Consider the following 224,581-nt stretch of genomic DNA (forward strand, 5'->3'; position numbering starts at 1 on the left):
CTGGCCGGATGCTCGGGCAGCAGGAACGCGACGAGCGGAATCACGACGCCCGCCGCGAGCGCGACGACCCACACGACCTGACGCCAGCCGTAATGCTCGGCGATGGCCGCGAGCAGCGGCAGAAACACCAGCTGGCCGGTCGCCGAGCTGGCGGTCAGGATACCCATCACGAGACCGCGGCGCGTCGTGAACCAGCGCGTCACGACCGTCGCCGACAGCGACAGCGCCGCTACCCCGGTCGAGCCGCCGACCATCACGCCCCAGATCAGCACCATTTGCCACGGATGCGTCATCAGCGACGACAGCGCGACACCCGCGGCCATCGCGCCGAGCGCGCTCAGCAACGTGGGGCGCACACCGAAGCGCTGCATCGCGGCGGCCGCGAACGGCCCCATCAACCCGTACAGCGCGATGTTCACCGAGATCGCGAGCGAAATCGTCGCGCGGCTCCAGCCGAATTGGTGCTCGAGCGGCACCATCATCACGCTCGGTGTCGCTCGCGTACCCGCCGCCGCGAGCAACACCAGGAACACCACAGCGACTGTCAACCAGCCGTAGTGGAAACGCCCGCCTATCAGTCGCGCAGCCCAGTTCATCGATTCTCCCATCGACGCGGCCCCGGTGGCGGCGTCGTTCGTATTTACGGCCTCGGTGAATGACTTGTGACAGATCGGTCACAATTGTGTTGCGATCTTAGTTACTGGTCGGTAACATGTCAAGGCGTCAATCTCATTTGGGTGACTTGCCATGTCCGACAGCGAAACCCCCAAGCCCGCCCCTACTCGTGCGCGGCGCGCGCGCGGCGCACAGACCGCCGGGCCGCAGGCGCAGCTGCATCTGCTGCGCGCGGCCAGCGAGTTGTTCTATCGCGAGGGCGTGCGCACGGTCGGCGTCGATGCGGTGGTCGAGCGCGCGGGCGTGAACAAGATGAGTCTGTACCGGCAGTTTTCGTCGAAGGACGAGCTCGTGATGGCGTATCTGGCGCAGAAGGACGAGCAGTTCTTCCGCTACGTCGAGAAGAGCTTCGCGAAGCATCCTGGCGAGCCGGCGAAGCAGCTTCAGCAGTACTTCGACGACCTCGCGGTGCGCGCCTCGGTCGACGATTACCGCGGCTGCCCGTTCGTGAACGTGTCGGTGGAGTTTTCGGATACCGCGCATCCGGCGCGGCAGTTCGTGTTCCGCAACAAGCAGCGCTTGATGGCGCGCCTCGTCGAACTGTCGACAGCGGCCGGCGCCGGCGATCCGCAAGCGCTGGCCGATGGGCTCGGTCTGCTGATCGAGGGCGTGTACGCGGCGAGCCAGACTTACGGGCCGGGCTGCGGGCCAATCCTCGCCGCGCCGAAAGTCGCCGCGCAGTTGGTAGCGGCCGCTTGCGCGGAGAAGCCGGTTCGCTGAGCCAGTCCGTCAGCTGGGTCCTTTAGAATTGCGCGTTTTCCCGTCACATCCGTCCGCCATGCCGTTGCCCGCCGAATCCCACGATGCCGTTATCGCCGCGACCCGTCATTGGCTGACGGAGGCCGTGATCGGCCTGAACCTGTGTCCGTTCGCGAAGGCCGTGCATGTGAAGGGGCAGATTCGCTATGCGGTCAGCGAAGCGGACACGCTCGAAGCGGTGCTGACCGACCTGGAAGCCGAGCTGCAGACCCTCGTCGCCGCCGACCCCGCCGCCATCGACACGACGTTGCTGATCCTGCCGCGCGCGTTCGAGGACTTTCTCGGCTTCAACGACTGCCTGTTCTTCGCCGACCGGCTCGTTCAGCAGCTACGGCTCGAAGGCGCTATCCAGATCGCGAGCTTTCATCCGCATTACCAGTTCGAAGGCAGCGAGCCCGACGATATCGAAAACTACACGAACCGGGCGCCCTATCCGATCCTGCATCTGCTGCGCGAGGACAGCATCGAGCGGGCCGTGCAGGCCTTTCCCGACGCGGAAGAGATCTACGAGCGCAATCAGGAAACGCTGCGGCGCATTGGCCTCGCGGGCTGGGATGCGTTGATGAAGCGCTAAGTGAAGCGCCAGGTCGCGCCTCAGGCCGGCACGAAAAATCGCTCCTTCAGCGTATCGAGCCCGAGCGCGTCCAGCACTTCGCCGAGCCGCTCAGCGGGCCGGCGCCGCGGCAGGTCCTTGTACTGCGCGATGATCAACTCGTTTTTCATCGAGTGTTCCCAGCCGACCAGCTCGGTCACGCTGACCTGATAGCCATGCGCTTCGAGCTGCAGGCAGCGCAGCACGTTCGTGATTTGGCTGCCGAATTCGCGCGTGTGAAGCGGATGCCGCCAGATTTCCGTCAGCGCGGTCTTCAGAGCCTTGCCCTTGTTCTGCCGCAGCACGCCGGCTACCTCGGCCTGGCAGCACGGCACGACGACGATGTACTTCGCGTGCTTTTCGAGTGCGAAACGGATCGCGTCGTCGGTGGCGGTATTGCACGCGTGCAGCGCGGTCACGATGTCGATTTCGACGGGCAACCGCGTCGACGTGATCGACTCCGCCACCGACAGATTCAGAAACGACATCCCCTTGAAGCCGAGCCGCGCCGCCAGCTCTTCGGACTTCGTCACCAGCTCTTCGCGCGTTTCAATGCCGTAAATGTGCGAAGCCCCACCAGCGACATCCTGAAACTCCTTGAAAAACAGGTCGTACAGGATAAAACCGAGGTATGACTTACCCGCGCCGTGATCGACGAGCGTCAGCGCCCCCTGCTGGTCCTTCAGGTCCTTGAGTAGCGGCTCAATGAACTGGAACAGATGGTAGACCTGCTTCAGCTTGCGACGGCTGTCCTGATTCATCTTGCCGTCGCGCGTGAGGATGTGGAGCTCTTTGAGCAGTTCGACGGACTGGTTGGGACGGATTTCGTGGGTTTTGCCGGACATCGTATGGGCCGCCATCAATTGCAGTGCGAACGTGCGACAGATGACGGAAAAAGAGAAAAGTTGCTGCCAGTTTACCCAAAGTGCGGCAATCCCAGCGAGTACGCCGCCCGGGTCACGCGAGACAGGCGGTCCGCTGGGAACATTTCCTGCTCGAAAGGCGCTGCGCGGAAGTGTCTCGAGAATGGCTGAAAACAGCTTGAGCGCCGGCTGAGCCTGCGGGTGCAAGCCGCGTCGCCGAAAACAGGAAGCTGTCCGGCCGTGCAACCGGACACGCGAACCGGATGCATGTGGGGAGAGCGGCCCCGCAACAAGGGGCGAACGTTACGTAACCAGCAGCGGCCGGCTTTGCAACGGGTCGCGCGCTCGGATGATCACAGAAGAGGCGGCAATGGATACGGTACCCAACGGAAATGTCGAACAGAAGTTTCAGGAAATGATGGCGAAGCTCACCGCCGCGCCGGCATGGTCGGAGAAACAGCAACTCGAACTGGAGATGGCTCGCGACATCTCCACGGAAATGCTGCGGCTCGCCGAGGTCATGCGTGACGGCAACGTCGACCTCGAGACCTGCCTGACGATGCTCAAGTACGCCAAGGTGCTCGACTTCGTGATGACGACGCTCGCGTCGCGACGCGACATCAAGCCGCAGACGTTGCGGGTGATCTTCAAGCTCGCCGGGCTGAAGGTCGATGAGGCGTATCCGGGTTAGCGCGTCGGCATCCTGGTTAGATTGGCTTGGTATTGCGTTTCTCGTGTCACCACAAGACTGCTGCAACACGCCCGCACGCGGGCGGCTGGATGCCGCTCGCGACGCGGGCTTCCACACTCCCCTTCCACGGGTCTCTCAAGCGTGCCGCGCCTCGACGGGCGGCGTTCCCTCATGAAATAGCGTCTTCAGCTGCTCGCGCAGCTCCGGCGAATCCGCGTGCTTGTGAACGCTGACGGCATGCTGGACCGCGGCTTCGAGCAGTTCGCCGTCGCTGTCGGCGGATAGCGCGACAGTGCAGTTCGTTTCGCTCGGAAACTCGCGACAGTCGATATATTTGCGGGTCATGGCAATCTCCTTGAACCAGACGATCGACTCTTCCACCGATTCAACAGGCGCTTCGCGTCGGCTGCCGGCGCGCGGCAGTGAAGCGCGCCGCAGCGGCTGCGTCGCAAGCGACGTGATTGGGGATTGACGCGAGGAACGACGCGAATGGCGTCCGATGGAAGATGTTTGAAAAGTATAGGTCGCGTGCGGCGCGGGCCAAGCGGTGAACGCGATGCGCAACGGCCGGGAGAAAGACTGAATCCAGTATTTTCCGGTCTGGGGCGATCGAGCCCGGTCGCCTGGCGAATAGCCGCCTGTTTGCCAGTACCGAGCACAGTTCGACAGAGTTTGTCGGTGTTTGCTGCGCGCCGCGCGCGGTGTGACAATAGCGCCCTTCGCGCCGCATATCCGTTCGGTCACCGCGGCGCACCGCCTTTTCTCCCCGTTGATCCGCTGAACCGCATGTCATTCTCGCTCGATTCCGCCCGCGTCGCCGTGATCGGCGGCGGCCCCGCCGGCCTGATGGCCGCGGAGACGCTTGCCGGGCGCGGCGTGCAAGTCCACGTATATGACGCGATGCCGTCGGTCGGCCGCAAATTCCTGATGGCGGGCAAAGGCGGCATGAACATCACGCATTCGGAAGCCCTCGCGCCGTTTCTCGAGCGCTACGGCTCGCGCCGCGAGCGCATCGCGCCGTTACTGGACGCGTTCGGTCCCGACGCGCTGCGCACATGGTTGCGCGAGTCGGGCGTCGAGACGTTCGTCGGCAGTTCGGGGCGCGTATTTCCGTCCGACATGAAGGCCGCGCCGATGCTGCGCGCGTGGCTGCATCGGCTGCGCGAAGCGGGTGTGCAGTTTCATATGCGTCACAAGTGGAGCGGCTGGGCGTCAACATCCGAAGACGGTGCCGCCCACGTGTTGCGCTTCGACACGCCCAACGGTGAGCAGACGATCAGCTGCGACGCGGTCGTGTTCGCGCTCGGCGGCGCCAGTTGGCCGCGTCTCGGCTCCGACGCCGCGTGGGTGCCGCTGATGACGTCGCGCGACGTGCCGGTGACGCCGCTGCGTCCCGCGAACTGCGGCTTCGACGCGGACTGGAGCCCGTATCTGCGCGAGCGTTTCGCGGGTCAGCCGATCAAGACGGTCGCGATTTCCGTCATCGATGTAGACGGAAAAGTCCACAATCGACAAGGTGAAATACTTTTGACTGAAACGGGCCTCGAAGGGAGCCTGATTTACGCGTTGTCGGCGCCGATCCGCGAGCGGATTCTCGCCGGCGGCGAGGTCACGATCGCCTTGGATCTCGCGCCAGGCTTGCCGCTCGAGCGAGTTGTGGAGGAAGTGACGCGGCCGCGCGGCTCACGCTCGATCGCGAGTCATCTGCACGGGCGAATCGGAATCGGCGGGGTCAAGCTGGCGTTGTTGCACGAGATTCTGTCGAAAGAAGCCTTCGCCGATGCACGCGGCCTCGCCCACGCGATCAAGGCGCTGCCGATGCGACTGCTGCGCGCGCGACCGATCGAGGAAGCGATCAGTACCGCGGGCGGAATCCCGTTCGAGGCGTTGGACGCGCATCTGATGATCGACCGGATGCCCGGCGCATTCTGCGCGGGCGAAATGCTCGATTGGGAGGCGCCGACCGGTGGTTATCTGTTGACCGCCTGCTTTGCCAGCGGGCTGGTCGCTGGCCGGGGCGCGTGCGCGTATCTGGAAGCGCACGGCACGTCGGCGTGACGCGCGCAGTCGCCGTCACCGCGCCTTGAGCCGCCACAACGACGTGACCTCGGCCGCTCGCGCAACATACAACGGATCGTTCTGATCGCTGGCCTTCGGATGCCGTGGACGAATGTCCTCGCGTCCCACGACACTGAGCCCCGCGTGCTCGATCGCCGCGAGCAGCCACTCGCGCGTCCGCAGTCCAAGGTGCTCGGCGAAATCCGAAATGATCAGCCAGCCCTCGCCGCCCGGCGTCAGATGATCGGCGAGGCCGTTCAGGAAGCCGACCAGCATGCGGCTGTCCGGATCGTAGATCGCGTATTCGAGCGGCGACGCGGGCCGCGCCGGCACCCACGGCGGATTGCAGACGACGAGCGGTGCCCGACCGTCCGGAAACAGATCGGCCTGTACGATCTCGACCTGCTCGGCGCAACCAAGACGCGCGAGATTTTCACGAGCACACGCAAGCGCGCGCGCATCCTGGTCCGTCGCGACGATCTTGCGCACGCCGCGTTTGGCCAGCAGCGCGGCCAGCACGCCAGTGCCGGTGCCGATATCGAACGCGAGGTCCAACGACGGCAGCGGCGTGCGCGCGACCAGATCGACGTACTCGCCGCGCACCGGTGAGAACACACCGTAGTGCGGATGGATGCGCTCGCCGAGCGCCGTAATCTCGACGCCCTTCTTGCGCCATTCGTGCGCGCCGATCAAACCGAGCAACTCGCGCAACGATACGACCGACGCGTCACCGCTCGCCGGTCCATAAGCTTCGATGCAGGCCTGCCGCACGTCGGGCGCGCGACGCAGCGGAATGGCGTAGTCGGCATCGAGCGGAATCAGGATCATGCCGAGCGTGCGCGCGCGCTGCGACTGCGCCTGCCGATGCTGGTTGAACGCGTCGAGCGGCGTGGCTCCCTGCTTGCGCGGCTTGCGTTCGAGCCGGCGCGTGACGGCCTGCAGCAGTTGGCGCGCGTTCTGGAAGTCGCCGCGCCACAGCAGCGCGGTGCCTTCGCAGGCGAGGCGGTAGGCCGAATCGGCGGTGGTGCGGTCGTCGGCGACGACGACGCGCTTCGGCGGCGGCACGGCCGCCTCGGAACGCCAGCGTGCGGTGCGCGGGCCGTCGGCTTCTGGCCAGGTGAGAGTTGCGGGGCTGGTCATGGTGCAATGGAGTCGATGTGACGTCGCCTGCGACGTGGACCGCGGCAGTGGACCGGAATGTCCGGCGGCTGCCCGCCATCCCGGGCGACGCACGAATAGTAACGTACCGCCGCCGTGCGGATTCGCGGCGCGGCATGAATTGGTGACGGTGATGAGGTGAGTCTAGGCGCACCGAAAGTAGACAATCATGTCTACAATCGACAAGGTGAAAGAGATATCGTGGTTTTTGAGCCATCGCGCGGCTCACCTCACGCTGCCCTCGCACGTTTTGACGTGCGTGAAACCCTCGTCGCAAACAAGCCTGGCCAAGGCTTCGGTGATCGGCATCAGCAACGATCCGGGCAATTTCCACCGAAAAAAGAAAAACCCCGCTAAAGCGTGTGCTTCGACGGGGTTTTCTAGCATTTCCAGTTACTGCTGATAAAGCAATCTGGTGCCGGCTGCAGGACTCGAACCCGCCACCTCATGATTACAAGTCAAGCGCTCTACCTGATGAGCTAAGCCGGCATGAGGCCGTGATTCTACTTCATTTCACGATCTTAAGGCGAGCCCTTCCGCCGCCTTTCGAGCCATCGTCGTCGGGCTGCGGTTTGTCGTCGGCGTCGGTGGCCTCGACAGGGTCGGCGGGGGCGGTTTCGACGGCGCGCGGAGCCGCCGGCGTGTCAGCTTCGTCCGCGGCATCCGCGCCCGAATCCTGAGCCTCGCCGCCCGCCGATTCGACCGGGAACGCCATACCCTGGCCGTTCTCGCGCGCGTAGATCGCAAGAATATTGGCGACCGGCACTTCGATCTTGTGGGACTTGCCGGAGAAGCGCGCGTTGAACTCGATCCACTCGTTGCCCATCTGCAGCTGGCTGGTCGCCTCGAAGCTGATGTTCAACACGATCTCGTTGTCGCGCACGAACTGACGTGGCACGCGCGTCTGATTGTCGACGCGGACCGCGATATGCGGTGTGTAGCCGTTATCCGTGCACCACTCGTAGAGCGCGCGCAACAGATAAGGCTTCGTGGAAATCTCTTGCATCAACAGTCCTCTTGCGGGCGCGGTCGCGCATCGAAGCGATGCGGCGTCCGCGCTCCAAAGCCAAACTCAACGACGCATCACCTTTTCCGACGGCGTCAGCGCTTCGATATAAGCCGGGCGGCTGAAAATGCGCTCGGCGTACTTCATCAGCGGCGCGGCGTTCTTCGACAGTTCGATACCGTAGTGGTCAAGGCGCCAAAGCAGCGGTGCGATCGCGACGTCGAGCATCGAGAACTCTTCGCCGAGCATGTACTTATTCTTCAGGAAGATCGGCGCGAGCTGCGTCAGGCGATCGCGGATCGCGAGGCGCGCCTTCTCGTGATTCTTCTCCGCTGCCTTGCCCTTCTCGTTTTCGAGCGTGCCGACGTGGACGAACAGCTCTTTCTCGAAGTTGAGCAGGAACAGGCGGGCACGCGCGCGCTGGACCGGATCGGCCGGCATCAGCTGCGGGTGCGGGAAGCGCTCGTCGATGTACTCGTTGATGATGTTCGATTCGTACAGAATCAGGTCCCGTTCGACGAGAATCGGCACCTGACCATACGGATTCATCACGGCGATGTCTTCCGGCTTGTTGAACAGGTCGACGTCGCGGATCTCGAAGTCCATGCCCTTTTCGAACAACACCAGCCGGCAACGCTGGGAGAACGGGCAAGTAGTGCCGGAATACAGAACCATCATGTTTACGTTTCCTCAAAAAGCTGAAGGGCCAGCGCGCGGAAAAACCGTTCAGCAGGTTTTTCCTGGCGCCGGCCCCACGCCATGTAGCGGCGTGATTATTTGATATGTTTCCAGTACGCGGCGTTCAGTCGCCAGGCGAAAAAGCTCAGGATACCGAGGAACAACAGCACCCACACGCCAAGTTGCCTGCGGGTTTGCTGCGTCGGTTCGGACATCCATGACAGGTACGACACAAGGTCGGCCACAGCAGAATCATAATCTACCGGCGACATCGTCCCCGGAGTCAGTTGCTGGAAGCCGAGGAATTTGTGTACTTTTTCGCCGGTTCTTTCGTCGGTTTCGTCGCCGAATTGCGCCGCACGCTGCCCCTGAAGCTGCCACAGCACGTGAGGCATGCTCACGTTTTGGTACACCAGATTGTTCCAGCCGGTCGGCCGCGTATCGTCGCGGTAAAAACTCCGCAGATACGTGTAAAGCCAGTCCGTGCCGCGCGCCCGCGCCTCCACCGACAGATCCGGCGGCGTCGCCCCAAACCACGCTTTCGCGTCCTCCGGGCGCATCGCCACGGTCATCGTGTTGCCGACCTTGTCGGTGGTGAACAGCAGGTTCGCCCGGATTTCGTTCGGCGTGATGCCGAGATCAGTCAGGCGGTTGTAGCGCATCAGGTTCGCGCTGTGGCAATTCAGGCAGTAGTTTACAAACAATTGCGCGCCGCGCTGCAAAGAAGCGAAATTGTTCGTGTTGTCCGGCGCGCGATCGAGCGGGAAATTCTCGTCCGCGTGAACCGGAGCGGCCAACAGCGCAAGCACGGTCGCGCCGACCAGCGCGCACATCGAAAGCAGTTTTTTCATCTTCATGTTCTCCTGGCTCGCGATTAGTGAGGCTTGAACCGCACCCGCTCGGGCGGCTGCTTGAACTTGCCAAGCCGGGTCCAGAAGGGCATGCCGAGGAAAAACGCGAAGTAGATCAGCGCGCAGATCTGGGCGATCAGCGTCGCGGCCGGCGATGGCGGTCGCGTGCCGAGGAAGCCGAGCGTCAGGAACGCGATCACGAAGATCCCGAAGAAAACCTTGTGGAAGAACGGCCGGTAGCGAATAGACCTGACCGGCGACCGGTCCAGCCACGGCAGGAAGAACAGCGAAATCACCGCGCTGCCCATCACCACGACGCCCCAGAACTTCGATTCGGTGAACACCATCGCGACGATCACCAGCACCGCAAGCAGCGGCAGGCCGAGCTTCCACTTGCCGCGCGCGCGCACGAGCGCCAGCAACCCGAGTAGCGCGATGACGATCATCAGCACGATCTTGAATGGATCGGTAGTGGCGCGCAGCATCGCATAAAAGGCGGTGAAGTACCACACAGGCGCAATTTCCGGCGGCGTCTGCAGCGGGTTCGCGGGGATGAAGTTGTTGGCTTCAAGGAAGTACCCACCCATTTCCGGCGCGAAGAAGATGATCGCCGCGAAGATCAGCAGGAAGATCGTTACGCCCATGAAGTCGTGCACCGAGTAGTACGGGTGGAACGGAATGCCGTCGAGCGGCACGCCATCCGGCCCCTTCTTCGCCTTGATCTCGATGCCGTCCGGGTTGTTCGAGCCGACTTCGTGCAGCGCGACGAGGTGGGCGATCACGAGGCCGATCAGCACCAGCGGAATCGCGATCACGTGGAACGCGAAGAAGCGGTTCAGCGTGACGTCAGAGACCACGTAGTCGCCGCGAATCCATAGCGACAGATCCGGCCCGATGAACGGAATCGCCGAGAACAGGTTCACGATCACCTGCGCGCCCCAGAACGACATCTGGCCCCACGGCAGGAGGTAGCCGAAGAACGCCTCGGCCATCAGGCTCAGGAAAATCAGGCAGCCGAAAATCCACACGAGTTCGCGCGGCTTGCGGTACGAGCCGTACAGGAGCCCGCGGAACATGTGCAGATACACGACGACGAAAAACATCGACGCACCCGTCGAGTGCATGTAGCGGATCAGCCAGCCCCACGGCACCTCGCGCATGATGTACTCGACCGACGAAAACGCGAGCGTCGCGTCGGGCTTGTAGTTCATCGTCAGGAAAATGCCGGTGACGATCTGGTTGACCAGCACCAGCAACGCAAGCGAACCGAAGAAGTACCAGAAGTTGAAGTTCTTCGGCGCGTAGTACTCGGAAACGTGCTTCTTCCACGTGGCAGTCATCGGGAAGCGCTGGTCGATCCAACCAGCCAGCCCGGTCGTCTCTACTTCGTGTTCGCTCGCCATTACGCTTCTCCTTTTTCGTCCTTCCCGATCACAAGGGCCGTCGCCGACGTGAACATGAAGCGCGGGATGTCGAGGTTCTGCGGAGCGGGTTTGTTCTTGAAGACGCGGCCGGCCATGTCGTAGGTCGAGCCGTGGCACGGGCACAGGAAGCCGCCGGGCCAGTCGTCGGGGAGATTCGGCTGCGGGCCTTCCTGGAAGCGCGGCGTCGGCGTGCAGCCCAGATGCGTGCAAACGGCGACGGCAACCAGCAGATGCTTGTTCTCGGCACGTGAACGGAATTCGTTGTTGCAGTAGTCCGGCAGCGGCATCGAAAACGGATTCAGCGAGTGGGGGTCCGCTACCTGGCTGTCGGCTTTTTGAACATCGGCGAGCATGCGGTCCGTGCGGTTGATGATCCACACCGGCTTGCCGCGCCAGGCGACCGTCATCATGTCGCCGGGCTTCAGACCACTGATATCGACTTCGACCGGGGCACCTGCGGCCTTGGCCTTTTCGGATGGTGCAAAGGAACTAACAAAGGGTACGACAACGGCAACACCTCCTATGCCGCCTGCTACGGTCGTCGCTACCAGCCAGTTACGGCGGCTGCCATCGACGCGTTCCTCTTCTTTGTCTCGCATCACACGCCCCACTTCTGAGTTGGATTTTTCCTTCACGTCGCTTCTACCGCCGCTAGTTTGCTCGAATGGAGTCGCCATTTACAAGGGCCGATTGCCAAAAACCGTGCGAAGCCCTTGATAACTCAGGGTTTGTCCGTACCGATCGCAAACTTTTTCGCACCTCCTTTTAAGTGCCTTCTGCGGTATTCCTGCCTTGTTCTTCGTTAATGCAATTCGCAATTCAAACGGGATTGGGGATATCGATAAACAGATGTTCGATATCGAACGATTCGGACAGATGCTTGCCCACCGCCTGCACGCCGAAGCGCTCGGTCGCGTGGTGGCCAGCCGCCAGAAACGCGACGCCGCTTTCCGCCGCCGTATGCATCACCGACTCCGATACCTCGCCGGTCACGTAGACGTCGACACCCGCGTTGATCGCCGCGTCGAACATGCCTTGCGCGGCGCCCGTGCACCAGCCGACGCGGCGCAGCTCCATATCCGGATCGCCGAACACGAGCGGCGTGCGGCCCAGTGTCTGCTCGATTTCCGCGGTGAGGTGCGACAGCGTGATCGGCATTGGCAGCGTGGCGAGCCAGCCGAGATCGTTGTCGCCGAAACGCGCGTCGCTGATCCAGCCCATCTTTTCGCCGATCTGCGCGTTGTTGCCGAACTCGGGATGATCGTCGAGCGGCAGATGGTAGGCGAACAGGTTCAGGTCGTTGGCGAGCAGCAGCTTCAAACGAGCATGTTTGCGGCCGGTGATCTGCGGTGCCTCGTTGCGCCAGAAGTAGCCGTGATGGACCAGCACGGCGTCCGCGCCCCAGTCGAGCGCGGCCTCCAGGAAGGCCACCGACGCGGTCACGCCGGTCGCGAGCTTGTTGATCCGGCGGCGTCCTTCGACCTGCAATCCGTTCGGGCAATAGTCCTTGAAGCGCGCGGTTTCAAGGAGATTGTTCAAGTACAATTCAAGTTCAATCCGATCCATATAGACCTCTAGTCTTCAGATGCTTAGACGCTTCTGGCTGTTATTTGCCCAAGCGGTGACGGTGCTGTTGGCGCTGATGTTCATCATTGCGACCCTCAAACCGCAGTGGCTGCAGCGTCAAGGACAATTCGGCAGACAACTCGCCGAACCGATCGTCGCGCTACGGGAAGTGGCGCCGGGCATCGGCACTGGCCATGCCGAAACGTCCTATGCCGAAGCGGCGCAAAAGGCCATGCCCGCGGTCGTCAACGTGTTCTCCAGCAAGGATGGCTCGCTGCCTCCCGACCCGCGCGCCAAAGACCCGCTGTTCCGCTACTTCTTCGGCGACAGGAACAATCGCAAGCAGCAGGAGCAGCCTGCCTCGAATCTCGGCTCAGGCGTGATAGTGAGTTCGGAAGGTTACATTCTAACGAACCAGCACGTCGTCGACGGCGCCGATCAGATCGAAATCGCGCTCGCCGATGGCCGCACCGCCAGCGCGAAGGTCATCGGCATCGACCCCGAAACCGATCTGGCCGTGCTCAAGGTCAATATGACCAATCTGCCCACCATCACGCTCGGCCGGATGGACCAGACCCGCGTCGGCGACGTCGTGCTCGCGATCGGCAATCCGTTCGGCGTCGGGCAGACCGTAACGATGGGCATCGTCAGCGCGCTCGGCCGCAACCATCTCGGCATCAATACGTTCGAAAACTTCATCCAGACCGACGCCCCGATCAACCCCGGCAATTCGGGCGGTGCGCTCGTCGACGTGAACGGCAACCTGCTCGGCATCAACACCGCAATCTACTCGCGCTCGGGCGGCTCGCTCGGCATCGGCTTCGCGATTCCGGTGTCGACCGCGCGCAGCGTGCTCGAGAGCATCATTACGACCGGCACGGTCACGCGCGGCTGGATCGGCGTCGAACCGCAGGACGTCACGCCGGAAATCGCGGAGTCGTTCGGGCTCGATCAGAAGTCGGGCGCTATTGTCGCGGGCGTGCTGAAAAGCGGCCCGGCCGACCGTGCGGGCATCAAGCCCGGCGACATCCTGACGAGCGTAAACGGCCAGGTTATCACCGATACCACACGTCTGTTGAACGTGATCGCGCAGATCAAGCCCGGTACGGCGGCGAAAGTGCATCTGGTGCGCAAAGGTCATCAGATCGATCTCGACGTGATGATCGGCAAACGCCCGCCGCCGCCGAAGCAGGCGCCAGACGATAACGGCGGCGATCAGCCGGATGACGAAGGCGGTTGAAGTAATGCCGCGATTCCACGCAATGAATAAGGGCAGTCCGCAATGAACTGCCCTTTTTCATTTGACACCCGGCACTGACTCGCGGCACTTCAACCAGACGGCGGCGGACTCGCATCCTCCACGACCACCGGCTGCTTGCCGACGATCAACCGCGCCGCGACGATGCCAGCTTCGTACAGCAGAATCAGCGGAACCGCGAGGATCAGCTGCGAAAACACGTCCGGCGGCGTTACGACGGCCGACACCACGAACGCGCCGACGATCACATACGGCCGGATCTCCTTCAGCTTCTTCAGCTTCACCACGTTCATCCGCACCAGCAGCACGACGACGATCGGTACCTCGAACGTGACGCCGAACGCGATGAACATCGTCAGCACGAAGCTCAGGTAATTGTTGATATCGGTTGTCATCTCCGCGCCAAGCGGCGCATTGTAGTGCGCCATCACGCGGAAGATGGTCGGAAACACGACGAAGTACGCGAACGCCATGCCGCACAGGAACAGCGTGTAGCTGCTCGCGACGAGCGGCGCGACGAGCTTCTTCTCGTGCTGATAGAGCCCAGGCGCGACGAACGCCCAGATCTGGTACAGCACGACCGGCAGCGCGATCACGAAGGCGACCAGCATCGTCACCTTCATCGGCACGAAGAACGAGCCGGTGACGTCGGTGACGATCATCTTGCCGTCCTTCGGCAGATTCATCATCAGCGGACGGGCGAGCAGTTTGAAGATGTCCGGCGCCCAGTACACGAGCCCGATGAACACGAGGACGACGGCGAGCCCCGCACGGATGATGCGGTCACGCAGTTCGACGAGGTGGGAAATGAAGGTCTCTTCAGTGCCTTCGCTCTGGGATTGCTGGGGGTCGCTCACACCGGCCCTCGGTTGGGGATTGTCGATCTGAACATCAGAAAAACCGCGTCGGACGACGCAGGTTGGCAGGTGTGTGCCGCGCAACGCGCGCGGCGCCCGACTGCACGCGCGTGCGCCGCAGGCTCGCTCGCTTGTACCAGGTGGGCGTGGCGCTCTGCTGGACGCGCCAGGTCTTGCGTTTGGGCGCGGCGGCCGGCGTACTGACGGGCCACGAGGTGGCACCCGCGCTGCCGCTGGCCCCGCTGCCGGCGTCTTCGAGCGCGCCGCCGGCGATGCTCGGCGATACCGACGTACCGCTATTCCATGCTTCGTTCAGTTCATTCTCGTGCTTGCGCAGATTGTCCTGAACCGCCGTTTCGACATTGCTCGCGGCCTTCTCGAACTCGGTCTTCATGCGCCGCAATTCGTCGAGCTCGATTTCGCGCGTGACTTCGGCCTTAACGTCGTTGATGTACCGCTGTGCGCGGCCGAACAGCGCGCCGGCCGTGCGAGCGACACGCGGCAGGCGCTCAGGCCCGAGGACGACCAGCGCGACGACGCCGATCAGCGCCATCTTGGTTAGACCGAGGTCCAGCATGAAGTGGAATGTCCGTCAGAAACGCGGGAACGGCGCGAAGGCCGCGGCTTAGCGGTAATCGCTCGATTGCTGCGTCTTTTCCTTCGCTTCGACGTCCACCGCGCCGTTGCGCGGCAGCTCGCGCTGCTGCTGTTGCGCGTCGGCCGACGACGAATCGGCTTCCTTCATGCCTTCCTTGAAGCCCTTCACGGCGCCGCCCAGATCGCTGCCGATGTTGCGCAGCTTCTTCGTGCCGAACACGAGCGCGACGATCAACAGAACGATCAACCAATGCCAAATACTCAACGAACCCATGACTACTCTCCTTAACCCCGGCGCCGCATCTTGATGCGGCCAATTTGCACAACCTGAAGCGCGTGCGCTTCGTCTCGATATATCTCTACGTTACATCAGGCTGCACCGCCTCGCTCGCAATGCGGCCATCTTCGCCTGTCATTGTGGCCACACGATCGCGTCGACGTTATTACACAGCGGTAAAAACAACGACGGCGCTATTGTCCTCGACCAAAACTCGCGGCGGTGCGCACTTGCCACGCAGCGCGCCTGACGCGTGATCCGGCGCTCAGCCCATGCGTTGCCAGGGACGCGGTCCCGCGAGAATGTGCGCGTGCAGGTGATACACCTCCTGACCACCGCCCGGACCGGTATTGATTACCGTGCGAAAGCCCGTTTCGCCGCCGTGATAGGCGACCCCCAATTGTTCGGCCAGTCGCGCGGCCAGGACAAGCATTCTACCAAGCAGAGGCGCGTCGCTTTCCGTGCAGTTCGACAGCGTTGCAATGTGCTTGCGAGGAATCACCAGCACATGCGTTTCGGCCGCCGGACGGATGTCGCGGAAGGCGACGAACTCGTCGTCTTCGTGGACCTTGGTCGACGGGATTTCGCCAGCGGCAATCTTGCAGAAAAGGCAGTTCGGATCGTGACTCATCGTATTCCTGACGCGGTATGACTTGGGCGAGCGAAGCCGCCCGCGCCGAGGTTCGATCCGAAAGCCGGCCCGCCCATACGGACCGGCTGGCGTTCAGACCCAACTGGCCGGATTCGCGAACGACTTGTTATCGTACAGATACAGCCAGCCTTTGATAATACGGTACAACATCCATATGCTGACTGCCCACAGCACCGGAATGCCAATCACGACGAGCAGCAGCAACGCGCCGATCGCGTAACCGACGAGGCCCAGCCAGAACGTGCGGATCTGCCATTCGAAGTGCGCTTCGTACGGCGTGCCGGCCACGTCCGACCGTTTGACGTAGTTGATGATGATCGCGACCAGAATGGTGAGCCCGCCGGTCAGCCAGTGGACCGCATACAGCGCGTACAGCACGTGCGTGAGCGTGCGCAGGCTGCGCTCGCGCTCAGGCTCCATCGCGTGGCGGTAGACCGGCGGCGGATAGCTTCCCTGCGGCTGTTCCATGCTTGCGTCCTCCCGGAGGTGCGGTTACCGCTATATTGGTGCCGGCGCGCGCGACTTCAAGCGGAAACACCAGATTTCCGCTCCGGCTGCTCAGTCGCCGTTTTCCTCGCGCTCGCGGCTCTTGCGCAGCGCCTTTTCCTCGATGCCCGACAGGCCTTCGCGACGCTCGAGTTCGGCGATCACGTCGGCGGGGCTCAGATCGAAATGCGACAGCATCACGAGGCAGTGGAACCACAGGTCCGCAACCTCGCCGACCAGCGCCTTCGGTGCGCCGCCCTGGCGCACGTCCTTCGCGGCCAGCACGACTTCGGTGGCTTCTTCGCCGATCTTTTTCAGCACCGCGTCGTCGCCCTTGTGGAACAGGCGCGATACATACGAGATGTCCGGATCGCCGCCCTTGCGGTTGTCGATCACCGCCGCGAGGCGCAGCAGCGTGTCGAGCGTGGAAGCCGTGGCGGGCGACGGGTTTTGCGTGGATTGCGTCATTTGTAGATGTGTTCGGGGTCTTTCAGCACGGGATCGACGGCCTGCCAGTCGCCATCGTCCACCGAGCCTTCGAATTTCTGGAAAAAGCACGAGTGGCGGCCGGTATGGCACGCGATGCCCGATACCTGCTCGACTTTCAGCAGCACGACGTCTTCGTCGCAATCGAGTCGCACTTCATGCACATGCTGCACGTGGCCCGACTCCTCACCCTTGAACCACAGGCGCTGGCGCGAGCGCGAGAAATACACCGCGCGGCCGGTCTCGACGGTCTTCGCGAGGGCCTCGCGGTTCATCCACGCGAACATCAGCACGTCGTTCGTCGACGCTTCCTGCGCAATCACCGGCACGAGGCCGTTCGCGTCCCACTTGACCTTGTCGAGCCAGTTCACTGCCGAAGGATTCGTCACGTCACAACCTCACCGAAATGCCCTGATCGGCCATGAAGCGCTTGGCCTCGCCGACCGTGTGTTCGCCATAGTGGAAGATGCTCGCGGCGAGCACCGCGTCCGCGTGACCGCTCTTGATGCCATCGGCGAGATGCTGCAGATTGCCGACGCCGCCCGAGGCGATCACCGGCACCGGCACCGCGTCCGACACCGCGCGAGTCAGCGCGAGGTCGAAGCCGCTCCTGGTGCCGTCGCGATCCATGCTTGTCAACAGGATTTCGCCCGCGCCCAACTCGGCCATCTTGCGCGCCCATTCGACCGCATCGAGACCGGTGGCCTTGCGCCCGCCGTGCGTGAACACTTCCCAGCGCGGCGTTTCGCCGTCGGCCGACACGCGCTTCGCATCGATCGCGACGACGATGCACTGCGAGCCGTATTTGTCGGTCGCGTCCTTCACGAGTTGCGGATTCGCTACCGCCGACGAGTTCATGCTGATCTTGTCGGCGCCCGCGTTCAGCAGGCGCCGCACGTCTTCGACCGCGCGCACGCCGCCGCCGACCGTCAGCGGAATGAACACCTGCGAAGCGACCGCCTCGATGATCGGCAGAATCAGGTCGCGCTGATCCGAGGTCGCGGTGATGTCGAGGAACGTCAGTTCGTCGGCGCCCTGGTCGTCGTAACGGCGCGCGATTTCGACCGGGTCGCCCGCGTCGCGCAGTTCGACGAAGTTGACGCCCTTGACCACGCGGCCCGCGGTGACGTCGAGACAGGGGATGATGCGTTTAGCTAGAGCCATGATCGTGCAATTCTGCCAATACCGCTGATGGGGCCGCTCGCTTGCGGGCAAGCGGCACGGTGCCGGCGCGAGCGGTTGCGTCGCGCCGCGAGTGAGGTGCCGGCCGGAAGCTGGCGAGGTTCCGGACGCTTAATCGTGCGACGCGCGTTACAGGCAAGCCATCGTTCGAACGCGCCGCAAGCCGACACGAGCGCAACGCCGGCGGCCCGCGCAACCTGCACAGCACGCGCAGCCGACGCCGTGCTTAAGCGTCGTCCGCTTCGCGCAGCTTGTCCGCGAGCGTCTGCGCGGCCGCGAAGTCGAGGTCGCCCGAATAGATCGCGCGGCCGCAGATTACGCCCTCGATGCCCTCGCCTTCGACTTCGCACAGCGATTCGATGTCCGCGAGGTTCGAAAGGCCGCCGCTCGCGATCACCGGAATCTTGACCGCGCGCGCAAGGCGCACCGTCGCTTCGATGTTGATGCCTTGCAGCATGCCGTCACGGCCGATGTCGGTGTAGATGATCGACTCGCAGCCGTAGTCCTCGAACTTGCGCGCGAGGTCGGCCACTTCGTGACCGGTCAGCTTGCTCCAGCCGTCGGTGGCGACCTTGCCGTCTTTCGCGTCGAGGCCGACGATGATGTGACCGCCGAACGCGGTGCACGCGTCCTGCAGAAAGCCCGGGTTCTTCACCGCGGCCGTGCCGATGATCACGTACGACAAACCGTCGTCCAGATAGCGCTCGATCGTGTTCAGGTCGCGGATGCCACCGCCCAACTGAACCGGAATCGCGCCGCCCACTTCATCGATGATCGCCCGGATTGCATCGCCGTTCTTCGGCTTGCCGGCGAACGCGCCATTCAGATCGACGAGATGCAGACGACGCGCGCCGCGGTCGACCCAATGTCGGGCCATTGCCGCCGGTTCCTCGGAGAAAATCGTCGCCTGGTCCATATCGCCCTGTTTGAGGCGTACACACTGACCGTCTTTCAGGTCGATGGCGGGAATCAGCAGCATAGCAATCGGGTGTTATCTGGGAGTGGATTGAAGGTCGGCGGCAGCGGCTGGCGAGTCAGCCCGCCGCAATACCGTCTCGCTAGTTTAGTACAACTCGTTCGCCGCTCCAGTGGGGCGCCGGTCGGATGCGGGACCGCGGCACCGCGCGACGCGCGCGCGGCAACGGGATGAAAAAAGGCGTTCACGGGTTCCAGTGCACGAAGTTGCGATACACGCGCAGACCCGCCTCGGCGCTCTTTTCAGGGTGGAATTGGGTGGCAAAGATGTTATCCCGCGCTACCGCCGAGGTAAAGGGCACGCCGTAGACCGTTTCGCCCGACGTATGCGCCGGGTTGTCCGGAACCACGTAGTAGCTGTGCACGAAGTAGAAGAACGCGTTGTCGGCGACACCGTCCCACAGCGGATGCGGCTGCGCCTGACGCACGCGGTTCCAGCCCATCTGCGGGACCTTGAAGCGCGAGCCGTCGTCCTGCACCTGGCCTTCGAGCTCGAAGCGCACCGCCTTGCCGGGCAACAGGCCCAGACCCGGCGTGTCGCCCTCGGCGCTCCAGTCGAACAGCATCTGCTCGCCGACGCACACGCCCATCAGCGGCTTGCTGCGCGACGCCTCGACGACCGCTTCCTGCAAACCGGACGCGCCGAGACTGCGCATGCAGTCGGGCATCGCACCCTGGCCCGGCAGCACCACGCGGTCGGCCGAGCGGATCGCTTCCGGACGATCGACGATCGCCACGTCCGCTTCCGGCGCCGCTTTACGCAGTGCCTGGGCAACCGAGCGCAGGTTGCCCATTCCGTAATCCACAATCGCTATCGAAGTTTTCATTTCAAGTTTGGCCGCTCTGCCCTCGATCCATCGATGCCGCCGCGCGGCGTCAAACGACGTGCCGGCAAATGCGGTCCTGCCCGATGAATCGCTTGAAGGTGAGTGGCCTGAAGACGTTGGAGGCGGTGAAACCCGTGTTAAAGCCTGCTACGGCCGTTACGTTAGAGGCTGCCCTTGGTCGACGGAATCTGTCCGGCCGCGCGCTCGTCGAGTTCGACGGCCATGCGCAACGCACGCCCGAATGCCTTGAACACCGTTTCGAGCTGATGGTGCGCGTTGATGCCACGCAGGTTGTCGATGTGCAGCGTCACGCCGGCATGGTTCACGAAGCCGCGGAAGAATTCGATCGACAGGTCGACGTCGAACGTGCCGATGCGCGCGCGCGTGAACGGCACGTGAAATTCGAGGCCCGGACGGCCGGAAAAATCGATCACGACGCGCGACAGCGCTTCGTCGAGCGGCACGTAGGAATGGCCGTAGCGGCGGATGCCCTTGCGATCGCCGATCGCCTTCGCGACGGCCTGGCCGAGCGTGATGCCGGTGTCTTCGACCGTGTGATGGTCGTCGATATGCAGGTCGCCATGCGCTTCGATCTCGAGGTCGAACAACCCGTGGCGGGCGATCTGGTCGAGCATGTGGTCCAGGAACGGCACACCGGTGGCCAGCTTCTGCTGGCCGGTGCCGTCCAGGTTGATCTTCACACGGATCTGCGTTTCGCTGGTGTTGCGAACGACTTCCGCAAGGCGCATGGCAATTCCTCGAATCTGGCTTAAAAGCGCTAGTAATGTGGGATGGACAAACTGGCGGGCTGCTCAGTGCAGCCGTTCAACGCAGCGGCTCAGTGCCGCCGCTCGATGCGGCGGGTTACCGCAACACGAGTTTCAGGCCGGCGAGCAACTCGGCGTTCTCGTTCGGCGAACCGACGGTCAAACGCACGCAATTGGCCAGCAATGGATGCATTTTACTCACGTTTTTGATCAGAATCCGCGCCGTTAGCAGGGTTTCGAACAATACCGACGCATCGGGCACCCGCACGAGCAGGAAGTTGCCCGCGCTAGCGAACACTTCGGCGCCCGGCAGCGCGGCCACCGCCTGCGCAAGTTTCTCGCGTTCGTCGCGCAATTGCGCGGCCTGCGCATCGAGCACGCCGATGTGGTCGAGCAGGAAATCAGCGGCGGCCTGCGTCAGCACGTTGGTGTTGTACGGCGGGCGGACCTTGTCGAACTCGGTCAGCCACGCGGGCTTGCCGACCAGGTAACCGAGGCGAATGCCGGCGAGGCCCAGCTTCGACACCGTGCGCATCACGACGACGTTGTCGAACTGGTCGGCGCGCGGCAGCCAGCTCTTCTGCGCGAACGGCTGATACGCCTCGTCGATCACGACGAGGCTCTTGCCCGCCGCGGCGATGACGCGCTCGATTTCGGCGTCATCGAACAGCGTGCCGGTCGGGTTGTTCGGATACGCGAGATAGATGATCGCCGGTTCATGCTCGGCGATCGCCGCGAGCATCGCGTCGGTATCGAGCGTGAAGTCGGCTTTGAGCGGCACGCCGACGAATTCGAGATGCGCCAGCTTCGCCGACATCTGATACATGACGAAGCCCGGCACCGGCGCGAGCACCTTCGCGCCCGGCTTCGCGCACGCGACCGACATGATGCTGATGATTTCATCCGAGCCATTGCCGAGCAGCACGTCGCACCCCGCCGGCACGCCCATCACGTGACGAATGCGCTCGATCAACTGCTCGGGGCGCGGCGCCGGATAACGGTTCAACGCGACGCCGGCCAGACGCTCGCCGAGATGCGCGGCAAGTTCCGGCGGCAGCGGAAACGGGTTTTCCATCGCGTCGAGCTTGATGAAGCCGGTGGCGTCCGGAACCGGATAGCTCGTCATTGCGAGCACGTCGCTGCGGATGATGTCTTGAGGTGTCGTCATAGGTTCGGGGGCCGGGCCGGGCGAAAGACGCCGGGTCGGCGTCGTCAGTGCTCGGCGCTCGGCGCTCGGGTTGGTCTCTGTCGTCGTTATTGAACGGGGCGGGTGGGCTCGATCCGTCGCTCGAGCGGGTGGAAGCCGGAAAACATGGAAGCCGGTCGATGCGGCGGCGGTTGCCGCCCTCGCCGCTTCTCCTGCTCCCGCTTACGCCTGCTTGAGCTCCGCCGCGCGCCAGCGCGATCAGCGCTGCGCCTCAGCCGCGTTCGTTGTTGTTCTGCCGCATCCGGTATTCGGCGCTGCGTGCGTGCGCTTGCAGACCTTCGCCGTATGCCAGTTCCGCGGCAATCTCGCCGAGCGTCTGCGCACCTTCCGCGCTGACCTCGATCAGGCTCGAACGCTTGAAGAAATCATAGACGCCGAGCGGCGACGAAAACCGTGCGGTACGCGACGTCGGCAGCACATGATTCGGGCCCGCGCAGTAGTCGCCGAGGCTCTCGCTCGTGTAACGGCCAAGGAAGATCGCGCCTGCGTGACGGATCTGCTGCGCCCACTGATGCGGCTCCAGCGCCGAAATTTCAAGGTGCTCCGGCGCGATGTCGTTGGCGATCGCGCAGGCCTCGGCCATGTCGCGCACCTTGATCAGCGCGCCGCGGTTTTCGAGCGACGTGCGGATCACTTCGCGGCGCGGCAGGGTGGGCAGCAGTTCGTCGATCGCTTCCTGCACGCGCGCGATGAACGCGTCGTTGGGGCACAGCAGGATCGACTGCGCGAGCTCGTCGTGCTCGGCTTGCGAAAACAGGTCCATCGCGACCCAGCGCGGGTCGGTCGTGCCGTCGCACAACACGAGGATTTCCGACGGCCCGGCGATCATGTCGATGCCGACCGTGCCGAACACGCGACGCTTCGCCGACGCGACGTACGCGTTGCCGGGGCCGCAGATCTTGTCGACTGCGGGCACGGTCGGCGTGCCGTACGCGAGCGCAGCTACCGCCTGCGCGCCGCCGATCGTGAACACGCGGTCGACGCCACCCAGCAAAGCCGCCGCGAGCACGAGCGGATTCTTCACGCCTTCCGGCGTCGGCACGACCATCACGATTTCGCGCACGCCGGCCACCCGCGCCGGTATCGCGTTCATCAGCACCGACGACGGATACGCGGCCTTGCCACCCGGCACGTAGATCCCCCGCGCGATCGAGCGGCGTGACCTTCTGGCCGAGCACGGTGCCGTCGGCTTCGGTGTACTGCCAGCTATGGCTGCCGCACTCGATCTTCTGCTTCTCGTGATAGCCGCGCACGCGTGCCGCCGCCGCTTCGAGCGACGCGCGCCGCTTCGGCTCGAGACTTTCGAGCGCCGCCTCGAGTTCGGCCATCGGCAGTTCGAGCTCGGCCACGCTTTTCGCATCGACGCGATCGAAGCGATTCGTGTACTCGAGCACCGCCTCGTCGCCGCGCGCCTTCACGTCGTTCAGAATCTGCGCGACCGCGCGCTCGATGGCTTCGTCTTCGCTCGCCTCGAACGCGAGCACCGCATGCAGCGACTTGTGGAAGTCGCGAGCGGTGGAATCGAGTTTGCGAATCTTGGTAGACATACAGGTATCCGTTTCGGTAAGGCGCGCTATCAGTGCAACGTCACATTGCCATCGTCAGTCAGGCCGCCGGGGCGGCGGTTTTCGACGAAGCATTGGCAAACGCGTCGAGAATCGGCCGCAACGCGGCGCGTTTGAGCTTCAGCGCTGCCTGGTTCACGACGAGGCGCGACGAAATCTGCATGATCTCCTCCACCTCGACCAGATTGTTCGCGCGCAGCGTATTGCCCGAGCTGACCAGGTCGACGATCGCGTCGGCGAGACCAACCAGCGGAGCGAGTTCCATCGAACCGTACAGCTTGATCAGATCGACGTGAACGCCCTTGGCGGCAAAATGCTCACGAGCAGTTTCAACATACTTGGTCGCGACCCGCAGACGCGCGCCCTGGCGCACCGCGTTCGCATAATCGAAACCGGCCGCGACCGCGACCGACATGCGGCAACGCGCAATGTCCAGATCCACCGGCTGATACAGGCCGCTGCCGCCATGCTCGAGCAGCACGTCCTTGCCGGCCACGCCGAAGTCGGCCGCGCCGTACTCGACATAGGTCGGCACGTCGGTCGCGCGCACGACGATCACGCGCAGGTTCGGGTCGGTGGTCGGCAGAATCAGCTTGCGCGAGCTCTCCGGATCTTCCGCTACCTCGATGCCGGCCGCCGCGAGCAGCGGCAGCGTTTCCTCGAAGATACGCCCTTTCGACAACGCGAGCGTGAGCGGCGCGCTGACCGCCGGCGACGACGACGTTTGCGGCATCGAACTCATGCCCCGCTCCCGGAAACCCGGCGCACCTTCGCGCCGATCGCATTGAGCTTCGCTTCCATGCGGTCGTAGCCGCGATCGAGGTGATAGATGCGGTCGATCAGCGTCTCGCCCTCGGCGCGCAGCGCGGCGATCACAAGACTCGCGGACGCGCGCAGATCGGTGGCCATCACCTTCGCGCCGGACAGTTTTTCGACGCCGGTTACGAGCGCGGTGTTGCCGTCGATCGTGATGCTCGCGCCGAGACGGTTCAGCTCCTGGACGTGCATGAAACGGTTTTCGAAGATCGTCTCCACGACTTGCGACGTACCCTCCGCGATCGTGTTGAGCGCCATGAACTGCGCCTGCATGTCGGTCGGAAACGCCGGGTATTCGGAGGTGCGGAACGTGACCGCGCTCGGGCGCTTGTCCATGCGCACGCGCATCCAGTCGTCGCCTTCCTCGACCGTGACGCCCGCTTCGCGCAGCTTTTCGGTGACGGCTTCGAGCAGCAGCGGACGCATCTTGCGCAGCATGACGTCGCCGCCGGCCGTCGCGACCGCGCACAGGAAAGTGCCCGCTTCGATGCGGTCCGGAATCACCGTGTGCTTCGCACCGTGCAGCTTGTCGACGCCATGGATCACCAGACGGTCGGTGCCGATGCCTTCGATCTTCGCGCCCATCGCGACGAGCAGACGCGCGAGGTCGACCACTTCGGGTTCGCGCGCTGCGTTCTCGATGACCGTCTCGCCTTCGGCGAGCACCGCCGCCATCAACAGGTTCTCGGTACCGGTCACGGTGATCATGTCGGTGACGATGCGCGCGCCCTTCAGACGCTTCGCGCGCGCCTCGATGAAGCCGTGCTCGATCGTGATCTCGGCGCCCATCGCCTGCAGACCCTTGATGTGCTGATCGACCGGACGCGCGCCGATCGCGCAGCCGCCCGGCAGCGACACGCGCGCATGGCCGAAGCGCGCGACGAGCGGACCGAGCACGAGGATCGACGCGCGCATCGTCTTCACCATTTCGTACGGCGCGACGAGGTTGTCGACCTTCGACGCGTCGAGCGCGACGCGCCCTTCGCCGGCTTCGATCCGCACGCCCATCTGGCCGAGCAGCTTGAGCATCGTGCGCACGTCCTGCAGATCGGGCACGTTCTCCAGATGCACCGGATCGGCGCTCAGCAGAGCCGCGCACAGGATCGGCAATGCCGCGTTTTTCGCACCCGAGACGACAACTTCACCGGAGAGCGGGTAGCCACCTTCAATGATGAGTTTATCCATGCCTGTCGGTTCCTGATCGGCCCGGTTCGCGTCCGGACCTGCTTTGTCTGTGTTCGGCGCGCCGCTAGCGGTGTCGCGCCCTTCCTGAGTAATTCGCACAAAATTTCCAGATTACGCGTTCTGCCATTCGGCGGGCGTCAGCGTCTTCATGCTGAGCGCGTGGATTTCTTCGCGCATGCGGTCGCCGAGCGCCGCATACACGAGTTGGTGACGCTGGATCAGGCGCTTGCCTTCGAAGTTCGGCGAGACGATCGTCGCAAAGAAATGCTGACCGTCGCCTTCGACTTCGAGATGCTCGCACGCGAGTCCAGCTGCAATGTACTGTTTGACCTGTTCGGGAGTCGGCAACATGAGAGAAGCTCCTCGTCAGTGGCGCAGCTTGTAGCCGGTAGCGAGCATGCGCATCGCCACGGCGGCCAGCACCACGAAGAAACCGGCGACGATCGCGAGGCTCACCAGCGGGTCGATATCCGACACGCCGAAAAAACCATAGCGAAAGCCGTCGATCATGTAGAAAAACGGATTGAGCCGCGATACTTCGCGCCATACGGGCGGCAGCGTATGCGTCGAGTAGAACACGCCCGACAGGAACGTGAGCGGCATGATCAGAAAGTTCTGGAACGCGGCGAGCTGGTCGAACTTCTCGGCCCAAATGCCGGCGATCAGACCCAGCGTGCCGAGAATCGCCGAGCCGAACATCGCGAACACGATGATATAGAGCGGCGCGGTGAAGGCGAGCGGCACGAACCAGATCGTCACGATGAACACGCCGAAGCCGACACTCAGCCCGCGCGCCACGGCCGCGAGCACGTAGGCCGCGAACATCTCGTGGTGCGACAGCGGCGGCAGCAGCACGAACACGAGGTTGCCGGTGATCTTCGATTGAATCAGCGACGAAGAACTATTCGCGAACGCGTTCTGCAGCACGCTCATCATCACGAGGCCCGGAATCAGGAAGCTCGTGTATTCGACGCCCGGATAGACCTGCACGTGGCCGCGCAGCGCGTGGCCGAAGATGGTCAGGTAAAGGAGCGCGGTGATGACCGGCGCGAGCACGGTCTGGAACGACACCTTCCAGAAGCGCAGCAGTTCTTTGTAAAACAGCGTGCTAAATCCACTGTACCCGCTCATGCAAGCCCCTCGATCACTTCTGGACCGTTCATCACCTGAACGAATACGTCTTCGAGGTCGGCCTTGCGGACCTCGATTTCTTCGAATGTACAACCGGCCGCGCGGCATTGCGCGAGGATGCGCTCGACGTCGTCGTAGCTCGTCAGGCGCAGCAGATGCTGGCGGCCATTGCCGTTGCCGGCGCCGCTTTCCGCCTCGAGGGGACGCAGCTCGGCAGGCAGCACGCCCTGCGCGAAGCGAACGAACAGTTGCATGCCGGCGAAACGCTGCAGCAGTGTGCTGGTGCGATCGAGCGCAACGACCTCGCCACGGCGCAGCATCGCGATGCGGTCGCACAACGATTCGGCTTCTTCCAGATAGTGCGTGGTCAGCACGATCGTGTGGCCTTCGCGATTCAGGCGCGAGATGAACTTCCACAGCGTCTGGCGCAACTCGACGTCGACACCCGCGGTCGGCTCGTCGAGCACGATCACCGGCGGGCGGTGCACGAGCGCCTGCGCGACCAGCACGCGGCGCTTCATGCCGCCCGACAGCGCGCGCATGTTGGCATCGGCCTTTTCGGTGAGATCGAGATTGGCCATGATCTCGTCGATCCACGCGTCGTTGTTGCGCAGCCCGTAGTAGCCGGACTGGATGCGCAAGGTTTCGCGCACCGTGAAGAACGGATCGAACACGAGCTCCTGCGGCACCACGCCGAGCGCGCGGCGCGCGTTGCGGAAATCGTCGACGACGTCGTGACCGCGCACCGCGATGCTGCCTTCGTCGGCGCGCGCGAGACCCGCGAGTATGCTGATGAGCGTCGTCTTGCCCGCGCCGTTCGGACCGAGCAGTCCGAAGAACTCGCCTTCTTCGACCGTGAGGCTGACGCCCTTGAGCGCCTGCAAGTCCTTGTAGCGCTTCTTGACGTTACGAATTTCTATGGCTGACATGACTATGGGCCGCGTGCGTCGCGGCGCCTGAAGTAGCCCCAATGGAGCTTGGGGACGCGCAAATGCTGGAAGAAACGGGAACCGGGGCCGATTAGGGGGCCAGTTCGACGCCCCAAAAAAACGTTTGATTATAGGGCAAAAACTGACACCCCCGGCCTGGCCGGAAGGGAGGAGACGACGCTAGAGGAGCGTCAATGTCGCGCTGACGCAACCATGCTGGAGGCGCCAGAAGAGAGAAGTGTATCGACGCCGTAGGCCTGCGCGAGACTGGCGAGCCCAGCCGGCAGATTGACGATTTCGAACTTGCCGCCGCGCGCCGCCGCGGCCCGCACCCACGCGAGCAGGACGGCGAGCGCCGACGAATCGAATTGCGTGAGCGGCGCGCAATCGACGCCGCCCGCACCCGCCGCGATGCGTTGCAGACCTGCCGCGAGCGCGGCCTTCGCGCTCGCGTGGGTCAGCGTCGTGCCGCTGTCGAAGCGGTTCGCCACCGGGTTCAGCACGTCGCTCACGACTGCTTGCCCGCGGCGAGTTGCTGATTGCGCTGCGTGAGGAACTGGATCAGTCCGTCCACGCCCTTCTGCTGGATCTGCTCGTTGAACTGCTGCTGATACGCCTGGATCAGCCACGCGCCGAGCACGTTGATGTCATACACGCGCCAGCCTTGCGCCGTCTTGTACAGGCGGTAGTCGAGTTCGATCGGCTGGCCGTTGTTCATCACGACCGAGCGCACCACCGTGTCGGTGTCGTCCGGGTTCATGCGGAACGGCTTGTACTGGATCTGCTGGTCGCGCACCTGCGCGAGCGCGCCCGCGTACGTCCGGATCAGCAGCATCTTGAACTGCTCGACCACCTGGTTCTGCTGTTCGGGCGTCGCGGTGCGCCAGTTACGGCCCATCGCGAGCTGGGTGGTGCGGCGGAAATCGATGTACGGCAGGATCTTTTCGTTGACGAGCGCCGTGATGTGCCTGATGTCGCCCTGCTGGATCGACTTGTCGCCCCGAATCGCGTCCATCACCTGCTGGGTGACGGTCTTGATCAGCGCGTCGGGCGAGCTGGTGTCGACGGTTTGCGCCGATGCGCCCGCGCTGATGAACGAAAACAACGCGGCAAACAACGGAATCAGGAAGAATTTTTTCATATCGAGCTTTGCCTCAAAAATAATGCAACAGTTTGAACCGACCTTATCACGCGAGTTCGACGGCAATCGATGCGCAAACTGCGAGAGTCGTATCGATCTGTTACGGCTGCACGTTCAATGCAATCTTAAGGACGGGAAGTTGAAGCGCGTGGGCGGCACCAACTGACCGGCCGGAACTTGCGTTTCCGGGCCGCCTTTCAGGTCGAGAGGCGGTGTTTCGGCGCCCGACGCGGCCTCCGGTGCCGACGCGCCTTGCGGCGTGCCCACGGCCGCGCCGGATGCGGGAGCCGGCTTGGCCGGCGCACCTGCCGCGCCCGTCTCGCCTTCGTCGTACTTCGGCAGCGGCGCTTCCTCGTCGTAGCTCGGCAGTTCCTGCGGACGCCGGCGGTTATCCGACAACAGATACTGCCGGCGCTGCAGATACGCGTTACGCACGAACGAGTATTTGTCGAGCGCTGCGCCTTCCAGCAGGTTGCTCGCTCCGAGCAGGTTCGCGCGCGTGTTGACGATGTTCAGGCCATACAGCGCCCAGCTCAGGCCCGGCGGGTCGACGTAGCTGATCGGGTTCACGTAGTAGTTGCCGAGCGAGCCGACCGCATCGCGCACCGTGCTCGGCCCGAACAGCGGCAGCACCAGATAGGGGCCCGCCGGCACGCCGTAGTGGCCGAGCGTCAGACCGAGGTCGTTGTCGTGCTTCGGGAGCTTCGCGAGCGTCGCGACGTCGAACAGGCCGCCGACGCCGAACAACGTGTTGATCACGATCCGCATGATGTCGGACACGCCATCGGCGATGCGCAGCTGCAGCAGGTTGTTCGCCGCGATATAGACGTCGCCGATGTTCGAGAAAAAGTTCGTCACGCTGTCGCGAACCGGCTGCGGCGTGACCCAAACGTAGCCCTGCGCAACCGGCTTCAGCGCGTACTGGTCGATCTTGTCGTTGACGGTGAAGATCGTACGGTTCAGCCCTTCGAACGGGTCGCCCTTGGTAGGCGTCTGCACGGTCGTGCAACCGGCGAGCAGCGCAGCCGCCACGGCGACCTTGCCGAACTGTAGGACGCGCGCGCCGCTGCGCGCGGTCTGCAGTGTCGTCTGCATCTAATTCTCCTTGTTGGCCTTACTGGGCGGCAGCGCCGGAGGCCGGCGCGCCGGGCGCCGGTGCAGGGGCGGATGCGGCGGGCTTCGCCGCGCCGGAATCCGCGGCCTTGCTATACAGGAACTGGCCGATCAGGTTTTCCAGGACGATCGCCGATTGCGTCATCGAGATCGTATCGCCGGCCTTCAGCATTTCCGAGTCGCCCCCCGGCTCGAGCCCGATGTACTGCTCGCCGAGCAGACCCGAGGTCAGGATCTTCGCCGAAGTGTCCCTCGGAAACTGATATTGCTTGTCGATATCGATCGTGACGAGCGCCTGGTAGGTGTTGCTGTCGAAGCCGATCGACGCGACCCGGCCGACCGTCACGCCGGCGCTCTTCACCGGCGCGCGTGGCTTCAGCCCGCCGATGTTGTCGAACTTCAGCTTGACCGGGTAGGTTGCCTGGAACGACAACGAGCTCATATTGCCGGCCTTCAGCGCAAGAAACAGCAACGCCACGAAACCCAGCACCACGAACAGGCCGACCCAAAAGTCGAGAACATTCTTTTTCATCGTCATCCCAAAGTGAATCCGCCGCGCCGCCGCCACCTCCCGCCGTGCGCGGCGCATCATGCACCGCCGGCAGCCGGCATGCTGCGCGGTCTTAGCTGAACATTAGTGCGGTCAGGAGGAAATCGAGCCCGAGCACCGCGAGCGACGCGTACACGACCGTGCGGGTCGTCGCGCGCGACACGCCTTCCGGCGTCGGCTTCGCCTCGTAGCCCTGAAACAGCGCGACGAAGGTCACCGCGAGGCCGAACACCACACTCTTGACGACCCCGGCGCCGACATCGCGCCACACGTCGACGCCGCTTTGCATCTGCGACCAGAACGCGCCGGCATCGACGCCGATCAGCAGCACGCCTACCACGTAACCGCCCAGAACGCCGACCGCGCTGAAGATCGCGGCGAGGATCGGCATCGACACGATGCCGGCCCACAGGCGCGGCGCGATCACGACCTTGACCGGATCGACGGCCATCATTTCCATCGCGGTGAGCTGCTCGCCCGCCTTCATCAGGCCGATTTCGGCGGTCAGCGACGTGCCCGCGCGCCCGGCGAACAGCAGCGCGGTCACGACCGGCCCGAGCTCGCGCACGAGCGACAGCGCGACCAGCAACCCGAGCGCCTGCTCGGAGCCATAACGGTTCAGCGTGTAATAGCCCTGCAGCCCGAGCACGAAGCCGACGAACAGCCCCGACACCGCGATGATCACGAGCGAATAATTACCGACAAAGTGGATCTGCTTCGTGACAAGACGCGGGCGGCGCAGCAGCGGGAAAAACTCGAGCACGAGCCGCAGGAAGAAGCGCGTCGCGTAGCCGGCGGTGCCGAGCCCGGTGATGACCGAGCGACCGATCGTACTGATCATGCCTGGCCTCCGCCGATGCCGAAGTCCGCCGCGAGCGGCGTCTGCGCCGGATAGTGGAATCTGAACGGGCCGTCCGGCGCGCCGTCGATGAACTGCCGCACGGTCGGATCGGTCGACGCGCGCAGTTCGTCGGGCGTGCCCTCGGCAAGCACACCGCCGTTGGACAGGAAGTACACGTAGTCGGCGATCGCGAATGATTCCGGCACGTCATGCGTGACGAGAATCGACGTGGCGCCGAGCGCCCGGTTCAGCGTGCGGATCAGGTTCGCGGTGATGCCGAGCGAGATTGGGTCGAGACCGGCGAACGGCTCGTCGTACATCATCAGTTCGGGGTCGAGCGCGATTGCGCGCGCGAGCGCCACGCGCCGCGCCATGCCGCCGGAAATCTCGGACGGCAGCAGGTCGCGCGCGCCGCGCAGGCCGACCGCGTTGAGCTTCATCAGCACGAGGTCGCGCAGCAGTTCTTCGGGGAGATCGGTGTGCTCGCGTAGCGAGAAGGCGACGTTTTCGAACACCGACATGTCGGTGAACAGCGCGCCGAACTGGAACAGCATGCCCATCTTGCGGCGCAGCGCGTAAAGGCCTTCGCGCGTCTGCTCGCCGATGTCCTCGCCATGGAACAACACCTGGCCGCGCTGGGCGCGCACGAGGCCGCCGATCAGCCGCAGCACCGTGGTCTTGCCGCAACCCGAGCCGCCCATGACCGCGACGACCTGACCGCGACGAAAGCGCAGATTCAGATTCGACAGGACGAGCCGGTCGCCGTAACCGAAGTCGACGTCGCGCAGCTCGAGTAAGGTCTCGGGATAGGAAGGCACCACACTGACAATCCTTTTACAGGGAAGGCCGAATTATAGGGCCATCGTGCAAAAGCTGCCGTGAGGTGCCCCGTTCCTTGACTATGCCTGACGATTATTGCGTAAACGTGTGTTGCAGTGCAGACACGGCGGCGGCCGGGTCGGCCGCTTCCGTCACCGCGCGCACCACGGCCGCGCAGCCGACGCCGGTCGCGAGCACGTCCGGCAGCACCTGCAGATCGATCCCGCCGATCGCGACGAGCGGCACCACGCCGTCGAGCAGCCGCACATAGCGTGCGAGGCGGCGCAAGCCCTGCGGCGCGGTCGGCATGACCTTGGTCGTGGTCGGGAACACGGCGCCCAATGCAATGTAGCTCGGCCGGAAATGCAGCGCCTTCAGCATCTCGTAGAAGCCATGAGTGGACAGGCCCAGGCGGGTGCCCGTGTCGGCCAGCGCGGACAGATCCGCGGTATGCACGTCTTCCTGGCCGAGGTGCACGCCGTATGCGCCCGCCGCGAGCGCCGCCTGCCAGTGATCGTTGATGAACACCTGCGCGTCGTGCGCGCGGCCGGCCGCCACGCAGCGCGCGATTTCGCGCTTCAGCTCGTCGGCGGGTTCGGCCGACTTGCGGCGCAACTGCACCGTCTTCACGCCGAAGCCGACCACCCGTTCGACCCAGTCCGCGGTCGGCAACACCGGATACAGGCCGAGCCTTGCCGGGCAGCGCGGGAACGCCTTGGCGGGTGCCGCCGGCAGGTCGGTAAGGCGCGGAAAGCGAGCGAGGTCGGCCGGAAAAGCATCGTCGGCGCGGGTCTCGTCGCCATCGCGCCACGCGAGCGCGAGCACCAGCGCGTCGTGCGGATCGAAACCGCAGTCGAGGAACGCGGCAAGCGCGGGAATCCAGTCTTCCGCCAGATGTCCTTCGAGGCCGTACTTCTCGCCGCCCAGATGCAGCGTCGCGCGGTTCTCCGCGGCGACGATCACGCCCGCACCCCGCGTCAGCCAGCGCGCGATCTGCTCGCCGTGCGGCTGTGCGTCGGCGGTCACGATCAGGTCGCCACCGTTCGGTTCGTCGGGTGCGATCAGGCAGATGCGCCACGGCGCGTGCGTCGGCGGCCAGTCGCCGAGACGTGCGCGGATGCGCTCGGCGGCTTCGATGAGTTCGTCGGCCGTCGGCCAGAACAGATCGCGGTCCTTCAGCGTCAACGACTGAGTCATGCGGCACCTCCATCCTGATGCCAGAACGGCATGCCGACCACCGGCGTGCTCGCGTGCGCGCTCTCGCGCTCGGCCATCGGGCCCGCGAGATACGCTTGCCGACCCGCCTCGACGCCCAGCGCGAACGCGCGCGCCATCGCGTCGGGGTGCGTCGCCTGCGACACGGCCGTGTTCAGCAGCACGCCGTCGAAGCCCCACTCCATCACCTGGGCCGCATGCGACGGCACGCCGAGCCCGGCGTCGACGATCAGCGGCACGTCCGGCAGCCGCTCGCGCAACACGCGCAGCCCGTATGGATTGATCACGCCCTTGCCGGTGCCGATCGGCGCGCCCCACGGCATCAGCGCCTCGCAGCCGGCGTCGAGCAGACGGCGGCCGATCACCAGATCTTCGGTGCAGTACGGCAGCACCTTGAAGCCATCCTTGACGAGCCGCGCGGCGGCTTCGATCAGGCCGACCGGGTCGGGCTGCAGTGTGTAGTCGTCGCCGATCAGTTCGAGCTTGATCCACTCGGTCTCGAAGATTTCGCGCGCCATGTGCGCGGTCGTCACCGCTTCACCGACGCTCAGGCAACCCGCCGTGTTCGGCAAGAGCGGCACGCCATGGCGCTTGAGCAGATCGAAGAAGCCGGCTTCGGCGTGGCCCTCGTTCATCTGACGGCGCAGCGCGACCGTCACCATGCCGGGGCGCGCGGCGTCGATCGAATCGGACAGCGATTGCAGCGACGGATAGCGCGATGTGCCGAGCAGCACGCGGCTTGCAAAAGTTTGACCGTATAGCGTCAGCGCGTCGGCGGTCTCGTGAGAAGTCATTTGCATCATCCTGGTTTGCCCTCGCGGCTAGAACCGACCGCGTTGCGGCAATGGGTTTTCGGCGACGGTTGTTGCGTTCGGTAAGCGACAGGCTGGCGCGGTCGCGCTCAGCCGCCCGCGACCGGCTGCACGACGTCGAGCCGGTCGCCCGTTTGCAACGCGCGCGCCGCATGCTGCGCACGCGCGACGAAATCGCCGTTGAGCGCGACCGCGAACGGCGGACGCGCGCCAAAGGCGGCGAGCGCATCGGCGACGGTCGCGCCCTCGGGCAGCGACAACGGCTTCTGATTGATATGAATGTCCATGGTGTTCGAATACGGTTCAATCGATGGCGCAAGCGGCATCGCGCGCGGCACGTTGGCCGCTACGCTCGGGCCGGCTCGCGCGCGAAATGCTGCTGGAACAGCTCGCTCCAGCGTGAGTCGCGCCGCCAGCCGGCGAATGCGTCGGCATCACCGACGCGGCCGTCGAGCAGCGCGCTCGCGAAGCGCACGGCTTCGTCGGCGACTTCGGGCGCGATCATGTAGCCGTGCCGGTACAGGCCGTTCACGCGCAGCGTGCGCGCGCCGTCCCACAGCAGCGCGGGACGATGATCGGGCAAGGTCGGCCGGCACTGCGAATTCAGCTCGAGAATGCGCGCCTCGCCGAAGCCCGGGTGCACCGAAAACGCCGCGCTCAGCAACTCGAGCGCCGAACGCACGCTGACGGGCGACATGTCCTCGCCCTCCACCTCGGTCGCGCCGATCACGTAGAGGCCGTTCTGCTTCGGCGCGATATACAGCGGGTAACGCGGATGCAGTAGCCGCACCGGGCGCGTCAGCTGCAGGTGAGGCGCATGCACGCGCGCAACTTCGCCGCGGATGCCGCGCAGCGTCGGCAGCACCGGCTTCGCGCCGAGCCCGCGGCAATCGATGGTGATGCCGGCATCGGGCAGCGACGCGTCGTCGATCGGCGTGTTCCAGTGCGTGTCGACGCCGCGCTCGGCAAGCCCGGCCGCGAGCGCGGACAGCACCTGGCGGTTGTCGAGCTGGCCTTCTCGCGGCAGCAGCCAGCCTTGGCTGAAGCGGCCGGCCAACGCGGGTTCGGCGGCGCCGAGCTGCGCGCCTGCCAACGCGACGAAGCCGCCGTCGAGCAACTCGGCCGGCGCGTTCGCACGCACGCGCCGCTCGAATAGCGGCGCCTCGGTGCGATCCGCGTGATGCCAGACGACGAGCGTGCCGTTGCGCTGGAAAAACACCGGCTCCGGCAGTTCGGCAAGCACGCGCGGCCAGCTTTCGAGCGAACTCGCGCCAAGCCGCGTGATCAGCAGCTCGGCGCTCGCGGCCTCTGCCAGCGGCGCGAGCATCGCGGCGGCGACCCACGCGGCAGCCTGCGAACCGGTGGCATCGCCGCGCTCGTAGAGCGCCACGCGATGCCCGTCGCCAGCGAGGCGCCACGCGACCAGGCGGCCGCACAGGCCGCCGCCGAGCACGGCGAAATCGGGTCGGGCGGGACGGTTCATCGCGCGCGCTCCGTTCGACTGCGGCGGGCAAAACCAAAACGGCACGGCTCGCCCGAGGCGGCGTGACGAAGGGAAAAATGCATGTCTGAAGAATAGGCGGTCATCGAGTCCTTTCCGTACGGCCAAAAACGCACGTACCCAGGACGAAACCGGCGGGTGAAGCCGGCCGGTCACGACGTGCACATGTGAGCTGCGCTCGCCGCCCGGCGGGGAATGGAAGACGGTTGCTTCCGGAAACTTCCCGCGCCGGTATTACCCGGATCGGGTGCAAAGGGTCTCTCTCAGCCTCGCCGCCCCGGCATGAAAGTCATGCCGCCTGTGGGCGAAGCACCCCTGTTTCGTCGCAGGTTATTAGACCATAAAAGGCGCGGCGCCCGCAAACCAGCGCTCCGCGGTCGCCACCCCAATTTTGATCTGGCACCGTCTATCGAGATGCCGGTGCGAAGCGGCCCGGCGCTCTGGCACAATGCCGTGATCGGTGCCGCAAAAACGCGGCGCGCGCGGCACTCGTGGCCGCATGCGTGGCGGCGGCACCCCAGCGGATGCCGGCCCCGAAAATTAATTTTCGCTTAAGGGCGTCACGCCAGAATCGGGCGCCCGTCCGGACTCGCGTCATCGAGCGTGATGGCGCGATGACCGGCCAGGTATCGCAGACCCGCGGCAGCCACACCCTCGCAAAGGCGCCTGCTGTTCGCGGGATCGCCCGACATGGGTCAACCAGATCGGACCCGTACGCCGGAATGGCACTTCGGGTCAGCACTTCATCAGGATGCTCATGACACCACATACTTCCGCCAGCCCCGCGCTGCCGCCCGACGAAAAGGTCTCCGCATGGACCCTGATCAAGCCCTACTGGGTTTCCGAGGAACGAGGCATCGCGTGGGGGCTGCTCGTCACGATCATCGTGATGAACCTGCTCGTCGTCTGGATCAACGTGCGCCTGAATAGCTGGAGCAGGGACTTTTACAACGCGCTGCAGGCGAAGAACGTCCACGACTTTCCGCACCTGCTGATGATCTTTACCGGACTCGCGTTCGGTTTCATCATCCTCGCCGTGTATGGACGCTATCTGCGCCAGATGCTCGGCTTCCGCTGGCGCCAGTGGCTGACCACCCGCTACCTGAACGAGTGGCTCGACGACAGCGCGTTCTACCGCATCGAGCGCGACCGTCTCACCGACAACCCCGACCAGCGGATCAGCGACGACCTGCAGTCGTTCGCGACCACCACGCTGTCGCTGACGCTCGATCTGCTGTCGACCGTCGTCACGCTCGTGTCGTTCATCACGATCCTGTGGTCGCTCGCGGGCGCGTTGAGCATCTCGCTCGGCGGCATGCCGCTGCAGATCCCCGGCTATATGGTGTGGGCCGCGGCGCTGTATGCGGTGGGCGGCTCGCTCGTCACGCAGAAGGTCGGCCATCCGCTCGTGTCGATCAACTATCAGGCGCAGAAAGTCGAGGCCGATTTCCGTTTCGGCTTGATACGGCTGCGTGAGAACGCCGAGCAGATCGCGTTCTACAACGGCATGGAAACCGAGAAGACGAACGCGCGCACGCTGTTCGGCCGCATCCGCGACAACTGGTGGCAGGTGATGAAGTACACGAAGCGCCTCACCTTCGTGCTGAGCTTCTACGGCCAGATCGCGATCATTTTCCCGATCGTCGTCGCCTCGCCGCGCTACTTCGCGGGCGCGTTCACGTTCGGCGTGCTGATGCAGATTTCGAGCGCGTTCGGCACGGTCAGCGATTCGTTCTCGTGGTTCATCAACAGTTATACGAGCCTCGTCGAATGGCGCGCGACCGTGAACCGGTTGCGCGAATTCAAGCGCGTCGTGCATTCGCCGCGTCTGAAGGAATCGGTGTCGCCGGCCACGGAACATGGCGGCATCAATCTGCATTTCGTCGACAGCAACACGCTTACCACCGACAGCCTCCAGCTCGCGCTGCCCAATGGCAACCCACTGTCGCGCATCCGCGATATCGTGATCCGGCCGGGCTCGCGCTGGCTCGTGCGCGGTCCGTCGGGCGCCGGCAAGAGCACGCTGATGCGCGCGCTCGCGGGCCTGTGGCCGTTCGGCGACGGCTCGATCGACGCACCGGTCAACGCGCGCATGATGTTCATCCCGCAGGTCAGCTACATGCCGATCGGCACGCTGAAGGCGGCGCTCGCGTATCCGTCGGCGGCGGACACCTATGACGACGACGAATGCCGCGACGCGCTCATCACCTGCCATCTGTCGGAATACGCGGACCGTCTGCAGGAAACGGCGCACTGGACTCGCGTGCTGTCGCCGGGTGAACAGCAGCGCTTCGCCGCCGCGCGCGTGCTGCTGCACAAGCCGGACTACCTGTTCCTCGACGAAGCGACCAGCGCGCTCGACGCGGAAAACGAGGCGCGGCTCTATCGGCTGTTCACCGAGCGGTTGCCGAAGGCTGCGATCGTCAGCGTCGCGCATCGCGAATCGCTCGCAGCGTTCCATCACGAAACGCTCGACGTCGAGCGTTCTGTCGAAGCGGTAGCGGCGTGAGCGACGCGAGCGGCGCTCACGTCAGCGAAGCGCACGGCACCGCCGCTCGCGTCGTGCTGATCACCGGCGCCGGTTCCGGCATCGGCGCGGCGCTCGCACGGCGCCTCGCGGCGCCGCATACGTCGTTGATGCTGCACGCGCGCGGCGCAGACGACGCCTCCCGTCGACGGCTCGTGCAGGTTGCCGCCGACTGCACGGCAAGCGGCGCACGCTGCGCGACCGTGTTCGGCGACCTCGCCGAGCGCGGCGCGGCGGAGCACGTGATCCATCAGACGCTCGCGAGCTTCGGCGCACTCGATCAACTGGTCGCGAACGCCGGCCATGCGCAGCGCCAAACGCTGGCCGCGCTCGATCCCGACACCTTCGGCGCCGCCTTCGCCGCGATGCCAGCCGCCTTCGCCGCGCTCGTGCGGCGCGCGATGCCCGCGCTCGAAACATCGAAGCGCGGTCGCGTGGTCGCCTTGAGTTCGTTCGTCGCGCATCGCTATCGCGCGGATGCGCCATTCGCCGCGACGGCGGCCGCGAAAGCGGCACTCGAAGCGCTTGCGAAAACGGCGGCCGCGGAGCTCGCGCCGCTCGGCGTGACCGTCAATTGCGTGGCGCCGGGCTACACGCGCAAGGATCGCGGCCCAAGCGCCGACAACGCGGCCGTGTGGGCGCACGCCGCCGAAGCCACGCCGCTCGGTCACGTCGCCGAACCGGACGACGTCGCCGCGCTGATCGCATTCCTGCTGTCCGACGCGGCACGCCACATCACCGGCCAGGTGATTCACGTCGATGGCGGCTTGACGCTCGGTTAAGCCTCGCCTGCGCGCCGGCACCTCCGGGCGCAACATCCGGAAAGACACGAGAAGAGTTCGAAAGGATTTGCGGAGCGCGCAAGCTGTTCCGCGCTTTGAAAATGCCTGCGAGCAGCGACGATAGTCGTACGGGCCGCGCCATGCGCCGGCCGTCGTTGATGTCAGTCACGTCTTTCATCGCAACCGCTCTTCGGACTCCTCGCCCATGTCATTCGCTCGCCGTGTTTCACCTTTGCTCCCGTCTTTGCTCCCGCGCATCGCGCTCGCCTGCGGCGCGGCGCTGCTGCTCACGAACGCCGTCGATGCCGCGCAAACGACCGGGCCGAACCAACCCGCCGATATCTGCGCGGCGCTCACGCACATCGTCGATGCGAGCGATTTCCGGCGACTGCCAAACGAGACCGCCGCGCAACTGCCGGGCGTCTCCCATCCCGACGATTGCCGCGCCAGCCCGCACGCGTACGACTGCCACTGGCGTGCGCACTGGCAAGCCGACGGCGTCATCAACGATCCGCTCGAAGAACTCGGCGCCGACATCGCCGCCTGCTTTCCGCGCGTCGTGCACGACGTCAACACACCCGTGCGCCAGCATTTCGTCGTGACCACCGACGCCCGTCGCGTGAACGTCACCGCGAGCGTGCAAGGTCAGAACGAACTGCGACTGCGCGTGACGCGCTGAGCGCGCGGCCGTCGCTGCTTTTGATGCTCCATCGCATTTTGTGACCGGGATCGGGCGCTGCCTCATGACCTCGTCGCCGACCGTGCGCGCGCCAGCGGCAACCAGGCATTCGCGCCTGTGTCTGGTCGCCTCGCTGATATGCCGGCGTCGTTGCGCCCTCGCCGCCTTCGCCGCGACGCTGACGCTCGCGCTCGACGGTTGCGCCTGGACGCTGATCCAGGCCGCCGACGCCACCGGCTCCGTCATCCAGGCCGGCTACGCGATCGCGTCGAACTACTCGTCGCCGACCTTCGTCAACGGCCGGCCCGCAGATTTGCAGCACCTCTGCATCGAAGTGAACCCGACGGTGTCGGTCGGCGATTTCGTGCCGGCGCTGCAGCTCGCGCTCGAGCGGCGCGGTATTCGTTCGGACGTCTACAATCCGGGCACCTCGCCGGCCGGCTGCGAAGCGCGGCTCGTCTACGACGCCGCGATCGGCTATGGCCGCCGCTCGACGCTGATCCAGAGTGGCCGCATTCTGGTCACCGCGCGCTATCAGACCGGCGGCCTGAACACCGACCGTTTTTCGTCGGCCTCGGTCAAGCTCGGCGGGCTGATCGAGCGGATGGTGGTCGATCGGACCGATTTCCCGCGTCAAGCGCGGCAACAGCAGACCCTGCAAACCTCGCGGGCTTTCCCGCCGCCCCACTGAGTGCTCGCGGCTTTGCTTTCGCTTGCAGCGCCTTACACGGGAAAGGATTGGAAAGCGGTATACGCTTTGCGCGGCCCGTGCGCATCACTAAGATGACCTGAATGAACCAGACCATCCTGATCGTCGATGACGATCCCGTCGTACGCGAGCTCGTCGGCGAATATCTGCACGGCCGCGGCTTCAAGGTCGCCATGCTGGAAAATGGCTTGGCGTTGCAGCGCAGATTGCAGCAGGAGCGTCCCGCGCTCGTCGTGCTCGACATCATGATGCCGGAGCTCGACGGCATCAGCGCGCTGCGCGCTTTGCGTGTCGCCGGCGACGACATTCCCGTGATCCTGCTGACCGCGCGCGCCGATCCGATCGATCGCGTGATCGGCCTCGAACTCGGCGCCGACGATTATCTCGGCAAGCCTTTCGAACCGAGCGAGCTCGTCGCGCGGATTCGCACCGTGCTGCGGCGTCGCGGCTCGATCGCGCCGGGCGCGCCCGAACAGCGCGCGCCCTATCATTTCGGCCGCTTCGAAGTGAACTTCCCCGCGCGCGAACTGCGTCGCGACGGCGAACGCATCACGCTGCGTTCGAGCGAATTCGCGATGCTGAAGGTGTTCGTCACGCACGCGATGACCGTGCTCACGCGTGCGCAGCTGCTCGAAAAACTGCACGGCAATAGCGAAGCGCATCGCAACCGCAGTCTCGACGTATCGATCTGGCGCTTGCGTCGATTGATCGAAGTGGACCCGTCGGAACCGCGCTACGTGCAGACGGTGTGGGGACGCGGCTACGTGTTCGTGCCGGACGGCGAGATCGGCGCGGCCGAACGCGGGCTTGCGCCGCCGCTCGGTTAGCGGCGCCTGACGGTCGAAGCCGGTTGATGCGGCCCACGCGTCGCACGTAACGCGCAGCGCGGTGTCGCGCGCACCGCGCTGACCCGGCTGACGGTCAAAACGTCAGCACACTCAGAAACATCCTCTGCAGCCAGCCCATCGTCGTCGCATCGTTGACCATGCCGAGGCCCGCCTGCTCGATGCGCGCGTTCGCGACCTTGCTCGACGCGACGTAATTGCCTGCTTCGATGTCCTTGGGATTGACGATGCCCGAGAGTCGAAGACGGTCGCGGGTCCCGCTCATCGCGATCACCTTCTCGCCTGACACGACGAGATTGCCGCCCGACACCGTGCCGATCACGGTCACGGCTAGCGTGCCCGTCATGTCGCTGATGTCGCTCAGATTGCCCTGCCCTTTGTAGTCGGTGCCGGCAGAGCCGATGTTGAACAGTTTGGCGAGTCGCGCGGCGGCATTCGTCGATTGATCCGCGGCAGTCGCGGTGATGCTGCTCGTGCGGTTCGCCGACGCGCTCGCGCTGTTGTTGCCGCTATACGATTCCGACAGCCGGATCGTCAGCACGTCGCCGACGTGCTGCGCGCGCGGCGTCTCATACAGCAGCAGCGGCGCGCCGGCCTGATAGATCGCGCCTTGCGTGTTGACGTTCAACGGTGCGGACGCGAGCGGCGGCGCCATCGGCGTTTCGACGATCGACCTGGTCTGCGCGCTCGAACAGGCCGTGAGACAGCTCGCGGCGCCGAGCACGAGGGTGAGACGTAGCGCGGTCATGCTGGCTCCGTGGCGGAAAGGATGAAAGGAGTCGAAGTGAGGCGGCCTATCCGGACACCGCCCGGTTTCGGCGTTGGGATCGCACCGGTAACCAGGGTTGCCTGGCAAACGTCAGCCCGCGTCGGCGCCGCTCGCCTGCCACTGCCGCACGACCGCTTTCATCCACGCATCCGAGCCCTTCAGCAGATACGTGAGCGTGCCGTTGCGGCTGCCGGGCAGAAAGCACAGCGTGATCGAACTCACCGCGTTCTCCCATACGTACATCGGCATCGCGCCCGGCGCCGCCGCGTTGCGGGTCGCGAGACGCGGTGGCCCGTAACGATCCTCGAGCGCGTCGCGCAGATCCTCCGCGGTCAGCTCGTCGATCACGAACGACATCTCGTAGAGACGCAGCGCGCCCTGCCCGTCGATGCGCGCGAAGCGCATCACGTGTTCGAGCGCCGGCGCACCATCGACCACGGCCTGCGACACCGCCCAGCGTTCATCATCGCGATGCGCCCAGCGGCACGCGACGCTCAGGCTATCGTGCGACTTCAGCCGCATGCCGAGCGCTCCGGCCTGCACGTCCGTCTCGCAGATCGGCACGCTGCCGACCGGCGTCGCGCGCACGGTCGAGCCCGCGCGGAATTCGTCGATCGTGATGCCGAGCGCGACGCCGCGAAACGAAAACGGCGCGTCCGGCGAGCGCCGCCGCGTGTCGGTGACGACGCTATTCGATGCCGCGCTGGCCGCCTTCGCACTGCGCGCGACGAGCTGTGCATGCGCGGCGCACGACAGCACGCCGCCGAGCAGCATCAGTGCACCAACCATCCGGGTGAGCGTCATGATTCAATCGATCGCGGAAGCGCACATGTCGAAAGGCGTCGCCGCCGCATGGCCGACGACCGGCAGCACTTTCAGGGTCGCCGCCGTGACCCGGCACGGCAGCGCCGCGGCGCCGCAGCCGCCGAGCGGCAACAGCAGCGCGCCGGCAACGAGCCACGCCACGGCGCGCCGCCGCTGCTCAGTAGTTCTGGATAACGGCACGCGGACCTCGCCGATTCACGCAGTCGTGTTGACCAGATGGCCGATGAGCCCCGTGCCCGGCGCAGGCAGTGCAGGCTGCCCGAGCCCGGCGCTCTGCTGCGATTTCGCCGCTGCGCCCGTGGAGCTTGAACTGGCGGACTTCTCCCTGGCCGGCTTATGCGCCAGCGAGGAGAAAGGCGTGGAACTGAGCGTATTGTGGACCGTCATGATGGACCTCGCGAAGGTGCGCATTGCGCACCGGTGTCGGTTGAACGCCGCGCGCCGTCGTCCGAGGCAGCGGGCCTCGTTCGGCATGCGGCGCGACTTGCTGCGGAACGAATCATCGCGCCGCGCGGGTGCCGACGATGGGCGAAGCAAAGCACGCTTTCGCGCGGTTGTTACGATCCGTTCCGTGGGCTTGCGAGGGCTTTCGAGTGCTTGCCAACTGTTGTCATCGCTTGCCTGTCGTCGCGCAGAGCCGGATCAGGCAGTGCTAAAGTAAGCGCTGCACCTTCGCTGATCCGCCCCGGCGCGAGCCCGCCAGCACCGAGCGGCGCACAGTAAGCGTTGGTAAGGAAATGCCCGGTCGCGCGTCGGGCGGGCCAGTCTAGAATTTCGCCATGAATCCACAGGTCCTTATCGTCGACGACGATCCGGTCGTACGCGATCTGCTTTGCAAATTTCTGCAGTCGAACGGCTTCGATGCGTCCGTGCTGCATGACGGCACCCATTTGCAGCGTCGTCTCGAGCGTGAGCGGCCGTCGGTCGTCGTGCTCGACATCATGATGCCGAACACCGACGGCCTGCGCGCGCTCACCGCGTTGCGCGCCGCCGGCGACGACATCCCGGTGATCTTCGTGACCGCGCGCGGCACGGTGGCCGACCGCATCGTCGGTCTGTCGCTCGGCGCAGACGACTATCTGACCAAGCCGTTCGATCCGCGCGAACTGCTCGTGCGGATCCAGACCGTGTTGCGCCGGCGCGGGCCGTCCACCACGAGCGCGCCCGAAGCACGCAAGCGCTATCGCTTCGGTCCATTCGAACTGGACTTCGCCACGCGCTCGCTGAGCCGCGACGACGCCAAGCTGCCGCTGCGCGACAGCGAATTCGCGCTGCTGAAGATCTTCGTCAACAATCCGTACAAGGTGCTGTCGCGCGTGCTGATTCACGATCTCGTGCATCGCGACAACCTCGCGTTCCGCGACCGTAGCCTCGACGTACCGATCTGGCGCCTGCGCCGCGTGATCGAGGACGACCCGTCGAACCCGTGCTACGTGCAAACGGTGCGCGGCAAGGGCTACGTGTTCGTGCCCGACGCCAACGGCGCACCCTTCGAGGACGGGGCCGCCCCGAGCGCATGAGAAATCCGCTGAACACGCTGTTCGGCAGAATGGCGTTGCTGTCGGCGGCGGTGCTGTTCGCGATTCAGGCGAGCTGGTTCGTGCTGGTGACGATGCAGCCGCCGCGCCACGAAATCGACGGCTTCGCGCGCGGCATTCTGCTCGTGCTGCAGGCGATCAACGGCGAGCCGATCAAGGGCGCCGCGCTCGCGCCGGCGATGCGCGTGCATCTGGTGCCCACCTGGAACATGCCGACCAGCGTGCATCTGCGCGAGCCGCACGAGCATATGGTGGTCGAACTGAGCCGGCACCTGCGTGAGAACCTGCCGGCCGGCACGCAGATCGCCGTCGACGATCTGCGTCCGCCGCAACTGTGGGTGCTGGTCCCGGGCAAGTCGAACTGGGTCGTCGTGCCGGTCGACCTGCCGCCGCCGCCGCGCTTTCTGATCGAATCGGTGTCGATGCTGGTCGCCGGGCTGATCCTGTCGTTGTTCGCGGTGTGGCAGATGCAACGGCCGTTGTCGCGCGTGGCCGATGCGTCGCGGGCGTTCGGCTCCGGCGGCCGGCCCCGACCCGTGCCGGTGCAGGGCCCGCGCGAGCTGCGTGAGCTGATCGGCTCATTCAACGACATGATGCGGCGCCTGAACGAAGCCGGCGACGACCAGGCGGTGATGCTCGCCGGCGTCGCGCACGATCTGAAGGCGCCGCTCACGCGCCTGAAGCTGCGCGCAAGCGTGCTGGTCGACGAAAACGAGCGCGCGGGCCTGATCCGCGACGTCGATTCCCTGACCAACATCGTCCAGCAGTTCCTCGAATTCGCGGGCCAATCGGCGGACGCCGGACCGGCCGTCGAAGTCGACGAGTTCTTGCGCGAGCAGTTTTCCTCGGGCGATTACGCGGAGGCCGCTGAAACCGCCGAAGCGGCGGACCCAGCCGAAACCCCGCTGTTCGCGCTCGATCTGCGCGCCGGCCCCTCGTTCACGCTGCCGCGCACGCTGCTCGACCGGCTCGTGACGAACCTCGTCGACAACGCGCTCGAACACGGCATGCCGCCGGTGGAAATCTCGACCGCGTGCAGCGACCGTCATTGGACGATCAGCGTGCGCGACCACGGCGCCGGCATTCCCGACGACCGCATTGCCGCGGCGATGAAGCCGTTCGTGCGGCTCGACGCCGCGCGCGGCGGCGAAGGCCATTGCGGGCTCGGTCTCGCGATCGTCGCGCGGCTCGCGCACGATCGCGGTGGACGCTGCCTCGTGCGCAATCACGCGCAGGGTGGGCTCGAAGTACGGATCGAATTGCCGGTGGACCCGGCGCTGTCGTAAGGATGTTCGCAGGCAAACGCGGCGCGGACCGGACACTTACCTGCCCTTACCGCATCGACTGTCGCGCGGGGTGCGGCCTTATAGTCACCCCCGGCAACCTCGATGCAGCCCTTCCCGGTCCGCCCGCACCTCTGCGGCGGACTTTTTTTGCGCTGTAAGGAAGGCCACCAAAGCGCGCCAGCGAAGCGCGTCAATGCACGAGCCGATTGCGCAGCGCGTCGACCTTCGCCCTGGAAAGACCGAGGCCTTGCGTCAGGTAGCTCGCCATCGTGCCGTAGCTCGCCTGCACCTGGTCGAAGCCCGCCTGCAGATAGTTCTCGTCCACGTCGAGCAACGGCGCTCTCGCCGTCGCGATGGCCGCGCCTTCCTGCGCGCGCAGCGTGGTGGTTTGCGCGGCGATCGATGGCGCGAGATAGACGTTGCTGAGCAGGTAGTCCTGCATGATCACGTCGAGCGGAACGTTGGCGATGCTGAGCAGCAGCGCCGCGACCCAGCCCGCGCGATCCTTGCCCGCGTTCGAGTGGAATAGCTGCGCGCCCGTGCCGTCGGCGAGCGCGCCGAGCAGCGCGCCATAGGCGGCTCGCTGCGGGCCGCCCGTCACATACGCGCGCGCCTGCGCCTGCATGAACGCGACGGCGTCGACGGGAGAATCGACCGGGGGCGCGACGAAGTCGTTCGTGCCGAGCACGTTCAGCGTCGAGGATGTCGCGCCGCTCGGCAGCACGTCGGCGGTGCGTGCGATTTCGGCGGGCGTGCGCAGGTCGTAGACCGACACGATACCGAGCTTGTCGAGCGTCGCCGTGTCGGTGCCGCTCAGCGTCAGCGCGTTCGCGCGATAGAACACGCCGCGCCGCATCTGTTTGCCGTCGACGGTCAGATAGCCGGCACCCGCGCCGCCGACATCGCGGAAGTTGCTGACCGACACGAGCCGCGGCGTAGCCGGCTGATCGGCTTCGAGACTACCGCCGCAGGCGGACAGCAGCGTGCTGCCGAAACCCGCGGCCAGCATCGCACCGGCCGAGCCCCTCAGAAAGCGTCGCCGCGCCGCCGACGCTTCGCCGGGCATGCCGCGCTCCACGGGCACGATCGTGCTCGCAAGGGCGCGGAAAGGCGAACGGTTTTTCGCGGTAACGGACATCGGGGCGACAGGTGTATAGGAGGATTGCGCGGGGCAGCCGGGGCTGCAGACGCAGTTTAACGTTGACCAGGAAGTTTTGCGTTACATCGTAGGGCTTGTAAGAAAAAAGAGGGACGGTTGGCCCACCGATTTCCGTTCCCTTGCGGTGCCTTATCGGCCGTTGCCGCGCGCACGCCCTTTTTGACCCCAACTGGCCTCACGACGCCGCATCCCCGTAGAATACTGACACCCTCCCATCCGGCCCCCGCGGGCACAAGAAACCTGGAGACCACAACAAAACATGTCTTCTCTCCAATGGTTCACCGAGCTGACCCCGCGCGAGCGTCGCACGCTATTCGCCGGTTTCGGCGGATACGCGGTCGACGCGTTCGACTTCATGATCTACTCGTTCCTCATCCCGACGCTGATCGCGACGTGGGGCATGAGCAAAAGCGAAGCAGGCATGATCGCCAGCAGCTCGCTGATTTCGTCGGCGATCGGCGGCTGGCTCGCCGGCATTCTTGCCGATCGCCACGGCCGCATCCGTGTATTGCAATGGACGATCGCCACCTTCGCGATCTTCACGTTCCTGTCTGGCTTCACGCAGTCGTTCTGGCAGTTGCTCGCCACGCGTACGCTGCAGGGCATCGGCTTCGGCGGTGAGTGGTCGGTCGTGACGATCATGATGGCCGAGACGATCCGCTCGCCACAGCATCGCGCAAAGGCGGTCGGCACCGTGCAGAGCAGCTGGTCGTTCGGCTGGGCGGCCGCGGCGATCGTCTACTGGGCGGCTTTCGCGCTGCTGCCCGAGCAGTACGCGTGGCGCGCGTGTTTCTGGGTTGGCCTGCTGCCCGCCGCATGGATCATCTATATCCGCCGCAACGTCAGCGACCCCGACATCTTTGTCGCGACGCGTCGCGCGCGCGAAAGCGGCATCAACACGTCGCACTTCATGCAGATCTTCTCAGCCGCGCATCTGAAGACAACTGTGCTCGGCAGCGCGCTGTGCACCGGCATGCTCGGCGGCTACTACGCGATCACGACGTGGCTGCCCACCTATCTGAAGACGGAGCGCCATCTGTCGGTGTTCAATACGAGCGGCTATCTGATCGTGCTGATCGTCGGTTCGTTCGCCGGCTATATCGTCGGCGCCATTCTGTGCGACAGGATCGGCCGGCGCGCGTCGTTCGTGCTGTTCGCGCTCGGCTCGTTCGTGCTCGGCATGGTCTACACGATGCTGCCGATCACCGACGCGATGATGCTCGCGCTCGGCTTTCCGCTCGGCATCGTCGTGCAGGGGATTTTCGCGGGCATCGGCGCGTATCTGTCGGAGCTGTATCCGAACGAAATCCGCGGCTCGGGGCAAGGCTTCTGCTACAACCTCGGGCGCGGGCTCGGCTCGTTCTTTCCGATACTCGTCGGCACCTTCGCGCAGACAATGACGCTCGTGAAGGCGATGGGCATCGTCGCGGGCGCGGGGTATCTGCTCGTGATCGTCGCCGCGTTGTGCCTGCCGGAAACGAAGGGCAAGGTGCTAGGGGCGGCCGGGTCCGCCGCTTGAGATCGTCTGACACCGCAGTTCCCAATCATGAAAACGATCGTACTCGGCGGCGGCGTCATCGGCGTCGCCACTGCTTTTTATCTGTGCCAGCAAGGCTGCGACGTGACGGTGATCGAGCGCGAACCCGACGTCGCCCTGGCCACGAGTTTCGGCAACGCCGGCGTGATCGCGCCGGGCTACGTGACGCCATGGGCCGCGCCCGGCATGCCGGCGAAAATCCTCAAGTACCTGTTCAAGCCGGCCTCGCCGCTGATCTTCCGGCCGACGCTCGATCCGGCCCAATGGCGCTGGATCGCGCGCTGGCTGCGCGAGTGCGACCTCGACCGCTTTCGCGTGAACAAGCAGCGTATGCAGCGCATCGCGTACTACAGCCGCGCTTGCCTGCACGAATTCCGCGGCCGTCATCCGTTCGATTACGGCCGCAGCCAGGGCTATCTGCAACTGTTTCGCAGCGAGTACGACGTCGAACTCGCGCAGCCGGCGCTCGCGGTGCTGCGCGATGCGGGCATCGTGCATCGGGAAGTCAGCGCCGCGCAGTGCGCGGAGATCGAGCCCGGTCTGCGCTGGGCGCGTCAGGCGCCGTTCTCGGGCCTCTATCTGCCCGACGACGAAGCCGGCGACTGCGCGCGCTTCACCCGCGAACTGCGCGCGATCTGTGAACGCAATGGCGTGAGCTTTCGCTTCGACACGCGCGTCACGTCGCTCGATGTCGAGGGAGCGACGGTGCGCGGCGTGCGTATTCAAAGCGAGCAGGGCGCGCAGACGCTGCCGGCCGACGCGGTGGTCGTCGCGCTCGGCGTCGATAGCGCGGCGCTGCTCGCGCCGCTCGGCGTGAAGGTGCCGCTCTATCCGGTGAAGGGCTATTCGGCCACGCTGCCTGTGACCGACGAGGAAAAAGCGCCACGGGCGGCACTGATGGACGAATCGCTGAAGACGGCGATCACGCGCTTCGGCAACAACCTGCGCATCGCGGGTACGGCGGAGCTCGGCAATCGCCAGACGACGTTGCGCGAGCAGGCGCTGCAAACGCTGCTCACGGTGCTGCGCGACTGGTTTCCGCACGCGGCCAATCCGACTTCCGCGCACTTCTGGGTCGGCCGCCGGCCGATGACGCCCGATGGCGCGCCGCTGCTCGGCCCGTGCAACATCGACAACTTATGGCTGAACCTCGGGCACGGCTCGACGGGCTGGGCGATGTCGATGGGCTCGGCGCGCGTGGTCGCGGATCTGATCGCGCAGCGCAAACCGGAGATCGATCTCGACGGTCTGACGCTCGCGCGCTATCGCCAATGAGGCGGACATAACGCACCGCGACGAGATAAAAGAAAACCGGGCTCCCCCTTTCAGGCGAGCCCGGTTTCTTTTTTACTGCATTGCTTTCCCGCTACAGGTGCCCTTCATGGGACGCCTTGTCGTCTCCACGTCTTCCTGCAAATCGTGGCCGGCGCGCGCGGCATGGAACGCCAGGCACGCACACCGGCTGAAGACGCTTAACGCGGCAGTTCCGAATGCCCCATCAGGAACGCATCGACCGAACGTGCGCACTGACGGCCTTCGCGAATCGCCCACACCACGAGCGACTGGCCACGGCGCATGTCGCCTGCCGTGAACACCTTGTTCACCGACGTGTAGTACGCCTTGTCGCCCTCGGTCGTGGCGCGCACGTTGCCGCGCGCATCCTTGTCGACGCCGAACGCTTCGAGCACCGGCGACACCGGCTGCGTGAAGCCCATCGCGAGCAGCACGAGGTCGGCCTTCATTTCGAATTCGGAGTTCGGCACTTCGACCATCTTGCCGTCCTTCCATTCGACGCGCGCGGCGATCAGCTTCTCGACCTTGCCGTTCTTGCCTTCGAGACGCTTGGTCGCGACCGCCCAGTCGCGCTCGCAGCCTTCCTCATGCGACGACGACGTGCGCAGCTTGATCGGCCAGTACGGCCATACGAGCGGCTTGTTCTCTTCTTCCGGCGGCTGCGGCAGCAGTTCGAATTGCGTGACGCTCTTCGCGCCGTGACGGTTCGACGTGCCCACGCAGTCGGAACCGGTATCGCCGCCGCCGATCACGACGACGTGCTTGCCCTTCGCGACGAGCTGGTTCGGCACTTTGTCGCCGGCGTTGACCTTGTTCTGCTGCGGCAGGAATTCCATCGCGTAGTACACGCCTTCGAGCTCGCGGCCCGGCACCGGCAGATCACGCGGCATTTCCGAACCACCGGCGATCACGACCGCGTCGAACTGTTCGTTCAGCTCGGCCGGCGTGATGGTTTCCTTCGCGGTGTTGCCGATGTGCGCCGGCAGCGAGTCAGGCTTGCCGATGAACACGTTGGTGCGGAACGTCACGCCTTCGCCTTCCATCTGGCGCATGCGGCGGTCGATCTGCCACTTCTCCAGTTTGAAGTCGGGGATGCCGTAACGCAGCAGGCCGCCGATCCGGTCGTTCTTCTCGAACACGGTCACGTCATGACCGGCGCGCGCGAGCTGCTGCGCGGCCGCGAGACCCGCGGGGCCCGAGCCGACCACGGCGACCTTCTTGCCGGTCTTGTGCTTCGGCGTCTGCGGCGCGACCCAGCCTTCGGTCCAGGCTTTGTCGATGATCGCGTGCTCGATCGACTTGATGCCGACCGGATCGTCGTTGATGCCGAGCGTGCACGCCGCTTCGCACGGCGCCGGACAGATGCGGCCCGTGAACTCGGGGAAGTTGTTGGTCGAATGCAGCACTTCGATCGCGTTCTTCCAGTCCTGACGGAACACCAGGTCGTTGAAGTCCGGGATGATGTTGTTGACCGGGCAGCCGCTGTTGCAGAACGGGATGCCGCAGTCCATGCAACGCGCGCCTTGAATCTTCGCTTCGTCGTCGGTCAGTGCCGCGACGAATTCCTTGTAGTGCTTCACACGCGTGAGCGGAGCCTCGTACGTCTCGTGGCGACGTTCGAACTCGAGAAAACCGGTTGCCTTGCCCATGTGGTTCTCTTCTCTATCTGTATCTAGGGGGTAATCTGGACCCGCCGCGCGTCGATTGGTCGGAACGCGGCGGGTACGTCTAAAGTTGACTTCCGTGAAGGCAGCTCAGGCGGCGAGCACTTCGCTGTTCGCCTTCTTCGCGGCGAGTTCGCCGAGCGCGCGCTTGTATTCGGTCGGGAACACCTTCACGAACTGACGGCGTGCCGCGTCCCAGTTTTCGAGCAGCGCCTTCGCGCGCGGAGAGCCCGTGAACTGGAAGTGACGCTCGATGAGCCCCTTGAGCAGCGCTTCGTCGGTCGTGCCGCGATGCCACACGCCCTGATCGACCGTGCGCTCCTGTTCGGCCTGTTGCAGCACCGGTTCGAGCGCGACCATCGACTTGTTGCACTTGCTCGCGAACATGCCGTCCGGATCGAACACGTACGCGATGCCGCCCGACATACCGGCCGCGAAGTTACGGCCCGTCTCGCCGAGCACGACGACCGTGCCGCCCGTCATGTATTCGCAACCGTGGTCGCCCGTGCCTTCGACGACCGCCGTCGCGCCCGAGTTACGCACGCAGAAACGCTCGCCGGCCACGCCGCGGAAGAAGGCTTCGCCTTCGATCGCGCCGTACATCACCGTGTTGCCGCAGATGATGTTCTCTTCCGACTTGCCGCGGAAATCGTTGGTCGGACGGATGATGATGCGGCCGCCCGACAGGCCCTTGCCCACGTAGTCGTTGCCGTCGCCGACCAGATCCAGCGTGATGCCCTTCGCGAGGAACGCGCCGAAGCTCTGACCCGCGGTGCCCTTCAACTGGATGTGGATCGCGTCGTCCGCGAGTCCTTCGTGGCCGTACTTCTTCGCGATCGTGCCCGACAGCATCGCGCCGACCGTGCGGTTCACGTTGCGCACCGGCTGGATGAACGACACGTGCTCGCCTTTCTCGATCGCGGCCTTCGCCTTCTCGATCAGCGTGTGGTCGAGCGCGCGGTCGAGGCCGTGATCCTGCACGTCGACGTGCTTGCGCGCGACTTCAGCCGGCACTTGCGGCTGGTAGAACACACGCGAGAAGTCGAGGCCCTTCGCCTTCCAGTGCTCGATACCCTTCTTCGTGTCGAGCAGTTCCGCGCGACCGATCAGGTCGTCGAACTTGCGGATACCGAGTTGCGCCATGATTTCGCGCGCCTCTTCCGCAATGAAGAAGAAGAAGTTCACGACGTGTTCCGGCTGGCCCTGGAACTTCGCGCGCAGCACCGGATCTTGCGTCGCGACGCCGACCGGGCACGTGTTCAGATGGCACTTGCGCATCATGATACAGCCTTCGACGACGAGCGGCGCCGTCGCGAAGCCGAACTCGTCAGCGCCGAGCAGCGCGCCGATCACGACGTCGCGGCCGGTCTTCATCTGACCGTCAGCCTGCACGCGGATACGGCCGCGCAGCCGGTTCAGCACCAGCGTCTGCTGAGTTTCGGCGAGACCCAGTTCCCACGGCGTGCCCGCATGCTTGATCGACGACAGCGGCGATGCACCCGTGCCGCCGTCATGACCGGCGATCACGACGTGGTCGGCCTTCGCCTTCGCGACACCCGCGGCAACCGTACCGACGCCCGACTCCGACACGAGCTTCACCGAGATGCTCGACGACGCGTTCACGTTCTTCAGATCGTGAATCAGCTGCGCCAGATCTTCGATCGAGTAGATGTCGTGGTGCGGCGGCGGCGAAATCAGGCCGACGCCCGGCACCGAGTACCGCAGCTTGCCGATGTAGTCCGACACCTTGTGACCCGGCAGCTGACCGCCCTCGCCCGGCTTCGCGCCCTGCGCCATCTTGATCTGGATCTGGTCGGCCGACGCGAGGTACTCCGCCGTCACGCCGAAGCGGCCCGACGCGACCTGCTTGATGCGCGAGCGCAGCGAATCGCCTTCCTTCAACGGAATGTCGACGACCACTTCGTCGCCGATCACGGACTTCATCGTGTCGCCGTTCTTGATCGGAATGCCGCGCAGTTCGTTGCGATAACGGTTCGCGTCTTCACCGCCTTCACCGGTGTTCGACTTGCCGCCGATGCGGTTCATCGCGACGGCGAGCGTGGCGTGCGCTTCGGTGCTGATCGAGCCCATCGACATTGCGCCGGTCGCGAAACGCTTGACGATTTCCTTCGCCGGTTCGACTTCGTCGAGCGGGATCGCCTTGGTCGGATCGAACTTGAACTCGAACAGGCCGCGGAAAGTCATGTGGCGCTTGGTCTGATCGTTGATCAGATGCGCGTATTCCTTGTACGTCTGGTACGAGTTGCTGCGCGCCGAGTGCTGCAGCTTGGCGATCGCATCCGGCGTCCACATGTGTTCTTCGCCGCGCACGCGGTACGCGTACTCGCCGCCCGCGTCGAGCATGTTCGCGAGGACCGGGTTGTCGCCGAATGCTTCGCGATGCAAACGGATCGCTTCTTCCGCGACGTCGAACAGACCAATGCCGCCGACTTTCGACGACGTGCCGTGGAAGTACTTCGACACCAGATCCGCGGCGAGACCGACCGCTTCGAAAATCTGCGCGCCGGTGTACGACATGTAGGTCGAAATACCCATCTTCGACATGACCTTCTGCAGGCCCTTGCCGACTGCCTTCGTGAAGTTGTAGACCGCCTTCTCCGCCGACAGGTCGCCCTTCAGGCCGGCCGCGAGCTGGCTCAGCGTTTCCATCGCGAGGTACGGGTGCACGGCTTCCGCGCCATAGCCCGCGAGCAGCGCGAAGTGGTGCGTTTCACGCGCCGAACCGGTCTCGACGACGAGACCCGTGCTCGTGCGCAGACCCTGCTGCACGAGGTGCGTGTGGATCGCGGCCGTAGCGAGCAGCGCCGGAATCGCGACGTTGTCGCGGTCGGTCTTGCGGTCCGACACGATCAGCATGTTGTAGCCGGACTTGACCGCATCGACGGCTTCCGCGCACAGCGACGCAAGGCGTGCCTCGATGCCTTCCTTGCCCCAGGCGACCGGATAGCAGATGTTCAGTTCGTACGAGCTGAACTTGCCGCCCGTGTACTGATCGATCGCGCGGATCTTCGCGATGTCCTTGAAGTCGAGCACCGGCTGCGACACTTCGAGACGCATCGGCGGGTTGATATTGTTCGTGTCGAGCAGGTTCGGCTTCGGGCCGATGAACGACACGAGCGACATCACCATGTTTTCACGGATCGGGTCGATCGGCGGGTTCGTGACCTGCGCGAACAGCTGCTTGAAGTAGTGATAGAGCGTCTTGTTCTTGTTGGACATGACCGCGAGCGGCGAGTCGTTGCCCATCGAGCCGACGGCTTCCTCGCCCGCTTGCGCCATCGGCGCCATCAGGAACTTCAGGTCTTCCTGGGTGTAGCCGAACGCCTGCTGGCGATCCAGCAGCGCAGCAGCTTCGCGGCGTTCCGTCACGACGTCTTCGGCCTTCGCCTCGATCTCGTCGAGCTTGATGCGCACGGCGTCGATCCAGCTCTTGTACGGCTTGGCGTTCGCGAGGTTGTCCTTCAGTTCCTTGTCGTCGATGATGCGGCCGTGCTCCATGTCGATCAGGAACATCTTGCCCGGCTGCAGACGCCACTTCTTGACGATTTTCGACTCGGAAATAGGCAACGTGCCGGCTTCCGACGCCATGATGACGAGGTCGTCGTCGGTGACGATGTAGCGCGCCGGGCGCAGACCGTTACGGTCGAGCGTCGCGCCGATCTGGCGGCCGTCGGTGAACGCGATGGCGGCGGGGCCGTCCCACGGCTCCATCATGGCGGCGTGGTATTCGTAGAACGCGCGGCGATTTTCGTCCATCAGCGTGTGCTGTTCCCAGGCTTCCGGAATCATCATCATCATCGCGTGGACGAGCGGGTAGCCGGCCATCACCAGCAGTTCGAGACAGTTGTCGAACGATGCCGTATCCGATTGGCCCGGATAGATCAGCGGCCACAGCTTCGGCAGATCGTCGCCGAGTACGTGCGAGGCGATCGCGCCGGTACGCGCGTTCAGCCAGTTGACGTTGCCCTTCACCGTGTTGATTTCGCCGTTGTGGGCGATCATGCGGTACGGGTGAGCCAGTTCCCACGCCGGGAACGTGTTGGTCGAGAAGCGCTGGTGCACGAGTGCGAGCGCCGAGATGGTGCGGTCGTCCTGCAAGTCGCGGTAGTACACGCCGACCTGGCCCGCCAGCAGCAGACCCTTGTAGACGACCGTGCGCGCCGACATCGACGGCACGAAGTATTCCTTGCCGTGCTTGAGCTTCAGCGCCTGGATGCGATGGCTCGCGGTCTTGCGGATGATGTACAGCTTCCGCTCAAGCGCGTCGGTCACCATGATGTCCTTGCCGCGGCCGATAAAGATCTGGCGGATCAGCGGCTCGCTCGCCTTCACGGTCGGCGAGATCGGCATGGCGTGGTCGACCGGCACGTCGCGCCAGCCGAGCACGACCTGACCCTCGGCCTTCACCGTGCGCTCGAGCTCCTGTTCGCAGGCGATGCGCGACGCGTGCTCCTTCGGCAGGAAAATCATGCCGACGCCGTATTCGCCAGCCGGCGGCAGCGTCACGCCCTGCCGGGCCATCTCTTCGCGATAGAAGCCGTCCGGAATCTGGATCAGGATGCCCGCGCCGTCGCCCATCAGCGGATCGGCGCCGACGGCGCCCCGGTGATCGAGGTTCTCGAGAATCTTCAGGCCCTGCTGGATGATTTCGTGACTCTTGTGGCCCTTGATATGGGCGACGAAGCCGACGCCGCAGGCATCATGCTCGTTTTGCGGGTCGTACAGACCTTGGGCGGCGGGAACCGGGTGAATCGGTTGCTGGTGGTCGTTCATGGGGACACCGTCTGTGAGGAGGCCGGACAGGCCGTTAAACCATTGTGTTTTTGCCGCAGTGCGCTTCGCGATTACGACGGCGCTCTTCTCGCAGCAAGACTGCGCGGGACGAAAAGCGTCGGAAATCGGAATATACGCGACGAATCAAGGAAATAGCAAATAAAACCTAATGATAGGACCCCGATTATCAAATTGGTGCAGTGCGGTTATTTTTTATTGGTGCCACATCAATTTGGGGCAAAAGAAAACGGCATCCGACGTGCCGTCTTCATGCAGTCCCTTGATGCAAAACACTTTAATCGGATTTAAAGCGGCTCTATCGGCGCCGCCGGGTATCGCCCTGCCGTCGCCTCACTGCGTATGCGGCGTCTCGCGCACCTTGCGTGGCCGGCCACGCGGTAGGGGTGACACACGTCGGTTGGCGGCGCGCGCCGCCCATTCGCGGTACGTGTCGCTGCCGAGCACCCAGCCCTTCAACGTGGCTTGCTGGAGCTGACTTGCCTCGCGCTCGTCGAGCGGCTGCTCGCACAGTTCGCGATAAGCACGCTGTCGCTCGAACGGCGTATTGCCGAGCGACCAGTAAAGGGGGTGATCCGTGATCAGACTGTCGAGGGTGAGGCCGATGTGATGACGGTAGCTCGACCAGCGATAATCCTCGGCCGCGTTGACCAGCTGCAAGCGCACCGGACACATTTCCACGACCCGGCTCGCAAGCAGGAAGTAGCGTTCACCCTCGATCACGGTGGCCCGGTAACGGCCTTCCCACAAGGTGCCGCGACGCGCATAGCGCCGGTTGAAGTGCGCGACATAGCGCCGCCCGACGGCCTGCATCGCCTTGGGCAGGCTCGACTCCTCGGTGGGCGTGACGAGCAGTTGCACGGCGCCCGGCATCAAGGCGTAAGCGTGGATCGAAAGGTGATGGTCCCGGGAGGCCGCCTTCAGACAGTCGATGAAAAGCTCGTAGTCCTGGTCGTCGACGAAGGCGGGCTGCTGGTCGAGCCCGCGGAGGATGACGTGCTGCGGCTGGTCGGGGACATAAAGACGTGCAAGCCGTGCCATGCTGGAGTGTCCAATAGTCGCGTTGGTATATACCCGAAGGTCCGAAGAGCCGCATGGGCGCAAGGTTCGGCGCCATGCGGCCAAGCCAGAAACCACGCGGTGCTTAGGGAGAAAACTCTAACCGCCGCGTATGGTTTGTTTCAAACGTTGTAGTCATAATGAGCGGGCCTTTTTTGGAGGAGCACATATGAAATTAAAACAGGCCGTAACGGGGATGGCAGTGCTAGCCTGCATGAGCACGGCAGCGCACGCACAATCGGCCGGCACCATTTACTTCTCGACGGGCTGGTTCCATCTTGCGCCCCAATCGAGCAGCGACCCACTGACCGTGACCAGCATTGGCGGTAGCCCAACCAACATCACCGAAGCCAACACCGGCGCCTCGCTGAGTTCGGCCGATACCATCGGTTTCACCGCCGGCTACTTCGTCACCGACCATATCGCAACCGAATTCGTCATTGGCGTCCCCCCTACTTTCGATCTGTACGGCACGGGCAGCTTCGCGCAGTTCGGCAAGCTCGGGCAGGCCAAACAGTGGAGCCCGACGCTGCTGTTCAAGTACTACTTCAACGCGCCGACCGCTTCGTTCCGCCCGTATCTCGGTCTCGGTGTGAGCCGCATCTGGTTCACCGACGCACACATTTCCAACAGCGCATTCGTAGCCAACGTTCTGCATGGTCCGACCAGTGTGTCGACGGATAGTTCGTGGGAACCTGTGTTTAATGCGGGCTTCACGTACGCCTTCAATCAGCATTGGTTCGCCGGCGTGTCGATCTCGTACCTGCCGCTCAGCACGACCGCAAAGCTCAGTTCGGCATCGGCCACGCCGGTCGGCACGCTGACCGTGCAATCGCAAACCAAGATCAAGCTGAACCCGATCGTCACTTACGTCAACGTCGGTTACCGTTTCTAACGCTTCGCTAGAGCGGGTAGCTTAAATTAGGGTAGTCGAATTTTCGCGACCTTGGGAACGCCGTCATCGAACCGATCACGGCGTTTGCATTTGGCGTCTCTGTTGCATCGGGGTGGCAGCGTCATCCGGCATCAGCGTTTGTAAATTTGACGCGAATTCGGCGCGTCCATGTGCAAAATCGGCGACGATCCGGGCACGCCCCATCCTGTCGCGAGCCGCACGCGTGCAGCGGTACCGGCGATGCAGCGCTTGGCATCGAAGTTGCGTTTAGATGGCGTTTCCTATGCGACGACGTGATACTGCGTCTGCGCATAGCGTGTCCGCGCGACGATGCGCGGGGCCTTTCAACTCATCGACGGAGCGACCATGACAGCACTTCCAAATACGCGAGACGCCCTCGGCGAATCCTGGACCAGCGCGAGTCGCCGCGCGCGGCGCATCGCTCGCCACAGCCGCCACGCGGCCGAAGACATCGCGGTCGAGTTGCGCACCCTGCTGTCGGAACTCGAATCGACCTTGGCCGACGGCACGCAGGCCGACGCCGTGGCCCTGCGCGGCAGGCTGCGCAAACAGTTGGACGCCGCGCGCGAGCGGCTGAACGACACGCGCGACGCGATGCGCGATCGTGCGGGCGTCGCGATCTCGGACGCCGATCACTACGTGCATGAAAATCCGTGGCAGACGATTGCGATCGTCGGCGGGCTTGCGCTGGTGCTGGGGGCGCTGTTCGCGTCCCGTTCGCGATGACGCTGGCGTGCCCGGTTTGACGGTGCTGGCAAGGGGCGCGACGGCCGCTCGATGCGAAGGCTGAACGTTACACCGCTTGCCGCGCCCAGCCGCTCGCGCCTAGTTGTCGTCGATCACGAACAGCCGCCGATACTCCTTCAGCGCGTAACGATCGGTCATCCCCGCGATGTAATGCGCGATCAAACGCGGCTGACGCGTCGCATCGGCCGACTGATAGTCCGGCGGCAGCAGCCGCGGGTCGTCGGTGAACGCGTCGAACAGGCCGACCACGACGCGGCGTGCCTTGTTGGCCATGCGCATCACGCGATAGTGACGGTACATGTTTCTGAACAGGAAGCGCTTGAGCGCCGCGGCCTGCGCGGCGATCGCATCACTGTGCGCGACGAGCGGTGGCGCCGCGCGTACGTCGTCGAGTGACGCCGGCGCGTAGCGCGCGAGATTGGCCCGCGTCGTTTCGATCAGATCGACGATCAGCGTATTGATCACGCGCCGCACCGTCTCGTGAATCAGCCGACGCCCCTCGATCTGCGGATAGTCGCCGCGCGCCGCCTCGCAGTGCGTCTGCCAGAGTTCCACTTCGGCGAGCTGCTCGAGCGACAGCAGACCGGAGCGCAGACCGTCGTCGACGTCGTGATTGTTGTACGCGATTTCGTCGGCGACGTTGGCGATCTGCGCTTCGAGCGACGGTTGCCGCCCTTCGAGAAAGCGCTCGCCCAATGTGCCGAGCCGGCGCGCGTTGTCGCGTGAGCAATGCTTGAGAATGCCCTCGCGCGTCTCGAAGCACAGGTTCAACCCATTGAACGCTCCATAGTGCTCTTCAAGTTCGTCGACGACCGTGAGGCTCTGCAGGTTGTGCTCGAAGCCGCCATGCTCGCGCATGCATTCGTTCAATGCATCCTGGCCGGCATGGCCGAACGGCGTATGGCCGAGATCGTGCGCCAGCGAAATCGCTTCGACGAGATCTTCATTGACGCGCAGATTGCGCGCAACCGAGCGCGCGATCTGCGCAACTTCGAGGCTATGGGTGAGGCGCGTGCGAAACAGGTCGCCCTCGTGGTTGACGAATACCTGCGTCTTGTATTCGAGCCGCCGGAATGCGGTCGAGTGGACGATGCGGTCGCGGTCGCGCTGAAACTCGGTACGCGCGCTCGGCGCGGTTTCCGCATAGCGACGCCCACGCGACTGGCTCGAATGCGCCGCGTACGGCGCGAGATGCGCTTCGAGCGCCTGCTGGGTCGGCGCGGGGACGGCGGGTGTGGCAACCGCGGCAGCGGCATCCGCGGTGCTGGCCGTGGCGGCGATGACGCCGTTCCCGGCGCCTGCGCGCGCGCTCGTCGTGTCATGCTGGATATCGTCGCTGCGCCTGTCAGTCACCGGGTCCTCCGAAACATGGGCGGCGCCTCGTGACGCGGGTGCGTGAAGCGTAGCTGCAGGGCCGTGTTGAATCTAGATGGCGGCGGCCAGCGTCGCATGCACGTCGGCGTCGGGCGCGCGGGTGATCAGTGTCTCACCGAAACGCTTCAGCAGAATGAACTTGATCGCGCCGGCTTCCGCCTTCTTGTCGATCTGCATCAGCTCGATGTAACGATCCGCGCCGAGCGCGGGAGCACGAGTGGGCAGATGCGCGGCAAGCACGACGTCGACGAGCCGCTTGCGCGACGCTTCATCGAGATGGCCGAGCCTCACCGACAGATCCGCCGCCATCACCATTCCGCAGCCGACCGCCTCGCCGTGCAGCCACTCGCCATAGCCGAGTCCGGCTTCGATCGCGTGGCCGAACGTGTGACCGAAGTTGAGGATCGCGCGCAGACCACCTTCGCGCTCGTCCTGCGCCACCACCGACGCCTTGATCTCGCACGAGCGTTTGACTGCCTCGGTCAACGCCTCCGGTTCGCAGCGGTTCAAAGCCTCGATATTGGCCTCGATCCAGCTGAAGAATCCGGCCTCGGCGATTGCGCCGGTCTTGATGACCTCGGCGATGCCCGCCGCGAGTTCGCGTTCGGGCAACGTACGCAATGCGCCGATGTCCGCGATCACCGCCCGAGGCTGGTAGAACGCGCCGATCATATTCTTGCCCAGCGGATGATTGATGCCGGTCTTGCCGCCGACCGACGAATCCACCTGCGACAGCAACGTGGTCGGCACCTGGATGAACGGCACGCCGCGCATGTAGCAGGCGGCGGCAAACCCGGTCATGTCGCCGATCACACCGCCACCGAGCGCGATCAGCGTGGTCTTGCGGTCGGCGCGCGAGCCGAGCAGCGCGTCGAAGATCAGGTTCAGCGTCTGCAGATTCTTGTGTGCTTCGCCGTCCGGCAAAATCACCGTGGACACCTGCTTGTTCAGCGGCGCAAGCGCTGCGCGCAGCTTGTCGCCGTAGAGCGGATCGACGGTGCTATTGGTGACGATCGTGACCGAGTTGCCGGCGATATGCGGCGCGAACAGCGCGGTCTGGCCGATCAGGCCGGCACCGATATGGATGGGGTAGGCGCGCTCGCCCAGTTCGACGTTGACGGTAATCATACGGTCCATTATGAAGCAGGATGTTTGGCGACGCCGGCCATCTCGAGCTGCATCAGAACCATGTTGACGAGTCCGTTGACCGAGGGCCGGCCGGTTTCGATCACGAAGTGCGCGCATTCGCGGTACAGCGGGTCGCGCACTTCATAGAGCGCTTCGAGGCGCGCCTTGGGGTCTTCCGTTTGCAGCAGCGGGCGATTCTTGTCGCGCCGCGTGCGCAGCCACAGGTCATGCGGATTGGCGCGCAGATAGATCACGAGGCCACGGCTTTTCAACGCTTCGCGGTTTTCCGGCCGCAGGACTGCACCGCCGCCGGTCGCGAGCACGATATTGTCGCGCCCGGTCAGCTCGGAGATCACGCTCGCTTCGCGATCGCGAAAGCCCGCTTCGCCCTCGAGCTCGAAGATCACGGGAATGCGCGCGCCCGTGCGCGCCTCGATTTCATGGTCGGAATCGAAGAACGGGCGCTCGAGACGGCGCGCAACCGCCCGACCCACAGTGGTTTTTCCTGCCCCCATGAGCCCTACGAAAAAAACATTGGCGTGTGCGTCCCGCGCTTGCAACGGTGTCCTCTGGCTAATCCGGTGTAGTTCGTGCCGCAGCTTACTGGCAAAGCGGCTGCCTTGTCGAGCCTGCGCGCCGCCGGCGGACGGCGGTGCATGCGTGCCCTATATGCCCTAATTTTCCCGCACCACGCGCGGCGTGATGAAAACCGCCAGTTCGCTACGCGTGTCGCGATGAGTCCGATGGCGGAACAATGCGCCCAGAACCGGTATTTTGCCGAGGAGGGGCACCCGCTCGACGTCGTCACGGTCGTCGGTCTCGTAAATTCCGCCGATCGACACCGTACCACCGTCCTCGACCTCGACGCGCGTTTGCACGTGCTTGGTGTTGATCGCGGGCCCGGCGTCGGTCTGCTCGCCGACGCTGTCCTTCGCGACGTCGAGATCGAGCACCACGCGGCCATCCGGCATGATCTGCGGCTCGACCTCCAGTTTGAGCGTCGCCCGACGAAACTGCACGCCCGATACGCCCTGGCCGACCTTCGCCTGATACGGCAGTTCGGTGCCCTGCTCGACGATCGCCTTCATCCGGTCCGCGGTGACGACCCGTGGGCTCGACACGATTTTCCCATGCCCTTCGGACTCGAGCGCCGAGAGTTCGATATTCAGCAGCCGGGTCGCGTGAGCCGCGAACAGCGTGAGGCCGGCGGTCGCGGCATCGAATCCGGAGATCGGTCGGGCCGACAGATCGTACACGGAGCCGTCCGTCCCACCCGTCAGCCCTCTCGACGTACCGTCCGCACTGGTGCCGGCGAGCGACAGCCGCACCCCGAGATTGCGCGAAAAGCCCTGGTCGCCTTCGACGATCTGAGCCTCGATCAGCACCTGGCGAGTCGGCCGGTCGACGGAAGCGATCAGCGCCGCGATCTGCTCGAGCCGCCCCGCGAGATCGGTGACGAACAGCAGGTTGGTGCGCGGATCAGCGGTGACGGCGCCACGTTTGGACAGCACGCGCTGGGTGCCGGAACCGGTCAGCAGGCGACGGACGTCCTCGGCATGCGCGTAGTGCAGCTCGAAGGTGCGGCTCACGAGCGGCTCGAGGTCCGCGGCGCGCGCGTGGGCTTCGAAGCGCTGACGTTCGCGCGCGGCGAGCTCGGCGGCAGGCGCGACCCAGATTACGTTGCCGTGGCGCTCCATCGCCAGATTATTGACATCGAGCAAGGTGTCGAACGCGGTGCGCCACGGCACCTTGTCGAGACGTATCGACACGGCGCCGCGCACTTTGGCGCTGGCGACGATGTTCAGGCCGGTGAACTCGGCGAACGCTTTCAGGACCGCGCCAAGTTGCGCACGCTGAAAGCTCAGCGAGATCGGCTCGTTGCCCGCGGGAAGGCCCCAGTCCGCACTGGCCGATGCGTCGGCGAGGCGCGGCCGCGGCGGCAGCGGGACCGGCGGGCCTTCGAGACCAGGCGTGCCGGCACTGTCGTCGCGAGCCGGGGTGGCGGGTTGTGTTGGCGAAGGCGGCGGCATCGGGCCGTTGGCGAGGTCGTCCGGGGAGGCGTCGGGCGCTATCGCGGAACGCGCGGCCGGCTGGAGCGTGTCCGGCTCCTGGGCCCCGCCTGGCGTGGAAACGTCGCCGAACGGATTCGCCGCCTGGCCGATGCCGCCGCTCGGCAGCGGCGCCGTCTCGTAGGCGGTGTTGGCCGATACGGCCGGGTCGTCGAGCGCCGCGTAAGTCGGCAACGGCGGCGGCAGCAGTGGCGTCGCTGCCTGGGCGACGCCGGCACCCAGCGTCGCGGCGACGTAGAGCCCGAAACACCGTCCCGAGACGACGCGGACCTCGCGTCCGACACCCAGCGTCGCCACGCTCCATCGCTTGAGCGGGCGCATCATGACGCCTCCGTCAGCGTCAGCGTGCGCGTCGCGCCGCCGTTCGCGAGCGTAATGCCAAGCGCGTCGAGCTGTGTGACCCGCTCGACGCCCAGTCGTTGCCCAGCCGCGACCGTCGTCGTGCCGTCTGGCGTGTCGAGCAGCGCGAGCCCGCGGGTACGATCGCGCAGCAAACCGACAAGGCGCAACTCAGAAGCATCGCCCAGCTCGCCGCTCGCGGAGATCTGCGACTTCGCAAACGGATCGAAGAACACGAGGCCTTCGTCGTCATCGTCGGCAGCCTCGTCGGCGTCAGGGCTCGCCTCGGCGCTCGCAGCCGGGGTGTCGGGCACCGGTCGCAGCGCGGCGTACACCTGCAGCGTCGCGGCCACCGCGAGCCCTTTGCCGTCCTGCTTGACGGTCACGTCGACGGGAACGATCAGCACCGGCAGTTGCGCGAGCCCGTGGAAAAACGCCATCAGGTGAACGAAGTCGGTGCGCGCGGTGAGCTGCAGCACGCGCATCCGCTCGACGCCCTCGCCGCTCGCCGCGCCCGGTTCCACCGCAAGCAGCGCGACGCCGCTTTGCGTGGCCAGCTCGGAGACGATGCGCACGTCGTCGGCGGAGTTCCACGACACGGCGCTCGACGCCGTGGCCGGCATCGCCGCGGCTGCACGGCGCAGCGACGGCAGCTGTGCGAGCGTGTGCCGCGCGTGCGCGAGACGCTGCGTGCTGACCGCGAGCGCCGCGCGGCTCGCTTCCAGTCCGGCGAGATCAGCCGCGTTCCAGCCGTACGCGCCGACGCCGAACACGAGCGCGGCAAGCGTCGCCGCGACGAGCCAGCGACGGCGCCGACTCCACGCCTCGAGCGGCATACGCGCCCGCTTGACCCAGCGCGAAAAACCCGCGGACCCATGCGCCGCACCACCCGCCTCGAAAAAGGTCGTGCTCATCGCGCACCTCCCGTTCGTGCGGCCTTCAGGGCGCGCGTCGCTTTGTGCGGCGGATCGCCCCAGCGCAGGCGCGCATCGAACTCCACGGGCCCGCCTATCGCCTGTTCCGTCGACGCGCCGCCCTTCCCCGTCGGCTGATGCAGATCGCGCATCTCCGCGCCCTGCACGCCGTGGATCGCGCCGAGCCGCTTGAGCCACTCAGCCGATGCGATATGGCCGCTCGAAGTCGCCAGCAATTCAGTCTCGTACTCGCGCTGGCGCAACTGCCGCAACACGACGCGATCGCCGGGTTCGAAGCTCAGCGCGTCGAGCAGATCGCGCAGATGTGCGAGCGGCCTCGCGAGACTCGCGGCGCGCGCCGCGGCTTCGCGCTCATCCTGTTCGGCCCGCGACAGCTTCGCGTGCTCCGCGAGCGGCACGGCGAGCGGAGTCAGCGCCTGCCCGGCCGCCGCGCGCCGCGCATCGAGCCGCGCTGCAGCGAAGCTCTGCCAACCGGCGACGAGCAACACACCCGCGGCACCGACACAAGCGGCCACAGCCCAGTCGCGCATACAGCGGCGCCGCGCGAGTCGCGCGTTGCGTTGGCGATACGGCAGCAGATTGAAGCCGCCCAGCCACGGTACAGCGGCGCGCTGATCGGCACTCGCGGCGACGCCAGACGAAAACGACAGAACGGCCCTCATTCCAGCACCCCGCGCAACGCGAGCCCAAACGCGACCGCGCCAGCCGGCTCGTGCAGCAAGGCGTCGTCGAGCGGCCGCGCGTGGCTGCCGAGCAGCGCGCATTCGAACGGCAGCGCCGAGCAGCCGAGCACGTCGCCAATATCGGCGAGTGAAAAGCCGACGCCGTCGAGCAGATCGATTTCGCCGCCAATCAGCGCGCAGTCGAACTCCGGCCCGCGCATGAGATCGCGCAACGCGTCGGCGAGATCGGCATGCTCCGGCGCCGGGTAGCGCATCTCGCCGACGCTCGCGCCATCGACGACGCTCCAGCCGTACACGCCGTCCGTACCGACCCACACCGCCGCGTACGGCTCGTTCGGGTCGAGCTCGCGACTGGCCGCGTGGCGCAGCGCGCGCAATGCCGCGTGCGGTTCGCCATCGATCGCGGACAGCGAAATCCCTGCGGTCGCGGCGCATTCGATCCGCGCTTCGAGATGCTGGCGCGCGGTCGCGGCGATCTTCACCGAGCGCACCGGCGACGGCGTCTCGTCGACGTACCAGTCGACCGCGAGCGCATGACGCTCGAGGCCGGCGATGCGCTCCGCCTCTCCCATCACCGCGGGCGCAAGTCCGGCGAGCGCAACGCCGCCGTCCTCCGCCTCGCAGTCGCTCTGAGCGGCGAGCCGCGCGAGCGGCACTGTCGTCGTCAGCGTGGCCGACGAAGGCACGGCCATCGCGCAGCGCAGCGCGTGCGTCGCGCATACGCGCGGCAAACCGGCGAACGCATCGCGCAACGCCCGCGCGACGGCCTGCCGATCGACGATCTCGGCGCCCGCCATGGTGCCGGCCGCGAACGGCACCGTGCTCATATGTTCGAGATGCAGCGCGCCTCGGGCGCGTTGACTCACCACGACGAGACGCACGTTTTGCGAACCGACATCGATGCCGGCGGCGAAACGCTGCCGGCCCTCCCGCACCGCCTGAAGCCACGAATTTTTATAGGCCATACCGCCCTCCCTCTGACTCACGCGACGAACCATTCGAACGCGAGTAACGAGGGATCATTGTCGGCAGACGCACGTCCTAACGACATTCAGCCGAATGGCTAACGCGGATGCGAAGCCACCCCGAGCGAACATCAAAGCGACTACAGTTGGGACTACAGCGAAGTCATTCCCGCGCCGCCTGGCGTGTGCCGATTGCGCGTCATTCGTAAGCTTGTCGAAAGCAGAAAAACCCTGGCGGCTATAATCGCGGGACTGTTTTTCCGGTACTCCTATGCAAGCCACGTCTCCTACGTCCCCGCCGCCCGCGCCGAAACGGCGCAAACGTCCGTTATGGCTGAAGCTGATCCTCGGCTTTGTCGGGTTGATCGTGGCGGGCATCGTATGCGTGGCGCTGGTGCTCGGCTATGCGCTCGTCGTCGCGACGCCGAACCTGCCGTCACTCGATGCATTGACCGACTATCAGCCCAAGGTGCCGCTGCGAATCTATACGGCCGACCACGTGCTGATCGGCGAATTCGGCGCGGAGCGGCGCGACATCGTGCACATCCAGGACGTGCCCGACAGCCTGAAGAAAGCGATTCTCGCGATCGAGGACGCGCGCTTCTATGAGCACGGCGGCGTCGACCTCACCGGCATCGCGCGAGCCGGCTTCGTCGCGCTGACCAACGGTCATGCGACGCAAGGCGCGAGCACGATCACGATGCAGGTCGCGCGCAACTTCTTTCTGTCCAGCGAGAAGACGTACACGCGCAAGATCTACGAGATGCTGCTCGCGTACAAGATCGAGTCGAAGCTGAGCAAGGATCAGATTCTCGAGGTGTACATGAATCAGATCTATCTAGGTCAACGCGCGTACGGTTTCGCGAGTGCCGCGCGCGTGTACTTCGGCAAGGATCTGAAGGACCTGACGCTCGCCGAATCGGCGATGCTCGCCGGTCTGCCGAAGGCGCCCTCCGCGTATAACCCGGTCGTCAATCCGAAGCGTGCGAAGGTGCGCCAGGAGTACATCCTGCAGCGCATGTACGAATTGCACTACATCACTCAGGAACAGTACGACGAGGCGAGCCGGCAGCGGCTCGTCGTGAAGGGCATGGGCAAGGAGTACAGCGTGCACGCGGAATACGTCGCGGAAATGGTGCGGCAGATGATGTACGCGCAGTATCGCGAGGAAGCCTACACGCGCGGCCTGAACGTCGTGACCACGATCGACTCGGCCGATCAGGACGTCGCCTACCACGCGGTGCGCAAAGGCTTGATGGACTACGAGCGCCGTCACGGCTATCGCGGCCCGGAGGCGTTCATCGATCTGCCGGCCGACGCCGACGAGCGCGAGCAGGCCATCGACGACGCGCTGCTCGAACATCCCGACAATGGCGAAATCATCGCGGCCGTCGTCACGGCGGCGAGCCCGAAGCAGGTCCAGGCGGCGTTCATCGACGGCAATGTCGCGACCATTCAGGGCGACGGCCTGCGCTACGCGCAGTTCGCGCTCGGCCCGCGCGCGCAGCCGAATCAGCGCATCCGGCCCGGCGCGATCGTGCGGCTCGTGAAAAACGACGAGGGCGACTGGTCGATCACGCAATTGCCCCAGGTGGAAGGCGCGTTCATCTCGCTGGTGCCGCAGGACGGTGCGATCCGCTCGCTGGTCGGCGGCTTCGACTTCAACAAGAACAAGTTCAATCACGTGACGCAGGCGTGGCGTCAGCCGGGCTCCAGCTTCAAGCCCTTCATCTATTCGGCGTCGCTCGAAAAGGGCCTCGGGCCCGCCACGATCATCAACGACGCGCCGCTCTTCTTCAGCGCCGCCGAAACCGGCGGCCAGGCGTGGGAGCCGAAAAACTACGGCGGCGGCTTCGACGGTCCGATGACGATGCGCACCGCGCTGCAGAAATCGAAGAACCTCGTGTCGATCCGCATCCTGAACCAGATCGGCCCGAAGTACGCGCAGCAATACATCACGCGGTTTGGCTTCGACGCGGACCGCCATCCCGCCTATCTGCCGATGGCGCTCGGCGCGGGTCTCGTGACGCCGCTGCAAATGGCCGGCGCGTTCTCGGTGTTCGCCAACGGCGGCTACCGGATCAATCCGTATCTGATCGCGGAGGTCACCGATCAGCGCGGCATCGTCGTCGCGCACGCGCAGCCGCTCGTGGCCGGGCAAAGCGCGCCGTTCGCGATCCAACCGCGCAACGCCTACGTGATGAACAGCCTGCTGCAAAGCGTCGCGCAGCACGGCACCGGGGCGAAGAGCAACGTGCTCAAGCGCACCGATCTCGCCGGCAAGACCGGCACGACCAACGATTCCCGCGACGCGTGGTTCGCCGGCTATCAGCACACGCTCACCGCGATCGCGTGGATCGGCTACGACAACCCGCGCAGCCTCGGCGACAAGGAAACCGGCGGCGGCCTGGCGCTGCCGGTGTGGATCGAGTACATGGGACGCGCGCTGAAGGGGGTGCCCGAGTACAAGATGCCACGCCCCGACGGCGTCAGCGAAATCGGCTCGGAGCTTTATTTCGACGAGTTCACGCCGGGCCACGGCTTCATCGCGACGGTCGGCGTCAGTCAGGCGACGCTCGATGCGGAGGCGAGCGCGGCAGCCGCCGCTCCGGAACAGGTTGGCGAACAGGAAAAGCAGGACATCATGAATCTGTTCCGCGGGCACTGAGGCTGCGTCGATGTCCCGCTAGAAAAGAAAAAACCGCCGCGTTCGTTACGCGGCGGTTTTGTTTTGAGAGCGTCTCGCGCTGATTACACCGCGCTCATAGCGCGGCGATCCGCACCGGCTCGCCAGCCTGCTGCGTCGCATACTGCGACAGCGCCGCGAAAAACTCCGCGCCGCTGCGCGTGTCGCGCCATTCACCGTCGACGAAACGGAAGTGGAAACCGCCGGCCTTCGCCGCGATCCAGATCTCGCTCATCGGCGGCTGAAGGTTGACGATGATCTTCGTGCGGTTCTCGAATTCGAGCGTCAAAACGTTGCCGCTGCGCTCGAGCTCGATGTCGGCGTCGATGTCGTCGAGCGCGCTCTCGATGGCGGCCAGCACGGCTTCCGCACGGGTCAGGTAATCACTATCGGACATGCTAAACTCCATCGATTATTCATTCAGGGACAGTCATGCGAGTCGTAACTCGGATGCGCGCGGCAGCGCCCGGCCGCGCGATTGTAGCGGTTTTAGTCATTCTCGCAGGTTGTGCGCTTACCGGCTGCGGCCAACGCGGCTCACTCTATCTGCCGACCGTACCGCCGATGCCTGCCCCGCCGGCTCACCGCACGCAAACACCATCGACCGATCGAAGCCAACCGGCTAGCGGCAGCGCGGCCGACACGGGTTCGATCCCGGACACCTCGGGCACGCCGCTCACGCTCGCCCCCGAAGACCAGCTCGCGGCGCCGCCCGCTTCGGCGGCATCGGCTCCCGCAGTGCCGCTGCCCGCCTCTGCCGTCCCTTCCGTTCAATAAGACTTTCGCATGACTCGATCCGCATTTGACTACGTCGACGGCGTATTGCACGCCGAAGGCGTGTCCGCCGTTTCCCTCGCCGAGCAGTTCGGCACGCCGCTCTACGTCTATTCACGCGCCGCGCTCACCGCAGCGTGGAACGCCTATGCGGGCGCCTGCGCGGGGCGTCGCGCGAGCGTGCACGTGGCCGTCAAGGCCAACAGCAATCTCGCGGTGCTGAACGTGTTCGCGCGCCTCGGCGCGGGCTTCGACATCGTGTCGGGCGGCGAGCTCGCGCGCGTGCTCGCGGCTGGCGGCAAAGCGGAAAACACCGTGTTTTCGGGCGTTGGCAAGCAGGCGAGCGAAATGCGCGACGCGCTCGCGGCGGGCGTCAAATGCTTCAACGTCGAATCGATTCCCGAACTCGACCGCCTCAATTCGGTGGCGGGCGAGATGGGCAAGAAAGCGCCGGTGTCGCTGCGCGTGAATCCCGATGTCGATGCGAAAACGCATCCGTACATTTCCACCGGACTCAAGACCAACAAGTTCGGCGTCGCGTTCGAAGATGCGCGTGCCACCTACCAGGCGGCCGCAGCGATGTCGAATCTCGAGGTGATCGGCATCGACTGCCATATTGGCTCGCAGATCACCGAAGTCGCGCCCTATCTCGACGCGATCGACAAGGTGCTGGAACTCGTCGAGCAGATCGAGCAGGACGGCGTGTCGATTCGCCATATCGACGTCGGCGGCGGTCTGGGCATCACCTACGACGACGAAACGCCGCCGGAAATCGGTGAGTTCGTGCGCACGGTGCTCGATCGCATCGAAGCGCGCGGCCACGGTCACCGCGAAGTCTATTTCGAGCCGGGCCGCTCGCTGGTCGGCAATGCGGGCGTGCTGCTCACACGTCTCGAGTTTCTGAAGCCGGGCGAGGACAAGAACTTCGCGATCGTCGACGCGGCGATGACCGATCTCGCGCGCCCCGCGATGTACGACGCCTATCATGCCATCGAGCCGGTCGTGAAGCGCGACGTCCCCGCGCATGTGTACGACGTGGTCGGCCCGGTCTGCGAAAGCGGCGACTGGCTCGGCCGCGAGCGGCTGCTCGCGGTCGAACCCGGCGATCTGCTCGCGATCCGCTCGGCCGGCGCGTACGGCTTCGTGATGAGCTCGAACTACAACACCCGTGCGCGCGCCGCCGAGGTGATGGTGGATGGTACACAGGCGCATGTGGTTCGCGCGCGCGAAGAGGTCAAGCAGCTGTTTGCGGATGAAACGATACTGCCGGCGTAAACGTCAGTCCCTGCGGCAGAGCGCGAAGGTCGAGCGCAGCAACGAAAATGGCGATGCCACGGTGGCATCGCCATTTTTATTTGAAACAGCGTGACGCCAATAAACTCGCCATCATCGTCGGCGCGTTCCCATCCTCCGCTCACGTATCCACACCACCAGCCGCCATCCCAGCAACGCGATCATCACCGCGCCGTAGATCTTCGGCAGCAGCAGGTCGTGCTTGCCTGCCTTCATCCACCAGAAATGCAGGATCGCGAGCACGCCGATCGCATAGATCGCGCGATGCAGCGTCTGCCAGCGACGTCCGAGCTTGCGCACCATCGCGCGCGGCGACGTGACCGCAAGCGCGATCAGCAGCACGAACGCGGCGAAGCCCACCGTGATGAACGGCCGCTTGCCGATGTCCTTCAGAATCTCCGCAACATCGAACCACTTGTCGAACCACAGGTACGTGGTGAAATGCAGCGTCGCGTAGAAGAACGTGTAGAGCCCGAGCATGCGGCGCAAACGCACGAACGCGGCGACGCCGGTCAGACGGCGTAGCGGCGTCACCGCGAGCGTGATGCACAGGAACACGAGCGTCCACAGGCCGGTCGAGCGCGTGATGAATTCAATCGGATTCGCGCCGAGCCGGTCGGTCAGGCCGAACAGCACGAGGCGCGCGAGAGGATAGAGCGCCGCGATGAAGACCGCGACTTTGGTGGGCACGACCCAGCGCGCGCCGCCGGTGGAACGCGGCTTCGCCGCCGACGCCGACGACGTCCGCCGCCTCACAGGCTCGGTGCGGGTGACAGTTTGCGTATCGGAAACCATCGCGCTCGCCCTAGAAGTTCTTCTTCAGGTCCATGCCCTGATAGAGCGACGCGACCTGATCGCCGTAACCGTTGAACATCAGCGTCTTGCGTTTCGGCGTGAAAAAGCCGTCTTCGCCGATGCGCCGTTCAGTGGCTTGACTCCAGCGCGGATGATCGACATTCGGATTCACGTTCGAATAAAACCCATATTCGTTCGACGCGTACGTGTTCCAGCTCGTCGGCGGCTGCTTCTCGACGAAGCGGATTTTCACGAGCGACTTCGCGCTCTTGAAGCCGTACTTCCACGGCACCACGACGCGCACCGGCGCGCCGTTCTGATTCGGCAGCACCTGGCCGTAGAGGCCCATCGTCAGTAGCGTCAGCGGATGCATCGCCTCGTCCATCCGCAGGCCTTCGGAGTAAGGCCAATCGAGTATGGGTGCCGACAACCCTGGCATCTGCGACGGATCGGCGAGCGTGATGAACTGCACGTACTTTGCATTGCCGGTCGGTTCGACGCGTTTGATCAGCTCCGACAGCGAGACCCCGATCCACGGCACCACGATCGACCAACCTTCGACGCAGCGATGCCGGTACACACGCTCCTCGAGCGGCGCGAGCTTCAGCAGATCGTCGATGTCGTACACCTTCGGATTCTTGATCTCGCCCTCGACGCTCACCTTCCACGGATGCGGCCGCAACGTGCCCGCGCGCTGCGAGGGGTCGGATTTACCGGTGCCGAACTCGTAGAAATTGTTGTAGGTTGTGATGTCCTTGTACGGCGTGATCTTGTCGAGCGCGACGAACCTGGTGTTGGTTTTCGCCGCGAGCTTCTGCGCCTTCGGATCGGGCGACGAGTAGGTCGCGAGCGCCTCGCCGCTCACGCCGATCAGGCCGCCGAGCGCCATCGCGCCCGCCGCCTGCAGGATGCGTCGCCGGTTTTCGAACACGTGCCGCGGCGCGATTTCGCTGCGCGCGATGTCATCGCCGGTCAGTTGAATTCTGTCGCTTCGCTTGATCCACATCGTGCTACTCCTTGCCGGCCCGCCGCGTCGCGCGCGTTGCGGAGCCTTATTGATGATCGCCCCTTTGGGGGCGTCTGTCATCCATGGGTAGTTGCTCTGGTGCTCGACTGGCGAACACCGGGCAGCAACGAATATTCCATCGGCCATAAAAAAACCGCCGGTGCGAAAGCACGCGGCGGTTCTTAGTCGGTTCAGCGCGGCGGATCTTACAGCTTGCCGTAGCTATGCAAGCCCGACAGGAACATGTTCACGCCGAGGAACGCGAAGCTCGTGACCAGCAGCCCGGTCAGCGCCCACCACGCGGCGAGCGCGCCGCGCAGGCCCTTCATCATACGCATGTGCAGCCAGGCCGCGTAGTTCAGCCACACGATCAGCGCCCACGTCTCCTTCGGGTCCCAGCTCCAGTAGCCGCCCCAGGCTTGGGCGGCCCACAGCGCGCCGAGAATCGTCGCGATCGTGAAGAACGCGAAGCCGACCGCGATCGACTTGTACATCACGTCGTCGAGCACGTCGAGCGCCGGCAGACGATCCGCGAGCACGCCGCGTTCCTTCGCCAGATATGCGACGCCGACCATCGCCGACAGCGCGAAGCTGCCATAGCCGATGAAGTTCGCCGGCACGTGAATCTTCATCCACCAGCTTTGCAGCGCCGGCACGAGCGGCTGGATCTGCTGCGCGTCGCGCGCGACCGAGTACCACATCAGGAAGCCGACGGCTGCGCTGATCACGAGCAACACGAACGCGCCGAGCGCGCGTGTGTTGTAGTGCTGCTCGTAGTACAGATAGAACAGCGCGGTGATCAGGCTGAACAGCACGAACACTTCATAGAGGTTCGAAATCGGAATATGGCCGACGTCCGCGCCGATCAAATACGACTCGTACCAGCGCACCATCATGCCGACGAAGCCCATCAGCACCGCCGCCCACGTCATCTTCGAGCCGATCGCGGCGCCGGTCGGCGAGCGCGACAGCAGCGCGATCCAGTAGAACCCGGTCGCGAATACGAAGAGCGCGCTCATCCACAGGATCGCGGACTGGCTCGACAGGAAATACTTGAGGAAGAAAGCGTTGTCGGCGCGGCTCAGATCGCCGTGGTAGATCTGGATTGCGAGCAGCGACAGCGCGGCGATTCCCACCATCAGCGGACGCACCGGCTTCCAGCGCCAGCCGAGCACGACGAAAACCGGCACCGAGCACATCAGCACCAGTTTGTCGTAGTAGTTCATGAACGGGTAATAGCGCGACAGCGCGAACCCGGCGCCCCCGACAAGCGCGAGCGCGAACAGCCAGTCGACGATACCCAGGCGTTTCAGGAACGGCCGTTCGTCGAAGTTCGGGAGTTCGGGCGTGCTGCTCGCAAACGCCTTGTCGGCGCGTGAAGCAGAAGAAGAGGAGGAGGAAACCTGAGTCAAGTCCATGATCTTACCGGGTCGAATCCTGTGAGCTTGCCGACGCAGCGGCGGCCTGGCCGGCCGGGCTGGCATCGGCTGCTTCGATGAGTTTCGCGCCCAATGCGGCGCTCACGGCGGCCCGCGTCTGGACGAACTCTTTCTCGAAGTCTAGCGTCTTACGCGCGCTCGACATCGCCATTACGACGCTCGTGCCGTGGTCCGTGTCCTTGAGCCAGAACCACAGACGCCGTTCGCGAACGTAGAACATCGAGAAGATGCCCAATACGAGAAGCAGGCTGCCAAGATACACGACTTTTTTGCCCGGCGCGCGCGTCAACTGAAATACCGAAGCTTGCACCTGCTTGAATGAGTCAAGCTGCAAATAGACCGGCGATCCATACAGAAAGCTGTCGGAAATCGCATTAAGCGAACTCTGGATGAAGCGGCTCGTGCCCGCATCGGCCGGCGCGGCGGGCTCGCCGAGCCGCTGGCGCGACAGTTGCCACAAGTCCCACGTCACGCCTTCGAGCATGCGAAGCAGCAGGCCCGCGGCCTTTTCCTGCTCGCCCTTCGGTACCGAGCGGTCGATAAACCCAGCGACCGCCTGGAAGCCGCCGAGCGTTTCGCCATTCGGCATCTTCATGCTGCCGTCGGCGCCCGCAAAAAGGGTCAGCACCCGCAAGGCGCTTTCCTCCAGATGTTGCTGCAACTCCGCATTTGAACCCGGCACCGAACGCTGCGCGAATTGATGAGCGGCGATGGCCCGTTGGTTCGGGTCTTCCAGCGTGGCGCGCAGATTCATCCATTCCTTGAGCGTGCCGCCGCTGTCGGCGGGAATTCGCAGATAGCGGAACGGGTCATCGGGATTCAAGCGCATGCCGGCGAGGAACATTTTCTCGCCGTTCACGTCGACGGGCAGCATGTAGTTGTTGTATTCGCGCGCCTGGCCATCCTTGCCGCGAATCTTGTACTGCACCGACGGGCCGACGTTGTGCAGATCGAGCGGCTTCGACGTTTTCGCGCCGGAGCCGAGGCGCTCGTCGAACGCTTCCTTCAGCGAGTGCTGCGCGACAACCCCGCGCGCATCGTTCTGCCCGTTGCCGTTCGAGATGTTTTCGACGTTGATCGCGCGGAAGTCGGTGAATTCGACGGTCTGGCCATCGGCCAGCGGCGTGGCCGAGCTCAACGGCGCGCTGCCGCCGATCGTGCCGCCAAACGGCGCGGGCTTTGCACTCGGGCCGGACATCGGGAAGGCAGTCATCTGCATCTGCGAGCCGCCGTCCTGGAAGCTCGATTGATAAATCGACACGCCGTCGTATTCGAACGGCTTGTTGACCTCGACGCGCGCCGGCACGCGCGCGCCGGTCTTGTGATCGATCACGACGATGTCGCTCGCGAACAGCTTCGGCATGCCGGTCGAGTAGTAATCGACGATGAACTTGTTGAGCTCGATCGAAAACGGCAGGTCCTGGATCAGCGAACCATTGGGCTGATTCAGGATCGCGGTCGACACGTGCTGCCCCTCGGGTACCCACGCGTAGCCGCGGAACGTCGGGTTCGATTGCGACAGCCGATGCTCGGGCGAAATCTCGTTGATCACCGTGTTCGAGTTGATCGGCGACTTGTCGAACAGCCACATTTGCAGCTTGATCGGCAGATTGCTGTCGAGCAGGCCGCCGAGGCAGATCACGACGATCGCGAGGTGCGCGAAGATGTAGCCGAACTTCGTCAGCGCGCCACGCTTCGCGGCGATCAACGTCGCGCCGTCCGACTCGCGCGTGACGAACTTGTAGCCCAGCTTCGCCGACAACCTTGCGAGCACCGCCGCCGACTGCGCGCGCGTGCCGTGCACCGCGAACTCACCCTTGTGATGGAACGCGCGCAGGCTGCCTTCTCGAACCTTGTCCTTCCAGCTCTTCACGTCGGCGACCATCTTCGGCGCATTTCGGATCACGCAGAGCGACACAGACACCATCAGGAAGCCGAGAATCAGCATGAACCACCACGAGCTGTACACCGTGTAGAGGCTCAGCGCGCGGAAGATGTCCGCCCAGAACGGACCGAACTGGTTGACGTAGTTGGGATACGGATCGTCCTGCGTGAGGACGGTACCGATGATGCTGGCGATCGACAGAATGACGAGCAGCGCAATGGCAAAACGCATCGAGCTCAGGAGCTCGATGGCGCTGCGCATGACGCGATTGCCCGACTTCGACTGCAGACCCGACGTGGTGACGCTCATTCAATCTCCGACTGAACAGCAAAAAAGGGTGAAGGGCTGTCGTAGCGACGACACCCTCACCCTTTTCTTGTTTTTCACCGGCCTCGCCGGGCCGGTTGGATTTGCGCGGACGAAGCGCTTAATGCAGGCCCGCGATGTAGTCGGCAACCGCTTTGATTTCGTTGTCCGACAGACGCGATGCTATCGCATGCATCGCGTCGTTGTTATTACGAGCGCCCGGACCTTGCGTGAACGCGGTCAATTGCGTGACCGAGTACTCGGCCCACTGCCCCGACAGGCGTGGATACTGGATCGGAATGCCCTGCCCCGTGGGCCCGTGACAGGCCGCGCAGGCCGGCACCCCGCGGTCGGCAATCCCACCGCGATAGATCTGCTGCCCCACCGCGACGGTCTTCTTGTTGTGCGCATAGCCTGGCTTGGGCGTCTGCGTCGAGAAGTAAGCCGCGACGTTGATCATGTCCTGATCGGAAAGCGCGGCGGCCATGCCCGCCATGATCGCATTGTTGCGCGCGGCCTGTTTGGCGCCCGGCTGCGGCTTGAAATCTCTGAGCTGCTTGACGAGGTACTCAGGATGCTGGCCCGCCAGTTTCGGGTATGCGCCGCCGGCACTGTTGCCGTCTGCGCCGTGACATGACGCGCATACCTGTACCGCGATTGCCTGCCCCCGATTGATGTCCGGCTTTGCCGGATCTGCTGCTCGTGCCTGAATTGCCAAACCTGAAAGACCTGCCGTTACATGAAGCACCATCAGAGTCTTGCACAGTCGATTCATTCGCACACCCTGTCTCGTCTTGTGGGATTTTAGATGTTCTGCAAAGTACGACGACGGCGACCGAGTGACCGCCAGGAGCCGCCAAGGCACGTGGGGCGGCCTCCTAAGGTTTTCAGTAAACCATCGTATTGTACAATAACTCGCTAATCGCTTAGACGCCAGTCGGGCTTGACCCCGTTCCCGCTGCGGACTCCGCAGCTTCTCCAATCTGGCTTCCACCATGCCCTTCCTGCTCCACGAATCCCGCTTCTATACCACCGTCAATCATCTGCGTGACCTGCCGGCCACCGCGCAGCCCGAGATCGCTTTCGCGGGACGCTCGAACGCGGGCAAATCGACCGCGATCAACGTGCTCTGCAATCAGAAGCGACTTGCATTCGCAAGTAAGACGCCTGGCCGCACGCAGCACATCAATTATTTTTCGGTTGGCAAGGCGGATGAGCCGACCGCCTATCTGGTCGACCTGCCGGGCTACGGTTATGCGGAAGTGCCGGGTGCGGCGAAGGCGCACTGGGAAGCGCTGCTGTCCACGTATCTGCAATCGCGCTCGCAACTGCGCGGCATGATCCTCATGATGGATTCGCGCCGCCCTCTGACGGATCTAGATCGGCGCATGATCGAGTGGTTCGCGCCGACCGGCAAGCCGATCCACACGCTGCTCACCAAATGCGACAAATTGACGCGCCAGGAAAGCACGAACGCGTTGCGCACCGCGCAGAAGGGACTGGCCGAATATCGGGCTGCGGGCTATCGCGGCGAACTCACCGCGCAACTGTTTTCGGCGCTCAAGCGAACGGGGCTCGATGAAGCGCATGAGCTGATCGAGAGCTGGCTGATCCCGGAGGCAGCGGGCGAAACAGGCGAAACGCCGGCCGCGGGCTGAACGCATATCAATGCAGGAATCCCGCGGCACGCGTGATATGCCTGTAAAACCCGCGTCAGAGCGCGTTTGCGGCCGCGCATAAAAAAACCCGCCGCTTGAACGGCGGGTCAAACAGCCTAATCGAAAAACGACAGGCACCCGCTCAGGGAGGAGAAGCGGGGAGGTCAGCGCTAGGCGCCTTGCTCGATCGGTATGATATACCATTGTCTCGAAAAGTTTCCGGGAGCGGAGCTAGGTGCTATTTGTCCACTCCACCTATCCACGATCTTCGATTCGATATGAGCTTCTACCCGCACTACCGTCCGCGCCGCATGCGCCGTGACGACTTCTCGCGTCGCATGATGCGCGAAAACATCCTCACGACCAACGATCTGATTTACCCCGTATTCATCGTCGAGGGAACCAACGTGCGGCAAGCCGTGCCGTCGATGCCGGGCGTCGAGCGTGTGTCGGTCGATCTGCTGATGGGCGTCGCCGGGCAGTGCGTCGAACTGGGCGTGCCGGTGTTGTCTCTGTTTCCCGCGATCGAGCCCTCGCTGAAAACACCCGAAGGCCGTGAAGCGGCCAACCCCGCGGGCCTGATCCCGCGCGCGGTGCGCGAGTTGAAGAAGAATTTTCCGGGGCTCGGCGTGCTCACCGACGTGGCGCTCGATCCGTATACGAGCCATGGTCAGGACGGCGTGCTCGACGAAGCCGGCTACGTGATCAACGACGAAACCGTCGAGATCCTCGTCGAGCAGGCTCGTGCGCAGGCGGAAGCCGGCGTCGACATCGTCGCGCCGTCGGACATGATGGACGGACGCATTGGTGCGATCCGCGAAATGCTCGAGAGCGAGGACCATATCCACACGCGCATCATGGCGTACGCGGCGAAGTACGCTTCGGCGTTCTACGGCCCGTTCCGCGATGCCGTCGGTTCCGCGACGAACCTCGGCAAGAGCAACAAGATGACCTACCAGATGGACCCGGCAAATTCCAACGAGGCGCTGCGCGAAGTGCAGGCCGACATCAACGAAGGCGCGGACATGGTGATGGTCAAGCCGGGCATGCCGTATCTGGACATCGTGCGTCGCGTGAAGGACGAGTTCCAGTTCCCCACCTACGTGTACCAGGTAAGCGGCGAATACGCCATGCTGAAGGCCGCCGCGCAGAATGGCTGGCTCGATCACGACAAGGTGATGATGGAATCGCTGCTCGCGTTCAAGCGTGCAGGCGCGGACGGCGTGCTGACGTATTTCGCGCTGGATGCCGCGAAGATCCTGCGTTCGCAGAAGTAAGCCAGGCGCGGTTTAGCGCGCGGCCGTCGAGAAAAAAACGGAGGCGAACCTTAGGGTTTCGCCTCCGTTTTTTTGTGCTGCCGTTTGCGAAGCGGCGGTCTTGCAACGCCCCGCGGCCTTCGATTACACCCCCGATGCACTCGCCCGATCCAGTGTGCGCAGGAATTTGTCCGCCGATTCGTAGCCGACCTCCCGCAACACTTCCTTGCCACCCTGATCGAAAAAAATAATCCCCGGCGGCCCGAACAGATTGAAGCGCTTGAGCAGCGCCTGGTCGTCGGTATTGTTCGCAGTGACGTCGGCGCGCAGCAGATTCATCTGCTTCAGCTTCGCCTGAACGCGCGGGTCGCTGAAGGTGAATTTCTCCATCTCCTTGCAGCTCACGCACCAGTCCGCGTAAAAATCGAGCATGGCTGGCTGCGCCGCCGTTTTGACGGCCTGGTCGAGCTGATCCGATGAACGTACCGGCGCGAACGTCAAATCGCTTTGCGGCGCCGGCGCGGCCGCGCTGGAGCCATCCTTCGCGATGCTCGCCTGATTGCCGACGCGAGCCGCGAGCACCGCCAGCGGTCGCAGCGGATCCAACGATCCCGCCGCGAGGCCAACTAGAAGCGCGGCTGCCCAAACCGCCATCACGACGCCGACCGCCCGCCCAAGCCGGTGCCATATCGAGGCGCCCGCAACCGACTTGGAAAACAGGCCGAGCGCAACCGCGGCGATCAGCAGCCAGAGGGCGCTCAACAGCATCGACGCCGCCCCGCCGAGCACCGGCCAAACAATCCACAGCGCCGCGGCCAGCAGAACGACGCCAAAGAACACTTTTACGCTGTCCATCCACTTGCCCGCGCGCGGCAGCAGTGTACCCGCGCCGAGGCCAATGATCAGCAGCGGCAGCCCGAGCCCGATGCCCATCGAGAACAGCGCCGCGCCACCGAGCACGGCGTTGCCGGTATGCGCGATGAACGCGAGCACCGCAAAAAGCGGCGCGGTCATGCAGGCGCCGACCACCAGCGCCGACAGCGCGCCCATCACGGCGACCGCGGTAAATTTGCCACCCGAGCGTCCCGCTGACGCGCTCGACATGCGATCGCGCCAGCGCGGCGGCAGTTCGAGATCCACACCAGCGATCAGCAGCAGCGCGAAAATCGTCAGAAGCCCGCCGAACGCGCCGAGCACCCACGGGTTCTGCAGCCATGCGCCGAGACTCTGCCCGACGAGTGCCGCCACGACACCCAGCACCGTGTATACGAGCGCCATCCCGACTACATACGCGAGCGACAGCGCGAAGCCACGCCTGCGCGTGACGCGCGCTCCCTCACCGATGATGATCGCCGACAGAATCGGAATCATCGGATACGAGCACGGCAGCAAGCTCAGAATGGCGCCGGCAACGAAATAAAGCCCGACGATCGCAAAAAAACCGCCACGCTGCAGCAGCGACTGCGCGTAATCGGCGCTGGTGGCGCGTTCGTACCAGGGTTCGTCGTCAGCGGCGGCGGATTGTTGCGCGGTTGGGGTCGCCGTCCCGCTGCCAGCCAGCTGCAGCGCCTCGCTGCTCACGTGGTACACGCGCTCCATCGGGGGGTAGCAGATGCCCGCGTCGGCGCAGCCCTGCGACGTCACCGCAAGATCGAACGGTCCGGCAGCCTGCTTGACCGGAATACGAATCGTCAGCTCGTTGCGATACGTCTCGACATTCTTGTTGAATGTCTGATCGAACTTCACATGACCGCCTGGCAGTTCAGGCTCGCCAAGCGTCGCCGTGCCGTTGCGGGTCGCGAACGCGAAGCGCTCGCGGTACATGTAGTAGCCGTCCGCAATCTTGTAGGTGACGACGACTTGGCCGGGGGCCTCGGTCGCGCTGAACCGGAACGCGACGGACGGGTCGAGGAAGTCGTCCGCAGCGCGCGCGAGCGTGGCGACTTGCGCGAGGAACACGCAGCCGAGCAGAAAGAATGCGGTGCGCAGCGCAGCGCGCGCGCGCCGGTCGAGACCGTTAAACATGGACAGGGCGTTGGGTTTCAGCAGTGATCCACTGGCCGTAGGCGGCGGAGGCCGTCGCTTGCCATGAGAGGATTTCCGGCGTGCCGTAGGGATGATGAGCCTGAATGTATTGCTCCAGTTCGAGCGCGCGAGCGGCGCTGGTCTTGAACAGCAGCTGGATTTCCTGCGCGGTTTCGATCGCGCCCTGCCAGTGATAGCTCGACTGCACGCTTCCTAGCTGGGTGACGCACGCGCAAAGGCGAGCGGCGAGCGCTTCGGCTGCGAGCTTTTGAGCGCCGGCCGCATCCGGCACCGTTGTCAGCACCAAGGTCACATTCACACTCACACCAAGCTCCGGCGGCGCAGGATTTCGATCCCGATATCGTATCACCTGGCCCTGTCGCCCTGCAGGGCGCCACGCGGTGCGGCCGCGACATTTGGTCACAGCGAAGCGGCTTTCGCTATCAATGAAAAATCGGCCGCAGAAAACAAAAAAGCCAGGCGATGCGCCTGGCTTTTTGTCGAAGCAGAAAGCTTACTCAGCTTCTTGCACTTCCGTTTCTTCAACTTCCGGACGGTCGAGCAGTTCGACCAGTGCCATCGGCGCATTGTCACCAACGCGGAAGCCGAACTTCAGCACGCGCAGGTAGCCGCCCGGACGGTTTGCGTAGCGCGGGCCGAGCACGTCGAACAGCTTCGTGACCGAGTCACGATCGCGCAGGCGGTTGAACGCCAGACGACGGTTTGCGAGCGACGGCTTCTTGCCGAGCGTGATCAGCGGCTCGACGACTTTACGAAGTTCCTTGGCCTTCGGCAGCGTGGTCTTGATGACTTCGTGCTCGATCAGCGAGTTGGACATGTTACGGAGCATTGCCAAACGGTGGCTGCTCGTGCGGTTCAGTTTCCGCAGACCATGACGGTGACGCATGTTAATTCCTTCAGTTCAAAGTTTTGGTCCAGCTCTTCTATCGCACTCGTTCTGCAGCATCGCCTACAAACAGTGAGCGCACGGGCCGGTAGTGACAAAAGACAAGACGCGGATTTTAAAGGAAAATCCGCGCCTTTGCCAGTACAGTACATCGGTGCAATTCGCGGGTCACACCCAACCGAGTTGTCCGCTTACTTGTCGAGACCAGCCGGCGGCCAGTTTTCGAGCTTCATGCCGAGCGTCAGCCCACGCGATGCCAGAACTTCCTTGATCTCGTTCAGCGACTTGCGACCCAGATTCGGAGTCTTGAGCAGTTCGTTCTCGGTACGCTGGATCAGGTCGCCGATGTAGTAGATGTTCTCGGCCTTCAGGCAGTTCGCGGAACGAACCGTCAGTTCGAGATCGTCGACCGGACGCAGCAGGATCGGATCGATCTGCGGTGCGCGCGACGGCGCTTCCGCCGCTGCTTCGGTACCTTCCAGCGCCGCGAACACCGACAACTGATCCACCAGAATGCGCGCCGATTGTCGGATCGCTTCTTCCGGCGAAATCACACCGTTGGTCTCGATGTTCATCACGAGCTTGTCGAGGTCGGTGCGCTGCTCGACGCGAGCGCTTTCGACCGCGTAGCTCACGCGACGAACCGGCGAAAACGAGGCGTCCAGCACGATCCGGCCGATGATCTTGGCCGACTCTTCACCGTAACGACGCACATTGCCCGGCACATAGCCGCGGCCCTTTTCGACCTTGATCTGCACGTCGAGCTTGCCACCCTTCGACAGATGCGCAATCACGTGATCGGGATTGATGACTTCGCAATCGTGTGCGAGTTCGATATCGCCGGCCGTGACCACGCCTTCGCCTTCCTTCCGCAGCGTAACCGTCACTTCGTCACGATTATGCAGCTTGAAGACGACGCCCTTCAGGTTCAACAACAGGTTGACCACATCCTCTTGCACACCGTCGAGCGTCGAATACTCGTGCACGACGCCTGCAATCGTCACCTCGGTCGGGGCATAGCCTACCATCGACGACAACAGCACGCGCCGAAGCGCGTTGCCCAAGGTGTGGCCATAACCGCGTTCAAACGGCTCCATGACCACTTTCGCGTGGCTTTCGCCAAGCGATTCAACTGCAATAATCTTGGGCTTCAACAAACTGGTTTGCATAGGTTTTCCTTTTCAATACCCTCGGCTCGTTACACCGATAAGGCTGACCGGTAACAACCTGAAAATAAACAGCCGAGACGCCCCCTTGCGCAACGCAATCAGGGCGCCCCGGCCATCAATCCGATTACCGCGAATACAATTCGACGATCAGGCTTTCGTTGATGTCGCCAGCGATGTCGCTGCGTTCCGGCTTCTGCTTGAAGGTACCTTCGAACTTCTTCGCGTCGACCGCGACCCAGCTCGGCATGCCGCCTTGCTCAGCGAGCGACAGCGCCTCAATGATGCGAGCCTGCTTGCGCTTCTGTTCGCGCACGGCGACGACGTCCCCAGCCTTCACTTGCATCGACGGGATGTTCGTCACGACGCCGTTCACCGTGATTGCCTTGTGGCCAACGAGCTGACGTGCTTCAGCGCGCGTCGAGCCAAAGCCCATGCGATACACGACGTTGTCCAGACGCGATTCGAGCAGTTTCAGCAGGTTCTCACCCGTGTTGCCCTTCAGGCGGTCTGCTTCAGCGAAGTAGCGACGGAACTGGCGCTCGAGGACACCGTAGATACGCTTTACTTTTTGCTTCTCGCGCAGCTGAGTGCCATAGTCGGACGTACGTGCGCCCGAGGTACGGCCGTGCTGGCCGGGCTTGCTGTCAAGCTTGCACTTGTCAGCGAGCGAACGGCGCGCGCTCTTCAGGAAGAGGTCAGTGCCTTCACGGCGGGACAGCTTGGCCTTGGGGCCGATATAACGTGCCACGTTAATTCCTTCTGTGATTTGTCACGCGAATGCTTCCACTCGCGCTAGTCCGAACCCTTTGAGTCGAACGGTGGGCTTAGTCAATTCAAATAACACGCGCAGCCCGCCACCGCGCAAGGCGGCAACAGGCGCTCGAAATACCAGCGTCTTAGATACGACGACGCTTCGGCGGACGGCAGCCGTTATGCGGGACCGGCGTCACGTCGGAGATCGCGGTGATCTTGATGCCAAGACCATGCAGCGCGCGCACCGCCGATTCCCGGCCAGGACCGGGGCCCTTGATCCGCACTTCGAGGTTCTTCACGCCGTATTCCATCGCCACGCGGCCAGCTGATTCAGCTGCGACCTGAGCTGCAAACGGAGTCGACTTACGCGAACCCTTGAAGCCCTGACCGCCCGACGTTGCCCAGGCAAGCGCGTTGCCTTGACGGTCGGTGATCGTGATGATGGTGTTGTTGAACGACGCGTGAACGTGAACCACGCCCTCGGCGACGTTCTTCTTGACCTTCTTGCGAACGCGTTGCGCCGCGGAGTTGTTCGAAGCCTTAGCCATTACGTTTTCCTGTAACTGTCAGTTCCGCTTACTTCTTCAGCGATTGCGCTGCACGACGCGGACCCTTGCGCGTACGGGCATTCGTACGCGTACGCTGGCCGCGCAGGGGCAGACCCTTACGATGCCGCACGCCACGATAGCAGCCGAGATCCATCAGGCGCTTGATGTTCATCGTCGTTTCACGGCGCAGATCGCCTTCAACGATGAACTTGCCGACTTCTTCACGCAGCTTTTCGAGGTCTGCGTCAGTCAGGTCTTTGACCTTCTTCGAAAATGCCACACCAGCAGCGACGCAAATGTCGCGCGAGCGCGTGCGACCGACACCGTAAATAGCCGTCAGGCCGATTTCAGTATGCTGGTGATTCGGGATGTTAACCCCTGCGATACGAGCCATTGTTTTTCCTCAAACAAAAAGCGCAAGCAAAAGCGCGGCGTTCAGCCTTGACGCTGTTTGTGGCGCGGATCAGAACTGCAAATCACGCGCACAACGCCTTTGCGCTTGATGATCTTGCAATTGCGGCAAATGCGCTTAACCGATGCCATCACTTTCATGATATTACCCTTTTTTCAAATCACTTCGCCCGGAACACGATCCGCGCACGCGACAGATCGTAAGGCGTCAATTCAACCGTCACCTTGTCGCCCGGCAAGATCCGGATGTAGTGCATCCGCATTTTGCCGGATATGTGTCCCAACACGACATGGCCGTTTTCCAGCTTCACCCTGAAGGTAGCATTAGGCAGGTTCTCGATTACTTCGCCCTGCATCTGGATAACATCGTCTTTGGCCATAAGTCCTTTCAACGCATCGGGACGCCGCCGCCTTTGAAATTAGCTTTCTTCAGCAGCGATTCATACTGTTGCGACATAACGTACGACTGCACCTGCGCCATGAAATCCATTGTGACGACGACAATGATCAGCAGCGACGTTCCACCAAAATAAAACGGCACGTTCCAGCGTAGCACCAGAAATTCAGGCAGCAGGCAAACGAACACGATGTAGATCGCACCGGCAAGCGTCAAACGCGTGAGGATGCGGTCGATATATCGCGCCGTCTGATCGCCCGGGCGGATACCTGGGACGAAAGCGCCGCTCTTTTTCAGGTTGTCGGCCGTTTCCCTGCTGTTAAACACCAGTGCAGTGTAAAAGAAGCAGAAGAAGACGATCGCCAACGCGTACAGCAACACATACACCGGTTGACCGGGCTTCAGGGCTTCGGCAACGTTGTGCAACGTGTCTGCGAACCAGCTGGTACGCGAACCCGAACTGAACCAGTTCAGGATAGTTGCCGGGAAGAGAATGATCGACGATGCGAAGATCGGCGGAATCACCCCCGACATATTCAGCTTCAGCGGCAAATGCGAAGACTGGCCGCCGTAAATCTTGTTGCCCACCTGCCGCTTCGCATAATTCACAAGTATCTTGCGCTGGCCGCGTTCGATGAACACCACCACATAGGTCACAGCAGCAATCAGCGCGACGACGATAATCGCCGAGATGATGCTCATCGAGCCGGTTCGCACCAGTTCAAAGAGACCACCGATTGCGTTCGGGAAACCCGCCGCAATACCGCCGAATATGATGATCGAAATACCGTTGCCAAGCCCGCGCTCCGTGATCTGCTCACCCAGCCACATCAGGAACATCGTGCCGGTCACCAGCGTCACGACCGTCGTCAAGCGGAAAACCATCCCCGGATCGATCACGAGGCCCGGCTGATTTTCCAGAGCGACGGCAATACCGAACGCCTGGAACGTCGCCAGCACAACCGTGAAGATCCGCGTGTACTGCGTAATCTTTCGCTGACCTGCCTGCCCTTCCTTTTTCAGCGCTTCGAGCTGCGGCGAAACAATCGCCAGCAACTGCATGATGATCGACGCCGAAATGTACGGCATGATCCCCAGCGCGAAAATCGTGAACCGCGAAAGTGCGCCACCCGAGAACATGTTAAACATGCCAAGGATGCCGCCCGACTGGCTTTGGAACAGTTTCGCCAGTTGGTCCGGGTCGATACCCGGCACCGGAATATGCGCGCCGATACGGTAGACGACTAGCGCCAGCAGCAGGAACACTGCTCGCCGGCGCAGATCGCCAAACTTCGCCGCGCTGCGACCGGGTTTTGCGAGACTCGGGCTGTTAGCCAAGTACCTTCTCCGATGCAAGTGCTAGTGACGGCAATTAACTTGCGCGTTACTCGGCAAAAGAGCCACCGGCTGCCTCGATAGCAGCACGTGCGCTCTTCGTCGCACCCAGACCCTTCACAACGACCTTGCGCTTGAGCTCGCCCGTTGCAATGATCTTGGCGCTACGGATCAGCTCGCCGACGAGGCCGGCTTGCTTGAGAGCCAGCAGATCGATTTCGTCGACCGGCAGCTTCTCCAGATCCGAGAGACGTACCTCACCGACGAATTCCTTCGTCAGCGAGGTGAAGCCACGCTTCGGCAGGCGACGTTGCAGCGGCATTTGACCGCCTTCAAAGCCGACCTTGTGAAAGCCGCCCGAACGCGACTTCTGACCCTTGTGACCACGGCCAGCGGTCTTGCCGAGGCCGGAGCCGATGCCGCGACCAACGCGGCGCTTTGCGTGCTTCGCGCCTTCGGCCGGCTTCAGGTTATTCAATTCCATTATCAACTCCTTGAGTCCTGGTCAGCCGCTTAGCTGATGACCTTAACGAGGTACGAAACCTTGTTGATCATGCCGCGCACAGCCGGCGTATCCTGCAACTCGCTAACCGAGTTGAGTCGGCGCAGGCCCAAGCCACGCACCGTTGCACGGTGCGATTCACGGGTGCCGATCAGGCTCTTGACGAGCTGGACCTTGACAGTTTTATCAGACATGGTGTCCACCTTTAGCCCAGAATTTCTTCGACGGACTTGCCACGCTTCGCAGCGATGTCGGCCGGCGTGGACTGCTTGCGCAGGCCATCGAGCGTCGCACGAACGAGGTTGTACGGGTTCGTCGAGCCGTGGCTCTTGGCCACAACGTTCTGCACGCCCATCACGTCGAACACGGCGCGCATCGGGCCGCCCGCGATCACGCCGGTACCGTCTTTCGCCGGAGCGAGGAGGACCGTCGATGCGCCGTGCTTACCGTGCACTTCGTGTTGCAAGGTACCGTTCTTCAACGGCACCTTGAACATGTTGCGGCGAGCCTGTTCCATCGCCTTCTGGACAGCGACCGGGACTTCCTTCGCCTTGCCCTTGCCCATACCGACGCGGCCATCACCGTCGCCAACCACGGTCAGTGCAGCGAAGCCGAGAATACGGCCACCCTTCACGACCTTGGTCACGCGGTTAACCGCGATCATTTTTTCACGAAGGCCGTCGTCGCGTTCGTCAGCCTGAACTTTAGCTTGCATCTTTGCCATGACGAATTCTTCCCTTAGAACTTGAGTCCGGCTTCGCGCGCCGCGTCAGCCAGCGCTTTCACGCGGCCGTGGTAACGGAAACCCGAACGGTCGAAGGCGACGGATTCGATGCCGACAGCCTTAGCCTTTTCTGCAATGCGCTTGCCGATCAGGGTGGCAGCAGCAACGTTGCCGCCCTTTCCCGATTGATCGGCCAGTTGCGCACGCACTTCGGCTTCGAGCGTCGACGCGCTAGCGAGCACCTTGGTGCCGCACGGCGAGAACACTTGCGCATAGATGTGCGTGTTCGTGCGATGCACGGCGAGACGCGCGACCTGCAGCTCAGCGATCTTGATACGCGTCTGACGAGCGCGGCGCAGGCGAGATTGAGTCTTATCCATGATTGCGCACCCTTACTTCTTCTTCGTTTCTTTGAGGATCACAACCTCATCGGCGTAACGCACGCCCTTGCCCTTGTAGGGCTCCGGCGGACGGTAGCCGCGCACTTCTGCAGCGACTTGACCGACTTGTTGCTTGTTGATCCCCTTGATCACGATTTCGGTTTGCGACGGGGTTTCTGCCTTGACGCCAACCGGCATCTGGTGCACCACCGGGTGCGAGAAACCCAGCGACAGGTTCAGCTTGTCGCCTTGCGCTTGTGCGCGATAACCGACGCCAACCAGCGTCAGCTTGCGCTCGAAACCCTTCGTCACGCCGTGCACCATGTTCGCAACCAGCGCGCGCATCGTGCCCGACATCGCATTCGCCTCGCGGCTTTCATCGACCGGTTCGAACTTCAGCGTGCCGCTGTCGTTCACTACCTTCACGAGGCTGTTGGCAGCCTGCGAAATTGTACCCAGCGGACCCTTGACAGTAATGCTGTCGGCGCTCAGGGCCACTTCCGCGCCTTGCAGCGCGATTGGGCTCTTACCTACTCGAGACATGTTTCTCTCCTTTCGGCCTTAAGCGACATAGCAGATGACTTCGCCGCCAACGCCCGTTGCACGTGCCTTGCGGTCCGTCATCACGCCCTTCGGCGTCGACACGATTGCCACGCCCAGGCCATTCATGACCACGGGGATGTCGTTACGGCCGCGGTACACACGCAGACCAGGCTTCGAGACGCGTTCAATGCGCTCGATGACCGGACGGCCAGCGTAATACTTCAACACGATGTTCAATTCCGACTTCGCACCTTCGGACTTCACTGCGAAATCGTCGATATAACCTTCGTCCTTCAGGACCTGCGCAATCGCAACCTTGACTTTCGACGAGGGCATAGTCACCGAAACCTTCTCGACCATCTGCGCATTGCGGATGCGAGTCAGCATATCGGCGATAGGATCACTCATGCTCATTTATGTTTCTCCTATTACCAGCTCGCCTTGGTCAGGCCAGGGATCTCGCCGCGGAACGCGATTTCGCGAATCTTGTTACGCGCCAGCCCGAATTTACGGAACGTGCCGCGCGGACGACCGGTAATTGCGCAACGGTTGCGCTTACGGGTCGGGTTAGAGTTTCGCGGCAGTTGCTGCAGTTCCAGGCGTGCTGCGTAATGCTCTTCTTCCGACTTGCTCGTATCGCCAATGATTGCCTTCAATGCTGCACGCTTGGGAGCGTACTTGGCGGCGAGGCGAGCACGCTTCTTTTCACGTTCGATCAGTGCCAGTTTAGCCACGGTAACCTCAGTTTCTGAACGGGAACTTGAAGCTGGCGAGCAGAGCCTTTGCTTCGTCGTCAGTCTTCGCAGTCGTCGTGATGCTGATGTTCAGCCCACGCAGTGCGTCGATCTTGTCGTAGTCGATTTCGGGGAAAATGATCTGCTCTTTCACACCGACGTTGTAGTTGCCGCGACCATCGAACGCCTTGCCCGACACGCCACGGAAGTCGCGCACACGGGGGAGCGCAACCGTCACGAAACGGTCCAGGAATTCGTACATTGCCTGGCCACGCAGCGTGACCATTGCACCGATCGGATAGCCCTGACGGATCTTGAAGCCAGCGATTGCCTTGCGTGCCTTCGTGATCACCGGCTTCTGGCCCGCGATCTTCGTCAGATCGCCAACGGCGTTTTCGATGATCTTCTTGTCAGCGACGGCTTCGCCAAGGCCCATGTTCAGGGTGATCTTGGTGATGCGCGGCACTTCCATCACGGACTTGTAACCGAACTTCTCGATGAGGCCGGGTACAACCTTCTCTTTGTAAAACTCTTGCAAACGAGCCATTTTTTACTCCGCAGCGTCAGGCGCTCAGTACGGCACCGGTCGTCTTCAGGAAACGGACCTTCTTGTCCCCTTCGACCTTGATGCCTACACGCGATGGCTTGCCATTCGCGTCCACCAATGCGACGTTCGAAATTTGCAGCGGCATCGTCTTGGCTTCCACGCCGCCCGTCGTACCCTTCATCGGGTTCGGCTTGACGTGCTTCTTGACGAGGTTGATGCCCTCGACAGTCACGGTCTCGCCGTGAACGGCCAGCACCACGCCACGCTTGCCCTTATCTTTGCCGGTGATGACGATAACTTCGTCACCCTTGCGAATCTTGTTCATCGCGACTCCTTACAGCACTTCAGGCGCCAGCGAAACGATCTTCATGAATCGTTCGCTACGCAACTCGCGCGTGACAGGCCCAAAAATACGGGTACCGATCGGTTCGAGCTTGGTGTTGAGCAACACAGCCGCGTTGCCGTCGAACTTGATCAGCGAGCCGTCCTGACGACGCACGCCCTTGGCGGTGCGAACCACCACGGCGTTGTAGATTTCGCCTTTCTTCACGCGCCCGCGCGGCGTTGCCTCTTTGACAGTCACCTTGATGATGTCGCCAATGCTGGCATAACGACGCTTCGAGCCGCCGAGCACCTTGATGCACATGACTTCACGTGCACCCGTGTTGTCGGCCACTTCAAGCCGAGTTTCGGTCTGGATCATGGTTTATCTTTCCCAACTTAATCCGGTCACACCACCATGGCGCTTCCCGGTCAGTCTTGGTCCCGTCAGCCGATCGGCTGCTTGGGTTAGAACAGCAGCGACGGCAAACGAAACCCGCCATCGCAATCCGGTGAATCCTTCGGTCTAGGCTGGCGCCCGAACCGCTTCCCCCACCAACTTCGCCCGCGACGGGGCTCCCATAAAGAGGGAAGACCGAGATTATATCAAATAATCTCGGTCTTGCAAGCGAAACTTACTGCGATTTCAACTACTTCTACAGCTTTGCGACATTAGATGACGCGAGCAGCCTCGACCAGGCGAGCCACAACCCAAGCCTTCGTCTTCGAAATCGGACGAGTTTCCTGGATTTCAACGAGGTCGCCCTCGTTGTACGTGTTCGCGTCGTCATGCGCGTGGTACTTCTTCGACCGCACGACGTACTTGCCGTAGATCGGGTGCTTCACGCGGTGCTCGACCAGCACGGTAACCGTCTTGTCCATCTTGTTGCTGACGACCTTGCCGACCAGCGTCCGCTTGAGCGAGGTTTTTACGCTATCGTTCATTTCTGGTTCGCCTTCTCAGTCAGGACGGTCCGCACACGCGCGATGTCGCGACGGACCTTCTTCAGCTGGCTCGTGTTCGTGAGCTGCTGGGTCGCGAGTTGCATGCGCAGGCCGAATTGCGCCTTCAACAGGTCCGACAGCTCCTTGTTGAGCGCGGCCTGATCTTTCTGGTGAAGTTCGGAAGCCTTCATCATTTGCTCCTTAGGCGCCGAGCTGACGCACGATAAACGTCGTCTTCAGCGGCAGCTTCGCTGCAGCCAGACGGAACGCTTCGCGCGCCAGTTCTTCGGTTACGCCGTCCATTTCGTACAGCATCTTGCCCGGTTGAATCTCAGCGACGTAGTACTCCGGGTTACCCTTACCGTTACCCATACGCACTTCCGCCGGCTTGGTCGAGATCGGCTTGTCCGGGAAGATCCGGATCCAGATGCGGCCACCGCGCTTGATGTGACGCGTCATCGCACGACGCGCCGCTTCAATCTGGCGCGCGGTCAGACGGCCACGACCGACAGCCTTCAGGCCGAACTCACCGAACGACACCGCGTTGCCGCGGGTAGCAACGCCGGTGTTACGACCTTTCTGCTCTTTGCGATACTTTCTGCGTTTCGGTTGCAGCATCGTTATTCTCCAGTCTTCCCGTCGCCGCCGGCACCGCCAGCACGTCGGGGAGCGCCACGGCGTGCACCTGCCGGGCCACCACCTTCACCATCACGACGCGGACGGCGATCGCCACCCGGACGTGCGTTGCGGCGCGGACGCTTTTCTTCGGCGACTTCTTCGACCACCGGTGCGTCGTTGCGGCCGAGCGTGTCGCCCTTGTAGACCCACACCTTCACGCCGATGATGCCGTACGTCGTCTTTGCTTCCGACGTTGCATAGTCGATATCCGCACGCAGCGTATGAAGCGGCACGCGACCTTCGCGATACCATTCCGTACGCGCGATTTCGATACCGTTCAGACGGCCAGCGCTCATGATCTTGATGCCTTGAGCACCCAGACGCATCGCGTTCTGCATCGCACGCTTCATCGCGCGGCGGAACATGATCCGGCGCTCGAGCTGTTGCGTGATCGAATCAGCGATCAGTTGCGCGTCCGTTTCCGGCTTGCGGATTTCTTCGATGTTGACGTGAACCGGAACGCCCATGCGCTTTTGCAGCTCGGACTTCAGCAGTTCGATGTCTTCACCCTTCTTGCCGATCACGACACCCGGACGCGAGCTGAAAATCGTGATACGCGCGTTCTTTGCAGGACGCTCGATCACAACGCGGCCGACGGACGCGTTCTTCAGCTTCTTCTTCAGGTATTCACGAACACCGATGTCTTCCTGCAACATCGCCGCGAAATTGTTGTTGTTCGCGTACCAACGCGAAGCCCAATTGCGGCTGACGGCCAAACGGAAGCCAGTCGGATGAATTTTCTGTCCCATCGTATGACCCCTTAATTCCCGACCGTCACAGTGATGTGACAGGATTGCTTCTCGATGCGGTTACCGCGGCCTTTAGCGCGCGCGGTGAAACGCTTCAGCGATGCTGCCTTGTCGACATAGATGCTCTTGATCTTGAGCTCGTCGATATCGGCGCCTTCATTGTGCTCCGCATTCGCGATCGCCGACAGCACGACCTTTTTCACGATCCCCGCAGCCTTCTTCGGCGAGAACGTCAGAACGTTCAGCGCCTTGTCGACCGGCAAACCGCGGATCTGGTCAGCCACAAGGCGCGTTTTCTGCGCCGAGATGCGGGCACCGCGATGAATTGCTTTCACTTCCATCTTGACTGCCCCTTATTTCTTGGCCTTCTTGTCGGCCGCGTGTCCCTTGAACGTACGGGTCAGTGCGAACTCGCCAAGCTTGTGGCCGACCATGTTTTCCGTGACATACACCGGAACGTGTTGACGGCCGTTGTGAACGGCGATCGTCAGGCCGATGAAGTCCGGCAGGATCGTCGAGCGACGCGACCAGGTCTTGATCGGTTTCTTGTCACGCGATGCTGCAGCCGCCTCAACCTTCTTCAGCAAATGGGCGTCGCAGAACGGACCTTTCTTAATAGAACGTGCCATTGCCTACTCCTTAACGCTTGTGACGGCGCTGGACGATCATGCTCGTCGTGCGCTTGTTGCTGCGGGTGCGATAGCCCTTCGTCGGCGTGCCCCACGGGCTCACCGGATCGCGGCCTGCCGCTGTCTTGCCCTCGCCACCACCGTGCGGGTGGTCGACCGGGTTCATTGCAACGCCACGCACCGTCGGGCGGATACCGCGCCAGCGGTTCGCACCAGCCTTACCGATTTGACGGAGGCTATGCTCTTCGTTGCCTACTTCACCGATCGTTGCGCGGCATTCAACGTGAACGCGGCGGATTTCGCCCGAACGCAGACGAACCTGCGCGTAGATGCCTTCGCGAGCCAGCAGCATCGCCGACGTACCCGCCGAACGCGCCATTTGCGCGCCCTTGCCCGGCAGCATTTCGATGCAGTGAATCGTCGTACCGACCGGGATGTTGCGGATCGGCAGCGTGTTACCTGCGCGGATCGGCGCCTCCGAACCCGACATCAGCTGTTGACCGACGGTAATACCCTTCGGAGCGATGATGTAGCGGCGCTCGCCGTCTGCGTACAGAACCAGCGCGATGTTCGCGCTACGGTTCGGGTCGTACTCGAGACGCTCGACCTTTGCGGGAATACCATCCTTCGTGCGACGGAAGTCGACGACACGATAGTGATGCTTGTGACCACCACCCTTGTGACGCGTGGTGATGTGACCGTTGTTGTTACGGCCGGCGGTCGACGACTGCGTGTCGAGCAGCGCTGCGAACGGCTTGCCCTTGTGCAGTTCCTTGTTGACCACCTTGACCATCGCGCGGCGACCCGGCGAAGTCGGCTTAACTTTCACGATTGCCATGATTACTTGGCCTCCGCTTCAAAGTTGATTTCCTGGCCGGGCTTCAGGCAGACGTACGCCTTCTTCACGTCCTTGCGCTTGCCCATGAAGCGACCAAAGCGCTTGGCTTTGCCCTTCGCGACCAGCACGTTGACGGAATCGACTTCCACCTTGAACAGCAGCTCGACTGCAGCTTTCACTTCCTGCTTCGTGGCATCCGGCGCGACTTCGAACACAACCTGTTCGTTCTTGTCGGCCACCAGCGTCGCCTTTTCGGAGACCACCGGCGCGAGCAGGACCTGCATCAAACGATGATCGTTCTTGCGAATCTCGCTCATGACAGCAACTCCTCGATCTGGGCGACCGCAGCCTTCGTGATCAGGATCTTCTTGAAGTAGATCAGCGACAGCGGGTCGGCGTAACGCGGCTCCACAACCGCCACGTGGGCGAGGTTGCGCGACGCGAGGTACAGGTTTTCGTCAACCGTGTCGGTAATCACCAGCACGGAATCGAGACCCATCGCCTTGAATTTTTCGGCCAGCAGCTTCGTCTTCGGCGCTTCGAGCGTCAACTCGTCGACCACCGAGATGCGGCCTTCGCGGGCCAACTGCGAGAAGATCGAGCAGAGACCTGCACGATGCATCTTCTTGTTGACCTTGTGCGAAAAGTTTTCTTCCGGCGAATTCGGGAAAATACGGCCACCGCCGCGCCACAGCGGGCTCGACGACATACCGGCACGGGCGCGGCCCGTACCCTTCTGGCGCCACGGCTTCTTGGTCGTGTGTTTGACCTGCTCACGATCCTTCTGCGCGCGGTTGCCGCTACGGGCATTCGCCTGGTACGCAACCACCACCTGGTGAATCAGGGCTTCGTTGTAGTCGCGGCCGAACACGACGTCCGACGCGCTAACGCCTGCACTTTCCTGACCATTGGCATTCAGGAGCTTAAGTTCCATTATTTCGCTCCTTTCACGGCACGCGTCTTCACGGCCGGCGTAACGAATACCTTGCCACCCTTCGCACCCGGAACGGCGCCCTTGACCAGCAGCAGCTTGCGGTCAGCATCGATACGAGCGATTTCGAGGTTTTGCACCGTTACCTTCTCATCACCCATGTGACCGGTCATGCGCTTACCCGGGAAAACACGACCCGGATCCTGCGCCATACCGATCGAGCCCGGCACATTGTGCGAGCGCGAGTTACCGTGGGATGCACGGCCAGACGAGAAGTTATAACGCTTGATGGTACCGGCGTAGCCTTTACCGATCGACACGCCTTGCACGTCGACCTTCTGGCCCACTTCGAACAGCTCGGGACCAACCACGGCGCCGCTCGACAGTTCGGCAGCCTTAGCGGCATCGATCTGGAATTCTTTGAGGATTTCACCGGCTTGAACACCGGCTTTGGCGAGATGACCTGCCAACGGCTTCGTCACGCGGGATGCACGGCGCGTACCGAAGGCAACCTGCACGGCCGTGTAGCCGTCGGTTTCAACAGTCTTGATCTGCGTCACGCGGTTGTCGGACACGTCCAGCACGGTGACGGGAATTGAATCCCCTTCAGCCGTGAAGATACGGGTCATGCCAACCTTGCGACCTACGAGTCCAAGGCTCATCGTTTTCTCCATTCCCGACTGCGATTGGTCGGGGCTAATTTACAAAATGCCGGCACCGCTTCGGGCATGAAACCATGCTGCAGGACGCCGACTTTTTTACGCAAATGCGCGAAAAGCTCAATAGTATAGCGAGCCTTTTCGTTTTCCGCAAGCAATCAATGACTTAGCGTTGCCCGGGTGGCCGGGCAAGGGCTGGAAGCCTTACTGCAGCTTGATTTCAACGTCCACGCCAGCCGGGAGATCCAGCTTCATGAGCGCGTCGACGGTCTTGTCCGTCGGGTCAACGATGTCCATCAGACGCTGGTGGGTGCGGATTTCGAGCTGGTCACGCGACGTCTTGTTGACGTGCGGCGAACGCAGGATGTCGAAGCGTTGAATGCGGGTCGGCAGGGGTACGGGACCACGAACAATCGCGCCGGTCCGCTTTGCCGTATCGACGATTTCAGCTGCCGATTGGTCGATCAGGCGATAGTCGAAAGCCTTCAGGCGAATGCGAATTTTCTGGTTCTGCATGACAAATTCCTTGAAAAGAGCGAGGCGATATTGCACCGCCGATTAGAAAAAGAACGTAGGCTCGGACGCTCGCGCAAAGCGAGTGCCCGAGCCCGGGCGCTACAAACTGCTACAGCAATCGTCGATTTTACTCGATGATCTTGGCGACGACACCAGCGCCGACCGTACGGCCACCTTCGCGAATTGCGAAGCGCAGACCTTCTTCCATCGCGATCGGGTTGATCAGTTTCACCGTGATCGACACGTTGTCGCCCGGCATCACCATTTCCTTGTCCTTCGGCAGCTCGATCGAGCCCGTCACGTCCGTCGTACGGAAGTAGAACTGCGGACGGTAGTTGTTGAAGAACGGCGTGTGACGGCCGCCTTCGTCCTTGCTCAGCACGTACACTTCAGCCGTGAAGTGCGTGTGCGGGTTGATCGAACCCGGCTTGGCCAGAACCTGACCACGCTCCACGTCTTCACGCTTCGTGCCGCGCAGCAGGATACCAACGTTGTCGCCTGCCTGACCCTGGTCGAGCAGCTTGCGGAACATTTCCACGCCCGTGCAGGTCGTCTTGGCCGTTGCGCGGATACCGACGATCTCGATTTCCTCGCCAACCTTGATCACGCCCCGCTCGACGCGACCCGTCACCACCGTGCCGCGACCCGAGATCGAGAACACGTCTTCCACCGGCATCAGGAACGCACCGTCAACCGCGCGCTCCGGCGTCGGGATGTACGTGTCCAGCGCATCGGCCAGGTTCATGATCGCTACCTCGCCCAGCTCGCCCTTGTCGCCTTCCAGCGCCAGCTTGGCCGAACCCTTGATGATCGGCGTCTCGTCGCCCGGGAAGTCATACTTCGACAGAAGTTCGCGAACTTCCATCTCGACGAGCTCCAGCAGCTCGGCGTCGTCCACCATGTCGCACTTGTTCAGGAACACAATGATGTACGGAACGCCAACCTGACGCGCCAGCAGGATGTGCTCACGCGTTTGCGGCATCGGGCCGTCGGCAGCCGAGCACACCAGGATTGCGCCGTCCATCTGCGCCGCGCCCGTGATCATGTTCTTCACGTAGTCTGCGTGGCCCGGGCAGTCGACGTGTGCGTAGTGGCGGTTAGCCGTTTCGTACTCGACGTGCGCGGTGTTGATGGTAATGCCACGCGCCTTTTCTTCCGGCGCCGCGTCGATCTGGTCGTACGCCTTCGCTTCGCCGCCAAACTTCTGCGTCAGGACCGTCGTGATCGCTGCCGTCAGCGTGGTCTTGCCGTGGTCAACGTGACCGATCGTGCCCACGTTCACGTGCGGCTTGGTCCGCTCGAATTTACCTTTAGCCATGTTTCTCTTCTTTCAGAAAGTTAATCGTTGAATGACTTTGCCGCGCGATTACTTCGACTTCGCGTTGATGATCGCTTCCGACACGTTACGCGGAGCTTCAGCATAGTGCTTGAACTCCATCGTGTACGTTGCACGGCCTTGCGTCAGCGAACGCAGAGACGTCGAGTAGCCGAACATTTCCGACAGCGGCACTTCGGCGCGAACGATCTTGCCGCCGCCAACCATGTCATCCATGCCCTGAACAATACCGCGACGGCCAGAGAGGTCGCCCATCACGTTGCCCATGTAGTCTTCCGGCGTTTCGACTTCGACAGCCATCATCGGTTCGAGAATGACCGGCTGTGCCTTGCGCATCGCTTCCTTGAACGCCATCGAACCGGCCATGCGGAACGCGTTTTCGTTCGAGTCGACATCGTGGTAGGAACCGAACGTCAGGTGAACCTTCACGTCCACGACCGGGAAGCCCGCCAGCACGCCGGCCTTCAGCGTTTCCTGGATACCCTTGTCGACTGCCGGGATGTATTCACGCGGAATCACACCGCCCTTGATCTCGTCCAGGAACTCGTAGCCCTTACCTTGCTCGTTCGGCTCGAGCGTGATGACCGCGTGGCCGTACTGGCCGCGACCACCCGACTGCTTGACGAACTTGCCGTCAACGTCTTCCGCCTTGCCGCGAATCGTTTCGCGGTAAGCCACCTGCGGCTTGCCAACCGTTGCTTCGACGCCGAACTCACGCTTCATCCGGTCGACCAGAATTTCCAAGTGGAGCTCGCCCATGCCCGAAATAATGGTTTGACCCGATTCTTCGTCCGTTTGAACGCGGAACGACGGATCTTCCTGCGCCAGACGGTTCAGGGCCAGACCCATCTTTTCCTGGTCCGGCTTCGTCTTCGGCTCAACAGCCTGCGAAATCACGGGTTCCGGGAAAACCATGCGCTCGAGCACGATCGGGCTCGTCGGATCGCACAGCGTGTCGCCCGTGGTCGCGTCCTTCAGGCCGACCGCAGCGGCGATGTCGCCTGCGCGCACTTCCTTGATTTCTTCACGCTGGTTCGCGTGCATCTGCAGAATACGGCCCAGACGTTCCTTCTTGTCCTTGGTCGCGTTCAGCAGGGTGTCGCCCGAATTCACAACGCCAGAGTAGACACGGAAGAAGATCAGTTGGCCGACGAACGGGTCGGTCATGATCTTGAATGCCAGTGCCGAGAACTTTTCGTCGTCAGCAGCGCGGCGCTCACCCTTTTCACCGTTTTCCAGCTCGCCGGTAACCGGCGGGATGTCGATCGGCGACGGCAGGAAGTCAAGCACGGCGTCCAGCATGCGCTGCACACCCTTGTTCTTGAACGCGGTGCCGCACAGCATCGGCTGGATTTCGCAAGCGATCGTACGGTCGCGCAGACCCTTGATGATTTCCTCTTCGGTCAGCTCACCCGACTCGAGGTACTTGTTCATCATGTCTTCGTTCGCTTCCGCCGCGGCTTCGACCATCTTTTCACGCCATTCGTTGCATGTGTCGACGAGCTCTGCCGGGATGTCTTCGTACGAGAACTTGGTGCCTTGGGACGCGTCGTCCCAAATGATCGCCTTCATCTTCATCAGATCGACGACGCCCGTGAAGTTCTCTTCCGCGCCGATAGGCACGACGACCGGAACCGGGTTCGCCTTCAGACGCAGCTTGAGCTGGTCGTAGACCTTGAAGAAGTTCGCGCCGGTACGGTCCATCTTGTTGATGAACGCGAGACGGGGAACCTTGTACTTGTTAGCCTGACGCCACACGGTTTCCGACTGGGGCTGCACGCCGCCCACAGCGCAGTACACCATGCACGCGCCGTCGAGCACGCGCATCGAGCGCTCGACTTCAATCGTGAAGTCGACGTGACCCGGGGTGTCGATGATGTTGATGCGGTGTTCGGCGCGGTCGCCCGCCATGCCCTTCCAGAATGCCGTGGTAGCAGCGGAAGTAATCGTGATGCCGCGCTCCTGTTCCTGCTCCATCCAGTCCATGGTGGCAGCGCCGTCGTGAACTTCACCAATCTTGTGGTTCACGCCCGTGTAGAACAGAATGCGCTCGGTCGTCGTCGTTTTGCCGGCGTCGATGTGAGCGCTAATACCGATGTTACGGTAGCGCTCGATAGGAGTCTTGCGAGCCACTTTGATCCTCTATTGGGATGACGCGATGCGAGAGATGCCCATCGCGCTCTAACACAAACGGGCGAGGCGCCTTTGAAGCGCACCCGCCCGGAATTTCTTTCCGTTTTCAGCTAATCCCGGGGTGGGGAAGCTTAGAAACGGAAGTGCGAGAACGCCTTGTTGGCTTCTGCCATCCGGTGAACTTCGTCGCGCTTCTTCATCGCGCCGCCACGGCCTTCGGCCGCTTCGGAGAGCTCACCTGCCAGACGCAGGGCCATCGACTTCTCGCTGCGCTTCTTCGCGGCTTCACGCAGCCAACGCATCGCCAATGCCATACGACGCGACGGGCGCACTTCGACCGGAACCTGATAGTTCGCACCACCAACGCGGCGGCTCTTCACTTCGACCACCGGCTTGACGTTGTTGAGCGCCACCGTGAACACTTCCAGCGGGTCCTTGCCACCCTTGGTCTGGATCTGTTCGAAAGCGCCGTACACGATACGCTCGGCAACCGACTTCTTGCCGGAGAGCATCAGCACGTTCATGAATTTTGCTACATCAACGTTGCCAAACTTCGGATCCGGCAACACTTCCCGCTTGGGGACTTCGCGACGACGCGGCATGTTTCTTCCTTTACTTTTCAGTTGGAGCTGTTTACAGCCCCGCGGCCACCAACTAACCCGATTCATCCGTAAGACTAACCAGCCTGGTCGGGTGACCACTTACTCGATAGCACCGGCGATTCCGGCACCATCGCTATTACCGCCTTTGCAGGCGACCTGAAACTGCGATCGACCGGCTAAATTACTTGCCAGCCTTGGCACGCTTCGCACCGTACTTCGAGCGAGCCTGCTTACGATCCTTGACGCCCTGGGTATCCAACGAGCCGCGAACCATGTGGTAACGCACACCCGGCAAGTCCTTTACACGGCCGCCGCGAATCAGCACGACCGAGTGTTCCTGCAGGTTGTGGCCTTCGCCACCAATGTACGAAATGACTTCGAAGCCGTTCGTCAGACGAACCTTGGCGACCTTACGGAGTGCCGAGTTCGGCTTCTTCGGCGTCGTGGTGTACACACGGGTGCACACGCCCCGACGCTGGGGGCAGTCCTGCAAAGCCGGGCTCTTGCTCTTCGTCGTTTCCGACGTGCGGCCTTTGCGAACCAGTTGATTGATGGTTGGCATTGATTATTCCTGAAATTGAACAAAATCGACGCATCGGTTTCCGGGCAAAGCGGAAACGCCCGCGCATCGAACTTCCGGGCTGGCCCGCTCACGCACGAACTGAAGTTGCGCGTAGGCATTCCAAGAACCGGAACCTAACATAATATTCCGAAAATACTAAGGGAGTCAACAGGTTGCGGTGTTTCGCCCGTGTCAATCCGGCTCAACAGCCAGACGACGTCAGTCTGCCGCTACGACGTGCAGCAATTCGTCGCCGAAACGGTCCAGTTTACGCGCCCCCATGCCCGGAATCCCGCGCAGACCGTCGATCGAATCGGGGCCGAGACGGGCGATTTCCGCGAGCGTCGCGTCATGGAAAATCACATAAGCCGGCACTCCGTCGCTCTTCGCGGTTTCTGTGCGCCACATGCGTAGGCGCTCCCAGCGGGCCCGCTCGCGAGGGCCCATGCCAATGGTCGGATCGGCGCGCTCGCTCGTACGACCCGACGATTGACGCGTGCGTGTCGGCTTGACGTAGCGACGCATCGTCACCTTCTGCTCGCCCTTGAGCACCGGCTTGCTCGCCTCCGTCAGCACGAGCGAACCGAAGCCCTCGTGGTCGACCGTCAGGTAACCGAACGCGACGAGTTGGCGAAAGATCGCACGCCACTCCGGCTCACCGAGCGCCGCGCCGATACCGAACGTGGTCAGCTTCTCGTGGCCGCGCTGCAGGATTTTTTCGCTGCGGTTGCCACGCAAAATATCTATCAGGTGTCCGGCTCCGAAATGAAAGCCGCTCGCACGCTGCGCGCGAAACACGCACGACAGCGCCATCTGAGCCTCGCGCGTTGCATCCCAGGTCGGCGGCGGCTCGAGGCAGTTGTCGCAGTTGCCGCACGGCTGGCTCGTTTCGCCGAAGTACGCGAGCAGGCGCACCCGCCGGCAAGTCGCCGTTTCGCACAAACCGAGCAGCGCGTCGAGCTTGCCGGTCTGGACGCGCTTGTGCGCGTCGTCTGCTTCGGATTCGTCGATCATCTTGCGCTGCTGCACGACGTCGCCGAGCCCGTAGGCCATCCACGCGTTCGACGGCAGTCCGTCGCGGCCCGCGCGGCCGGTCTCCTGGTAGTACCCTTCCACGCTCTTGGGCAAATCCAGATGCGCGACGAACCGCACGTCGGGTTTGTCGATGCCCATGCCGAACGCAATCGTCGCGCACATCACGATGCCTTCCTCGCGCTGGAACATCTCCTGATGTTTCTGGCGCACCTCGAACTCCATGCCGGCGTGGTACGGCAGCGCGCGCATGCCCTTTTCCTTCAGCCACTCCGCGGTTTCCTCGACCTTGCGGCGCGACAGGCAATAAACGACGCCCGCGTCGGTCGTACCGTCGGCTTTCGTATGCTCGGCGCGGATGAAGTCGAGCAGTTGCGTGCGCGCGTTGTCTTTTTCGGCGATGCGATAGCGGATGTTCGGCCGATCGAAACTCGACACGAACACGCGCGCGTCTTCGAGCGCGAGACGGTGGATGATTTCGTCGCGTGTGATCGCGTCGGCGGTCGCCGTCAGCGCGATGCGCGGGACATTCGGAAAGCGCTCGTGCAGCACCGACAGCTGAATATATTCGGGCCGGAAATCGTGTCCCCATTGCGACACGCAGTGCGCTTCGTCGATCGCGAAAAGACCGATGCGCGTGCGTTCGAGCAGTTCCTGGAAGCGCGGCGTCATCAGCCGCTCCGGTGCGACGTAGAGCAGATCGATGTCGCCGTCGCGGAGCGCCCGCTCGGTGGCCACCGCCTCCGCGCTCGACAACGTTGAGTTCAGGTACGCGGCCCGCACGCCGACTTCGGTCAGCGCGGCCACCTGATCCTGCATCAGCGCGATCAGTGGCGACACCACGATGCCGGTGCCAAAGCCGCGTTCGCGCCGCACCAGCGACGGGATCTGATAGCACAGCGATTTGCCGCCGCCCGTCGGCATCAGCACAAGGCAATCGCCACCGTCGGCGACGTGCTCGACAATTTCGCCCTGCTGCCCTCTGAACGCGGGATAACCAAAGACTTCATTGAGGATTTCGAGCGGTCGGGACATGTATTTGAGAGAGACGGCGAAAGGAACGGCACGCAGGCGGTGAGACGAATTTTACCAACCCATTCGTGCCGCGCCCGCGCTTTGCGACAACGTTAGCCATCGGGCCTAGGACTGCTCCGGCACTTGGCACCCATGCACGCGCAAAAAGAGCATCGAGTAGGGGACGGAGTTACCTCCGTCGCCCTCTCACACCACCGTACGTGCGGTTCCGCATACGGCGGTTCATTAAACACGCTGGAAGCGCCGCTGGGTATCGAGCAGCGAAACCAACCCTGATACGTCAAAGAAGCTCTTGGGATAGGCCGCGTTCATGTGGCTTGCTCCGGCGTTCCACCAAGGACCGCGTCCGTTGCTTGCCGACTTCCATGCCCGCGTCTTATCCAGGCCTCGCGCTTGTAGTCGCTTGTGACGGGTGGACGGACGCTTCCACTGCCGCCATAGCAGGCAGCGCAGTTTGCGCCGTACCCACCCGTCCAGCTCCTCCAGTACACCTTTAACCTCGGTCAAGCGGAAGTATGAGGCCCAGCCACGTAACACCGGGTTGAGTGCCGCTATCGTTACGGCGAGGTTGCGCGAGGCATTCCCCACCACGATTTCGCGCACCCTGTCCCTCAGTCGCTTCAGACTGCTATCGGCAATCTTCAGCCGCGCCTGCTTGTGCCATGTGACGCTGTAGCCTAGAAACTTCCGCTGCCAAGGCCGCGCGACGGCGCTTTTATCCCGGTTGACCTGGAGCCTGAGTTTCTTTTCCAGGTAACCGGTGATCGCAACCATCGCGCGCTGTCCAGCCGTTTGACTTTTGACGTAAATGTTGCAGTCATCAGCGTAGCGGCAGAACCGATGTCCCCGGCGCTCCAGTTCGCGGTCCAGATCCGTCAGCAGGATATTCGACAACAAGGGCGACAGCGGACCGCCTTGCGGCGTGCCTTCTGTCCTCGCGTTGACGATTCCTTCAGACATCATGCCCGCTTCCAGGTAGCGGCGGATCAGTTTCAATACCCGTTCATCTTTGACCCGGCGAGCCACCCGCGACATAAGGATGTCGTGGTTCACCCGGTCAAAAAACTTCTCCAGATCAAGGTCAACCACCCAGCGGTGGCCTTCCCTGATATAGCCTTGCGCTCGTTGCACCGCTTGCCATGCATTGCGGCCCGGTCGGAACCCATAGCTATGCCCGGAGAATTCAGGATCGAACTCTGGTTGGAGAACTTGCAGCAATGCCTGCTGGATCAGGCGATCCAGTACCGTCGCAATACCCAGTGTCCGCACCCCGCCGTTAGGCTTGGGTATCTCCACCTTGCGTATCGCCGCCGGCATGTAGACTCCTCCCAGCAAGGCTGCCTTGACGCTCGGCCAGTGCTGTTGCAGCCACGCCTTGAACTCGTACACGGTGAGTCCATCGACTCCCGCCGCGCCCTTGTTCCGCATGACCCGCTCATACGCTTGCCATAGGTTATGACGTTCGACCACGGCCTCCATCCCGCAAAGCCGCCGTCCTTCCGCTTTCGTTTGCCCATCCGCCGCCGTGCAATCCTCGGCTCCCAGCACGGCCATCGACGAAATCCGTTCGTCTAGCTCCTTGCCGGGCACAGTGGCCTGCCTTGTTGCGTCATCGATTTGCATCGAGGTCGGATGTCCTAATCGCGTTGTTCAATGTTCAGGCCTTCAGTCGGGGGTTTCTTCGGCTCACCGCCTTGCCCCCAACCTATTACGCCGTCTGCTGACTTCTGCATACGCATCCCAACACCTCCCGGTGTCGGTAGCACGAGGCACATATGCAGATCTCCCCGGGTATTGCGCACCCACCTTCACGCTTATGCCTGTCGGATATACGTCCTGACGTTCCGTACAAGTATTGGGCTTTGATGATTTCGGCATCTCACCCCGCCAGGCCGCCTCGTATCCGCTTCCTGTTCGTCAGGCCAGCGCTTTGCTTCCGGCTTCCTTCGGATTCGCAGTCGCCCGCGACACCCTTGCCTTCCGCTAGCTCTTCCCCTTGTCGGGCGAGCAGAGGACTTTCACCTCCCAGTAAGTGCGCCCTGCCGGGCGCACAAAAAAAAACCGCTCAGTCGAAACTGAGCGGCCTTCGTGGCTCGTAAGGCAAGGCGGCTTGCGCCGCCAGCACTTACTCGCCCGAGTGTTGCTGTTCGGCAGCCGGCGTTTCCGGCGTACCGAATTCGAACGACTCTTCCGCTGCGATCTGATCGAAACGCTCGCGGTCGGCCAGTTCCTTGCTCTTGCGCGCCTTGTGGAACGCGAGACCCGTACCGGCCGGAATCAGGCGGCCGACGATCACGTTTTCCTTCAGGCCACGCAGGTCGTCGCGCTTGCCCATGATCGCCGCTTCGGTCAGCACGCGGGTCGTTTCCTGGAACGACGCCGCGGAGATGAACGAATCGGTCGACAGCGACGCCTTCGTGATACCGAGCAGCACGTTTTCGTACGTTGCCGGACGCTTGTCTTCCGCGATCATACGGTCGTTCTCGTCGAGCATGTCCGACCGCTCGACCTGTTCGCCCGGGATGAAACGCGTATCGCCGTTGTCCGAAATCTGCACGCGGCGCAGCATCTGACGGACGATCACTTCGATGTGCTTGTCGTTGATCTTCACGCCTTGCAGACGGTACACGTCCTGCACTTCGTCCACGATGTAGCGCGACAGCGCCTCGACGCCCTGCAGACGCAGGATGTCGTGCGGATCCGCCGGTCCGTCGACGATCATTTCGCCCTTGTTGACGACCTGACCATCGTGCACCAGAACCTGCTTTTCCTTCGCGATCAGGAACTCGTGCTGGTTGCCCTCGAGGTCCGTGATAACGAGACGCTGCTTGCCCTTCGTGTCCTTACCGAACGACGTCGTACCCGTGACTTCCGCCAGGATACCCGCGTCCTTCGGCGAACGTGCTTCGAACAGTTCCGCCACACGCGGCAGACCACCGGTAATGTCACGCGTCTTCTGCGATTCGGTCGGGATACGTGCGAGCACTTCGCCGACCTGCACCTGCTGACCGTCCTTCACGGTGATCAGCGCGCCGACCTGGAAGCCGATCTGCACCGAGTGCTCGGTGTTCGGGATCTTCACTTCCTCGCCGTTCGCATCCAGCAGCTTGACCTGCGGACGCACCGTCTTCGACGCCTGCGAACCACGACGCTTCACGTCGATCACGACGAGCGTGGACAGACCCGTCACGTCGTCGATCTGTTTCGCGACCGTCACGCCTTCCTCGACGTTCTCGAACTTCACCGTACCACCGTACTCGGTGATGATCGGACGCGTCATCGGATCCCACGTGGCCAGTTGCGTGCCAGCCTTGATCTGCGCACCGTCGAGCTGCAGCAGCGTGGCGCCGTACGGCACCTTGTGACGCTCGCGCTCGCGGCCGTGATCGTCGGTGATCATCGCTTCACCCGAACGCGAGATGACGATCTGCTCGCCCTTCGCATTCGTGACGTAACGCATCGTCGACGTGAAACGCACCGTACCGTTCGACTTCGCTTCGACCGACGATGCCACCGCCGCACGCGACGCCGCGCCACCGATGTGGAACGTACGCATCGTGAGCTGCGTGCCCGGTTCACCGATTGACTGCGCCGCGATCACGCCGACCGCTTCGCCGACGTTCACCAGCGAGCCGCGGCCGAGGTCGCGACCGTAGCAGGCCGCGCACAGACCGTAGCGCGTTTCGCAGGTCAGCGGCGTGCGTACCCGCACTTCGTCGATGCCGAGGCGTTCGATGTCTTCGACCGCGTCTTCGTCGAGCAGTGTGCCCGCTTCGAACAGCGTTTCCTGCGATTCCGGGTTGACGATGTCAGCCACGGCCACGCGACCCAGGATACGGTCACGCAGCGCTTCGACCACTTCACCGCCTTCCACGAGCGCCTTCATCGCCACGCCGTTCGACGTGCCGCAATCTTCCTCGACGACGACCAGATCCTGCGTCACGTCGACGAGACGACGCGTCAGGTAACCCGAGTTCGCGGTCTTCAGTGCCGTATCAGCCAGACCCTTACGTGCACCGTGGGTCGAGATGAAGTACTGCAACACGTTCAGACCTTCGCGGAAGTTCGCCGTAATCGGCGTCTCGATGATCGAGCCGTCCGGCTTCGCCATCAGACCGCGCATACCGGCCAGCTGACGGATCTGAACCGCGGAACCACGAGCGCCTGAGTCCGCCATCATGTAGATGGAGTTGAACGACTCCTGACGCGTCTGGTTGCCGTCGCGGTCCGTGACCGGTTCCGTCGACAGCTGCTCCATCATTGCCTTGCCGACCGCTTCCGACGTCGCCGACCAGATGTCGACCACGTTGTTGTAGCGCTCCTGCGCAGTGACGAGACCCGACATGTACTGACGGTCGTATTCCTTCACCTTCTTCGCGGCGTCGCCAACGATGGTTTCCTTCTGCGGCGGTACGAGCATGTCGTCGACGCAAATCGAAATACCAGCGCGCGTTGCCAGACGGAAGCCCGACTGCATCAGTTGGTCGGCGAAAATCACCGTCTCACGCAGACCGCACTTGCGGAACGCGGTGTTGATCAGACGCGAGATTTCCTTCTTCTTCAGCGGCTTGTTCAGCACCGAGAACGGCAGACCCGGCGGCAGGATTTCCGACAGGATCGAGCGGCCAACCGTGGTCGCATACAGCGTGATCTTCGGTACGAACGCCGGGCCGCCTTCCGACTTGTCTTCGTTGTGGACCATTTCGGTGATCCGCACGTTGACGCGCGAGGCCAGTTCGACTTCCTTGTTCTCGTACGCGCGCAGCACTTCCGACACGCCCGTGAACGTCAGGCCTTCGCCCTTGCCGTTCACCGCTTCACGCGTCGCGTAGTACAGGCCGAGCACGATATCCTGCGACGGCACGATCGACGGATCGCCGTTAGCCGGGAACAGTACGTTGTTCGACGCGAGCATCAGCGTGCGCGCTTCCATCTGCGCTTCGAGCGACAGCGGCACGTGAACGGCCATCTGGTCACCGTCGAAGTCGGCGTTGAACGCCGCGCAAACGAGCGGGTGCAGCTGGATTGCCTTACCTTCGATCAGCACCGGCTCGAAAGCCTGGATGCCGAGACGGTGCAGCGTCGGCGCACGGTTCAGCATGACCGGATGTTCGCGGATCACCTCTTCGAGGATGTCCCACACCACCGGTGTCTGGTTCTCGACCTCCTTCTTCGCAGCCTTGATGGTGGTAGCGACACCCATCACTTCGAGCTTGTTGAAGATGAACGGCTTGAACAGTTCGAGCGCCATCAGCTTCGGCAGACCGCACTGATGCAGCTTCAGCGTCGGGCCGACCACGATCACCGAACGGCCCGAGTAGTCGACACGCTTACCGAGCAGGTTCTGACGGAAGCGACCGCCCTTACCCTTGATCATGTCCGCGAGCGACTTTAGCGGACGCTTGTTCGCACCGGTCATCGCCTTGCCGCGACGGCCGTTGTCGAGCAGCGAGTCGACGGCTTCCTGCAGCATCCGCTTTTCGTTGCGGACGATGATTTCAGGCGCCTTCAGCTCGAGCAAACGCTTCAACCGGTTGTTACGGTTGATCACGCGGCGATACAGGTCGTTCAGATCCGACGTCGCGAAACGGCCGCCGTCGAGCGGGACGAGCGGACGCAGTTCCGGCGGCAGCACCGGCAGCACTTCGAGGACCATCCAGTCCGGCTTGATGCCCGAACGCTGGAACGCCTCGAGCACTTTCAGGCGCTTCGCGTACTTCTTGATCTTCGCTTCCGAGCCGGTGTTCTTGAGCTCCGTGCGCAGCAGCTCGACCTGCTCGTCGATGTTGATCGCGCGCAGCAGTTCGCGAATACCTTCCGCGCCCATTTCGGCACGGAATTCGTCGCCGTATTCCTCGACCTTGTTGTAGTAATCCTCTTCGGTCATGATCTGCCGCGCTTTCAGCGGCGTCATGCCCGGATCGATCACCACGTATGCTTCGAAGTACAGCACGCGCTCGATGTCGCGCAGCGTCATGTCGAGCACCATGCCCAGACGCGACGGCAGCGACTTCAGGAACCAGATGTGCGCGACCGGCGAGGCCAGCTCAATGTGGCCCATTCGCTCACGACGCACCTTCGCGAGCGTCACTTCGACGCCGCACTTCTCGCAGATCACGCCGCGGTGCTTCAGGCGCTTGTACTTGCCGCAAAGGCATTCGTAGTCCTTGATCGGACCGAAAATCTTCGCGCAGAACAGACCATCGCGCTCCGGCTTGAACGTGCGGTAGTTGATGGTTTCCGGCTTCTTGACTTCACCGAACGACCACGAACGGATCTTGTCCGGCGAGGCCAGACCGATCTTGATCGCGTCGAAAACTTCAGGTTGTTGGACTTGCTTGAATAGATCGAGCAAAGCTTTCATCGCTTCTCTCCAGTAGTCCGATTAGTTCCGGTCCAGGTCGATGTCGATACCCAGCGACCGGATTTCCTTCACCAACACGTTGAACGACTCAGGCATGCCGGCATCGATCACGTGATCGCCCTTGACCAGGTTCTCGTAAACCTTGGTCCGGCCCGTCACGTCGTCCGACTTCACCGTCAGCATTTCCTGCAGCACGTACGATGCGCCGTACGCTTCGAGCGCCCACACTTCCATTTCACCGAAACGCTGGCCACCGAACTGCGCCTTACCGCCCAACGGCTGCTGCGTGACGAGCGAGTACGGGCCCGTGGAACGCGCGTGCATCTTGTCGTCGACCAGGTGATGCAGCTTCAGGTAGTGCATGTAGCCGACCGTCACCGTACGTTCGAACATCTCACCCGTGCGACCGTCGAACAGACGCACCTGGTTCTTCGACGGCGTCATGCCGAGGTTTTCAGCGATGTCGTCCGGGAACGCCAGATCCAGCGCACGGGACATTTCTTCTTCCGTCGCACCGTCGAACACCGGCGTTGCGAACGGCACGCCTTCGCGCAGGTTCTTCGCCAGTTCGAGGATTTCGTCGTCGCTGAAGCTGTCCAGCTCTTCGGCGCGGCCCGATTCGTTGTAGATCTTGATCAGGAATTCGCGCAGTTCAGCGATCTTCGCCTGACGCTGCAGCATTTCGCCGATACGCCAGCCGAGACCCTTCGCGGCCCAACCCAGATGCACTTCGAGAACCTGACCCACGTTCATCCGCGACGGCACGCCGAGCGGGTTCAGAACGACGTCAGCCGGACGGCCGTCGGCCATGTACGGCATGTCTTCGATCGGCACGATCTTCGACACGACACCCTTGTTACCGTGACGGCCTGCCATCTTGTCGCCAGGCTGCAGACGGCGCTTCACCGCCAGATACACCTTGACCATCTTCAGCACGCCCGGCGGCAGTTCGTCGCCTTGCGTGAGCTTCTTGCGCTTCTCTTCGAACGCGAGGTCGAACTGGTGACGCTTCTCTTCGATCGAGTTCTTGATCGCTTCGAGCTGGGCCGCTGCTTCTTCATCCGCGAGGCGGATGTCGAACCAGTGATAGTGGTCCAGATCTTCGAGGTAAGCGCGGTCGATCTTCGTGCCCTTCGCGAGCTTCTTCGGACCGCCGTTCACCACCTTGCCTTCGAGCATGCGTGCGAGACGCTGGAACGCATCGCCTTCCACGATACGCAACTGGTCGTTCAGGTCGAGACGATAGCGCTTCAGTTCATCGTCGATGATCTGTTGCGCGCGCTTGTCGCGCTGGATGCCTTCACGCGTGAATACCTGCACGTCGATCACAGTGCCGCTCATGCCCGACGGCACGCGCAGCGACGTGTCCTTCACGTCCGACGCCTTCTCACCGAAGATCGCGCGCAGCAGCTTTTCTTCCGGCGTGAGCTGGGTTTCGCCCTTCGGCGTGACCTTGCCGACCAGCACGTCGCCCGCCTCGACTTCCGCGCCGATGTACACGATGCCCGACTCGTCGAGACGGCCAAGCTGCACTTCGGCGAGATTCGAGATGTCGCGCGTGATTTCTTCCGGTCCGAGCTTCGTGTCACGTGCAACGACGTTCAGTTCTTCGATGTGAATCGACGTGTAACGGTCGTCCGCAACGACCTTCTCCGAAATCAGGATGGAGTCTTCGAAGTTGTAGCCGTTCCATGGCATGAACGCGATCAGCATGTTCTGGCCGAGCGCGAGCTCGCCCAGATCGGTCGATGCGCCGTCAGCCAGCACGTCGCCGCGCGCAACCTTGTCGCCCATCTTCACGATCGGACGCTGGTTGATGTTCGTGTTCTGGTTCGAACGCGTGTACTTGATCAGATTGTAGATGTCGACGCCGACTTCACCCGCGACCGCTTCGTCGTCGTTCACGCGAATCACGATACGGCCCGCGTCGACGTAATCGACCACACCGCCACGCAGTGCCTGAACCGTCGTGCCCGAGTCGACCGCCACGGTGCGTTCGATACCCGTACCGACGACCGGCTTTTCCGGACGCAGACACGGGACGGCCTGACGCTGCATGTTCGAGCCCATCAATGCGCGGTTCGCGTCGTCGTGCTCGAGGAACGGAATCAGCGAAGCTGCGACCGACACGATCTGCGACGGCGCCACGTCCATGTACTGAATGCGGTCCGGCGTGACCATCAGCGTTTCGCCCGCTTCACGCGACGACACGAGTTCGTCGGTCAGCGTGCGGTCGTCGGCCACCGCCGCGTTCGCCTGAGCGATCACGTAACGGCCTTCTTCGATCGCCGACAGATAGTCAATCTGGTCGGTCACCTTGCCGTCCGCCACCTTGCGATACGGCGTTTCGAGGAAGCCGTATTCGTTCAGGTGCGCGTACAGAGCAAGCGAGTTGATCAGACCGATGTTCGGACCTTCCGGCGTTTCAATCGGGCACACACGGCCGTAGTGAGTTGGGTGCACGTCGCGGACTTCGAAGCCTGCGCGCTCACGAGTCAGACCGCCCGGGCCTAGTGCAGAAACACGACGCTTGTGCGTGATTTCCGACAGCGGATTGGTCTGGTCCATGAACTGCGACAGCTGCGACGACCCGAAGAACTCGCGAATCGCCGACGAGATCGGCTTCGAGTTGATCAGGTCGTGCGGCATCAAGTTTTCGCTTTCGGCCTGGCCGAGGCGTTCCTTCACAGCACGTTCGACACGCACGAGGCCCGCGCGGAACTGGTTCTCAGCGAGTTCGCCGACGCAGCGCACACGACGGTTGCCGAGGTGGTCGATGTCGTCCACTTCGCCCTTGCCGTTGCGCAGCTCGACGAGGATCTTGATCGTCGCGAGAATGTCGTCGTCCTGCAGCGTCATCGGACCGACGATTTCATCACGGCCGACGCGCCGGTTGAACTTCATACGACCCACCTTCGACAGGTCGTACGCTTCTTCGCTGTAGAACAGACGGTTGAACAGTGCCTCGACCGCTTCTTCCGTCGGCGGCTCGCCCGGACGCATCATGCGGTAGATCGCGATACGTGCGGCCATCTTGTCGGCCGTTTCGTCGATACGCAGCGTCGACGAGATGTACGGACCTTGGTCCAGATCGTTCGTGTAGAGCGTCTGGATGTCCTTGATCTTCGCTTCGCGCAGCTTCTCGAGCACGGATTCGGTAATTTCGTCGTTGGCGTTCGCGATGACTTCACCCGTATCGCCGTCGATCACGTTCTTCGCGAGCACGCGGCCGAGCAGATAATCTTCCGGCACCGAGATGAACTTGGTCTTCGCGTTATCGAGGTCGCGAATGTGCTTGGCGTTGATCCGCTTGTCCTTCTGGACGATCACGTTGCCATCGCGGTCCGTGATATCGAAGCGCGCGACTTCACCGCGCAAACGCTCCGGCACGAATTCCATCTGCGCGCCTTCCGGCATCAGCGTGAAATTGTCGAACACGAAGAAGTTTGCGAGGATCTGTTCCGGCGTCAGGCCGATTGCCTTTAGCAGGATCGTAACCGGCATCTTACGACGACGGTCGACGCGGAAGTACAGCACGTCCTTCGGGTCGAACTCGAAGTCGAGCCACGAGCCACGGTAGGGAATGATACGTGCCGAAAACAGCAGCTTGCCCGAGCTGTGCGTCTTGCCCTTGTCGTGTTCGAAGAAAACACCCGGCGAACGGTGCAACTGCGAAACGATCACACGTTCCGTGCCGTTGATGACGAACGAACCGGTCGGCGTCATGAGCGGGATTTCGCCCATGTACACTTCCTGTTCCTTCACTTCTTTGACGACCGGCTTGCTCGGTGATTCTTTGTCGAGCAGCACCAGACGCACCTTGGCGCGCAGCGCCGAGCAGTACGTCAGACCGCGCTGCTGGCATTCCTTGATGTTGAATGCCGGCGGCGACAGCATGTAGCTGACGAACTCAAGGCGCGCGAAGCCGTTGTGCGAAACGATCGGAAAAACGGAAGTAAACGCGGCCTGCAAGCCTTCCGGCTTGCGTTGCGTAGATGACGTATCTGCTTGCAGAAACGTGCTGAATGATTCAAGCTGGGTAGCCAGCAGGAAAGGTACTTGGTGAACGATGGGGCGCTTCGCAAAACTCTTGCGAATACGCTTCTTCTCGGTGAAGGAATATTGCATACGATCTCCGAATCACGGCGGGCATAGTTGTCGAGGCAGGATACCTTGATGAGACAACCCGAGTGTTCACCGACTGAGACCCGATGGCCGTCCGATGGCTTGAACGAGCCTAGAAGCTTGGTGGTTGGCCGCTACCAACCGCTGGCTGACGGCAGCGGATGCCTGTGTTGCCCGCTACCCGACCAAACTTGCCTTCTGCAGTCGCTTCAGAAGACAAAGAGAAATGCCGGTCAAAATTACCGTGGGCGTTTTTCTTTGGCTTCTGGGAATCACATTCCTGCCGGCATACGCCCGCAAAAACGCGTCCTCCACAAAGCACAAAAAGGCCGGCGGTGAAAAACCGCCAGCCTTCGCACAGCGCGTTGAAGCTTACTTGATTTCAACCTTCGCGCCGGCTTCTTCCAGCTTCTTCTTGGCTTCTTCAGCAGCAGCCTTGGGCACCGCTTCCTTAACGGGCTTCGGTGCACCGTCGACCAGATCCTTCGCTTCCTTCAGGCCGAGACCCGTCAGTTCGCGAACAGCCTTAATGACCGAAACCTTGTTTGCACCGGTTTCAGCCAAGATGACCGTGAATTCGGTCTGCTCTTCAGCAGCAGCAGCGCCGCCGGCTGCACCTGCCGGGCCAGCCACTGCAACAGCAGCTGCCGAGACGCCAAACTTTTCTTCGAACGCCTTGACCAACTCGTTCAGTTCCAGAACCGACATCGAGCCTACGGCTTCGAGGATGTCTTCTTTTGCGATTGCCATTTGAAATACTCCTAAATTGAATTCGGATACAGCCAGCGATCAATCACGCTCGACTGAAGTGCATTACGCAGCGGCTTCTTCGCCTTGCTTCTTTTCTGCCAGCGCGGCCAGAGCGCGCGCGAAGCCAGAAACAGGTGCCTGCATAACGTACAACAGCTTGGAGAGCAGTTCTTCGCGGCTCGGGATGCTTGCCAGCGCTTGCACGCCAGCCTTGTCCATCACCTTGCCTTCGTAGGAACCAGCCTTGATGACCAACTTGTCATTGCTCTTGCTGAAGTCATTGACGACCTTAGCAGCAGCAATCGCATCTTCCGAGATGCCGTAGATCAGGGGGCCAGTCATCTGCTCTGCCAGCGGAGCAAACGGGGTACCCTCGACGGCGCGACGCGCCAGCGTGTTCTTCAACACGCGAAGGTAAACCTGTTGCTCACGCGCTTTCGCGCGCAGCTTGGTCAGATCGCCAACCGCGATTCCACGATACTCAGCCAGAACCACGGTCTGAGCTTTCGCGACTTGCGCGGCAACCTCAGCGACGACGGCCTGCTTGCTTTCTTTGTTTAGTGGCACGGTTAACCTCCAGATTCGATACACGCAGCGTGCGCCTTGTGTACCGCATTCAATAACGGCGTCCGACCAGTCAGGAGTATTTCGACCGTCAAAAATCCGTATCGCTACAGACATCGAACGGCTTCACCACTACAAAACCTTTTCGGGTTCGCCATCTGCGTTGGCTTTACATTAAGGACCCGCCTACTTGCTGCGTGCCCACCAACGGTCTTTGACAACCGGTCGCGCGATGCAGACTGCCACCTCGCAACCGCCCAAAGCCCTTAGAAGCCGCCCCAACTCGCGCCGGAGCGGCGAAATTCATTACTGGGCAGCGATCGACGTCTGGTCGACACGAACACCAACACCCATCGTGCTCGACAGAGCGACCTTGCGCAGATACACGCCCTTGCTCGTTGCCGGCTTCGCCTTCTGCAGCGCTTCGATCAGCGCATTCAGGTTGTTGCGCAGTGCTGCCGGTTCAAACGAAGCGCGGCCGATCGTTGCGTGGATAATGCCGGCCTTGTCGACACGGAATTGCACCTGACCAGCCTTGGCGTTCTTGACCGCGGTCGCGACGTCCGGCGTGACCGTGCCAACCTTCGGGTTCGGCATCAGGCCACGCGGGCCGAGAATCTGCCCGAGCGTACCGACGATACGCATCGTGTCCGGCGAAGCGATCACGATGTCGAAGTTCAGGTTCCCGGCCTTGACCTGTTCGGCCAGGTCTTCCATACCGACGACGTCAGCACCAGCGGCACGAGCCTGCTCAGCCTTTTCGCCCTGCGCGAACACAGCGACGCGGACCGACTTACCGGTACCAGCGGGCAGCACGACCGAGCCGCGAACCACTTGATCCGACTTCTTTGCGTCAATGCCGAGTTGCACGGCGACGTCGATCGACTCGTCGAACTTCGCGCTTGCGCATTCCTTCACGAGCGACAGAGCGTCTTCGATCGGGTACAGCTTCTGACGATCCACTTTGGCTGCAAATGCTTGCAGACGCTTCGAAAGCTTAGCCATTTACACGCCCTCCACGGTGATGCCCATCGAGCGGGCGCTACCAGCGATCGTACGAACCGCTGCGTCCAGATCAGCAGCCGTCAGATCGGGCATCTTGGTCTTGGCGATATCTTCAGCTTGAGCGCGGGTGATCTTGCCCACTTTGTCGGTATGCGGCTTGCTCGAACCCTTATCGAGCTTCGCTGCCTTCTTGATCAGAACCGTAGCCGGCGGCGTCTTCAGAACGAACGTGAAGCTCTTGTCCGCGAATGCCGTGATCACGACAGGAATCGGCAGACCCGGTTCCATCGCTTGAGTCTGCGCGTTGAACGCCTTGCAGAACTCCATGATGTTCAGGCCGCGCTGACCCAGTGCCGGACCAACCGGCGGCGACGGATTGGCTTTACCTGCAGGAATCTGCAGCTTGATAAAGCCGATAATTTTCTTTGCCATTTCGAGAACCTCTGTGGAACGCCGCCTTACGGGCGGACGCTCAGTGAGTAGTAGCGCGTGTTCGCCGACAAACTGGCTAGTTACGCTCCTCAACGGCCATTACGCGGACCGTAAGCGCGAAATACGGAACGCACCTAGCGGTGCGTTCCGTAAAATCTAGACTACAACTTTTCGACTTGGCCGAATTCCAACTCGACCGGCGTTGCGCGGCCGAAGATTGTAACGGAAACACGGACTCGCGACTTTTCGTAGTTCACTTCTTCGACGCTGCCGTTGAAATCTGTGAACGGGCCTTCTTTCACCCGCACCATCTCGCCTACCTCAAACAGGGTCTTCGGACGCGGCTTCTCCACGCCCTCCTGCATCTGCGACATGATCTTTTCAACTTCCCGAGGGGAGATCGGGCTCGGCCGATTACGCGCCCCGCCTACGAAGCCGGTCACCTTCGCCGTATTTTTCACGAGGTGCCACGTTTCGTCTGTCATTTCCATTTCGACTAAAACATAGCCCGGGAAGAAACGACGTTCGGTTACTGATTTGTGACCGCCCTTTACCTCAACAACCTCTTCCGTTGGAACGAGGATCTGGCCGAACTGATCCTGCATACCAGCCCGCTCGATGCGCTCCTGAAGCGCTCGTTGCACGCTCTTCTCCATACCGGAATATGCGTGCACTACGTACCAACGCTTGCCGCTCGGGGATGCCGGAGTATCACTCATATCATTTCCAACCCAGAATCGCCGAGAAAATCGCCCACTCAATGGATTTATCACAAACCCAGAGGAAGATAGCCATCACGACTACGAAGCCGAAGACCACGAGTGTTGTTTGGGTCGCCTCTTTGCGACTCGGCCAAACTACCTTGCGGACCTCTTTGTATGAGTCATTGGCGAAAGCGATGAAACCCTTGCCAGGCGCCGAGAGTAGACCGACTACGACACCCGCGATCGCACCAACAGCCAAGGCGGCTCCGCGGATGTACCATTCCTGGCCATTAAGCCAGAAGAACCCCACGAACCCGGCCAAGACCAGCAACACACCTGCGATCAACATCAACTTGTCGCCGGATGTATTTACAGTTTCGACGGAAGGATTCGCCATAACACCTTAACAAGCGCCACTACGGCGCGATAGTTGGCAGGGGCAGAGGGAATCGAACCCCCAACCTTCGGTTTTGGAGACCGACGCTCTGCCAGTTGAGCTATACCCCTAAACCATTTGGGGTTGACGACACCACCAACCCCGATACAACCGATTGTCGAGAACTCTCTGGCGTTACTCGATGATCTTGGCGACGACACCAGCGCCGACCGTACGGCCACCTTCGCGAATTGCGAAGCGCAGACCTTCTTCCATCGCGATCGGGTTGATCAGTTTCACCGTGATCGACACGTTGTCGCCCGGCATCACCATTTCCTTGTCCTTCGGCAGCTCGATCGAGCCCGTCACGTCCGTCGTACGGAAGTAGAACTGCGGACGGTAGTTGTTGAAGAACGGCGTGTGACGGCCGCCTTCGTCCTTGCTCAGCACGTACACTTCAGCCGTGAAGTGCGTGTGCGGGTTGATCGAACCCGGCTTGGCCAGAACCTGACCACGCTCCACGTCTTCACGCTTCGTGCCGCGCAGCAGGATACCAACGTTGTCGCCTGCCTGACCCTGGTCGAGCAGCTTGCGGAACATTTCCACGCCCGTGCAGGTCGTCTTGGCCGTTGCGCGGATACCGACGATCTCGATTTCCTCGCCAACCTTGATCACGCCGCGCTCGACGCGACCCGTCACCACCGTGCCGCGACCCGAGATCGAGAACACGTCTTCCACCGGCATCAGGAACGCACCGTCAACCGCGCGCTCCGGCGTCGGGATGTACGTGTCCAGCGCATCGGCCAGGTTCATGATCGCCACCTCGCCCAGCTCGCCCCTGTCGCCTTCCAGCGCCAGCTTGGCCGAACCCTTGATGATCGGCGTCTCGTCGCCCGGGAAGTCGTACTTCGACAGAAGTTCGCGAACTTCCATCTCGACGAGCTCCAGCAGCTCGGCGTCGTCCACCATGTCGCACTTGTTCAGGAACACGATGATGTACGGAACGCCAACCTGACGCGCCAGCAGGATGTGCTCACGCGTTTGCGGCATCGGGCCGTCGGCAGCCGAGCACACCAGGATTGCGCCGTCCATCTGCGCCGCGCCCGTGATCATGTTCTTCACGTAGTCTGCGTGGCCCGGGCAGTCGACGTGTGCGTAGTGGCGGTTAGCCGTTTCGTACTCGACGTGCGCGGTGTTGATGGTAATGCCACGCGCCTTTTCTTCCGGCGCCGCGTCGATCTGGTCGTACGCCTTCGCTTCGCCGCCAAACTTCTGCGTCAGGACCGTCGTGATCGCTGCCGTCAGCGTGGTCTTGCCGTGGTCAACGTGACCGATCGTGCCCACGTTCACGTGCGGCTTGGTCCGCTCAAACTTACCCTTGGCCATTTTCGACTCCTAAGAGGATTTTCCGTACGTTGCGCCGGGCGCAAACAATCACCGATTACTTCTGGTGCCCATGGGCAGGATCGAACTGCCGACCTCTCCCTTACCAAGGGAGTGCTCTACCACTGAGCCACATGGGCGCTACCTCTGTGTTGCTGGAGCGGGTGAAGGGAATCGAACCCTCGTCGTAAGCTTGGAAGGCTTCTGCTCTACCATTGAGCTACACCCGCAAGGATCATGGATTCCCAACAACTGCTACATCGTGCATTCTGGTGGAGGAGGTTGGATTCGAACCAACGTAGGCGTAAGCCAACAGATTTACAGTCTGCCCCCTTTAGCCACTCGGGCACCCCTCCGCAGAGAACTGACGATTATGGGGGAACAATGTCTCTTTGTCAAGGGCTGCTTGACCGTTCCTATCCCAACGCTCTCACTTATATAGTGATTGGCTGTTAGCCGTTCGTAAACGCAAAAACCCCACCGCGGCGGGTGGGGTTTCTGACTGGGGGGGAGCCTGACGATTACCTACTTTCACACGGGCAATCCGCACTATCATCGGCGTGGAGTCGTTTCACGGTCCTGTTCGGGATGGGAAGGGGTGGGGCCGACTCGCTATGGTCATCAGGCATGACGGGTTGCTGCGTCGCAGGGTTGAAGTCAACCGGTCGCGCCACAGCCAATCGGGAAGAAGCGTAAAGGATTCGAGTGTGGGGGGTTGTGTTGTTTCTGGCACAACACTGAATCCCAACCGGGCGTTTCTGTGAGCTCCCGCGGGAGGTCACACAAATCCCCTTCGGGGATCGGACCCGCGTAAGTGCTGAAGCACTCACGCGGGTCGAGACACACCTGTTATAGGATCAAGCCTTACGGGCAATTAGTATCAGTTAGCTCAGTACATTACTGTACGTGCACACCTGACCTATCAACGTCCTGGTCTTGAACGACCCTTCAAGGGGCTCGAAGCCCCGGGGATATCTCATCTTAAGGCGAGTTTCCCGCTTAGATGCTTTCAGCGGTTATCTCTTCCGAACATAGCTACCCGGCGATGCCACTGGCGTGACAACCGGTACACCAGAGGTTCGTCCACTCCGGTCCTCTCGTACTAGGAGCAGCCCCCTTCAAATATCCAGCGCCCACGGCAGATAGGGACCAAACTGTCTCACGACGTTTTAAACCCAGCTCACGTACCTCTTTAAATGGCGAACAGCCATACCCTTGGGACCGGCTACAGCCCCAGGATGAGATGAGCCGACATCGAGGTGCCAAACACCGCCGTCGATATGAACTCTTGGGCGGTATCAGCCTGTTATCCCCAGAGTACCTTTTATCCGTTGAGCGATGGCCCTTCCATACAGAACCACCGGATCACTATGACCTGCTTTCGCACCTGTTCGACTTGTCAGTCTCACAGTCAAGCACGCTTATGCCATTGCACTATCAGCACGATTTCCGACCGTACCTAGCGTACCTTCGTACTCCTCCGTTACACTTTGGGAGGAGACCGCCCCAGTCAAACTGCCTACCATGCACTGTCCCCGACCCGGATCACGGGCCAAGGTTAGAACCTCAAACAGATCAGGGTGGTATTTCAAGGACGGCTCCATTGAGACTGGCGTCCCAACTTCATAGCCTCCCACCTATCCTACACAGACCGGTTCAAAGTCCAATGCAAAGCTGCAGTAAAGGTTCATGGGGTCTTTCCGTCTAGCCGCGGGGAGATTGCATCATCACAAACACTTCAACTTCGCTGAGTCTCGGGAGGAGACAGTGTGGCCATCGTTACGCCATTCGTGCAGGTCGGAACTTACCCGACAAGGAATTTCGCTACCTTAGGACCGTTATAGTTACGGCCGCCGTTTACCGGGACTTCAATCAGGAGCTTGCACCCCATCATTTAATCTTCCGGCACCGGGCAGGCGTCACACCCTATACGTCCACTTTCGTGTTTGCAGAGTGCTGTGTTTTTATTAAACAGTCGCAGCCACCAGTTTATTGCAACCCTTTCACCCTTCTGGCGCAGGCCAGTCAGGCTATGAGGGCGTACCTTATCCCGAAGTTACGGTACCAATTTGCCGAGTTCCTTCTCCCGAGTTCTCTCAAGCGCCTTAGAATACTCATCTCGCCCACCTGTGTCGGTTTGCGGTACGGTCACTGTGAAACTGAAGCTTAGAGGCTTTTCCTGGAACCCCTTCCAGTTGCTTCGCCACCGAAGTGGCTCGCCTCGCACCCTTGAATTCCGCGCCCGGATTTGCCAAAGCGCCTTCTCCAATGCAAGGACCGGGACTTCCAACACCCGGACAACCTTCCGCGATCCGTCCCCCCATCGCATTTCACAATGGTGCAGAAATATTAATCTGCTTCCCATCAGCTACGCATTTCTGCCTCGCCTTAGGGGCCGACTCACCCTACGCCGATGAACGTTGCGTAGGAAACCTTGGGCTTACGGCGAGGGGGCCTTTCACCCCCTTTATCGCTACTCATGTCAGCATTCGCACTTCCGATACCTCCAGCACACTTTCCAGTGCACCTTCGCAGGCTTACGGAACGCTCTCCTACCATGCACATTACTGTGCATCCGCAGCTTCGGTATATGGCTTAGCCCCGTTACATCTTCCGCGCAGGACGACTCGATCAGTGAGCTATTACGCTTTCTTTAAAGGGTGGCTGCTTCTAAGCCAACCTCCTGACTGTTTTAGCCTTCCCACTTCGTTTCCCACTTAGCCATATTTGGGGACCTTAGCTGGCGGTCTGGGTTGTTTCCCTCTTGACACCGGACGTTAGCACCCGATGTCTGTCTCCCGTGATTGCACTCTTCGGTATTCGGAGTTTGCTATGGCGTAGTAATCCGCAATGGACCCCACAACCATGACAGTGCTCTACCCCCGAAGGTGATACACGAGGCACTACCTAAATAGTTTTCGGAGAGAACCAGCTATTTCCAGGTTTGTTTAGCCTTTCACCCCTATCCACAGCTCATCCCCTAACTTTTCAACGTTAGTGGGTTCGGTCCTCCAGCACGTGTTACCGTGCCTTCAACCTGGCCATGGATAGATCACCTGGTTTCGGGTCTACACCCAGCGACTGGACGCCCTGTTCGGACTCGCTTTCGCTACGCCTGCCCTAATCGGTTAAGCTCGCCACTGAATGTAAGTCGCTGACCCATTATACAAAAGGTACGCCGTCACCCCTTCGCAGAGGCTCCGACTGTTTGTATGCATGCGGTTTCAGGATCTGTTTCACTCCCCTCCCGGGGTTCTTTTCGCCTTTCCCTCACGGTACTGGTTCACTATCGGTCGATCACGAGTATTTAGCCTTGGAGGATGGTCCCCCCATCTTCAGACAGGATTTCACGTGTCCCGCCCTACTTCTCGTACACCCAGTTCTTCCATGCTGTTTTCGTCTACAGGGCTATCACCTGCTATGGCCGCACTTTCCAGAGCGTTCGACTAACAATACAGATAACGTGTACCGGCTGATCCCATTTCGCTCGCCACTACTCTGGGAATCTCGGTTGATTTCTTTTCCTGCGGTTACTTAGATGTTTCAGTTCACCGCGTTCGCCTCACGCAGCCTATGGATTCAGCTACGGATACTCCATTAGGAGTGGGTTTCCCCATTCGGACATCTCCGGATCAATGCTCGTTTGCCAGCTCCCCGGAGCTTTTCGCAGGCTACCGCGTCCTTCATCGCCTGTGATCGCCAAGGCATCCACCACATGCACTTGTTCGCTTGACCCTATAACGGGTGTGTCTCTGTGTCGACCCACGCTAGCGCTTTAGCGCTTACGTGGGTCCCATCCCCGCAGGGGATAGACGCACTCGCTACAGGTTGAGTATTCGTGTTGCGCCGTATTCCAAAGCAATCTTTCGATCACCTTTAAAATACATCGATACAATCACAACCCTGATTCACCTACTCCGCACCCATCTCCAGGTGCCTTTCGTGAATCTCTTTACTACTTCTTCCTGATTGTTAAAGAACGGCAGCCGGTATGAAGCCTGTGCCTCATACCGCTCTGACTGGCTCAATCGCCAATGCAAAGTACTCAGCATCACTTCGTGCTGAACCCTTGGCATTGAGGATTGGTGGAGGATGACGGGATCGAACCGACGACCCCCTGCTTGCAAAGCAGGTGCTCTCCCAGCTGAGCTAATCCCCCAGTCTCACAGATACTCCAGCGGCCCCAGCCCTTCAGCTCACCAGACAAGACACTGGTGGGTCTGGATGGATTCGAACCATCGACCCCCGCCTTATCAAGACGGTGCTCTAACCGGCTGAGCTACAGACCCCTGAGCCTGTCTGCGTTTCTTCTAACCACAGCCGATAAGCGTGAGCACTTGAGTGCAATGAATGCACAGCTCTGGAAAGGAGGTGATCCAGCCGCACCTTCCGATACGGCTACCTTGTTACGACTTCACCCCAGTCATGAATCCTACCGTGGTGACCGTCCTCCTTGCGGTTAGACTAGCCACTTCTGGTAAAACCCACTCCCATGGTGTGACGGGCGGTGTGTACAAGACCCGGGAACGTATTCACCGCGGCATGCTGATCCGCGATTACTAGCGATTCCAGCTTCACGCACCCGAGTTGCAGAGTGCGATCCGGACTACGATCGGTTTTCTGGGATTGGCTCCACCTCGCGGCTTGGCAACCCTCTGTTCCGACCATTGTATGACGTGTGAAGCCCTACCCATAAGGGCCATGAGGACTTGACGTCATCCCCACCTTCCTCCGGTTTGTCACCGGCAGTCTCCCTGGAGTGCTCTTGCGTAGCAACTAGGGACAAGGGTTGCGCTCGTTGCGGGACTTAACCCAACATCTCACGACACGAGCTGACGACAGCCATGCAGCACCTGTGTTATGGCTCCCTTTCGGGCACTCCCGCCTCTCGGCAGGATTCCATACATGTCAAGGGTAGGTAAGGTTTTTCGCGTTGCATCGAATTAATCCACATCATCCACCGCTTGTGCGGGTCCCCGTCAATTCCTTTGAGTTTTAATCTTGCGACCGTACTCCCCAGGCGGTCAACTTCACGCGTTAGCTACGTTACCAAGCCAATGAAGGCCCGACAACCAGTTGACATCGTTTAGGGCGTGGACTACCAGGGTATCTAATCCTGTTTGCTCCCCACGCTTTCGTGCATGAGCGTCAGTATTGGCCCAGGGGGCTGCCTTCGCCATCGGTGTTCCTCCACATCTCTACGCATTTCACTGCTACACGTGGAATTCCACCCCCCTCTGCCATACTCCAGCGCTGCAGTCACCAATGCAGTTCCCAGGTTAAGCCCGGGGATTTCACATCGGTCTTACAGCACCGCCTGCGCACGCTTTACGCCCAGTAATTCCGATTAACGCTCGCACCCTACGTATTACCGCGGCTGCTGGCACGTAGTTAGCCGGTGCTTATTCTTCCGGTACCGTCATCCCTCACGGATATTAGCCACGAGGTTTTCTTTCCGGACAAAAGTGCTTTACAACCCGAAGGCCTTCTTCACACACGCGGCATTGCTGGATCAGGCTTGCGCCCATTGTCCAAAATTCCCCACTGCTGCCTCCCGTAGGAGTCTGGGCCGTGTCTCAGTCCCAGTGTGGCTGGTCGTCCTCTCAGACCAGCTACAGATCGTCGGCTTGGTAGGCCTTTACCCCACCAACTACCTAATCTGCCATCGGCCGCCCCTTGAGCGCGAGGTCCCGAAAGATCCCCCGCTTTCCTCTCCCGAGCGTATGCGGTATTAATCCGGCTTTCGCCGGGCTATCCCCCACTCCAGGACACGTTCCGATGTATTACTCACCCGTTCGCCACTCGCCACCAGACCGAAGTCCGTGCTGCCGTTCGACTTGCATGTGTAAGGCATGCCGCCAGCGTTCAATCTGAGCCAGGATCAAACTCTTCAGTTCAAACCTGTTACTGTGTTCGGGCTCTCTCGAACCCGGTCGCTCACTCAACGTACTGACGATGATTGATCCGTCTTTCGACAGACAAACCTTCCTCTAATACTGTGTGAGGCTTCTGATACTTCTGCCTGATAGCAGACTCCGGAGAATCCGCCGCCGCATTCCGCATCAAGCGCCCACACTTATCGACTGTTAGTTTTTAAAGATCGGTCCGCCAAACCCGCCGCGCCTGAACCACCACTACCCGGCACCGCTTCGTTTGCGTCGCTGCGTCTGCAGCAGAGAAACGAGATTATGGAGACTCTCTCGCGTCTCGTCAATACCCGTTTTTGCTTTCGCTTAAAAAAGTTGCCGCTCACTTCCGGGTCGCATCCACCACGACCTCGACAGGAACTGCAGCGGCCATAGCCGCGTAGCCCGCGTCGCTCGGATGGATGTGATCGCCGCTATCGAAAGCGCGCTGCAGACGCTCCGGCTGCGCCCGATCGCGCAACGCCGCGTCGAAGTCGACGACGCCATCGAAAGCACGACTAGTTCGGATCCACTGATTAACCGCGAGTCGGATGTTTTCCCGCTCCGGTGGCAGCGACGCCGGCGTCAGCGTCGCGCCGAACATCTTGACACCGTTGCGCCGCGCGGCCGCGATCACTCGCTGGTAACCGGCGATCAGATCGGCAGCCGTGACCGACGTATGAGGAAAATCGCAGTCGAGCCCGCCATGAGGCGGCATTGCCGCAAAGTTGATGTCGTTGATGCCAATCAGCAGGATCGCCGCTTTGACGCCTGGACGTCGCAAAACGTCGCGCTCGAAGCGGCTCGCAAGCGCGTCGCCATAGCAAGGCGAGTCGCTCAGGAGCCGGTTGCCGCTGATGCCGAGATTCACGATCGCGGTCGACTGCGCGCCGCTGGCCGCCAGCCGCCGAGCCAGCGCATCCGGCCAGCGACGGTTCTGGTTGAGGGTGGAGCGCATGCCGTCGGTGATCGAGTCGCCGATCGCGGCCACGGCAAGCGACGGTGCCGCCGTCTCCACCGACAAACCCGTGACCCACACATATTGCGTGAAGCGTCCGGGAAACGCCGTGGCGGACGCGTCGGTGGTGTGATTGCCAGGTTCGGACACATAATTCACCTGATTCGACACTCGGTGCCATGCGACGATCCGCTGCTCCGGTCCCACGAACGCACTGATCGCATATGGCGCGCCATCGACGACATCGATCGCGACCGGATCGCTGTCCACCTCGCCGCCAGGCGGAACGCTGACCGCGCCCTTACCGCCAAACGTCACCCGACTGCCGGCGCCCTCGACTGCTGCCGCGCCACCGGCGGAGCGCGCGATGCGCAGTTCCTCGATGACGAGAGGCGTCTTGCCGTACGCATTACTCAGATGAATTCGCGCCACCCTCCCCGACAACGTCGGATACACGATTTGCCGAACGGTGCGCCCGGCGACTTCCGGCGCGCGATACAGCGGTGGCAACTCGGCCCGCTGTGGAATCGGTTGCAGCGCGGTCGCCCAAACGGCGACCCAATGCTCGGACGCTTCGGCAGCGAACGCACTCGAGGAACCGACAAACGGGGCAAATTGGGCAAGCAGCGCCGCGCCGCATGCGGCAGCCAGGGTGCGAATAGTCATTCGGAGGATCGGTTCGAGGCGAAACGCGCATTGTGCCCGAACGACGCGGCAAGCGCCGGCAAGCGCCGGCAGGTCCGCTGACCCCGGCGCCCGGCGGCTGTGCCGGTTCGGTCTCACGCCGTTTGCCGACTCATGATCTTCAGCGCGACCGCTTCGGCGACCTCGATTCCGTCGATTGCCGCGGAGTAGATCCCGCCCGCATACCCCGCACCCTCGCCCGCCGGATACAGCCCGTTGACGTTGACACTCTGGTAGTCGTCGCCGCGACGCACGCGTACCGGCGACGAAGTTCGCGTTTCAACGCCGGTCAGCACCGCATCATGCATCGCGAAACCTGCGATTTTCTTCTCCATCTGTGGCAGCGCTTCGCGAATCGCTTCGATCGCGTAGTCGGGCAGCGCGGTGCTGAGATCGGTTGGCCGCACGCCCGGCTTGTACGACGGAACGACCGAGCCGAGTGAAGTGGACGACCGCCCCGCGATGAAGTCGCCGACCAACTGCCCTGGAGCCATATAGTTACCGCCACCGAGCTCGAACGCCCGCTCCTCCCACTTGCGCTGGAACGCGATGCCGGCGAGCGGCCCGCCCGGGTAGTCGTCTGGCGTAATGCCGACCACGATGCCCGCGTTCGCGTTGCGCTCCGCGCGCGAGTACTGGCTCATGCCGTTCGTGACGACGCGCCCCAGCTCGGACGTGGCCGCCACCACGGTGCCGCCGGGACACATGCAGAAGCTATAAACCGCTCGCCCGTTGCTGCAGTGGTGCACCACCTTGTAGTCGGCTGCGCCGAGCTGTTTGTGACCGGCAAATTTCCCAAAACGGCTCCGATCGATGATCCCTTGCGGATGCTCGATCCGAAAACCGAGCGAAAACGGCTTCGCCTCGACGTGAACGCCGCGGTCGTACAGCATCTGGAAGGTATCGCGTGCGCTATGGCCGACCGCCAGCACAACGTGGTCGCAGCGCAGCGTCTCGCCGGTCGACAGCTTCAGCCCGCGCACCTGGCCGTTGTCGATGTCGATGTCCTCGACACGCGTTTCGAAGCGCACTTCGCCGCCCAACTCGTGGATGCTCGCGCGCATCTTCTCGACCATGCTGACGAGACGAAACGTGCCGATATGCGGCCGGCTCAGGTACAGGATGTCCTCCGGCGCACCGGCCCGCACGAATTCGTCGAGCACCTTGCGGCCGTAGTGTTTCGGGTCCTTGATCTGGCTGTAGAGCTTGCCGTCCGAAAAGGTGCCCGCGCCGCCTTCGCCGAACTGCACGTTCGACTCGGGATTCAGCACCGATTTGCGCCACAGGCCAAACGTGTCCTTGGTGCGCTCACGTACGGCCTTGCCGCGCTCGAGGATGATCGGCCGGAAGCCCATCTGCGCGAGGATCAGGCCCGCGAACAGTCCGCACGGCCCCATGCCGATGACGACCGGACGCGGCGTGCTCAGTTGGGCGGGCGCTTCGGCGACGAACTTGTAGCTCATGTCGGGCGTCACGCCGCAATGCGGCACGTCGGTGAGCCGTTTCAGCGCGGCCCCTTCATCCTTGACCTCGACATCGACGATGTAGGTGAGCTTGATGTCGGCGCGCTTGCGCGCGTCGTGCGCGCGGCGAAACACGGTGTATCGGATGAGCCCGTCCCGCGCCACGCCGAGTTCCGTGAGGCGCGCACGGATGGCGGCTTCGAGGGCGCTTTCGGGATGATCGAGCGGGAGTTTGATTTCGCTTAGACGTAACATGAGTGCCGGAGATGCAAGTGGGCCGCAAATCGCGGCCAATTCGCAATTTTACCGGTAAGTGTCGGCGCGGGGTGACGGCCGGTCATGAAGCGCCGGCCCTTCGAAACCGGGCAAACCGGCATGCATGCTTCGACGCACTCAATGAGCTATCGGCCCCAACGTCTCTGCACAAAAAATTTATTAACCGACCGGTCGGTTGGTTTATACTACGCCGACACAGACCACTCCTCCAGAGAGAGCGTCCCTCATGTACACCCAATCCCTCGATATCCCCGGCAACGTCGCCCCGCTGGACGCGGACGCGAATTCGCCCGAACAACAGGCTCGCTTCGACGCGGTCATGAGCGCCGACGGCAAGATCGAGCCGCAGGACTGGATGCCCGACGCGTACCGCAAAACGCTGGTGCGGCAGATCTCGCAGCATGCGCACTCGGAGATCGTCGGCATGCTGCCCGAGGGCAACTGGATCACGCGCGCGCCGAGCCTCAAGCGCAAGGCGATCCTGATCGCCAAGGTGCAGGACGAAGCCGGCCACGGCCTCTATCTGTATAGCGCCGCCGAAACGCTCGGTGTCTCGCGCGAGCAGCTGATCGACGCTCTGCACGCGGGCAAGGCCAAGTATTCGAGCATCTTCAACTACCCGACACCCACCTGGGCCGACGTCGGCGTGATCGGCTGGCTCGTCGACGGCGCGGCGATCATGAACCAGATCCCGCTGTGCCGCTGCACGTACGGCCCGTACGCCCGCGCGATGATCCGCATCTGCAAGGAAGAGTCGTTCCATCAGCGCCAGGGCTTCGACGCGCTGCTCGCGATGATGGCCGGCACCGAGGCGCAGCGCGCTCTGGTCCAGCAGGCGGTGAACCGCTGGTGGTGGCCGGTGCTGATGATGTTCGGCCCGAGCGACAAGGATTCGGTCCACAGCAACCAGTCGGCCAGATGGGGCATCAAGCGCATCACCAACGACGACCTGCGCCAGAAATTCGTCGATGCGACCGTCGAGCAGGCGAAGGTGCTCGGCGTCACGCTGCCCGACGCGGACCTCAAATGGAACGAGGCGCGCGGCCACTACGACTACGGCGACATCGACTGGGAAGAGTTCTGGCGCGTCGTCAATGGCGACGGCCCGTGCAACCGCGAGCGCCTCGCGACCCGCGTGAAGGCCCATGAAGACGGCGCCTGGGTACGCGAAGCCGCGCTCGCCCACGCGGAAAAGCAGCGCCAGCGCGCGCAACAGCACGCCGCCTGAGTGGCACCGCACATCAAAGGAATCAGGAGATCAGCAATGAACAAGGAATGGCCGATTTGGGAAGTGTTCGTGCGCAGCAAGCAGGGACTCGACCATAAACACTGCGGCAGTCTGCATGCCGCCGACGCGCCGATGGCGCTGCGCATGGCGCGCGACGTCTACACGCGCCGCCAGGAAGGCGTGAGCATCTGGGTGGTGCCGTCCTCGGCGATCACGGCCTCGGCGCCGCACGAGAAGGCCGAGCTGTTCGAACCGGCGGGCGACAAGATCTATCGCCACCCGACGTTCTACACGCTCCCCGACGAAGTCAACCACATGTAAGCGCGGCCATGACCACTACGTCCACTACGTCCACTACGCCCGAACATCTCCAGTACGTGCTGCGCCTCGCGGATACCGCGCTGATCCTCGGTCAGCGCAACACCGAGTGGTGCGGCCACGGCCCGATCCTCGAAGAGGACATCGCGCTGTCGAACATGAGCCTCGACCTGATCGGCCAGGCGCGCCTGCTGTACACGCACGCGGCCACGCTCGAAGCGCCGCTCGCCGGCCGTCAGCGCAGCGAAGACGACTACGCGTACTTCCGCGCCGAGCGCGAATTCGCGAACTACACGCTCGCCGAGCTGCCGCATTACGGGCCGCTCGCCGGCACCGCGCAGGCCGGGAAGGATTACGCGGTCACGATCGTGCGCAACTTCCTGTACGCGACGCTGATGATGCATCTGTGGGGTGCGCTGACGGGCTCCACCGACGCGCAGCTCGCCGCGATCGCCGCGAAGTCGATCAAGGAAACGCAGTACCACGTGCATCACGCGAGCGAGTGGCTGATCCGTTTCGGCGACGGCACCGACGAATCGCACCGTCGCGCGCAGGCCGCGCTCGACTATCTGATGCCGTACACGTACGAGTTCTTCAGCGGGGACGCGGTGGAAGACGCGGTCGCCGCGGCCGGCATCGGCCCGCGCACCTCGGCGCTGGAAGCCGCGTGGCTCGACGACGTGCGCGCCACCCTCGACCAGGCCACGCTGACGCTGCCCGCGGCGCTGCGGCACGTGAGCACGGGCAAGCACGGCGAGCATTCGGAGCACATGGGTTTCGTGCTCGCCCAAATGCAGAGCCTCGCGCGCCAGCATCCGGGCGCCAGCTGGTGAGTACGCGATGACGACCTCGACCGCCCCGCAGCCCGCGAACGCCGCCGCTGCCACCACCGATGCCGCGCTCACCCGCGCATGGACCGTGCTCGAAGCGGTACCCGACCCGGAGATCCCGGTGGTGTCGATCCGCGAGCTCGGCATCCTGCGCGACGTGCGACGCGCCGCCGACGGCGCGCTCGAAGTCGCGATCACGCCGACCTACTCGGGCTGCCCGGCGATGTCGCAGATTGCCGAAGACATCGGCCGTGCGCTCGAGGCCGCGCAGCTCACGCCATACCGCGTCGCCACCGTGCTCGCGCCGGCGTGGACCACCGACTGGATCACGGCCGAAGCCCGCGAAAAACTGCGCGTCTACGGCATCGCGCCGCCGACGGGCAACTGCGGTTCAGCCGCGACGTCAGCGCCGCAGGAGAAAGTGCTGCGCTTCGTGCCGCGCGCGCTGCCGGCCCCAGGCTGCCCACGCTGCGGCTCGGCGCACACCGAGCGGCTCGCGCAATTCGGCTCGACCGCCTGCAAGGCCCTGTATCGCTGCCTCGACTGCCGCGAACCCTTCGACTACTTCAAACCGTACTGATATGGCCACCCCGCAATTCCATCCGCTGCGTATCCGCGAAGTGCGCCCCGAAACCGCCGATGCGGTCTCGGTCGCCTTCGAAGTCCCGCCCGAACTGCGCGACCACTATCGCTTCACGCAGGGGCAGTTCGTCACGCTGAAGACGCATATCGACGGTGAGGAAACGCGCCGTTCGTATTCGATCTGCGTGGGCGTCACCGACTACGATCGCGACGGCGAGTTGCGCATCGGCATCAAGCGCGTGCGCGGCGGGCGTTTCTCGAACTTCGCGTTCGACACGCTGCAGCCGGGCCACACGATCGACGTGATGACGCCCGACGGCCGTTTCTTCACGCACCTGAACGCGGAACAGGGGCAGCAGTACCTCGCATTCTCGGGCGGCTCGGGCATCACGCCGGTGCTCGCGATCATCAAGACGACGCTCGAAGTCGAGCCGCGCAGCACCTTCACGCTCGTCTACGGCAACCGCAGCGTCGACCAGATCATGTTCGCCGAGGAGCTCGAGGATCTGAAGAACCGCTTCATGAACCGCTTCGTGCTGTATCACGTGCTGTCGGACGACCTGCAGGACGTCGAGCTGTTTAACGGCGTGCTCGACCAGGAAAAATGCGCGGCGTTCATCGAGCAGCTGCTGCCGGCCGACGCGATCGACGAAGCGTTCATCTGCGGCCCCGCGCCGATGATGGATGCGGCCGAGGCCGCGCTCAAGGCAGCCGGCGTGCCGCCCGCGAAGGTGCACGTCGAGCGCTTCGGTACGCCGCTGCCGCAGGCGGGCGTGCCGCCCGTCGAGATCACCGCGGACACCCCCGCGGCCGAGCTCGAAATCGTGCTCGACGGCAAGCGCCGCAAGCTGCGCCTGCCGTATCAGGGCACGAGCGTGCTCGACGTCGGGCTGCGCGCCGGTCTCGCGCTGCCGTATGCGTGCAAGGGCGGCGTGTGCTGCACCTGTCGCGCGAAGGTGCTCGAGGGCGAAGTGAAGATGGAAAAGAACTACACGCTCGAAGAACACGAGGTCCGCGACGGGTTCGTGCTGACGTGTCAGTGTCATCCGGTTAGCGACAAGGTCGTCGTCAGTTACGACGAACGTTGAGTCGAGTGCTTTCGTGGTCTAGGTACGGACTGCCCTCCCGTGACGTCCGCCACCGCTTTCGGCCGTTTCGTGATCCGCTTAAACTAGGGGCCGCTCATCGATCGGGACATCGGGTTCCAGTCGGCGAGCGGCCTCTTTTTGTTACAGCTGCTGACGTCACTGCAAGCCCTTGCCCATGAGCACGATTCACCTCACCAACGGCGACGTCGCCGCCGAGTCGCTGCGTACCGCGTTGGACCAGGCGGGCCGCGACGATCGCGTGCAGCCGCTGCGGGACGATCTGGCGGTCGGCCCGTTACGCGGCGTCGACGACGCTCCGCACGTGCGCGCCGACTTCTGGGAACGCGTCAGCGCCGACACGCAACGCGACTTCGTGCGCGAGTTCCGCGAACAGGCCGCGGTGCTCGACGGCCTCGCCAACAGCACCGCGAATCTCGTGGTGTGGCACGCCGAAAGCGCGTCCGATCAACTGATGCTGCGCCGCGTCTGCTACCTGGTGCGCAATAGCCCGCAGCGTTTGAACGAAGTGCGTCTGTCGATCGCCGACCTCACCGATCCGCAAGCGTGGGCGCATACCCGCAAGGATCGCGCGACATCGGTCGGCATGTTTGCGCCGGACGTATTGCAGACACACCTGCCGGACGCCGCGCCGATTTCCGTGCTGCGCATCAGCCGGCTCGCGCTCGAATGGCAGGAGGTCAAACAGGCGAACGGCGAGACGCGGCGCTGGCGTGACAACACCTTCACGAGCGGCAGCGTTGCCGAAATCGACGCGCTGATCCTCGAACGGGCAACCGACGCCTGGCAGCCCGCCGCGCGCGTCGCCGCCTACGTGATGACCGCCGAGTTGTGGTTCCTCGTCAGCGACAGCATCGTGCTGTGGCGCATGCGCGAACTCGCGGCGCTGCGGCGCATCCGCCTGCGCGGCGACGCGAACGAATGGCGCTCGCTCGAACTGCGCGCGGCATCCGCCCCCTGCTCACCCCAATAAGATAAGAACAGACGAATATGGCCCGCACCCGAGCCCCCGACCACGAAACCCAACGCGAGCAGATTCTCGAACTGGCCGCCGCGAAGTTCGCGCAGACCAGCTATCCAAGCACGTCGATGGCCGATCTTGCCGCGGCGAGCGGCACCTCGAAAGCGCGCCTCTATCACTATTACGACAGCAAGGAAGCAATCCTGTTCGATCTGCTCGATCGCTACACGAAGCGCCTGATGCTGATCATCGCCGAGGTGGAAGGATCGAGCCAGCGGCGCGAACTGAGCGAGCGAGAAACCTTCGCGGAGCTGATCCGCGCGTTTCTGTCCGAGTATGAGACGTCGCACAGCCGGCACGTCGCGCTGCTGAACGATGTCAAGTATCTGGTCGATTCGCAGCGCGAGATCATCCTGAACCGTCAGCGCGACGTAGTCGCCGCCTTCGCGCGGCAGCTCGTGCGCGCCTATCCCGAACGCGCGACTCGCGACAACCAGACCGCGCTGACGATGATGGTGTTCGGCATGATCAACTGGACCTTCACGTGGCTCAAGCCGGACGGCCGGATGGGCTATCGCGAGTTCGCCGAGCAGGTGGTCGGCATGGTCGAGCATGGTCTCGGCAGCGCGCCGGCCAGGTAGACGATGGTCTGAACAGATCGCAACCCGCACACCGGATGTTGCAAAGCAACAACATGCAGACCACATAAATCGGCGCAGGGAATCCATGCGGCATCGTGTCACGAACGTGCGATCACTTTTAACTTCTGTTTAAAATCAAATAATTAAATTTAGGGTTCCAGCGCTCCAGGTATTCACCTCGACTTTTGATACGGGTTTTCCCTAGTGAATGGCTTAGGTTTCCGTTAAAATCGGTTTTGCGGTGCACAACGCCGCCCGATTAAAAGGAGAACCCGACCATGAACATGCTGACCCATCGCAACACCGAGCCGATCGCGCCGAACGATCGCGCGTCGCTGCCTGCTGAACGCGCGCACGTTCTGGTCCGTGAACTCACCGCCGCCGATCGCGAACGCCTGCTTGCTCACTTCCTCGCGCTCGACGAAGAAGACCGTCTGCTGCGCTTCGGCCAGGTCGTGCCGAACCATGTGATCGAAAACTACGTGCGCGCGATCGACTTTACGCGCGACACCGTATTCGGCGTGTTCAACAGCAAGCTGGAACTGAGCGGCGTCGGCCATCTGGCCTACCTGCCGGCCGAAGGCAACAAGCGCACCGCCGAATTCGGCGTCTCCGTGCTCGAAAGCGCACGCGGCATCGGTATCGGCTCGAGGCTATTCGAGCGCGCCGCGATCCGCAGCCGCAACACGCATGTGACGACGCTGTACATCCACTGCCTGGCGCGCAATTCGACCATGATGCACATCGCCAGGAAGGCCGGCATGAAGATCGAGTACGCGTACGGCGAGGCCGACGCCTATCTGACGCTGTCGCCGGCCGATCAGTCGAGCATCCTCGCGGAAATGCTGCAGGAGCAGGCCGCCGTGTTCGATTACGCGCTCAAGCGCCACGCACGCCAGGCATCGCGACTGTTCGAGTCGTTCATGCCGGTGGCTGTCGCTGCCTGAATAATCGCTATGGGGAAATGAGATTGGGGCGGCCGCAAGGTCGCCCTTTTTCTATCTGTACCCAATCAACGCCACGCGTAGGACCGTGCGCGGAAGCCTACAAAATGGGCAGCGCTGTCGTTTCCTTGATCTTTTCTAGCGAAAAGCTCGATTTCACATCGATCACCGATGGATGCCGCAGCAATTGATCCTGCACGAAGCGCGAAAAGTGCGCCATGTCCTCCACCTGGACGCGCAGCAGGTAATCCATCTCACCCGTCATCGCGTGACATGCGACAACTTCGGGCCACGTCTGCACGGCCGCGCCAAACAGATCGGCGTGCGTGGCCTCGCCATGCGGACTGAACGCGCGACCGCCACCCTTCTCCAGCCGCACGCTGACATACGCGAGCAGGTCAAGCCCGAGACGTTGGGCGTCGAGCAGCGCGACATAGCCGCGAATCACGCCGCTTTCCTCGAGCCGGCGAATCCGCCGCAGGCACGGACTCGGCGACAGATTGATCCGTTCCGCAATCTCCTGATTCGACAGCCGGCCATTCTCCTGAAGGATCGCCAGAATGCGTCGATCGATCGCGTCTATCTCGTTACTAGCCATGTTCTGCCGCGTATCCGTTGAATAAAGCCATAAACTGGCTCAAGCGTAGCGACGCGCGATTAAGTTCGCAAGTATTTGCCTTCATCTCAGTCCTACACTTGCCCCATCCGGTCGCGCTCAGCCGACCGTCCCGCGCGCTCACCGCCAGCGCGCCTTGGCAACCCTCTTGCACGGGATTGGAGACAGACGATGCAGGTTTCAACTTGGGAAAATCCTGTCGGCACTGACGGCTTCGAATTCATCGAATACACGGCGCCGGACCCGAAAGCGCTCGGCAAGCTGTTCGAACAGATGGGCTTCACGGCCGTCGCGCGGCATCGTCATAAGGACGTGACGCTGTATCGTCAGGGCGACATCAACTTCATCGTCAACGCGGAGAAGCATTCGTTTGCGCAGCGCTTCGCGCGCTTGCATGGCCCGTCGATCTGCGCGATTGCGTTTCGCGTACAGGACGCCGCGAAGGCCTACGCCCAAGCGCTCGAAAAAGGCGCATGGGGTTTCGACAACAAGACCGGCCCGATGGAGCTGAACATCCCGGCGATCAAGGGCATTGGCGATTCGCTGATCTATTTCGTCGACCGCTGGCGCGGCAAGAACGGCGCGACGCCGAACAGCATCGGTGACATCGACATTTACGACGTCGACTTCGAGCCGATGCCGGGCGCGAACCCGAACCCGGTCGGCCACGGCCTGACCTATATCGATCACCTGACTCACAACGTGCATCGCGGCCGCATGCAGGAATGGGCAGAGTTCTACGAGCGCCTGTTCAACTTCCGCGAGGTGCGCTACTTCGACATCGAGGGCAAGGTGACGGGCGTCAAGTCGAAAGCGATGACCTCGCCGTGCGGCAAGATTCGCATTCCGATCAACGAGGAAGGCTCGGACACCGCCGGTCAGATCCAGGAATACCTGGACGCGTACCACGGCGAAGGCATCCAGCACATCGCGCTCGGCACCAGCGACATCTACCGCACCGTCGACGGCCTGCGCGCATCGGACATTTCACTGCTCGACACGATCGACACGTACTACGAACTCGTCGACCGACGCGTGCCGAATCATGGCGAGCCGCTCGAGGAACTGCGCAAGCGCAAGATCCTGATCGACGGCGCACCGGACGATCTGCTGCTGCAGATCTTCACCGAAAACCAGATCGGCCCGATCTTCTTCGAGATCATTCAGCGCAAGGGCAACCAGGGCTTTGGCGAAGGCAACTTCAAGGCGCTGTTCGAATCGATCGAGCTCGATCAGATTCGCCGCGGCGTCGTGCAGGACAAGACCTGACCATGGAGACTCGCGCCTGATCGGCGCGCACAAGAAAAAAGGGCGAGGATCGCAGGATCCTCGCCCTTTTACGTTGCAACGCCGCCGCTCTCTTCGGAACGGCGGCCGGTCGTCATAAGACGCGCGCGATGCGGTGCGTCATGAATTCTGCCTGTACCGATCGCTGCCGATCGCACTGTCGACCCGCGCCGGCGCCACCTGCGCCGTGCGGATGATCGCGTTCGACAGTGCCCCCGTGCTGCCCGGATTCGAGCGCACCGGCGCGCTCATCGCGAAGAAAGCGGCGGAAACCATCAGGAAGGTCTGGATGTTTCTTGTGTTCATGCGTACTCCTTTTCTAACTGCCCTGCTGTCCAGAAGCTGCACAGAATGCGCGGCGTTCGGCATCGCTCGCAGGTCGGGGTTAGACAGTCGTTTTCACTGCGGTTCCGCAAATTTGTAGGTTTTACAGCTTGTTACACGCGCAGGCGCAATACAACTCCATTCCGGCGGAAATCCGCGACAACTGCTGACAACACGTAGGCAACTCGTCGCGAAACCGGCCGAAATCAGATCGTGCGCGGGCGATTTTTGATCCGCTGCGGCGGGTTTCCACCAGTGCTACCATCGCTTAAAACCCGTCAATATGACGACCCCGGCCCCAGCATTCACGAGATGCCGGGGCCAGAAAAGTTTTGGTGATCCCAAGCTGAAGTGGAGGAGTACACATAATGAATGCCCCGCTAGACGCAGGTCAGCGAGCCTCGCTCGAAGCCGCGTTGTCTTCCGTCACGCTCGACGACAAATACACCCTCGATCGCGGCCGCGCGTACATGAGCGGCATCCAGGCGCTGGTGCGTCTGCCGATGCTGCAACAGGAACGCGACCGCGCCGCCGGCCTCAACACGGCCGGCTTCATCTCCGGCTACCGCGGATCGCCGCTCGGCGGGCTCGACCAGTCGCTGTGGAAAGCGAAAAAGCATCTGGCCGCGCATCAGGTGGTGTTCCAGCCCGGCGTCAACGAAGACCTCGCGGCCACCGCCGTGTGGGGTTCGCAGCAGGTCAATCTGTACCCGAGCGCCAAATACGACGGCGTGTTTTCGATGTGGTACGGCAAGGGCCCCGGCGTCGACCGGTCCGGTGACGTCTTCAAGCACGGCAACTCGGCCGGCTCGTCGCGGCACGGCGGCGTTCTCGTGCTCGCCGGCGACGATCACGCCGCCAAATCCTCGACACTCGCGCACCAGTCCGAACACATCTTCAAGGCATGCGGGCTGCCGGTGCTGTTTCCGTCGAATGTGCAGGAATATCTGGACTTCGGCCTGCACGGCTGGGCGATGAGCCGCTACTCGGGCCTCTGGGTCGCGATGAAGTGCGTGACCGACGTGGTCGAATCGTCCGCATCGGTCGATATCGATCCGCACCGCACCAACATCATCCTGCCGGAAGACTTCGTGATGCCCGACGGTGGGCTGAACATCCGCTGGCCCGATCCGCCGCTCGTGCAGGAAGCGCGTCTGCTCGACTACAAGTGGTACGCGGGCCTCGCCTACGTGCGAGCGAACAAACTCGACCGCGTCGAAATCGATTCGCCGCATGCGCGCTTCGGCATCATGACCGGCGGCAAAGCTTATCTCGACGTGCGCCAGGCGCTGACCGACCTCGGTCTCGACGACGAAACCTGCTCGCGCATCGGCATCCGGCTGTACAAGGTCGGCTGCGTGTGGCCGCTCGAAGCGCAAGGTGCGCAGGCCTTCGCACGCGGTCTCGACGAAATTCTGGTGGTCGAGGAAAAGCGCCAGATCCTCGAATACGCGATCAAGGAAGAGCTGTACAACTGGCCCGACGCGCAGCGCCCGCGCGTATTCGGCAAGTTCGACGAGAAGGACGGCGCGGGCGGCGAATGGTCGGTGCCGATGGGCAACTGGCTGCTGCCGGCGCACTACGAGCTGTCGCCCGCGATCATCGCGAAGGCGATCGCCACGCGGCTCGACAAGTTCGATCTGCCGTCGGATGTGCGCGCCCGCATCGCCGCGCGCATCGCGGTGATCGAGGCGAAGGAAAAGGCGCTCGCGCGGCCGCGCGTCGAAGTCGAGCGCAAGCCGTGGTTCTGCTCGGGCTGCCCGCACAACACGTCGACCAACGTGCCGGAAGGCTCGCGCGCGATGGCCGGCATCGGCTGTCATTACATGACGGTCTGGATGGATCGCAGCACCAGCACGTTCAGCCAGATGGGCGGCGAAGGTGTCGCGTGGATCGGCCAGGCGCCGTTCACGAACGACAAGCACGTGTTCGCCAATCTCGGCGACGGCACCTACTTCCACTCGGGGCTGCTCGCGATTCGCGCGGCGATCGCGTCGAAGGCGAACATCACCTACAAGCTGCTGTACAACGACGCGGTCGCGATGACGGGCGGCCAGCCGGTCGACGGCGTGCTGAGCGTGCCGCAGATCACGCATCAGCTCGCCGCCGAAGGCGCGGCGAAGATCGTCATCGTCACCGATGAGCCGGAGAAGTACGCGGCAAACGTCGGCCTTGCGCCCGGCGTCGACATTCACCACCGCGACCAGCTCGACGACGTGCAGCGTCAGCTGCGCGAGGTTCCGGGCACCACGATCCTGATCTACGACCAGACCTGCGCGACCGAAAAGCGCCGTCGCAGGAAACGCGGCGCGTATCCCGATCCGGCACGACGCGTCGTGATCAACGAAGCGGTGTGCGAAGGCTGCGGCGACTGCTCGGTGAAGTCGAACTGCCTGTCGGTCGAACCGCTCGATACTGAGTACGGCACGAAGCGCCAGATCAACCAGTCGACCTGCAACAAGGACTTCTCGTGCGTGAACGGCTTCTGCCCGAGCTTCGTCTCCGTTGAAGGCGGCCAGTTGCGCAAGCCGAAGGCGGCGTCGGGCGCCGAAATGCCGCCGGTGCCGGATCCCGAGTTGCCGTCCATCGACCGTCCGTACGGCGTTCTGGTGACGGGCGTGGGCGGCACGGGCGTCGTCACGATCGGCGCGCTGCTCGGCATGGCCGCGCATCTCGAGAACAAGGGCGTCACGGTGCTCGACGTCACCGGCCTCGCGCAGAAAGGCGGCGCCGTGATGAGCCACGTGCAGATCGCGAAGCAGCCCGCCGACATCCACGCGACCCGCATCGCAATGGGCGAAGCGAGCCTCGTGATCGGCTGCGACGCGATCGTCACTGCCAGCGACGAATGCGTGTCGCGGATGCACACGGATCGCACGCGCGTCGTGCTGAACAGCGCGCACACGCCGACGGCCGAACTGATCAAGAACCCGAACTGGCGCTTCCCCGGCAGCAGCACCGAAGCCGACGTGCGCGCAGCGGCCGGCGATGACAACGTTTCGACCGTCGACGCGAATCACTTCGCCGTCGCGCTGCTCGGCGACGCGATCTACACGAACCCGTTCGTGCTCGGCTATGCGTGGCAGCGCGGCTGGGTGCCGCTCACGCACGAGTCGCTGATTCGCGCGATCGAGCTGAACAACGTGCAGGTGGACAAGAACCGCGCGGCGTTCGAATGGGGCCGGCGCGCCGCGCACGACCTGGCTGCGGTACGCAAGCTCGCGCAAACGCAGGGACGCGGCGATCCGGCCGACAGCGCGGGCGGCAAGATCATCGCGCTGCATACGCCGAAGGCGCTCGACACGCTGATCGACAAGCGCGTCGACTATCTGACCGCCTGGCAGAACCGTGCGTACGCGGAGCGCTATCGCGCGCTGGTGTCGCAGGTGCGAGCCGCGGAAGAAGCGCTCGATTCCGCCGACGGCCAAATGCCGCTGACCGAGGCGGTCGCGAAGAACCTGCACAAGCTGATGGCGTACAAGGACGAATACGAAGTCGCGCGTCTGTACAGCGACCCGGCGTTCATCGAAAAACTGAACGCGACGTTCGAAGGCGACTGGAAGCTGCACCTGCATCTCGCGCCGCCGACGCTATCGAAGAAGGACGCGCACGGCCATCTGGTGAAGAAGAAGTACGGCCCGTGGATGTTCCGCGCGATGCACGTGCTCGCGAAGCTCAAGTTCCTGCGCGGCACCGCGTTCGACGTGTTCGGCAACACCGGGGAGCGTCGCACCGAGCGCGCGCTGATCGGCGAATACGAGGCATTGGTGCGTCAGCTGATCGGCGGGCTGACTTCTCAGAAACGCGATCTCGCGGTCGAGCTCGCGAATCTGCCCGACGGCATCCGCGGCTATGGGCATGTGAAGGAAAACAACCTGAAAGGCGTGCGCATCAAGTGGAACGAGCTGCTCGCGCGTTGGCGTTCGCCGGATGCGGGCAAGACGCAGCACGCGGCTTGATCGACTCTCCCAGCTGAACCGAAAAGCGGCGGTCTGCACGGACCGCCGCTTCTTTTCAGGCGTGATGCACGTTACTTCGCGTTCACCGGCCTGCGCGCGTTCGCCGAAGCGACCGCCGTCATGTTGATGATACGGCGCACGGTCGCGGCCGGCGTCAGGATATGCACCGGCTTTTCCGCACCCAGCAGGAACGGTCCGACCGTCACACCCTCGCCGCCCACGACCTTCAGCAGGTTGTACGCGATGTTCGCCGCTTCGACGTTCGGCATGATCAGCAGATTCGCTTCGCCGGCGAGCGTCGTGCCCGGGAACGCGGCCTTGCGGACCGTCTCCGACAGCGCCGCGTCGCCGTGCATTTCACCGTCGATTTCGAGCGACGGCGCGCGTTGCGTGATCAGCTTGCGCGCCGCGGCCATGCGCTGCGACGACGACGACGGCGCGCTGCCGAAGTTCGAGTTCGACAGCAGCGCGACCTTCGGCGTGATGCCGAACTTCTCGATTTCGCGCGTGGCGAGCATCGTCATGTCGGCAAGCTGCTCGGCGGTCGGCACTTCGTTCACGTACGTGTCGCAGATGAACATGTTGCGGCCCGGCAGCATCAGCAGATTCATCGCGGCGAAGTTCTCGACGTCGTCGGCCTTGCCGAGCACCTGCTCGATGAAGTTCAGATGCGTGTGGAACTGGCCGATCATGCCGCAGATCATGCCGTCCGCTTCGCCAAGGCGCACGAGGATCGCGCCGATCAGCGTGTTGAACTTGCGCATCGCGGCCTTCGCGACGTCCGGCGTCACGCCTTCGCGCGCGCCGAGTTCGTGATACGCCTGCCAGCACTTGTGATAGCGCGGATCGTCTTCCGGATCGACGATCTCGACGTCTTCGCCGCACTTGAGCTTCGAGCCCATCTTCTTCAGACGCATCTCGATCACCGACGGACGGCCGACCAGGATCGGCTTGGCGATCTTTTCGAGCAGCACGAACTGCGCGGCGCGCAGCACGCGCTCGTCTTCGCCCTCCGCGAACACGATGCGCGCCGGTGCCGACTTCGCCGCCGCGAACACCGGCCGCATCACCATGCCCGAGCGATAGACGGTCGCGCCGAGCTGTTCGCGGTACGCATCCATGTCCTGGATCGGGCGCGTCGCGACGCCCGAATCCATTGCGGCCTGCGCGACGGCCGGCGCGATCTTGATGATCAGGCGCGGATCGAACGGCTTCGGAATCAGGTATTCGGGACCGAATTCGAGCGAGTGGCCTTCGTAGGCCTTCGCGACTTCATCGCCCTGGTCGGTTTCCTCGGCCAGTTCGGCAATCGCGCGCACGCACGCGAGCTTCATTTCTTCGGTGATCGTCGTCGCGCCGACGTCGAGCGCGCCGCGGAAGATGAACGGGAAACACAGCACGTTGTTGACCTGGTTCGGATAGTCCGACCGGCCGGTCGCGATGATGCAGTCCGGGCGCACCTTGCGCGCTTCTTCCGGACGGATTTCCGGCTCGGGGTTCGCGAGCGCGAGAATCAGCGGCTGCGAGCCCATTTCGGCGACCATCTCCGGCTTCAGCACGCCAGCGCTCGAGCAGCCGAGGAACACGTCCGCGCCGCGGATTGCATCGGCGAGCGAGCGCGCTTCGGTGTGCGCGGCATAGCGCTCCTTCGACGGATCGAGGTTGCCGCGCCCTTCGTAGATCACGCCCTTCGAGTCGGCGACGAGAATGTTCTGCTTCGACAGACCGAGATTGACGAGCAGATCCAGACACGCAATGGCCGCCGCGCCCGCGCCCGAACAGACCAGCTTCACTTCGTCGAGCCTCTTGCCGACCACCTTGAGGCCGTTCAGGATCGCCGCCGACGCGATGATCGCAGTGCCGTGCTGATCGTCGTGGAAGACCGGAATCTTCATACGTTCGCGCAGCTTCTTCTCGATGTAGAAGCACTCGGGTGCCTTGATGTCCTCGAGGTTGATGCCGCCCAGCGTGGGCTCGAGCATCGCGATCGCCTCGACGAGCTTGTCCGGATCGGATTCGCTCAGCTCGATGTCGAACACGTCGATGTCCGCGAACTTCTTGAACAGACACCCCTTGCCTTCCATCACCGGCTTCGCGGCAAGCGGGCCGATGTTGCCGAGGCCGAGCACCGCGGTGCCGTTCGTGATCACGCCGACGAGGTTGCCGCGCGACGTGTACTTCTGCGCGTCGAGCGGTTCCTCGTGAATTGCCATACAGGCTGCCGCCACACCCGGCGAATACGCGAGCGACAAATCCAGCTGGTTCGACAGTGGCTTGGTAGGCGTCACCGAAATCTTGCCAGGTTTCGGATTCTGGTGATATGCGAGAGCGCTTTGCTTGAGTTGTTCGTCCATTTCTAGGCCTGCGAGACGTAAGTGATTGGGCCCGGCGACATACATCGTTGCAGCGCTTTCATCTGTCGGACGGATAGCCGACCGAGGCGGTTTTCGCACGCGCCCGGTCAGGCGCGACGGCTTAGCTCGACGAACACGGGACGATGTGGAGTGCTTCGCGGGTCGATTAGTGTACACCCCGGACGTGTCGATGCACTGAGTGGTTAACAGGACTCGCCATTAGCGAAACAGGCGCTCAGGACGCTGCGTCGCCACGACCCGGCCATGCTTTTCCGCCACGCGGCAGGGCGCCATGCGGGCCGCATGGTCCACGCATTCGCAGTATTCGAAGCGATTGAAGGACGCGCTTCGTCGACGCGGTCAGTCGAGTTCGGCGCCGCGTCGCTCAGGAATCAGAAACAGGGTCGCGAGGATGTCCAGCAGGTAAATCGACGCCAGTAGCGCGAGCGCCGCGCCGAACGAGTAGCGCGCCGCCAGCGCGCCCACGACGACCGGCCCAAAGCCGCCCACCGCGCGACCCGCGTTGAACAGCACGTTTTGCGCGGTGGCGCGCGCATCGGTTGGATAGAGCTCCGAAATCAGCGCGCCGTAGCCGCCGATCATGCCGTTGACGAACACTCCCATCGCCGCGCCGCCGATCAGCAACGCCATCGGCGTCGTCAGTTGCGCATAGACGAACACCATGACGACGGCGCCCGCCTGGTAGAACAGGAACGTCGGCTTGCGGCCGAAGCGGTCGGCGGCGATGCCGAATAGCCAGATGCCGGCCGCCATGCCGAGAATCGTCGCGGCGGTCCACAGCCCCGATTTGGTCAGCGAGTAGCCGAAGGTCTTCGACAGATAGCTAGGTAGCCAGAGCATCAGCCCGTAATAGCCGAAGTTCTGCACCGAGCACAGGATCGTGACGCCGAGGCTCGCGCGCGTCGTGCGTCCATCGACGAACAGCAGTTTCAGCGGCAGCTTGCGCATGCCGCGCGCGACGCGTTGGTCGAAAAGCGCCGGCTCCTCGACGCGGCGCCGCACGAAGAACGACACGACCGCCGGCAGCAGCCCGAGCGCGAACATGCCGCGCCAGCCGATCACCGGCAGCAGCAGCGGCGTCAGCAACGCGGCCGCCAGCACGCCAAGCTGCCAGCCGAGCCCGACATACGACGACACCCGCGCCCGCTGCGACGCCGGCCACGCTTCGGCGACCAGCGTCATACCGATGCCGAATTCGCCGCCCAGCCCGATCCCGGCGATGGTCCGATAGATCAGCAGGTCCGTGTAGCCTTGCGCGAGCGCGCACAGGCCGGTGAACACCGCGAAGATCAGGATCGTCCACGTCAGCATGCGCACGCGGCCGAAATAATCGCTGAGCACGCCGAAGAGCACGCCGCCCGCCACCGCACCGATGAGCGTCCATGTGACCAGCGCACCGGCCTGCGAGGAACTCAGATGCAGGTCGGCGGCGATCACCGGCAGCATGAAGCCGAGAATCAGCAGATCGAAGCCGTCCATCGCATAGCCCAGCACCGACGCAAGCAGCGCGCGGCCCGCATAGCCCGGTTGGACGGCGGAGCGGGTTTCGGTAGCGGTGGCGGTGGCGGAGGCGGAGGCGGGTGGAGCGGCGTTCATTGAAAGCATTCCGTAGGTCTGAAGGCGGCTGCGTGGGACGCGTCCCGGGAAAGTCGCGTGAGTGTAAAGGCGGCCTCACCCGGTCACAAGACGATGCGCGCGCCAAAGCGCCCGCCGGCTGCGCCGCCGCGCACGACGGCCTCCTCGGTGCGACCCATTTCAGGTAAAATAGCGGCCCACGCGCGCAGCAAAAGCCGGTCTGTGCTCTTCCCCCGGCCGCGTATCCCGCCCAGCATGGCGCGGCATACCCCGCTTGCTGCGCCACCGGGCCCAGCGCCCGCTTCTCCCCCGCTCACTCCGAAGGATCCGCCCATGACAGGCTTCGATCGCCAGACGATCTCCGACACCACCGCCAAGATGCTGCTCGAAGTGCAAGCAGTGCATTTCAACGCGGAGAAACCGTATATTTTCACGTCCGGCTGGGCGAGCCCGGTGTATATCGACTGCCGCAAGCTGATCTCGTATCCGCGTGTGCGCCGCGGCCTGATGGAAATGGCCGAAGCGACGATCCTGCGCGACGTCGGCTATGAGCAGATCGACGCGGTCGCCGGCGGCGAAACCGCGGGCATCCCGTTCGCGGCATGGCTGTCCGACCGCCTGATGGTGCCGATGCAGTACGTGCGCAAGAAGCCGAAGGGTTTCGGCCGCAACGCGCAGATCGAAGGTCTGCTGACCGAAGGCCAGCGCGTGTTGCTCGTCGAAGACCTGACGACCGACAGCCGCAGCAAGATCAACTTCATCAACGCGCTGCGCACCGCCGGCGCGACGGTGAACCACTGCTTCGTGCTGTTCCACTACAACATCTTCAAGGAAAGCGTGTCGGTGCTGAAAGACATCGACGTCGATCTGCACGCGCTCGCCACGTGGTGGGACGTGCTGCGCGTCGCGAAGCAGAACAACTACTTCGACACGAAGACGATCGACGAAGTGGAAAAATTCCTGCACGCGCCGGCCGAGTGGTCCGCTGCACATGGCGGTGCGACGTCTACGCCGCAATAAAGCCATCGCGGTAAGGCTGTGACAATAAAACCTAGCCGCTTTATGCTGATTGAATGAAAAAGCCGCCTGTTTCGCAACAGGCGGCTTTTTTTATCGCGATTGTTTATCGCCGATTACCCGGCGGACGAAACGAGGCCGATATCAGGACTGGTTCGCGATGTTCTTACTCGAGTTCGACGAAAGATTCAGCAAACCATTGCTCTGCGCATACTGGAATAGTTGGGAGTCGCGATCGATTCCCAGCTTGCGCATGGCCGCGTTTTTTTGTGTGCTGATCGTCTTGATGCTGCGATTCAAACGCTCCGATATTTCCTTGATCGTCATACCCGATACGAACAGGCGCACGACTTCGAGTTCGCGCCGCGACAGCTTCGAGTCGTCGCGCTTGCCGGCTGAATTGACCCGCAACCCATCGAGCACCGCCTTCACCGACGGACTCATATAGGTCATGCGACGGCCCACGTGTTGTACCGCAAGCGCAATATGGCTGAGATCGTCCGATTTGTTCACGACCGACGTCACGCCAAGTTCCTTGAGCCGTTTGAGCAATGCGGCGTTCTCGAGCATGGTGAGCACGACGATCGGCAGATCCGGGAAATTGCGGCGCAAATAGTCGATGAGTTGCAAGCCGTCGCCGTACTGACCGCCCGGCATGGCCAGGTCGGTGACGAGCACGTCGCATTCGGTGGATTGCAACATTTTGATAAGTTCAGTCGACTGCCTTGCGCGCCCAACGACTTGCATACCGGGAAATTTGAGCAGCGCATTTTCAGCGCCAAACAGAATAACCGGATGATCGTCTGCCACCACGACCCTGAGTGAAACTTGCATCGTCCTCCTCTGGACGGATAAACCGGTCTCCACAACTTCTAACACTGCTTTTGACGCTCGCTATTTAAACGAGTCAAATGCAGTAAGGGTCGCGCGACAACCCCCTTACTATAGCTGATTTCCTGTCTGCGAATTCCGCGGCACGCGAACATATTGCGTCGCAGAGCTAATCAGCGCTGATGTTAGACTTGATTCGACCTTGGGGCACAATTCAGGACAACGACAGTCGCGAGGACCCGCGCCTCGCGCCCTTACAGGAGAACCGGCATATGCGCATGCGTTGCCTGGTTGTTTCGCTGGCTTCATCTTGGCGGCATCGATCGCTCGCCGTCGGCGCGATGCTCGCGCTATTCGCAGCGCATAGTGCGGGTGCGCGGGCCGACGAGCCGTTCACGCTGACGAGCGCGAGCGTGCGCGCGGGCGGCACCGTGCAGAATGCGCAGGTGTTCGACCGGAACGACTGCAAGGGCGGCAACCGTTCACCGCAGCTCTCATGGCGCGACGCGCCGGCCGGTACGCGCGGCTTCGCGATCACGATGTTCGACGAGGACGCGCCGGGGCGCGGCTGGTGGCACTGGGCGGTCGCGGGCATCCCCGCCACGGTCGACAGCCTGCCCGAGAACGCGAGCTCGTCCGGTTTCCTGCGCAAGCTCGGCGCGGTCGAAGCGCGCAACGACTTCGATACCGACGGCTATGGCGGTCCGTGCCCGCCGCCCGGCAAACCGCATCGCTATATCATCACCGTGTACGCGCTGAACTCGGCCGATCTGCGTCTCGCGCAAGGACGTCCCGCGTTGATGTTCGATCACGAGATCGGCACGGCCGCGATCGGCAGTGCGCGGCTCGAGGTCAATTACGGGCGCTAGTGGCGGCCGTCGCGGTCGTGATGGGGCGCCGCCGCGCCGCATCGCCTGGCTTGCGCCGTTCGCCTTCCCGATCGCTTTGCTGGAGCACTTCATGTCGAAGATCGTCATCGTTTATCACAGTGGCTACGGCCACACGAAGAAGGTCGCCGACGCCGTGCTCGCCGGCGCGCTGGAAGCCGGTGCGCAGGCGAAGATGATGCCGGTCGGCGACCTCGACGACGCCTCGTGGGACGAACTCGCCGCCGCCGACGCGCTGATCTTCGGCGCGCCGACCTACATGGGCGGCCCGTCGGCCGACTTCAAGAAGTTCGCCGACGCCAGTTCGAAACCGTGGTTCGCGCAGGCGTGGAAAGACAAGATCGCAGCCGGCTTCACGAACTCGGCGACGATGAACGGCGACAAGTTCTCGACCATTCAGTACTTCGTCACGCTGGCGATGCAGCACAGCATGATCTGGGCCGGCACCGGCATGATGCCGTCGAACACGAAGGCCGCGACGCGCAACGATCTGAACTTCGTCGGCGGCTTTACCGGTCTGCTTACGCAATCGGCGGCCGATGCGTCGCCCGACGAAGCGCCGCCGCCGGGCGATCTCGAAACCGCGCGCCTGTTCGGCGCGCGCATTGCGGGCGTCACCGCGCGCTGGATCGCGCCGCGCGGGTAGCGGCGCGCGGCTAATGGCTGAACGGCGCCGAAACGACGTCGCGGCTCATCTGCGGTTCATCTTCGGTCATCAGCCCCATTCGCCGCGCAACGGGTCACGCCGACGTCACGTTGTGCGCGCATCGTCGTTTTTTCGCGCTGCACCGCACGGTCGCGGCGATGACGTCTTAAAATAACGTTCCGGCGCGGCGTCGCGCCCCGTTTCCAGCGAGTGAGATCGAGATGAGCACGAAAGTTTTTGTCGACGGACAGGAAGGCACGACCGGCCTGAAAATTTTTGAATACCTGTCGCAGCGCGCCGACGTCGAAATCCTGCGTATCGAAGAAGCGAAGCGCAAGGACCTGGACGAGCGCCGTCGTCTCATCAACGCGTCGGACGTCACGTTCCTGTGTCTGCCCGATGTCGCCTCGCGCGAGTCGGCCTCGCTCGTCGAGAACGACCGCACGGTGCTGATCGACGCGAGCACCGCGTTCCGCACCTCGCCCGACTGGGCCTACGGCCTGCCCGAGCTGGCTCGCTCGCAGCGCGAACGCCTGCGCACCGCCAAACGCATCGCCGTGCCGGGCTGCCACGCCTCGGCGTTCGTGCTTGCGATGCGCCCGCTCGTTGAAGGCGGCGTCGTCGCGCCCGAGTTCGCCGCGCACGCCTATTCGATCACTGGCTACAGCGGCGGCGGCAAGAAGATGATTGCCGACTACGAAGCCGGCGGCAACGACAGACTCAAAAGCCCGCGCCCGTACGCGCTCGGCCTCACGCACAAGCACCTGCCGGAAATGGCCGCGCATACGGGCCTGAAGTCGGCGCCGATCTTCACGCCGATCGTCGGCGACTTCTACAAGGGCCTCGCGGTCACCACGTACTTCTCGCCGGGCCAGCTCGCGAAGAAGACGACGCCGCAGGACGTGCAGGCTCAGTTCGCCGAATACTACGCGGGCGAAGCGTTCGTGCACGTCGCGCCGTTCAACGCCGACGCGAGTCTCGACAACGGCTTCTTCGACGTGCAGGCGAACAACGACACCAACCGCGTCGACCTGTTCGTGTTCGGCAACGAAGAGCGCTTCGTGACCGTCGCGCGGCTGGACAATCTCGGTAAGGGCGCGTCGGGTGCGGCGATCCAGTGCATGAATCTCGCGATCGGCGCGGCCGAAGACACCGGTTTGAAACGCTAGGCGAGTCGACCCGCATCCGCGGTGCCACGAAAAAAGCCGGTCTTTGCAGACCGGCTTTTTTTGTTTTAAAGCCCGCTCATTGCATTGCACTGCATTGTTTTCCGCCAGCAGCATGTCGCACGGCATAACTCGCGGCTTGGCCATGGCTATTGCCACAGCACCTTTTCTTATCGCTTGCGGCGGCGGCAAAGCCGACAATCCGGGCCCCGTCACACCGGCGCAATGCGCGGGCGCGAGTTGCGGTACGCAAGGCGCGCCGACGCCCAGCGCTAGCACCGCGACGCTGTGCGCCGGCAGCGGCGAAATCGTTCAGTTGAATATCGACGCGACCGCGATGACCTACACGCTGAAGTGGCTCGAGTCGCCGATTCCGCTCACCAGCGCGAGCGTCGCCGTCACACGCAGGGGCACGCAGATCACGGGCGCGGTGATTCACCCGCCCACCGGCATGCTGCCGACCGCCGAGCAGACGCGCTGCGCGTTCATCCTCGGCGCGGGCACCGGCACCGCGTCGGACGGCACGACCTACACGACGCCCGACTTCGTCGACAACCCCAACCCGCCGATGATCCTGATCGGCAAGTGCGTCGCGGGCGGCGGGATTCCGGGCGCGACGATCCAGTATGCAGGCATCACGCTGCTGCCCGGCGTTCCCGCCATCGGCGCGGTCAACAAGCGGCACTTCGACTTCTATCCGTTCCTCGGCTTCGCGAGCACGACGACCGACATCACGAAGCTTGCCGGCACCTACAACGCGCTGCTGTACCACCTGTCGCCGACCGCGAACTACGAAACCGTCGCCACGAATGCCGTCGAAACCTTCGACGCGAGCGGCAACTGCACGTCATCGAGCGTGGCCGGGTGTCTGAGCACCGGTAACCCGTTGACGCTGAACAGCAACGGCTATTTCGACAGCGCCAACCCGCCGCAGATCGTGCCGGGCACCGGCGCCACCAGCAATCCGCTGCGCACCGGCAAGTACGGCACCGCGCACATGATCCTCGGCCAGCTCAACGGCGCGACGGTCCCGCTCGTGGTCCGCACCGGCCTCGTCGACACGAGCAACCTGATCTCCCCGCAGGTCGACGACGAATCCGGCATCGCAATGCTCGCCGCGGCGACGCCGCTCGCCTCGGGCGGCTTCGACGGCGGTTACGTCGGCGCGGATTCGAACTTCAAGTACACGGCGACGCTGGTCCAGGGCGCGGCCGCGACATTCATCAATCCGTCGACGTCGGCCGCGGAAAGCTCGCTCGGTCTGAGCTATGGCGCGTCGAGCCCCGGTCTCGTCAACGTTCAGGACGGCACCGGCAATACCGGTCTCGCGATCGCGTCGGGCGGACTGTACGCGACCGTGATTCAGGGCGAAGAAAACGGCGGGATCACGTCGACGTCGGCGAATGCGGATACGCCGAGCGCGCCGTACTTCGGCATCGGCGCGCAGATCAGCAAATAAAAGCAACAGGCACCCGCTGCGCGCAACGCGCAGTCGACCCGCGCGGCTCAGTGCGGGACACATGAAGCAGACGGTGGCCGGAATGGGAGCCGGCGACGGACCGATGACCGAAACGCGGCTGTGCCCTGCGTCGCTCGACTACGGCACGGTCTTCACCGGTGGCGGCGGAGACGGTGAACTCGTCAAACTGCAGCTCGATACGACGAAGATGACGTGGCAGATCAGCTACATCCAGTCGCCGATTCCCGCCACCACCGGCACCGTCGCCCCGACGCGCGCGGGCCAGTTCGCGAGCGGCTCCCTGACCCCGGAAACGCGGCTACCGACCAACAAGCTGAACCGGTGCGCGTTCCGTCTGAACGGCGCGAGCCTCGATGCGAGCCGGCCGGCGCGGATTTTCGTGGGCGAAGGCGTCGTCGTCGTGGGCGCCGATGTTCAACGCGGGCCTTGCGTACAACATCACCGAGCACTGGGGGCTCGTTGCGTCGGTCACGTATATCCCGCTGAAGACGACGTCGTCGGTCATCATCAAGGCGGCCGATGGGACGGAGCTTGGCGTGTCGAAGGCGGATCTGCGCGCAAACCCGATCATTTCCTTCCTGGCCGTGTCGTATAAGTTCTGAATTTGATTTTCCGCGGTCGCGGCGCCGCTTTGGGCGCGCGGCGAATTCCGGGCAAAAAAAAGCCCACCTAGGTTGGCGGGCTGAATCCATATCAGAGGAGACATGGAGGAGACAAGACCAACTATAGCAGACCGCTTGGTGCGTTGCAACATGCAAATTAGGGTTGACCCTCAATGTTGCAGACATACAACGGTCACATGGGTACGGCTCAGTTTTCCCTTGTCTGCCGACACGCGCGGTGCTTAGTGCCTCACCAGCGCCATCATCGCGCCGAAACCGACGAACACAGGATCGGGCGGCTATTATGCCTTGCCGCCCAGCGCGACTCATGCGGCCACGCTGCGTCGATCGCTCGCGTCCGGGGATCGACAGCGCCGTCAGCGGCCGGCCCGGCGCGTCGCGACCTGACCCAGCACCGCGAAATCCTTCTCGCCGTCGCCGTGCGCGATCGCCTCGATCAGGCTGTCGCGAACCACGCTCGCGACCGGCATCGGCGTTGTCACCGCATCGGCGGCGGCGAGCGCGAGGCGCACGTCCTTCAGTCCCAGACGCGCCTTGAACAGCGCCGGCTCGAAGCGCTGCTCGGCGATCAGCTTGCCGTAGCCCGAGTACACCGGTCCCGGAAACAGGCCGCTCGTGATCACGTCGAGAAAGTCCTGCATCGCGAGGCCGTGGCCCGTCACGAGCGCGGCCGCTTCGCCGAGCGTCTCGATCGCCGCGCCGAGCATGAAGTTCGCGGCCAGCTTCATCACGTTCGCCTGCTGTGGCAGCGAGCCGATGCGCCAGGTCTTCTGGCCGAGTGCGTCGAAAATCGGCTGGATCCGGTCGATCGATTCGGCCGGGCCCCCCGCGACGATCGTCAGCTTGCCCGCGGCCGCGACATCGGGCCGCCCGAGCACCGGTGCGGCGACGTAATGCACGCCGCGCGACGCGTGCGCGGTCGCCAGTTCCTCGGCGAGCGCCACGGAAATCGTCGCCATATTCGCGTGGATCAGCCCGCGCGGCGCATGTTCGAGCAACGACGCGGTGATGACTTCGCGCAGCGCGGCATCGTCGGCGAGCATCGAGAACACGGCGTCGCCCGCAAACGCTTCAGCCGGCGTCGCGACGACTTGCGCGCCCAGCCCGGCCAGCGGCTGGGTCTTTTCCGGTGAGCGGTTCCACACGCGCACCTGGTGCCCGGCTTTCAGAATGTTTGCAACCATCGCGGCGCCCATCTCGCCGAGACCGATAAAACCGATGTCCATCTATCGCTCCGTCTTCTAAAGAACCCGAAGTAGAGCACACTCATGCGACAAGCGCAGGACAACGCGCAACCCGAGCGGTGCGATACTGCAGGCATGGTCACCGCGACATTCCGCTTCTACGAGGAGCTGAACGACTTCATCGCCCGGCCGCTGCGCCGGCGCGCGTTCACCTGCGTCTGCGCGCGCGGCGCAACGACCAAGCACATGATCGAAGTGCTCGGTGTGCCGCATACCGAGGTCGAGCTGATACTGGTGAACGGCGACTCGGTCGGTTTCGATCATCCGCTCGCCGACGGCGACCGCGTCGCGGTCTATCCGAAATTCGAGGCGCTCGACATCCAGCCGCTGCTGCGCGTGCGCGAGCGTCCGTTGCGCGTGATGCGCTTCATCGCCGATGCGCATCTCGGCGGCCTCGCGCCGCTTCTGCGGCTTGCGGGCTTCGATACGCTGTACGACAACCACTTTCCCGACGCCGATATCGAGGCGCTCGCCGCCGCGCAGCAGCGCATCGTGCTGACGCGCGACCGCGAGCTGCTCAAACGCCGCAACATCACGCATGGCTGCTACGTGCGCGCGCTGCGGCCGCGCGAGCAGTTGCGCGAAGTGTTCGAACGACTCGATCTCGCGCGCAGCGCGCAACCGTTTCGGCTATGCCTCGTATGCAACGCGCCGCTGCGACGCATCGCACGCGAGGAAGCCGGCCTGCGCGTGCCGCGCGGCGTGCTGCAGCGGCACAGCCGCTTCGTGACCTGCGATGTATGCCGACGCGTGTTCTGGGAAGGCACGCATTGGCAGAGGATGCGCGCGTTGATGGACAGCGTCTCCGCCGGCGCACCGGACCGTGTCGGCTGACGCCCCGCGCTTGCGTACAATGCGGGTTGATCTATTTGGCAGAGGCCTTTCCGATGATGAAAAAAACCGACCTTGAAAAGAACAAGGCGCTGAAACTGGGCAACGCAATGAAACAGGCGACCGCGAACCGCGGTGGCAAGAACGCGGCGACCGAGCCGAAGATCGACCGGCGCGAGCAGCGCAAGCTCGATCAGGCGCAAGGCCTCGTCCCGTTTGCGTGCAAGCTCAACGGCGAGCTGGTGGAGGAGCTGAAAACGCGCGCTGCCAGTCATCCGGACGGCCTGAACGGGCTGCTGGATGAAGTGATCCGGCGCGGGCTCGCGGGCTGATCTTCCCGCGCGCAAAATGCGCCGCAACAGCAAAAAGGCCAGAGCGCGAGCTCTGGCCTTTTTGCTGGCAACGCATCTGCCGCCACCGGCTGCACCGACCGGCAACCGGTGCGGCGCAGCGCTATGTCGCGCCCAACGAGCGCGCGTTGGCTTAGTTCTGCACGCCCTTGTCGTTCGTGCCTGCTGCCGAAGCTGCGGCGGAAACGTGTGCCTTCTTGCCGTGGGTCTTCAACTGCTTGACGTGGTGCTTCTTCGGTGCGCTTGCTGCTTCCATAGCAGCGGCACCCGATGCCTGCGCGAAAGCCTGAACGGAAACGAGTGCGATCGAAGCGGCTGCGAGCGAGACGATAACTTTTTTCATGTGTTGATCCCCAAACCAGACGACTGAGTCAATGTGAATGAATACAGCTGCACGGTAGAGCGGCTGGACTTCGAGGTGCCTTGTGCTCCCCGCGGGAGAGTATTACCCAGGCGTAGGCGGTTTGTCATGCGCAAAACTCGATATGTATTTTCCGGGAGACAGCCTGCTTTCAGCGTGCTTTCATCAACCTGCAAGGCGCACCAAGGACCCTACCAGGTCCCCGTGAAGCCGCCGCCCGCGCGCCTCGCCGACCGCTTCGCGGCGCTCAAACCAGGTTCCGCAGCAGGCTCGCGGTCTCCTGCAGCGCCGGCAAAACGCGGTGCAGCGCGGCGTTCGCCGACTCCTCGCCAATCGGCATGCTGACGCTGATCGCCGCGACCACCGTACCGTGCCGGTCGCGCAGCGGGACCGCGACGCCGCGCACACCGATCTCGAGCTGCTGGTCGGTGACCACGTAGCCGTTGCGGCGGATTTCGCCAAGCACTTCTCTGAGCCGTTCGACGGTCGAATAGGTGTACGGCGTGAAAACCTTGATCGGATACGACGCGAGCCACGGGTCGATGCTGTCGGGCGGCTGGAACGCGAGCAGCACGAGCCCCGCCGACGACAACGGCGCCGGCGCGCGCGAGCCGGTCACGAAGCCGACCGCCATCGCCCGATTCACGCCGTTGCGCGCGACGTAGACGACGTCGTGTTCGTCGAGGATCGCGACCAGCGCGGTTTCCTGCACGGTCGCGGTGATCCGCTGCAGGAACGGTTGCACCGTGCGCGGCAGCCGCGCCGAATCGAGGTAAGACTGGCCGAGCCGCAGCACGCGCGGCGCGAGCCAGAACAGCTTGCCGTCTGTGTCGACGTAGCCGAGCTCGCGCAGCGTCAGCAAATAGCGGCGCGCAGCCGTGCGCGACAGGCCGGCGCGCGCGGCGACCATCGTTGGCGTCATGCGCGCGTGCTCTTCGTCGAATGCTTCGATGATCGCGAGCGCCTTCGCGGCGCCCGCGATCCAGTCCTTGTCGTCCATGTCGTTTGCTCGTGGAAGGAGCGGGAGATCGCGGTCCGGTCCGCAAGTCGCTTGATCACCGCGATCCGCAGGCCGGCGACCGCACGGCCGTTGCGCGATTATCGCGCGACTCGCGGGCTTTGCCTGCCCCACGCGCGACGCCCGCGTATCATGTGAGCGATTCCTTACCGGCTGAGCACCGCGTGGCGCGCCTGCGCGGCTTCCCAGCGCGATCCCAAGACAAATCAGAAGAAATCTTGCATCCCGATACCCGCCAACACCTGCGCGCGAACGTGCTGATGCTGATCGCCGCGATGATCTGGGGCTCCGCGTTCGTCGCACAGCGACTGAGCCTCGATACGATCGGCCCGTTCCTGTTTACCGGCTTGCGCTTTCTGCTCGGCGCGCTCGTCGTGCTGACGATGATCGTCTGCGAGCGCCGCGCGGCGCTCGGCGAGCGGACGAAGCGCGCGCCCGGCGGAGCCCGCGAACTGCTTGGCGCGGGCGGGCTGCTCGGCGTCGTGCTGGCCGTGTCGATCTCGCTGCAGCAGATCGGCCTGCAGTACACGAAGATCGCGAACGCGGGCTTCATCAGTTCGCTGTATGTGGTGATCGTGCCGCTGCTCGGCGTGCTGTTTCGCCACCGGACTGGCCTCGGTACGTGGCTTGGCGCGCTACTGGCGGCCGTTGGCATGTACTTCCTGAGCGTCGACGAGCACTTTTCGATACTGTACGGCGACTGGTATCAGCTCGCCGGGGCGCTGGTGATTTCCGCGCAGATGATGCTGGTCGGCCGCTTCGCGGCGCGCCACGACACGCTGATGCTTGCACTCGCGCAGTTCGTGACCTGTGGGCTCGTGTGCCTGTCGATCGGCCTTGCCATTGAACCCGTTAGCGCCGCGGTAATTGCGCGGGCCGCGCCGACGATCGCGTACGGCGGTGCGTTATCGGTGGGCGTCGCGTATACGATCCAGGTGGTCGCGCAGCGCCACGCGGCGCCCTCGCATGCGGCGGTGATTTTCAGCATGGAAGGCGTGTTCGCTGCGTTTGCGGGCTGGCTCGTCCTCGGCGAAACGCTGACGACTCGCGCGTTGTTCGGCTCCGCGCTGATGCTCGCGGGATTGATCGTGTGTCAGATACTGCCGGGCTGGAAACGCGCCCGGCAGCGTGCGCCGCAGGGGATGTGATTTACAGCGTCATAAAACGATTCGACGCCAACGCTCGGTGCGCGGATGCGCGCCGACAGGCGTCTTGCCCCTTCGCCCAACTATGCCGCGCGCGGATGAGCGAATAGGCTCGGCGTATCGGCGGTTGGCGGAAACACGCACCAGCAGCCGTCGTCGTGGCGAAAGAAGAACAAACCCCGCCCGCCCTGTTCCGACGACGTCTCCACCCGCACATAGCGCCGCCCGCCCGCGCGCGTGCGGCTGAACTCCGTCACGTGAACCGGCTCGGCCGGCGATGGCGAAAGCCACTTCTCGACCAGAAACCGCAACGACTGTTCGCTCGCGGCTCTCATGATCTGCCCCGGAACAGCTTGCCGCGCTGCGCATCGCGCGTGGACTCGGGACTGTCGTCGTCGCGAGCGGCGTCGCCGTTCTCGGCGGCCTCTGCGGCTGCCAGCGCCATCATCCGACTGGTCGCGACCGCGCGCAACGAGCTGCAATGGGCCGCATGTCGAAGGTCGGACAGAAGACGGACTAGCTGTCGTGCTGATCTGCGTTTCATACATCCCCCGCACTGCACCAGAAACCTCACAAAGCACTTTAACTCTATGCCGGATTGTTCGTTGGGCAAATGATTTTGACCAAATAGCAACAGTCGCGCTTGCAATAAGAAGGCGCGCAATCTTCGTACCGCGTTATCAATGTGCGCGTTCGGTGGGCGGAAATCTGTGCGTTGGCGAGCCCTTCGCGTCGCGCGAAGCGTCGATGCGGGAGCAACGGGAAGTGTCGATCGGAGGCTTGGTTATCCACAGCGACCTCTGAATAACTTCGGGATAGCGCGACGAACAGCCTGTGCGCGAAATCTTGATAAAGATCAGGGTCGGCTAACGGTGTTCGAACTTATCCCAGTTATGTAGTTTTTCTACCGACGTGTTCCGCAGGGTTATAGGTTTCGCATGATGTTGAAGCGGCGCGACATTTGCGACTTATCCACAGAATCGGTTAACCCTTGTTAACTACTACTACGTATGTATACGTATCAAGTAAACATCATAAGGTGAATATCGCTGCGCGCCTGACTCAGAGGCTGATCGGACCTTGATCAGCCTCGATGCGAAAGCCGCTGCGCCGCTGTCACGGCACCAGAGGCACCGTGCCGCTCGCGGGTTCGATCGCTGCAGCCTGGCCAATCGGGTCGGCGGGTTGGACCGGCGAGGATGTCGACGGTGTCGTCAACGGAACCGGTGCGGGTGCGGTTAACTGCACTGGCGCGGGCGCTGACTCGACCGCCTGAGCCGCAGTTGGTGGTGTCACGGCGACAGGCTTGTCGGTCGTCGGTTGAGCGAGCGCTGGTGAGGTCGTCTGAACCGGCACGGTCGGCGTCGCTCGAACTGCAGCGGAGGTGGTCGCCGCTACCGGCTCGGGCACCGGCTCAGGGATCGTCAGTTGAAGCGGCGCTGCTACCGGCATCGGCAGCGTCCGCGTCTCGATCGGGCTGCTCGTCACCGGCTGCGTGCGCACGACCGTCTGCAAGTAATGATCGACGAGACCGAAAAAGCGGTCATAGAACTTGCCCGACGGAATCGTCTCGCTCGAGATCTTCACCATCGCGTCGCTATTCGAGCGAATCGGCAGCGACAGCGAACCGAGCACGCTGAGCCCGACGCTCGCCGACGTATCGCTCTTCTTCAATGCGAAGCCGTTCTGCACCGCGTTCACGTACACGATGCTGGTATCGGCCGCCTCTTCGCCGGGCGTGCACACGACGTGAAATTCGACGACCACGTGCGAATCGCCGGTCGGCTGAAAATTCTTCGTGCCGTCGACGGTATCGGGACGCGACATCGTCGTCAGATAGCCTTGGCTCAGCAATGCGCGGCGCGCGGCTTCGCAGCTATCGCCCGTACTCGAATTGAAATTGCGCGCGTACGGGCTTGCGCCGGTTTCGAATAGTTCCTGAGTGAATTCGGGTTGCGGCGTGCTGCTGCATGCCGTGAGCGCGACCAGCCCGAACAGGGCCGCGGCGGTGGTGCGGGAAAAGGGGTTCTGCATGATCAGTTGCGAGAAGCGCCTCGTGAGCGCGAATGGAAATGCATTGTAGAGCGGGCAGCGTCACGTGCGTAAAAAGCGTGCAAGGTGCAGCCCGGACCCTATTACAGCGGGAAACAGGGCGTCAACTTGAAGCACGCCGCCGCGCCCTCGCAGTGCATGCGGGCGAAAATGCGAAAGAAATCGCGCGCGTGCCTAGTTCGACGTCGTGCGCGTCGAGCCAATCGTCGCGGCCGAAGTCGACCCAGAGGTCGCGGCCGACGATGCCCCGGCTGCCCCGCTCGCGGCGGGTGCCGCGGATGCAATGAGCGCCGCCGGCACGCTGAACGCGTCGGCCCACGGGTTCGCGCTGGCGCAACGATCCGCCTCGCACGACGCGGCCCGCCCAGCGGCCCCGGAAGCGCCGTCAGCGGGTGTCGCAACCGCCGCGAAATCCTCCACGCGCAGATTCACCTTCTGCGCATAGGCCTTCGAGCCGCCATAGCTCTTGAGCGCGGTATTCAGATCGCCGTTCGCCGAGCGCATGTAGCCGTACAGAATCGCCGAGCCCGCTTCGATGTTCGCACCCGGCTCGGTCAGGTCCTTCACGTTGCGCAGCAGGCCGCGGTGCGCCTGCGGCACGACCTGCATCAGCCCCGTCGCGCCATTGGCGCCGCGGGCTTTTTCCTTGAAGCGGGATTCGATCGAGATGATGGCGAGCAGCAGCGCCGGAGGAAGGGAGTATTTGTTGGCGGCGGATTGCACCGCGTCGGAGATCTTTTGAGCCTTTTCTTTGCCCACACCGAACTTCTGCGTCAGGTACGCCGATATTCGGTCGGTGTTTTCGTCGGCCGCCGCGGTTTGCGCGAGGCCGAGCGAAAGCACGATCAGGCAAAGTAACCGGCTCATAGTGGACGTCGGAGGAAGCAAAGATCCGCGCATTATAGCGCCGCGGCGTCGGGCGGCGCCTTTCCTCGGCAATTTTTGTCTTTTAAATCAAGGGTGAGCGGAACTCGCCCCGCTTTCCGATGCGTTCATTTGACCGCTTTTGACTTCAGGTCATAGCCGTCGCTCAGCGTCGCGAGGAACGCGGCGACGTCGTCGATATCACGCTCGGACCAGACCGGACGCTCGCCCGTTTTGCGCGTCAGCGGCTCGTCGGTCGTATCGACGTTCACGCGCAGTGCGATCGGCAGATCGTTGAATTTGTCGACTTTGCCGTGCGCATCCCTTGGATACCACTTGTCCGGGTTCGTATCGCGTTGCACGTAGAAACGCAACGCATCTTTCAGCGTGTGGAAGCGACCGTTGTGAAAAAACACGTGACGCGTCGCGGTATTGCGCAGCGACACCGACTTGAACAGTCCGCAGTTCAGCTTGTCGCTCTGATCCGTACGCAATGGTCCGCACAGGCCCATGTCGAAATACTTCGGATCGGCGTTGACCTTCAGTTCAGCGTTGCGCGGCACGCCAAGCGCCTGAAAGTTGAAGTCGGTGAAAAGCGGATGAGCGCCGTTCACGCCCGACTGGTCGATATGACAGGATGCGCAATTGCCGCCGGCGGGGTCGTCGAACAGTTTTTTGCCGCGCAACTCTTGTGCAGTTAGTTGCACTTTCCCGTCCAGGTAGTAGTCGAACTTGCTCGTGTACGGATGAAAACTCGGGTCTTCGAGCTCGAAGCGCTCGATCGCGTACATCGCCTGGGTGAACGCCTTGGTCGGATCGGCAAAAATGTTCTGGCCGAATACTTCCTTGAAGCGCGCAGCATATGGCGCGCGCTGCATCTTCGCGAGCAATGCGGCCGGATCCTTGTTGGCCATCTCGTTCGGATTGAACAGCGGGAAGTTCGCCTGATCGTGCAGATAGTTGAAGCGCCCGTCCCAGCCGAAGCCGCCGACCGGCGCGTTGTCCGTTTCGCTGAGCCGCTCGGACAGGCTCGCCGCCTGCGCATGCGTCCAGATCGGCGTACGGTTCAGCACGTAGCGCAGGCTCGGCACCGCGCGTGTGCCCTGCTGATGCAAGTCCGTGCCGCCCAGTTGCGCGGCGAGACCGTTGGGCGGCCCGTACGCGTGCTCGGGACTGTGACAGCTCGCGCACGACATCTTGCCCGAGGCCGACAGCGCCGGATCGAAGAACATCAGTTTGCCGAGCGCGGCGGCGTCGCTATAGACGGGCTTCGCATCGGCGGATGTCGGTGTCGCATTCGACGCAACAGCGGGCGCCGCACCGGCGCCCCCCAGTAACGCGCCGCCCATCAGGGCGGCGAGCGCTATCCGACGCGCGCTCGCGCGCGCCGTGAATCGCATGACAGAAGACAGCATCGAGTCTTTTACAGGTTCGTGAAGATGTCGCTGCCGAACCCCACCAGACCGGCCTGTCCCGCATAACCAAGGTGGTCGAGCTGGAAGATGTCCTCGATGCTCTTCAGCATCGAATAGTGGTTGTACGGCACCGCGGACACCGTACCCGGCTTGATGAACTTCGAGATCATCACAGCGCCGGTCTGGTCGCCGCCGTAGCTCGACTTGGTCAGGTTGATCGTGATGCCGTTATAGGCGAGCGACGAAGTCTCCGGGAACGACGGCAGGTTCGGCCCGGGTTGCTGGCTACAGCAGGTCGTGCCGGCAAATATCAGATCCTCGCCAGACGCGGACTGCGTGACCGTCGCGTAGCTGCTTTCGTCGAAGTTGATGATCAGCAGGCCATCCTTCTGGAACGCCGGCGATGCGGTGATGATCGGCACCCACTTCTGCAGGAACGTGTTCGCGCTCGTCAGGCCGCCCGGCTGGCCGTTCACGCAAGGTGCGTCGTGGCCGTCGTCGCACAGGTTCGGCGTGATCAGGTTGAAGTTCGCCGTGGTCGAGACCGATTGCAGATCGTTCTGCAGGTTATTCAGATTGACGACGTGCTGTCCGCAGTCCGGCGAATCGATGATCGAGTGGAAGTACATGAACGGATTGTGGCGCGTCGCATACTGGTCGCCGAGCGGCACGGCCGCGCTCGGCGCTTCGGCCGACTGCGTGAGGTCCGCCGTGTTCAGCGTCGGATGGCCGCAGGTGGCCGCTTCGCGCGACGGATCGTTGCCCATGTCGCCTTCATAGCCCTTCCACGTATAGCCCGCTGCCTTCAGCTGGTCCGGCAACGTCTTCACGCTCGCCGGATACACACAGCCCGAGCCGATCGCCTGGCCATCGGACGTCATGCCGGTCAGCTTGAAGTCCTGATAGGTCATGCAGTCGTTGTCGGTCTCGTTGGTCGGCGACTGGCCGCTGATCATCGAGATGTAGTTGTCGAGACTCACGTGGCCCGTGCCGTAGTACTGCTGCACGAGCGCGCCTTGCGATGCCAGTGTTTGCGCGAGATACGGCGCTTTGGTGTTGGCGCCGAATGTGGTCGCGTAGTTTTCGTTTTCGAGCGTGATCACGAAGACGTGGCGAATCTGCTGCTGTCCGGTCAGTTGCAGCCCGCCGGACGAAGAAGACGAGCCGCAGGCGGCCACGATCAAAGCGATTAAAGCCGCGCAAGCGGCCATGATGAGTGCGCGTAGCCCAATGCGGTGTGACATGTTCGTGGCCCTCTGTTGCTGTCTCTTTGTTGCCCTGTCGGGAATGCGGTTTTATTCGCGGGCAGACTTTATGGAGCGCCTATGACATTGCCGTGAAAGTTGACGTTAGTTCACCGATAAAACCATTGGCGAACCAGCGGGTTGCCGACTCGATTCACGCTTCGCGCCGATTTGAGACAATGCGCGTCGGCCGCGCGCATCGTTGCACGCCGCCTCAACGAACAACCGATGTTTTCAGCTATGAGCAAGACCGCGTTTATTCCCAGCGTCCCGGGCACGTCGGAGGACGACTTCGAGATTTCGGCGAGCGCGAAAATGGCCGGCTACCGGCGCTTCTTCGGCGTATTAAAGGTGGTGCGCACGACCGACGGCCGCGTGCTGTTTCCATTCGATGGCGCGCCCGAACTGGGCCCACACGCGAGCCGACTCGAAGCGCTCGCGGCCGCGCAGGTGTATGGCGAACACATCGTCGCGAGCGATCTGGCGCGGCCGGAGTTGTAGGATTCGTCGATCACCCGGCGATATGCCGATAGGCGAAAAAATACGGGTGGGTCAGCGCACGCGTACCCGGTTTGCCGCGCCGGCCCCCGCACGCGCGGCGAGCACGCCACCGAGCACGCCGCCGACATGGCTCTGCCACGACACATCCGGATAGATCGGCAGTACGCCGAACAGCAGGCTCAGACCGTAGCTGCTGACGACGACCAGGGCCACGAGGATCGACACGAGATTGCGCGTGTAGTAACCACGCGCAACCAGGTGACCCGCATAGCCGAACACCAGCCCGCTCGCGCCGATATGCACCGAATACGGCGCGCCGAATAGCCACGCGCAAAGACCGGCGCCGAGCATCGCGCCGATGGTCGCGCGCCAGAAGCCGGCGATATCCGGCCACGTACACAGCCAGCCGAGTACGACGAGCCCGCTCGTGTTGGCGGCGATGTGTCCGACGCTCGCATGCAGCCACGGCGCGAACAGGATGCCCTGCAAGCCGTCGAGCGAACGCGGCACGACGCCGTGTTCGTTCAGATGCAGGAACGGCAACACAACCGACAGAAAGAACACCGCCCACATCGAACCGACGAACAGCCCGATTAGCACGACGCGTGACTTCAGCTTTTCGGTGAGCGTGTTGGGAGATGAGGTCTTCATGATGACGAGGCCACATGGATGTCGACAGAGGGTAGTCGATGTGGCGTCGTCACGTCGAGGCATCGTTGCACGACAGATGCCGATGGTGTTTCGTCCGCCGGACCGCATGGCGGCGGGGCTGATTGCGTGAGCTTGCGGCCCGGTTTGCCGCTACGTCTTCGTCACTCCACCGTCACCGACTTCGCCAGGTTCCGCGGCTTATCCACATCCGTGCCACGCGCACAAGCGGTGTGATACGCGAGCAACTGCAGCGGCACGACGTGCAGGATCGGCGACAGCAAGCCATAGTGCTCTGGCATCCGGATCACATGCAGCCCTTCGCCGTTGACGATCTTCGTATCGGCATCGGCGAACACATAAAGCTCGCCGCCGCGCGCGCGCACTTCCTGGATGTTCGACTTCAGCTTTTCGAGCAGCGCGTCGTTCGGCGCGACCGTCACCACCGGCATCGCTTCGGTCACGAGCGCCAGCGGCCCGTGCTTCAGCTCGCCAGCCGGATACGCCTCGGCGTGGATATACGAAATCTCCTTGAGCTTCAGCGCGCCTTCGAGCGCGATCGGATAGTGCATGCCGCGGCCGAGGAACAACGCATGTTCCTTGCGCGAAAACTCCTCCGACCACGCGATGATCTGCGGCTCCAGCGCGAGCACGCTGTTGAGCGCCGCCGGCAGGTGGCGCAACTGCTTCAGATAACTCGCTTCCTGCTCGTCGTTCAAACGTCCGCGCAGCTTCGCGAGCGTTGCCGCCAGCGTGAACAGCGCAACCAGCTGCGTCGTGAATGCCTTGGTCGACGCGACGCCGATCTCGCGGCCCGCGTGCGTGAGGAACGACAACCCGGTCTGCCGCACCATCGCGCTCGTGCCGACGTTGCAGATCGCGAGCGTGTGCTTGTGGCCGAGCCCCTGCGCGTGCTTGAGCGCCGCGAGCGTGTCGGCGGTTTCGCCCGACTGCGAAATCACCACCACCAGCGACTTCGGATTCGGCACCGACTCGCGATAGCGATACTCGCTCGCGATCTCGACCTGAGTCGGAATCTTCGCGAGCGATTCGAGCCAGTACTTGGCGGTGAGCCCCGAGTAGTAGCTGGTGCCGCACGCGAGAATCAGCAGGCTGTCGATGTCCGCGAACACCTGGCGCGCGCCTTCGCCGAAGATCGACGCATCGAACGCGTCGGCCTGCGGAATCGTGTCGGTGATCGCGCGCGGCTGCTCGAAGATTTCCTTCTGCATGAAGTGGCGATACGGGCCGAGTTCGACCGCGCCGCCATAGGCCGCGACCTGGCGCACCTCGCGTTGCGCGGCCTCGCCCTGGCGATCGGCGATACGCACGCCATCGAGCGACAGTTCGCAGACGTCGCCTTCCTCGAGGAAGATGAAGCGCTCGGTGCTGCCTGCGAGCGCGAGCGCGTCCGATGCGAGGAAGTTTTCGCCGTCCCCGAGCCCGACCACGAGCGGCGAGCCCTGACGCGCGCCGACCACCGTATGCGGCTGATCCTCGTGCAGCACCGCGATCGCATACGCGCCGTGCAGTTGCGCGATCGCCTCGCGCACCGCAGCGAACAGGTCGCCGCGATACAGGCTATGGACCAGGTGCGCGATAACCTCGGTGTCGGTCTGCGAGACGAACTCGTAACCCTTGCCGCGCAGCATTTCGCGCAAGGTCTCGTAGTTTTCGATGATGCCGTTGTGTACCAACGCCAGCGCATCGCGCGAGAAGATCGGGTGCGCGTTGTCGGTGACCGGTGCGCCATGCGTGGCCCAGCGTGTATGCGCGATGCCCGTCACGCCTTCGAGGCGACCGTCGCGCACCTGGCCTTCGAGGTCGGCCACGCGCGCGACGCTGCGCGCGCGGCTCGGCCCGCGAGCGCCGAGCACGGCGACGCCGCACGAATCGTAGCCGCGATATTCGAGGCGTCGCAGTCCTTCGATCAGGACGGGAACGATATTACGTTGCGCAACCGCGCCGACAATGCCGCACATGGTGTATTCCTTTTCAGTGCCGGATTCAGTGAGCGCGCCTCGTGGGCACGCCGTATCGATCAGCTTTTCTTTTTGACAGGGCGCACATAGCCCGTCTTGCTCGTCTGGGTTTTATCGTTCAACACCAGCGCGTCGGCGGCGACGTCCTTCCACACCGTGGTGCCGGCCGCGATCGTCGCGCCGCGCTGCACGCGCACCGGTGCGACCAGTTGCGTGTCCGAGCCGACGAACACGTCGTCCTCGATCACGGTGCGGAATTTGTTGGCGCCGTCGTAGTTGCAGGTGATCGTGCCCGCGCCGATATTCACGCGCGCGCCGACATCCGCATCGCCGAGGTAGGTGAGGTGGTTGGCCTTCGAGCCATGACCGAGCACCGCGTTCTTGATCTCGACGAAGTTCCCTACATGAGACTCGTCTTGCAGCGCCGCGCCTGTGCGCAAGCGCGCATATGGACCGACAACGGCCTTCGCGCCGACTTCCGCGCCTTCGATGTGCGTGAACGCATCGACGCGCGTACCGGCGCCGATACTCGCGTTGCGAATCACGCAGTTCGGCCCGATGCTGACGTTGTCGGCCAGCGTCACACGGCCTTCGAACACGCAGTTGACGTCGATCGACACGTCGCGGCCGCATTCGAGCGTGCCGCGCACGTCGACGCGCGCCGGGTCGGCGAGCGTCACGCCCGCGACGAGTAGTGCGTCGGCGACATTGCGCTGATGAATCCGCTCGAGCTCGGCGAGCTGCTGCTTGCTGTTGACGCCGAGCGTTTCCCACTCGTCGTCGGGCTGCGTGGTGACGACTTCGAGGCCGGCTTCGATCGCCATTTCGACCGCGTCGGTCAGATAGAACTCGCCTTGCGCGTTGTCGTTTTTGAGGGCCGCGAGCCAGCCGGCAAGGCGCGCGGTCGGCGCGACGATGATGCCGGTGTTGATTTCGGCGATCTTCAGCTGCTCGGGACTCGCGTCCTTCTGCTCGACGATGCGTTGCACGTTGGCGTGCAGATCGCGCACGATGCGGCCGTAACCGGTCGGGTCGTCGAGCGTGACGGTGAGCACGCCGTAACCGTCCTGGCCGGCACGCCCGGTCAGTGCGCGCAGCGTTTGCGCACGCGTGAGCGGCACGTCGCCATAAAGCACCAGCGTGGGCAACGATGGATCGAGCAGCGGCAGCGCCTGCTGCACCGCGTGGCCGGTGCCGAGCTGTTGCTCCTGCACCGCGAACTGGATATCGGGCGCCGCGACGGCTTCGCGCACGGCTTCGGCGCCGTGGCCGATCACGACGATCAGGCGGGCGGGCTTCAGCGCGCGGGCGGTGTCGATGACATGAGCGAGGAGCGGCCGGCCGGCCAGAGGATGGAGCACCTTGGGAAGCGCGGACCGCATGCGCTTGCCGGTACCTGCCGCCAAAATGACGATGTTCATGGCGTCGGCAAATAGACGAGTTTGGAGCGGACGATTCTATCATGCTGCACCTGCAAAAAAGGCCGCAGACGCGGCCTCGGCAGGGCCTGCAAGCCAGCGGAAAAGCGCCGGAATGCCGCCGGAACAGGCACTTTTCGCTCGTTACAGGTCGTCGAACTGGACCAGCGAAATGGTCTTCGCACTGGTGAGCGGCGCGCCTTCGTCGCCGCTCGAGCATGGTTCTTCGTCGAACGCGATGTCACCTTGCGGGTCGGCTTCGCCGCTCGCGCGCAGCCCCGCGAACGCAAACAGCTGGTGATCCATCAGATGCGACGGCACCACGTTCGACAACGCATTGAACATGTTCTCGATGCGGCCCGGGAAACGCTTTTCCCAGTCGCGGACCAGCGCCTTCATTTCCGCGCGCTTAAGGTTTGGTTGGCTACCGCACAGATTGCACGGAATGATCGGGAATTCACGCAGCTCGGCGTACTTCTCCAGATCGGTTTCCTTCACGTAGGCGAGCGGCCGGATCACGATGTTCTTGCCGTCGTCCGATTGCAGCTTGGGCGGCATGCCCTTCAACTTGCCGCCGTAGAACAGGTTCAGCAGCAGCGTTTGCAGGATGTCGTCGCGATGATGGCCGAGCGCGATCTTGGTCGCGCCGAGCTCGCCGGCGACGCGATACAGGATGCCGCGCCGCAGCCGCGAGCACAGCGAACAGGTGGTCTTGCCCTCCGGCACGAGCCGCTTGACGATGCTGTAGGTGTCCTGATTCTCGATGTGAAACGGGATGTCGAGCTGGCTCAGATACTCGGGCAGCACGTGCTCGGGGAAGCCCGGCTGCTTCTGGTCGAGGTTTACCGCGACGATGTCGAAATTGATCGGCGCGCGCTCGCGCAGCCGCATCAGGATCTCGAGCATCGCGTAACTGTCCTTGCCGCCCGACAGGCACACCATCACCTTGTCGCCGTCCTCGATCATGTTGTAGTCGCCGATCGCCTGGCCGACCTGGCGCGCGAGACGCTTGAAGAGCTTGTTGTTCTCGTACGCTTCCTTCTGCTCGCGGCGCGTGAGCGGCGATTTCGGGGCGCGGGCGGCGCTCGGTGCCGCGGTGGCGTCAGCGGCTTCGTTGTCTGCGGTCAGGATTTCCGGTGCGTTCATCGCTCAGTCCTCCTTGATGCGGAAGACTTCGACGCCGACCGCATCGCAGTCCGGATACACGTCCGGCTTTTCGGTCGACACGCGTGCGCCGCGCACCTGCGGATGTTCGAGCATCGCGCGCACGAGGTCGTCGCACAGCGTTTCCTGCAGATGAATATGGCCTTGCGAGACGCGCCTCGCGATCGTCGAGCGCATGAAGTCGTAGTCGACGACTTCGGTGAGCTTGTCGTGCACCGGCGTGGACATCGCGAGCGGCACGAACAGTTCGACGTTGATCACGACGCGCTGCTCGCCGCGCTTTTCGAAGTCGTGCACGCCGATGTTGATGTGCACTTCGTAATTGCGCAGAAAAAGCCGGCGGCAATCGGCGAGCCGGGGGTGCGAAAGAGCGGCAAACATGTTCGTTCCAGTCCAAAAAAGCGTGCGGGGCACGCAAAGGGGCGCTTCGCCACACGCGATGGCCGCCTCGAAGGCCGGCCACGCGCGCGCGTCAGGCGCCCGTCAAAAACATCACGTCGCGCGGCAGCGGCACGAGATGCTGCCCGCCGTCGACCACCAGCGTCGTTCCGGTCACGCCGGCTGCATCCGCGAGATACAGCGCGGCGGCGACGATATCCTCGGGCCGCGACGCACGGCCAAGAGGCGTCATACGGTGAGCGGCCTCGAACCCGTGCTGGGTCTGGTCGCCCGATTGCATGGTCAGCCCGGGCGCGAGCCCGACCACCCGGAGCTTCGGCGCGAGCGCCTGAGCGAGCGCGACCGTCGCGGTCTGCAGCGCCGCCTTCGACAGCGTGTACGACAGATAGTCCGGGTTCATGTTGTACAGCTTCTGATCCAGCACATTGATGACGACGCCGCGCTGACTTTCGTCGCGCAATGCCGCATCGGGCGTCGCGTCGTAAAGCATGCGCGCGAGCACGAGCGGCGCGCCGACGTTCATCGCGGTCAGCTTCAGCAGCAGCTCGTAGCCGACGTCGCGCGCCGTGTCTTCCTCGAAGCGCGACGCGTTATTGACGATGCACGACGGCCGCCCGAGCGCAGCGGCGCAGTCCGGCAGCAGCCGGGCGACCTGCGCCTCGTCGCCGAGCTCGGCGTGCAGCGCGACCGCGCGGCGGCCCAGCGCGACGATCTGCGCGACCACGTCGTCGGCGTCCTCACGCGAGGCACCGTAGTGCACGGCCACGTCCCAGCCGCGCGCGGCGAAGCCGAGGGCGAGCGCGCGCCCGATGCGGCGCGCGGCGCCCGTAATCAGCACGACGCGTGGCGTTTCGGGCGGCAGTTCAGCCGCGCGGGCAGCGATGTCCGGAGAAACGGTCATTTACAATGCGGGGATGAATCCCAAAGCTCACCAACCCGATAGTTTACCTGCTCCCGGCCCGAGCGCGCTCGCGCAGTCCGACGCGCTCGTCGCCGAGATCCGCGCGCAGCTCGACGCGGCCGGCGGCTGGCTGCCGTTCGACCGCTACATGGAGCGCGCGTTGTACGCGCCGGGTCTCGGCTACTACAGCGGCGGTGCGCGTAAATTCGGCCTGCGCGCCGACGACGGCAGCGACTTCGTCACCGCGCCGGAATTGTCGCCGCTGTTCGCGGCGACGCTCGCGCGCCCGCTCGCCGAAGCGTTGGAGGCGAGTGGCACGCGCGATGTGATGGAGTTCGGCGCCGGCACCGGCAAGCTCGCCGCGGGCTTGCTCAATGCGCTCGACACGCTCGGCGCCGGGTTCGACAGCTATTCGATCATCGATCTATCGGGTGAGCTGCGCGAGCGGCAGCGCGAAACGATCGCGGCGGCCGCGCCCGCGCTGCTCGCGAAAGTGCGCTGGCTCGACGCGTTGCCGCAGCGCTTCGAAGGCGTGGTGATCGGCAACGAGGTGCTCGATGCGATGCCGGTGCGGCTCTTCGCGCAAAACGGCGGTGTCTGGCGCGAGCGCGGCGTGGTGTGGCGCGACGGCGCCTTCGCGTTCGACGACCGGCCCGTCGCGGCCGCCGCGGACCTCGCGCTGCTGACCGAAGTCGATGCGACCCGCGAACCGGCCGGCGACGACTACGTGACAGAAACGCACGAAGCCGCGCGCGCCTTCACGCGCACCATCTGCACGATGCTCGCGCGCGGCGCGATCTTGCTGATCGACTACGGTTTTCCGCGCCACGAGTACTACCACGACCAGCGCGCGCAGGGCACGCTGATGTGCCACTACCGGCACCGCGCGCACGGCGACCCGTTCCTGTACCCCGGTCTGCAGGACATCACCGCGCACGTCGAATTCACCGGCATCGCCGAGGCGGGCGTCGAGACCGGCGCGGACCTGCTCGGCTTCACATCGCAAGCGCGCTTCCTGCTGAACGCGGGCGTCACCGAGGTGCTCGGCGAAATCGATCCCGCCGACGCCGCGCGCTTTCTTCCCGCCGCCAACGCGGTACAGAAGCTGCTGTCCGAGGCGGAGATGGGCGAGCTCTTCAAGGTGATCGCGTTTTCGCGTGGACTCGACGATACGCTGCGCGCCTTTTCGAGCGGCGATCGTTCGCATACGCTGTGATCGTGAATCCGCTCTGGCTCGAGGACTCGCGATGATTCGCTGGCTTTTGACGACCTTCGTTGCCGTCGCGGTGCTGTCGTCGTGCTGGCCGTGGCTGAGGAAGCTCGGCATCGGCCGGATGCCCGGCGACGTGACCTTGCGGCTGTTCGGCCGCGAGTATCCGTTTCCGTTCATGTCGACGCTGGTGCTGTCGATGCTGTTGTCGCTGTTGGCGCGGGTGTTGTAGGCGCCGTCGCGCTACTTTACGCCCGCGCGACTTCAAGCCAGCGCAGCCTCTACCGCACGCACGCGCTCCTCATGCACGGCGTCCTTGATGCCGGCCGGCGCATCGGCGAGCCGCTGCGCCACTGCCCCTGCATCCACGCCTCGCGCGGCCACCAGTGCAAGCCTCAGCCGCTCGGCCTGCGGGTACTCGCTCATCTCGAGGCCGAGCCGCCCGCGTGCATCCGACTCGCAGGCCTGCAGCGCCTCGGCGAAGCGCGCCGGCTTCCTGATCGCGTCGCCGCGCTCGAGCAGGCGCACCACAGCCGCCGCCCCCATCTCCATCACGCGATGAATATTGCCGTGCTCGCGCGCGACCAGCACCGCCAGATCGCGGCACTCGTTCGGCACGCGCAGCCGCTCGCACAGCGGCTTCAGCAGATCGACGCTGCGGCCCTCGTGGCCGATGTGCCGCGGCAGCAGGTCCTCCGGCGTGGTCGCCTTGCCGAGGTCGTGCGTCAGCGCCGCGAAGCGCACCGGCAGCGCGTAGCCCTGCTGCGCGGCATGGTCCAGCACCATCATCACGTGGACACCGGTATCGACCTCGGGGTGATAGTCGGCGCGCTGCGGCACGCCGAACAGCGCGTCGATCTCCGGCAGAATCCGCGCGAGCGCGCCACAGTCGCGCAGCACGCCGAACATCCGCGACGGCTTCTTCTCCATCAACCCGCGCGACACCTCCTGCCACACGCGCTCGGCCACCAGCGCATCGGCTTCGCCGTCGGCGACCATCTCGCGCATCAGCGCCAGCGTTTCCGGCGCGACCGTGAAATCGACGAAACGCGCCGCGAAACGCGCGATGCGCAGAATCCGCACCGGATCTTCGAGGAACGCGGCGCTGACATGGCGAAAAAGCCGCGCCTGCAAGTCAGCCTGGCCGTTGAACGGATCGATGACGGGGCCGGTCAGCTCGCCGTCCGGGCGCACCTCGCGCGCCATCGCGTTGATCGTCAGATCGCGGCGCGCGAGGTCTTCTTCGAGCGTCACGTCGGGCGCATAGAAAAACTGGAAGCCGCGATAGCCGGCCGCCGTCTTGCGCTCGGTGCGCGCGAGCGCGTACTCCTCCTGCGTCTGCGGATGCAGGAATACCGGAAAGTCCTTGCCCACCGGCCGATAGCCCTGCGCGACCATCTGCTCGGGTGTTGCTCCCACCACCACGTAGTCGCGGTCCTGCACCGGCACGCCGAGCAGCTCGTCGCGGACCGCGCCACCTACTGCATAGATGTTCATGGGCTTTCGTCTTGATAGGCGATCGCGTGCGTTTCGCGGCGCGAGGCGTCGACCCATGCATTGACCGCGGGCAGCTCGGTGAGCCGCTCGACATAGGCGGCCGCGGTCTCCGACAACGCCGGCTTCCACGTGTTGAAGCGCATCGCGACCGGCGCGAACATCGCGTCGGCAATGCCGAATTCGCCGAACAGGAACGGACCGCCGTAGGTCTCGAGGCAGTCGCGCCAGATCGTCTCGATCCGCGCGATATCGGCGAGCGCGCCCGGCGTCGCGTTCTTGCCCGGGAATGACGCACGGATGTTCATCCACATCTTCGAGCGCAACTCGCCGAACCCCGCATGCATCTCGGCGCTGACGCTGCGCGCATGCGCGCGCGCCGCCGCGTCTCGCGGCCACAGCGCGTGTTGCGGGAAGCGCTCGGCGAGCGTTTCGGCGATCGCCAGCGAATCCCACACGGCCTGCCCGGCGTCGTCGATCAGGCACGGCACCTTGCCCGGTCCGCGCGGCGCCTGAGCGCGGATCTTCGCATTCGTGTCCGCTTCGTACAGCAGGATCAGTTCCTCGTCGAACGGAATGCCGAAGTGCGTGAGCAGCAGCCACGGACGCATCGACCACGACGAATAGTTCTTGTCACCAATCAGCAGTTTCATACTTGTTATCAGGTAGAGGGAAAGGCTTCAGCGTCCGGCGTTGGCGCGGAACGTGTCGAGTCGCGAACCCGAGGCAGCACCGGTCAGGTACGTCGGCACGATCGCTTCGATGCTGACCGGTTCGAGTCCGAGCTCGGGCGCGAGCGGCCCGCTCAGAATGTTGGCGACCTTCATCGAATCGAGATTGTCGCGCGAAATCACCGGTTCGCCCGGCGCCATTTCGAAGCTCAACGCCTGCAGGCGCGCGAGCGGCTCGGGCAGACGGATGATGCGCGCATGCTTGCCGATCACGTCGCCGCAGTACGAAACCAGGTCTTCGAGCGTGTAGACGGTCGGACCGCCGAGCTCGTAGGTGCGGCCGCTCGCGCCATCGAGATCGAGCACGTTGACGATCGCCTTCGCGACGTCGCCGACATAGACCGGTTGGAACTGCGCGTCCGGCATCGCGAGCGGAATGGCCGGAAACACGCGCTGCAGGAACGCGAACTTGTTCAGAAACGCGTCCTCGGGTCCGAACACGACGGACGGCCGGAAGATCGTCCACGCGACGTTGGCCGCATGCACGGCTTTCTCGCCGTCGGCCTTCGAGCGCGAATACATGCTCGGGCCGTTCGGATTGGCGCCTAGCGCGCTCAGATGAATCAGCCGATGCACGCCCTTGCCTTCGCAGGCGGCGACGATGCGCGTCGGCAGCTCGACGTGCGCATGCGCGAACTCCCGCCCATAGGGCTTGCCGCGTTTGCCGTTCAGGATACCGACCAGATTGATTACGCAATCCGCGCCCTCGACGAAGCGCGCGAGTTGCACCGGATCGAACACGTCTGTTTCGAGCACGTCGATCGGCAGCATGGTCAGATGTCGCGCGTTGTAGCGTCGCCGTGTGGCGACGCGCACGTCCTTGCCCGTCTCGACGAGCGCGTTGACGAGGTAGCTGCCGATAAACCCTGAACCGCCGATGACCGCGATGGCTTGATGTCGCATTTTTCGACTCCCTGATGGAAGCCGCGGCAACGGCTGGCGAAGCGCGCCGCAACCTCGAAGCGAGATTGCGGCGCCAAGGCGCTTACGGTGCGATGTAACCCAGGCGCGCCTTCAGCGATTGCGGACGGCCTTCGAACAATGCCGCGTAGTAGACCGTGTTAGACAACACATTTTTCACGTAGTCACGAGTTTCCTGAAACGGAATCGTCTCGGCGAAGACCGCGCCTTCGACCGGGCGCTGCAGCGACTGCCGCCAGTTGCGCGGACGGCCCGGACCTGCGTTGTAGCCAGCGGTGGCCAGCACGGCGGACCCGTCGAACTGATTGTAGATCATCGCCAGGTAGTTCGTGCCGAGCAGGATGTTGGTGTTGATGTCGTTCATCTGCTCGCGCGACACCGGTCCCAGACCGATCTTCTTCGCGACCAGTTGCGCGGTGGCGGGCATCAGCTGCATCAGTCCGCCCGCGCCGACCTCAGAGCGCGCGTTGATGATGAAGCGCGACTCCTGGCGAATCAGCCCGTACGCCCACTCGACGTCGAGCCCGCTCGACTGCGCGTCCTGCTCGACGATGTTGCGGAACGGCGATAGATAGCGTAGCGAAAAATCGTGCTCGCTCTTCGTGCGGTCCGCGGTGTTGACGGTGCGGTCGTACAGCTCGATGCGGCGCGCGTACTCGGCGGCGGCGAGCAGTTGCCGGTCGGACATGTTGCGCAACGGCCAGTTCCATTCGCGATTGCCTTCGAGCCGCAGATTCAGCCCATAGAAGCGCTGCGCGAGACCGAAGCCCGGCGTGGTGCCGGCTTGCTGCACTTCGGCGTCGGTCACGGTGGTTTTCGGCGGCACGGTGATTTTCTGGCCGAGCTCTTCGAGCGCGAGCTGGCCGTAGAAGTTGAAGTTCGACGCGATCGACTGGAATTCCTGACTGGCCGTGGCCGTGTCGCCGGCCTGCTTCAGCGCGCGCGCGTGCCAGTACACCCACGACGGTTGCTTGCGCAGCGACTCGGGCATCTGCTCGATCGACCAGCGCACCATGTTCCAGTCGCCCGCGAGCAGCGCGCTGCGTGTGCGCCATTCATACGCGGGATTCGACAGCGGCGCGTTGGCCGACAGCCGGAACCAGTCGACCGCGCCAGGCATCTGCTTGAGCGCGCCCTGATAGCCGATCGTGCCCCAGCCGATCGCGCGCTCCGGCGAATTCAGCGACGGCGCGACCGACGCGAACGTGGCCGCGGCCATGGCCGGATCGTTGCGCGCCATGCGCGTGATGGCGAGCAGCGCCAGTTGGTGCGATTGCGCATCCGGTCCGACGCCGCGCGCGAGCAATAGCGGCGGCGCATTGGTCGCCTGGCTGAACAGCACCGGGTCGGGGGGCTGGTCGCCGAGCGCGTCGACGAGCTTGCTGCCGGTGCTCGTGTAGTTCTGCTCGTACGCGAGACGAATTTGCGCCCAGATGTCGTCGGCGCTGAACTGGTGGTTCACGCCGAGCACCGTGATCAGATCGACGCAGCCGTCGCCGTACCACTTCGGCTCGACGAGCAGCGCGCGCGCCGCGTCCGCGACGTTCTCGCCGCGCGACGCGCGCGATTCGAGCGCGTAGCACTTGACCTGAGTGTCGTCGTCGAGCACGAACTTCGCGTACTGCTGGTCGAAGTTGCGCCAGTCGTGACGCGTGCCGAGCACCGTCAGGTAGTCGTTGCGCATGCGATCGGCGATCGCCTGGCCGTCGTACTTCTGCAGGAACGCGAGCACGGGCGCGTCCGGCGCGTCGATGCGCGCATGGCCGGTCGAATCGAACAGCTGCGGCTTGATCTGGAAGTACTCCAGATACGAGGGCGCCGGATAATTCGGGATCATGCTCGCGAGCTGGGCTGCGCGCGCCGCGTCGTTAGTACGCGAGGCTTCGCGAAGCTGGACGAAAATCTGGTCGTCGTTCGTGAGTTGCGAGATCGGAAGGGGCTTGACGGCCGAGGCAGTGCTGCAGGCCACGAGTGCCGCTGCGGCAAGCGCGATACTGGCCGCGCGATATACTCGAAAAAGGCGTTTTGACATCGTTGTTTCTGGAGCGCGAATTGGACCCAAGCATAGCATGCAACCCTGTCCCGGCAACGAAAAAGGCGCTGCGCCGGATGTTGCTGGAAAGCCGTCTGCAAGCGGCTTCCGAGCCGGCGAAGAATGCCGTGCTCGGGCGTCGGATGCTCGACGCGCTGAAGCACTACGCGGTACGCAGCGCGGGATTCTACTGGCCGCTTGCCGGCGAGTTCGATGCGCGCGGCGCGATTGCGCTCTGGCTTGCCGCGGACTCGCACCACGAAGCCAGTCTGCCAATCGTTAAAGAACGTGGCATGGCGCTCGAATTCCATGCCTGGACGCCCGCGACGCCGATGAAAATCGGCCATCACAAGATTGCCGAGCCCACCTCGGGGCGCGTGGTGCTGCCCGAGCTGCTGTTCGTGCCCTGCGTGGGTTTCGACTCGGACGGCTACCGCCTCGGCTACGGCGGCGGCTATTACGACCGCACACTGGCCGGCTGGCCGGCGGCGCACAAGCCGATCACGGTCGGCATCGCCTACGAAGCGTGCCGCACCGACACGCTGGAACGCGAGGCGCATGACATTGCGCTCGATCTGATCGTCACAGAGGCGGGGTTTCATCCGGCGCTGCCGGGCTGAACGCGCGATGCGCGGCGTGTGACGCGCCGGCGCTTGCGCAGTGTTTCGTCGTTACAGCGAAGCCGCCGCGCGCGCCGCCGTGTCGTACAGGCCCGACGCATTGCGCATCAACTGCGCGGCCTCGCCGATCTGCTGGTTGGTCAGGCCGCTTTCCTTGAGCGTCGAGATCAGGCAGTTTTCGCGCACCTCGCGATACTTCAGGCATAGTTCGCGGCCCGCGTCGGTTGCGGAAAAGAACACTTCCTTGCCGGTCTTTTCGCTTTTTACGTACCCTCTAGCTACGAGCTTTTTCAACGCGTACGTCGCGACGTGCGTGTCCTCGATGTTCAGCACGAAGCAGATGTCCGCGAGCTTCTTGCGGCGTTCGCGATGGCTCACGTGGTGCAGCAGCGACACTTCGATCGCGGTCATGTCCTTGTCGCCCGCCGCCGACATGCAGCGCACCATCCAGCGGTTGAACGCATTGCCCGCCATGATCAGCGCGTATTCGAGTTCCGAGAGTTCCGCGCTGCTCTCGGAGACGAGATGTTCCGACGAAACGATCTTGGTGGGATGACGCGTCATACGAGGGTCCCGTGACGAAAATGGGCTGGAAAAGTGTCGCAAGTGTACGACGATGCCCGCCGCCGACGAGCCTGGCAAAAACGCTTATTGGTAAATCGTCAATATTTTATTGATAATGTACGCTCCAAACGTCGCCGCCTCCGTGCCGGGCATGCGCCAACGCACCGCGCTGTCCGCCTCATCCTCCGACTCGATCCGGGCCGCCCAGTCATGAGCCAACCACGAATTTTTCCCCTCGGCGATGCCGCGCTCGTCTGCGAAGCGCCGCCGCCCGCCACGCTCGAGTGCCAGCAGCGCGTGTGGGCTGCGGCCGAAGCCGCGCGCGACTGGCCGCAGGTGCTCGAAGTCGTGCCCGGCATGAACAATCTGACGCTCGTGTTCGACCCGCTCTCGACCGACGCCGACGCGCTCGGCGAGCAGTTGCTGACGGCCTGGAACGCAGCGGCCAAAGCCGTGGCGCCCGGGCGCGACGTCGAGATTGCAGTGCAGTACGGCGGCGCATTCGGCCCCGATCTGCAGGCGGTCGCCGAACATACGGGCTTGAGCGCGCGCGAGGTCGTCGAACGTCATGCGGGCGGCGTCTACGTGGTGTTCTTTCTCGGCTTCCAGCCCGGCTTCGCCTATATGGGTGGGCTCGTCACCGCGCTGCACACGCCGCGCCGCGCGTCGCCGCGGCTCGAGGTGCCAGCGGGCTCGGTCGGCATCGGCGGCGAGCAGACTGGCATCTATCCGGCGGTGTCGCCGGGCGGCTGGCAGTTGATCGGCCGCACCGAGGTGCCGCTGTTCGATCCGGCGAGCCGTCCGCCCACGCTGCTGCAGCCCGGCGACCGGGTGCGCTTCACGATCGCGGGGATGCACGCATGATCGACGTGATCCGCGCGGGTCTCCAGACCACGATTCAGGACCTCGGCCGCCACGGCTATCGGCATCTCGGCGTCGCGATGGGGGGGGCGCTCGACCGGCTGTCGCTCGAAGTCGGCAACCGGCTGGTCGGCAACCGCCCCGACGCGGCCGGCCTCGAAATCACCTTCGGCCCGACCGCGCTGCGCTTTTTGCGCGCGACGCGCGTCGCGATCACCGGCACCGAGTTCGGCGCGACGCTCGACGGCAAACCCGTCTATTCGTTTTGGAGTCTGCCCGTGCAGGCCGGCCAGGAGCTCGTGCTGCACGCGGCGAAGCGCGGCATGCGCGGCTATGTCTGCGTGGCGGGCGGCATCGACGTGCTGCCGATGCTCGGCTCGCGCAGCACCGACCTTGCCGGCCATTTCGGCGGACTCGGCGGCCGCGCGCTCAACGACGGCGACCGTCTGCCGGTCGGCGCGCCGCAGCAGCGCGGCCACCTCGGCTTCACGCCCGAGGCGCCCGAGTTCGGCGTGAAGGCGCCCGCCTGGTGCAAGTTCGTGCTGGTCAACGAGCCGCTGCGGCGCGGTCGTCATCCGTCGGGCGTGCCGTGGGCCATACCGATCCGCGTGCTGCGCGGCCCCGAATACGACAGCTTCACCGCGGATGCACAGCAGTCGTTCTGGTCCGACGAGTGGCTCGTGACGCCGAACAGCAACCGCATGGGCTATCGCCTTGCCGGCACCGAGCTGAAGCGCACGCACAAGACTGACCTGCTGTCGCACGCGGTACTGCCCGGCACGATCCAGGTGCCCCCGAACGGTCAGCCGATCGTGCTGATGAGCGACGCGCAGACCACCGGCGGCTATCCGAAGATCGGCGCGGTGATTCAGGCCGATCTGTGGAAGCTCGCGCAGGTGCGCCTGAACGGTGCTGTCCGTTTCATCCCGACGACGCCCTACGAAGCGCGCCAGGCTTTGCTGGAAGAACGCACGTATCTGCGGCAGATCGATGCCGCGATCGCGATGCATGAAGAGCGTTGCGCGCGCCGGGTGGCGCTCGCGGCGCTGTGACAATAAGTAAAGGAATCCCCATGGAAATCGATCTGAACGCCGATCTCGGCGAAGGCTGCGGCTCCGACGAGGCGCTGCTCGACCTCGTGAGCTCGGCCAACATCGCATGCGGCTGGCATGCGGGCAGCCCCAACGCGATGCGCGACTGCGTGCGCTGGGCCGTGCAGAAAGGCGTGTCGATCGGCGCGCATCCGAGCTTCAACGATCCCGAGAATTTCGGCCGCAAGGAAATGGATCTGCCGGCGGGCGAGATCTATGCGGGCGTGCTGTATCAGCTCGGCGCGCTGTCGGCGATCGCGCAGGCCGAGGGCGGGCGCATCGCGCACGTAAAGCCGCACGGCGCACTGTACAACCAGGCCGCGCGCGAGGCGAAGATCGCTGACGCGATCGTCTCCGCCGTGCACGATTTCGATCCGTCCGTGGCGGTGTTCGCGCTCGCCAACAGCGGGCTCGTGAGCGCCGCGCGCAACGCGGGCCTGACCGCGATCGAGGAAGTGTTCGCCGACCGCGGCTATCGCGCCGACGGCTCGCTCGTGCCGCGCAAGGAGCCGGGCGCGCTGCTCGACGACGAGGACGAAGTGCTCGCGCGCACGCTCGTGATGATCCGCGAGCAACGCGTGAAGGCCGTCGACGGACAGTGGGTGCCGTTGAACGCGCAGACCATCTGCCTGCACGGCGACGGCCCGCATGCGCTGGCGTTCGCGCGACGCATTCGCGGCGCGCTCGCCGACGCCGGCATCGAAGTGCATGCGGCGGCCGCCGCGCGCGTCTGAGCGTTCGCATCACCGTCGTCCCCGCCGCACGCCGATCCGATCCGGCGGTTCCTTTCATATCGACGAGGTGCTGGCCATCTGACGCAGTACCTCGTCGTCCGAAAGCTGCTGCTGTCCAATCAACGGTGGCGCGTCCGACGCAAATGACTAACGATCGCTAACAGAGCGACCGCCAATATCAACGATCTCCGGATCGTCCTACCGGGTGCAATCGCAAGCTACCGCGTCGCACACCGTCCACGAACATCCAGTCATCAATGTGTTGGTCGATGTGGTAAAGAGCAAACCATTGCGCGCGGTGCGTGTCCGCCAATAGGATCTCCTAAAAGTTCTGACGAAGCTAACAGCCACAGGATGCAACACGACTCGGACGCCGCCGAGAAATGCGCCAGAGATTCACGGCGCTGATCGCGATGGCCTGGCTCAGCACGGCGATCGCGCTATACGGTGGTCTGCAGTTGCCTTCTGATCGATCCCGCCGCTACGGCCGCAGTCTCGAACCGACTCAACCCGCCTCAACCACGAAGCCGTGCTGCCGCAACAGCTGCAGCACGCCCTTCGGCCCACCCAGATGCAGCGCGCCGATCGCGACGAACAGCGGCTTGTTCGGCGCGGCGATCTGCAACATTCTCGCGACGAAGCGGCGATTGCGCTCGTAGACGATCCGGTTGTCGATCGAATTGGAGACGCGCAGGTCGCGCGCGAGCTTCTCCGATTTGGCAGCCTGCCACGCGGCGATCGCATCGGCATCGCCGACCCGCCACAGCCGGTGCAGCGTGCGCACGTCCTCGACGTTCTGCGCGGGCGTCTGCACCAGATCCTGCGCGAGCATCTCCCGCTGCTGCGCGGCCGACAGTCCGGTGAACGCGCGCATCTGTTGCGCGAGCGTTTCGAGCCCGACGATCTTGCCGCGCGTCTTCAGATAGACGTTCTGCAATTGCGCTTCGGTGCCGTATTCCGTTTGCAGCCCCGCGGACAGCGAGTCGTAGGTCTCGACCACCAGCGACGCGAGCCACGGCCGCATCTTTTTGATCGCATCGAGCGCGGCCGGGTTGCCGCGCAGCCGCAATGCGAGCTTGTGCCACAGCGGCTCGGGCAGCAGACCCGGCAGGCAGTCGTGCTTGCATATGCCGTACTTCGACACGTCGTCCTGCGACACCAGCAACTCGTCGGGCGACAGTTCGAGCGCGAGCGTCGGCGACGCGGCGAGCGCCGCGAGGATCGGCGCGCGGAACGGCTGCCTCGCCGGATAGTCGGCGGGATCGCCGACGTGCAGCGTGCCGAGCACGTAGATCGTCGTACTGCCGCGCGTCGCGACATAGAACGGCATGCGCGCCGGTTGCTGGCGCACCGGGCCGCTCGCCGTGGTGCCGGGGACCGGGGGCGGCGCAATTGACGGCGGTGGCGGCCTTGGCGCCGTGACGGCAGGACGGGCCGCCTGGGCTGGCGCCTTGGCCGCCGCGCCGGCCGCGTGAGCGATGCAGGGTACGGCCGCGCCGACCGACAGCGCGCAGCCTACGCGAAATAAAGCGGACAGCGACGCGGGAAGAAATACGGAGAAAAAGGCGCGCGCGAGCGCATGAACAAACGCGCAGAGAAACGTGCGAAAAAACTTGCCGGCGAACCTTCCAGCAAATGCGCCGCAGGGCGCGGCGCCTCCCAGCGCACGCGCCCCGCGGCGCCGCGCGAAGGCGGCTATCCAGCCGCCCTCACACAAGCGGCGCGCAAGACGACGCGCCGCCACCACATCAGGCATCCACGTCCCCCACCTCTTCAGCGCGGTGACAGGAGACCAGGCGGCCATCCACTTCTCGCAGCTTCGGCTCCTCGCTGCGGCAGCGGTCGATCACGTACGGGCAGCGCTGATGGAACGTGCAGCCCGAGGGCGGATTCAGCGGCGACGGCATTTCGCCTTGCAGCTTGATCTTGATCGTGCGGTCGGCCTCGAAGATCGACGGGGTCGCCGACATCAGCGCGCGCGTGTACGGATGACGCGGCTTCGAGAAGATGCGCTGCTTGTCGCCGAGTTCAGCGACGCCGCCGAAGTACATGACCATCACGTCGTCGGCGATATGCTCGACCACCGACAGGTTGTGCGAGATGAACACGTAGCTCGTCTTGAACTCGTCCTGCAGGTCCATGAACAGGTTCAGGATCTGCGCCTGGATCGAGACGTCGAGCGCCGAGACCGGTTCGTCGGCGACCACGATCTGCGGATCGAGGATCATCGCGCGCGCGATCGCGACACGCTGACGCTGGCCGCCGGAGAACATGTGCGGATAGCGCTTCGCGTGCTCGGGCCGCAGGCCGACCGTGCGCATCATCTGCGCGATGCGCTCGGCGCGCTCGGTCGCGCTCATCTGCGTGTTGATCGCGAGCGGTTCGCCGAGCGTCTGCTCGACAGTCTTGCGCGGATTGAGCGACGCAAACGGATTCTGGAACACCATCTGCACGCGGCGCCTGAGCGCCGCGATCTTCTCGTGATTCGCGCCGGCCACGTCCTCGCCGTCGATCAGCAGGCGGCCCGCGCTCGGCGTTTCGATCATCGTCAGCTGACGCGCGAGCGTCGACTTGCCGCAGCCGGACTCGCCGACTACCGCCAGCGTCTTGCCGCGGTCGAGCGCGAACGACACGCCGTTCAGCGCCTTCACCGTGCCGTGCGCGAACATGCCGCGCTTGACCGTGTAGTAGCGCGCGAGCTGGTCGGCGACGAGCACGTGATCGCCAGTACGATCCGACTGGCGACGGGTTTCGGGTACTGCGCTCATCGGGCGCCTCCTTGCGTGTGAACGTTGGCGTCCTTCTCGAGGTTTAGCGGCTTGATGCAACGCACGCGCGTGAGCTCGGCGTGCGCGGGCAGCGGCGCGAGCGCGGGGCGGGCCTTCATGCAGTCGTCGACCACGTACTTGCAGCGCGGCGCGAACAGGCACCCCTTGGGCCGGTCGTCGCGGCCCGGCACCATGCCTGGCAGCGCCGCGAGCCGCACCGCGCCGACGTTGTGCTCGGGAATCGCGGCCAACAGCGCTTCCGTGTACGGATGATGAGGCGCGGCGAAGATGTCCGGCACCTTGTTCGTCTCGATCACCTCGCCCGCATACATCACGGCGACGCGCTGCGCGACCTCGGACACCACGGCCAGATCGTGCGAAATCAGCACGAGCGCCATGCCGCGTTCCTTCTGCAGGCGCATCAGCAATTCCATGATCTGCGCCTGGATCGTCACGTCGAGCGCGGTGGTCGGCTCATCGGCGATCAGCAGCTTCGGGTTGCAGGCGATCGCCATCGCGATCATCACGCGCTGGTTCATGCCGCCCGACATCTGATGCGGAAACGAGCCGATACGGTTCTTCGCGTCCGGAATGCCGACCTGATCGAGCAGTTCGAGCGCGCGTTTGTCCAGCGCGCTGCCGCGCAGGCCCTCGTGCAGCTTCAGCACTTCCTTGATCTGATAGCCGACCGTGTAGCTCGGGTTCAGGCTCGTCAGCGCGTCCTGGAACACCATCGCGATGTCCTTGCCGATGATCTTGCGGCGTTCCCTCGCGGAAGCCTTCAGCAGGTTCTTGCCGTCGAACGTGATTTCGTCGGCGGAGACCTTGCCGGGCGCGTCGATCAGGCCCATCAGCGCCATCATCGTCACGCTCTTGCCCGAGCCCGATTCGCCGACCACGCCGACCACTTCACCGGCCGCGACGTCGAGATTGATGCGGTCGACCGCGGGCAGGCCGCCGAAGTTGACCGCGAGATTGCGGATGGTCAGTAGATTGCTCATGGTCAGGCCATCCGTTTCAGTTTGGGGTCGAGCGCGTCACGCAGCCCGTCGCCGAGCAGGTTGATCGCAAGCACCGAGATCAGGATGGACAGGCCGGGCATCGTGACGATCCACCATGCGCTGTCGATGTAATCGCGCGCCGACGCGAGCATCGCGCCCCACTCCGCCGACGGCGGCTGCACGCCGAGGCCGAGGAAGCCGAGCGCGGCGGCATCGAGAATCGCCGACGAAAAGCCAAGGGTTGCCTGCACGATCAGCGGCGCGGTGCAGTTCGGCAGCACCTGCGAGAACATCAGCCGCAACGTGCTCGCACCCGCGACGCGTGAAGCGGTCACATACTCCTTCTGCAACTCGCCCTGGGCGGACGCGCGCGTCAGACGCACATAGCCCGGCAGCGCAACGATCGCGATCGCGAGCATCGTGTTGACGAGACCCGGACCGATGATTGCGACCACCGCGACCGCGAGCAGCAGCGACGGCAGCGCGAGCAGCACGTCCATGATGCGCATGATCGGCGTGTCGGCCCATTTCTCGAAGAACGCGGCGACGAGGCCGAGCACGACGCCCGGAATCAGCGCGAGGACCACCGAGACGAAGCCGATCCAGAACGACAGCCGCGCGCCGTACATCAGACGCGAAAGGATGTCGCGGCCCGCTTCGTCGGTGCCGAGAATGAACTTCCAGTTGCCGCCGTCGAGCCACGCCGGCGGGATCTTCACGGTGTCGCGGTATTGCTCGATCGGGCTGTGTGGCGCGATCAGCGGCGCGAAGATCGCGATGAAGACCAGCACCAGCACGATGATGCCCGCGCCGACCGCACCGCGGTTGCGCGAGAAGTTCGCCCAGAATTCGCGTGCCGCGATGCCGCGGTCGCTCGGCGGGGTAACCGCTTGGGGGACGGTGTTTTGAATGTCAGCCATCGTGATTTACCTCGTATGGCGAATGCGCGGGTTGAGCACGCCGTACAGCAGATCGACGACGAGGTTCACGACGATCACCAGCGTGGCGATCAACAGGATACCGCCCTGCACGACCGGATAATCGCGCCGGCCGATCGCGTCGATCAGCCACTTGCCGATGCCCGGCCATGAAAACAGCGTTTCGGTCAGCACCGCGCCCGCAAGCAGTGTGCCGACCTGCAGGCCGATCACGGTGACGACCGGAATCAGCGCATTGCGCAGCGCATGCACGACGATCACGCGTCCCGGCGACAGCCCCTTCGCGCGCGCGGTGCGGATGTAGTCCTCGCGCAGCACTTCGAGCATCGACGAGCGCGTCATGCGCGCGACGACCGCGAGCGGAATCGTGCCGAGCACGATCGCGGGCAGGATCAGGTGACTGAGCGCGGATTTGAACGCGCCTTCGTCGGTGGACATCAGCGAGTCGATCAGCATGAAGCCGGTCACGTGCGGAATGTCGTATTCGACCGCGATGCGGCCCGACACCGGCGTCAAGCCGAGCTTGACCGAGAACACCATGATGAGGATCAAGCCCCACCAGAAGATCGGCATCGAGTAGCCGGTCAGGGCGGTGCCCATCACGCCGTGATCGACCACCGTGCCGCGCCTCAGCGCCGCGAACACGCCCGCCGGCAGGCCGACGATCAGGGCGAACAGCATCGCGCAGAACGACAGTTCGACGGTGGCGGGAAAGCGCGCGAGGAATTCGCCCATCACGCTCGTGTTGGTGATGATCGACGTGCCGAGGTCGCCGTGCACGGCGCGCACGATGTAGTGGAAGTACTGCATTGGCAAGGGCTCGTCGAGCCCGAGGCGGTGCATCGCGGCCGCATGCATGGCCGGATCGACGCCGCGCTCGCCCATCATCACTTCGATGGGGTCGCCCGGGATCAGGTGAATCAGCGCGAACGCGAGGATCGTGATGCCGATAAACGTCGGTATCACCATGCCGATGCGGCGCAAAACGAAGCGGAACATGGTTCGCTCCCATGGTACTGGTGATGAAAAAACGCAACCGGCGACGAGGGCTCGTGACCCCGGTCGCCGGACCATTTCGACCAGTTTTCTAACCGTGCGAAAAGTGTACTGTGTTGCGGCGTACTGTATTGCGGCCTACTGCGCGAACTTTACGATTACTTGACGCTGACGCCGTCGAAGCGCGCGTAGCCGAGCGGTTCGATGCGCATGTCGACCACCTTCTTGCTGACCGGCTGATAGACGGTCGAGTGCGCGATCGGCGAGAACGGCAGTTGCTGCGCGAAAATATATTGCGCTTCGCCGTAGATCTTCGTGCGCGTCGCCACGTCCGAAGTCGTGCGGCCCTTCTGGATCAGATCGTCGAACGGCTTGTAGCACCACTTCGAGAAGTTGTTGCCGTTGATCGCCTCGCAGCCGAGCAGCGTGCCGAGCCAGTTGTCCGGATCGCCGTTGTCGCCGGTCCAGCCGATCAGCATCGTGTCGTCTTCGCCCGCGTGCGCGCGCTTGATGTACTCACCCCACTCGTACGTGACGATCTTCGCCTTCACGCCGATCTTCGCCCAGTCCGCCTGGATCATTTCCGCCATCAGACGCGCGTTCGGGTTGTACGCGCGCTGCACCGGCATCGCCCACAGCGTGATCTCGAAGCCGTTCGGGTAGCCCGCCTTCGCGAGCAGATCCTTCGCCTTGGCCGGATCGTACGAGGCGGCCGGCAGGTTCTTGACGTACGACCATTGCGTCGGCGGCATCGGGTTCGTGGCCAACTGGCCCGCGCCCTGGTAGACCGACTCGATGATCGCCTTCTTGTTGATCGCCATGTCGAGCGCCTGACGCACTTCGAGCTTGTCGACCGGCTTGTGCGTCACGTTGTACGCGAGGTAGCCCAGGTTGAAGCCCGGTTGCGACGGCATGTCGATGTTCGGCTCGGCCTTCAGCGGCGCGATGTCGGCCGGGCGCGGATAGCTCATCACCTGGCATTCGTCGCGCTTGATCTTCTGCACGCGCACGCCGGCGTCCGGCGTGATCGAGAAGATCAGCTTCGAGATCTTCACCGCGCCCGGCTTCCAGTAGTCGGGATTGCCGTCGAAGCGGATCGTCGCGTCCTTCGTGTAGCTGCGGAAGATGAACGGACCGGTGCCGACCGGGTACTGATTGATGTCGGCGGCCTTGCCTGCCTTGAGCAGCTGATCCGCATATTCAGCCGACAGGATCGACGCGTATTCCATCGCCAGATTCTGGATGAACGGCGCGTTGACTTCCTTCAGCGTGAACTTGACCGTGTACGGGTCGACTTTCTCGACGCTCGTGATCAGCTTGTCGAGGCCCATGTCGGTGAAGTACGGGAACTGCACCGGATACGCCTTGCGGAACGGCTGGTTCGGGTCGAGCATGCGCTGGAACGAGAAGACCACGTCGTCCGCGTTGAATTCGCGCGTCGGCTTGAAGAACGAGGTGGTCTGGAACTTCACGCCATGACGCAGATGGAACGTGTAGGTCTTGCCATCGGGCGACACGTCCCACTTCTCCGCGAGGCCGGGCTCGACCTTGGTGCCGCCGCGTTCGAACTCGACGAGGCGGTTATAGACGGTGAACGTGTTGGCCGTGAAGTCGACGCCCGTCGTGTATTGGGCCGGATCGAAACCCGCGGGACTGCCTTCCGAGCAGTAAACGAGGGTTTTGTTCGGGATCCCAGCGGCCTGCGCGCTCGTGACGCCAAGCAGGGATGCCGCTGCGGCAGCGACGAGCGTGGACCTACGCGCGACGCGCAACAGATTGTTTTGCTTCATGTTTCCTCCAGGTTCAGGGCCGGCTTGCGCCGGCGTAGCGGGATATTACTTGAGCTTGGGCCGGCTACCAAGCGGAGCAAAATCCCTCTGTTGACGACAGGAAACACTTCGTGCAAACGTTTTGCCACGGTTTTGTCACGGGCCGGGCGGGCTCATTCGAGCCGCCCGGCGACGAATGCGGCGCAAAAAAGCGCGCCGCGCCCGCTTATTTCACCCCAACCCCCAGGAATTGCGTCGGCCCGAACGGATCGATCTTGAAGCCCGTCACGTTCTTGCTGATCGGCTGATAGACGGTCGAATGCGCGATCGGTGTGAACGGCACCTGGTCCTTGAAGATCTCCTGCGCCTGCGTATAGGCCTTGGTGCGATCGGCCATGTTGGTGGTGCTGCGGCCCTGCTTGATCAGATCGTCGTAAGGCTTGTAGCACCACTTCGAGAAGTTGCTGCCGTTGACCGCGTCGCAGCCGAGCAACACGCCGAGCCAGTTGTCAGGGTCGCCGTAGTCACCCGTCCAGCCGATCAGCATCGCCTGATGCTCGCCGGCGTGCGCGCGGCGAATGTACTCGCCCCATTCGTACGTGACGATATTCACCTTGACGCCGATCTTCGCCCAGTCCGCCTGCAGCATTTCGGCCATCAGGCGCGCGTTCGGGTTATACGGGCGCTGTACCGGCATCGCCCACAGCGTCAGCTCGAAGCCGTCGGGGTAGCCCGCCTGCTTCAGCAGCGCTTTCGCTTTGTCGACGTCGTAGGGCGCGTCCTTCAGGTTCTTGTCGTAACCCCATTGCGTCGGCGGCATCGGGTTCGTCGCGAGCTGGCCCGCGCCCTGGTAGACCGCTTCGATGATCGCCTTCTTGTTGACCGACATGTCGAGCGCGCGGCGCACGAGGACGTTGTCGAGCGGCTTTTTGGTCGTGTTGTACGCGATATAGCCGAGGTTGAAGCCCACTTCGCTTGGCATCGCGAGCGACGCATCGGCCTTCACGGTGGGGATGTCGGCCGGGCGCGGATAGGACATCACCTGGCATTCGCCGCGCTTCAGCTTTTGCAGGCGCACGGCCGGATCGACCGTGATCGCGAAGATCAGCTTGCCGAGCTTCGCGACGCCCGGCTTCCAGTAGTCGGGATTGCCGTCGAAGCGGATCGTGTCGTCCTTCGTATAGCTGCGGAAGATGAACGGACCGGTGCCGACCGGGTACTGGTTGATGTCGGACGCCTTGCCCGCCTTGAGCAGCTGATCCGTGTATTCAGCCGACAGGATCGACGCGAACGGCATCGCGATCTGCTGCAGGAACGGCGCGTCGACTTCCTTCAGCGTGAAGCGCACCGTGTACGGATCGACCTTCTCGATTTTGGCGATGTTCTTCGCGAGACCGAGGTCGTTGAAATACGGGAAATTGACTGGATACGCCTTGCGGAACGGGTTCTCGGGATCGAGCATGCGTTCATAGGTGAACACGACGTCGTCCGCGTTGAATTCGCGGGTCGGCTTGAAGTACGACGTGGTCTGGAATTTGACGCCGTGGCGCAGATGGAACGTATAGGTGAGGCCGTCGGGCGACACGTCCCACTTTTCGGCGAGTCCTGGCTCGATGTCCGTGCTGCCGTGCGCAAATTCGACGAGCCGGTTATAGACCGTGTACGAGCCGGCGCTGAATTCGACGCTGGTCGTGTATTGCGCGGTATCGAAACCCGCCGGGCTGCCTTCGGAGCAGAACACCAGCGTCTTGTCGGGCAGCGTGGCCGCCTGCGACGCGGCGGGCGCGAGGCCGCTCGTGGCGACCGCGAGCGCGGCGAGAGCCGGCAGGCAGAACTGGTGAAGCGCGAACCGCCGGTGTGTCGCAGTCTTTCTTGTCACTGTCATATCGTCCTCCGCACAGCAGCCGGGTTGGCTGCGTTTCGATGATAGACAGCCCAAAAATGAGCTTCAACAGGGACTTACCACGCTATTTGGGACAAATTTGCGACCCATGCCAGACTGGCGGGGACCGCGCGGCCGTTGCAGCCGCGCGGGCATCGCAATTACACGGCGAGCCGTTCGCAGATCGCCTTGGTCGACGCGGCCGCGTTCAGCGTATAGAAGTGCAGACCGGGCACCTTCGCATCGACGAGCCGTTGACACAGAGCCGTCACCACGTCGAGCCCGAACGCGCGGATCGACTCGCGGTCGTCGCCGAAGCTCTCTAGCCGGCGCGCGATCCAGCGCGGCACTTCGGCGCCGCACATTTCGGAGAAGCGCATCAGCTGCGAGAAGTTCGTGATCGGCATGATGCCGGGCACGATCGGCACGTCGACGCCGAGCTGGCGCGCATCGTCGACGAAACGGAAGTACGCGTCCGCGTTGAAGAAGTACTGCGTGATCGCCGAATTCGCGCCGGCTTTCACCTTGCGCGCGAAGTTTTCGAGATCGTGACGCGGCGAGCGCGACTGCGGATGGTATTCCGGATAACCCGCCACCTCGATCCAGAACCAGTCGCCGAACTCGGCACGGATGAAGCTGACGAGCTCCGATGCATAGCGCAGCTCGCCGACCGCGCCCATGCCCGAGGGCAGATCGCCGCGCAGCGCGACGATATGGCGGATGCCGTACGCGCGGTACTCGTTGAGGATCGCACGCAGGCTGTCCTTCGACGAGCCGATGCACGACAGATGCGGCGCCGCCTCGAGCCCTTCCTTCGCCATGTCGACGACGGTATCGAGCGTGCCTTGCTGGGTCGAGCCGCCGGCGCCGAACGTGACGGACACGAACTTCGGTTTGAGCGACACGAGTTCCGCGCGCGTCGCGCGCAGTTTGTCGATGCCTTCCTGCGTTTTCGGCGGGAAGAATTCGAATGAGAGTTCGATCGGATTCATAGTCAAAAAGGTCAACCGAGACTGCGGTTGCCGAAAATGAGCGCGGACAGTAGCCACGACACGATGCTGTACAGGATCGAGCCGAAGAACGCCGACCAGAAGCCCGACACCTCGAAGCCCTTCAGCAGCGACGCGCACAGCCAGAAGCACAGCGCATTGACGACCAGAATGAAGAGTCCGAGCGTGAGGATCGTGACGGGCAGCGTCAGCAGGATCAGCAGCGGCCGCAGCAGCGTATTGATGAGGCCGAGCACGATCGCGACGATCAGCGCGGTACCAAAACTACGGATATGGATCGACGGAACGATGTAGGTGATGATCAGTAGCGCGAGCGCGTTGATGAGCCAGGTCAGCAGCACGGTCATGTAGAACTCCTTGTAAGCACCTGTGCGGAGAAGATGTCCAGCAAACGAAAAGCCGCGCTGGCGAACAAAGCGGCGCATTGCGCGCCGCCCCGGGATCGGACCGTCAAGCTTTTACCGCCGCCCGCGTGGCCGGGCGCGCGAACGCGCGCATCGAGCCGCGGACGGCCGCGTGCTTAATAGCGGTAGTGGTTCGGCTTGAACGGACCGTTCCTGTCGACGCCGATGTAGCCGGCCTGCGCGTCGGACAGCACGGTCAGGTTCGCGCCGATGCGCGCCAGATGCAGACGCGCGACCTTCTCGTCGAGATGCTTCGGCAGCACGTACACCTTGTTTTCGTACTTCGCGCCCTGCGTGAACAGTTCGATCTGCGCGAGCGTCTGGTTCGTGAACGAGTTCGACATCACGAACGACGGGTGGCCCGTCGCGCAGCCGAGGTTCACGAGGCGGCCTTCGGCCAGCAGGATCACGCGCTTGCCGTCCGGGAAAATGATGTGGTCGACTTGCGGCTTGATGTTTTCCCACTGGTACTGACGGGTCGACGCGACGTCGATTTCCGAGTCGAAGTGGCCGATGTTGCAGACGATCGCGTTATGACGCATCGCCTTCATATGATCGTGGTTGATCACGTGGTAGTTGCCGGTCGCGGTCACGAAGATGTCGGCCTTGTCGGCCGCGTATTCCATCGTCACGACGCGGTAGCCTTCCATCGCCGCTTGCAGCGCGCAGATCGGATCGATTTCGGTGACCCACACGGTCGCGCCCAGACCGCGCAGCGATTGCGCGCAGCCCTTGCCCACGTCGCCGTAACCGGCCACGACCGCGATCTTGCCCGCGATCATCACGTCGGTCGCGCGCTTGATGCCGTCGACGAGCGACTCGCGGCAGCCATACAGGTTGTCGAACTTCGACTTCGTGACCGAGTCGTTGACATTGATGGCCGGGAACGGCAGGCGGCCTTCCTTTTCCATCTGGTACAGACGGTGCACGCCGGTGGTGGTTTCTTCGGTGACGCCCTTGATCGCCGCGAGGCGCTTCGAGTACCACGTCGGGTCGATCTCGAGGTGCGCGGCGATCGACTTGTACAGCGCGACTTCTTCTTCGTTGGTCGGCCTGGCGATCACCGAGCGGTCTTTTTCGGCCTTCGAACCGAGGATCAGCAGCAGCGTCGCGTCGCCGCCGTCGTCGAGGATCATGTTCGCGAACTCGCCGTTCGGCCATTCGAAAATGCGGTGCGAGAACTCCCAGTATTCATCGAGCGATTCGCCCTTGAACGCGAACACCGGCGTGCCGGCCTGCGCGATCGCGGCGGCGGCATGGTCCTGAGTCGAGAAGATGTTGCACGAGGCCCAGCGTACGTCCGCGCCGAGCGCGGTCAGCGTCTCGATCAGCACGCCGGTCTGGATCGTCATGTGCAGCGAACCGGCGACGCGCGCGCCCTTCAGCGGCTGCTGCGCCTTGTACTCATCACGGGTCTGCATGAGGCCGGGCATTTCGGTCTCGGCGATCGTGAGTTCCTTGCGGCCCCAAGCGGCGAGCGACATGTCGGCGACAACGTAATCCTGCTTCTGGGAATCGATGACTGCGGCGTTCATCACGCCCTCCTTTCTAAGAAATTGACTAGAAATGTGACGTGAGCGCGGTTTGAGGCAGCGGTTCGGAATCGCGCAAGCGCGTTCCATGCTGCCAATTGAAGCCTTCGAGCCTGGCGGGCGGCCGGCGAATGCGGATTCGCGGTACCCGTCGCAACGCTCCTCGAAGACGAACGGCGATTGTAGCAAATCGAGATGACTTCGGCGCGCGCCGGATGGCGTGGCAGCGCGCTGGTTCAGATCGGCAGCAGCCCCAGCATCGGCGCGAGCAGCACCATGGCGAGACCGGCGATCATCATCGTCAGGCTGGACACTACGCCCTCCTCGCTGCCGAGCTCGCGTGCCTTCGCGGTGCCGACGCCGTGCGCGGCCGCACCGAACAGCGCGCCGCGCGCGAGCCGCGTGCGCAGCGGCACGAACGCGAGCACGATTTCGCCGAACAGCATGCCGCAGACGCCGGTCGCGATCACGAACAGCGCGGTCAGGTCCTTCGGCGCGTGAATCCTGTCGGACACCGCGAGCGCGAATGGCGTCGACACCGAACGCGTCATCAGGCTGCGCTGCAAGTCCGGCGACAGGTGCAGCAGCTTCGCGAGCATCAGCGAGCCGCCGACGCCGACCAGAATGCCCACCGTCACGCCGACGGACAGCGAGATCCAGTGGCGCTTCAACAGTGCGCGGTACTCGTAGATCGGCACGGCGAACGCGACCGTCGCGGGGCCGAGCAGCCACATCAGCCAGCGCGTGTCCTCGAAGTAAAGCGAATACGGAATGTGCGCGAGTACGACGAGCGCGACGAGCGCGGCCGGCACCGTCAGCATCGGCGTGAGCCACGGCGAGCGCACGCGCGCATACAGCGCCTTCGACGCGAAGTACAGCGCGATCGTCAGCACGAGGCAGCCGGCCGCGATCAGGCGCGAGGCGTCGTCGGCCAACAGCGAAGCGAACGGGAGCGGGTTCATCGGCGCTCGCGCGACAGACTGCCTGCCTTACGCGCAACCCGCACGCGGCGCAGCGCGAAACGCCGTTCGACGCGCGCGGCCTGATCGACAGCGAACGCCACCGCGACCATCACCATCAGCGTGCCGGCGATCACCACCAGCGCAAGGCGCCAGCCGTCCGCGCGGAACAGGCCGCCGTATTGCACGGCGGCGACTGCCGCCGGAATGAAGAACAGCAGCATGTCGGACAGCAGCCAGTCCGCGCCGGCCTTGACCCAGCGCGGCGCGATACCGCCACAGAACAGCAGCGCGAGCAGCACGACGAGGCCGACCACGCCGCCCGGCACCGGCAGATGCAGCCGCCGCACGATGAAATCGGCGCCAATCCACAGCGCCGCGATCGCGGCGCTTTGCACGGCGATGCGTGCGACACGGCCGAAACCACCCGCGTCCCCACTTGAGCCGCCACCGGCGGGACGGGCGGAACGGGTGAAAACTGGCGCGGACATGACATCCCCTGGCTGGCGTGGAAGGCACTTAGTATGGGGTCCGCCGCGCCATAAATAAAATGACTTACAATCATCGAAACCATTCCGAACTGGAATTCTGGAGACCCCCCTCATGGAACTCCGCGCGCTGCGCTATTTCGTCGAAGTGGTCCGTCAGCAAAGCTTCACCGTCGCCGCTGAGCAGATGTTCGTCACGCAGCCGACCATCAGCAAGATGGTCAAGTCGCTGGAAGACGAAATCGGCTCGCCGCTGCTGCTGCGCGACGGCCGCCAGATGGTTCTCACCGACGTGGGCCGCATCGTCTATCAGCGCGGCCAGGACGTGCTCGCCGCGCACGCGCAACTGCAGGCCGAGCTGAACGATCTCGACACGCTCGGGCGCGGTGAACTGGCAATCGGCATTCCGCCGATGGGCGGTGCGCTCTTCACCCCCGCAATCGCCGCGTTCCGCCAGCGCTATCCGAAGATCGAGCTGAAGCTGTTCGAGCAGGGCTCGCGCGCGATCGAAGCCGCGCTGATCAACGGTGAACTGGAACTGGGCGGTGTGCTGCAGCCGGTCGACCCCGACAACATCGACGTGCTGCCGATGTCGCGCGAGCTGTTGTGGCTCGTCGCGCGCGCCGGCTCGCGCTGGGATGCGTTGAACGAGGTGCCGCTCGCGCAACTCGCCGATGAGCCGTTCGTGTTTTACGGCGAAAGCCTCGCGCTGAACGACGTCGTGTTGAACGCATGTCGCGCGGCGGGATTTGCGCCCGCGATCGTCGGACGCAGCGCGCATTGGGACTTCATGGCGGCGCTGGTGCTGGCTGGCGTCGGCATCGCCCTGCTGCCCGCGCCCTATTGCCGGCGGCTCGATCCCGCGCAGTTCACCTGCCGCCCGGTCGTCGAACCGGAGATCCCGTGGGAGATGGCGATCGGCTGGCGCCGCAACGGCTATCTGTCGCACGCGGCGCGCGCGTGGCTCGACGTCGCGCGCGAAACGCTGCCGACACACGCCAGCGACGATTTCATACTCGGACCTGGGATCGGCTTTAACGGAATCACAGCGCCGCAAGGAGCTCTGCCACCCTCAGGCGAGTGACGGGCGGCGGCCGGCCGCCGGCCGCCGGCCGCGTTACGCCGCTCGCGTTTGCCGACCTCCTTGCAAACGGCGATCAAACCGCCTGCGCCGGCATGTCACCTGGGTTCGGGGGCGTCACCGTCGCCGACCTCCCCGCTCCGTCTCGCCGGCTCGTCGCCATCAACTCCGCCGCCCGTTCGCCGATCATCACCGTCGGCGAATTGGTGTTGCCGCCGATCAAGGTCGGCATGACCGACGCATCGACGATCCTCAACCCCGTCACGCCGCGCACGCGCAATTGCGGATCGACGACCGAGCGCGCGTCGCCGCCCATCCGGCAGGTCGCGACCGGGTGATAGATCGTGTCCGCGCGCTCGGCGATCGTCTGGCGCAGTTCCGCATCCGATTGCCCTGGCCGCGTGTACAACTCCTCGCCGCCGTGCAGCGCGAGCGACGGCGCGCCGAGAATGCGCCGCGCCATCTTCGCGCCCTCGACGAGCAGATCGAGATCGCGCGCATCGCTCAGAAAGCGCGGATCGATCAGCGGCGCGACACGCGCATCGGCGCTTGCGAGCGTCACGGTGCCGCGGCTATGCGGACGCAGCACGCATACATGCAGCGAATAGCCGTGGGCCCAGTGCATATGGCGGTTGTGATCGTCGACGATCGCCGCGCAGAAATGCAGTTGCAGATCGGGCCGCGCGAGCGTCGGCCGGCTCTTCAGAAAACCGCCCGCCTCGGCGACGTTGCTCGACAGCATGCCGCGCCCGTGGCGCATGAAGGTCACGAATTGCGGCAGCATCCGCGCGATGCCGCGCACCGAAAAACCGGTGGGCTCGATCGACCTCACACGCTTGTTGATCGTGAAATCGATGTGATCGATCAGATTCTGGCCGACCTCGGGCGCATCGTGAAGCACGTCGATGCCGAGCGAGCGCAGATGCGCGGCCGGCCCGATGCCCGAGCACATCAACAGTTGCGGCGAGTTGAACGCCCCAGCGGCGAGCACGACCTCGGCGCGCGCCGCGAGCGTTTCGGTGCGGCCGCCGCGCACGATTTCGACGCCGCTCGCGCGCTTGCCGTCGAACACGACGCGCAGCACGGTCGCGTCGGCCATCGTGTGCAGATTCGCGCGCGGCCGGTCGTAGATGTACGCGCGCGCGACGCTGCAACGGCGCCCGTCACGTTGCGTGACCTGATAGAAGCCGATGCCTTCCTGGTCCGCGCCGTTGAAGTCGTCGTTCGCTTGGTAGCCCGCTTCGAGCGCGGCCTGCACGAAGCGCCTGGAAAACGGATTCCTGAAGCGCAGATCGGACACGGTCAGCGGACCGGCCTCGCCATGCCACGCATCGGCGCCGCGCTCGTTGTCTTCGGCGCGGCGAAAATACGGCAGCACCTCGGCCCACGACCAGCCGTCGCAGCCGAGCCGCGCCCACTCGTCGTAATCGAGCGGATGGCCGCGCGTGTAGATCATCGCGTTGATCGCGCTCGATCCGCCGAAACCGCGTCCGCGCGGCTGATAGCCCTGGCGACCGGCGAGCCCCGGCTGTGGCGTGGTCAGGTAGCCGTAGTTGGTCTTCAGTCTATTCGGCACCACGGCCGCGACGCCGACCGGCATGTTCACCAACAGATTGCGCCCGGTATGCGGACCGGCCTCGATCAGCGCGATGGTCGCGTCGGGACAGCTATCCGCGAGACGGCTCGCGAGCGTGCAGCCGCCCGAGCCCGCTCCGACGATGATGTAGTCGTATTGCATGCGCGCCTCCTGATGGGCCGCGTTGCTCGCGGACCCTGTCTCGTGCACACTTGTCTACGTGTGTTTTCTGCGCATTGTAGGGAGCGTATTGGGGCTGCGGCGGCTCCCTGAAAGAACGATTCCTCTAAACGCCGGCGGCAACGCGCCCCTATGATGAAAGGCGCGAACGGCCCGCGCGCGGCTTCCAGACATGGCGCGACGCGCGCCCTCCTTCCGGCATGCGGCATCACGCGCGGCGCTCGAACAGATGCGACAAAGCGCATCGGGGATGCCGTCGGCGAAGCGGCGCACAATAGCGAAAAAGGAGACAGCAGATGGAACGGCACGGCTTCGGCCAGACTCACGAGGTGACGAATCAGGCACCGCCGCTCGCGGACTACAACCTGTTCTCGAGCGACGCCGCTTTGAGCGCGGCCGTCGATCGCGATGGCGCGAGCTGGCATCGCGAGGCGCTGCTGCGACACGGCGCGACGCTGACGACGCCCGACACGCTCGCGCTCGCGGAGCTCGCCAACCGCCATACGCCGGAGCTGGTCACGCATAGTCCGCGCGGCGAGCGCATCGACGCGCTCGAGTTCCATCCCGCGTGGCATGAACTGCTCGCGCTGCTGCGCCGCGAAGGGCTACACGCGCTTCCGTTCGCCGAGCCGCGAAGCGGCGCGATGGCCGCGCGCTGCGCCGGCTACTTCATGCATGCGCAGATCGAATCCGGCTCGCTGTGCCCACTGACGATGACATTCGCGAGCATTCCGGTGTTGCAGCGCGAATCCACGTTGTTCGATACGCTGCGCGACAAGTTGTACACACGCGAGCACGATCCGCGCGACGTGCCGCTCACGCAAAAGCGCTCGGCGATGATCGGCATGGGCATGACCGAGAAACAGGGCGGCTCCGACGTGCGCACCAACCGGACGCGCGCCCATGCGTTCGACGGTGCCGGCGGACGCGGCGGCGCCTACCGGCTCGTCGGTCATAAATGGTTCTTCTCGGCGCCGCAGTGCGACGCGCATCTGGTGCTCGCGCGCACCGACCCGCACGAGGGACTGTCGTGCTTTTTCGTGCCGCGCTTCGCGCCGGACGGCAGCAAGAACGCGGTGCAGATCCAGCGTCTGAAGGACAAGCTCGGCAATCGCTCCAACGCAAGCAGTGAAGTCGAATTTCTCGACGCGTACGGTGTGATGATCGGCGACGAAGGACGCGGCGTGCCGACCATCATCGAAATGGCGAGCTACACGCGGCTCGACTGCGTGATCGGCAGCGCCGCGCTGATGCGTGCCGCGCTCGTGCAGGCGGTCCATCATGCGCGGCATCGCAGCGCGTTCGGCCGGCACCTTGCCGAGCAGCCGCTGATGCGCAACGTGCTCGCCGATCTCGCGCTCGAATCCGAAGCGGCTACGGTGCTGTTCATGCGCCTCGCGCGCGCGTTCGAGGAATCCGCCGACGCGTCGTCGGCTTCATCGGCCGAACGCGCCTGGCGGCGCATCGTTACGCCTGCCGCGAAGTACTGGGTCTGCAAGCGCGCGCTCGAATTCACCGGCGAGGCGATGGAAGTCTGGGGCGGCAACGGCTACGTCGAAACCGGGCCGATGGCGCGCTTCTATCGCGAGGCGCCGGTCAACTCGATCTGGGAAGGCTCGGGCAACGTGATGTGCCTCGACGTGCTGCGCGCGATGGAGCGCGAGCCGCAGGCCGCGCAAGCGCTGTTCGCCGCCTGGCAGGACGTCGCGCGCGCGCATCCGGCGTTGGGCGCGGCACTCGCGCGCCTCGCCGCGACGCTGAACGGACCGGCCGAACAGCGCGAGGCGTCGGCGCGACGTATCGCGCAGCAGATCGTGCTGATCGCGCAGGCGACGCTGCTCGCGCAGCACGCGCCCGCCGAGGTCGCCGACGCGTTCATCGCGACGCGTCTCGCCGACGGCTGCGGCGAAAGCGGCCGCGTGTACGGCACGCTGCCGGCCACGTTCGATCACGCGGCGATCGTCAAGCGCGCCTTTCCCGCGTAACCGCGGCGGGCGCGCAAACCCCGAGCGCACCGCTCGCAACTCCGACTCAACCTCACACCAATATAAGTGCGCTCGACGCGCACGGTCATCCATCTGGGAGTGGACTCACATGAAGAACGATGTGCCGGAGGTCGCCGCGCTCGAAGCACTGTTGCGCGATCAACGTCATGCGTATCTGCGCGCGCCGTATCCGTCGTGGGACACGCGCGCGACGCATCTGCGTGCGCTGCGCAAGCTGATGCTCGACAATCGAGACGCGCTCGCCGACGCGATGCACGCGGACTTCGGCAATCGCGCGAAGGAAGAAGTGCTGCTCGCCGAATTCCTGCTCGTGAAGGAAGAGATCGACGCCGCACTGCGTCACGGCAAGCGCTGGATGAAAGCGCAGCGCCGCCGCACCAACAAGTGGCTGCTGCCGGCGCGCGCGAAGGTGGTGCCGCAGCCGCTCGGCGTGGTCGGCATCATCGTGCCGTGGAATTATCCGGTGCTGCTCGCGGTTGGCCCGTTGATCAGCGCGCTGACGGCCGGCAATCGCGCGATCATCAAGATGTCCGAACTGACGCCGCGCACCTCGGCGCTATTCGAGCTGCTGATCGGTCAGACGTTCGCGCGCACTCACGTCGCGGTCGTCAACGGCGATGCGGCGCTCGCGGCCGCGTTCAGCGCGCTGCCGTTCGATCATCTGCTGTTCACCGGCTCGACGAAGGTCGGTCACGAAGTGATGCGCGCGGCGGCCGAGCATCTGACGCCGGTCACGCTCGAACTCGGCGGCAAATCGCCGGCGCTGATCGGCGCGCATGCGCGTTTCGACAACGCGGTCGACAATCTGATCGCCGGCAAGACGCTGAACGCGGGGCAGACCTGTGTGGCGCCCGACTACGTGCTGGTGCCGCGCGGCAAGGAGCAGGCGTTCATCGAACGGGCGCGCGTGCGGATGGCGAGGATGTATCCGGACTTCGCGCAGAACCCGGATTACACGTCGATCATTTCTTCGCGGCACTTCGAGCGGCTCGAACGTCTCGCCGACGAAGCGCGGGCTGCGGGCGCGCAATTGCATGCGCTGACCAACGCGACGCCCGATGCCGGGAGCCGGCGCTTTCCGCTGATCGCCGTGACTGGCGCGCCGGACGAATGTGCGCTGATGCAGGAGGAGATTTTCGGACCGCTGTTGCCGCTCGTGCCGTACGACACGCTCGACGACGCGATCGCGTGGATCAATGCGCGGCCGCGGCCGCTGGCGCTTTATCTCTATGCCGACGATGCGCGGACGGTTGAGCGTGTCACGCATGAAACGATCGCCGGCGGCATGGCGGTTAACGAGACGCTGATGCATCTGGCATGTGAGAGTTTGCCGTTCGGCGGGGTCGGGGCGAGTGGGATGGGGGCGTACCACGGGTACGAGGGGTTCGTTACTTTTTCCAAGATGAAGCCCGTGCTCGTGCAGGCGCGCTTGAATGCGCGCGGGTTGATTTCGCCGCCATACGGGAGACGCGTGAACGCGGTGTTGAAGTTGATGATGAGGTTTTGAGTTTGCCCCTGGGCGGGGTGAGGCCTTTTTTTGTCTTTGTTCTTTGCGGTGTTGGCCTTTCCTTGTTGTCTTGTCGGTCTATTAGCGTTGCCCCTGTGCGGGGCGGCACCTACTTTCTTTGCTGCTGCAAAGAAAGTAGGCAAAGAAGACAGCTCAAACCGCAAGCTCATAAGCGGGTCCCCTGGCTTGGAAGGGGTAGTGGTGCATCTGGAATCCGGGCCGCCGCACATTCCCCGTTCGTGACAAAGCCGTCATCCCTCCCACTCCGCACTACGTGCGTCGCGGACGGGTCTGCCTGGGAAACCAATGGTTTTGCCCGCGCAGCGGAGCCATCGGCTGCGCCTCGGCGATGCGCCGAAACAACCGGTGGTTTTTGAACGGGGTTTCGGCGCGCGTAGCGCCGCCGGAAGAATGACTGCCTTGTCACTAGCGCGGAATGTGCGGGAGCACGGATTCCAGATGCACCACTACCTCATGCGGACCGAGGGACCCGCTTAAGAGTTGGCGGTTTTAGCTGTCTTCTTTGCCTACTTTCTTTGCAGCAGCAAAGAAAGTAGGTGCCGCCCCGCACAGGGGCAACGCTAATAGACCGATAAGACAACAAGGCCAACACCGCAAAGAACAACGACAAAAAAGCGCCCGCCCTGCAGAAGGGCAAACACACACCTTCAGTGATCCGCAGTACTAGCGCCGCCAGGCACATCAGTAGCAACAACATCAACCACATCCGGCGCGCCAGCGCCATTGCCCGTCTCAGCATCGGCCCCACTCTCGAGCCGATGCAACCAGGCCAGCAACTCGGCGACAGCCTGATAAAGCTGCGGTGGAATCCGCGCATCCAGATCGACTTGCATCAGCAGCGACACCATCTCGGGCGCCTCATGCACATAGAGCCCTGCCTCCTTCGCGCGCTGCACGATCATCTCAGCGAGCAGCCCATACCCCTTGGCGACCAGACGCGGGGCGGGCTCGCCGCCATGAGCGTCATAAACAAGCGCAGCCGCGCTGCGACGTTGGGTGCGGCTCATCAGATATCCCAATCGAGGTCGTCGCGCGATGCGGCGCCCGACGCCGACGCCGTCGACGTGGCCACAGCCGCCGACGCCGACCGTGCATACGCGCCCGCGGCCTGCGCACCCGCCGCCGAGGTGCCCGCCGCGGTAGTACCAGGCACACCGCCGCCGATCTCGCGAATCGTCAATCCCTGCAGCTCGAGCCCCGCCGCCGCGAGCCGCTGACGGAAACCGTCCCCCTGCATCGCGAGCCGCGCGGCGCCCCGCGGGCTCGCCTGCACGCGCGCGGTCAGCCGCGTGCCGGTCAGCGTCAGTTCGGCATCGACGGTGCCGAGCGTCGGCAGCGACAGCGTCAGGCGCGTGCGCCACGGCTGGTCGTCCTCGCTCGCGAGGCCGCCGCCGCTGCGGTCCCATTCGTCGCCATCCTGCTCGATCGTCCAGTCCAGACGCGCGCCGGGCCACGCCTCGCCGGTCCAGCGGAACTGTCCGGTCGCAAGCAGATCGAGCTGCTGGCGCACGAGCGGCACCGTCGCCGGATGGACCGCCGCCGCCATCGCCTGCGCGCTCTGCGACGAGCCGGCATCGGCCGCCTGGGACACCGCGCTGTGCAGCCCCGCGTGTGTGGACTGGCCATTCAGGTCGGACACCGAGCTGGCCAGCAGCTCGCCCGCGACGAGTCGCGCGGCCTGCGCGGTCAGGATCGACGGCATCGCGTGCATGGCAGGGTTGTTCTCGGCAACGTTCGCCGTGCCGCGTGGCGTTGCCTCGGGGGCTCCGTTCGCCGCAGCGGTCCGCGCGCCCGCGTCGCCAGCGTCGGCGCTCCAGTCGGGAGGCAATTGAGAATCTGCGACGAGCTGGTTCTGCGCCTCGTTCGCCAGTTGGGCAGGCGAACGCTGGCCGACCAGCCACGCCGCGAGATGCGCCTCGTAGAACAGGCCGCTGTCGGCGACCGTCTGTTGCAGCGCGGCCGCGAGCGCCGCGACCGGCACTTCGGTCGCCGCCACGCTCGCGGTGGCGGCCGCGGCTGCGCTGGCGGCAGCGTTGGGATTGGTATTGGTGTTGGCAGCAGCGGCGGAATCGCCGGCAGCGAAATCGACTGTCGCGGCGCCCGCCGCATCGGTCAGCGGCAAGCTTTCGATGGCGACGTCGAGCGCCGGCGCGGCCGCCCAGATCGGCGCGCGGCCGAGCACCGCCGGTGTGGCCTCGCCGCCTGAGTGCGCAATCGCATTCAGCGTCAGCGCGACGGCCGACAGCGCGGTTTGCGCGGACGGCTGGGGCGCGGGCGTCACGTTCGCAGGCGCCGCGGGAACCGCGGTATCGACGCCGGCCGCGCCGGTCTGCGAGGTGGTCGCGGTTCCCGGCGCGATGCTGAGCAGGCTGTCGATCCGGCTCGACAGCACCGAAGCGAGGGCCGAATCGATTCCGTTCATGCCGGTTCCTTGGTCGCATCGGCGGCAATGCGCGCGATGCTCTGATTGCTCCGATCCTTCAGACGCGTGCGGCGTGCCGCCAGCTCACGCGCGCGCCCGCTCGCGCTCAGCGCGCCCCGTACAACTCCTTCAGCACGCGCGTCGACCGGCCGGCGAACAGCGCCGACAGATGCGCCATGCGCGGATTCGCGAGGTCGCGGATCGCGGCGTCGTCGGCAAGGATCTGGCGGATCAGCGCGTACTTGCGCAGGCGTTCGGCCTCGTCGAGCTTGACGCCCACGTCGGCTTCGCGCAGCGCTTCGACCAGCTGCCGATACTCTTCCTGCAAGTGCACCAGGTCGTTCCACAGTGCACGACGGGCCGCCATCAGCATGCGGCAGGACAGCGCCACGATCGCCTCGTAGCGGGCAAAATATTCTGCGTTCGATGTCATCTCAGGCTTTCCGCGGCTGGCTGTGCTGCCATCCGCGCGATCTCCGGGGCTATCCCGATCCATGCCTCTTCGAGCGTCGCGAGCAGACGGTCCACTTCCACGAGCATCGCCTCGCTCTGATTGATATTGGCTTGCAACAGTCGACGCGCCATATAGTCGTACAAAGCATTGAGCCGTTCGGCGATTTCGCCGCCCACCTCGAGGTTGAGCGACTGCTGCAGCCCGCTTTCGATGATCCGGATCGCCTTGCTGATCGCCATGCCACGCTCGGCCACGTTGCCCTGCTGCAAATGCATGCGGCTTTGCGCGATCGCCTGGCGTGCGCCCTGGTACAGCAACACGATCAGACGATGCGGACTTGCGCCCATCACGGATGTCTCGATACCGACACGCGCATACGCGTTGGCTCCAGCGTGCCCTTGGGAAAACATCGGCGCTCCTCCTCTTATACTGGCTGCGGTTAAGTCGTGGCGTGGCCGCGCGGCGCGTCGACGCGCCGGTCGCTGACCTGTAATTGGGTTATCGGATGCGCGACGACAAAGCTTTAGTCCGGTGTAAGGAGGATCGAAAGCGCCACTGGGCGAGCCCGGGAAACACGGCACGAAGCCGCCGGCGCAAGCGCCGGCAGCGTCCCGCTCAGATCGACATCTGCGCGATGTCGTTGTACGCGGCGACCAGCTTGTTGCGCACCTGCAGGCCGAACTGGAAACCGATGTTGGCCTTCTGCATGTCGACCATCACGTCGTTCAGCGACACGTTCGACGCACCGAGCTCGAACGCCTGCGACTCGCCGACCGCCTTCTGCTGGTCGCCGCTGATCTTGTCGAGCGAAGCCTTCAGCGCCGCCGCGAAGTTGGTGGGCGTCGCCGCGCCGGATTGCTCCGCCGCCGGGGTCGCGTCGCCGGCCGCCTGCGCCGCCATCGCCTGCATCTGTTGCAGCGCCGACGATAGCGCGTTCACGGGCATGGTCATGTTTTCTCCGTTGGATGTGCGATCGGACCGCCGGACGGTGTACCGATCTGGACGAAAGCATAGCAGCGGCTCCTCGCGGAAAGTCCCGAAACTAGAGGGAAAACCCGGCTCTATTCAAGCAATCGGGTTGAGCGGCGCTGCGGATAATTTCAAAGGTGAAAGTCTCTGTCCGTCCGCCCAGCCCCGGCGCGGCATCACGACAGAACGCCAAGGCATTCCCCGGAGAAACCCGACGCATGGATTCGTCAGCCAACTCGTTGATCAACCCCGACGCCCGTATGGGGCTCGCCGGCGCGCAGCCCGCTGCCGGCCAGGCCGGTAGCGGCCAGGCCGGCGGCACGGCCGACCTCGGTGGCCTGGGCGGCCTGGGAGGTATCGGCGGCAATTTCGGCCAGCGTCTGTCCGGACTCGCGCAGATGCGCGGCAACCCGCGCGCGCCGCTCGTGTTCGCGGTCGCGCTGCTGGTGGCGGTCGTCGCCGGTCTGTTCCTGTGGTCGCACGCGCCCAGCTACAAGGTGCTCTACAGCAATCTGTCCGACCGCGACGGCGGCTCGATCATCACCGCGCTGCAGCAGGCCAATATTCCGTACAAGCTGTCCGAAAGCGGCAGCGCGATCCTCGTGCCGGCCGAGCAGGTCCACGAGATGCGCCTGCGCCTCGCATCGCAGGGGCTGCCGAAGAGTGGCTCGGTCGGCTTCGAGCTGATGGACAACCAGAAATTCGGCATCAGCCAGTTCGACGAGCAGATCAACTATCAGCGCGCGCTCGAAGGCGAACTCGAACGCACGATCGAAGCGATCTCGAGCGTCAAATCGGCGCGCGTGCATCTCGCGATTCCGAAGCCGAGCGTGTTCGTGCGCGACAAGGAAGCGCCGTCGGCGGCGGTGCTCGTGAACCTGTACCCGGGCCGCGTGCTCGACGAAGGGCAGGTCGTCGCGATTACGCACATGGTGGCGTCGGCGGTGCCGGAAATGCCGGTGCGCGGCGTGACGATCCTCGACCAGGACGGCAACCTGCTCACGCAGCCCACCAATGGCAGCGGACTCGATGCGACCCAGCTGAAGTTCCGCCAGCAGATCGAGCGCAACACCCAGCAGCGCATCGACACGATCCTCGCGCCGCTGTTCGGCGCCGGCAACGCGCGCTCGCAGGTCAGCGCCGACATCGACTTCTCGCACAGCGAGCAGACCTCGGAGAACTACGGCCCGAACGGCAATCCGCAGCAGGCCGCGATCCGCAGCCAGCAGTCGAGCAGCGCCACCGAAATGTCGCAAGGCGGCGCCTCGGGGGTGCCGGGCGCGCTGTCGAACCAGCCGCCGCAGCCGGCCTCCGCGCCGATCGTGGCGGGCAACGGCGCGAGCTCGGTCACCACGACGCCGGTCAGCGACCGCAAGGATTCGACCACCAACTACGAGCTCGACAAGACCGTGCGCCACGTCGACCAGCCGATGGGCGGCATCCGCCGGCTGTCGGTCGCGGTAGTCGTCAATTATCTGCGGGTCGTCGATCCGAAGGGTCACGTGACGATGCAGCCGGTCAGCCCCGACAAGCTCGCGCAGATCACCCAGCTCGTGAAGGACGCGATGGGCTTCGACGCGTCGCGCGGCGACTCGGTCAACGTGGTCAACAGCGCGTTTACCACCGAGCTCGACCCGAACGCCGACCTGCCATGGTGGCGCACGCCCGACATGCTCGCGCTGTACAAGCAGATCGCGACGTACCTCGGCATCGGCGCGGTGGCCCTGTTCCTCTACTTCGTGATGGTGAAGCCGGCGTTGCGCCGCGCCTTCCCGCCGCCGCCCGAGCCGGTTGCCGCGCTGATGGCGCCCGACGAACCGGTGCTGCTCGACGGCATCCCGGCCGAGGAGCGCGATGGCGCGGTGGTCGAAATCGAAGCGGATAGCGAGCAGCTCGCGCTCGAAAACGCGAAGCACAAATACGAGCGGAACCTGGAGTTCGCGCGCAGCATCGCGCGTCAGGATCCGAAGGTCGTAGCAACCGTCGTCAAGAACTGGGTGTCCGATGAGCGCTGAAGGCGTAGTGAAGAGCGCGCTGCTGCTGATGTCGATCGGCGAGGAAGAGGCGGCGCAGGTGTTCAAGTTTCTGGGCCCCCGTGAGGTTCAGAAAATCGGCGTCGCGATGGCCGCGCTGAAGAACGTCACCCGCGAGCAGGTCGACGAGGTGCTGCAGGAGTTCGTGCGCGAGGCCGAGCAGCACACCGGCATGTCGCTCGATTCGAGCGATTACATCCGCTCCGTGCTGACCAAGGCGCTAGGCGACGACAAGGCCGGCGCGATCATCGACCGGATCCTGCAGGGCAGCGACACGAGCGGCATCGAAGGCCTGAAGTGGATGGACTCGGCGGCGGTCGCGGAACTGATCAAGAACGAGCATCCGCAGATCATCGCGACGATCCTCGTGCATCTGGACCGCGATCAGGCTTCGGAGATCGTCGGGTGTTTCACGGACCGGCTGCGCAACGACGTGCTGCTGCGGATCGCGACGCTCGACGGCATCCAGCCGGCCGCGCTGCGCGAGCTCGACGACGTGCTGACCGGCCTCTTGTCCGGCAGCGACAACCTGAAGCGCAGCCCGATGGGCGGTATCCGCACGGCGGCCGAGATTCTGAACTTCATGTCGAGCAACCACGAGGAAGGCGTCATCGAAAACGTGCGCCAGTACGACGCCGAGCTCGCGCAGAAGATCATCGACCAGATGTTCGTGTTCGAGAACCTGCTCGACCTCGAAGACCGCGCGATCCAGCTGCTGCTGAAGGAAGTCGAATCCGAAGCGCTGATCATCTCGCTGAAGGGCGCGGCGCCCGCGCTGCGTCAGAAGTTCCTGTCGAACATGTCGCAGCGCGCGGCCGAGTTGCTCGCCGAAGACCTCGACGCGCGCGGCCCGGTACGCGTGTCCGAAGTCGAGACGCAGCAGCGCCGCATCCTGCAGATCGTGCGCAACCTGGCCGAGAGCGGGCAGATCGTTCTAGGCGGCAAGGCGGAAGACGCCTATGTCTGATCCGAACGCCCCGGCAAAGGAAAGCCTCTCGGCCTACCAGCGCTGGGAGATGGCGTCGTTCGACCCGGCTCCGCCGGCGCCGCCGCCGGCCGAACCCGAGTTCGACGAGCGCGCGTTCGAAGCCGAACTCGAGCACCGCCGCGAAGCCGCACATGCACAGGGCGTCGCGTCCGGTCATGTGGCCGGCCAGGCGCTCGGCTATCAGGCGGGCTATGACCAGGGGCACGCGCAGGGTTTCGCGCAAGGCCAGACCGAGGCGCGCGAGGAAGCGATGCGGCTCGCCGCGCTCGCCGAAACCTTCAAGAGCGCGCTCGATGGCGCGCAGCACGCGATCTCCGAAACGCTGATCGCACTCGCGCTCGACATCGCGCAGCAGGTCGTGCGCCAGCACGTGCAGCACGACCCGACCGCACTGATCGCGGCCGCGCGCGAGGTACTCGCGGCCGAGCCCGCGCTCGCCGGCGCGCCGGCGCTGATCGTGAGTCCCGCCGATCTGCCGGTCGTCGAGGCGTATCTGCTCGAAGAATTGCAAACGCGCGGCTGGACCGTGCGCACCGACGCATCGGTGGAGCGTGGCGGTTGCCGCGCGCAGGCCGGCACCGGCGAGGTCGACGCGGGCATCGACACGCGCTGGCAGCGCGTCGCCGCCGCGCTCGGCAAGGTGAGCACGTGGTGAAGCCGACGCTCGACGAGATCCGCGCGAGCGATCTGACGCCGCTCGAACGCGAGCTCGCGTTGGCGTCGTTCGGCGCCGAGGCGCTGGTCGATGTCGAGTCGGCCGGTATGCCGCAGCCCCCGGATGCGGCTTGGCACGCTCCTGCGAGCGCACATCCGGCGACAGGCGCGGCGGCGAACCGCGAGTCCGCCGCGACGGACCACGCCGCGCGCAGTGCTTGCGCCGCTCACGCTCCGCACGCGCCGTCCTACGATCCCGCGCTCGACATCAATCCCCACATGCAGGCATGGCGCGGCCAGCTCGACGCGCTGCGCGCGCGCAACGCGATCGCGAAGCCGCTGCGCGCGTGCGGGCGTCTCACACGCGCGGCCGGTCTCGTGCTCGAAGCGGTCGGCCTGCGTCTGTCGGTGGGCGCCGAAGTGATGATCGAGTTGCCGCCCGGCAGTTCGCTGCCGATGGCTGAAGCCGAAGTGGTCGGCTTCTCCGGCGACAAGCTGTTCCTGATGCCGACCACCGAAGTGATCGGCCTGTTGCCCGGCGCGCGGGTCTTTCCGCTCGAAAGCGCGCCGATCGCCGATCCGCTCGCGGGCGCGAAGCGTCTACCGGTCGGCTGGGAATTGCTCGGCCGCGTGCTCGACGCATCCGGCCGTCCGCTCGACGGGCTCGGCCCGCTCGGCACGCAAAGGGACGCGCCGCTGTCCGCGCCGGTCATCAATCCGCTCAATCGCGAGCCGATTCACAAGGTGCTCGACGTCGGCGTGCGCGCGATCAACTCGCTGTTGACCGTCGGTCGTGGTCAACGGATGGGGCTGTTCGCGGGTTCGGGCGTCGGTAAATCGGTGCTGCTCGGCACGATGGCGCGCTACACCAGCGCCGAGGTGATCGTGATCGGCCTGATCGGCGAACGTGGCCGCGAAGTGAAGGAGTTCATCGAACAGATTCTCGGCGAGGAAGGCTTGGCGCGCTCGGTCGTGATCGCCGCGCCGGCCGACGTGTCGCCGCTGTTGCGGATGCAGGCCGCCGCGTACTCGACCTCGCTCGCCGAATACTTCCGCGACCAGGGCAAGCACGTGCTGCTGCTAATGGATTCGCTGACCCGTTACGCGATGGCGCAGCGCGAGATCGCGCTCGCGATCGGCGAGCCGCCCGCGACCAAGGGGTATCCGCCGTCGGTGTTCGCGAAGCTGCCGGCGCTCGTCGAGCGCACCGGCAACGGACCGGCGGGCGGCGGCTCGATCACCGCGTTCTACACGGTGCTCACCGAAGGCGACGACCAGCAGGACCCGATCGCCGACTCGGCGCGCGCGATTCTCGACGGCCACATCGTGCTGTCGCGCTCGCTCGCCGAAGCCGGCCACTACCCTGCGATCGATATCGAAGCGTCGATTAGCCGGGCAATGACCGCGCTGATCGACGATAACCATCTGAATAAAACGCGTATGTTCAAGCAGATGCTGTCGCGCTATCAGCGCAACCGCGATCTGATCAACGTCGGCGCGTATTCGAGCGGGCGCGACGCGGTGCTCGATCGCGCGATCGTGCTGTATCCGCGGATGGAAGCGTTCCTGCAGCAAGGCTTTCGCGAGTGCGCGAACTTCCAGCCGAGCATCGACATGCTGAACGCGCTGTTTGCCTAGGGCCGAGGAGGCTGACGATGTCGAAACATTTTCCGATCAAGACGCTGATCGGTCTCGCGCAGGACGACGTGGACGCCGCCGCGCAGCGGCTCGGCCGCGCGCAGCGCGAGCGCAACGACGTACAGGCGCAACTCGATGCGCTCGTGCAGTACCGCGACGAATACTACGCACGCTTCATGGAGGGCGCGCAGTCGGGCATGCCGGCCGGCAACATGCGCAACTTCCAGGCGTTCATCGACACGCTCGATGCCGCGATCGAGCAGCAGCGCAGCCTGCTCGCGGCGGCGAGCGCGCGCCTCGAGGCGGCGAAGCCCGACTGGCAGCGCCACAAGCAGAAGCTCGGCTCGTACGAAGTGCTGCAGGCGCGCGGCGAGGCGGCCGAGGCGAAGGTTGCGGCGCGGCGCGAACAGCGCGACGCCGACGAATATGCGGCGCGGAGTCTGCGCATGCGAGCCGACGGCGCGTGAGGCCTTGCCTCGCGGCTAACGCCCTACGGCACACCCGTTCGACCGACTCACAGGATTCTTTATGTCGCTTCTTTCACAGATCGGCTCCCAACTGAGCACGCTGCTCGACACGAGCGGCAATGGGTCGAGCAGCGCGTCCGCGAACGCCGCGGTCTCGAGCCCGTTCGCGCAGACCTTGCAGCAAAGCATCGACCAGCAGAACAGCGCGAATCAACAGCAGACCAGTTCAGCGACGGCGTCGCAAGCCTCGGCGCCGCGCGCGCCCAGTGCGCCGCCGCCCGCTTCCGCTTCCGCGTCCGCTCCCGCTTCCTCGCAGCAGAGCGCGAGCGGCAGCCAGAACGGCAACGGCACAGCGAGCAACGCGGCCAGCAGCAGCGCGTCATCGCCGTCGTCCACGGCGTCGACGACACCAACGCAGCAGACATCGAACAGCCAGGCGACCGCGACGCAAGCCAGGCAGAAAGACACCAAGGCGCAAACCGACGCTGGCGCGCTCGCCGCGGCTGCGGCTGCCGCCCAGGCTCAGGCGCAAGCGCAGGCACAGGTCGTCGCCAACAACGCCGACTCGAACGCCACCACCACGACCGATGCCGCGAGCTCCGCCGCCGATGCGGCGAGCGCGCTGGCCGGCACGGCCACGAGCGCGCTCGCGGCCACCGCGGCAAGCAGGAAAGGCGCGGTCGATCCGAAGTCGCTGCAGGATGCGTTGCAGCGTGCGCTGTCCGCGCTGTCGAGCGGCCAGGGCGCGGTGCCCGCGGCCGCGCTTGCTGCCGGCGCGGCCGCAAAGGCCGCGAGCGTGTCGAGCGCGGCGGGCGGCTTGGGCAGCACGAAAAACGGCCTGAACGGCACGTCGGACGACAAGACGCTCGCGAGCGGCCTGTTCGGCAACGGCAAGGGGGCCTCGACGACCCACACGACGTCGACGGCGACGGCCGCCGCGACCGCGCTGGCCGATCCGTCGGCAGCGAAGTCGGCCACCGATGCGTTGAGCGCCGCGGCCGCGACGAGCGGCCAGGCGGACAACCTCGCATCGGCGCGCAGCGCGTCCGAGGCGGCGAACGCCGCGCTGGCCGCGACGCAGGCGGCAGCGAACGCCGCGAGCACGACGGCGGCAGCGCAGAGTACGGGCAATGCGAGCGCGGCCGCCGCCGCGAATGCGTTGACGCCGCAGGTCGGCACGAGCGACTGGGAGGACGCGCTGAGCCAGAAGGTAGTGTTTTTGTCGAATGCGCATTCGCAGAGTGCTGAGCTGACGCTCAATCCGAAGGATCTGGGGCCGTTGCAGGTCGTGTTGCAGGTGGCGGATAACCATGCGCATGCGCTGTTCGTTTCGCAGCACCAGTCGGTGCGGGAGGCGGTCGAGGCGGCGTTGCCGAAGCTTCGCGAGGCGATGGAGTCGAATGGGATTGGGCTCGGCAGCGCGAGTGTGAGTGATGGGTTTGCGCGGCAGAGCGGGCAACAACAGCAAAGCGCTGGCGCGGGTGGGGGGAATGGGAAGAGGGGCAGTGGTGGTGGGGGCGCCCTTGCAGGGGACAGTTCCAGCGATGCCATCGGGAATGTTGCCGTGCGGCAGCAGGTTGGATTGGTCGATACGTTTGCCTGAAGCGAGGCGGGGCGCTTTTTTGTCGTTGTTCTGGCTTTGTTGGCCTTTCCTTGCTTTGTTATCGGTCTATTAGCGTTGCCCCTGTGCGGGGCGGCACCTACTTTCTTTGCTGCTGCAAAGAAAGTAGGCAAAGAAGACAGCTAAAACCGCAAGCTCATAAGCGGGTCCCCTAGCTTGCGAGGGGTAGTGGTGCATCTGGAATCCGGGCCCCCGCACATCCCGCGTTCGTGACAAAGCCGTCATCCCTCCCACTCCGCACTACGTGCGTCGCGGACGGGTCTGCCAGGGAAACCAATGGTTTGGCCCGCGCAGCGGGGGCCGTCGGCTGCGCCTCGGCGATGCGCCGAAACAACCGGTGGTTTTTGAACGGGGTTTCGGCGCGCGTAGCGCCGCCGGAAGAATGACAGCCTTGTCACAAGCGCGGAATGTGCGGGAGCACGGATTCCAGATGCACCACTACCTCATGCAGACCGAGGGACCCGCTTAAGAGTTGGCGGTTTGAGCTGTCTTCTTTGCCTACTTTCTTTGCAGCAGCAAAGAAAGTAGGTGCCGCCCCGCACAGGGGCAACGCTAATAGACCGATAAGTCAGCAAGGAAAGGCCAACAAAGCCAGAACAACGACAAAAAAAAACCCAAAAACCAGAAACAGCCAGAAATAGCCAGAAATAGCCCTTCTTTTCGACCCATAGCGCCGCAGGCAAATCAACAACAATCACCCTAACCCTTACTAGGCCAGCAACAAGCTGGCAAACCAAATGGCAACCACGACCGCCCCGCAACAAGCCGCGCCCGCCTCGCCGGGCCCCATGAAGCGCATCATCCTGATCGTCCTCATTGCGCTGATCGCCGCGGGCGCTGCCGGTGCCGGCATGTGGTTCTTCATGTCGAAGCGCGCACCCGTCGCCGTATCGGCCGAAGCCGCGCCGGCGCAATCCGCCGTGCCGCTGTTCTTCCCGCTCGAATCGATGACCGTCAACCTGCAATCGGACGACGGCCAGCAACACTTCCTGCGCATCGGCCTCACGCTCAAGCTCGGCGATGCCGCCACCCAGCAGGCGCTCACCGATCACATGCCGGAAGTGCGCAGCCGCATCCTGCTCGCCCTGTCGAACAAGCACCCCGAAGAACTCGCGCCGCTCGAAGGCAAGCGCGCGCTCGCCGAAGAGCTGAAGACGCTGATCACCGAGCCGATTGACAAGGGCGCCGCACCGATCCGCGTGCAGGACGTGCTGTTCACCGAATTCGTCGTGCAGTGACGTGACGTTGTCAAGCGCTGCCATCATCAATCGCCAAGGGACGCACGAGGAATAAGCAATGGGCCACGAAGAGTTCATGTCCCAGGAGGAGGTCGATGCCCTTCTGAAGGGCGTCACCGGCGAATCCGACACGGAATCCGAGCAAACCGACCGCACGGGCGTGCGGCCGTACAACATCGCGACGCAGGAACGTATCGTCCGTGGCCGGATGCCGGGCCTCGAAATCATCAACGACCGCTTCGCGCGCCTGTTGCGCGTCGGCATTTTCAACTTCATGCGGCGCTCGGCGGAAATTTCCGTCGGCCCGGTGAAGGTGCAGAAGTACAGCGAGTTCACGCGCAACCTGCCGATCCCGACCAACCTGAACCTGGTCCACGTGAAGCCGCTGCGCGGCACGTCGCTGTTCGTGTTCGATCCGAACCTCGTGTTCTTCGTGGTCGACAACCTGTTCGGCGGCGACGGCCGTTTCCATACGCGCGTCGAAGGACGCGATTTCACGCAGACCGAGCAGCGCATCATCACGAAGCTGCTCAATCTGACGTTCGAGCACTACGCGGCGTCGTGGAAGAGCGTGCGTCCGCTGCAGTTCGAATACGTGCGCTCGGAAATGCACACGCAGTTCGCCAACGTCGCGACGCCGAACGAAATCGTCATCGTCACGCAGTTCTCGATCGAGTTCGGCTCGACGGGCGGCACGCTGCACATCTGCATGCCCTACTCGATGATCGAGCCGATCCGCGACATTCTCTCGTCGCCGATCCAGGGCGAGGCGATGGACGTCGACCGACGCTGGGTGCGCGTGCTGTCGCAGCAGGTGCAGGCCGCCGAAGTGCAGCTGAGCGCCGATCTCGCGCAGGTGCCGGTCACGTTCGAACAGATCCTGAACATGCGCAAAGGCGATGTTCTGCCGATCAACATCCCCGAGCACATCACCGCGAAAGTGGACGGTGTGCCGGTGATGGAGTGCGGCTACGGAATTTTCAATGGTCAGTACGCGTTGCGGGTCCAGAAGATGATCAGCGCAGCCGACACGATGAAGGAAGGTGGATATGAGTGACCTGAACGCAAAGCCCGAAACCGATCTCGCGGCAGCCGAGCAACTCGCCGCCGGCGAGCTGTCCGCCGTGGAAGACGACGCGGCGATGGCCGACTGGGCAAGCGCACTCGCCGAGCAGAACGGCAACGACGAAATCAACCCGGCCGCGGGCGCCGTGTTCCAGCCGCTGTCGAAGGCCGCGCCGACCTCGACGCACAACGACATCGACATGATCCTGGACATTCCCGTCCAGATGACGGTCGAACTCGGCCGCACCAAGATCGCGATCCGTAACCTGCTGCAGCTCGCGCAGGGCTCGGTCGTCGAACTCGACGGCATGGCCGGCGAGCCGATGGACGTGCTCGTCAACGGCTGCCTGATCGCGCAGGGCGAGGTGGTGGTCGTCAACGACAAGTTCGGTATCCGGCTGACCGACATCATCACGCCGTCCGAACGCATCCGGAAACTCAATCGATGAAACGTTTGGCAGGTCGCGGCGTGCTGCTCGCGTCGCTTTTCGCGTCCACCGTCGCGTCCACCGTCGCGCACGCCGCCGACATGAACGCGGTCAACAACGCCGCGAAGATCGCCTCCGGTGTCGGCGCGGGTAGCGCGGTGCCGGCGCTCGGCGTCGGCGCGGTCCTGCAAACCTTCGTCGGGCTCGCGGTCGTGATCGGCCTTGTGTTCGGCTGCGCGTGGCTCGCGCGACGCTTCGGCCTGCAACCGGGCCAGCGCGGCGCTCTTGTGAAGACGGTCGGCGGCGCTTCGCTCGGTGGCAAGGAACGCGTCGCGGTCGTCGAGATCGGCGATACGTGGCTCGTGCTCGGCGCCGCGCCCGGCAACGTGCGGCTGCTGCATACGATGCCGGCGGGTTCCGTCGCGGCCGATACGGTTGCCGCTTCGCCAGCACCGCTTTCCGGCACTTTTGGTCAACGCTTTCGCGACGCCCTGAAGGGCGAAGTGGGCAAACGTTTCAACGCGCACCGCGGCGGGGATCGGTAATGCAGGTCAGTTTCAGGCAGTCAGCCTGGTTCTTCACGCTTACGCGCCGTGCGGGGCGGGCGCTCCCCGCAGCGCTTCAACTCGCGCTGCCGGCACTGCTGTTCGCGCTGCCGACGCTGTCTTTCGCGCAAACCGCCGGCCTGCCGGCGTTCACGACGAGCCCCGGCCCCAACGGCGGCACGACCTACTCGCTGAGCGTGCAGACGATGCTGCTGCTCACGATGCTGTCGTTCCTGCCCGCGATGGTGCTGATGATGACGAGCTTCACGCGCATCGTGATCGTGTTGTCGCTGCTGCGCCAGGCGCTCGGCACGACCACGACGCCGCCGAACCAGGTGGTCGTCGGTCTCGCGCTGTTTCTGACGCTGTTCGTGATGTCGCCGGTGCTCGATAAAGCCTATAACGAAGGTTACAAGCCGTTCTCCGAAGGCACGATGTCGATGGATCAGGCGGTGGCGCGCGGCGTCGCGCCGTTCAAGACCTTCATGCTGCGTCAAACCCGCGAAAGCGACCTTGCGCTGTTCGCGCGCATCTCGCACGCGGCGCCGATGCAGGGGCCCGAAGACGTGCCGCTGTCGCTGCTGGTGCCGTCGTTCGTGACGAGCGAGTTGAAGACCGGCTTCACGATCGGCTTCACGATCTTCATTCCGTTCCTGATCATCGACATGGTGGTCGCGAGCGTGCTGATGTCGATGGGCATGATGATGGTGTCGCCGGCGACGATTTCGCTGCCGTTCAAGCTGATGCTGTTCGTGCTCGTCGACGGCTGGCAGTTGCTGCTCGGCTCGCTCGCGCAGAGCTTCGTCTGATATTTTTTGACTCCTTGTTCCTCAGGCACTCACGATGACACCCGAAGCAGTCATGACGCTGGCCCACCAGGCCATGTACGTCGGCCTCGTGCTGGCCGCCCCGCTGCTGCTCGTCGCGCTCGTCGTCGGTCTGATCGTGAGCCTGTTCCAGGCGGCCACGCAGATCAACGAAAGCACGCTGTCGTTCATCCCGAAGCTGCTCGCGATCGCGCTCACGCTGGTGATCGCCGGACCATGGATGCTGACCACGATGCTCGACTATCTGCGCCACACGATCACCAGCATTCCGACGCTCGTCAACTGAGCGCCGCTGGCACGCCTGCCCTCCCCACTCCATGTTCACGGTCACCTACGCGCAACTGAACGTCTGGCTGACCGCGTTCCTGTGGCCGTTCGCGCGCATCGCCGCGCTGATCGCGACCGCGCCGGTGCTCGGCAACATGTCGCTGCCCTCGCGCGTGAAAATCGGTCTCGCCGCGTTCGCGACGATCATCGTCGCCCCGACGATCGGCGCGCTGCCGCAGGTCACCGTGTTTTCCGCGGCCGGCGTGTGGATTCTCGTCAACCAGTTCCTGATCGGCATCGCGCTCGGCGTGACGATGCAGGTCGTGTTCCAGGCGATCGACGCGACCGGCTACTTCATCGGCCTCGGCATGGGCCTTGGCTTCGCGACCTTCTTCGACCAGCAGGCGACCGGCTCGGGCGTCGTGATCTCACGCTACATGACGACGATCGCGACGCTGGTGTTTCTCGCCGTCGACGGTCATCTGCAGATGATCGCCGCGCTCGTGACGACGTTCCAGTCGGTGCCGGTGTCGGCGAACCTGCTCGCGCCGCACGGTTGGCAGACGCTCGCGAACTGGGGCGGCTCGATCTTCTCGGCGGGGCTGCTGCTCGCGTTGCCGGTCGTCGTCGCACTGCTGATCGCGAACCTCGCGCTCGGCATTCTCAATCGCGCGGCGCCGCAGATCGGCGTGTTCCAGATCGGCTTTCCGCTGACGATGCTGGTCGGCCTGCTGCTCGTGCAGCTGATGCTGCCGAACATGATCCCGTTCTTCGTGCGCTTGTTCGATAACGGCATCGATGAGATGGGACGGGTCGCGGCGGCGCTGAGATAACGCCGAAAATCGCGGACATAAAAAAACCGGCTCGCGCCGGTTTCTTTATTGCGCCGCCGGGAGCGGCATCAGCTGTTGATGTACTGGAACAGCGACATGTTCTGGATCTGCACGAACGCTTGCTGCGAAGCCTGCAAGGCCGCCTGCTCCATCGAGTACTTGCTGATCGTCGAGACCATGTCGGTCTGGGTCAGGTCCGCGAGATCGCTTTGCGTTTGCAGTGAGTTGGTCTCCGTAACCGTTTGCAGCGCCTTGACTTCCTGCTCGCGGCCGCCGACCGATGCCTGTACCGAGGTGACGTTGTTCAGCGTGTTGCCAAGCTGCGACAGGCCCGTATTCAACGCGTTCTGCAGGTTCGCCGAGGCCGCGGGGTTGCCGCTCACCGGCTGCTGGAGCGCGGCGATCATCGCGTTCAGGTTCGCGAACACGTTGGTGCCCGCCTGGTTGGCCGGCTGCACCGTGAATTTGTCGTTGGCCGCCGGCGTGCCTGTGATTTCGACGGTCTGGCCCGCGATCGTGATGTCCGAGCCCGCCGTGTACGGCTGCGCCGTGCCCGCGACGCCGGTCGTCGTGTCAGTGACCGTGTAGGTGAGCGAGCTGCCGCTGCCGCTGAACTGGATCTGGTACGAGTCCGCGTTCCCCGCGTTGGTCGGATCCTTGACCGACACCGCGCCGATCACGCCGCTGCCGGTATTGGCCGGGTCGCCCGAGGCGATCGGCTGCGCGTTGGTCGCGCCGACGCTCATGAACACCGACAGCCCATTGTCACCGGTCGAGACCGCGTTGCTGCCGGTGACCTGCACGGTGCGCGTGCCCGTGTCGCCCGTATAGTTGACGTTGCCGGCCGCATCGGTCGTGAAGGCCTGGGTCGAATTCTGGAAACCGGCGAACAGCGCGTTGCCCGAGCTGTCGGTCGCATTCGCGGAGGTGACGAGCTGGTCGCGCAGGGCGATCAGCTGCGCGGCGATCGCCGTGCGGTCGGCGTCGTTCAAACTGCCGTCGCCGGCGCGCAGGCCTAACGTGTTCGCGCTTTGCAACGTCGTAATGACGTTGGAGAGCGTCGAGTCCTCGGCCTGCAACGACGTGAGCGCCGCGTTCTGGTTCGTCGCGTACTGCGACAGCGCGGACGCCGTCGAGCTGAGCTGCACGGCCTGCGCGGCGCCGAGCGGATTGTCGGCGGGCGTGGTCAGGCTCTGGCCGCTCGAGATTTCCTGATAGATCTGCGACAACTGAGCCTGCTGATTGCTCATGTTCGCGACGTTCATGCTGAAGTACTGCTGGGTCGAAATTCGCATGGTTCCGCCTTACGAGAAGATGCCAAGCAAAGTCTGGAACAGCGTCTGCGCCGTCTGGATGACCTTGCTGTTGGCCTGATAGAGCTGCTGGTACTGAAGCAGGTTGGCCGCTTCCTCATTGATATTGACGCCCGACACCGACTGCTGCGCCGACGTGATCTGCGTGACGAGCGTGCTTTGCGCGGTCGCCGAGGTCTGGATCTGCGTGGTCTGGTTGCCGATGTTGTTGACGTAGCTCGCGTACGCGCCCGTCAGCGTCGAGGTGCCGCCGTTGAGCGCCTGCGCCGAAGTCAGGTTCGACAGCAGTTGCGCGTTGCGGCCGTCGTTGGTCGCGCCGGTGTTCGGTCCGATCGTGAACGAGTCGCCGTTGGCGGGCGTGCCGCTGATCGTGACCGTCACGTTGTTCATCACGCCCGCGCCCGTCGAATTGCTCGGGTTGGTGATCGTCAGCGTCGCGCCCGAGCTCGGCGAGTATGGCACCGCGGTCGTCGCCGAGCTGATCGTGTACTGCGTGGACGGCGAGCCGGCGACTGTCACCACCGTGCCGACCGGGAAGCCGGTCAGGCCGGTGCCCGCGGTGTAAGTGATCGTCGAGGTGCTGGTCGGCGCGCTGTAGCCGGCAGATACCGTGCCTTGCGTGATCGTCCCGGTGCCGGTGTTCGACGTCGACGCCGACGCGAGCACCGGCGCCGCGGCCGCGATTGCCGACGCCGACGTGGTGGTCAGCGCGAAGCCGTCGAGCGCGCCGCGGGTCGGTTCGACCGAGAAGGAGTCGCCGGCCTTCATCGTGCCGCTCGCGACCGAGAACTGCAGGCCGCCGATCGGGTTGGTCAGGTTCGCCGCCGAACCGACGATGCTGCCGGTCTGGTTGTCGGTCAGCGTGTAGGTGCTGCCGTCGTACGAGAGCGTGTAGTCGCCCGTGGTCGGCTGGGTCGCGTCGGCGAACGAGACGCCGAGCGTAGCGTTGCCGGTGTTCTGCGAGTTCGCGTACACGGTCGGCGAGCCGACCGTGAACAGCGCGCCGCCCGCGGTGCCGTTCAGCGTCAGGCCGAGTTCGTTCTGCGCATTGACCTGCGCGGCGAAGCTGGTCGCGATCGCGCCGAGTTGCGCCTCGGCCGGATCGAGCGTTTGCGAACGGAATTGCAGCAGTCCGCCCAGCGTGCCGCCGGACACGCTCGTGTCGGACAGCGTCTGCGGCGTCGGTGTCGGCTTTGCCCCGGCCTGGCCGAGATACTGGACCGACAGCTCGCTCGGATCACCCGACGAAGTCGCCGTGCCGAGATTGAAGCTGTTGCCGGCCAGCACGAGCGGCTGTCCGCTCGACATGAACAGGCTATAGCTGCCGTTGTCCTGCACGACCGACACGCCGATCAGCTGGGACAGGTTCGACACCGCCTGGTCGCGTGCGTCGAGCAGCTGGTTCGGCGGCTGGCCCTGGTTGCTCGCCTGCGTGATCTGCGTATTCAGCGACGCGATCTGCGCGGTGTAGGTGTTGATCTGCGCAACAGAGTTGCTCAGCTGCGTGTTGACGCTCGAGCGCAACTGGTCGTACTGCTGGCCCGCCGCGTTGATCTGGTTCGCGAGCGTCTGCGCGTCGCTGACCGCGGTCTGCCGCGCCGACACGCTCGACGCGTTGTTGGCGACGTTCTGCAGCCCCGTGAAGTAACCGCTGATCGCGCTCGCAATCCCGGCGGTCGGACTGCCGACGAGGTTGTTGAGCTGGGTGATCATCGTGTTGTACGCGGTGAGCGCGCTGCTCGACGACTGCGCGTTGTTCAGCTGGGTCGTCAGGTACTGGCTGTACGCGCGCGTCACGGTGTCGGTGGAGACGCCCATCGGCAGGTAGCCGGAGCCGGTATACGTGCCGCCTGTCTCCGAATACACCGGGGTTTCCATCGTATAGCCGGGTGTCGACGCGTTGCTGATGTTCTCACCAGTCGTCGTCAAACCCCACTGGGCCGCGTTGAGTCCGCTAAGGCCGATATTCAACAGATTGCTGGACATGCGTCATCCTGAAGGGCGGCATCGCAGACATGCCACCGCGTTAGTGGAACATCCTCTTTAACGGCCCGACGTGCGAAAAATTGAGGGCCATGCCACTTCGTTTGCGCTCGCCGCGACGTTTGCGCGACCTTGCCGCGCCGTTGCCTCCGACGCGAGTGCAACGTTTGCTTCGTCGGCCAAAGCGTTCGCGCGGTGCCGGGCGTCACGCGCACGGCACCGCGCGTTGGCTCGCCGCTCAGCGCGCCAGCGAGCGGCGCTTCATTTCGAGCTGCGTGATCAGCCGCTGCAGCGTGTTTTCCGCGCTGCCCGGCAGCGACAGGAAACGGAAGCCGAGCTGATAGCGCTGCGTGCCGTTCGGCAGCGCGAGCGAGCGATGCGACACGAGCTGCAGATCGAGCGACAGACGGCCGAGCGCGCCGAGCGTGAGCTCGCAGTCCATCAGGCGCGCGCCCATCGGCAGGGCGGCGACGCGCAGGTCGGTCGTGCGCATCCCGACGCCGCCGAGCGACAGGTCGTGCACCTCGAAGCGGAATGTGTCGCCCTCGGGCAGGCGGCCCGTACACATGAACGGGTCGAGAATCGGCGCGGCGACGCGGAAGTACTCGCGGCGCTGCACGTAGAACAGCACCTCGGGGAAGTCGGCCTCGAACGCCGGCATTCCCTCGAAGCGCGTCTCGCGTGGCGTCGGGGTCGTGAACTCGACGCGCACGCCGTCGGGCGACGCGTGGAACTGGCAGCGCGGCGCGTTGAGCAGCCCCTTGTTCTGATCGGCGAGCGCGCCCCAATCGAAGGTGAAGGTGCGCTCGCGCACGTCGACGTCGAGCAGGCGCGTGACGATCTGCCCGCCCGCATATTCGACGGTGAGGAAATCGCCGCGATTGACGATATTGCGCAGCTGCACGCCGATTTCCAGCGGATTGCGGCGGCCGAAATCGGAAGCGCTCTCGTTTTGCGGGACGTGCGGCTGACCGTTCGTGTCAGTCAGGCCGTTCGACTGGTTCATATCCATGGGCTTGCCGGTAAGCATGTTCTTGCGGGCACGTGCCAGGGCCTAGTCATGGACTCTGAGGGTCTTCATGCAAAGCCGCAACACACGCGTTCGACCGGACCTTACAGCGCTATTCCGGTATCGGGTCTAACTCGTTAGCGGCAGCATCGAGCCAAAATTTAGGGGCTCAATTTAAATATTCGCCGGAAAATTTCGCGCAAACGTTAAAAGCGTATCTACCCTATTTTTCCGCGACCTTGCTCGCCCCGGACCCTGCGGAGCTTTTTACCGATGCCGGTTTTTCTGCTGCCTTTATCGCCGCTTTTACCGACATCTTTAAAACCGCTTTAATGCCCGTCGCGTGCGTTATTTTTAATCAGCCCATTTTCTGCATGATCGACAGCAGCTTTTTCGCGTAATGCGGATCGGTTGCATAACCGGCGCGCTGCATGCCGTTCGCAAAACCGTGCACGTCGCGCGACGAATTGATCACCTGCGCGTAACGCGGATTGCTCTTCAACATGCTCGCGTAATCGGCCATCGCTTCCTGGTATGAGTCGTACGCGCGGAATTTCTCGACCGTGCGCTGCGGCTTGCCGTTCACGTATTCGGTCGTGACCGTCGACACGGTCTTGCCGGTCCAGTCGTTGCCCGCCTTGATGCCGAACACGTTGTGGCTCGTCGAGCCGTCGGCCTTCTTGATCTCGCTCTTGCCCCAGCCCGATTCGAGCGCGGCCTGACCGATGATGAAACGCGCCGGAATGCCGGTCGCCGCGCTCGCGGCCTGCGCCGGCGTGGCGAGCTTGTCGACGAAGGCGTCGACCTTCGACGAGCTGCCGTCGCCGCGCACCGGCGGCGTCAGCGCGCTATTGGCCGAGTAGGCGCGGCCGAGCCCGAGCTGACCGTTGGCCTGGGCGTTGCCGTAGGCACGCGCGAGCGCGTTGAGCGCCGCGCTCTGGCCTTCGTCGCCGCCGCTACCGCCGCCGAGCGCGTTGGCCATGCCGGCGAGACCACCCGCCGCGCCCGCGCCGTTCGCGCCACCCACCTGCATGCCCTGGTTGCGCATCAGCTGCTTGAGCATCGCGTCGGCGACGCCGATGCCCTTCTTCGACAGCTGCTGCGCCATCTGCTGATCCATCATCGACGTGAACGTCGCCGTGTCGTGCGAATCGAACGGACCGTCCTGCGGCGTTGCATCGCGCATGCTCTTCAACATCATCTGCGTGAACACGGCGTCGAACTGCTGCGCGGCCATCTTCATGCCGGCTTGCGGCGAGGCCTTCGCCTGCGCGCTGAGTGCGCCGAAGCCCTGCACGTCGAGCGCGAACCGGCTGGTCAGATCGTTGGCGGAGTTGACGCTATTGGTCGTATCGGAATTCATCTCGCGTGCTCCTTAGATGATTTCAAGGTCGGCGCGCAATGCGCCGGCTGCTTTCATGGCCTGCAGGATCGACATCAGATCCGCGGGCGTCGCGCCGAGCGCGTTGAGCGCTTTCACCACTTCGGCGAGGTTCGCACCGGCGTTCACGAGTTTCAGCGAGCCGTTGTCCTGCTTCATCTGGATCTGCGACTGCTGCGCGACCACCGTGCGGCCGTTCGAGAACGCGCCCGGCTGGCTCACCACCGGCTGCGTATTGATCACGACCGACAGATTGCCGTGCGCGACCGCGCAGTTCTGCAGCGTGACCATCTGGTTCATCACGATCGAGCCGGTGCGGGCGTTCAGGATGACCTTCGCGGCGGCCTGCCCGGGCCGCACTTGGAGGTTCTGCAATTGCGCCATGAACGAGACCTGCTGCTGCGGATCGGCCGGCGCGCGCAGCTGGATCGTGCGGCCGTCGAGCGCGGTCGCGGTGCCGCTGCCGAACGCGTTGTCGATCGCCGCGACGACGCGCTGCGTGGTGTCGTAGTCCATGTCGTTCAGATCGAGCTGCATGGTGCCCCCCTGCGACACCGCCGTCGGCACCGAGCGCTCGACGATCGCGCCGCTGGTGATGCGCCCCGCGGCGAGCTGGTTGACCTGCACCTTGCTGCCGTTCGCGCTCGCGCCCGCGCCGCCCACGGCGACGTTGCCCTGGCCGAGCGCATACACCTGGCCGTCGGCGCCCTTCAGCGGCGTGAGCAGCAGCGTGCCGCCGCGCAGGCTTTTCGCATTGCCGAGCGACGACACCGTGATGTCGATCGCTTCGCCCGGCCGCGCGAACGGCGGCAGCACCGCGGTCACCATCACCGCGGCGACGTTCTTCAGTTGGATGTTCGACAGCGACGACTGCGAGTTGCTGGAGCCCGCCGCCTGGTTGTTGATCGAGATGCCGAGGTTCGCGAGCATGTTCGCGAGCGTCTGCGTCGTGAACGGTGTCTGCGTGGTCTGGTCGCCGGTGCCGTCGAGGCCGACCACGAGGCCGTAGCCGATCAGCGGGTTGTCGCGCACGCCCTGAATCTGCACGAGGTCCTTCAGGCGCTCCGCGTGCGCCGGCGTCGCGGCCGGCAGCGCCGCGCAGGCGAGCGCGACGAACATCAGTGCGCGGCCCGCGCGCGACAGCGTGTTGAAGACGGTACCCATGATCACCACGGCGCCACGTTGAGGAAGAACCGCTGCAGCCAGCCCATGGTCTCCGCTTCGTTGATGTAACCCTTCGCGGAGTATTCGATTTTCGCGTCGGCGACCTGGGTTGAGTACACGGCGTTCAGACTCGAAATCGTGTTGGGATTCACGACACCGGAAAAGCGCACGAATTCATTGCCCTGATTGATCAGCATCTGTTTCTCACCGCTCACGATCAGGTTGCCGTTCGCCTGCACGCCGGTCACGGTCACGGTGATCGTGCCGTTGAACGTATTCGACGCGTTCGCGCCGCCGGTGCCGGTAAAGCCGTTGGCGCCGGTCGCGTTCAGGTTGGTCTTGGCGAACAGGCCGCCGAGAAAGCCCGCGGTCGGCACGCTGAAGTTCGTGCTGCCGTCGCGGCTCGCATTCGCGCCCGAGTTCTTCGTTGCGTTGATGTTCTCGGCGATCACGATCGTGATGATGTCGCCTACGTTGCGTGGCCGCTGGTCTTCGAACAGCGGCCGACCCGCGAAGCCCGGGTTGTAGATCGAGCCCGGCGCCTGCGCCTGCGGTGGCATCGGCGGCACCGCGTTCATCGGCTGCTGGGTGATCGGTTCCCTCGGCAGTTGGGCGCAGCCGCCGAGCGCGGCGAGCAGCGCGAGCTGCACGAGCGCCTCGGCCGTGCGCGAATGAACCGGAGTGCGAGTGGAGTGCGACATCATCGTTTACCGCCTTAAATTTCCAGTCCTCAAACCTGCATCTGGCTCAAGGTCTGCAGCATCTGGTCGGAGGTCGTCACGGCCTTGCTGTTGATTTCGTACGCGCGCTGCGTCTGGATCATGTTCACCAGTTCCTGCACGACGTTCACGTTCGACGCTTCCACGTAACCCTGGTTGAGCGTGCCCGCGCCGTTCAGACCCGGCTGCGACACGTTCGGCGCACCCGACGACGCCGTCTCCGAAAACAGGTTCTCGCCCTTGGCGTCGAGGCCGGCCGGGTTGATGAAGGTCGCGAGCTGCATCGTGCCGAGCTGCTGCGTATTGCTCGAGTTGGCCACGGTGATCGACACCGCGCCGTCGCTGCCGATCGTCAGCGAGGTGGCATTGGTCGGGATCGTGATCGCCGGAATCACCTGGTAGCCGCTCGACGTGACGAGCTGACCCTGCGCGTTGGTCTGGAACGAGCCGTCGCGCGTGTAGGCGGTCGTGCCGTCGGGCATCTGCACCTGGAAGAAGCCCCCGCCGTTGATCGCGACGTCCTTCGAGTTGCCGGTCTGCTGCAGGTTGCCCTGCGTGTACAGACGCTCGGTCGCGACCTGTTGCACGCCGGTGCCGAGCTGGATGCCGGACGGCAGTTCGGTTTGCTGCGTCGAGTTCGCGCCCGGCTGGCGGATGGTCTGGTACAGCAGATCCTCGAACACCGCGCGCGAGCCCTTGAAGCCGTTGGTGCTGACGTTCGCGAGGTTGTTCGAGATCACGTCCATCTGCGCCTGTTGCGCATTCATGCCGGTGGCGGCGATATACAGTGAGCGGTTCACTTATGGTTCTCCAATGTCGGGCGGAGTTGGCGCTTTAGCGCTTGCTCCGGGCCCATGCAAAGCGGTCTCGGAGCGCGCCTCGTAGGGCGCCCCGTGGCAATCCGTTAGCTGAAGCTGAGCAGCTGGTTGGCGGACTGATCGTTCTTGTCGGCGTTTTCCAGCAACTGCGTCTGCATCTGGAACTGGCGCGCGTTGGTGATCATCGAGACCATCGCGCTGACCGGATTCACGTTGCTGCCTTCGAGCGACGCCGGCGCGAGCGTCACGGTCGGATC

219 protein-coding genes, 7 tRNA genes, 3 rRNA genes, 4 pseudogenes and 2 riboswitches (2 of these 235 only partly in view) are annotated in these 224,581 nt (G+C 63.8%); of the genes and pseudogenes, 65 read left to right on the top strand and 168 right to left on the bottom strand.

The window, feature by feature from the left end; genetic code table 11:
• On the bottom strand, positions 1-596 hold the beginning of the coding sequence (locus OKW27_RS27215) for an MFS transporter (protein WP_090802061.1). It extends 688 nt beyond the left edge of the window; 596 of the gene's 1,284 nt are visible here — the first part of the coding sequence; its start codon is at positions 594-596; its stop codon lies off the left edge, out of view.
• A 151-nt stretch (positions 597-747) separates the two neighbouring features.
• Between OKW27_RS27215 and OKW27_RS27220 the strand changes: the two genes are divergently transcribed.
• Both OKW27_RS27220 and OKW27_RS27225 read left to right on the top strand, forming a co-directional pair.
• Entirely contained in the window at positions 748-1,395 is a 648-nt protein-coding gene (locus OKW27_RS27220; protein WP_429335382.1) for a TetR/AcrR family transcriptional regulator, read from the top strand.
• A gap of 58 nt (positions 1,396-1,453) precedes the next feature.
• Positions 1,454-2,008 carry a DUF1415 domain-containing protein gene (locus tag OKW27_RS27225; protein ID WP_429335383.1) on the top strand — a complete coding sequence of 185 codons (555 nt, stop codon included), beginning with the start codon at positions 1,454-1,456 and terminating at the stop codon, positions 2,006-2,008.
• 20 nt (positions 2,009-2,028) lie between these two features.
• Here the strand turns inward: OKW27_RS27225 and OKW27_RS27230 are convergent, their stop codons facing one another.
• Positions 2,029-2,871 carry a class I SAM-dependent methyltransferase gene (locus OKW27_RS27230; protein ID WP_429335384.1) on the bottom strand — a complete coding sequence of 281 codons (843 nt, stop codon included), beginning with the start codon at positions 2,869-2,871 and terminating at the stop codon, positions 2,029-2,031.
• Between the two features lie 388 nt (positions 2,872-3,259).
• On the opposite strand from OKW27_RS27230, the gene OKW27_RS27235 reads away from it, so the two are divergent.
• Positions 3,260-3,580: a DNA-binding protein gene (locus OKW27_RS27235; RefSeq protein WP_090802066.1), complete on the top strand. Its 321-nt coding sequence runs from the start codon at positions 3,260-3,262 to the stop codon at positions 3,578-3,580.
• Positions 3,581-3,715: 135 nt separating this feature from the next.
• Here the strand turns inward: OKW27_RS27235 and OKW27_RS27240 are convergent, their stop codons facing one another.
• Complete coding sequence (locus tag OKW27_RS27240; RefSeq protein ID WP_090805487.1) at positions 3,716-3,925, bottom strand: DUF1059 domain-containing protein; 210 nt, start codon at positions 3,923-3,925, stop codon at positions 3,716-3,718.
• 441 nt (positions 3,926-4,366) lie between these two features.
• On the opposite strand from OKW27_RS27240, the gene OKW27_RS27245 reads away from it, so the two are divergent.
• Positions 4,367-5,638: a TIGR03862 family flavoprotein gene (locus tag OKW27_RS27245; RefSeq protein WP_429335385.1), complete on the top strand. Its 1,272-nt coding sequence runs from the start codon at positions 4,367-4,369 to the stop codon at positions 5,636-5,638.
• 15 nt (positions 5,639-5,653) lie between these two features.
• Here the strand turns inward: OKW27_RS27245 and OKW27_RS27250 are convergent, their stop codons facing one another.
• Positions 5,654-6,778 carry a methyltransferase gene (locus tag OKW27_RS27250; RefSeq protein ID WP_429335386.1) on the bottom strand — a complete coding sequence of 375 codons (1,125 nt, stop codon included), beginning with the start codon at positions 6,776-6,778 and terminating at the stop codon, positions 5,654-5,656.
• A 187-nt stretch (positions 6,779-6,965) separates the two neighbouring features.
• Here OKW27_RS27250 and OKW27_RS27255 point away from each other — a divergent pair, with 187 nt between their 5' ends.
• On the top strand, positions 6,966-7,199 hold the full coding sequence (locus tag OKW27_RS27255; protein ID WP_429335387.1) for a hypothetical protein: 234 nt from the start codon (positions 6,966-6,968) through the stop codon (positions 7,197-7,199).
• 10 nt (positions 7,200-7,209) lie between these two features.
• Here OKW27_RS27255 and OKW27_RS27260 read toward each other — a convergent pair.
• The 7 genes from OKW27_RS27260 to OKW27_RS27290 form a co-directional block, all read right to left on the bottom strand.
• Positions 7,210-7,285: transfer RNA gene (locus OKW27_RS27260), tRNA-Thr, on the bottom strand.
• 19 nt (positions 7,286-7,304) lie between these two features.
• Positions 7,305-7,802, bottom strand: a complete 498-nt coding sequence (locus OKW27_RS27265; protein WP_090802069.1) for a ClpXP protease specificity-enhancing factor — start codon at positions 7,800-7,802, stop codon at positions 7,305-7,307.
• A gap of 66 nt (positions 7,803-7,868) precedes the next feature.
• Positions 7,869-8,480, bottom strand: a complete 612-nt coding sequence (locus OKW27_RS27270; protein WP_006052302.1) for a glutathione S-transferase N-terminal domain-containing protein — start codon at positions 8,478-8,480, stop codon at positions 7,869-7,871.
• 95 nt (positions 8,481-8,575) lie between these two features.
• Positions 8,576-9,331 carry a cytochrome c1 gene (locus tag OKW27_RS27275; RefSeq protein WP_090805491.1) on the bottom strand — a complete coding sequence of 252 codons (756 nt, stop codon included), beginning with the start codon at positions 9,329-9,331 and terminating at the stop codon, positions 8,576-8,578.
• 23 nt (positions 9,332-9,354) lie between these two features.
• Positions 9,355-10,734: a cytochrome b gene (locus tag OKW27_RS27280; RefSeq protein ID WP_090802071.1), complete on the bottom strand. Its 1,380-nt coding sequence runs from the start codon at positions 10,732-10,734 to the stop codon at positions 9,355-9,357.
• Positions 10,734-11,354: a ubiquinol-cytochrome c reductase iron-sulfur subunit gene (gene petA / locus OKW27_RS27285; RefSeq protein ID WP_090802072.1), complete on the bottom strand. Its 621-nt coding sequence runs from the start codon at positions 11,352-11,354 to the stop codon at positions 10,734-10,736. Before petA ends, OKW27_RS27280 begins: the two co-directional genes overlap by 1 nt.
• A 220-nt stretch (positions 11,355-11,574) precedes the next feature.
• A complete protein-coding gene (locus OKW27_RS27290; RefSeq protein ID WP_429335388.1) occupies positions 11,575-12,321 on the bottom strand; it encodes a Nif3-like dinuclear metal center hexameric protein in 747 nt (248 codons plus the stop codon).
• 19 nt (positions 12,322-12,340) lie between these two features.
• Here OKW27_RS27290 and OKW27_RS27295 point away from each other — a divergent pair, with 19 nt between their 5' ends.
• Positions 12,341-13,561, top strand: a complete 1,221-nt coding sequence (locus OKW27_RS27295; protein ID WP_090802075.1) for a Do family serine endopeptidase — start codon at positions 12,341-12,343, stop codon at positions 13,559-13,561.
• A gap of 89 nt (positions 13,562-13,650) precedes the next feature.
• Here OKW27_RS27295 and tatC read toward each other — a convergent pair whose 3' ends face one another.
• The 28 genes and pseudogenes from tatC to OKW27_RS27435 form a co-directional block, all read right to left on the bottom strand.
• Positions 13,651-14,436 (bottom strand): twin-arginine translocase subunit TatC, encoded by a 786-nt coding sequence (tatC, locus tag OKW27_RS27300; RefSeq protein WP_429335389.1) that lies wholly within the window; start codon positions 14,434-14,436, stop codon positions 13,651-13,653.
• A gap of 34 nt (positions 14,437-14,470) precedes the next feature.
• Complete coding sequence (gene tatB / locus OKW27_RS27305) at positions 14,471-15,013, bottom strand: Sec-independent protein translocase protein TatB (protein WP_090802078.1); 543 nt, start codon at positions 15,011-15,013, stop codon at positions 14,471-14,473.
• A 48-nt stretch (positions 15,014-15,061) separates the two neighbouring features.
• Positions 15,062-15,307, bottom strand: coding sequence for a Sec-independent protein translocase subunit TatA (gene tatA / locus OKW27_RS27310; RefSeq protein ID WP_090802080.1), 246 nt, complete (start codon positions 15,305-15,307; stop codon positions 15,062-15,064).
• A 268-nt stretch (positions 15,308-15,575) separates the two neighbouring features.
• Complete coding sequence (locus tag OKW27_RS27315; RefSeq protein ID WP_429335390.1) at positions 15,576-15,941, bottom strand: histidine triad nucleotide-binding protein; 366 nt, start codon at positions 15,939-15,941, stop codon at positions 15,576-15,578.
• Positions 15,942-16,034: 93 nt separating this feature from the next.
• Entirely contained in the window at positions 16,035-16,430 is a 396-nt protein-coding gene (locus OKW27_RS27320) for a DUF4870 family protein (protein WP_184065591.1), read from the bottom strand.
• 90 nt (positions 16,431-16,520) lie between these two features.
• A complete protein-coding gene (locus OKW27_RS27325) occupies positions 16,521-16,916 on the bottom strand; it encodes a phosphoribosyl-ATP diphosphatase (protein WP_090802085.1) in 396 nt (131 codons plus the stop codon).
• Positions 16,913-17,323 carry a phosphoribosyl-AMP cyclohydrolase gene (gene hisI / locus OKW27_RS27330; protein ID WP_090802086.1) on the bottom strand — a complete coding sequence of 137 codons (411 nt, stop codon included), beginning with the start codon at positions 17,321-17,323 and terminating at the stop codon, positions 16,913-16,915. Before hisI ends, OKW27_RS27325 begins: the two co-directional genes overlap by 4 nt.
• Before the next feature lies 1 nt (position 17,324).
• On the bottom strand, positions 17,325-18,098 hold the full coding sequence (hisF, locus tag OKW27_RS27335) for an imidazole glycerol phosphate synthase subunit HisF (protein ID WP_090802088.1): 774 nt from the start codon (positions 18,096-18,098) through the stop codon (positions 17,325-17,327).
• A gap of 244 nt (positions 18,099-18,342) precedes the next feature.
• Positions 18,343-19,095 (bottom strand): 1-(5-phosphoribosyl)-5-[(5-phosphoribosylamino)methylideneamino]imidazole-4-carboxamide isomerase, encoded by a 753-nt coding sequence (hisA, locus tag OKW27_RS27340; RefSeq protein ID WP_090802089.1) that lies wholly within the window; start codon positions 19,093-19,095, stop codon positions 18,343-18,345.
• Between the two features lie 181 nt (positions 19,096-19,276).
• Positions 19,277-19,918, bottom strand: a complete 642-nt coding sequence (hisH, locus tag OKW27_RS27345; RefSeq protein WP_184035773.1) for an imidazole glycerol phosphate synthase subunit HisH — start codon at positions 19,916-19,918, stop codon at positions 19,277-19,279.
• A gap of 161 nt (positions 19,919-20,079) precedes the next feature.
• Complete coding sequence (gene hisB / locus OKW27_RS27350; RefSeq protein WP_013090696.1) at positions 20,080-20,667, bottom strand: imidazoleglycerol-phosphate dehydratase HisB; 588 nt, start codon at positions 20,665-20,667, stop codon at positions 20,080-20,082.
• Positions 20,668-20,782: 115 nt separating this feature from the next.
• On the bottom strand, positions 20,783-21,853 hold the full coding sequence (hisC, locus tag OKW27_RS27355; RefSeq protein WP_429335391.1) for a histidinol-phosphate transaminase: 1,071 nt from the start codon (positions 21,851-21,853) through the stop codon (positions 20,783-20,785).
• Positions 21,854-22,103: 250 nt separating this feature from the next.
• Positions 22,104-23,439 (bottom strand): annotated as a pseudogene (gene hisD / locus OKW27_RS27360) (histidinol dehydrogenase).
• A 58-nt stretch (positions 23,440-23,497) separates the two neighbouring features.
• Positions 23,498-24,199, bottom strand: a complete 702-nt coding sequence (gene hisG / locus OKW27_RS27365) for an ATP phosphoribosyltransferase (protein WP_090802096.1) — start codon at positions 24,197-24,199, stop codon at positions 23,498-23,500.
• Entirely contained in the window at positions 24,196-25,458 is a 1,263-nt protein-coding gene (gene murA, locus OKW27_RS27370) for a UDP-N-acetylglucosamine 1-carboxyvinyltransferase (protein ID WP_429335392.1), read from the bottom strand. Before murA ends, hisG begins: the two co-directional genes overlap by 4 nt.
• 111 nt (positions 25,459-25,569) lie before the next feature.
• Positions 25,570-25,809: a BolA family protein gene (locus OKW27_RS27375; protein ID WP_008918725.1), complete on the bottom strand. Its 240-nt coding sequence runs from the start codon at positions 25,807-25,809 to the stop codon at positions 25,570-25,572.
• Between the two features lie 15 nt (positions 25,810-25,824).
• Positions 25,825-26,589 carry an ABC transporter permease gene (locus OKW27_RS27380; RefSeq protein ID WP_429335393.1) on the bottom strand — a complete coding sequence of 255 codons (765 nt, stop codon included), beginning with the start codon at positions 26,587-26,589 and terminating at the stop codon, positions 25,825-25,827.
• Positions 26,586-27,518 carry an ABC transporter ATP-binding protein gene (locus tag OKW27_RS27385; protein ID WP_090802100.1) on the bottom strand — a complete coding sequence of 311 codons (933 nt, stop codon included), beginning with the start codon at positions 27,516-27,518 and terminating at the stop codon, positions 26,586-26,588. Before OKW27_RS27385 ends, OKW27_RS27380 begins: the two co-directional genes overlap by 4 nt.
• Positions 27,519-27,709: 191 nt before the next feature.
• A complete protein-coding gene (locus OKW27_RS27390; RefSeq protein WP_090802102.1) occupies positions 27,710-28,030 on the bottom strand; it encodes an STAS domain-containing protein in 321 nt (106 codons plus the stop codon).
• Positions 28,027-28,659 carry an MlaC/ttg2D family ABC transporter substrate-binding protein gene (locus tag OKW27_RS27395; RefSeq protein ID WP_090802103.1) on the bottom strand — a complete coding sequence of 211 codons (633 nt, stop codon included), beginning with the start codon at positions 28,657-28,659 and terminating at the stop codon, positions 28,027-28,029. Before OKW27_RS27395 ends, OKW27_RS27390 begins: the two co-directional genes overlap by 4 nt.
• Before the next feature lie 114 nt (positions 28,660-28,773).
• Entirely contained in the window at positions 28,774-29,754 is a 981-nt protein-coding gene (locus tag OKW27_RS27400) for an MlaA family lipoprotein (RefSeq protein WP_090802105.1), read from the bottom strand.
• Between the two features lie 19 nt (positions 29,755-29,773).
• Positions 29,774-30,304: an outer membrane lipid asymmetry maintenance protein MlaD gene (gene mlaD, locus OKW27_RS27405; protein WP_090805493.1), complete on the bottom strand. Its 531-nt coding sequence runs from the start codon at positions 30,302-30,304 to the stop codon at positions 29,774-29,776.
• 91 nt (positions 30,305-30,395) lie between these two features.
• Complete coding sequence (gene mlaE, locus OKW27_RS27410; protein WP_018420057.1) at positions 30,396-31,163, bottom strand: lipid asymmetry maintenance ABC transporter permease subunit MlaE; 768 nt, start codon at positions 31,161-31,163, stop codon at positions 30,396-30,398.
• The gene (locus OKW27_RS27415; RefSeq protein WP_429335394.1) at positions 31,160-31,984 is read right to left on the bottom strand and encodes an ABC transporter ATP-binding protein; all 825 of its coding nucleotides are present in this window, start codon (positions 31,982-31,984) and stop codon (positions 31,160-31,162) included. The genes mlaE and OKW27_RS27415 overlap by 4 nt, the downstream gene beginning before the upstream one ends.
• Before the next feature lie 91 nt (positions 31,985-32,075).
• Complete coding sequence (thiE, locus tag OKW27_RS27420) at positions 32,076-33,179, bottom strand: thiamine phosphate synthase (RefSeq protein ID WP_429335395.1); 1,104 nt, start codon at positions 33,177-33,179, stop codon at positions 32,076-32,078.
• A complete protein-coding gene (locus OKW27_RS27425; RefSeq protein ID WP_090805494.1) occupies positions 33,176-33,991 on the bottom strand; it encodes a thiazole synthase in 816 nt (271 codons plus the stop codon). The genes thiE and OKW27_RS27425 overlap by 4 nt, the downstream gene beginning before the upstream one ends.
• A gap of 107 nt (positions 33,992-34,098) precedes the next feature.
• Positions 34,099-34,296 (bottom strand): sulfur carrier protein ThiS, encoded by a 198-nt coding sequence (thiS, locus tag OKW27_RS27430; RefSeq protein ID WP_026225709.1) that lies wholly within the window; start codon positions 34,294-34,296, stop codon positions 34,099-34,101.
• Between the two features lie 59 nt (positions 34,297-34,355).
• Positions 34,356-35,492, bottom strand: coding sequence for an FAD-dependent oxidoreductase (locus tag OKW27_RS27435; protein WP_184009202.1), 1,137 nt, complete (start codon positions 35,490-35,492; stop codon positions 34,356-34,358).
• 221 nt (positions 35,493-35,713) lie between these two features.
• Positions 35,714-35,837, bottom strand: a riboswitch (TPP riboswitch).
• A 430-nt stretch (positions 35,838-36,267) separates the two neighbouring features.
• On the opposite strand from OKW27_RS27435, the gene OKW27_RS27440 reads away from it, so the two are divergent.
• The 5 genes from OKW27_RS27440 (at position 36,268) to OKW27_RS27460 (ending at position 41,034) form a co-directional block, all read left to right on the top strand.
• Complete coding sequence (locus tag OKW27_RS27440; protein WP_429335396.1) at positions 36,268-38,019, top strand: ABC transporter ATP-binding protein/permease; 1,752 nt, start codon at positions 36,268-36,270, stop codon at positions 38,017-38,019.
• Complete coding sequence (locus OKW27_RS27445; protein WP_429335397.1) at positions 38,016-38,819, top strand: SDR family NAD(P)-dependent oxidoreductase; 804 nt, start codon at positions 38,016-38,018, stop codon at positions 38,817-38,819. Before OKW27_RS27440 ends, OKW27_RS27445 begins: the two co-directional genes overlap by 4 nt.
• A 205-nt stretch (positions 38,820-39,024) precedes the next feature.
• The gene (locus OKW27_RS27450; RefSeq protein ID WP_090802111.1) at positions 39,025-39,498 is read left to right on the top strand and encodes a hypothetical protein; all 474 of its coding nucleotides are present in this window, start codon (positions 39,025-39,027) and stop codon (positions 39,496-39,498) included.
• Between the two features lie 64 nt (positions 39,499-39,562).
• On the top strand, positions 39,563-40,189 hold the full coding sequence (locus OKW27_RS27455; protein WP_429335398.1) for a hypothetical protein: 627 nt from the start codon (positions 39,563-39,565) through the stop codon (positions 40,187-40,189).
• 101 nt (positions 40,190-40,290) lie between these two features.
• Positions 40,291-41,034 (top strand): response regulator, encoded by a 744-nt coding sequence (locus OKW27_RS27460; protein WP_184052280.1) that lies wholly within the window; start codon positions 40,291-40,293, stop codon positions 41,032-41,034.
• Positions 41,035-41,128: 94 nt separating this feature from the next.
• On the opposite strand, the gene OKW27_RS27465 is transcribed toward OKW27_RS27460, so the two are convergent.
• The 4 genes from OKW27_RS27465 to OKW27_RS27480 form a co-directional block, all read right to left on the bottom strand.
• On the bottom strand, positions 41,129-41,800 hold the full coding sequence (locus OKW27_RS27465) for a flagellar basal body L-ring protein FlgH (RefSeq protein ID WP_429335399.1): 672 nt from the start codon (positions 41,798-41,800) through the stop codon (positions 41,129-41,131).
• Between the two features lie 111 nt (positions 41,801-41,911).
• Positions 41,912-42,625, bottom strand: a complete 714-nt coding sequence (locus tag OKW27_RS27470) for a hypothetical protein (RefSeq protein WP_187612926.1) — start codon at positions 42,623-42,625, stop codon at positions 41,912-41,914.
• A 3-nt stretch (positions 42,626-42,628) separates the two neighbouring features.
• Positions 42,629-42,826, bottom strand: a complete 198-nt coding sequence (locus OKW27_RS27475; protein WP_184070632.1) for a DUF6726 family protein — start codon at positions 42,824-42,826, stop codon at positions 42,629-42,631.
• A 15-nt stretch (positions 42,827-42,841) separates the two neighbouring features.
• Positions 42,842-43,033 carry a hypothetical protein gene (locus OKW27_RS27480; protein WP_429335400.1) on the bottom strand — a complete coding sequence of 64 codons (192 nt, stop codon included), beginning with the start codon at positions 43,031-43,033 and terminating at the stop codon, positions 42,842-42,844.
• Between the two features lie 392 nt (positions 43,034-43,425).
• Here OKW27_RS27480 and OKW27_RS27485 point away from each other — a divergent pair, with 392 nt between their 5' ends.
• The gene (locus tag OKW27_RS27485) at positions 43,426-44,166 is read left to right on the top strand and encodes a response regulator (RefSeq protein ID WP_184065535.1); all 741 of its coding nucleotides are present in this window, start codon (positions 43,426-43,428) and stop codon (positions 44,164-44,166) included.
• The gene (locus OKW27_RS27490) at positions 44,163-45,470 is read left to right on the top strand and encodes an ATP-binding protein (RefSeq protein WP_429335401.1); all 1,308 of its coding nucleotides are present in this window, start codon (positions 44,163-44,165) and stop codon (positions 45,468-45,470) included. Before OKW27_RS27485 ends, OKW27_RS27490 begins: the two co-directional genes overlap by 4 nt.
• Positions 45,471-45,660: 190 nt before the next feature.
• Here OKW27_RS27490 and OKW27_RS27495 read toward each other — a convergent pair whose 3' ends face one another.
• On the bottom strand, positions 45,661-46,536 hold the full coding sequence (locus tag OKW27_RS27495) for a tyrosine-protein phosphatase (RefSeq protein WP_429335402.1): 876 nt from the start codon (positions 46,534-46,536) through the stop codon (positions 45,661-45,663).
• Between the two features lie 352 nt (positions 46,537-46,888).
• On the opposite strand from OKW27_RS27495, the gene OKW27_RS27500 reads away from it, so the two are divergent.
• Positions 46,889-48,148, top strand: coding sequence for an MFS transporter (locus OKW27_RS27500; protein ID WP_429335403.1), 1,260 nt, complete (start codon positions 46,889-46,891; stop codon positions 48,146-48,148).
• 27 nt (positions 48,149-48,175) lie between these two features.
• Complete coding sequence (locus tag OKW27_RS27505; protein ID WP_090802121.1) at positions 48,176-49,441, top strand: D-amino acid dehydrogenase; 1,266 nt, start codon at positions 48,176-48,178, stop codon at positions 49,439-49,441.
• 197 nt (positions 49,442-49,638) lie between these two features.
• On the opposite strand, the gene OKW27_RS27510 is transcribed toward OKW27_RS27505, so the two are convergent.
• The 3 genes from OKW27_RS27510 to OKW27_RS27520 form a co-directional block, all read right to left on the bottom strand.
• Positions 49,639-51,108 (bottom strand): glutamate synthase subunit beta, encoded by a 1,470-nt coding sequence (locus tag OKW27_RS27510; protein ID WP_090802122.1) that lies wholly within the window; start codon positions 51,106-51,108, stop codon positions 49,639-49,641.
• 105 nt (positions 51,109-51,213) lie between these two features.
• Positions 51,214-55,917 carry a glutamate synthase-related protein gene (locus OKW27_RS27515; protein ID WP_184070646.1) on the bottom strand — a complete coding sequence of 1,568 codons (4,704 nt, stop codon included), beginning with the start codon at positions 55,915-55,917 and terminating at the stop codon, positions 51,214-51,216.
• Positions 55,918-56,268: 351 nt separating this feature from the next.
• Entirely contained in the window at positions 56,269-56,976 is a 708-nt protein-coding gene (locus OKW27_RS27520) for a transposase (protein WP_013090727.1), read from the bottom strand.
• 187 nt (positions 56,977-57,163) lie between these two features.
• Between OKW27_RS27520 and OKW27_RS27525 the strand changes: the two genes are divergently transcribed.
• Positions 57,164-57,889, top strand: a complete 726-nt coding sequence (locus OKW27_RS27525) for an OmpW/AlkL family protein (RefSeq protein ID WP_187612933.1) — start codon at positions 57,164-57,166, stop codon at positions 57,887-57,889.
• Positions 57,890-58,255: 366 nt separating this feature from the next.
• Complete coding sequence (locus OKW27_RS27530; protein WP_090802126.1) at positions 58,256-58,636, top strand: DUF883 family protein; 381 nt, start codon at positions 58,256-58,258, stop codon at positions 58,634-58,636.
• 99 nt (positions 58,637-58,735) lie between these two features.
• Here OKW27_RS27530 and OKW27_RS27535 read toward each other — a convergent pair whose 3' ends face one another.
• The 7 genes from OKW27_RS27535 to pilM form a co-directional block, all read right to left on the bottom strand.
• Complete coding sequence (locus OKW27_RS27535; protein ID WP_244144944.1) at positions 58,736-59,938, bottom strand: deoxyguanosinetriphosphate triphosphohydrolase; 1,203 nt, start codon at positions 59,936-59,938, stop codon at positions 58,736-58,738.
• Between the two features lie 144 nt (positions 59,939-60,082).
• On the bottom strand, positions 60,083-61,159 hold the full coding sequence (gene aroB, locus OKW27_RS27540) for a 3-dehydroquinate synthase (protein ID WP_429335404.1): 1,077 nt from the start codon (positions 61,157-61,159) through the stop codon (positions 60,083-60,085).
• Positions 61,160-61,167: 8 nt separating this feature from the next.
• Positions 61,168-61,719 (bottom strand): shikimate kinase, encoded by a 552-nt coding sequence (locus OKW27_RS27545; protein ID WP_090802131.1) that lies wholly within the window; start codon positions 61,717-61,719, stop codon positions 61,168-61,170.
• A 114-nt stretch (positions 61,720-61,833) separates the two neighbouring features.
• Positions 61,834-63,552 (bottom strand): type IV pilus secretin PilQ, encoded by a 1,719-nt coding sequence (locus OKW27_RS27550; RefSeq protein ID WP_429335405.1) that lies wholly within the window; start codon positions 63,550-63,552, stop codon positions 61,834-61,836.
• Positions 63,549-64,481, bottom strand: coding sequence for a hypothetical protein (locus OKW27_RS27555; RefSeq protein WP_090802134.1), 933 nt, complete (start codon positions 64,479-64,481; stop codon positions 63,549-63,551). The genes OKW27_RS27550 and OKW27_RS27555 overlap by 4 nt, the downstream gene beginning before the upstream one ends.
• Entirely contained in the window at positions 64,478-65,164 is a 687-nt protein-coding gene (locus tag OKW27_RS27560) for a fimbrial assembly protein (RefSeq protein ID WP_429335406.1), read from the bottom strand. Before OKW27_RS27560 ends, OKW27_RS27555 begins: the two co-directional genes overlap by 4 nt.
• Positions 65,161-66,150, bottom strand: a complete 990-nt coding sequence (gene pilM, locus OKW27_RS27565; RefSeq protein ID WP_090802137.1) for a pilus assembly protein PilM — start codon at positions 66,148-66,150, stop codon at positions 65,161-65,163. The genes OKW27_RS27560 and pilM overlap by 4 nt, the downstream gene beginning before the upstream one ends.
• 271 nt (positions 66,151-66,421) lie before the next feature.
• Between pilM and OKW27_RS27570 the strand changes: the two genes are divergently transcribed.
• Positions 66,422-68,818, top strand: a complete 2,397-nt coding sequence (locus OKW27_RS27570; protein WP_090802139.1) for a penicillin-binding protein 1A — start codon at positions 66,422-66,424, stop codon at positions 68,816-68,818.
• A gap of 94 nt (positions 68,819-68,912) precedes the next feature.
• Here the strand turns inward: OKW27_RS27570 and cyaY are convergent, their stop codons facing one another.
• Complete coding sequence (gene cyaY, locus OKW27_RS27575) at positions 68,913-69,233, bottom strand: iron donor protein CyaY (RefSeq protein WP_090802140.1); 321 nt, start codon at positions 69,231-69,233, stop codon at positions 68,913-68,915.
• 35 nt (positions 69,234-69,268) lie between these two features.
• Here cyaY and lptM point away from each other — a divergent pair, with 35 nt between their 5' ends.
• Both lptM and lysA read left to right on the top strand, forming a co-directional pair.
• A complete protein-coding gene (lptM, locus tag OKW27_RS27580) occupies positions 69,269-69,613 on the top strand; it encodes an LPS translocon maturation chaperone LptM (RefSeq protein WP_429335407.1) in 345 nt (114 codons plus the stop codon).
• A 9-nt stretch (positions 69,614-69,622) separates the two neighbouring features.
• On the top strand, positions 69,623-70,885 hold the full coding sequence (lysA, locus tag OKW27_RS27585) for a diaminopimelate decarboxylase (RefSeq protein ID WP_429335408.1): 1,263 nt from the start codon (positions 69,623-69,625) through the stop codon (positions 70,883-70,885).
• A 111-nt stretch (positions 70,886-70,996) separates the two neighbouring features.
• On the opposite strand, the gene msrQ is transcribed toward lysA, so the two are convergent.
• The 5 genes from msrQ to OKW27_RS27610 form a co-directional block, all read right to left on the bottom strand.
• Positions 70,997-71,698 (bottom strand): protein-methionine-sulfoxide reductase heme-binding subunit MsrQ, encoded by a 702-nt coding sequence (msrQ, locus tag OKW27_RS27590; RefSeq protein WP_429335409.1) that lies wholly within the window; start codon positions 71,696-71,698, stop codon positions 70,997-70,999.
• Between the two features lie 10 nt (positions 71,699-71,708).
• The gene (gene msrP, locus OKW27_RS27595; RefSeq protein ID WP_187612942.1) at positions 71,709-72,704 is read right to left on the bottom strand and encodes a protein-methionine-sulfoxide reductase catalytic subunit MsrP; all 996 of its coding nucleotides are present in this window, start codon (positions 72,702-72,704) and stop codon (positions 71,709-71,711) included.
• Positions 72,705-72,910: 206 nt separating this feature from the next.
• On the bottom strand, positions 72,911-74,122 hold the full coding sequence (gene ccsB, locus OKW27_RS27600; RefSeq protein ID WP_090802147.1) for a c-type cytochrome biogenesis protein CcsB: 1,212 nt from the start codon (positions 74,120-74,122) through the stop codon (positions 72,911-72,913).
• Positions 74,123-74,126: 4 nt separating this feature from the next.
• Entirely contained in the window at positions 74,127-76,337 is a 2,211-nt protein-coding gene (locus tag OKW27_RS27605) for a cytochrome c biogenesis protein ResB (protein ID WP_429335410.1), read from the bottom strand.
• Between the two features lie 118 nt (positions 76,338-76,455).
• On the bottom strand, positions 76,456-77,109 hold the full coding sequence (locus OKW27_RS27610) for a c-type cytochrome (protein WP_090802150.1): 654 nt from the start codon (positions 77,107-77,109) through the stop codon (positions 76,456-76,458).
• 220 nt (positions 77,110-77,329) lie between these two features.
• Between OKW27_RS27610 and yihA the strand changes: the two genes are divergently transcribed.
• Both yihA and hemB read left to right on the top strand, forming a co-directional pair.
• Positions 77,330-77,992 (top strand): ribosome biogenesis GTP-binding protein YihA/YsxC, encoded by a 663-nt coding sequence (gene yihA, locus OKW27_RS27615; protein WP_018420165.1) that lies wholly within the window; start codon positions 77,330-77,332, stop codon positions 77,990-77,992.
• 278 nt (positions 77,993-78,270) lie between these two features.
• The gene (gene hemB, locus OKW27_RS27620) at positions 78,271-79,269 is read left to right on the top strand and encodes a porphobilinogen synthase (protein ID WP_090802152.1); all 999 of its coding nucleotides are present in this window, start codon (positions 78,271-78,273) and stop codon (positions 79,267-79,269) included.
• 123 nt (positions 79,270-79,392) lie between these two features.
• Here hemB and dsbD read toward each other — a convergent pair whose 3' ends face one another.
• The 57 genes from dsbD to OKW27_RS27905 form a co-directional block, all read right to left on the bottom strand.
• The gene (gene dsbD / locus OKW27_RS27625) at positions 79,393-81,273 is read right to left on the bottom strand and encodes a protein-disulfide reductase DsbD (protein ID WP_429335411.1); all 1,881 of its coding nucleotides are present in this window, start codon (positions 81,271-81,273) and stop codon (positions 79,393-79,395) included.
• A complete protein-coding gene (gene cutA, locus OKW27_RS27630) occupies positions 81,266-81,598 on the bottom strand; it encodes a divalent-cation tolerance protein CutA (protein WP_429335412.1) in 333 nt (110 codons plus the stop codon). Before cutA ends, dsbD begins: the two co-directional genes overlap by 8 nt.
• 189 nt (positions 81,599-81,787) lie before the next feature.
• Positions 81,788-82,180 (bottom strand): 50S ribosomal protein L17, encoded by a 393-nt coding sequence (gene rplQ / locus OKW27_RS27635; RefSeq protein WP_013090750.1) that lies wholly within the window; start codon positions 82,178-82,180, stop codon positions 81,788-81,790.
• Between the two features lie 191 nt (positions 82,181-82,371).
• Positions 82,372-83,349, bottom strand: a complete 978-nt coding sequence (locus OKW27_RS27640; RefSeq protein WP_007730697.1) for a DNA-directed RNA polymerase subunit alpha — start codon at positions 83,347-83,349, stop codon at positions 82,372-82,374.
• Positions 83,350-83,473: 124 nt separating this feature from the next.
• Positions 83,474-84,097, bottom strand: a complete 624-nt coding sequence (gene rpsD, locus OKW27_RS27645) for a 30S ribosomal protein S4 (RefSeq protein ID WP_090802157.1) — start codon at positions 84,095-84,097, stop codon at positions 83,474-83,476.
• A gap of 148 nt (positions 84,098-84,245) precedes the next feature.
• Positions 84,246-84,650: a 30S ribosomal protein S11 gene (gene rpsK / locus OKW27_RS27650; protein ID WP_006052224.1), complete on the bottom strand. Its 405-nt coding sequence runs from the start codon at positions 84,648-84,650 to the stop codon at positions 84,246-84,248.
• 28 nt (positions 84,651-84,678) lie between these two features.
• Positions 84,679-85,044, bottom strand: coding sequence for a 30S ribosomal protein S13 (gene rpsM / locus OKW27_RS27655; protein ID WP_013589830.1), 366 nt, complete (start codon positions 85,042-85,044; stop codon positions 84,679-84,681).
• Positions 85,045-85,085: 41 nt separating this feature from the next.
• Positions 85,086-85,202 carry a 50S ribosomal protein L36 gene (gene rpmJ / locus OKW27_RS27660; RefSeq protein WP_004199844.1) on the bottom strand — a complete coding sequence of 39 codons (117 nt, stop codon included), beginning with the start codon at positions 85,200-85,202 and terminating at the stop codon, positions 85,086-85,088.
• Positions 85,203-85,222: 20 nt separating this feature from the next.
• A complete protein-coding gene (infA, locus tag OKW27_RS27665) occupies positions 85,223-85,441 on the bottom strand; it encodes a translation initiation factor IF-1 (RefSeq protein WP_004521905.1) in 219 nt (72 codons plus the stop codon).
• An 8-nt stretch (positions 85,442-85,449) separates the two neighbouring features.
• Positions 85,450-86,796, bottom strand: a complete 1,347-nt coding sequence (gene secY, locus OKW27_RS27670) for a preprotein translocase subunit SecY (RefSeq protein WP_090802158.1) — start codon at positions 86,794-86,796, stop codon at positions 85,450-85,452.
• 46 nt (positions 86,797-86,842) lie between these two features.
• Positions 86,843-87,277: a 50S ribosomal protein L15 gene (gene rplO, locus OKW27_RS27675; RefSeq protein WP_018420156.1), complete on the bottom strand. Its 435-nt coding sequence runs from the start codon at positions 87,275-87,277 to the stop codon at positions 86,843-86,845.
• 29 nt (positions 87,278-87,306) lie between these two features.
• A complete protein-coding gene (rpmD, locus tag OKW27_RS27680; RefSeq protein ID WP_008923335.1) occupies positions 87,307-87,489 on the bottom strand; it encodes a 50S ribosomal protein L30 in 183 nt (60 codons plus the stop codon).
• A gap of 11 nt (positions 87,490-87,500) precedes the next feature.
• On the bottom strand, positions 87,501-88,019 hold the full coding sequence (gene rpsE / locus OKW27_RS27685) for a 30S ribosomal protein S5 (RefSeq protein ID WP_075303262.1): 519 nt from the start codon (positions 88,017-88,019) through the stop codon (positions 87,501-87,503).
• 14 nt (positions 88,020-88,033) lie between these two features.
• Positions 88,034-88,399, bottom strand: a complete 366-nt coding sequence (gene rplR / locus OKW27_RS27690) for a 50S ribosomal protein L18 (protein ID WP_134169729.1) — start codon at positions 88,397-88,399, stop codon at positions 88,034-88,036.
• A 12-nt stretch (positions 88,400-88,411) separates the two neighbouring features.
• Entirely contained in the window at positions 88,412-88,942 is a 531-nt protein-coding gene (rplF, locus tag OKW27_RS27695) for a 50S ribosomal protein L6 (protein ID WP_090802160.1), read from the bottom strand.
• Positions 88,943-88,960: 18 nt separating this feature from the next.
• Positions 88,961-89,356 carry a 30S ribosomal protein S8 gene (rpsH, locus tag OKW27_RS27700; RefSeq protein ID WP_006052216.1) on the bottom strand — a complete coding sequence of 132 codons (396 nt, stop codon included), beginning with the start codon at positions 89,354-89,356 and terminating at the stop codon, positions 88,961-88,963.
• Between the two features lie 14 nt (positions 89,357-89,370).
• Positions 89,371-89,676, bottom strand: a complete 306-nt coding sequence (gene rpsN / locus OKW27_RS27705; RefSeq protein WP_090802162.1) for a 30S ribosomal protein S14 — start codon at positions 89,674-89,676, stop codon at positions 89,371-89,373.
• 7 nt (positions 89,677-89,683) lie between these two features.
• Complete coding sequence (gene rplE, locus OKW27_RS27710) at positions 89,684-90,223, bottom strand: 50S ribosomal protein L5 (protein WP_090802163.1); 540 nt, start codon at positions 90,221-90,223, stop codon at positions 89,684-89,686.
• 16 nt (positions 90,224-90,239) lie between these two features.
• Entirely contained in the window at positions 90,240-90,548 is a 309-nt protein-coding gene (rplX, locus tag OKW27_RS27715) for a 50S ribosomal protein L24 (RefSeq protein WP_008923340.1), read from the bottom strand.
• A 9-nt stretch (positions 90,549-90,557) separates the two neighbouring features.
• On the bottom strand, positions 90,558-90,926 hold the full coding sequence (rplN, locus tag OKW27_RS27720) for a 50S ribosomal protein L14 (RefSeq protein WP_006998478.1): 369 nt from the start codon (positions 90,924-90,926) through the stop codon (positions 90,558-90,560).
• A gap of 290 nt (positions 90,927-91,216) precedes the next feature.
• Positions 91,217-91,489, bottom strand: coding sequence for a 30S ribosomal protein S17 (rpsQ, locus tag OKW27_RS27725; protein ID WP_007180129.1), 273 nt, complete (start codon positions 91,487-91,489; stop codon positions 91,217-91,219).
• Entirely contained in the window at positions 91,486-91,680 is a 195-nt protein-coding gene (gene rpmC, locus OKW27_RS27730) for a 50S ribosomal protein L29 (protein ID WP_007180130.1), read from the bottom strand. The genes rpsQ and rpmC overlap by 4 nt, the downstream gene beginning before the upstream one ends.
• A gap of 10 nt (positions 91,681-91,690) precedes the next feature.
• On the bottom strand, positions 91,691-92,107 hold the full coding sequence (gene rplP / locus OKW27_RS27735) for a 50S ribosomal protein L16 (RefSeq protein ID WP_008923342.1): 417 nt from the start codon (positions 92,105-92,107) through the stop codon (positions 91,691-91,693).
• Positions 92,108-92,109: 2 nt separating this feature from the next.
• Complete coding sequence (gene rpsC / locus OKW27_RS27740; RefSeq protein WP_012434570.1) at positions 92,110-92,916, bottom strand: 30S ribosomal protein S3; 807 nt, start codon at positions 92,914-92,916, stop codon at positions 92,110-92,112.
• A gap of 11 nt (positions 92,917-92,927) precedes the next feature.
• Positions 92,928-93,257, bottom strand: a complete 330-nt coding sequence (gene rplV / locus OKW27_RS27745; RefSeq protein ID WP_004199272.1) for a 50S ribosomal protein L22 — start codon at positions 93,255-93,257, stop codon at positions 92,928-92,930.
• A 12-nt stretch (positions 93,258-93,269) separates the two neighbouring features.
• A complete protein-coding gene (rpsS, locus tag OKW27_RS27750; protein ID WP_006998484.1) occupies positions 93,270-93,545 on the bottom strand; it encodes a 30S ribosomal protein S19 in 276 nt (91 codons plus the stop codon).
• A gap of 10 nt (positions 93,546-93,555) precedes the next feature.
• Entirely contained in the window at positions 93,556-94,383 is an 828-nt protein-coding gene (gene rplB, locus OKW27_RS27755; protein ID WP_018420149.1) for a 50S ribosomal protein L2, read from the bottom strand.
• A gap of 2 nt (positions 94,384-94,385) precedes the next feature.
• Positions 94,386-94,700 carry a 50S ribosomal protein L23 gene (rplW, locus tag OKW27_RS27760; protein ID WP_008923345.1) on the bottom strand — a complete coding sequence of 105 codons (315 nt, stop codon included), beginning with the start codon at positions 94,698-94,700 and terminating at the stop codon, positions 94,386-94,388.
• Positions 94,697-95,317 carry a 50S ribosomal protein L4 gene (gene rplD, locus OKW27_RS27765; protein WP_090802165.1) on the bottom strand — a complete coding sequence of 207 codons (621 nt, stop codon included), beginning with the start codon at positions 95,315-95,317 and terminating at the stop codon, positions 94,697-94,699. Before rplD ends, rplW begins: the two co-directional genes overlap by 4 nt.
• On the bottom strand, positions 95,317-95,976 hold the full coding sequence (rplC, locus tag OKW27_RS27770) for a 50S ribosomal protein L3 (protein ID WP_090805499.1): 660 nt from the start codon (positions 95,974-95,976) through the stop codon (positions 95,317-95,319). The genes rplD and rplC overlap by 1 nt, the downstream gene beginning before the upstream one ends.
• Before the next feature lie 201 nt (positions 95,977-96,177).
• Complete coding sequence (gene rpsJ / locus OKW27_RS27775; RefSeq protein WP_006998489.1) at positions 96,178-96,489, bottom strand: 30S ribosomal protein S10; 312 nt, start codon at positions 96,487-96,489, stop codon at positions 96,178-96,180.
• Between the two features lie 127 nt (positions 96,490-96,616).
• Complete coding sequence (gene tuf / locus OKW27_RS27780) at positions 96,617-97,807, bottom strand: elongation factor Tu (RefSeq protein ID WP_090802167.1); 1,191 nt, start codon at positions 97,805-97,807, stop codon at positions 96,617-96,619.
• Between the two features lie 48 nt (positions 97,808-97,855).
• The gene (fusA, locus tag OKW27_RS27785; protein WP_090802169.1) at positions 97,856-99,958 is read right to left on the bottom strand and encodes an elongation factor G; all 2,103 of its coding nucleotides are present in this window, start codon (positions 99,956-99,958) and stop codon (positions 97,856-97,858) included.
• Between the two features lie 131 nt (positions 99,959-100,089).
• Positions 100,090-100,560, bottom strand: coding sequence for a 30S ribosomal protein S7 (gene rpsG, locus OKW27_RS27790; RefSeq protein WP_006053291.1), 471 nt, complete (start codon positions 100,558-100,560; stop codon positions 100,090-100,092).
• A 181-nt stretch (positions 100,561-100,741) separates the two neighbouring features.
• Positions 100,742-101,122 (bottom strand): 30S ribosomal protein S12, encoded by a 381-nt coding sequence (rpsL, locus tag OKW27_RS27795; RefSeq protein ID WP_006053290.1) that lies wholly within the window; start codon positions 101,120-101,122, stop codon positions 100,742-100,744.
• Between the two features lie 219 nt (positions 101,123-101,341).
• Positions 101,342-103,189: a DNA helicase RecQ gene (gene recQ, locus OKW27_RS27800; RefSeq protein ID WP_429335413.1), complete on the bottom strand. Its 1,848-nt coding sequence runs from the start codon at positions 103,187-103,189 to the stop codon at positions 101,342-101,344.
• 225 nt (positions 103,190-103,414) lie between these two features.
• Positions 103,415-104,812: a group II intron reverse transcriptase/maturase gene (ltrA, locus tag OKW27_RS27805; RefSeq protein ID WP_090807930.1), complete on the bottom strand. Its 1,398-nt coding sequence runs from the start codon at positions 104,810-104,812 to the stop codon at positions 103,415-103,417.
• A 502-nt stretch (positions 104,813-105,314) separates the two neighbouring features.
• Positions 105,315-109,553 (bottom strand): DNA-directed RNA polymerase subunit beta', encoded by a 4,239-nt coding sequence (gene rpoC, locus OKW27_RS27810; RefSeq protein WP_184070693.1) that lies wholly within the window; start codon positions 109,551-109,553, stop codon positions 105,315-105,317.
• A gap of 21 nt (positions 109,554-109,574) precedes the next feature.
• The gene (gene rpoB, locus OKW27_RS27815) at positions 109,575-113,681 is read right to left on the bottom strand and encodes a DNA-directed RNA polymerase subunit beta (protein WP_090802173.1); all 4,107 of its coding nucleotides are present in this window, start codon (positions 113,679-113,681) and stop codon (positions 109,575-109,577) included.
• 369 nt (positions 113,682-114,050) lie between these two features.
• Positions 114,051-114,428, bottom strand: a complete 378-nt coding sequence (gene rplL, locus OKW27_RS27820) for a 50S ribosomal protein L7/L12 (protein WP_018420143.1) — start codon at positions 114,426-114,428, stop codon at positions 114,051-114,053.
• A 63-nt stretch (positions 114,429-114,491) separates the two neighbouring features.
• Positions 114,492-114,995 (bottom strand): 50S ribosomal protein L10, encoded by a 504-nt coding sequence (gene rplJ / locus OKW27_RS27825; RefSeq protein ID WP_062129470.1) that lies wholly within the window; start codon positions 114,993-114,995, stop codon positions 114,492-114,494.
• 303 nt (positions 114,996-115,298) lie between these two features.
• The gene (gene rplA / locus OKW27_RS27830; protein ID WP_090802175.1) at positions 115,299-115,997 is read right to left on the bottom strand and encodes a 50S ribosomal protein L1; all 699 of its coding nucleotides are present in this window, start codon (positions 115,995-115,997) and stop codon (positions 115,299-115,301) included.
• Positions 115,998-116,429 carry a 50S ribosomal protein L11 gene (rplK, locus tag OKW27_RS27835; RefSeq protein ID WP_008922976.1) on the bottom strand — a complete coding sequence of 144 codons (432 nt, stop codon included), beginning with the start codon at positions 116,427-116,429 and terminating at the stop codon, positions 115,998-116,000.
• Between the two features lie 161 nt (positions 116,430-116,590).
• The gene (gene nusG / locus OKW27_RS27840) at positions 116,591-117,148 is read right to left on the bottom strand and encodes a transcription termination/antitermination protein NusG (RefSeq protein ID WP_075303275.1); all 558 of its coding nucleotides are present in this window, start codon (positions 117,146-117,148) and stop codon (positions 116,591-116,593) included.
• 1 nt (position 117,149) lies between these two features.
• Positions 117,150-117,530, bottom strand: coding sequence for a preprotein translocase subunit SecE (gene secE, locus OKW27_RS27845; RefSeq protein WP_090802176.1), 381 nt, complete (start codon positions 117,528-117,530; stop codon positions 117,150-117,152).
• A gap of 34 nt (positions 117,531-117,564) precedes the next feature.
• Positions 117,565-117,640 (bottom strand) — tRNA-Trp (locus OKW27_RS27850).
• Positions 117,641-117,704: 64 nt separating this feature from the next.
• Complete coding sequence (gene tuf, locus OKW27_RS27855; protein WP_429335414.1) at positions 117,705-118,895, bottom strand: elongation factor Tu; 1,191 nt, start codon at positions 118,893-118,895, stop codon at positions 117,705-117,707.
• Between the two features lie 62 nt (positions 118,896-118,957).
• Positions 118,958-119,032: transfer RNA gene (locus tag OKW27_RS27860), tRNA-Thr, on the bottom strand.
• Between the two features lie 16 nt (positions 119,033-119,048).
• Positions 119,049-119,122 (bottom strand) — tRNA-Gly (locus tag OKW27_RS27865).
• 40 nt (positions 119,123-119,162) lie between these two features.
• Positions 119,163-119,248, bottom strand: a tRNA-Tyr gene (locus tag OKW27_RS27870).
• Positions 119,249-119,404: 156 nt separating this feature from the next.
• Positions 119,405-119,518, bottom strand: a 5S ribosomal RNA gene (gene rrf / locus OKW27_RS27875).
• Positions 119,519-119,745: 227 nt separating this feature from the next.
• A 23S ribosomal RNA gene (locus OKW27_RS27880) occupies positions 119,746-122,627 on the bottom strand.
• Positions 122,628-122,975: 348 nt separating this feature from the next.
• Positions 122,976-123,051: transfer RNA gene (locus OKW27_RS27885), tRNA-Ala, on the bottom strand.
• A 53-nt stretch (positions 123,052-123,104) separates the two neighbouring features.
• Positions 123,105-123,181 (bottom strand) — tRNA-Ile (locus OKW27_RS27890).
• A 75-nt stretch (positions 123,182-123,256) separates the two neighbouring features.
• Positions 123,257-124,789: ribosomal RNA gene (locus tag OKW27_RS27895) — 16S ribosomal RNA — on the bottom strand.
• Together the 16S, 23S and 5S rRNA genes with 5 tRNA genes alongside form the textbook arrangement of a ribosomal RNA operon.
• Before the next feature lie 352 nt (positions 124,790-125,141).
• Positions 125,142-126,422 (bottom strand): SGNH/GDSL hydrolase family protein, encoded by a 1,281-nt coding sequence (locus OKW27_RS27900; RefSeq protein WP_429335415.1) that lies wholly within the window; start codon positions 126,420-126,422, stop codon positions 125,142-125,144.
• Positions 126,423-126,535: 113 nt separating this feature from the next.
• Positions 126,536-128,158 (bottom strand): NAD(P)/FAD-dependent oxidoreductase, encoded by a 1,623-nt coding sequence (locus OKW27_RS27905; protein WP_429335416.1) that lies wholly within the window; start codon positions 128,156-128,158, stop codon positions 126,536-126,538.
• 247 nt (positions 128,159-128,405) lie between these two features.
• On the opposite strand from OKW27_RS27905, the gene paaA reads away from it, so the two are divergent.
• The 8 genes from paaA to OKW27_RS27945 all read left to right on the top strand — a co-directional run bounded on the left by paaA (position 128,406) and on the right by OKW27_RS27945 (position 134,792).
• Positions 128,406-129,407: a 1,2-phenylacetyl-CoA epoxidase subunit PaaA gene (gene paaA, locus OKW27_RS27910; RefSeq protein ID WP_429335417.1), complete on the top strand. Its 1,002-nt coding sequence runs from the start codon at positions 128,406-128,408 to the stop codon at positions 129,405-129,407.
• Positions 129,408-129,443: 36 nt separating this feature from the next.
• Positions 129,444-129,728, top strand: coding sequence for a 1,2-phenylacetyl-CoA epoxidase subunit PaaB (gene paaB / locus OKW27_RS27915; RefSeq protein ID WP_018418671.1), 285 nt, complete (start codon positions 129,444-129,446; stop codon positions 129,726-129,728).
• A gap of 8 nt (positions 129,729-129,736) precedes the next feature.
• Complete coding sequence (gene paaC, locus OKW27_RS27920; protein ID WP_429335418.1) at positions 129,737-130,558, top strand: 1,2-phenylacetyl-CoA epoxidase subunit PaaC; 822 nt, start codon at positions 129,737-129,739, stop codon at positions 130,556-130,558.
• A gap of 7 nt (positions 130,559-130,565) precedes the next feature.
• Positions 130,566-131,135 (top strand): 1,2-phenylacetyl-CoA epoxidase subunit PaaD, encoded by a 570-nt coding sequence (gene paaD / locus OKW27_RS27925; RefSeq protein ID WP_429335419.1) that lies wholly within the window; start codon positions 130,566-130,568, stop codon positions 131,133-131,135.
• A 1-nt stretch (position 131,136) separates the two neighbouring features.
• Positions 131,137-132,225, top strand: coding sequence for a 1,2-phenylacetyl-CoA epoxidase subunit PaaE (gene paaE / locus OKW27_RS27930; RefSeq protein ID WP_184034674.1), 1,089 nt, complete (start codon positions 131,137-131,139; stop codon positions 132,223-132,225).
• Positions 132,226-132,400: 175 nt separating this feature from the next.
• Positions 132,401-133,216, top strand: a complete 816-nt coding sequence (locus OKW27_RS27935) for a DUF1835 domain-containing protein (RefSeq protein ID WP_090802187.1) — start codon at positions 132,401-132,403, stop codon at positions 133,214-133,216.
• A gap of 17 nt (positions 133,217-133,233) precedes the next feature.
• Entirely contained in the window at positions 133,234-133,845 is a 612-nt protein-coding gene (locus OKW27_RS27940) for a TetR/AcrR family transcriptional regulator (protein WP_429335420.1), read from the top strand.
• Positions 133,846-134,123: 278 nt separating this feature from the next.
• The gene (locus tag OKW27_RS27945; protein ID WP_090802188.1) at positions 134,124-134,792 is read left to right on the top strand and encodes a GNAT family N-acetyltransferase; all 669 of its coding nucleotides are present in this window, start codon (positions 134,124-134,126) and stop codon (positions 134,790-134,792) included.
• Between the two features lie 97 nt (positions 134,793-134,889).
• Here OKW27_RS27945 and OKW27_RS27950 read toward each other — a convergent pair whose 3' ends face one another.
• Positions 134,890-135,387, bottom strand: coding sequence for an Lrp/AsnC family transcriptional regulator (locus OKW27_RS27950; protein ID WP_090802190.1), 498 nt, complete (start codon positions 135,385-135,387; stop codon positions 134,890-134,892).
• Between the two features lie 189 nt (positions 135,388-135,576).
• Between OKW27_RS27950 and hppD the strand changes: the two genes are divergently transcribed.
• Positions 135,577-136,674 carry a 4-hydroxyphenylpyruvate dioxygenase gene (gene hppD / locus OKW27_RS27955; protein ID WP_429335421.1) on the top strand — a complete coding sequence of 366 codons (1,098 nt, stop codon included), beginning with the start codon at positions 135,577-135,579 and terminating at the stop codon, positions 136,672-136,674.
• Positions 136,675-136,812: 138 nt separating this feature from the next.
• On the opposite strand, the gene OKW27_RS27960 is transcribed toward hppD, so the two are convergent.
• Positions 136,813-136,998 (bottom strand): hypothetical protein, encoded by a 186-nt coding sequence (locus OKW27_RS27960; protein WP_187612701.1) that lies wholly within the window; start codon positions 136,996-136,998, stop codon positions 136,813-136,815.
• Positions 136,999-137,384: 386 nt separating this feature from the next.
• Between OKW27_RS27960 and OKW27_RS27965 the strand changes: the two genes are divergently transcribed.
• Positions 137,385-140,975: an indolepyruvate ferredoxin oxidoreductase family protein gene (locus OKW27_RS27965; RefSeq protein WP_429335422.1), complete on the top strand. Its 3,591-nt coding sequence runs from the start codon at positions 137,385-137,387 to the stop codon at positions 140,973-140,975.
• A gap of 71 nt (positions 140,976-141,046) precedes the next feature.
• Here OKW27_RS27965 and OKW27_RS27970 read toward each other — a convergent pair whose 3' ends face one another.
• Both OKW27_RS27970 and OKW27_RS27975 read right to left on the bottom strand, forming a co-directional pair.
• Positions 141,047-143,329, bottom strand: a complete 2,283-nt coding sequence (locus tag OKW27_RS27970) for an NADP-dependent malic enzyme (protein ID WP_429335423.1) — start codon at positions 143,327-143,329, stop codon at positions 141,047-141,049.
• A 360-nt stretch (positions 143,330-143,689) separates the two neighbouring features.
• Positions 143,690-144,946 (bottom strand): MFS transporter, encoded by a 1,257-nt coding sequence (locus OKW27_RS27975; protein WP_429335424.1) that lies wholly within the window; start codon positions 144,944-144,946, stop codon positions 143,690-143,692.
• A 312-nt stretch (positions 144,947-145,258) separates the two neighbouring features.
• On the opposite strand from OKW27_RS27975, the gene OKW27_RS27980 reads away from it, so the two are divergent.
• A complete protein-coding gene (locus OKW27_RS27980; protein ID WP_018418686.1) occupies positions 145,259-145,945 on the top strand; it encodes an orotate phosphoribosyltransferase in 687 nt (228 codons plus the stop codon).
• Positions 145,946-146,086: 141 nt separating this feature from the next.
• On the opposite strand, the gene OKW27_RS27985 is transcribed toward OKW27_RS27980, so the two are convergent.
• Positions 146,087-146,776 (bottom strand): response regulator, encoded by a 690-nt coding sequence (locus tag OKW27_RS27985; protein ID WP_429335425.1) that lies wholly within the window; start codon positions 146,774-146,776, stop codon positions 146,087-146,089.
• Between the two features lie 269 nt (positions 146,777-147,045).
• Here OKW27_RS27985 and OKW27_RS27990 point away from each other — a divergent pair, with 269 nt between their 5' ends.
• From OKW27_RS27990 to OKW27_RS28015, 6 genes and pseudogenes are all read left to right on the top strand, one after another.
• Positions 147,046-147,642 (top strand): YbhB/YbcL family Raf kinase inhibitor-like protein, encoded by a 597-nt coding sequence (locus tag OKW27_RS27990; protein ID WP_090802611.1) that lies wholly within the window; start codon positions 147,046-147,048, stop codon positions 147,640-147,642.
• 91 nt (positions 147,643-147,733) lie between these two features.
• Positions 147,734-148,306, top strand: coding sequence for a flavodoxin family protein (locus OKW27_RS27995; protein WP_429335426.1), 573 nt, complete (start codon positions 147,734-147,736; stop codon positions 148,304-148,306).
• Between the two features lie 221 nt (positions 148,307-148,527).
• Complete coding sequence (gene argC / locus OKW27_RS28000) at positions 148,528-149,475, top strand: N-acetyl-gamma-glutamyl-phosphate reductase (RefSeq protein WP_090802609.1); 948 nt, start codon at positions 148,528-148,530, stop codon at positions 149,473-149,475.
• Positions 149,476-149,587: 112 nt separating this feature from the next.
• A complete protein-coding gene (locus tag OKW27_RS28005) occupies positions 149,588-150,931 on the top strand; it encodes a DUF2957 domain-containing protein (protein ID WP_429335427.1) in 1,344 nt (447 codons plus the stop codon).
• Positions 150,932-150,992: 61 nt separating this feature from the next.
• Positions 150,993-151,376: pseudogene (locus tag OKW27_RS28010) on the top strand (DUF2957 domain-containing protein); the annotation flags it as partial.
• Positions 151,336-151,554, top strand: a pseudogene (locus OKW27_RS28015) (OmpW family outer membrane protein); the annotation flags it as partial. The pseudogenes OKW27_RS28010 and OKW27_RS28015, both read left to right, overlap by 41 nt.
• Before the next feature lie 377 nt (positions 151,555-151,931).
• Here the strand turns inward: OKW27_RS28015 and OKW27_RS28020 are convergent.
• A complete protein-coding gene (locus tag OKW27_RS28020; RefSeq protein WP_429335428.1) occupies positions 151,932-152,801 on the bottom strand; it encodes an NAD(P)-dependent oxidoreductase in 870 nt (289 codons plus the stop codon).
• Positions 152,802-152,894: 93 nt separating this feature from the next.
• On the opposite strand from OKW27_RS28020, the gene OKW27_RS28025 reads away from it, so the two are divergent.
• Both OKW27_RS28025 and OKW27_RS28030 read left to right on the top strand, forming a co-directional pair.
• Entirely contained in the window at positions 152,895-153,653 is a 759-nt protein-coding gene (locus tag OKW27_RS28025) for a Mut7-C RNAse domain-containing protein (RefSeq protein ID WP_187612748.1), read from the top strand.
• Positions 153,654-153,706: 53 nt separating this feature from the next.
• A complete protein-coding gene (locus OKW27_RS28030; protein ID WP_018418694.1) occupies positions 153,707-153,982 on the top strand; it encodes a hypothetical protein in 276 nt (91 codons plus the stop codon).
• A 151-nt stretch (positions 153,983-154,133) separates the two neighbouring features.
• Here OKW27_RS28030 and OKW27_RS28035 read toward each other — a convergent pair whose 3' ends face one another.
• Positions 154,134-154,343: a hypothetical protein gene (locus tag OKW27_RS28035; protein ID WP_429335429.1), complete on the bottom strand. Its 210-nt coding sequence runs from the start codon at positions 154,341-154,343 to the stop codon at positions 154,134-154,136.
• 265 nt (positions 154,344-154,608) lie between these two features.
• Positions 154,609-155,361, bottom strand: a complete 753-nt coding sequence (locus OKW27_RS28040) for an IclR family transcriptional regulator domain-containing protein (protein WP_018418696.1) — start codon at positions 155,359-155,361, stop codon at positions 154,609-154,611.
• A 236-nt stretch (positions 155,362-155,597) separates the two neighbouring features.
• Here OKW27_RS28040 and OKW27_RS28045 point away from each other — a divergent pair, with 236 nt between their 5' ends.
• Entirely contained in the window at positions 155,598-156,527 is a 930-nt protein-coding gene (locus OKW27_RS28045; protein ID WP_429335430.1) for a DMT family transporter, read from the top strand.
• 80 nt (positions 156,528-156,607) lie between these two features.
• Here the strand turns inward: OKW27_RS28045 and OKW27_RS28050 are convergent, their stop codons facing one another.
• From OKW27_RS28050 to OKW27_RS28070, 5 genes are all read right to left on the bottom strand, one after another.
• On the bottom strand, positions 156,608-156,859 hold the full coding sequence (locus OKW27_RS28050; protein ID WP_184056386.1) for a hypothetical protein: 252 nt from the start codon (positions 156,857-156,859) through the stop codon (positions 156,608-156,610).
• A 781-nt stretch (positions 156,860-157,640) separates the two neighbouring features.
• On the bottom strand, positions 157,641-158,558 hold the full coding sequence (locus OKW27_RS28055; protein ID WP_429335431.1) for a DUF2242 domain-containing protein: 918 nt from the start codon (positions 158,556-158,558) through the stop codon (positions 157,641-157,643).
• A 192-nt stretch (positions 158,559-158,750) separates the two neighbouring features.
• Positions 158,751-159,443, bottom strand: a complete 693-nt coding sequence (locus OKW27_RS28060) for a lytic transglycosylase domain-containing protein (protein WP_184073539.1) — start codon at positions 159,441-159,443, stop codon at positions 158,751-158,753.
• 125 nt (positions 159,444-159,568) lie between these two features.
• Positions 159,569-160,840, bottom strand: coding sequence for a cytochrome-c peroxidase (locus tag OKW27_RS28065; RefSeq protein ID WP_429335432.1), 1,272 nt, complete (start codon positions 160,838-160,840; stop codon positions 159,569-159,571).
• A 23-nt stretch (positions 160,841-160,863) separates the two neighbouring features.
• Complete coding sequence (locus OKW27_RS28070) at positions 160,864-162,099, bottom strand: alkaline phosphatase family protein (RefSeq protein WP_429335433.1); 1,236 nt, start codon at positions 162,097-162,099, stop codon at positions 160,864-160,866.
• A 240-nt stretch (positions 162,100-162,339) separates the two neighbouring features.
• Between OKW27_RS28070 and OKW27_RS28075 the strand changes: the two genes are divergently transcribed.
• A complete protein-coding gene (locus OKW27_RS28075; RefSeq protein WP_090805534.1) occupies positions 162,340-162,600 on the top strand; it encodes a DUF6723 family protein in 261 nt (86 codons plus the stop codon).
• A 51-nt stretch (positions 162,601-162,651) separates the two neighbouring features.
• Here OKW27_RS28075 and OKW27_RS28080 read toward each other — a convergent pair whose 3' ends face one another.
• The 6 genes from OKW27_RS28080 to OKW27_RS28105 all read right to left on the bottom strand — a co-directional run bounded on the left by OKW27_RS28080 (position 162,652) and on the right by OKW27_RS28105 (position 169,112).
• Positions 162,652-163,251 carry a rhomboid family intramembrane serine protease gene (locus OKW27_RS28080; RefSeq protein ID WP_429335434.1) on the bottom strand — a complete coding sequence of 200 codons (600 nt, stop codon included), beginning with the start codon at positions 163,249-163,251 and terminating at the stop codon, positions 162,652-162,654.
• Positions 163,252-163,412: 161 nt separating this feature from the next.
• A complete protein-coding gene (gene glmS, locus OKW27_RS28085; protein WP_429335435.1) occupies positions 163,413-165,230 on the bottom strand; it encodes a glutamine--fructose-6-phosphate transaminase (isomerizing) in 1,818 nt (605 codons plus the stop codon).
• Positions 165,231-165,289: 59 nt separating this feature from the next.
• Complete coding sequence (gene glmU / locus OKW27_RS28090; RefSeq protein ID WP_429335436.1) at positions 165,290-166,651, bottom strand: bifunctional UDP-N-acetylglucosamine diphosphorylase/glucosamine-1-phosphate N-acetyltransferase GlmU; 1,362 nt, start codon at positions 166,649-166,651, stop codon at positions 165,290-165,292.
• Between the two features lie 141 nt (positions 166,652-166,792).
• A complete protein-coding gene (ttcA, locus tag OKW27_RS28095) occupies positions 166,793-167,794 on the bottom strand; it encodes a tRNA 2-thiocytidine(32) synthetase TtcA (protein WP_184073547.1) in 1,002 nt (333 codons plus the stop codon).
• 3 nt (positions 167,795-167,797) lie between these two features.
• On the bottom strand, positions 167,798-168,193 hold the full coding sequence (locus OKW27_RS28100) for a dihydroneopterin aldolase (protein ID WP_090802589.1): 396 nt from the start codon (positions 168,191-168,193) through the stop codon (positions 167,798-167,800).
• A 91-nt stretch (positions 168,194-168,284) separates the two neighbouring features.
• On the bottom strand, positions 168,285-169,112 hold the full coding sequence (locus tag OKW27_RS28105) for an SDR family oxidoreductase (RefSeq protein ID WP_429335437.1): 828 nt from the start codon (positions 169,110-169,112) through the stop codon (positions 168,285-168,287).
• A 13-nt stretch (positions 169,113-169,125) separates the two neighbouring features.
• On the opposite strand from OKW27_RS28105, the gene OKW27_RS28110 reads away from it, so the two are divergent.
• The gene (locus OKW27_RS28110) at positions 169,126-170,328 is read left to right on the top strand and encodes a class I SAM-dependent methyltransferase (protein ID WP_429335438.1); all 1,203 of its coding nucleotides are present in this window, start codon (positions 169,126-169,128) and stop codon (positions 170,326-170,328) included.
• Between the two features lie 31 nt (positions 170,329-170,359).
• Positions 170,360-170,554 carry a DUF2905 domain-containing protein gene (locus OKW27_RS28115; RefSeq protein WP_018418711.1) on the top strand — a complete coding sequence of 65 codons (195 nt, stop codon included), beginning with the start codon at positions 170,360-170,362 and terminating at the stop codon, positions 170,552-170,554.
• 32 nt (positions 170,555-170,586) lie between these two features.
• Here the strand turns inward: OKW27_RS28115 and OKW27_RS28120 are convergent, their stop codons facing one another.
• The 4 genes from OKW27_RS28120 to OKW27_RS28135 form a co-directional block, all read right to left on the bottom strand.
• The gene (locus OKW27_RS28120) at positions 170,587-171,819 is read right to left on the bottom strand and encodes a multifunctional CCA addition/repair protein (protein ID WP_429335439.1); all 1,233 of its coding nucleotides are present in this window, start codon (positions 171,817-171,819) and stop codon (positions 170,587-170,589) included.
• Positions 171,816-172,469, bottom strand: coding sequence for a glutathione S-transferase family protein (locus OKW27_RS28125; RefSeq protein WP_429335440.1), 654 nt, complete (start codon positions 172,467-172,469; stop codon positions 171,816-171,818). Before OKW27_RS28125 ends, OKW27_RS28120 begins: the two co-directional genes overlap by 4 nt.
• Positions 172,470-172,496: 27 nt before the next feature.
• Entirely contained in the window at positions 172,497-173,450 is a 954-nt protein-coding gene (locus tag OKW27_RS28130) for a complex I NDUFA9 subunit family protein (protein ID WP_090802583.1), read from the bottom strand.
• Positions 173,451-173,532: 82 nt separating this feature from the next.
• Positions 173,533-175,500, bottom strand: a complete 1,968-nt coding sequence (locus OKW27_RS28135) for a lytic transglycosylase domain-containing protein (RefSeq protein WP_187612720.1) — start codon at positions 175,498-175,500, stop codon at positions 173,533-173,535.
• A gap of 77 nt (positions 175,501-175,577) precedes the next feature.
• Between OKW27_RS28135 and OKW27_RS28140 the strand changes: the two genes are divergently transcribed.
• Positions 175,578-176,120 carry a 5-formyltetrahydrofolate cyclo-ligase gene (locus tag OKW27_RS28140; RefSeq protein ID WP_429335441.1) on the top strand — a complete coding sequence of 181 codons (543 nt, stop codon included), beginning with the start codon at positions 175,578-175,580 and terminating at the stop codon, positions 176,118-176,120.
• Between the two features lie 51 nt (positions 176,121-176,171).
• On the opposite strand, the gene OKW27_RS28145 is transcribed toward OKW27_RS28140, so the two are convergent.
• On the bottom strand, positions 176,172-176,684 hold the full coding sequence (locus tag OKW27_RS28145) for a winged helix DNA-binding protein (protein ID WP_018418717.1): 513 nt from the start codon (positions 176,682-176,684) through the stop codon (positions 176,172-176,174).
• Between the two features lie 210 nt (positions 176,685-176,894).
• Between OKW27_RS28145 and pxpB the strand changes: the two genes are divergently transcribed.
• Genes pxpB through pxpA form a run of 3 tightly spaced genes read left to right on the top strand, consistent with a single transcriptional unit; the run spans position 176,895 to position 179,370 of the window.
• Positions 176,895-177,548, top strand: coding sequence for a 5-oxoprolinase subunit PxpB (pxpB, locus tag OKW27_RS28150; RefSeq protein WP_429335442.1), 654 nt, complete (start codon positions 176,895-176,897; stop codon positions 177,546-177,548).
• The gene (locus OKW27_RS28155; protein ID WP_090802578.1) at positions 177,545-178,597 is read left to right on the top strand and encodes a biotin-dependent carboxyltransferase family protein; all 1,053 of its coding nucleotides are present in this window, start codon (positions 177,545-177,547) and stop codon (positions 178,595-178,597) included. The genes pxpB and OKW27_RS28155 overlap by 4 nt, the downstream gene beginning before the upstream one ends.
• 20 nt (positions 178,598-178,617) lie before the next feature.
• Positions 178,618-179,370: a 5-oxoprolinase subunit PxpA gene (gene pxpA / locus OKW27_RS28160; RefSeq protein WP_187612723.1), complete on the top strand. Its 753-nt coding sequence runs from the start codon at positions 178,618-178,620 to the stop codon at positions 179,368-179,370.
• Positions 179,371-179,554: 184 nt separating this feature from the next.
• Here pxpA and OKW27_RS28165 read toward each other — a convergent pair.
• The 13 genes and pseudogenes from OKW27_RS28165 to OKW27_RS28225 form a co-directional block, all read right to left on the bottom strand.
• A pseudogene (locus OKW27_RS28165) lies at positions 179,555-179,677 on the bottom strand (tlde1 domain-containing protein); the annotation flags it as partial.
• A gap of 198 nt (positions 179,678-179,875) precedes the next feature.
• A complete protein-coding gene (locus OKW27_RS28170; RefSeq protein ID WP_429336601.1) occupies positions 179,876-181,126 on the bottom strand; it encodes a TraB/GumN family protein in 1,251 nt (416 codons plus the stop codon).
• Complete coding sequence (locus OKW27_RS28175) at positions 181,119-182,138, bottom strand: peptide ABC transporter ATP-binding protein (protein WP_090802569.1); 1,020 nt, start codon at positions 182,136-182,138, stop codon at positions 181,119-181,121. The genes OKW27_RS28170 and OKW27_RS28175 overlap by 8 nt, the downstream gene beginning before the upstream one ends.
• Positions 182,135-183,139, bottom strand: coding sequence for an ABC transporter ATP-binding protein (locus OKW27_RS28180; protein WP_090802567.1), 1,005 nt, complete (start codon positions 183,137-183,139; stop codon positions 182,135-182,137). The genes OKW27_RS28175 and OKW27_RS28180 overlap by 4 nt, the downstream gene beginning before the upstream one ends.
• Positions 183,140-183,141: 2 nt before the next feature.
• A complete protein-coding gene (locus OKW27_RS28185) occupies positions 183,142-184,059 on the bottom strand; it encodes an ABC transporter permease subunit (protein WP_429335443.1) in 918 nt (305 codons plus the stop codon).
• Between the two features lie 6 nt (positions 184,060-184,065).
• Positions 184,066-185,076, bottom strand: coding sequence for an ABC transporter permease subunit (locus tag OKW27_RS28190; RefSeq protein ID WP_090802564.1), 1,011 nt, complete (start codon positions 185,074-185,076; stop codon positions 184,066-184,068).
• A 155-nt stretch (positions 185,077-185,231) separates the two neighbouring features.
• Positions 185,232-186,863 carry an ABC transporter substrate-binding protein gene (locus tag OKW27_RS28195; RefSeq protein ID WP_429335444.1) on the bottom strand — a complete coding sequence of 544 codons (1,632 nt, stop codon included), beginning with the start codon at positions 186,861-186,863 and terminating at the stop codon, positions 185,232-185,234.
• Positions 186,864-187,068: 205 nt separating this feature from the next.
• The gene (locus OKW27_RS28200; RefSeq protein ID WP_090802561.1) at positions 187,069-188,727 is read right to left on the bottom strand and encodes an ABC transporter substrate-binding protein; all 1,659 of its coding nucleotides are present in this window, start codon (positions 188,725-188,727) and stop codon (positions 187,069-187,071) included.
• Between the two features lie 158 nt (positions 188,728-188,885).
• Complete coding sequence (gene metF, locus OKW27_RS28205) at positions 188,886-189,716, bottom strand: methylenetetrahydrofolate reductase [NAD(P)H] (RefSeq protein ID WP_176078847.1); 831 nt, start codon at positions 189,714-189,716, stop codon at positions 188,886-188,888.
• A gap of 11 nt (positions 189,717-189,727) precedes the next feature.
• Positions 189,728-190,081 carry a phage holin family protein gene (locus OKW27_RS28210; RefSeq protein WP_090805530.1) on the bottom strand — a complete coding sequence of 118 codons (354 nt, stop codon included), beginning with the start codon at positions 190,079-190,081 and terminating at the stop codon, positions 189,728-189,730.
• A 173-nt stretch (positions 190,082-190,254) separates the two neighbouring features.
• The gene (gene ahcY, locus OKW27_RS28215) at positions 190,255-191,673 is read right to left on the bottom strand and encodes an adenosylhomocysteinase (RefSeq protein WP_090802559.1); all 1,419 of its coding nucleotides are present in this window, start codon (positions 191,671-191,673) and stop codon (positions 190,255-190,257) included.
• A 33-nt stretch (positions 191,674-191,706) separates the two neighbouring features.
• A riboswitch (S-adenosyl-L-homocysteine riboswitch) is annotated at positions 191,707-191,841 on the bottom strand.
• Between the two features lie 65 nt (positions 191,842-191,906).
• Entirely contained in the window at positions 191,907-192,632 is a 726-nt protein-coding gene (locus OKW27_RS28220) for an LrgB family protein (RefSeq protein ID WP_429335445.1), read from the bottom strand.
• The gene (locus OKW27_RS28225) at positions 192,629-193,120 is read right to left on the bottom strand and encodes a CidA/LrgA family protein (protein ID WP_429335446.1); all 492 of its coding nucleotides are present in this window, start codon (positions 193,118-193,120) and stop codon (positions 192,629-192,631) included. The genes OKW27_RS28220 and OKW27_RS28225 overlap by 4 nt, the downstream gene beginning before the upstream one ends.
• A gap of 112 nt (positions 193,121-193,232) precedes the next feature.
• Here OKW27_RS28225 and OKW27_RS28230 point away from each other — a divergent pair, with 112 nt between their 5' ends.
• A complete protein-coding gene (locus OKW27_RS28230; protein WP_090802554.1) occupies positions 193,233-194,201 on the top strand; it encodes a LysR family transcriptional regulator in 969 nt (322 codons plus the stop codon).
• Between the two features lie 73 nt (positions 194,202-194,274).
• On the opposite strand, the gene OKW27_RS28235 is transcribed toward OKW27_RS28230, so the two are convergent.
• Positions 194,275-195,936 (bottom strand): GMC family oxidoreductase, encoded by a 1,662-nt coding sequence (locus tag OKW27_RS28235; RefSeq protein ID WP_429335447.1) that lies wholly within the window; start codon positions 195,934-195,936, stop codon positions 194,275-194,277.
• A gap of 314 nt (positions 195,937-196,250) precedes the next feature.
• Here OKW27_RS28235 and OKW27_RS28240 point away from each other — a divergent pair, with 314 nt between their 5' ends.
• Together OKW27_RS28240 and OKW27_RS28245 are read left to right on the top strand one after the other, a co-directional pair.
• On the top strand, positions 196,251-197,939 hold the full coding sequence (locus OKW27_RS28240; RefSeq protein ID WP_429335448.1) for an isovaleryl-CoA dehydrogenase: 1,689 nt from the start codon (positions 196,251-196,253) through the stop codon (positions 197,937-197,939).
• Between the two features lie 109 nt (positions 197,940-198,048).
• A complete protein-coding gene (locus OKW27_RS28245) occupies positions 198,049-199,467 on the top strand; it encodes a coniferyl aldehyde dehydrogenase (RefSeq protein WP_429335449.1) in 1,419 nt (472 codons plus the stop codon).
• A gap of 668 nt (positions 199,468-200,135) precedes the next feature.
• On the opposite strand, the gene OKW27_RS28250 is transcribed toward OKW27_RS28245, so the two are convergent.
• From OKW27_RS28250 to fliE, 5 genes are all read right to left on the bottom strand, one after another.
• Entirely contained in the window at positions 200,136-200,495 is a 360-nt protein-coding gene (locus OKW27_RS28250; protein ID WP_184065870.1) for an EscU/YscU/HrcU family type III secretion system export apparatus switch protein, read from the bottom strand.
• Complete coding sequence (locus OKW27_RS28255) at positions 200,495-201,910, bottom strand: flagellar hook-length control protein FliK (RefSeq protein WP_429335450.1); 1,416 nt, start codon at positions 201,908-201,910, stop codon at positions 200,495-200,497. Before OKW27_RS28255 ends, OKW27_RS28250 begins: the two co-directional genes overlap by 1 nt.
• Positions 201,911-202,016: 106 nt before the next feature.
• Positions 202,017-202,343 (bottom strand): flagellar protein FliT, encoded by a 327-nt coding sequence (locus tag OKW27_RS28260; protein ID WP_429335451.1) that lies wholly within the window; start codon positions 202,341-202,343, stop codon positions 202,017-202,019.
• Positions 202,340-202,774 carry a flagellar export chaperone FliS gene (gene fliS / locus OKW27_RS28265; RefSeq protein WP_090802543.1) on the bottom strand — a complete coding sequence of 145 codons (435 nt, stop codon included), beginning with the start codon at positions 202,772-202,774 and terminating at the stop codon, positions 202,340-202,342. The genes OKW27_RS28260 and fliS overlap by 4 nt, the downstream gene beginning before the upstream one ends.
• A 205-nt stretch (positions 202,775-202,979) precedes the next feature.
• Entirely contained in the window at positions 202,980-203,315 is a 336-nt protein-coding gene (gene fliE / locus OKW27_RS28270; protein ID WP_090802541.1) for a flagellar hook-basal body complex protein FliE, read from the bottom strand.
• Positions 203,316-203,551: 236 nt separating this feature from the next.
• Here fliE and fliF point away from each other — a divergent pair, with 236 nt between their 5' ends.
• The 13 genes from fliF to fliR all read left to right on the top strand — a co-directional run bounded on the left by fliF (position 203,552) and on the right by fliR (position 215,937).
• Positions 203,552-205,348, top strand: coding sequence for a flagellar basal-body MS-ring/collar protein FliF (fliF, locus tag OKW27_RS28275; protein WP_429335452.1), 1,797 nt, complete (start codon positions 203,552-203,554; stop codon positions 205,346-205,348).
• Complete coding sequence (gene fliG / locus OKW27_RS28280) at positions 205,338-206,333, top strand: flagellar motor switch protein FliG (protein ID WP_018418745.1); 996 nt, start codon at positions 205,338-205,340, stop codon at positions 206,331-206,333. The genes fliF and fliG overlap by 11 nt, the downstream gene beginning before the upstream one ends.
• On the top strand, positions 206,326-207,009 hold the full coding sequence (fliH, locus tag OKW27_RS28285; RefSeq protein WP_429335453.1) for a flagellar assembly protein FliH: 684 nt from the start codon (positions 206,326-206,328) through the stop codon (positions 207,007-207,009). Before fliG ends, fliH begins: the two co-directional genes overlap by 8 nt.
• Complete coding sequence (gene fliI / locus OKW27_RS28290; RefSeq protein ID WP_429335454.1) at positions 207,003-208,646, top strand: flagellar protein export ATPase FliI; 1,644 nt, start codon at positions 207,003-207,005, stop codon at positions 208,644-208,646. Before fliH ends, fliI begins: the two co-directional genes overlap by 7 nt.
• A 17-nt stretch (positions 208,647-208,663) precedes the next feature.
• Positions 208,664-209,113 (top strand): flagellar export protein FliJ, encoded by a 450-nt coding sequence (fliJ, locus tag OKW27_RS28295; RefSeq protein ID WP_429335455.1) that lies wholly within the window; start codon positions 208,664-208,666, stop codon positions 209,111-209,113.
• A gap of 61 nt (positions 209,114-209,174) precedes the next feature.
• Entirely contained in the window at positions 209,175-210,716 is a 1,542-nt protein-coding gene (locus OKW27_RS28300) for a flagellar hook-length control protein FliK (protein WP_429335456.1), read from the top strand.
• 755 nt (positions 210,717-211,471) lie between these two features.
• Positions 211,472-211,972 carry a flagellar basal body-associated protein FliL gene (fliL, locus tag OKW27_RS28305; RefSeq protein WP_429335457.1) on the top strand — a complete coding sequence of 167 codons (501 nt, stop codon included), beginning with the start codon at positions 211,472-211,474 and terminating at the stop codon, positions 211,970-211,972.
• 58 nt (positions 211,973-212,030) lie between these two features.
• On the top strand, positions 212,031-213,029 hold the full coding sequence (gene fliM / locus OKW27_RS28310) for a flagellar motor switch protein FliM (RefSeq protein WP_090802531.1): 999 nt from the start codon (positions 212,031-212,033) through the stop codon (positions 213,027-213,029).
• Entirely contained in the window at positions 213,022-213,486 is a 465-nt protein-coding gene (fliN, locus tag OKW27_RS28315) for a flagellar motor switch protein FliN (RefSeq protein ID WP_090802529.1), read from the top strand. The genes fliM and fliN overlap by 8 nt, the downstream gene beginning before the upstream one ends.
• The gene (fliO, locus tag OKW27_RS28320) at positions 213,483-214,010 is read left to right on the top strand and encodes a flagellar biosynthetic protein FliO (protein ID WP_429335458.1); all 528 of its coding nucleotides are present in this window, start codon (positions 213,483-213,485) and stop codon (positions 214,008-214,010) included. The genes fliN and fliO overlap by 4 nt, the downstream gene beginning before the upstream one ends.
• Positions 214,010-214,819, top strand: coding sequence for a flagellar type III secretion system pore protein FliP (gene fliP / locus OKW27_RS28325; protein WP_184069741.1), 810 nt, complete (start codon positions 214,010-214,012; stop codon positions 214,817-214,819). The genes fliO and fliP overlap by 1 nt, the downstream gene beginning before the upstream one ends.
• A gap of 34 nt (positions 214,820-214,853) precedes the next feature.
• Complete coding sequence (gene fliQ, locus OKW27_RS28330) at positions 214,854-215,123, top strand: flagellar biosynthesis protein FliQ (RefSeq protein ID WP_429335459.1); 270 nt, start codon at positions 214,854-214,856, stop codon at positions 215,121-215,123.
• Between the two features lie 31 nt (positions 215,124-215,154).
• Positions 215,155-215,937, top strand: coding sequence for a flagellar biosynthetic protein FliR (gene fliR, locus OKW27_RS28335; protein WP_184051828.1), 783 nt, complete (start codon positions 215,155-215,157; stop codon positions 215,935-215,937).
• Between the two features lie 68 nt (positions 215,938-216,005).
• Here the strand turns inward: fliR and flgL are convergent, their stop codons facing one another.
• The 8 genes from flgL to flgF all read right to left on the bottom strand — a co-directional run.
• Positions 216,006-217,232, bottom strand: coding sequence for a flagellar hook-associated protein FlgL (flgL, locus tag OKW27_RS28340; protein WP_429335460.1), 1,227 nt, complete (start codon positions 217,230-217,232; stop codon positions 216,006-216,008).
• Between the two features lie 9 nt (positions 217,233-217,241).
• A complete protein-coding gene (gene flgK, locus OKW27_RS28345) occupies positions 217,242-219,236 on the bottom strand; it encodes a flagellar hook-associated protein FlgK (RefSeq protein WP_429335461.1) in 1,995 nt (664 codons plus the stop codon).
• A 235-nt stretch (positions 219,237-219,471) separates the two neighbouring features.
• A complete protein-coding gene (locus tag OKW27_RS28350; RefSeq protein WP_184065917.1) occupies positions 219,472-220,245 on the bottom strand; it encodes a flagellar brake protein in 774 nt (257 codons plus the stop codon).
• 355 nt (positions 220,246-220,600) lie between these two features.
• Positions 220,601-221,605 (bottom strand): flagellar assembly peptidoglycan hydrolase FlgJ, encoded by a 1,005-nt coding sequence (gene flgJ / locus OKW27_RS28355; protein ID WP_429335462.1) that lies wholly within the window; start codon positions 221,603-221,605, stop codon positions 220,601-220,603.
• Between the two features lie 12 nt (positions 221,606-221,617).
• Positions 221,618-222,787 carry a flagellar basal body P-ring protein FlgI gene (locus OKW27_RS28360; RefSeq protein WP_090802515.1) on the bottom strand — a complete coding sequence of 390 codons (1,170 nt, stop codon included), beginning with the start codon at positions 222,785-222,787 and terminating at the stop codon, positions 221,618-221,620.
• A 2-nt stretch (positions 222,788-222,789) separates the two neighbouring features.
• Positions 222,790-223,488 carry a flagellar basal body L-ring protein FlgH gene (gene flgH / locus OKW27_RS28365; protein ID WP_090805528.1) on the bottom strand — a complete coding sequence of 233 codons (699 nt, stop codon included), beginning with the start codon at positions 223,486-223,488 and terminating at the stop codon, positions 222,790-222,792.
• A 29-nt stretch (positions 223,489-223,517) separates the two neighbouring features.
• Complete coding sequence (gene flgG, locus OKW27_RS28370) at positions 223,518-224,306, bottom strand: flagellar basal-body rod protein FlgG (protein ID WP_187612742.1); 789 nt, start codon at positions 224,304-224,306, stop codon at positions 223,518-223,520.
• Between the two features lie 104 nt (positions 224,307-224,410).
• A protein-coding gene (gene flgF, locus OKW27_RS28375; RefSeq protein WP_090802512.1) for a flagellar basal-body rod protein FlgF crosses the window boundary here: on the bottom strand, positions 224,411-224,581 show its 3' portion. It continues 588 nt past the right edge of the window; the window shows 171 of its 759 coding nt (coding positions 589-759); the start codon falls outside the window, past its right edge — the gene reads right to left on this strand; its stop codon occupies positions 224,411-224,413.

Origin of the sequence: Paraburkholderia sp. 35.1 (genome assembly GCF_050436525.1) — a bacterium.
Classification (GTDB): domain Bacteria; phylum Pseudomonadota; class Gammaproteobacteria; order Burkholderiales; family Burkholderiaceae; genus Paraburkholderia; species Paraburkholderia tuberum.

Bases quoted from the DNA above. Each gene is read 5' to 3' on its own strand.
- OKW27_RS27220 (WP_429335382.1), top strand. From the start codon at position 748: ATGTCCGACAGCGAAACCCCCAAGCCCGCCCCTACTCGTGCGCGGCGC.
- OKW27_RS27225 (WP_429335383.1), top strand. From the start codon at position 1,454: ATGCCGTTGCCCGCCGAATCCCACGATGCCGTTATCGCCGCGACCCGT.
- OKW27_RS27230 (WP_429335384.1), bottom strand. From the start codon at position 2,871: ATGTCCGGCAAAACCCACGAAATCCGTCCCAACCAGTCCGTCGAACTG.
- OKW27_RS27235 (WP_090802066.1), top strand. From the start codon at position 3,260: ATGGATACGGTACCCAACGGAAATGTCGAACAGAAGTTTCAGGAAATG.
- OKW27_RS27240 (WP_090805487.1), bottom strand. From the start codon at position 3,925: ATGACCCGCAAATATATCGACTGTCGCGAGTTTCCGAGCGAAACGAAC.
- OKW27_RS27245 (WP_429335385.1), top strand. From the start codon at position 4,367: ATGTCATTCTCGCTCGATTCCGCCCGCGTCGCCGTGATCGGCGGCGGC.
- OKW27_RS27250 (WP_429335386.1), bottom strand. From the start codon at position 6,778: ATGACCAGCCCCGCAACTCTCACCTGGCCAGAAGCCGACGGCCCGCGC.
- OKW27_RS27255 (WP_429335387.1), top strand. From the start codon at position 6,966: ATGTCTACAATCGACAAGGTGAAAGAGATATCGTGGTTTTTGAGCCAT.
- OKW27_RS27265 (WP_090802069.1), bottom strand. From the start codon at position 7,802: ATGCAAGAGATTTCCACGAAGCCTTATCTGTTGCGCGCGCTCTACGAG.
- OKW27_RS27270 (WP_006052302.1), bottom strand. From the start codon at position 8,480: ATGATGGTTCTGTATTCCGGCACTACTTGCCCGTTCTCCCAGCGTTGC.
- OKW27_RS27275 (WP_090805491.1), bottom strand. From the start codon at position 9,331: ATGAAAAAACTGCTTTCGATGTGCGCGCTGGTCGGCGCGACCGTGCTT.
- OKW27_RS27280 (WP_090802071.1), bottom strand. From the start codon at position 10,734: ATGGCGAGCGAACACGAAGTAGAGACGACCGGGCTGGCTGGTTGGATC.
- petA (WP_090802072.1), bottom strand. From the start codon at position 11,354: ATGCGAGACAAAGAAGAGGAACGCGTCGATGGCAGCCGCCGTAACTGG.
- OKW27_RS27290 (WP_429335388.1), bottom strand. From the start codon at position 12,321: ATGGATCGGATTGAACTTGAATTGTACTTGAACAATCTCCTTGAAACC.
- OKW27_RS27295 (WP_090802075.1), top strand. From the start codon at position 12,341: ATGCTTAGACGCTTCTGGCTGTTATTTGCCCAAGCGGTGACGGTGCTG.
- tatB (WP_090802078.1), bottom strand. From the start codon at position 15,013: ATGCTGGACCTCGGTCTAACCAAGATGGCGCTGATCGGCGTCGTCGCG.
- tatA (WP_090802080.1), bottom strand. From the start codon at position 15,307: ATGGGTTCGTTGAGTATTTGGCATTGGTTGATCGTTCTGTTGATCGTC.
- OKW27_RS27315 (WP_429335390.1), bottom strand. From the start codon at position 15,941: ATGAGTCACGATCCGAACTGCCTTTTCTGCAAGATTGCCGCTGGCGAA.
- OKW27_RS27320 (WP_184065591.1), bottom strand. From the start codon at position 16,430: ATGGAACAGCCGCAGGGAAGCTATCCGCCGCCGGTCTACCGCCACGCG.
- OKW27_RS27325 (WP_090802085.1), bottom strand. From the start codon at position 16,916: ATGACGCAATCCACGCAAAACCCGTCGCCCGCCACGGCTTCCACGCTC.
- hisF (WP_090802088.1), bottom strand. From the start codon at position 18,098: ATGGCTCTAGCTAAACGCATCATCCCCTGTCTCGACGTCACCGCGGGC.
- hisA (WP_090802089.1), bottom strand. From the start codon at position 19,095: ATGCTGCTGATTCCCGCCATCGACCTGAAAGACGGTCAGTGTGTACGC.
- hisH (WP_184035773.1), bottom strand. From the start codon at position 19,918: ATGAAAACTTCGATAGCGATTGTGGATTACGGAATGGGCAACCTGCGC.
- hisB (WP_013090696.1), bottom strand. From the start codon at position 20,667: ATGCGCCTTGCGGAAGTCGTTCGCAACACCAGCGAAACGCAGATCCGT.
- hisC (WP_429335391.1), bottom strand. From the start codon at position 21,853: ATGACGACACCTCAAGACATCATCCGCAGCGACGTGCTCGCAATGACG.
- hisG (WP_090802096.1), bottom strand. From the start codon at position 24,199: ATGAGTTCGATGCCGCAAACGTCGTCGTCGCCGGCGGTCAGCGCGCCG.
- murA (WP_429335392.1), bottom strand. From the start codon at position 25,458: ATGGATAAACTCATCATTGAAGGTGGCTACCCGCTCTCCGGTGAAGTT.
- OKW27_RS27375 (WP_008918725.1), bottom strand. From the start codon at position 25,809: ATGTTGCCGACTCCCGAACAGGTCAAACAGTACATTGCAGCTGGACTC.
- OKW27_RS27380 (WP_429335393.1), bottom strand. From the start codon at position 26,589: ATGAGCGGGTACAGTGGATTTAGCACGCTGTTTTACAAAGAACTGCTG.
- OKW27_RS27385 (WP_090802100.1), bottom strand. From the start codon at position 27,518: ATGTCAGCCATAGAAATTCGTAACGTCAAGAAGCGCTACAAGGACTTG.
- OKW27_RS27395 (WP_090802103.1), bottom strand. From the start codon at position 28,659: ATGAAAAAATTCTTCCTGATTCCGTTGTTTGCCGCGTTGTTTTCGTTC.
- OKW27_RS27400 (WP_090802105.1), bottom strand. From the start codon at position 29,754: ATGCAGACGACACTGCAGACCGCGCGCAGCGGCGCGCGCGTCCTACAG.
- mlaD (WP_090805493.1), bottom strand. From the start codon at position 30,304: ATGAAAAAGAATGTTCTCGACTTTTGGGTCGGCCTGTTCGTGGTGCTG.
- mlaE (WP_018420057.1), bottom strand. From the start codon at position 31,163: ATGATCAGTACGATCGGTCGCTCGGTCATCACCGGGCTCGGCACCGCC.
- thiE (WP_429335395.1), bottom strand. From the start codon at position 33,179: ATGACTCAGTCGTTGACGCTGAAGGACCGCGATCTGTTCTGGCCGACG.
- OKW27_RS27425 (WP_090805494.1), bottom strand. From the start codon at position 33,991: ATGACTTCTCACGAGACCGCCGACGCGCTGACGCTATACGGTCAAACT.
- thiS (WP_026225709.1), bottom strand. From the start codon at position 34,296: ATGGACATTCATATCAATCAGAAGCCGTTGTCGCTGCCCGAGGGCGCG.
- OKW27_RS27435 (WP_184009202.1), bottom strand. From the start codon at position 35,492: ATGAACCGTCCCGCCCGACCCGATTTCGCCGTGCTCGGCGGCGGCCTG.
- OKW27_RS27440 (WP_429335396.1), top strand. From the start codon at position 36,268: ATGACACCACATACTTCCGCCAGCCCCGCGCTGCCGCCCGACGAAAAG.
- OKW27_RS27450 (WP_090802111.1), top strand. From the start codon at position 39,025: ATGTCATTCGCTCGCCGTGTTTCACCTTTGCTCCCGTCTTTGCTCCCG.
- OKW27_RS27455 (WP_429335398.1), top strand. From the start codon at position 39,563: ATGACCTCGTCGCCGACCGTGCGCGCGCCAGCGGCAACCAGGCATTCG.
- OKW27_RS27460 (WP_184052280.1), top strand. From the start codon at position 40,291: ATGAACCAGACCATCCTGATCGTCGATGACGATCCCGTCGTACGCGAG.
- OKW27_RS27465 (WP_429335399.1), bottom strand. From the start codon at position 41,800: ATGACCGCGCTACGTCTCACCCTCGTGCTCGGCGCCGCGAGCTGTCTC.
- OKW27_RS27470 (WP_187612926.1), bottom strand. From the start codon at position 42,625: ATGACGCTCACCCGGATGGTTGGTGCACTGATGCTGCTCGGCGGCGTG.
- OKW27_RS27480 (WP_429335400.1), bottom strand. From the start codon at position 43,033: ATGACGGTCCACAATACGCTCAGTTCCACGCCTTTCTCCTCGCTGGCG.
- OKW27_RS27485 (WP_184065535.1), top strand. From the start codon at position 43,426: ATGAATCCACAGGTCCTTATCGTCGACGACGATCCGGTCGTACGCGAT.
- OKW27_RS27490 (WP_429335401.1), top strand. From the start codon at position 44,163: ATGAGAAATCCGCTGAACACGCTGTTCGGCAGAATGGCGTTGCTGTCG.
- OKW27_RS27495 (WP_429335402.1), bottom strand. From the start codon at position 46,536: ATGCCCGGCGAAGCGTCGGCGGCGCGGCGACGCTTTCTGAGGGGCTCG.
- OKW27_RS27500 (WP_429335403.1), top strand. From the start codon at position 46,889: ATGTCTTCTCTCCAATGGTTCACCGAGCTGACCCCGCGCGAGCGTCGC.
- OKW27_RS27505 (WP_090802121.1), top strand. From the start codon at position 48,176: ATGAAAACGATCGTACTCGGCGGCGGCGTCATCGGCGTCGCCACTGCT.
- OKW27_RS27510 (WP_090802122.1), bottom strand. From the start codon at position 51,108: ATGGGCAAGGCAACCGGTTTTCTCGAGTTCGAACGTCGCCACGAGACG.
- OKW27_RS27515 (WP_184070646.1), bottom strand. From the start codon at position 55,917: ATGAACGACCACCAGCAACCGATTCACCCGGTTCCCGCCGCCCAAGGT.
- OKW27_RS27520 (WP_013090727.1), bottom strand. From the start codon at position 56,976: ATGGCACGGCTTGCACGTCTTTATGTCCCCGACCAGCCGCAGCACGTC.
- OKW27_RS27525 (WP_187612933.1), top strand. From the start codon at position 57,164: ATGAAATTAAAACAGGCCGTAACGGGGATGGCAGTGCTAGCCTGCATG.
- OKW27_RS27530 (WP_090802126.1), top strand. From the start codon at position 58,256: ATGACAGCACTTCCAAATACGCGAGACGCCCTCGGCGAATCCTGGACC.
- aroB (WP_429335404.1), bottom strand. From the start codon at position 61,159: ATGATTACCGTCAACGTCGAACTGGGCGAGCGCGCCTACCCCATCCAT.
- OKW27_RS27550 (WP_429335405.1), bottom strand. From the start codon at position 63,552: ATGATGCGCCCGCTCAAGCGATGGAGCGTGGCGACGCTGGGTGTCGGA.
- OKW27_RS27555 (WP_090802134.1), bottom strand. From the start codon at position 64,481: ATGAGCACGACCTTTTTCGAGGCGGGTGGTGCGGCGCATGGGTCCGCG.
- OKW27_RS27560 (WP_429335406.1), bottom strand. From the start codon at position 65,164: ATGAGGGCCGTTCTGTCGTTTTCGTCTGGCGTCGCCGCGAGTGCCGAT.
- pilM (WP_090802137.1), bottom strand. From the start codon at position 66,150: ATGGCCTATAAAAATTCGTGGCTTCAGGCGGTGCGGGAGGGCCGGCAG.
- OKW27_RS27570 (WP_090802139.1), top strand. From the start codon at position 66,422: ATGCAAGCCACGTCTCCTACGTCCCCGCCGCCCGCGCCGAAACGGCGC.
- cyaY (WP_090802140.1), bottom strand. From the start codon at position 69,233: ATGTCCGATAGTGATTACCTGACCCGTGCGGAAGCCGTGCTGGCCGCC.
- lptM (WP_429335407.1), top strand. From the start codon at position 69,269: ATGCGAGTCGTAACTCGGATGCGCGCGGCAGCGCCCGGCCGCGCGATT.
- lysA (WP_429335408.1), top strand. From the start codon at position 69,623: ATGACTCGATCCGCATTTGACTACGTCGACGGCGTATTGCACGCCGAA.
- msrQ (WP_429335409.1), bottom strand. From the start codon at position 71,698: ATGGTTTCCGATACGCAAACTGTCACCCGCACCGAGCCTGTGAGGCGG.
- msrP (WP_187612942.1), bottom strand. From the start codon at position 72,704: ATGTGGATCAAGCGAAGCGACAGAATTCAACTGACCGGCGATGACATC.
- ccsB (WP_090802147.1), bottom strand. From the start codon at position 74,122: ATGGACTTGACTCAGGTTTCCTCCTCCTCTTCTTCTGCTTCACGCGCC.
- OKW27_RS27605 (WP_429335410.1), bottom strand. From the start codon at position 76,337: ATGAGCGTCACCACGTCGGGTCTGCAGTCGAAGTCGGGCAATCGCGTC.
- OKW27_RS27610 (WP_090802150.1), bottom strand. From the start codon at position 77,109: ATGAATCGACTGTGCAAGACTCTGATGGTGCTTCATGTAACGGCAGGT.
- yihA (WP_018420165.1), top strand. From the start codon at position 77,330: ATGCCCTTCCTGCTCCACGAATCCCGCTTCTATACCACCGTCAATCAT.
- hemB (WP_090802152.1), top strand. From the start codon at position 78,271: ATGAGCTTCTACCCGCACTACCGTCCGCGCCGCATGCGCCGTGACGAC.
- dsbD (WP_429335411.1), bottom strand. From the start codon at position 81,273: ATGTTTAACGGTCTCGACCGGCGCGCGCGCGCTGCGCTGCGCACCGCA.
- rplQ (WP_013090750.1), bottom strand. From the start codon at position 82,180: ATGCGTCACCGTCATGGTCTGCGGAAACTGAACCGCACGAGCAGCCAC.
- OKW27_RS27640 (WP_007730697.1), bottom strand. From the start codon at position 83,349: ATGCAAACCAGTTTGTTGAAGCCCAAGATTATTGCAGTTGAATCGCTT.
- rpsK (WP_006052224.1), bottom strand. From the start codon at position 84,650: ATGGCTAAGGCTTCGAACAACTCCGCGGCGCAACGCGTTCGCAAGAAG.
- rpsM (WP_013589830.1), bottom strand. From the start codon at position 85,044: ATGGCTCGTATCGCAGGGGTTAACATCCCGAATCACCAGCATACTGAA.
- rpmJ (WP_004199844.1), bottom strand. From the start codon at position 85,202: ATGAAAGTGATGGCATCGGTTAAGCGCATTTGCCGCAATTGCAAGATC.
- infA (WP_004521905.1), bottom strand. From the start codon at position 85,441: ATGGCCAAAGACGATGTTATCCAGATGCAGGGCGAAGTAATCGAGAAC.
- rplO (WP_018420156.1), bottom strand. From the start codon at position 87,277: ATGGAATTGAATAACCTGAAGCCGGCCGAAGGCGCGAAGCACGCAAAG.
- rpmD (WP_008923335.1), bottom strand. From the start codon at position 87,489: ATGTCTGATAAAACTGTCAAGGTCCAGCTCGTCAAGAGCCTGATCGGC.
- rpsE (WP_075303262.1), bottom strand. From the start codon at position 88,019: ATGGCAAAGATGCAAGCTAAAGTTCAGGCTGACGAACGCGACGACGGC.
- rplR (WP_134169729.1), bottom strand. From the start codon at position 88,399: ATGGATAAGACTCAATCTCGCCTGCGCCGCGCTCGTCAGACGCGTATC.
- rplF (WP_090802160.1), bottom strand. From the start codon at position 88,942: ATGTCTCGAGTAGGTAAGAGCCCAATCGCGCTGCAAGGCGCGGAAGTG.
- rpsH (WP_006052216.1), bottom strand. From the start codon at position 89,356: ATGAGCATGAGTGATCCTATCGCCGATATGCTGACTCGCATCCGCAAT.
- rplE (WP_090802163.1), bottom strand. From the start codon at position 90,223: ATGGCTCGTTTGCAAGAGTTTTACAAAGAGAAGGTTGTACCCGGCCTC.
- rplX (WP_008923340.1), bottom strand. From the start codon at position 90,548: ATGAACAAGATTCGCAAGGGTGACGAAGTTATCGTCATCACCGGCAAA.
- rplN (WP_006998478.1), bottom strand. From the start codon at position 90,926: ATGATCCAGACCGAAACTCGGCTTGAAGTGGCCGACAACACGGGTGCA.
- rpsQ (WP_007180129.1), bottom strand. From the start codon at position 91,489: ATGAACGATAGCGTAAAAACCTCGCTCAAGCGGACGCTGGTCGGCAAG.
- rpmC (WP_007180130.1), bottom strand. From the start codon at position 91,680: ATGAAGGCTTCCGAACTTCACCAGAAAGATCAGGCCGCGCTCAACAAG.
- rplP (WP_008923342.1), bottom strand. From the start codon at position 92,107: ATGCTGCAACCGAAACGCAGAAAGTATCGCAAAGAGCAGAAAGGTCGT.
- rpsC (WP_012434570.1), bottom strand. From the start codon at position 92,916: ATGGGACAGAAAATTCATCCGACTGGCTTCCGTTTGGCCGTCAGCCGC.
- rplV (WP_004199272.1), bottom strand. From the start codon at position 93,257: ATGGAAGTGAAAGCAATTCATCGCGGTGCCCGCATCTCGGCGCAGAAA.
- rpsS (WP_006998484.1), bottom strand. From the start codon at position 93,545: ATGGCACGTTCTATTAAGAAAGGTCCGTTCTGCGACGCCCATTTGCTG.
- rplB (WP_018420149.1), bottom strand. From the start codon at position 94,383: ATGGCAATCGTGAAAGTTAAGCCGACTTCGCCGGGTCGCCGCGCGATG.
- rplW (WP_008923345.1), bottom strand. From the start codon at position 94,700: ATGAGCGAGATTCGCAAGAACGATCATCGTTTGATGCAGGTCCTGCTC.
- rplD (WP_090802165.1), bottom strand. From the start codon at position 95,317: ATGGAACTTAAGCTCCTGAATGCCAATGGTCAGGAAAGTGCAGGCGTT.
- rplC (WP_090805499.1), bottom strand. From the start codon at position 95,976: ATGAGCCTTGGACTCGTAGGTCGCAAGGTTGGCATGACCCGTATCTTC.
- rpsJ (WP_006998489.1), bottom strand. From the start codon at position 96,489: ATGCAGAACCAGAAAATTCGCATTCGCCTGAAGGCTTTCGACTATCGC.
- tuf (WP_090802167.1), bottom strand. From the start codon at position 97,807: ATGGCTAAAGGTAAATTCGAGCGGACCAAGCCGCACGTGAACGTGGGC.
- rpsG (WP_006053291.1), bottom strand. From the start codon at position 100,560: ATGCCGCGTCGTCGCGAAGTCCCCAAGCGGGAAGTGTTGCCGGATCCG.
- rpsL (WP_006053290.1), bottom strand. From the start codon at position 101,122: ATGCCAACCATCAATCAACTGGTTCGCAAAGGCCGCACGTCGGAAACG.
- recQ (WP_429335413.1), bottom strand. From the start codon at position 103,189: ATGTCCCGACCGCTCGAAATCCTCAATGAAGTCTTTGGTTATCCCGCG.
- ltrA (WP_090807930.1), bottom strand. From the start codon at position 104,812: ATGCAAATCGATGACGCAACAAGGCAGGCCACTGTGCCCGGCAAGGAG.
- rpoC (WP_184070693.1), bottom strand. From the start codon at position 109,553: ATGAAAGCTTTGCTCGATCTATTCAAGCAAGTCCAACAACCTGAAGTT.
- rpoB (WP_090802173.1), bottom strand. From the start codon at position 113,681: ATGCAATATTCCTTCACCGAGAAGAAGCGTATTCGCAAGAGTTTTGCG.
- rplL (WP_018420143.1), bottom strand. From the start codon at position 114,428: ATGGCAATCGCAAAAGAAGACATCCTCGAAGCCGTAGGCTCGATGTCG.
- rplA (WP_090802175.1), bottom strand. From the start codon at position 115,997: ATGGCTAAGCTTTCGAAGCGTCTGCAAGCATTTGCAGCCAAAGTGGAT.
- rplK (WP_008922976.1), bottom strand. From the start codon at position 116,429: ATGGCAAAGAAAATTATCGGCTTTATCAAGCTGCAGATTCCTGCAGGT.
- nusG (WP_075303275.1), bottom strand. From the start codon at position 117,148: ATGAGTGATACTCCGGCATCCCCGAGCGGCAAGCGTTGGTACGTAGTG.
- secE (WP_090802176.1), bottom strand. From the start codon at position 117,530: ATGGCGAATCCTTCCGTCGAAACTGTAAATACATCCGGCGACAAGTTG.
- tuf (WP_429335414.1), bottom strand. From the start codon at position 118,895: ATGGCCAAGGGTAAGTTTGAGCGGACCAAGCCGCACGTGAACGTGGGC.
- OKW27_RS27900 (WP_429335415.1), bottom strand. From the start codon at position 126,422: ATGACTATTCGCACCCTGGCTGCCGCATGCGGCGCGGCGCTGCTTGCC.
- OKW27_RS27905 (WP_429335416.1), bottom strand. From the start codon at position 128,158: ATGTTACGTCTAAGCGAAATCAAACTCCCGCTCGATCATCCCGAAAGC.
- paaA (WP_429335417.1), top strand. From the start codon at position 128,406: ATGTACACCCAATCCCTCGATATCCCCGGCAACGTCGCCCCGCTGGAC.
- paaB (WP_018418671.1), top strand. From the start codon at position 129,444: ATGAACAAGGAATGGCCGATTTGGGAAGTGTTCGTGCGCAGCAAGCAG.
- paaC (WP_429335418.1), top strand. From the start codon at position 129,737: ATGACCACTACGTCCACTACGTCCACTACGCCCGAACATCTCCAGTAC.
- paaD (WP_429335419.1), top strand. From the start codon at position 130,566: ATGACGACCTCGACCGCCCCGCAGCCCGCGAACGCCGCCGCTGCCACC.
- paaE (WP_184034674.1), top strand. From the start codon at position 131,137: ATGGCCACCCCGCAATTCCATCCGCTGCGTATCCGCGAAGTGCGCCCC.
- OKW27_RS27935 (WP_090802187.1), top strand. From the start codon at position 132,401: ATGAGCACGATTCACCTCACCAACGGCGACGTCGCCGCCGAGTCGCTG.
- OKW27_RS27940 (WP_429335420.1), top strand. From the start codon at position 133,234: ATGGCCCGCACCCGAGCCCCCGACCACGAAACCCAACGCGAGCAGATT.
- OKW27_RS27945 (WP_090802188.1), top strand. From the start codon at position 134,124: ATGAACATGCTGACCCATCGCAACACCGAGCCGATCGCGCCGAACGAT.
- OKW27_RS27950 (WP_090802190.1), bottom strand. From the start codon at position 135,387: ATGGCTAGTAACGAGATAGACGCGATCGATCGACGCATTCTGGCGATC.
- hppD (WP_429335421.1), top strand. From the start codon at position 135,577: ATGCAGGTTTCAACTTGGGAAAATCCTGTCGGCACTGACGGCTTCGAA.
- OKW27_RS27960 (WP_187612701.1), bottom strand. From the start codon at position 136,998: ATGAACACAAGAAACATCCAGACCTTCCTGATGGTTTCCGCCGCTTTC.
- OKW27_RS27965 (WP_429335422.1), top strand. From the start codon at position 137,385: ATGAATGCCCCGCTAGACGCAGGTCAGCGAGCCTCGCTCGAAGCCGCG.
- OKW27_RS27970 (WP_429335423.1), bottom strand. From the start codon at position 143,329: ATGGACGAACAACTCAAGCAAAGCGCTCTCGCATATCACCAGAATCCG.
- OKW27_RS27975 (WP_429335424.1), bottom strand. From the start codon at position 144,946: ATGAACGCCGCTCCACCCGCCTCCGCCTCCGCCACCGCCACCGCTACC.
- OKW27_RS27980 (WP_018418686.1), top strand. From the start codon at position 145,259: ATGACAGGCTTCGATCGCCAGACGATCTCCGACACCACCGCCAAGATG.
- OKW27_RS27985 (WP_429335425.1), bottom strand. From the start codon at position 146,776: ATGCAAGTTTCACTCAGGGTCGTGGTGGCAGACGATCATCCGGTTATT.
- OKW27_RS27990 (WP_090802611.1), top strand. From the start codon at position 147,046: ATGCGCATGCGTTGCCTGGTTGTTTCGCTGGCTTCATCTTGGCGGCAT.
- OKW27_RS27995 (WP_429335426.1), top strand. From the start codon at position 147,734: ATGTCGAAGATCGTCATCGTTTATCACAGTGGCTACGGCCACACGAAG.
- argC (WP_090802609.1), top strand. From the start codon at position 148,528: ATGAGCACGAAAGTTTTTGTCGACGGACAGGAAGGCACGACCGGCCTG.
- OKW27_RS28005 (WP_429335427.1), top strand. From the start codon at position 149,588: ATGTCGCACGGCATAACTCGCGGCTTGGCCATGGCTATTGCCACAGCA.
- OKW27_RS28020 (WP_429335428.1), bottom strand. From the start codon at position 152,801: ATGGACATCGGTTTTATCGGTCTCGGCGAGATGGGCGCCGCGATGGTT.
- OKW27_RS28025 (WP_187612748.1), top strand. From the start codon at position 152,895: ATGGTCACCGCGACATTCCGCTTCTACGAGGAGCTGAACGACTTCATC.
- OKW27_RS28030 (WP_018418694.1), top strand. From the start codon at position 153,707: ATGATGAAAAAAACCGACCTTGAAAAGAACAAGGCGCTGAAACTGGGC.
- OKW27_RS28035 (WP_429335429.1), bottom strand. From the start codon at position 154,343: ATGAAAAAAGTTATCGTCTCGCTCGCAGCCGCTTCGATCGCACTCGTT.
- OKW27_RS28040 (WP_018418696.1), bottom strand. From the start codon at position 155,361: ATGGACGACAAGGACTGGATCGCGGGCGCCGCGAAGGCGCTCGCGATC.
- OKW27_RS28050 (WP_184056386.1), bottom strand. From the start codon at position 156,859: ATGAGAGCCGCGAGCGAACAGTCGTTGCGGTTTCTGGTCGAGAAGTGG.
- OKW27_RS28055 (WP_429335431.1), bottom strand. From the start codon at position 158,558: ATGCAGAACCCCTTTTCCCGCACCACCGCCGCGGCCCTGTTCGGGCTG.
- OKW27_RS28060 (WP_184073539.1), bottom strand. From the start codon at position 159,443: ATGAGCCGGTTACTTTGCCTGATCGTGCTTTCGCTCGGCCTCGCGCAA.
- OKW27_RS28065 (WP_429335432.1), bottom strand. From the start codon at position 160,840: ATGCGATTCACGGCGCGCGCGAGCGCGCGTCGGATAGCGCTCGCCGCC.
- OKW27_RS28070 (WP_429335433.1), bottom strand. From the start codon at position 162,099: ATGTCACACCGCATTGGGCTACGCGCACTCATCATGGCCGCTTGCGCG.
- OKW27_RS28075 (WP_090805534.1), top strand. From the start codon at position 162,340: ATGAGCAAGACCGCGTTTATTCCCAGCGTCCCGGGCACGTCGGAGGAC.
- OKW27_RS28080 (WP_429335434.1), bottom strand. From the start codon at position 163,251: ATGAAGACCTCATCTCCCAACACGCTCACCGAAAAGCTGAAGTCACGC.
- glmS (WP_429335435.1), bottom strand. From the start codon at position 165,230: ATGTGCGGCATTGTCGGCGCGGTTGCGCAACGTAATATCGTTCCCGTC.
- glmU (WP_429335436.1), bottom strand. From the start codon at position 166,651: ATGAACATCGTCATTTTGGCGGCAGGTACCGGCAAGCGCATGCGGTCC.
- ttcA (WP_184073547.1), bottom strand. From the start codon at position 167,794: ATGAACGCACCGGAAATCCTGACCGCAGACAACGAAGCCGCTGACGCC.
- OKW27_RS28100 (WP_090802589.1), bottom strand. From the start codon at position 168,193: ATGTTTGCCGCTCTTTCGCACCCCCGGCTCGCCGATTGCCGCCGGCTT.
- OKW27_RS28105 (WP_429335437.1), bottom strand. From the start codon at position 169,112: ATGACCGTTTCTCCGGACATCGCTGCCCGCGCGGCTGAACTGCCGCCC.
- OKW27_RS28110 (WP_429335438.1), top strand. From the start codon at position 169,126: ATGAATCCCAAAGCTCACCAACCCGATAGTTTACCTGCTCCCGGCCCG.
- OKW27_RS28115 (WP_018418711.1), top strand. From the start codon at position 170,360: ATGATTCGCTGGCTTTTGACGACCTTCGTTGCCGTCGCGGTGCTGTCG.
- OKW27_RS28120 (WP_429335439.1), bottom strand. From the start codon at position 171,819: ATGAACATCTATGCAGTAGGTGGCGCGGTCCGCGACGAGCTGCTCGGC.
- OKW27_RS28125 (WP_429335440.1), bottom strand. From the start codon at position 172,469: ATGAAACTGCTGATTGGTGACAAGAACTATTCGTCGTGGTCGATGCGT.
- OKW27_RS28130 (WP_090802583.1), bottom strand. From the start codon at position 173,450: ATGCGACATCAAGCCATCGCGGTCATCGGCGGTTCAGGGTTTATCGGC.
- OKW27_RS28135 (WP_187612720.1), bottom strand. From the start codon at position 175,500: ATGTCAAAACGCCTTTTTCGAGTATATCGCGCGGCCAGTATCGCGCTT.
- OKW27_RS28140 (WP_429335441.1), top strand. From the start codon at position 175,578: ATGTTGCTGGAAAGCCGTCTGCAAGCGGCTTCCGAGCCGGCGAAGAAT.
- OKW27_RS28145 (WP_018418717.1), bottom strand. From the start codon at position 176,684: ATGACGCGTCATCCCACCAAGATCGTTTCGTCGGAACATCTCGTCTCC.
- pxpB (WP_429335442.1), top strand. From the start codon at position 176,895: ATGAGCCAACCACGAATTTTTCCCCTCGGCGATGCCGCGCTCGTCTGC.
- OKW27_RS28155 (WP_090802578.1), top strand. From the start codon at position 177,545: ATGATCGACGTGATCCGCGCGGGTCTCCAGACCACGATTCAGGACCTC.
- pxpA (WP_187612723.1), top strand. From the start codon at position 178,618: ATGGAAATCGATCTGAACGCCGATCTCGGCGAAGGCTGCGGCTCCGAC.
- OKW27_RS28170 (WP_429336601.1), bottom strand. From the start codon at position 181,126: ATGCCTGATGTGGTGGCGGCGCGTCGTCTTGCGCGCCGCTTGTGTGAG.
- OKW27_RS28175 (WP_090802569.1), bottom strand. From the start codon at position 182,138: ATGAGCGCAGTACCCGAAACCCGTCGCCAGTCGGATCGTACTGGCGAT.
- OKW27_RS28180 (WP_090802567.1), bottom strand. From the start codon at position 183,139: ATGAGCAATCTACTGACCATCCGCAATCTCGCGGTCAACTTCGGCGGC.
- OKW27_RS28185 (WP_429335443.1), bottom strand. From the start codon at position 184,059: ATGGCTGACATTCAAAACACCGTCCCCCAAGCGGTTACCCCGCCGAGC.
- OKW27_RS28190 (WP_090802564.1), bottom strand. From the start codon at position 185,076: ATGTTCCGCTTCGTTTTGCGCCGCATCGGCATGGTGATACCGACGTTT.
- OKW27_RS28195 (WP_429335444.1), bottom strand. From the start codon at position 186,863: ATGAAGCAAAACAATCTGTTGCGCGTCGCGCGTAGGTCCACGCTCGTC.
- OKW27_RS28200 (WP_090802561.1), bottom strand. From the start codon at position 188,727: ATGACAGTGACAAGAAAGACTGCGACACACCGGCGGTTCGCGCTTCAC.
- metF (WP_176078847.1), bottom strand. From the start codon at position 189,716: ATGAATCCGATCGAACTCTCATTCGAATTCTTCCCGCCGAAAACGCAG.
- OKW27_RS28210 (WP_090805530.1), bottom strand. From the start codon at position 190,081: ATGACCGTGCTGCTGACCTGGCTCATCAACGCGCTCGCGCTACTGATC.
- ahcY (WP_090802559.1), bottom strand. From the start codon at position 191,673: ATGAACGCCGCAGTCATCGATTCCCAGAAGCAGGATTACGTTGTCGCC.
- OKW27_RS28220 (WP_429335445.1), bottom strand. From the start codon at position 192,632: ATGAACCCGCTCCCGTTCGCTTCGCTGTTGGCCGACGACGCCTCGCGC.
- OKW27_RS28225 (WP_429335446.1), bottom strand. From the start codon at position 193,120: ATGTCCGCGCCAGTTTTCACCCGTTCCGCCCGTCCCGCCGGTGGCGGC.
- OKW27_RS28230 (WP_090802554.1), top strand. From the start codon at position 193,233: ATGGAACTCCGCGCGCTGCGCTATTTCGTCGAAGTGGTCCGTCAGCAA.
- OKW27_RS28235 (WP_429335447.1), bottom strand. From the start codon at position 195,936: ATGCAATACGACTACATCATCGTCGGAGCGGGCTCGGGCGGCTGCACG.
- OKW27_RS28240 (WP_429335448.1), top strand. From the start codon at position 196,251: ATGGAACGGCACGGCTTCGGCCAGACTCACGAGGTGACGAATCAGGCA.
- OKW27_RS28245 (WP_429335449.1), top strand. From the start codon at position 198,049: ATGAAGAACGATGTGCCGGAGGTCGCCGCGCTCGAAGCACTGTTGCGC.
- OKW27_RS28250 (WP_184065870.1), bottom strand. From the start codon at position 200,495: ATGAGCCGCACCCAACGTCGCAGCGCGGCTGCGCTTGTTTATGACGCT.
- OKW27_RS28255 (WP_429335450.1), bottom strand. From the start codon at position 201,910: ATGAACGGAATCGATTCGGCCCTCGCTTCGGTGCTGTCGAGCCGGATC.
- OKW27_RS28260 (WP_429335451.1), bottom strand. From the start codon at position 202,343: ATGACATCGAACGCAGAATATTTTGCCCGCTACGAGGCGATCGTGGCG.
- fliS (WP_090802543.1), bottom strand. From the start codon at position 202,774: ATGTTTTCCCAAGGGCACGCTGGAGCCAACGCGTATGCGCGTGTCGGT.
- fliE (WP_090802541.1), bottom strand. From the start codon at position 203,315: ATGACCATGCCCGTGAACGCGCTATCGTCGGCGCTGCAACAGATGCAG.
- fliF (WP_429335452.1), top strand. From the start codon at position 203,552: ATGGATTCGTCAGCCAACTCGTTGATCAACCCCGACGCCCGTATGGGG.
- fliG (WP_018418745.1), top strand. From the start codon at position 205,338: ATGAGCGCTGAAGGCGTAGTGAAGAGCGCGCTGCTGCTGATGTCGATC.
- fliH (WP_429335453.1), top strand. From the start codon at position 206,326: ATGTCTGATCCGAACGCCCCGGCAAAGGAAAGCCTCTCGGCCTACCAG.
- fliJ (WP_429335455.1), top strand. From the start codon at position 208,664: ATGTCGAAACATTTTCCGATCAAGACGCTGATCGGTCTCGCGCAGGAC.
- OKW27_RS28300 (WP_429335456.1), top strand. From the start codon at position 209,175: ATGTCGCTTCTTTCACAGATCGGCTCCCAACTGAGCACGCTGCTCGAC.
- fliL (WP_429335457.1), top strand. From the start codon at position 211,472: ATGGCAACCACGACCGCCCCGCAACAAGCCGCGCCCGCCTCGCCGGGC.
- fliM (WP_090802531.1), top strand. From the start codon at position 212,031: ATGGGCCACGAAGAGTTCATGTCCCAGGAGGAGGTCGATGCCCTTCTG.
- fliN (WP_090802529.1), top strand. From the start codon at position 213,022: ATGAGTGACCTGAACGCAAAGCCCGAAACCGATCTCGCGGCAGCCGAG.
- fliO (WP_429335458.1), top strand. From the start codon at position 213,483: ATGAAACGTTTGGCAGGTCGCGGCGTGCTGCTCGCGTCGCTTTTCGCG.
- fliP (WP_184069741.1), top strand. From the start codon at position 214,010: ATGCAGGTCAGTTTCAGGCAGTCAGCCTGGTTCTTCACGCTTACGCGC.
- fliQ (WP_429335459.1), top strand. From the start codon at position 214,854: ATGACACCCGAAGCAGTCATGACGCTGGCCCACCAGGCCATGTACGTC.
- fliR (WP_184051828.1), top strand. From the start codon at position 215,155: ATGTTCACGGTCACCTACGCGCAACTGAACGTCTGGCTGACCGCGTTC.
- flgL (WP_429335460.1), bottom strand. From the start codon at position 217,232: ATGCGAATTTCGACCCAGCAGTACTTCAGCATGAACGTCGCGAACATG.
- flgK (WP_429335461.1), bottom strand. From the start codon at position 219,236: ATGTCCAGCAATCTGTTGAATATCGGCCTTAGCGGACTCAACGCGGCC.
- OKW27_RS28350 (WP_184065917.1), bottom strand. From the start codon at position 220,245: ATGGATATGAACCAGTCGAACGGCCTGACTGACACGAACGGTCAGCCG.
- flgJ (WP_429335462.1), bottom strand. From the start codon at position 221,605: ATGAATTCCGATACGACCAATAGCGTCAACTCCGCCAACGATCTGACC.
- OKW27_RS28360 (WP_090802515.1), bottom strand. From the start codon at position 222,787: ATGGGTACCGTCTTCAACACGCTGTCGCGCGCGGGCCGCGCACTGATG.
- flgH (WP_090805528.1), bottom strand. From the start codon at position 223,488: ATGTCGCACTCCACTCGCACTCCGGTTCATTCGCGCACGGCCGAGGCG.